188 protein-coding genes, 4 tRNA genes, 3 rRNA genes, 1 other RNA gene and 5 pseudogenes (1 of these 201 cut by a window edge) are annotated in these 230,686 nt (G+C 63.5%); 94 read left to right on the top strand and 107 right to left on the bottom strand.

The genetic code is table 11. The features are described from left to right. The 14 genes and pseudogenes from H7A13_08495 to H7A13_08560 all read right to left on the bottom strand — a co-directional run. A partial coding sequence (locus tag H7A13_08495) for a DNA topoisomerase III (protein MCP5333383.1) occupies positions 1-345 on the bottom strand: 345 nt, incomplete at its 3' end. Positions 346-488: 143 nt separating this feature from the next. Beyond that, a complete protein-coding gene (locus H7A13_08500) occupies positions 489-1,514 on the bottom strand; it encodes a DUF4917 family protein (protein ID MCP5333384.1) in 1,026 nt (341 codons plus the stop codon). 33 nt (positions 1,515-1,547) lie between these two features. Continuing rightward, positions 1,548-2,330, bottom strand: a pseudogene (locus H7A13_08505) (hypothetical protein). 214 nt (positions 2,331-2,544) lie between these two features. Continuing rightward, the gene (locus H7A13_08510) at positions 2,545-2,943 is read right to left on the bottom strand and encodes a single-stranded DNA-binding protein (protein ID MCP5333385.1); all 399 of its coding nucleotides are present in this window, start codon (positions 2,941-2,943) and stop codon (positions 2,545-2,547) included. After that, entirely contained in the window at positions 2,940-3,491 is a 552-nt protein-coding gene (locus H7A13_08515) for a DUF3158 family protein (protein ID MCP5333386.1), read from the bottom strand. Before H7A13_08515 ends, H7A13_08510 begins: the two co-directional genes overlap by 4 nt. Further along, complete coding sequence (locus H7A13_08520) at positions 3,488-4,285, bottom strand: TIGR03761 family integrating conjugative element protein (protein MCP5333387.1); 798 nt, start codon at positions 4,283-4,285, stop codon at positions 3,488-3,490. The genes H7A13_08515 and H7A13_08520 overlap by 4 nt, the downstream gene beginning before the upstream one ends. Before the next feature lie 146 nt (positions 4,286-4,431). Beyond that, positions 4,432-5,637, bottom strand: coding sequence for a hypothetical protein (locus tag H7A13_08525; GenBank protein ID MCP5333388.1), 1,206 nt, complete (start codon positions 5,635-5,637; stop codon positions 4,432-4,434). 3 nt (positions 5,638-5,640) lie between these two features. After that, on the bottom strand, positions 5,641-6,201 hold the full coding sequence (locus H7A13_08530; GenBank protein ID MCP5333389.1) for a DUF2857 domain-containing protein: 561 nt from the start codon (positions 6,199-6,201) through the stop codon (positions 5,641-5,643). A gap of 16 nt (positions 6,202-6,217) precedes the next feature. After that, positions 6,218-7,939, bottom strand: a complete 1,722-nt coding sequence (locus H7A13_08535) for a ParB N-terminal domain-containing protein (protein ID MCP5333390.1) — start codon at positions 7,937-7,939, stop codon at positions 6,218-6,220. After that, positions 7,932-8,189, bottom strand: a complete 258-nt coding sequence (locus tag H7A13_08540) for a type II toxin-antitoxin system HicA family toxin (protein MCP5333391.1) — start codon at positions 8,187-8,189, stop codon at positions 7,932-7,934. Before H7A13_08540 ends, H7A13_08535 begins: the two co-directional genes overlap by 8 nt. Next, positions 8,186-9,037 (bottom strand): ParA family protein, encoded by an 852-nt coding sequence (locus tag H7A13_08545; GenBank protein ID MCP5333392.1) that lies wholly within the window; start codon positions 9,035-9,037, stop codon positions 8,186-8,188. The genes H7A13_08540 and H7A13_08545 overlap by 4 nt, the downstream gene beginning before the upstream one ends. A gap of 44 nt (positions 9,038-9,081) precedes the next feature. Continuing rightward, positions 9,082-9,300, bottom strand: coding sequence for an AlpA family phage regulatory protein (locus H7A13_08550; GenBank protein MCP5333393.1), 219 nt, complete (start codon positions 9,298-9,300; stop codon positions 9,082-9,084). A 327-nt stretch (positions 9,301-9,627) separates the two neighbouring features. Beyond that, positions 9,628-10,242, bottom strand: a complete 615-nt coding sequence (locus tag H7A13_08555) for a class I SAM-dependent methyltransferase (protein MCP5333394.1) — start codon at positions 10,240-10,242, stop codon at positions 9,628-9,630. A gap of 19 nt (positions 10,243-10,261) precedes the next feature. After that, entirely contained in the window at positions 10,262-12,664 is a 2,403-nt protein-coding gene (locus H7A13_08560) for a heavy metal translocating P-type ATPase (protein MCP5333395.1), read from the bottom strand. An 89-nt stretch (positions 12,665-12,753) separates the two neighbouring features. Between H7A13_08560 and cadR the strand changes: the two are divergent. Further along, a pseudogene (gene cadR / locus H7A13_08565) lies at positions 12,754-13,158 on the top strand (Cd(II)/Pb(II)-responsive transcriptional regulator). 216 nt (positions 13,159-13,374) lie between these two features. Here cadR and H7A13_08570 read toward each other — a convergent pair. The 14 genes from H7A13_08570 to H7A13_08635 form a co-directional block, all read right to left on the bottom strand. Continuing rightward, a complete protein-coding gene (locus H7A13_08570; protein MCP5333396.1) occupies positions 13,375-14,142 on the bottom strand; it encodes a hypothetical protein in 768 nt (255 codons plus the stop codon). An 890-nt stretch (positions 14,143-15,032) separates the two neighbouring features. Continuing rightward, positions 15,033-15,917 carry a LysR family transcriptional regulator gene (locus tag H7A13_08575; protein ID MCP5333397.1) on the bottom strand — a complete coding sequence of 295 codons (885 nt, stop codon included), beginning with the start codon at positions 15,915-15,917 and terminating at the stop codon, positions 15,033-15,035. A 1,978-nt stretch (positions 15,918-17,895) separates the two neighbouring features. Continuing rightward, a complete protein-coding gene (locus H7A13_08580) occupies positions 17,896-18,279 on the bottom strand; it encodes a copper-binding protein (protein MCP5333398.1) in 384 nt (127 codons plus the stop codon). 93 nt (positions 18,280-18,372) lie between these two features. Next, on the bottom strand, positions 18,373-21,516 hold the full coding sequence (locus H7A13_08585; protein MCP5333399.1) for an efflux RND transporter permease subunit: 3,144 nt from the start codon (positions 21,514-21,516) through the stop codon (positions 18,373-18,375). Between the two features lie 3 nt (positions 21,517-21,519). Next, on the bottom strand, positions 21,520-23,208 hold the full coding sequence (locus H7A13_08590; GenBank protein ID MCP5333400.1) for an efflux RND transporter periplasmic adaptor subunit: 1,689 nt from the start codon (positions 23,206-23,208) through the stop codon (positions 21,520-21,522). Between the two features lie 25 nt (positions 23,209-23,233). Next, complete coding sequence (locus H7A13_08595) at positions 23,234-24,505, bottom strand: TolC family protein (protein MCP5333401.1); 1,272 nt, start codon at positions 24,503-24,505, stop codon at positions 23,234-23,236. An 87-nt stretch (positions 24,506-24,592) separates the two neighbouring features. Further along, entirely contained in the window at positions 24,593-25,537 is a 945-nt protein-coding gene (gene copD, locus H7A13_08600; protein MCP5333402.1) for a copper homeostasis membrane protein CopD, read from the bottom strand. Between the two features lie 15 nt (positions 25,538-25,552). Beyond that, positions 25,553-25,939, bottom strand: coding sequence for a copper homeostasis periplasmic binding protein CopC (gene copC / locus H7A13_08605; GenBank protein ID MCP5333403.1), 387 nt, complete (start codon positions 25,937-25,939; stop codon positions 25,553-25,555). A 23-nt stretch (positions 25,940-25,962) separates the two neighbouring features. Continuing rightward, positions 25,963-26,238 carry a heavy-metal-associated domain-containing protein gene (locus tag H7A13_08610; GenBank protein ID MCP5333404.1) on the bottom strand — a complete coding sequence of 92 codons (276 nt, stop codon included), beginning with the start codon at positions 26,236-26,238 and terminating at the stop codon, positions 25,963-25,965. 61 nt (positions 26,239-26,299) lie between these two features. Then, complete coding sequence (locus tag H7A13_08615) at positions 26,300-26,767, bottom strand: DUF411 domain-containing protein (GenBank protein MCP5333405.1); 468 nt, start codon at positions 26,765-26,767, stop codon at positions 26,300-26,302. A 186-nt stretch (positions 26,768-26,953) separates the two neighbouring features. After that, a complete protein-coding gene (locus H7A13_08620; protein ID MCP5333406.1) occupies positions 26,954-30,385 on the bottom strand; it encodes an efflux RND transporter permease subunit in 3,432 nt (1,143 codons plus the stop codon). A 1-nt stretch (position 30,386) separates the two neighbouring features. Continuing rightward, positions 30,387-31,625, bottom strand: coding sequence for an efflux RND transporter periplasmic adaptor subunit (locus tag H7A13_08625; GenBank protein ID MCP5333407.1), 1,239 nt, complete (start codon positions 31,623-31,625; stop codon positions 30,387-30,389). After that, complete coding sequence (locus tag H7A13_08630) at positions 31,622-32,899, bottom strand: TolC family protein (protein ID MCP5333408.1); 1,278 nt, start codon at positions 32,897-32,899, stop codon at positions 31,622-31,624. Before H7A13_08630 ends, H7A13_08625 begins: the two co-directional genes overlap by 4 nt. A gap of 297 nt (positions 32,900-33,196) precedes the next feature. After that, entirely contained in the window at positions 33,197-33,556 is a 360-nt protein-coding gene (locus tag H7A13_08635) for a hypothetical protein (GenBank protein ID MCP5333409.1), read from the bottom strand. A 417-nt stretch (positions 33,557-33,973) separates the two neighbouring features. On the opposite strand from H7A13_08635, the gene adhP reads away from it, so the two are divergent. The 6 genes from adhP to H7A13_08665 all read left to right on the top strand — a co-directional run bounded on the left by adhP (position 33,974) and on the right by H7A13_08665 (position 39,807). After that, on the top strand, positions 33,974-35,014 hold the full coding sequence (adhP, locus tag H7A13_08640; protein MCP5333410.1) for an alcohol dehydrogenase AdhP: 1,041 nt from the start codon (positions 33,974-33,976) through the stop codon (positions 35,012-35,014). Between the two features lie 327 nt (positions 35,015-35,341). Continuing rightward, a complete protein-coding gene (locus H7A13_08645) occupies positions 35,342-35,881 on the top strand; it encodes a hypothetical protein (protein ID MCP5333411.1) in 540 nt (179 codons plus the stop codon). A gap of 15 nt (positions 35,882-35,896) precedes the next feature. Continuing rightward, complete coding sequence (locus H7A13_08650) at positions 35,897-37,918, top strand: 2Fe-2S iron-sulfur cluster binding domain-containing protein (GenBank protein MCP5333412.1); 2,022 nt, start codon at positions 35,897-35,899, stop codon at positions 37,916-37,918. Then, on the top strand, positions 37,919-38,608 hold the full coding sequence (locus H7A13_08655) for a hypothetical protein (protein ID MCP5333413.1): 690 nt from the start codon (positions 37,919-37,921) through the stop codon (positions 38,606-38,608). It begins immediately after the preceding gene. Further along, positions 38,605-39,408, top strand: a complete 804-nt coding sequence (locus tag H7A13_08660) for a cytochrome C (protein MCP5333414.1) — start codon at positions 38,605-38,607, stop codon at positions 39,406-39,408. The genes H7A13_08655 and H7A13_08660 overlap by 4 nt, the downstream gene beginning before the upstream one ends. 123 nt (positions 39,409-39,531) lie before the next feature. Then, positions 39,532-39,807: a DUF1622 domain-containing protein gene (locus H7A13_08665; protein ID MCP5333415.1), complete on the top strand. Its 276-nt coding sequence runs from the start codon at positions 39,532-39,534 to the stop codon at positions 39,805-39,807. Positions 39,808-39,929: 122 nt separating this feature from the next. Here the strand turns inward: H7A13_08665 and H7A13_08670 are convergent, their stop codons facing one another. Further along, positions 39,930-40,133, bottom strand: coding sequence for a heavy-metal-associated domain-containing protein (locus tag H7A13_08670; GenBank protein ID MCP5333416.1), 204 nt, complete (start codon positions 40,131-40,133; stop codon positions 39,930-39,932). Between the two features lie 156 nt (positions 40,134-40,289). Between H7A13_08670 and H7A13_08675 the strand changes: the two genes are divergently transcribed. The 4 genes from H7A13_08675 (at position 40,290) to H7A13_08690 (ending at position 46,533) form a co-directional block, all read left to right on the top strand. Next, positions 40,290-42,839 (top strand): copper-translocating P-type ATPase, encoded by a 2,550-nt coding sequence (locus H7A13_08675; protein MCP5333417.1) that lies wholly within the window; start codon positions 40,290-40,292, stop codon positions 42,837-42,839. Beyond that, positions 42,836-43,390 carry a Cu(I)-responsive transcriptional regulator gene (gene cueR / locus H7A13_08680; GenBank protein MCP5333418.1) on the top strand — a complete coding sequence of 185 codons (555 nt, stop codon included), beginning with the start codon at positions 42,836-42,838 and terminating at the stop codon, positions 43,388-43,390. Before H7A13_08675 ends, cueR begins: the two co-directional genes overlap by 4 nt. Before the next feature lie 279 nt (positions 43,391-43,669). Then, complete coding sequence (locus tag H7A13_08685) at positions 43,670-45,505, top strand: copper resistance system multicopper oxidase (protein MCP5333419.1); 1,836 nt, start codon at positions 43,670-43,672, stop codon at positions 45,503-45,505. Between the two features lie 17 nt (positions 45,506-45,522). Continuing rightward, positions 45,523-46,533 carry a copper resistance protein B gene (locus H7A13_08690; protein MCP5333420.1) on the top strand — a complete coding sequence of 337 codons (1,011 nt, stop codon included), beginning with the start codon at positions 45,523-45,525 and terminating at the stop codon, positions 46,531-46,533. A 289-nt stretch (positions 46,534-46,822) separates the two neighbouring features. Here H7A13_08690 and H7A13_08695 read toward each other — a convergent pair whose 3' ends face one another. From H7A13_08695 to H7A13_08725, 7 genes are all read right to left on the bottom strand, one after another. After that, positions 46,823-48,355, bottom strand: a complete 1,533-nt coding sequence (locus H7A13_08695) for a thymidine phosphorylase family protein (protein MCP5333421.1) — start codon at positions 48,353-48,355, stop codon at positions 46,823-46,825. Beyond that, positions 48,352-49,710: an MBL fold metallo-hydrolase gene (locus H7A13_08700; protein MCP5333422.1), complete on the bottom strand. Its 1,359-nt coding sequence runs from the start codon at positions 49,708-49,710 to the stop codon at positions 48,352-48,354. Before H7A13_08700 ends, H7A13_08695 begins: the two co-directional genes overlap by 4 nt. Next, positions 49,704-52,088, bottom strand: a complete 2,385-nt coding sequence (locus tag H7A13_08705; protein ID MCP5333423.1) for a xylulose 5-phosphate 3-epimerase — start codon at positions 52,086-52,088, stop codon at positions 49,704-49,706. The genes H7A13_08700 and H7A13_08705 overlap by 7 nt, the downstream gene beginning before the upstream one ends. 101 nt (positions 52,089-52,189) lie before the next feature. Next, positions 52,190-53,161: a ribose-phosphate pyrophosphokinase gene (locus H7A13_08710; GenBank protein MCP5333424.1), complete on the bottom strand. Its 972-nt coding sequence runs from the start codon at positions 53,159-53,161 to the stop codon at positions 52,190-52,192. Next, complete coding sequence (locus tag H7A13_08715) at positions 53,158-55,254, bottom strand: heavy metal translocating P-type ATPase (GenBank protein ID MCP5333425.1); 2,097 nt, start codon at positions 55,252-55,254, stop codon at positions 53,158-53,160. The genes H7A13_08710 and H7A13_08715 overlap by 4 nt, the downstream gene beginning before the upstream one ends. Before the next feature lie 4 nt (positions 55,255-55,258). Beyond that, the gene (locus H7A13_08720; GenBank protein ID MCP5333426.1) at positions 55,259-55,918 is read right to left on the bottom strand and encodes an isoprenylcysteine carboxylmethyltransferase family protein; all 660 of its coding nucleotides are present in this window, start codon (positions 55,916-55,918) and stop codon (positions 55,259-55,261) included. Then, positions 55,908-56,153 (bottom strand): DUF2933 domain-containing protein, encoded by a 246-nt coding sequence (locus tag H7A13_08725; protein ID MCP5333427.1) that lies wholly within the window; start codon positions 56,151-56,153, stop codon positions 55,908-55,910. The genes H7A13_08720 and H7A13_08725 overlap by 11 nt, the downstream gene beginning before the upstream one ends. Positions 56,154-56,372: 219 nt before the next feature. Here H7A13_08725 and H7A13_08730 point away from each other — a divergent pair, with 219 nt between their 5' ends. The 3 genes from H7A13_08730 to H7A13_08740 all read left to right on the top strand — a co-directional run bounded on the left by H7A13_08730 (position 56,373) and on the right by H7A13_08740 (position 60,924). Then, positions 56,373-57,056, top strand: a complete 684-nt coding sequence (locus H7A13_08730; GenBank protein MCP5333428.1) for a heavy metal response regulator transcription factor — start codon at positions 56,373-56,375, stop codon at positions 57,054-57,056. Further along, positions 57,046-58,497 (top strand): heavy metal sensor histidine kinase, encoded by a 1,452-nt coding sequence (locus tag H7A13_08735; protein MCP5333429.1) that lies wholly within the window; start codon positions 57,046-57,048, stop codon positions 58,495-58,497. Before H7A13_08730 ends, H7A13_08735 begins: the two co-directional genes overlap by 11 nt. A gap of 96 nt (positions 58,498-58,593) precedes the next feature. Next, positions 58,594-60,924, top strand: coding sequence for a heavy metal translocating P-type ATPase (locus tag H7A13_08740; protein MCP5333430.1), 2,331 nt, complete (start codon positions 58,594-58,596; stop codon positions 60,922-60,924). A gap of 960 nt (positions 60,925-61,884) precedes the next feature. Here H7A13_08740 and H7A13_08745 read toward each other — a convergent pair. The 5 genes from H7A13_08745 to H7A13_08765 all read right to left on the bottom strand — a co-directional run bounded on the left by H7A13_08745 (position 61,885) and on the right by H7A13_08765 (position 69,117). Next, positions 61,885-62,469, bottom strand: coding sequence for a cation transporter (locus tag H7A13_08745; GenBank protein MCP5333431.1), 585 nt, complete (start codon positions 62,467-62,469; stop codon positions 61,885-61,887). Beyond that, entirely contained in the window at positions 62,466-65,750 is a 3,285-nt protein-coding gene (locus H7A13_08750) for a CusA/CzcA family heavy metal efflux RND transporter (protein MCP5333432.1), read from the bottom strand. Before H7A13_08750 ends, H7A13_08745 begins: the two co-directional genes overlap by 4 nt. Positions 65,751-65,761: 11 nt before the next feature. Beyond that, complete coding sequence (locus tag H7A13_08755) at positions 65,762-66,952, bottom strand: efflux RND transporter periplasmic adaptor subunit (protein ID MCP5333433.1); 1,191 nt, start codon at positions 66,950-66,952, stop codon at positions 65,762-65,764. A gap of 10 nt (positions 66,953-66,962) precedes the next feature. Beyond that, a complete protein-coding gene (locus tag H7A13_08760) occupies positions 66,963-68,201 on the bottom strand; it encodes a TolC family protein (GenBank protein ID MCP5333434.1) in 1,239 nt (412 codons plus the stop codon). Positions 68,202-68,964: 763 nt separating this feature from the next. Continuing rightward, positions 68,965-69,117: a hypothetical protein gene (locus H7A13_08765; protein MCP5333435.1), complete on the bottom strand. Its 153-nt coding sequence runs from the start codon at positions 69,115-69,117 to the stop codon at positions 68,965-68,967. Here H7A13_08765 and H7A13_08770 point away from each other — a divergent pair. From H7A13_08770 to H7A13_08820, 11 genes are all read left to right on the top strand, one after another. After that, entirely contained in the window at positions 69,111-69,404 is a 294-nt protein-coding gene (locus tag H7A13_08770) for a hypothetical protein (protein MCP5333436.1), read from the top strand. The genes H7A13_08765 and H7A13_08770 overlap by 7 nt on opposite strands. Further along, positions 69,397-69,999, top strand: coding sequence for an aminodeoxychorismate/anthranilate synthase component II (locus H7A13_08775; protein ID MCP5333437.1), 603 nt, complete (start codon positions 69,397-69,399; stop codon positions 69,997-69,999). Before H7A13_08770 ends, H7A13_08775 begins: the two co-directional genes overlap by 8 nt. Before the next feature lie 29 nt (positions 70,000-70,028). Next, positions 70,029-71,057 carry an anthranilate phosphoribosyltransferase gene (gene trpD / locus H7A13_08780; GenBank protein MCP5333438.1) on the top strand — a complete coding sequence of 343 codons (1,029 nt, stop codon included), beginning with the start codon at positions 70,029-70,031 and terminating at the stop codon, positions 71,055-71,057. Beyond that, positions 71,054-71,869 (top strand): indole-3-glycerol phosphate synthase TrpC, encoded by an 816-nt coding sequence (gene trpC, locus H7A13_08785; protein ID MCP5333439.1) that lies wholly within the window; start codon positions 71,054-71,056, stop codon positions 71,867-71,869. The genes trpD and trpC overlap by 4 nt, the downstream gene beginning before the upstream one ends. A gap of 89 nt (positions 71,870-71,958) precedes the next feature. Beyond that, positions 71,959-72,055: signal recognition particle sRNA small type (gene ffs / locus H7A13_08790), an RNA gene on the top strand. A gap of 89 nt (positions 72,056-72,144) precedes the next feature. Next, entirely contained in the window at positions 72,145-73,803 is a 1,659-nt protein-coding gene (gene dnaX / locus H7A13_08795) for a DNA polymerase III subunit gamma/tau (protein ID MCP5333440.1), read from the top strand. Between the two features lie 104 nt (positions 73,804-73,907). Beyond that, a complete protein-coding gene (locus H7A13_08800; GenBank protein MCP5333441.1) occupies positions 73,908-74,231 on the top strand; it encodes a YbaB/EbfC family nucleoid-associated protein in 324 nt (107 codons plus the stop codon). Positions 74,232-74,251: 20 nt separating this feature from the next. Continuing rightward, positions 74,252-74,848, top strand: coding sequence for a recombination protein RecR (recR, locus tag H7A13_08805; GenBank protein ID MCP5333442.1), 597 nt, complete (start codon positions 74,252-74,254; stop codon positions 74,846-74,848). After that, positions 74,835-75,959, top strand: a complete 1,125-nt coding sequence (gene rnd / locus H7A13_08810) for a ribonuclease D (protein ID MCP5333443.1) — start codon at positions 74,835-74,837, stop codon at positions 75,957-75,959. The genes recR and rnd overlap by 14 nt, the downstream gene beginning before the upstream one ends. Positions 75,960-75,994: 35 nt before the next feature. Beyond that, entirely contained in the window at positions 75,995-76,252 is a 258-nt protein-coding gene (locus H7A13_08815) for a YcgL domain-containing protein (GenBank protein ID MCP5333444.1), read from the top strand. Positions 76,253-76,379: 127 nt separating this feature from the next. After that, a complete protein-coding gene (locus H7A13_08820; protein MCP5333445.1) occupies positions 76,380-76,979 on the top strand; it encodes a TIGR00645 family protein in 600 nt (199 codons plus the stop codon). 27 nt (positions 76,980-77,006) lie between these two features. Here the strand turns inward: H7A13_08820 and dapD are convergent, their stop codons facing one another. The 6 genes from dapD to H7A13_08850 form a co-directional block, all read right to left on the bottom strand. Beyond that, positions 77,007-78,041 (bottom strand): 2,3,4,5-tetrahydropyridine-2,6-dicarboxylate N-succinyltransferase, encoded by a 1,035-nt coding sequence (gene dapD / locus H7A13_08825; GenBank protein MCP5333446.1) that lies wholly within the window; start codon positions 78,039-78,041, stop codon positions 77,007-77,009. 63 nt (positions 78,042-78,104) lie between these two features. Continuing rightward, a complete protein-coding gene (locus H7A13_08830; protein ID MCP5333447.1) occupies positions 78,105-78,461 on the bottom strand; it encodes a Spx/MgsR family RNA polymerase-binding regulatory protein in 357 nt (118 codons plus the stop codon). Beyond that, on the bottom strand, positions 78,461-79,663 hold the full coding sequence (locus H7A13_08835) for a succinyldiaminopimelate transaminase (GenBank protein MCP5333448.1): 1,203 nt from the start codon (positions 79,661-79,663) through the stop codon (positions 78,461-78,463). Before H7A13_08835 ends, H7A13_08830 begins: the two co-directional genes overlap by 1 nt. Positions 79,664-79,714: 51 nt before the next feature. Then, positions 79,715-82,417 (bottom strand): [protein-PII] uridylyltransferase, encoded by a 2,703-nt coding sequence (gene glnD / locus H7A13_08840; GenBank protein ID MCP5333449.1) that lies wholly within the window; start codon positions 82,415-82,417, stop codon positions 79,715-79,717. Positions 82,418-82,427: 10 nt separating this feature from the next. Further along, a complete protein-coding gene (gene map, locus H7A13_08845) occupies positions 82,428-83,204 on the bottom strand; it encodes a type I methionyl aminopeptidase (protein MCP5333450.1) in 777 nt (258 codons plus the stop codon). 76 nt (positions 83,205-83,280) lie between these two features. Then, positions 83,281-84,798 (bottom strand): glutamate--tRNA ligase, encoded by a 1,518-nt coding sequence (locus H7A13_08850; protein MCP5333451.1) that lies wholly within the window; start codon positions 84,796-84,798, stop codon positions 83,281-83,283. A 277-nt stretch (positions 84,799-85,075) separates the two neighbouring features. On the opposite strand from H7A13_08850, the gene H7A13_08855 reads away from it, so the two are divergent. Beyond that, the gene (locus H7A13_08855; GenBank protein MCP5333452.1) at positions 85,076-86,077 is read left to right on the top strand and encodes a L,D-transpeptidase family protein; all 1,002 of its coding nucleotides are present in this window, start codon (positions 85,076-85,078) and stop codon (positions 86,075-86,077) included. Between the two features lie 108 nt (positions 86,078-86,185). Here the strand turns inward: H7A13_08855 and H7A13_08860 are convergent, their stop codons facing one another. Further along, positions 86,186-86,476, bottom strand: coding sequence for a hypothetical protein (locus H7A13_08860; protein MCP5333453.1), 291 nt, complete (start codon positions 86,474-86,476; stop codon positions 86,186-86,188). 272 nt (positions 86,477-86,748) lie between these two features. On the opposite strand from H7A13_08860, the gene purU reads away from it, so the two are divergent. Then, positions 86,749-87,603 carry a formyltetrahydrofolate deformylase gene (purU, locus tag H7A13_08865; GenBank protein MCP5333454.1) on the top strand — a complete coding sequence of 285 codons (855 nt, stop codon included), beginning with the start codon at positions 86,749-86,751 and terminating at the stop codon, positions 87,601-87,603. 39 nt (positions 87,604-87,642) lie between these two features. Here purU and H7A13_08870 read toward each other — a convergent pair whose 3' ends face one another. Beyond that, the gene (locus H7A13_08870; protein ID MCP5333455.1) at positions 87,643-88,107 is read right to left on the bottom strand and encodes an Lrp/AsnC family transcriptional regulator; all 465 of its coding nucleotides are present in this window, start codon (positions 88,105-88,107) and stop codon (positions 87,643-87,645) included. Between the two features lie 208 nt (positions 88,108-88,315). Between H7A13_08870 and leuA the strand changes: the two genes are divergently transcribed. From leuA to H7A13_08900, 6 genes and pseudogenes are all read left to right on the top strand, one after another. Continuing rightward, complete coding sequence (gene leuA, locus H7A13_08875; protein MCP5333456.1) at positions 88,316-89,983, top strand: 2-isopropylmalate synthase; 1,668 nt, start codon at positions 88,316-88,318, stop codon at positions 89,981-89,983. Positions 89,984-90,400: 417 nt separating this feature from the next. Beyond that, positions 90,401-91,621 carry an FAD-dependent oxidoreductase gene (locus H7A13_08880; GenBank protein ID MCP5333457.1) on the top strand — a complete coding sequence of 407 codons (1,221 nt, stop codon included), beginning with the start codon at positions 90,401-90,403 and terminating at the stop codon, positions 91,619-91,621. 107 nt (positions 91,622-91,728) lie between these two features. Further along, positions 91,729-92,049, top strand: coding sequence for a (2Fe-2S)-binding protein (locus H7A13_08885; GenBank protein MCP5333458.1), 321 nt, complete (start codon positions 91,729-91,731; stop codon positions 92,047-92,049). 85 nt (positions 92,050-92,134) lie between these two features. Next, the gene (locus H7A13_08890; protein ID MCP5333459.1) at positions 92,135-93,394 is read left to right on the top strand and encodes a cytochrome P450; all 1,260 of its coding nucleotides are present in this window, start codon (positions 92,135-92,137) and stop codon (positions 93,392-93,394) included. Between the two features lie 236 nt (positions 93,395-93,630). Next, positions 93,631-94,993, top strand: a pseudogene (locus tag H7A13_08895) (cytochrome P450). A gap of 112 nt (positions 94,994-95,105) precedes the next feature. Beyond that, complete coding sequence (locus H7A13_08900) at positions 95,106-96,974, top strand: ATP-dependent metallopeptidase FtsH/Yme1/Tma family protein (protein ID MCP5333460.1); 1,869 nt, start codon at positions 95,106-95,108, stop codon at positions 96,972-96,974. A 170-nt stretch (positions 96,975-97,144) separates the two neighbouring features. Here H7A13_08900 and H7A13_08905 read toward each other — a convergent pair whose 3' ends face one another. Both H7A13_08905 and H7A13_08910 read right to left on the bottom strand, forming a co-directional pair. After that, positions 97,145-97,243, bottom strand: coding sequence for a PEP-CTERM sorting domain-containing protein (locus H7A13_08905; GenBank protein MCP5333461.1), 99 nt, complete (start codon positions 97,241-97,243; stop codon positions 97,145-97,147). 1,131 nt (positions 97,244-98,374) lie between these two features. Beyond that, positions 98,375-98,451: transfer RNA gene (locus tag H7A13_08910), tRNA-Met, on the bottom strand. Between the two features lie 81 nt (positions 98,452-98,532). Here H7A13_08910 and H7A13_08915 point away from each other — a divergent pair. From H7A13_08915 to H7A13_08990, 16 genes are all read left to right on the top strand, one after another. Then, entirely contained in the window at positions 98,533-99,165 is a 633-nt protein-coding gene (locus H7A13_08915) for an NUDIX hydrolase (protein ID MCP5333462.1), read from the top strand. A gap of 137 nt (positions 99,166-99,302) precedes the next feature. Continuing rightward, positions 99,303-106,964, top strand: a complete 7,662-nt coding sequence (locus H7A13_08920; protein ID MCP5333463.1) for an SDR family NAD(P)-dependent oxidoreductase — start codon at positions 99,303-99,305, stop codon at positions 106,962-106,964. After that, positions 106,961-108,352 carry an aminotransferase class I/II-fold pyridoxal phosphate-dependent enzyme gene (locus tag H7A13_08925; GenBank protein ID MCP5333464.1) on the top strand — a complete coding sequence of 464 codons (1,392 nt, stop codon included), beginning with the start codon at positions 106,961-106,963 and terminating at the stop codon, positions 108,350-108,352. The genes H7A13_08920 and H7A13_08925 overlap by 4 nt, the downstream gene beginning before the upstream one ends. After that, complete coding sequence (locus tag H7A13_08930) at positions 108,349-109,464, top strand: hypothetical protein (protein MCP5333465.1); 1,116 nt, start codon at positions 108,349-108,351, stop codon at positions 109,462-109,464. The genes H7A13_08925 and H7A13_08930 overlap by 4 nt, the downstream gene beginning before the upstream one ends. A gap of 6 nt (positions 109,465-109,470) precedes the next feature. After that, complete coding sequence (locus H7A13_08935; protein MCP5333466.1) at positions 109,471-110,259, top strand: ABC transporter permease; 789 nt, start codon at positions 109,471-109,473, stop codon at positions 110,257-110,259. After that, a complete protein-coding gene (locus tag H7A13_08940) occupies positions 110,256-110,909 on the top strand; it encodes an ABC transporter ATP-binding protein (GenBank protein MCP5333467.1) in 654 nt (217 codons plus the stop codon). The genes H7A13_08935 and H7A13_08940 overlap by 4 nt, the downstream gene beginning before the upstream one ends. Positions 110,910-110,942: 33 nt before the next feature. Continuing rightward, positions 110,943-111,086, top strand: coding sequence for a hypothetical protein (locus H7A13_08945; GenBank protein ID MCP5333468.1), 144 nt, complete (start codon positions 110,943-110,945; stop codon positions 111,084-111,086). Further along, on the top strand, positions 111,086-111,238 hold the full coding sequence (locus H7A13_08950) for a hypothetical protein (GenBank protein ID MCP5333469.1): 153 nt from the start codon (positions 111,086-111,088) through the stop codon (positions 111,236-111,238). Before H7A13_08945 ends, H7A13_08950 begins: the two co-directional genes overlap by 1 nt. Next, the gene (locus H7A13_08955) at positions 111,235-111,744 is read left to right on the top strand and encodes a hypothetical protein (GenBank protein ID MCP5333470.1); all 510 of its coding nucleotides are present in this window, start codon (positions 111,235-111,237) and stop codon (positions 111,742-111,744) included. The genes H7A13_08950 and H7A13_08955 overlap by 4 nt, the downstream gene beginning before the upstream one ends. Positions 111,745-111,854: 110 nt before the next feature. Next, positions 111,855-112,187, top strand: coding sequence for a hypothetical protein (locus H7A13_08960; protein ID MCP5333471.1), 333 nt, complete (start codon positions 111,855-111,857; stop codon positions 112,185-112,187). Next, positions 112,157-112,738, top strand: a complete 582-nt coding sequence (locus H7A13_08965) for a glycosyltransferase (protein ID MCP5333472.1) — start codon at positions 112,157-112,159, stop codon at positions 112,736-112,738. The genes H7A13_08960 and H7A13_08965 overlap by 31 nt, the downstream gene beginning before the upstream one ends. A gap of 65 nt (positions 112,739-112,803) precedes the next feature. Beyond that, positions 112,804-113,493 (top strand): FkbM family methyltransferase, encoded by a 690-nt coding sequence (locus tag H7A13_08970; protein ID MCP5333473.1) that lies wholly within the window; start codon positions 112,804-112,806, stop codon positions 113,491-113,493. After that, positions 113,429-113,785, top strand: coding sequence for an FkbM family methyltransferase (locus H7A13_08975; protein MCP5333474.1), 357 nt, complete (start codon positions 113,429-113,431; stop codon positions 113,783-113,785). The genes H7A13_08970 and H7A13_08975 overlap by 65 nt, the downstream gene beginning before the upstream one ends. Before the next feature lie 209 nt (positions 113,786-113,994). Beyond that, positions 113,995-114,264, top strand: coding sequence for a hypothetical protein (locus tag H7A13_08980; GenBank protein ID MCP5333475.1), 270 nt, complete (start codon positions 113,995-113,997; stop codon positions 114,262-114,264). Between the two features lie 36 nt (positions 114,265-114,300). Beyond that, complete coding sequence (locus tag H7A13_08985) at positions 114,301-114,645, top strand: UPF0175 family protein (protein MCP5333476.1); 345 nt, start codon at positions 114,301-114,303, stop codon at positions 114,643-114,645. After that, positions 114,627-115,118, top strand: a complete 492-nt coding sequence (locus H7A13_08990) for a DUF3368 domain-containing protein (protein MCP5333477.1) — start codon at positions 114,627-114,629, stop codon at positions 115,116-115,118. The genes H7A13_08985 and H7A13_08990 overlap by 19 nt, the downstream gene beginning before the upstream one ends. 272 nt (positions 115,119-115,390) lie before the next feature. Here H7A13_08990 and H7A13_08995 read toward each other — a convergent pair whose 3' ends face one another. Continuing rightward, positions 115,391-115,867: a transposase gene (locus tag H7A13_08995; protein MCP5333478.1), complete on the bottom strand. Its 477-nt coding sequence runs from the start codon at positions 115,865-115,867 to the stop codon at positions 115,391-115,393. Positions 115,868-116,035: 168 nt separating this feature from the next. On the opposite strand from H7A13_08995, the gene H7A13_09000 reads away from it, so the two are divergent. The 6 genes from H7A13_09000 to H7A13_09025 all read left to right on the top strand — a co-directional run bounded on the left by H7A13_09000 (position 116,036) and on the right by H7A13_09025 (position 122,922). Then, entirely contained in the window at positions 116,036-117,205 is a 1,170-nt protein-coding gene (locus H7A13_09000) for a polysaccharide biosynthesis/export family protein (protein ID MCP5333479.1), read from the top strand. A 77-nt stretch (positions 117,206-117,282) separates the two neighbouring features. Next, positions 117,283-118,431, top strand: a complete 1,149-nt coding sequence (locus tag H7A13_09005; protein MCP5333480.1) for a glycosyltransferase family 4 protein — start codon at positions 117,283-117,285, stop codon at positions 118,429-118,431. Between the two features lie 124 nt (positions 118,432-118,555). After that, a complete protein-coding gene (locus H7A13_09010; protein ID MCP5333481.1) occupies positions 118,556-119,494 on the top strand; it encodes a beta-3-deoxy-D-manno-oct-2-ulosonic acid transferase in 939 nt (312 codons plus the stop codon). Then, the gene (locus H7A13_09015) at positions 119,491-120,636 is read left to right on the top strand and encodes a GNAT family N-acetyltransferase (GenBank protein MCP5333482.1); all 1,146 of its coding nucleotides are present in this window, start codon (positions 119,491-119,493) and stop codon (positions 120,634-120,636) included. Before H7A13_09010 ends, H7A13_09015 begins: the two co-directional genes overlap by 4 nt. Next, on the top strand, positions 120,633-121,679 hold the full coding sequence (locus H7A13_09020) for an NAD(P)-dependent oxidoreductase (GenBank protein MCP5333483.1): 1,047 nt from the start codon (positions 120,633-120,635) through the stop codon (positions 121,677-121,679). The genes H7A13_09015 and H7A13_09020 overlap by 4 nt, the downstream gene beginning before the upstream one ends. A 28-nt stretch (positions 121,680-121,707) precedes the next feature. Further along, entirely contained in the window at positions 121,708-122,922 is a 1,215-nt protein-coding gene (locus H7A13_09025; GenBank protein MCP5333484.1) for a capsular biosynthesis protein, read from the top strand. Between the two features lie 10 nt (positions 122,923-122,932). On the opposite strand, the gene H7A13_09030 is transcribed toward H7A13_09025, so the two are convergent. Beyond that, positions 122,933-123,274: a histidine triad nucleotide-binding protein gene (locus H7A13_09030; GenBank protein ID MCP5333485.1), complete on the bottom strand. Its 342-nt coding sequence runs from the start codon at positions 123,272-123,274 to the stop codon at positions 122,933-122,935. Between the two features lie 199 nt (positions 123,275-123,473). Between H7A13_09030 and tadA the strand changes: the two genes are divergently transcribed. The 17 genes from tadA to H7A13_09115 all read left to right on the top strand — a co-directional run bounded on the left by tadA (position 123,474) and on the right by H7A13_09115 (position 145,442). Next, positions 123,474-123,977, top strand: a complete 504-nt coding sequence (gene tadA / locus H7A13_09035) for a tRNA adenosine(34) deaminase TadA (GenBank protein MCP5333486.1) — start codon at positions 123,474-123,476, stop codon at positions 123,975-123,977. Beyond that, complete coding sequence (gene purL, locus H7A13_09040) at positions 123,977-127,861, top strand: phosphoribosylformylglycinamidine synthase (protein MCP5333487.1); 3,885 nt, start codon at positions 123,977-123,979, stop codon at positions 127,859-127,861. Before tadA ends, purL begins: the two co-directional genes overlap by 1 nt. A 250-nt stretch (positions 127,862-128,111) precedes the next feature. Then, positions 128,112-129,655: ribosomal RNA gene (locus H7A13_09045) — 16S ribosomal RNA — on the top strand. 88 nt (positions 129,656-129,743) lie between these two features. After that, positions 129,744-129,820: transfer RNA gene (locus tag H7A13_09050), tRNA-Ile, on the top strand. Positions 129,821-129,861: 41 nt separating this feature from the next. Beyond that, a tRNA-Ala gene (locus H7A13_09055) sits at positions 129,862-129,937 on the top strand. Between the two features lie 226 nt (positions 129,938-130,163). Continuing rightward, a 23S ribosomal RNA gene (locus H7A13_09060) occupies positions 130,164-133,083 on the top strand. Between the two features lie 98 nt (positions 133,084-133,181). Then, positions 133,182-133,297 (top strand): 5S ribosomal RNA (gene rrf, locus H7A13_09065). Together the 16S, 23S and 5S rRNA genes with 2 tRNA genes alongside form the textbook arrangement of a ribosomal RNA operon. A 143-nt stretch (positions 133,298-133,440) precedes the next feature. Further along, on the top strand, positions 133,441-134,184 hold the full coding sequence (locus H7A13_09070) for an NAD(P)H-flavin reductase (protein MCP5333488.1): 744 nt from the start codon (positions 133,441-133,443) through the stop codon (positions 134,182-134,184). A 55-nt stretch (positions 134,185-134,239) separates the two neighbouring features. Then, positions 134,240-136,636, top strand: a complete 2,397-nt coding sequence (locus H7A13_09075; protein MCP5333489.1) for a phosphoketolase family protein — start codon at positions 134,240-134,242, stop codon at positions 136,634-136,636. Between the two features lie 166 nt (positions 136,637-136,802). Beyond that, positions 136,803-138,446, top strand: a complete 1,644-nt coding sequence (locus H7A13_09080; protein MCP5333490.1) for an alpha-D-glucose phosphate-specific phosphoglucomutase — start codon at positions 136,803-136,805, stop codon at positions 138,444-138,446. Next, positions 138,352-139,683, top strand: coding sequence for an acetate/propionate family kinase (locus tag H7A13_09085; GenBank protein MCP5333491.1), 1,332 nt, complete (start codon positions 138,352-138,354; stop codon positions 139,681-139,683). The genes H7A13_09080 and H7A13_09085 overlap by 95 nt, the downstream gene beginning before the upstream one ends. A 72-nt stretch (positions 139,684-139,755) precedes the next feature. After that, the gene (locus H7A13_09090) at positions 139,756-140,883 is read left to right on the top strand and encodes an ABC transporter permease (GenBank protein ID MCP5333492.1); all 1,128 of its coding nucleotides are present in this window, start codon (positions 139,756-139,758) and stop codon (positions 140,881-140,883) included. After that, the gene (locus H7A13_09095) at positions 140,880-141,656 is read left to right on the top strand and encodes an ATP-binding cassette domain-containing protein (GenBank protein ID MCP5333493.1); all 777 of its coding nucleotides are present in this window, start codon (positions 140,880-140,882) and stop codon (positions 141,654-141,656) included. Before H7A13_09090 ends, H7A13_09095 begins: the two co-directional genes overlap by 4 nt. Positions 141,657-141,661: 5 nt before the next feature. Continuing rightward, positions 141,662-142,582 carry an MCE family protein gene (locus tag H7A13_09100; GenBank protein MCP5333494.1) on the top strand — a complete coding sequence of 307 codons (921 nt, stop codon included), beginning with the start codon at positions 141,662-141,664 and terminating at the stop codon, positions 142,580-142,582. Then, positions 142,579-143,205: a membrane integrity-associated transporter subunit PqiC gene (locus tag H7A13_09105; GenBank protein MCP5333495.1), complete on the top strand. Its 627-nt coding sequence runs from the start codon at positions 142,579-142,581 to the stop codon at positions 143,203-143,205. The genes H7A13_09100 and H7A13_09105 overlap by 4 nt, the downstream gene beginning before the upstream one ends. 165 nt (positions 143,206-143,370) lie before the next feature. Beyond that, on the top strand, positions 143,371-144,783 hold the full coding sequence (locus H7A13_09110) for a DUF4139 domain-containing protein (GenBank protein MCP5333496.1): 1,413 nt from the start codon (positions 143,371-143,373) through the stop codon (positions 144,781-144,783). A gap of 29 nt (positions 144,784-144,812) precedes the next feature. Continuing rightward, a complete protein-coding gene (locus H7A13_09115; protein ID MCP5333497.1) occupies positions 144,813-145,442 on the top strand; it encodes a hypothetical protein in 630 nt (209 codons plus the stop codon). Between the two features lie 231 nt (positions 145,443-145,673). Here the strand turns inward: H7A13_09115 and H7A13_09120 are convergent. From H7A13_09120 to H7A13_09130, 3 genes and pseudogenes are all read right to left on the bottom strand, one after another. Continuing rightward, a pseudogene (locus H7A13_09120) lies at positions 145,674-146,093 on the bottom strand (ATP-binding protein). Between the two features lie 195 nt (positions 146,094-146,288). Next, positions 146,289-146,705 carry a type II toxin-antitoxin system VapC family toxin gene (locus tag H7A13_09125; protein ID MCP5333498.1) on the bottom strand — a complete coding sequence of 139 codons (417 nt, stop codon included), beginning with the start codon at positions 146,703-146,705 and terminating at the stop codon, positions 146,289-146,291. Then, the gene (locus H7A13_09130; GenBank protein ID MCP5333499.1) at positions 146,705-146,938 is read right to left on the bottom strand and encodes a DNA-binding protein; all 234 of its coding nucleotides are present in this window, start codon (positions 146,936-146,938) and stop codon (positions 146,705-146,707) included. The genes H7A13_09125 and H7A13_09130 overlap by 1 nt, the downstream gene beginning before the upstream one ends. Before the next feature lie 124 nt (positions 146,939-147,062). Between H7A13_09130 and H7A13_09135 the strand changes: the two genes are divergently transcribed. Further along, positions 147,063-147,365, top strand: coding sequence for a HigA family addiction module antidote protein (locus tag H7A13_09135; protein ID MCP5333500.1), 303 nt, complete (start codon positions 147,063-147,065; stop codon positions 147,363-147,365). Between the two features lie 127 nt (positions 147,366-147,492). On the opposite strand, the gene H7A13_09140 is transcribed toward H7A13_09135, so the two are convergent. From H7A13_09140 to H7A13_09150, 3 genes are all read right to left on the bottom strand, one after another. After that, a complete protein-coding gene (locus tag H7A13_09140) occupies positions 147,493-149,556 on the bottom strand; it encodes a DUF4338 domain-containing protein (GenBank protein ID MCP5333501.1) in 2,064 nt (687 codons plus the stop codon). Positions 149,557-149,632: 76 nt separating this feature from the next. Beyond that, positions 149,633-151,408, bottom strand: a complete 1,776-nt coding sequence (locus tag H7A13_09145; protein ID MCP5333502.1) for an ATP-binding protein — start codon at positions 151,406-151,408, stop codon at positions 149,633-149,635. 94 nt (positions 151,409-151,502) lie between these two features. Then, positions 151,503-151,874, bottom strand: coding sequence for a hypothetical protein (locus H7A13_09150; GenBank protein ID MCP5333503.1), 372 nt, complete (start codon positions 151,872-151,874; stop codon positions 151,503-151,505). Between the two features lie 181 nt (positions 151,875-152,055). Here H7A13_09150 and H7A13_09155 point away from each other — a divergent pair, with 181 nt between their 5' ends. Continuing rightward, on the top strand, positions 152,056-152,436 hold the full coding sequence (locus tag H7A13_09155) for a GIY-YIG nuclease family protein (GenBank protein ID MCP5333504.1): 381 nt from the start codon (positions 152,056-152,058) through the stop codon (positions 152,434-152,436). Between the two features lie 161 nt (positions 152,437-152,597). Here H7A13_09155 and H7A13_09160 read toward each other — a convergent pair whose 3' ends face one another. The 14 genes from H7A13_09160 to H7A13_09225 all read right to left on the bottom strand — a co-directional run bounded on the left by H7A13_09160 (position 152,598) and on the right by H7A13_09225 (position 164,520). Beyond that, positions 152,598-152,855 carry a HigA family addiction module antidote protein gene (locus tag H7A13_09160; GenBank protein MCP5333505.1) on the bottom strand — a complete coding sequence of 86 codons (258 nt, stop codon included), beginning with the start codon at positions 152,853-152,855 and terminating at the stop codon, positions 152,598-152,600. Between the two features lie 109 nt (positions 152,856-152,964). Then, the gene (locus tag H7A13_09165; protein ID MCP5333506.1) at positions 152,965-153,489 is read right to left on the bottom strand and encodes a DNA-binding protein; all 525 of its coding nucleotides are present in this window, start codon (positions 153,487-153,489) and stop codon (positions 152,965-152,967) included. A 4-nt stretch (positions 153,490-153,493) separates the two neighbouring features. Next, positions 153,494-153,769, bottom strand: coding sequence for a hypothetical protein (locus tag H7A13_09170; GenBank protein ID MCP5333507.1), 276 nt, complete (start codon positions 153,767-153,769; stop codon positions 153,494-153,496). Between the two features lie 384 nt (positions 153,770-154,153). Then, the gene (locus H7A13_09175; GenBank protein MCP5333508.1) at positions 154,154-154,573 is read right to left on the bottom strand and encodes a type II toxin-antitoxin system VapC family toxin; all 420 of its coding nucleotides are present in this window, start codon (positions 154,571-154,573) and stop codon (positions 154,154-154,156) included. Further along, positions 154,574-154,828: a plasmid stabilization protein gene (locus H7A13_09180; GenBank protein ID MCP5333509.1), complete on the bottom strand. Its 255-nt coding sequence runs from the start codon at positions 154,826-154,828 to the stop codon at positions 154,574-154,576. Between the two features lie 173 nt (positions 154,829-155,001). Then, positions 155,002-155,307: a HigA family addiction module antidote protein gene (locus H7A13_09185; protein MCP5333510.1), complete on the bottom strand. Its 306-nt coding sequence runs from the start codon at positions 155,305-155,307 to the stop codon at positions 155,002-155,004. Positions 155,308-155,340: 33 nt separating this feature from the next. Continuing rightward, positions 155,341-156,918: a glutamine-hydrolyzing GMP synthase gene (gene guaA, locus H7A13_09190; GenBank protein MCP5333511.1), complete on the bottom strand. Its 1,578-nt coding sequence runs from the start codon at positions 156,916-156,918 to the stop codon at positions 155,341-155,343. Positions 156,919-157,003: 85 nt separating this feature from the next. Beyond that, positions 157,004-158,476: an IMP dehydrogenase gene (guaB, locus tag H7A13_09195; GenBank protein MCP5333512.1), complete on the bottom strand. Its 1,473-nt coding sequence runs from the start codon at positions 158,474-158,476 to the stop codon at positions 157,004-157,006. 83 nt (positions 158,477-158,559) lie between these two features. Next, positions 158,560-159,162: a ferric reductase-like transmembrane domain-containing protein gene (locus H7A13_09200; protein MCP5333513.1), complete on the bottom strand. Its 603-nt coding sequence runs from the start codon at positions 159,160-159,162 to the stop codon at positions 158,560-158,562. A gap of 2 nt (positions 159,163-159,164) precedes the next feature. Beyond that, positions 159,165-160,160: a protein-methionine-sulfoxide reductase catalytic subunit MsrP gene (gene msrP / locus H7A13_09205; GenBank protein ID MCP5333514.1), complete on the bottom strand. Its 996-nt coding sequence runs from the start codon at positions 160,158-160,160 to the stop codon at positions 159,165-159,167. 36 nt (positions 160,161-160,196) lie between these two features. Next, positions 160,197-161,048, bottom strand: a complete 852-nt coding sequence (gene pssA, locus H7A13_09210) for a CDP-diacylglycerol--serine O-phosphatidyltransferase (protein ID MCP5333515.1) — start codon at positions 161,046-161,048, stop codon at positions 160,197-160,199. 152 nt (positions 161,049-161,200) lie between these two features. After that, the gene (ilvC, locus tag H7A13_09215; GenBank protein ID MCP5333516.1) at positions 161,201-162,214 is read right to left on the bottom strand and encodes a ketol-acid reductoisomerase; all 1,014 of its coding nucleotides are present in this window, start codon (positions 162,212-162,214) and stop codon (positions 161,201-161,203) included. Positions 162,215-162,305: 91 nt separating this feature from the next. Beyond that, the gene (gene ilvN, locus H7A13_09220) at positions 162,306-162,797 is read right to left on the bottom strand and encodes an acetolactate synthase small subunit (protein ID MCP5333517.1); all 492 of its coding nucleotides are present in this window, start codon (positions 162,795-162,797) and stop codon (positions 162,306-162,308) included. Between the two features lies 1 nt (position 162,798). Further along, a complete protein-coding gene (locus tag H7A13_09225; GenBank protein ID MCP5333518.1) occupies positions 162,799-164,520 on the bottom strand; it encodes an acetolactate synthase 3 large subunit in 1,722 nt (573 codons plus the stop codon). 468 nt (positions 164,521-164,988) lie between these two features. On the opposite strand from H7A13_09225, the gene H7A13_09230 reads away from it, so the two are divergent. Continuing rightward, complete coding sequence (locus tag H7A13_09230; protein ID MCP5333519.1) at positions 164,989-165,432, top strand: DUF4124 domain-containing protein; 444 nt, start codon at positions 164,989-164,991, stop codon at positions 165,430-165,432. Between the two features lie 30 nt (positions 165,433-165,462). On the opposite strand, the gene clpB is transcribed toward H7A13_09230, so the two are convergent. The 3 genes from clpB to rluD form a co-directional block, all read right to left on the bottom strand. Beyond that, on the bottom strand, positions 165,463-168,030 hold the full coding sequence (clpB, locus tag H7A13_09235; GenBank protein ID MCP5333520.1) for an ATP-dependent chaperone ClpB: 2,568 nt from the start codon (positions 168,028-168,030) through the stop codon (positions 165,463-165,465). Positions 168,031-168,118: 88 nt separating this feature from the next. Further along, entirely contained in the window at positions 168,119-168,862 is a 744-nt protein-coding gene (gene pgeF, locus H7A13_09240; protein MCP5333521.1) for a peptidoglycan editing factor PgeF, read from the bottom strand. Then, positions 168,852-169,808 carry a 23S rRNA pseudouridine(1911/1915/1917) synthase RluD gene (gene rluD, locus H7A13_09245; protein ID MCP5333522.1) on the bottom strand — a complete coding sequence of 319 codons (957 nt, stop codon included), beginning with the start codon at positions 169,806-169,808 and terminating at the stop codon, positions 168,852-168,854. Before rluD ends, pgeF begins: the two co-directional genes overlap by 11 nt. A 150-nt stretch (positions 169,809-169,958) precedes the next feature. Here rluD and H7A13_09250 point away from each other — a divergent pair, with 150 nt between their 5' ends. Then, a complete protein-coding gene (locus tag H7A13_09250) occupies positions 169,959-170,900 on the top strand; it encodes an outer membrane protein assembly factor BamD (GenBank protein MCP5333523.1) in 942 nt (313 codons plus the stop codon). A gap of 3 nt (positions 170,901-170,903) precedes the next feature. Here the strand turns inward: H7A13_09250 and H7A13_09255 are convergent, their stop codons facing one another. Next, positions 170,904-172,559, bottom strand: a complete 1,656-nt coding sequence (locus H7A13_09255) for an NAD+ synthase (protein MCP5333524.1) — start codon at positions 172,557-172,559, stop codon at positions 170,904-170,906. Positions 172,560-172,703: 144 nt separating this feature from the next. Here H7A13_09255 and H7A13_09260 point away from each other — a divergent pair, with 144 nt between their 5' ends. From H7A13_09260 to H7A13_09270, 3 genes are read left to right on the top strand one after another with little or no spacing between them, the layout of a single operon-like run. Continuing rightward, positions 172,704-172,931, top strand: a complete 228-nt coding sequence (locus H7A13_09260; protein ID MCP5333525.1) for a hypothetical protein — start codon at positions 172,704-172,706, stop codon at positions 172,929-172,931. Positions 172,932-172,933: 2 nt separating this feature from the next. After that, positions 172,934-174,610 (top strand): HAMP domain-containing histidine kinase, encoded by a 1,677-nt coding sequence (locus tag H7A13_09265; GenBank protein MCP5333526.1) that lies wholly within the window; start codon positions 172,934-172,936, stop codon positions 174,608-174,610. After that, positions 174,561-175,958: a sigma-54-dependent Fis family transcriptional regulator gene (locus H7A13_09270; GenBank protein MCP5333527.1), complete on the top strand. Its 1,398-nt coding sequence runs from the start codon at positions 174,561-174,563 to the stop codon at positions 175,956-175,958. Before H7A13_09265 ends, H7A13_09270 begins: the two co-directional genes overlap by 50 nt. On the opposite strand, the gene thiO is transcribed toward H7A13_09270, so the two are convergent. From thiO to H7A13_09310, 8 genes are all read right to left on the bottom strand, one after another. Beyond that, positions 175,945-177,051, bottom strand: coding sequence for a glycine oxidase ThiO (gene thiO, locus H7A13_09275; GenBank protein ID MCP5333528.1), 1,107 nt, complete (start codon positions 177,049-177,051; stop codon positions 175,945-175,947). The genes H7A13_09270 and thiO overlap by 14 nt on opposite strands. Before the next feature lie 70 nt (positions 177,052-177,121). Further along, positions 177,122-177,559, bottom strand: coding sequence for a prepilin-type N-terminal cleavage/methylation domain-containing protein (locus H7A13_09280; GenBank protein MCP5333529.1), 438 nt, complete (start codon positions 177,557-177,559; stop codon positions 177,122-177,124). A 92-nt stretch (positions 177,560-177,651) separates the two neighbouring features. After that, on the bottom strand, positions 177,652-182,451 hold the full coding sequence (locus tag H7A13_09285) for a hypothetical protein (GenBank protein MCP5333530.1): 4,800 nt from the start codon (positions 182,449-182,451) through the stop codon (positions 177,652-177,654). 13 nt (positions 182,452-182,464) lie between these two features. Continuing rightward, positions 182,465-183,124, bottom strand: coding sequence for a hypothetical protein (locus H7A13_09290; GenBank protein MCP5333531.1), 660 nt, complete (start codon positions 183,122-183,124; stop codon positions 182,465-182,467). After that, complete coding sequence (locus tag H7A13_09295; protein MCP5333532.1) at positions 183,117-184,310, bottom strand: PilW family protein; 1,194 nt, start codon at positions 184,308-184,310, stop codon at positions 183,117-183,119. The genes H7A13_09290 and H7A13_09295 overlap by 8 nt, the downstream gene beginning before the upstream one ends. Continuing rightward, positions 184,307-184,801 (bottom strand): type IV pilus modification protein PilV, encoded by a 495-nt coding sequence (gene pilV, locus H7A13_09300; GenBank protein MCP5333533.1) that lies wholly within the window; start codon positions 184,799-184,801, stop codon positions 184,307-184,309. Before pilV ends, H7A13_09295 begins: the two co-directional genes overlap by 4 nt. A 135-nt stretch (positions 184,802-184,936) precedes the next feature. Next, complete coding sequence (locus H7A13_09305) at positions 184,937-188,677, bottom strand: translocation/assembly module TamB domain-containing protein (GenBank protein MCP5333534.1); 3,741 nt, start codon at positions 188,675-188,677, stop codon at positions 184,937-184,939. Then, positions 188,674-190,416 (bottom strand): outer membrane protein assembly factor, encoded by a 1,743-nt coding sequence (locus tag H7A13_09310; protein ID MCP5333535.1) that lies wholly within the window; start codon positions 190,414-190,416, stop codon positions 188,674-188,676. Before H7A13_09310 ends, H7A13_09305 begins: the two co-directional genes overlap by 4 nt. Positions 190,417-190,597: 181 nt before the next feature. On the opposite strand from H7A13_09310, the gene H7A13_09315 reads away from it, so the two are divergent. Next, on the top strand, positions 190,598-191,326 hold the full coding sequence (locus tag H7A13_09315) for a hypothetical protein (GenBank protein ID MCP5333536.1): 729 nt from the start codon (positions 190,598-190,600) through the stop codon (positions 191,324-191,326). A 7-nt stretch (positions 191,327-191,333) separates the two neighbouring features. Here H7A13_09315 and H7A13_09320 read toward each other — a convergent pair whose 3' ends face one another. The 4 genes from H7A13_09320 to H7A13_09335 form a co-directional block, all read right to left on the bottom strand. After that, complete coding sequence (locus H7A13_09320; protein ID MCP5333537.1) at positions 191,334-192,920, bottom strand: DUF839 domain-containing protein; 1,587 nt, start codon at positions 192,918-192,920, stop codon at positions 191,334-191,336. 94 nt (positions 192,921-193,014) lie between these two features. Then, positions 193,015-194,619 (bottom strand): glycosyltransferase family 39 protein, encoded by a 1,605-nt coding sequence (locus H7A13_09325; GenBank protein MCP5333538.1) that lies wholly within the window; start codon positions 194,617-194,619, stop codon positions 193,015-193,017. Positions 194,620-194,655: 36 nt separating this feature from the next. Beyond that, positions 194,656-195,003, bottom strand: coding sequence for a lipid-A-disaccharide synthase N-terminal domain-containing protein (locus tag H7A13_09330; GenBank protein ID MCP5333539.1), 348 nt, complete (start codon positions 195,001-195,003; stop codon positions 194,656-194,658). Continuing rightward, entirely contained in the window at positions 195,000-195,752 is a 753-nt protein-coding gene (locus tag H7A13_09335) for a glycosyltransferase (protein MCP5333540.1), read from the bottom strand. Before H7A13_09335 ends, H7A13_09330 begins: the two co-directional genes overlap by 4 nt. Before the next feature lie 265 nt (positions 195,753-196,017). Here H7A13_09335 and crcB point away from each other — a divergent pair, with 265 nt between their 5' ends. The 13 genes and pseudogenes from crcB to H7A13_09400 all read left to right on the top strand — a co-directional run bounded on the left by crcB (position 196,018) and on the right by H7A13_09400 (position 210,569). Then, positions 196,018-196,392 (top strand): fluoride efflux transporter CrcB, encoded by a 375-nt coding sequence (crcB, locus tag H7A13_09340; GenBank protein MCP5333541.1) that lies wholly within the window; start codon positions 196,018-196,020, stop codon positions 196,390-196,392. Positions 196,393-196,446: 54 nt separating this feature from the next. Beyond that, a complete protein-coding gene (gene serS / locus H7A13_09345; protein ID MCP5333542.1) occupies positions 196,447-197,733 on the top strand; it encodes a serine--tRNA ligase in 1,287 nt (428 codons plus the stop codon). 7 nt (positions 197,734-197,740) lie between these two features. Continuing rightward, positions 197,741-199,147 (top strand): uroporphyrinogen-III C-methyltransferase, encoded by a 1,407-nt coding sequence (gene cobA / locus H7A13_09350; protein ID MCP5333543.1) that lies wholly within the window; start codon positions 197,741-197,743, stop codon positions 199,145-199,147. An 85-nt stretch (positions 199,148-199,232) separates the two neighbouring features. Further along, a complete protein-coding gene (locus tag H7A13_09355) occupies positions 199,233-200,120 on the top strand; it encodes a 4-hydroxy-tetrahydrodipicolinate synthase (protein ID MCP5333544.1) in 888 nt (295 codons plus the stop codon). A gap of 60 nt (positions 200,121-200,180) precedes the next feature. After that, positions 200,181-201,236: an outer membrane protein assembly factor BamC gene (gene bamC / locus H7A13_09360; protein ID MCP5333545.1), complete on the top strand. Its 1,056-nt coding sequence runs from the start codon at positions 200,181-200,183 to the stop codon at positions 201,234-201,236. Between the two features lie 38 nt (positions 201,237-201,274). Beyond that, on the top strand, positions 201,275-202,045 hold the full coding sequence (locus H7A13_09365) for an MBL fold metallo-hydrolase (GenBank protein MCP5333546.1): 771 nt from the start codon (positions 201,275-201,277) through the stop codon (positions 202,043-202,045). 37 nt (positions 202,046-202,082) lie between these two features. After that, on the top strand, positions 202,083-202,796 hold the full coding sequence (purC, locus tag H7A13_09370; protein ID MCP5333547.1) for a phosphoribosylaminoimidazolesuccinocarboxamide synthase: 714 nt from the start codon (positions 202,083-202,085) through the stop codon (positions 202,794-202,796). A 39-nt stretch (positions 202,797-202,835) separates the two neighbouring features. Next, a tRNA-Ser gene (locus tag H7A13_09375) sits at positions 202,836-202,925 on the top strand. Between the two features lie 38 nt (positions 202,926-202,963). Continuing rightward, positions 202,964-203,792, top strand: a pseudogene (locus tag H7A13_09380) (IS630 family transposase). A 40-nt stretch (positions 203,793-203,832) separates the two neighbouring features. Further along, a complete protein-coding gene (locus H7A13_09385; protein MCP5333548.1) occupies positions 203,833-205,305 on the top strand; it encodes a DUF3375 domain-containing protein in 1,473 nt (490 codons plus the stop codon). Between the two features lie 23 nt (positions 205,306-205,328). Continuing rightward, positions 205,329-206,006, top strand: coding sequence for a DUF4194 domain-containing protein (locus H7A13_09390; GenBank protein ID MCP5333549.1), 678 nt, complete (start codon positions 205,329-205,331; stop codon positions 206,004-206,006). Next, positions 205,999-209,388, top strand: coding sequence for an ATP-dependent exonuclease SbcCD, C subunit-like protein (locus tag H7A13_09395; GenBank protein MCP5333550.1), 3,390 nt, complete (start codon positions 205,999-206,001; stop codon positions 209,386-209,388). The genes H7A13_09390 and H7A13_09395 overlap by 8 nt, the downstream gene beginning before the upstream one ends. Then, positions 209,385-210,569, top strand: a complete 1,185-nt coding sequence (locus tag H7A13_09400; GenBank protein MCP5333551.1) for a hypothetical protein — start codon at positions 209,385-209,387, stop codon at positions 210,567-210,569. Before H7A13_09395 ends, H7A13_09400 begins: the two co-directional genes overlap by 4 nt. Positions 210,570-210,608: 39 nt before the next feature. On the opposite strand, the gene flhB is transcribed toward H7A13_09400, so the two are convergent. The 16 genes from flhB to smc form a co-directional block, all read right to left on the bottom strand. Further along, positions 210,609-211,739: a flagellar biosynthesis protein FlhB gene (gene flhB / locus H7A13_09405; GenBank protein ID MCP5333552.1), complete on the bottom strand. Its 1,131-nt coding sequence runs from the start codon at positions 211,737-211,739 to the stop codon at positions 210,609-210,611. Next, the gene (fliR, locus tag H7A13_09410) at positions 211,732-212,520 is read right to left on the bottom strand and encodes a flagellar biosynthetic protein FliR (protein MCP5333553.1); all 789 of its coding nucleotides are present in this window, start codon (positions 212,518-212,520) and stop codon (positions 211,732-211,734) included. Before fliR ends, flhB begins: the two co-directional genes overlap by 8 nt. 14 nt (positions 212,521-212,534) lie before the next feature. Beyond that, positions 212,535-212,804, bottom strand: coding sequence for a flagellar biosynthesis protein FliQ (gene fliQ, locus H7A13_09415; GenBank protein ID MCP5333554.1), 270 nt, complete (start codon positions 212,802-212,804; stop codon positions 212,535-212,537). Between the two features lie 9 nt (positions 212,805-212,813). Continuing rightward, a complete protein-coding gene (gene fliP / locus H7A13_09420) occupies positions 212,814-213,566 on the bottom strand; it encodes a flagellar type III secretion system pore protein FliP (GenBank protein MCP5333555.1) in 753 nt (250 codons plus the stop codon). Beyond that, positions 213,563-214,003 carry a flagellar biosynthetic protein FliO gene (gene fliO / locus H7A13_09425; protein MCP5333556.1) on the bottom strand — a complete coding sequence of 147 codons (441 nt, stop codon included), beginning with the start codon at positions 214,001-214,003 and terminating at the stop codon, positions 213,563-213,565. Before fliO ends, fliP begins: the two co-directional genes overlap by 4 nt. A 12-nt stretch (positions 214,004-214,015) precedes the next feature. Beyond that, a complete protein-coding gene (gene fliN, locus H7A13_09430) occupies positions 214,016-214,486 on the bottom strand; it encodes a flagellar motor switch protein FliN (GenBank protein ID MCP5333557.1) in 471 nt (156 codons plus the stop codon). A gap of 33 nt (positions 214,487-214,519) precedes the next feature. Beyond that, positions 214,520-215,488 (bottom strand): flagellar motor switch protein FliM, encoded by a 969-nt coding sequence (gene fliM, locus H7A13_09435; GenBank protein ID MCP5333558.1) that lies wholly within the window; start codon positions 215,486-215,488, stop codon positions 214,520-214,522. 16 nt (positions 215,489-215,504) lie between these two features. Further along, entirely contained in the window at positions 215,505-216,116 is a 612-nt protein-coding gene (locus H7A13_09440; GenBank protein ID MCP5333559.1) for a flagellar basal body-associated FliL family protein, read from the bottom strand. 234 nt (positions 216,117-216,350) lie between these two features. Further along, positions 216,351-217,208: an alpha/beta hydrolase gene (locus H7A13_09445; protein ID MCP5333560.1), complete on the bottom strand. Its 858-nt coding sequence runs from the start codon at positions 217,206-217,208 to the stop codon at positions 216,351-216,353. 161 nt (positions 217,209-217,369) lie between these two features. Then, a complete protein-coding gene (coq7, locus tag H7A13_09450) occupies positions 217,370-218,014 on the bottom strand; it encodes a 2-polyprenyl-3-methyl-6-methoxy-1,4-benzoquinone monooxygenase (GenBank protein ID MCP5333561.1) in 645 nt (214 codons plus the stop codon). Positions 218,015-218,098: 84 nt separating this feature from the next. Next, positions 218,099-219,457: a phosphomannomutase gene (locus H7A13_09455; GenBank protein ID MCP5333562.1), complete on the bottom strand. Its 1,359-nt coding sequence runs from the start codon at positions 219,455-219,457 to the stop codon at positions 218,099-218,101. A 26-nt stretch (positions 219,458-219,483) separates the two neighbouring features. After that, on the bottom strand, positions 219,484-220,311 hold the full coding sequence (gene galU / locus H7A13_09460) for a UTP--glucose-1-phosphate uridylyltransferase GalU (protein ID MCP5333563.1): 828 nt from the start codon (positions 220,309-220,311) through the stop codon (positions 219,484-219,486). Between the two features lie 62 nt (positions 220,312-220,373). Next, positions 220,374-221,363, bottom strand: coding sequence for a UDP-glucose 4-epimerase GalE (galE, locus tag H7A13_09465; GenBank protein ID MCP5333564.1), 990 nt, complete (start codon positions 221,361-221,363; stop codon positions 220,374-220,376). A gap of 92 nt (positions 221,364-221,455) precedes the next feature. Then, positions 221,456-223,492 (bottom strand): NAD-dependent DNA ligase LigA, encoded by a 2,037-nt coding sequence (gene ligA / locus H7A13_09470; protein MCP5333565.1) that lies wholly within the window; start codon positions 223,490-223,492, stop codon positions 221,456-221,458. Continuing rightward, on the bottom strand, positions 223,489-224,271 hold the full coding sequence (locus H7A13_09475) for a cell division protein ZipA C-terminal FtsZ-binding domain-containing protein (GenBank protein MCP5333566.1): 783 nt from the start codon (positions 224,269-224,271) through the stop codon (positions 223,489-223,491). Before H7A13_09475 ends, ligA begins: the two co-directional genes overlap by 4 nt. A gap of 96 nt (positions 224,272-224,367) precedes the next feature. Then, complete coding sequence (gene smc / locus H7A13_09480; GenBank protein ID MCP5333567.1) at positions 224,368-227,886, bottom strand: chromosome segregation protein SMC; 3,519 nt, start codon at positions 227,884-227,886, stop codon at positions 224,368-224,370. A 406-nt stretch (positions 227,887-228,292) separates the two neighbouring features. Between smc and H7A13_09485 the strand changes: the two genes are divergently transcribed. After that, positions 228,293-229,426, top strand: a complete 1,134-nt coding sequence (locus H7A13_09485; GenBank protein MCP5333568.1) for a CoA transferase — start codon at positions 228,293-228,295, stop codon at positions 229,424-229,426. Between the two features lie 96 nt (positions 229,427-229,522). On the opposite strand, the gene H7A13_09490 is transcribed toward H7A13_09485, so the two are convergent. Both H7A13_09490 and H7A13_09495 read right to left on the bottom strand, forming a co-directional pair. Next, positions 229,523-230,449 (bottom strand): hypothetical protein, encoded by a 927-nt coding sequence (locus tag H7A13_09490; GenBank protein MCP5333569.1) that lies wholly within the window; start codon positions 230,447-230,449, stop codon positions 229,523-229,525. 126 nt (positions 230,450-230,575) lie between these two features. Continuing rightward, on the bottom strand, positions 230,576-230,686 hold the end of the coding sequence (locus H7A13_09495; protein ID MCP5333570.1) for a MaoC family dehydratase. 348 nt of this gene lie beyond the right edge of the window; 111 of the gene's 459 nt are visible here — the last part of the coding sequence; its start codon lies off the right edge, out of view — the gene reads right to left on this strand; the stop codon is at positions 230,576-230,578.

Below are 230,686 nucleotides of genomic sequence, written 5' to 3' on the forward strand. Positions count from 1 at the left end.
ATCGATGATCTCGCGCGCGATCATTTCGCCTTCGCGGTCGGCATCGGTGGCGATCACCAATTCGCCAGCCTGGGCGACGAACTGCTTCACGATCTTGAACTGCGCGGCGGTCTTGGCCTTGACCTTGATGCGCCAGCGCTCGGGAAGAATGGGCAACTGCTCAATGGACCAGTGCTTGTACTGTTCGCCGTAGGCTTCCGGCGGTGCCGCCTCGACAAGATGGCCGATGCACCAGGTCACCGTGATGCCCGAACCGCTGTAGCAGCCGTTGCCGCGCTGCCGGGCGCCCAACACCCTGGCGATGTCCTTGCCTTGCGAAGGCTTTTCGCACAGAAACACGCGCATGAAGCCTCCTGGGTGTGCGTGACGGTCATCGAATGATCGTCAGCATCCCGGAGGGCAATGAATGTGGCAGCAAACAACGCGACAGCGGCAGGCACCAACTTGTGCGGGTTCAGGGTGCGGTGTCTGCCTTTGGCTTTGCAGGTCTATAGGACAGGGCGCAGACCCTGCTGATCAGCGTGAATCCAGCAACCGGGACTCTCGCTATCGAAAAACTCCACCTCAACGTGCCAACCCAGGGTATCGCGGATCGTCTGAAAGACCCTGTTGCAATAGGCCTGATCTCCTCGAAACACCGACACCGCCACACGATTGATCCCTGTTCCACTCATCCGTTGCAAGAGATGGAGATCTTGTTCGGCGAATCCCCAGCCGTAAACAACGAGAGTGTTCCGCGGTGACTTCAGAACTTCTCTGTAGACCGTGGAGAGGTAGTAGCTGTTCTGGATGGACGTGACCTTCTGCTGCCACGTTCCTTCGCTCACGAACAACGGAACAACGCTTTCACTCTGCCAAAGCTGAAGTATCGCTTCGAGAAGACCAGCGTCCCTGTTGTGTATCTTCAGTTCTTGCTCGACCAAATTCCTGCACAGCACAAGGCTGCCATGGGCATGGAACACCAGTGTGGTCGAGCGCTCCCTGCCGATCGGCTGCCTGAACCGCTGCCAGTCGTCGGAGAAGACGCCGCCTCCTATGAAGCAATCCTTGAACGCATGCTGGTCCTCGATCTCCAGGCCATAGGTCATGACCCAGTACACCACCAAGTCATAGTTGAGTGAGATGACAGTGCTGAAGCGTTTCAGGAATTGATAGATGCTCGGCAGGTGCGCGCTGACCTGATCGTATTCCGGGTGAATGTTGCGGACTGTCTGAATGAGGCAGTCTCTGAGACTTACGTAGGCGGCATGGGTTCGGTGGTCCGGGATTTGCAACGACCGATTGACGTTCGACGCCTGCCAGACGATCCGAAGAACCAACTCGAAATCGTTGGTCAGAAAGAACTGGAACAGTCGTTGAGCGTCGTCGGGAAGGAAGCGCTGTTCAACGGCATGCCTGAGCAGTGATCCATAGGAGAAGCTCGGGCTGACGGCAATGCTGGCGCCGTTGCCGAGCAGGATCGTGCATCCGTAGCTTCTGGAGATTTCTTCCCAAGGTCTGATTTCAAACGGCATCTCATTTTCCCTTGCGCATCGAAGTCAATGAGTTCAAGGCCGGTGGCTTCGCGCGAGATGGTTCTTGAGCAGGAACCAGCACATATTGAGCGCGAAGGAGCGACCAAGCCGCGTCATCTGGTCTTCCGGGATGCCGACCGGGCGATGGGCGCCAGGGCTTAGAAAACCGAACACGCCAGCCAGCCCCTTTTCCTCTTCGACCGTGATCTCGCCGCTGCTGCGGAGGAACGAAAGCACTTCGCCCCATTTTGACGGGTTGTAGGTGGTGGGACTCTGCTGCAGCGAAGCGACATGGGTGGCCACGTCAACGGCCAAGGTTTCCAGCGCCACGCGGGCGTTGACGAGCGATGCGTTGTAGTCGGGCGGCGTCGCCCGGAATACCTCGGCCGAGTCGTTGATCTTGGCGATGATGTCCTGCGCACGGGGGGCGCCGGAGTTCTGCAATGCCGTAACCAGGTCATTCTCTAGGGGCGCGGCATCGGCAATCGATGGATCGGTCTGGACCAGTTTCTTTTCCTAGATGATGTAGCCGTCCAGCAGCAGGCACTGCGCCAGGTCGTGCATGCGCTCGTCAAACCGATACTTCGGATTGACTCTGGCCCGAAGATCGCCTGTGGTTGCAACCACCTCGGACAGCGCCAGCATGAGTGTGCGGTCATCAAGTCCGCGCAGCGTGTTTAGTAGGTCGTACAGCAGTTGCCCCCTCGGCAGCGACAGGTGCTGAACGCCGTACTTGCCCAATATCACGACACACACGGTGGGCTCCTGCAGTTCAAGGAATTGAGCAAGTGAATAACGAGTCCTGACTCCGGTCATGCTGCTTATCTCGTTCTAGGAAGATGGCTTAGGGGCAAGCCATTTCACAGATTGGAAAAACAACAAGTTATAGATCGAAGTAGTGCTCAAGTCCATGACGATTGGTCTTCCATGGACCTCAATGGTGCTATACCACTGGTATAAAACGCGCACGACTAGCGCACGGTGAGCGGCTGACGGCTGGTCCAGCCGCTCACACGATCCTGCGCAGCGACTACTCGTCGTGGGGCTGCTCCAGGGTCTGTCCCTTGGCACTCAGCGTTACATCCTCGACGCGATACGGCAGGATGCCAACCCGGCGCGCTTCGATCTTGAAGGTCACGCGCTCGTTCTCGTCGGCGTCTTCCCATTCGTCGCGCACGGTGCGGCCTTCGACCAGCACGCGCATGCCCTTCTGGTACAGCGTGCTCCAGTGTTCGGCGTCGCGATGCCACAGCTCCACCGGCGCCCAGAAACCTCCACGGTCCTCGAAAGTGCCATCCTTCATCGGCACCGGGTTGTCGAAGTAGACGTTCAGGCGCAGCAGCCGGCGCGGCTCGTCGTTGCCGTTGGCAAACTCGCGATAGTCTGGCGCAGAGCCGATGTTGCCCTCGCCGAAGAAATGCGTGCTCATGGTGACTCCTTGGAAATGGTGGGGTTGATCGAGGCAGCATTCCCCTGGATACGCCGCAGGTAAGCCGCTTCGGCCTGGGCCATCTTTCCGGCGCAGTCCAGGGTCTGGCGGGCGATGCTGTGCGTGAGGCTGATCTGCATGTTCATCGCGATGCGCTGTAGCTCCATGGCGTAGAGGTCGTCGATCAGCGACGTCGGTGTCACGGGATCGGCCAGCAGCGCCTCCCACAAGGCGACGCCCATGTTGGAACGGTCGAGGTTGCGCCAGCGCAAGAAGGTCGTGCCTGCGCCGGTGGTCTGCTGGGCCAGTTGCACACCGAGCAGGCTGAAGGGATAGCCGCGTGCCTGGGGCAGCACCCGCCGCTGCGCCAGCGCGATCAGGCCGTCACGCAATGCCGAGCACTGGTTGGCCCAGGCCTCCAAACGTCCCTTACCCTTAAAAGGCTGTAAAAGGCCTTTTAGGTAGGCTGCGTGTTCCAGGCGCTGGAAGTCCGCCTGTTCCAGCGGCGTGAAGCGTGTCGGTGCGCTGGTGAGTGTGGATTTCGTCATGCTGGCTCATCCTCATCGGACCCGGTGCCGTCGTCGTTCGCGTCGTTCGCGTCGTTTTCCGTGGTTTCGTCGGCTGGCGCAGCGCTCGGGGTATCCGTCCTTTCCTGCCTGCCATCCTGCGATGACCGGCGGTTGATCGGCGGCGCGAAGCGCGAGCGGCGCGTGCCTTTGAGTACGTCGGTCGGTAGCTCGCCGAACTTCTCCAATGCCGCGCGCGCCGCTGCGTTCTTCGCCGCGAAGTCGTCGCGCGTCGTGCCGGAATAGCGGTACTGTTGGGCCAGGGAAAACAGGCTGCGCAGCGCATGCGCACCGTCGTTGAGCCAGCGCTCCAGGGTGCTGCGATCGATCAATGCTGTGTGATGCGCCAGAATCAGGCGCCGTGCCAGATCGTCGTAGTCGGCCAGCAGGTAGACCGCCATGAAGCCCAACTGAGAATTGACGAACAGAGGCAGCTTGACCGGCTGCACGTTGAGGTTCTCGCCGAGGCTGAGTGCGGACGGCACATCGGCCAAGGCCTGGTCAACTTGTTCGCGCAACGTCTGCAGGCGCGTCTTGGTGTCGGCGATCTTTTCCTCGATGCGCAGCATCCACCAGTCCGAGTAGGGGTCGTCCTGCTCGGCGCCGCGCTTGAGCTTGTTCATGATGGAGATGAAGCCGTTCAGGCCGATGATGCCGGGCCGGCCTTCGGCAGGCGCGCGACCGTGCCAGATGCGTGAGGCGTGATGCGTGTGCAGCGTCAGCACCATCGCGCTGCGCAGCGACCCGAGGTTCAGTTGCAAGGTTTCGTTTGCCATGTGGGCGACTCGCTGTGAATGGACGAGTCGCCAGCATCGACAAGCAGTGGAAGGCTGTCAGTCAACAAACCGCATTGCGTCGCTGCCTGTTTGCAGAGTCAGGAAGGTAGTCTGTTGCGTTATGCCACTGGTATAGCTCGCTGGCTTCAAGGCTCCTTGAACAGATCGTGTAGGCGAGTCAGATGCTGCTGCGCGGCTTCGTGATCGATTGTGGGCGGAGACCAGTCGCGCTCCGGAGCGCGCAACGATTCCAGAGAAGACGGTGAGATAGCGGTCAGTGCATGTTTCGGTTGACCGGCCCAGACATGGAACTCGCCCTTGATTGCCTTCTGGATGACGCCGAAGAGATAACCGGCGGGATTGCGGATGCCGCCGGCCTGGCAGCGGGCCGCCCATTCGTCGAGCACTGCCTGTTGCAGCGTGTCGTCCACCCGTTGAAGTGCGACCAGTGCGCCGGACTGCTGTTCTTCCTTCAAGGCAAGAAAGCGATGAGGCAGATGAAGGTTTTCTCGCGCGCACGGTACTGTACGTATTTTATTATTTTTAATACTTTCTTTACGTACTGTACGGTCCTGCTTCGGACTCCGAAGAAGGCCGTCTGACGGGGCTTTGCGGCCTACTTCGGATTCCGAGGACTGCGGTCCTCCGTTCCGAAGAGGGACTTTCGGGCCTTCTTCGGTTTCGTGAATCGCCCCGTCCTGTGGATAACTTTCGAGAGCGCTCCAGCTCTGGCTTGCCAACCGCTGCGCCAGCACCTGCAGGCGTGTGGGTAGGGCGTGGCCGTTGAGCAGTGGATCTTCGGTGACCTCCTGGAGTGTGCGGACGCCGACATGTTGCACCGCCTTGCTCGCATGCGTCAGCGCCAGGCTTACCAGGTTCAGGTAGTCGGGATCGAGGTGCATGGCCTCGAAGGGCGTCAGCGGCTCATCGTGCAAAACGTACAGATTGCCTTGGATGCGCCCGGTGCGCCGATCACGCCGATGCCGCACCAGGCTGAGCCAGCGCGTCAGGCGCAGCAGCGTGAGCGCGCGCGCCACTGTCTCGTGGGACGCTTTTGGCGCGCAAGGCGTAGAGGCCAGGTAGGGACGGAGCTGTTCGTAGGTGGGAAATGCCGTGATACCGTCGTCGTCGAGCAGCAGCCGGAACACCTGCCAGGCGTTGCGTTCCAGCGGTGTGAGGCGATGATCGAAGAACAGCGCACGCGGCACGCTCTCATGGCGGTTGCCGCTGAACAGGAATCCATCGCTGGCCGTCGGCCCGGCCTGTCGGGGCGGCAGGCCTTGAGCGGCCTCGTCCAGCAGGGCGGATAGAGAGATCGGACTGCCTCTCCAATGAGGCTTGTCGATCGCCATGGTCTACACCAATCCCTGATCGATCCAGCCCCGAATCGTCGCCCAGATGACGGAGGCCGGCAAGGCGAGTTCTTCGGCAAGATCGAGGGTGAGATCGAGCATCGCCATGTCGTCGTCCAGCGCGATGCCGCGTTGCTCGACGGCGGGCTTCCAGAGCCCCCACAAGCCGGTGTCCTGCTCCTCGCTCAATACGGGGTGGCGGCCCTTGCGTTTCGGCAGGCCGAGAACGTCCCGGCGCAACGCCACTTCCTGATGAGTTAGGCCGTAGAACTTGCTGACCATCGCTGTGCTCGCGCCCAGGCGGAGCATGCGATCGACGGTGGCAATCTCCTTCTCGACGTCCTCCACCTGGTTCAACAGACGTTGCAGCACCTCGCGGTTCACCTTGACCGAGCACCAGGACACAGTGGCGTTGACCAGCATGCTGACCAGCTCCGGGTGTTTGAGTGCGTCCAGCTCCCGGTCGCCGAAGCCCATGGCCTTGCAGCGGCGCAACTGGCCGTTGCGCAGATCGTGCAGCGCCTGGGCGATTACGGCCTGGTTGAGTGGATGTGGTGCCGACATCGCGCCTCCCCCGGCCTTACGGTTCGGTGGAGGCGTGCGCGCCCGATGCCGTGCCGGATTCCAGCTCCAGCAGCCGGCGCGCGAGCCGTAGCAGGCGAAAGAGTTTGACCAAGCCGCTGTCGCTCAGGCGCGAGGCCTGCGCCTTGTCGCCATTCTTTCGACCCTGCAGCAGCGGCCCCAGGGCATCGGTCAGGCGCAGGTTGTCGAGTGCGGTAGGTGCTGCGGCCGCCGGCCGGTATCCCGCGCTGAGGGCGTGCAGCAGGGTGAGCGTCGCGCGGGCGATGAGCGGCATCGCCTGCGGGTCCGTCGATAGGGTGCCTATGTCGCAAAGGAAGCCGATGCCGTCGTCGATCGCCTCGATGCGCTCGGCCTGTCCGGCTTCCTCGGCAATCTCGCGCGCGAACTGCGCGATATGCACGCGCAGCCGGTCCGGCGCGTCCAGGCCCGGTTCGATGTACCAGACATCGGAAATCGGATAGAGACCGCCGGCCTGCACCGGAATCGCCTGCAAGACGTTCGCCTCGAAGTCCGGCAGCGCCTCGCCGGTCTGGTCGGCCACCAGGCGTTGGATTGCCTGCAAGCGTTCGGTGGTCGGCGCCGGCGACACGATATGGCCTCGCAGGCGTTCGTCGTGATCGTCGTCCGGAGGCTGCGCACTGCCGGGCGTTTCCGAGGGCGGGGGCGATGCCGGCGGTTCCGGCATTCGTGGCGGCTTAGGCGATGTGGCTGGGGGCTGCGCCATGGGAACTGGCGCCGCCGGGTCGGGCGAACGCGGTGGCTGTGGCGTCACCGGCGCGGCCGCGACATTGCCGGACTGCGGTGCGGGGGGCGCTGGATCGCTGGTCAGCGCACGCTGCCGGTTCTCGGTCTCGCCGATCTCCAGCGTCAGGCTGTCGTAGTCGGCTTCCAGCAACTCGGCCATCTGCCCGATGAGTTCATCCTGCACCCGCTTGATCGAGAAGCCGTCGGTGTCGCCGTCGAACAGGGCGAGCACGTCGTTGAACAGCGACGGGAAATCGACGGCCAGCCGTTTGTTCGCGCCGCGCGCTTCCCATATCCGTGTGCTCGCCCTGCGCAGGGCCGTCAGCCGTTCCACCTGGGGCCGGCCGAGACCGCCGTAGAGCACGGCCGGGATCGCCGGCAGCAGGTAGCGCACGGCGTCCTGCATACGGCTGATGTGTGGCTGGGCGATCGGGTAGCCGTCGGCGCTGAGGCGGCGCGCCAGCTCGCTCTGCGTCAGCGTCTGGCCGGACTCCTGTTCGTAGAGCTCGCGGGCCTTCTCCACGCCCAGGGCGCGCTCGATGAACGACAGGCCGCCGTGCAGTTCATTCTCGGCCAGGTGGCCGGTGAGCGCGATGATCTCGCCGCGTTCGGGCCAGGGCCGGAACAGGCACGGAATGCGGAAGAAGCGCTCGTCCTTCGTTTCGCTCCACAACTCGCGCAGGATGGCGAGTCGCGTGTTGCCGCCATTGCGAATGATGTAGTGCGTTCCGCCGGGCCGGCGGGTGATGGCCGGCGGCGCGTCGAGGCCACGCTCCCGAATCGATGCCTTGATTTCGTCGTAACGCGGATTGCGCGTGACGCGCGGATTGAGGTCATAGGGCTGGAGCTGGTCCAGCGTCACCGTCATGGGAGTATCGGCGATGGGATCGCTCAGTGCCTCAGCGACCGGGCCGCTGCGCTCGAAGCGGTCGGCCAGCAACTTGGCTGCCATGTCCTGGGGGGTCAGTTCAGCCATCGGCGTCGGCCTCCCTTGTCGTCGCTTTCAGGTTGGTGGCGCGGTCGGTGCGGCGCAGTCGAGCGCGCGCGTTGAGGCCGGCGCGGCGATCGCCGGGCGTCGAGCCGGTGTAAATCGGAGGCAGGCCTGGCTTGGTGAACTTCAGGTGTCCGCCCGCTGTGCGAGCGACCTCCCAGCCTTCCTTCAATGCGAAGTCGATGAGCGGTTTCAGTCGCTTGTTGCCACGCTGGAGGGAGCGCGCGATGGTCATGTGCTGCTCCTCCGGTGCGCTCCCGCTTTCAGTCGAGTGAACGAGGGTTCCCAGCTCGGCAACAGTTCGCAGGCGAGTGCGCGCATCGTGTCGAAAGCGGCCGGCGTCGTCCGCCCCGTAGGGCGTCGGTGTTCTACGCGATGCACCGGCAAGGCCTGGGTCGATGCGCGCGGATAGGCTTCGATGGCGGGGATGCTGGTATCGAGTACGACGATGCCGGGCTCGGATCGGAACAGGTCGCGCAGTGCCTGCTGTATGAGCCGCGCGTTGCTGGAAACCGGATGCACGCGGTTGATGAGCAGTCGCAGCGGCGGCGGCTCGATGCCGAGGCGCCGGTATGGCGCGATGTCTCGCATCAGTTGCAAGGTACCGCGCCGGAACTCGCGAGCGGCGAGGATCTCCGGCGTGACCGGCGACACCGCCAGATCGGAGGCAAGCACGGCCATCTCCAGCAGGACACTGCGCGCGCCCTGCGTGTCGATCAGCAGCAGGTCGTAGTGTTCGTGGAATGCGGGCAACAGATTGCGCAGCCGGAGCCGCCCGTCCGGCGCGTGCAGCAACAGGGTGTTCAACTGCCCTTTGTCGTCGTTGGAGAGCACCAGGTCCAGGCCAGCGATCGCGGTACGCGACACCAGCCGGCCGATGTCCTGCTCGTTGAAAGCCAGCAACTCGTAGATGCCGGCGGGGGCGCGCGTTTGCAACTCGAAATAGCTCGACAAAGTGGGTTGCACGTCCAGGTCCAGCAGCAGCACGCGCAGCCCTGCATCGGCCGCGAAGCCGCCCAGGTTGGCCGCCGTAGTCGTCTTGCCCACGCCGCCCTTGGTCGAAATGATGGATACCACCTGCATGGGCTTCTCCTCACGGAATGGGATGAACCGGAAAAGGAGAAGCGTCAGGCGCGTTCTTTGAGGCGATCAGCGATCCACTGGTCGATCTCGGTCGAGTCCCAGCCCACTGCGCGCACGCCCAAGCGCAGTGCCTTCGGGAACCTGCCTTCTTTCATCAGGCTGTAGATGTGTGCGCGCTTGAAGCCGGTCTTGGCTTCGACTTCGGCGCGGCGCAGGATGCGACGTTCAACCGGCGTCGCCGGGGCGGTGGTCTGCGAAGACATGGTGGGCACTCCTTGACGCTCATCGGCGCTGTTCGGAAAGTGCCTCGTATTCAATAGCGCATCGGAACGGATTGCACTGCAATTGCAGACGGTTCGACTGCAATTACAGTCGGCGATCGCTGGCGTCCAGATGCCGCCTTGCCGCAGAGAATTTTGCCCATAGAGTGCGCTCGCTGATTCTTGGGTGACCCTCGCAATGCACGAGCAGCACGTTGATGACGGGTTCCGTTGTCTCGAATGACGAGTGTGGTCTGTCTCTCGCGACCTCCCTGGCAACCGACGCCTTCCGTGGCGAGTTGTGGTTGCTTTATAGCCAGGGGTTGAATCTCAGTCGAATACGCCCTCGACGTAGCCAACCGGAATAAGGCCCGGTAAGGTCGTGAAGCGTGTGACACGCACGCCGGCAGCTTCTAGGGCCTCGCACAGCGAGCGGGTGGAGAAGCGATGCTTGATGGGAAAGCCCGTAAGCGAAAGTAATCTCGACAGGACGGCAGCCAATCTGGTTTCGTCGTGACAGAACGTTGGCACAACGAGTTTTCCATCCGGTCGTAGCACCCGTCTCAGCGCCGCAAGCGTTGCGGCAAGGTCAGGCATGAGGTGCAGCACGTTCGCAGCGACAACACAGTCGAATGAGGCACGATCAAAGCGCAGTGCTTTGATGTCGGCTTGCTCGCAACGGACGTTCTGGAACCCTGCCTCCTGTACTCGTTTCGCCAGTATGGCCACCATTGCGGTGGCGTAATCCGTCGCAACGACCTCGCGTGCCGCACCTGCGATAGCAGTGGTGAACAAGCCGGTGCCGGCGGCAACCTCAAGAACCCGGTTCTCGCCGCGGACGGCATCCGCCGCAAGGAGAGCGGCGCTTTTCATAGGACGCGCCAACGGGGCGGTGATTCGATCGTAGATGCGCGCTTTGCTTTCCCAATAGTGTTGATCTGACATTCTTTTATCTCCTGGCGAATCAGTGGCGCAGCAAACGCAATCCGTTGAGCACCACAATCAGGCTTGCGCCCATGTCGGCGAACACTGCCATCCACATCGTGGCGTGTCCCGAGAAAGTGAGCGCAAGAAAGACCGCCTTGATGCCAAGCGCCAGCACGATGTTCTGCGTCAGCACGCGCGCGGTTGCACGTGACAGGCGAATGAACGTCGGAATCTTGCGCAGGTCGTCGTCCATCAGCGCTACGTCAGCCGTTTCGATGGCCGTGTCGGTACCGGCGGCACCCATCGCGAAGCCGATGTCAGCGCGAGCCAAGGCGGGCGCATCGTTGATGCCGTCGCCCACCATGCCGACCTTCCCGGTCCGCGCCAGTTGTTCGATCTCGCGCAGTTTGTCGTCTGGCAATAGGTTGCCCTGCGCGCGGTCGATACCGGCTTGCCTGGCAATGGCCTGTGCCGTATGTGGGTTGTCGCCGGTCAGCATCATGGTTTTGATGCCCAGGGCATGCAGATCCCCGATGGCGCTCGTGCTGCTGTCCTTGATGGTGTCCGCTACCGCGATAAGAGCTTGCGCGCCACTTGTACATACCAGCATCACCACGGTCTTGCCTTCGATTTCCATCGCGGAGATGCGCTGTTCCAGTTCTGGCGTGCAGTGCCCCAGCTCTTCGAGCATCCGATGGTTGCCGAGGTGATAGGTCTCACCGTCGATGCGGCCACTCACCCCCCTGCCGGGCAAGGCGGTGAAATCGGCAACTTCGAGCAAGGCGACCCCATCGGCCTTGGCGGCTTGCGCCACAGCCTTGGATACGGGATGGTCCGAGCGAGCCGCCAGACTCGCGGCAATGCTGCGGCTGCCGGCAGGCTGCGCACTGCCCCATGCCACGAAATCGGATTGCGCGGGCTTGCCATGCGTGATCGTGCCGGTCTTGTCCAGCGCCAGCCAGCGCAGCTTGCGGCCCTCTTCCAGATAGACGCCACCCTTGATGAGAATGCCGCGGCGTGCGGCTGCGGCCAGGCCGCTGACGATGGTGACAGGCGTGGAAATCACAAGAGCGCACGGACAGGCAACGACCAGCAGAACCAGCGCGCGGTAAATCCAGTCCAGCCACGCGGCGCCCATGAACAGTGGTGGCACCAATGCGACGATGATGGCTACGACGAATACGATGGGTGTGTACCAGCGGGCAAACTGATCCACAAAGCGCTGGGTCGGCGCACGGCTGCCTTGGGCGGCCTCTACGGCATGGATGATGCGGGCTAGCGTAGAGTTGGTGGCCACGGCTGTGACGCGGTACTCGAACGAACCGGATTCGTTGATCGTGCCGGCGAACACCGGATCGCCAAGCGTCTTTTCAACCGGGAGGCTTTCGCCGGTGATCGGCGCCTGATTGACCGTGGAATGTCCTACCAGTATTTCGCCATCAAGGGCGATCCGTTCTCCCGGTTTGACTCGAACACGGGCGCCAATGGCGACCTGCTTGGCGTCCACATCGCGCCATGTGTCGTCGGGTTGTCGCACGGTGGCCTTTTCCGGGGCCAGGTCGAGTAGCCCGCGTATGGCGTTACGGGCGCGATCCAGCGATCTGGCTTCGATCACCTCGGCCAGCGTGAAAAGCGCCATCACCATCGCCGCTTCCGGCCAGTGACCGATCAGCATTGCGCCCGTGACGGCAATCGACATCAGGGCGTTCATGTTGAGATTGAGGTTCTTGAGCGCAATCCAGCCCTTCTTGTAGGTGGAGAGACCTCCCGTGAAAATGGCGACGAGCGCCAGAGCGATGACTGACCAGTGGTTGCCGTCATGAAGCCAGTAGACGACCTCCGCTGCCGATGCCGCCACTAGGGAGACGGCAAGCGGCCACCACTTGGTAGGTGCTGTCGCCGGGGCAGCCGATGTAGTGGTGTCCGCTGCCTCAAGCACCTGTGCCTCGAATCCAAGCGCTTGCAGTGCGGCGAGCACATTCGGCAGCGCGTGGTCGGCATGACGCACGGACAGGGTGCGTTGCACCAGATTGAAGTCGAGATCGGAGACGCCGGCCACGGTTGCCAGCTTGTTACGGATCAGCGTTTCTTCGGTCGGGCAATCCATCTTGGCAATGGATAATCTGGTGGTCTGCCCGGCCACGGCTGCATCCATGCGTACAGCCTGCATGCCGATCGCCATCAGGGCTTGTTCAACCGGCAACAGCGAAGGCAGTTCATGTCGCACAGCCAAGGTGCGCTGCATCAGATTGAAGTCGAGTCCGATCACACCCGATAGGCCGCTTAGTTTGCTTCGGATCAGTGCCTCCTCAGTCGGGCAATCCATGTTATCGATGCGGTAGACAGCCTCGGCCGACTCGGCGATAGGTCGGGCTTGCGTTGCGGCTGGAAGGATCGGTGTGGCCGAACAGTCACACCCTTTTGGGTTGGGTTCGCTCATGGATAAGTTCCGTCAAATGGGTCATCTATGTTGCTCATTAGAATCCCTATAGTTACTATAGAGTCAAGCGATAGATGGGTAGATGAGTTATGGAAATCAAGATTGGAGAGCTTGCGAAGCGGACAGGATGCGAGGTCGTGACCATCCGCTACTACGAGAAGGAAGGGTTGTTGCCAGAGCCCGCACGCAGCGACGGCAACTTCCGGTTGTACGGCGCCGCACACGTCGAGCGCTTGCGTTTCATCCGCCATTGCCGTTCTCTCGACATGTCGCTGAGCGAGATCCGGACTCTATTGGGCCTGCGAGATAGCCCGACTCGGGATTGTGGCGAGGTCAATGCGCTGCTGGACGCTCATATCCAGCAGGTGGAAGTCCGCATGGAGGCGCTGTTGCAGTTGAAACGGCACTTGCTCGCACTGCGCGAGACGTGCTCGGGTGCTCGGCCGGTGGAAGCGTGCGGCATCTTGCAGGGGTTGTCAGATGGCGATTGCCACGACGCCGACCTTCGGAATCCCAATCCGCAGGCCGAACTGTTGGTTGCTGCAGGGGATGTGCTAAACGACGTGCGCCCGACGCGAACAGGTGGTCGACACGCCAGTTGACCCCACAGGGGGCCAAGAGTAGAGCCTCGCAGGCACAGGCTCTGTGCTACCACAACATTTCGCGTTTGTTCCTTGATGAGCTGCCATCCGAGGGCGGTTCGACTGCAACTACCTCCGGCGGGCGCTGGCGTCCAGATGCCGCTTTGCCGCAGCTAATTTCGCCCATAGGGTGCGCTCGCTGATTCCGGGCCGGCCTTCGTAGTGGGCAAGCAATGCGCTGATGACGGAATCCATCGTCTCGAACGACGAGTACGGCCTCCCGCCCGGTGACTTGCCGAGCAGCAAGGTCAGCAGCCCGCCAACGATATTGAGATAGGTCGTTTCGCTACGGGGTGTGACTTCGCGACCTGCCGAGTCCCAGCTCTCGGCTTGCTTACACAGCAGCTCATGTTGTTGGTGCAGCGTACTGAAAGATTGCTCGCGGTCCGCGAGGCGAATCTTGAGCGCTTCCTGTTCGGCAAGCAGCGTCTGGACAGTTTCGATGCTAACCGCTGGGTGGAGCCGGCGCTCTATCGCGTCGAAAAGAAAGGCTGGTCTCTGGTCGGAATAAAAGCGCGACATCCAGGTCTTGAGGTCAACATGCCGAACGGTGAGATCTGGATCATCAAACAGTGAAGGGTCGTCGCAGGTAATGCCGGCTTTGCCATACGGGAGGTCGCCGTTCCTGATCGCGTCGAATATGCGCTCGGTGTTGAGGCGAAGCATCGGCCATCTAGGAAAATCGCTTGGATCGGGTATTGGCCTGGTGCCCAATGTGCCGAGAATGTGGGGTTCAAACCGGATCAGCCTGCTCCACCGGATGGCGGCCTCGATGGGACGATAAAACACTTTGAAATGGTGAGGGGCGCCTGTCTTGTGCGTTTCTATGCCAGCCATCCGTCTCCTCCGACAGTGCTTCCAGGTTTCACTTGGACGGATGTCGTCATGCCCTGAGCGCGATCCGGCAAGGGTAGGACTGGCGAGGTGGCTATCAGCTATGAGGATATGTCAGGACACTGTATCCTCGACTTCTTCGATTCGTGCCGTTGCAGACAGTCCTGGTCTCATCGTAGCCAAGTGCTTCCGCCCCTGTTGGTATTGGTTAGGTTCGCGGACTTTGGAGTGTTCTTACTTGTAACGATATCGTAAAGACCAAACGGGTCTTGATGAAATGTCGTTGTGCCGCTGGCGGGGTTCAGACTTGGAAGGTCTCAAGGCTGACTTGCTCATTAGTTGCGGCGGTTTCTGGTGGGCCACGCGCTTGGCGTGCATTCCCTGCTGACCTGCTTGCATTAACCTACATTGCCTGTGCCATCAGGCTGATTGCAGTCTGATAGCGAAGAGCATGATGGGCGCATACTCAGCCGGTCTTGATCGATACCTAAAAAGCAATCAATTCTGAACTGCGATAATATTCTTGATGTGGCGCCGATCACATCGTCACGCGGGGAACCTACTTCGCGCCTGTGCCAGCCACATGAGCGTGCTCAAATGCGCTGTAGCTCCATACCGTACGATTTCGGTATCAACGGGCAACCTTGCCGTCTCACTCGTTTCTGCTCGGTTAATAACAATTGGCGAACTAATGACGCAGAAATGCAATCCATTGAGCGTCACAATCAGACTTGCGCCCATTTCCGTGAACGCCGCCATTCGCGTGCCCCGAGAAAGGACGCGGGAATTTTTCGGTGCATCATCGACAGTCCATCCATTTAACGGCCAATTAAGTAGTAAGTCCTCCAAGGTCGACGCATAGCTTCGCTTCTTTTCCGGATATCGACCCGCAGCTATGTGACAACTTTGCCCGCCCGGCGAATGAAGCTGCTCAATTGCTCGGACGGTTCGCTGTCGGGCCTCAACAAATAGGTGGTGAGCATGAAGGAGCGCCCGGCCAGGGGACGAGCGACGACATCCGTGGTCTTGCAGGCTGCTATATGGGCGGCGCTGGAAAAGCCGACGCCATAGCCTGCTGCTACCAGTGCCAGCATCAAATCGTGCGTGGCCACGTGCTCGGCCACGGTGGGCTGGGCATCCACCGAGCGCAGTAGGCGTTCCAGTTGTTGGTTGCAACCTTCGCAGACTTCGGGATGGCAAAGCACCAACGGGTAGTTCAATACCTCGTCCAGTGGGACACGCTTGTGTGCCAGCAGGGGATGCCTCGCGGGCACGGCCACCACCAGCGGATCACGCCAGACCGGCTCGGCGATCAGCCCTTCCTGGATTTCATTGGCAAGCGTGAAGCCGACGTCGTACAGATCATGGCGCAGGCCCTTGAGTTGCTGCGAGAGCGGCATTTCCGATAGTCGGATTTCGACTTCCGGTTCTTCTTCTCTACACAGGGCGAGCAGCGAGCTGAGGCGGATGCGGGCGATACCGTCGGAGAGGGCGATGCGTAACGCTCCTCGGTAGCCGTTGGCAGCGGCCTTGGCATTCGCTTTGGCGTGCTCCACGGAGAGCAGGACACGACGGGCGTCTTCCAGAAAGACTTGGCCGGCCCATGTCAGGCGAGTACCACGTGATGTGCGTTCTAACAGGGCTGCGCCCAAGTTGGACTCAAGCTGTTTGATCGTGCGTGACAGGGGAGATTGTTCAACGTGCAAGCGTGCGGCGGCTCGGCTGAAATGCAACTCTTCGGCCACGGCGATAAAGCATCTGAGATGGCGTAGCTCCATGGAGTGCCTCCTATATTATTGTGCATGACTCGTACAGCTCGCATCGCCGATGGATCTCTCCTTACAGGCAATCGGCCCGAATTCATGAGTATAGCTGCTGCTGCCGAACGTTTATGCTGCATGGTTATAAGGGCTGGCGGCTCTGCTGCACTCCATGCGATCTCTTTTCATACCCATGCGTCTGTGCCTTTTGTTCCGCAAGGCAAACGCATACAAAAGAAGGAAGCAGGCTAGACAATGGGAACAACTGATTTAACCGCGGAGCGACTCTATCAGGGTGCTCTTGCGTCCATCCCGACAGATCGGTACCTTTTGGGGAATACTGTCGTGGTATACGGTTAGCGTTTTCGCTGGCGTCCCTTCGTCACAGGTCAACGTCTTCTTCAGCTCTCGACAGGCACCAGTTAACTGCGCTGCAAAGCGCTGAAACAGCACTCTCAGTGCCTTTGCTATTGATCTGTAAAGCGGCGGCCTATTCCGCTGCGATCATCACAGGAAGGCGCGTGGCGACGGCAGTAATGTTCCAGATGGCATCGTCGGTTTGGCCAAAGGAGGGCCTTGCTGTCATTTTTTAGGCGAGTTTTATCAGCCAGAACCATTCGTTAGCCCCCATTCTCTACCAAATGGGGTGGTTGTGGGTGCATCCCTCGAGACCGGCCATCCAGTTTGATGCCGGGCCGCCGCAGCAGTGCTGGCGCATCGTGTCTTACTCGGGCGCGCCTGCGGCGATCATCTGGCCACTGAACCGCTCAGGAGCTTCCACGGTAGGCGAATGGTTCAGGATGGAGCTTTTCATGGTGGTGGTAAATGTGCAGTGTCCAAAAGCCGTATGGTCTTCAGTTACTGCAACGTCGTACCTGCCATCGCAAGCGATCAGAAGTAAATCAAAAGGCCAGCCAGAAGCGATAAGCCTTTATAGAGGATCGGCGATACTAAGATTGCTAAAGGTTATTCCTTTCCCCGATAAGATTTGTGTGAAGAGTTCATAATTAAAGCGCGGGCCTTCCCGGTCGAGCGCGGTCATCGGAACTGAGGCAGAGCCAAGCTAATACGATAATGATTAATTGCGCACAGCCGATGACCGTGCATCCGCTTGATCTAAATCAAGCCGTGGCCATTTTTCTGCATTCTTCAGCGCAGCGGTGGCACGCTCTTGCACACGCTTGGCAGTGGCTAGCTCCATGCTTCGCACACTCGTCACCGCACGCTTGACAGATATCTGCGCAAAGCGAGCAGATTGCTGCTGCGTATTCACTGTTGCGAGCCATGAAGGCTGCCGCCATGCGGCAGATATCGGCACAGTCAACGTCAAGCGCGATGCAGCGCGCCATCATCTTAACGTCGTCTTCGTTGAGGCAAGATGTTGCACAATGATCACAAGCCGCCGCACATTGATAGCAGGCCTCAATACAGGTAGCGTACTTTTCATGTGTCATGGTCAATTCCTCGTTGGTTGATGATCGAATTTAATTAGACCATCAGATTGACCCCCGTGTTCCAGGCATCGACTAATGAACCTGTAGAAGCTGCAATGCCAATCCTTTGAATCATGCTGGGTAACACTAGCGGCTTTTGCCACACCGTCGACCGCAAACGATTGGCCGATTCGGCTTAACATCAACTTGGTCACCACAGGCGTGCCGGTCGCAGCCGTTATGCTTAACCCATTTTGTGGCTTGTTACTTCACCGTTTATTGCCTATTGCCTATTGCCGCTGCAGCCCTGAGCCTCAGTTCCATATCGGTATTACCAACGCGCTACGCTTGCGACGCGCCTGCGTTTGACCAAACACGCGATATTTTTCATTCAACAATTTAGCCGCAGAGCGTTCCCACTGTGAATGAGCCGGATGGGCGGCTATCTCAAAAGAGCAGAAGCGCCAGGCAAGACTCCGCTTAAATGTTGTTAAGCATTTATTGCGAGCCAGGTATGAATCAGCTAAGCGCTTCGGCAGCTACGCTGCAGGTTTGTTCCGTAATTATTCCTGCGGTTTGATAGCGGTGATGACATAGTTTCCATTCGCTCGCACGAATTCAAATTCCACCTGGTCGTTAACCTCAATCTCTTGGGTCAATGAAAAGTTGTCGAGGTTGAATTTCATGGTCATGGTCGGCCACTGGAGAGCAGGAATCGGTTCATGGGTTATCGTAATTGTCTGTGCCTCAGTATCGATGGCTTTTACCATCCCTTTACCGCTGAGCTGCTGGCCCGCTGTCTGTTCGTTATTCATCACCTCCTTTCCTTTCATATTATCCATCCCGTGCGTGCTGTTCCCCATCTCTTTGTCGTGGTTCTCATTCGCCACGGCTGCGTTGGTCGATACCGCCAGCGCTATCGCTGCCATCATCGGAAGAATACGCATCGTCTTTGCTCCTAAGGTTGATAATCTAAAGGCGGTGCAGGTAGAACCTAAACTGCGCTAGGCCCTACCTGTGGTTGCAGGTGGCGTAAAACGCTAGCCATCCGCGGTATTCAGTTCTCTAATAACCACTCGGCGCTTCCACACCAGGAAAGCGGCTGGGATGACCACCAGTGTCAGCAAGGTCGCGCTGACCATGCCCCCGACCATCGGTGCAGCAATCCGCCGCATAATCTCGGAGCCAGTACCGGTGCCCCACATGATGGGGAGCAAACCGGCAATGATGGCGGTGACCGTCATGATCTTCGGCCGCACGCGCAACAGCGCGCCTTCGATCACTGCGTCGCTCAGCTCCTTCACGGTGACCGGCCGGCCTTCCGTCGCCGCGACTTCTCGACGCGCCTTTAACGCCTGATCGAGATAGACCAACATCACCACGCCGGTTTCGGCAGCGACCCCCGCCAGGGCGATAAAGCCAACGCCGACCGCCACCGACAGGTTGTAGTCGAGCAGGTACAACAGCCACAGACCGCCGATCAGTGCAAAGGGCAGGGTGGCCATGATGAGGATCGCCTCGCCCACGCGCTGGAAGGCGAGGTACAGCAGCAAGAAAATGATCACTAGCGTGACCGGTACCACGAGCTGCATGCGCTCCATGGCCCGTTCCATGTATTCGAATTGCCCTGACCAAGTGAGCGAATACCCCGGTGGCAACTCGACCTTTTCGGCCACGGCTTGTTGAGCCTCGGCGACGTAGGAGCCGAGATCACGGCCTTTGATGTCGATGTATGTCCAGCCATTGAGGCGAGCGTTTTCGCTCTTCAGCATGGGTGGGCCATCGATCACTGCTACCTTAGCCACGGCCCCCAAGGGGACATGGGCGCCGGTTGGCGTTACGATGGGCAACTGTCTGATGTCGGCCACCGAATCGCGCGCCTCACGCGGGTAACGCAGGTTAACCGGATAGCGCTCCAATCCTTCGACCGTCTCGGTGACGTTGATGCCGCCGATCGCGGCAGCGACCACTTCCTGCACATCAGCAACGTTGAGCCCAAAGCGTGCAGCGGCTTTGCGGTCGATATCGATATCGATATAGCGGCCTCCCGCCGTGCGCTCAGAGAATACTGAGACGGTGCCGGGGATCGGTTCAATCACCTGTTCGATGCGCTGCCCAATCTCCTGAATGACATTTAAATCGGGGCCCGCGACCTTTATCCCCACTGGGGTTTTGATGCCGGTCGCCAGCATGTCGATGCGGTTTTTGATCGGCATCACCCAGGCATTGGTTATGCCCGGCAGCTGAACCACTGCGTCCAGTTGCTCGATCAGTTTGTCGGTGGTCATGCCTGGCCGCCACTCCGACTCGGGTTTCAACTGAATCGTGGTCTCGATCATGCTCAAGGGAGCCGGGTCGGTGGCTGTGTCGGCGCGGCCAATTTTCCCGAATACGGTGGCCACCTCGGGTACGGTGCGGATCAACTTATTGGTCTGCTGAAGTATTTCAGCAGCCTCCCCCACAGATACGCCGGGAAAGGTGCTGGGCATATACAGCAGCGTGCCCTCGTCCAGTTCTGGCATGAACTCGCTGCCCAGCTGCATCAATGGCCAGGCGCCGCTGATAGCGATGACGAGTGAGGCAACCAGTATCTTGACCGGGTGCCGCATCACCAGATTGACGAAGGGGCGATAGGCGGTAATCAAGCCCCGATTTATGGGATTTTTGTGTTCAGGCAGAATATGCCCGCGGATGAAGTAACCCATCAGTACCGGCACCAGCGTGATCGCCAACCCAGCCGAGGCCGCCATGGCGTAGGTCTTGGTATAGGCGAGCGGCGCGAACATCCGGCCTTCCTGGGCTTCCAGGGCAAACACCGGCAAGAAGCTGAAGGTAATGATCAGCAGGGAAAAGAACAGTGGTGGCCCTACCTCGACAGATGCCTTCTGGATCACCTCCCAACGATTGCTGTCGGTGATCTTGGTTTTTTCCATGTGTTTGTGGACGTTCTCCACCATCACGATGGCCGCATCCACCATCGCGCCGATGGCGATCGCGATACCGCCCAGCGACATGATGTTGGCGTTGATGCCCTGCGTCCGCATGATGGCGAAGGCCGCCAGAATCCCAATCGGCAAGCTGATGATGATGACCAGTGACGAGCGCAGATGGAACAGGAAGATCGCGGTGACGATGGCCACCACGATGAATTCCTCAACCAACTTATGCTCCAGGTTGGTGACAGCGCTCTTGATCAGCTCGGAGCGATCGTAGGTTTCGACGATCTCCACCCCGGCCGGCAGGCTGGCTTCAAGCATGGTGAGCTTCTCCTTCACCGCCGCGATGGTCGCCAGCGCATTTCCGCCAAAACGCATGATGATGACGCCGCCGACCACTTCACCTTCGCCATTCAGCTCGGCGATACCTCGGCGGATCTGCGGCCCCAGCCGGATCTCGGCCACGTCACTCAACAAGATTGGCGTGCCATTGTCGCTGACACCTAGCGGCACCAATTCGAGGTCCTCGATGCCCTGCAGGTAGCCCCGCGAGCGCACCATGTACTCGGCTTCGGCCAGTTCGATCACCGAGCCGCCCACCTCCTGGTTGGCTCGCTGGATGGCCTGCTTTACCTCGGCAATCGACAGCCCGTAGGCACGGGCGCGGGTGGGATCGAGCACCACCTGGTACTGCTTCACCATGCCGCCGATGGTGGCGACTTCCGACACGCCCTCGACCGTCTGCAGCTCGAATTTCAGAAACCAGTCCTGCAGTGAACGCAACTGCGCGAGGTCATGCTGGCCCGTGCGGTCAACCAGCGCGTACTCGTAGACCCAGCCCACGCCGGTAGCATCTGGGCCCAAGGCCGGGCGCGCCGCCTCGGGTAGCGATGGCGATATCTGGCTCAGGTATTCCAGCACCCGTGACCGCGCCCAATAGAGATCGGTACCGTCCTCGAAGATGACATAGACGAACGAGTCGCCGAACATCGAGTAGCCACGCACCGTCACGGCCCCGGGTACCGCCAACATGGCGGTCGACAGGGGGTAGGTGACCTGGCTTTCGACCACCTGCGGTGCCTGACCAGGATAGGACGTCTTGATGATCACCTGGACATCCGAAAGATCAGGTATGGCATCCAGGGGCGTGGTCAACATGGAGTAGCCCCCCCACCCGGTGAGCAGGGCGGAGAGGATGAGGACTAACAGCCGGTTCTGGATCGACCAGCGAATGATTGATGCAATCATGGGTTACTCCGCTGGATCGAGTTCGACGATGACCAGGCCGGCATCCGTTTCCTCAAGCTGGAAGCGCACCGCCTGACCGGGCTCGATGGCAGGCGGGGGCATACCCTCATCCAGAGCGAAGTCCATCGTCATGGCGGGCCAATTCAAGGCGGGGATGGGATCGTGGCTGAGGTTTACCTTGCCGGTGGCCGAATCGACCCTGTTCAGTGTTCCCGTCCCAGTGATCCCGGCGTCGGCGCTCGCTGCTGTATCAATGGCCGTGATGACGTGTCCATTCGCTCCTTCCGTGAGCGCAAAGCGAAGGGACTGGCCTGGGGCCACTGCGGCCAGATCCACGTCGTCAGCAACGGCAAAGGCCATGGTCATTGTCGGCCAGCCGAGTTCAGGAATGGGTTCGTGGCTCAGGTTGAGCGTAGGTGGATCCGTCGCAACGCTATTCACGAGCCCTTCGGCCCATATCACCTCACTGGCGCTCACTTCGGTTTCTGCCGGCTCGGTCATCCGGCGCAGACTGGCTTGCAGGCTGGCCTCGGAGTCAATCAGGAACTGGGCGGAAACAACGACTTGGTCGCCTTCGGCGAGACCATCGAGAATCTCGGTGCGGTCGCCCGACTCAAAGCCCGTTGCCACCGGTACCGGGTCAAAACGGCCCCTGCCGTGCGCCAGAATGACGCGGGCGCCGTCGCCGGTGTGGATCACCGCTTCGGAGGGCACGCTCAGCGCTCGTTGACGTGGGTCGGCGTGCACGGTGACCTCGGCATACATGTTCGGGCGCAGCGCCTCTTCGGAGTTGAGGAAACGCAGGCGCGCCTTCAGCGTGCGGGTCTGCGGATCTAGCTGGGGATAGATGAATTCCACGTCGCCCGTCCATACTCGATTGGGCTTGTGAGGCAGGCGCACTTCGGCCTTCTGGCCCACTTTTACCCAGTCGGCGTGTTGTTCGAAGATGTCGACGAGCACCCAGACGCTGTCCAGGCCGGCCAGCATCATCACGGTGGTACCGGGCGTCACGAACATCCCCTCGCGGGCGTTGAGCTCAGCGACAATGCCGTCCTGCTTGGCATAAATGGGCACCAGCGGCGCCACTTGGCGGGTCTTGGTCAGGCGCTCGATTTGGGCGTCGTTCAACCCCAGGGCCCGCAGGCGTTGCGCACCCGCAGCCCGCAACGTGGCGCTACCGGAGACACTTTGCAGGTATTCGCGTTGGGCGGTTTCCAGCTCGGGCGAGTAGATCTTGAACAGCAGGTCGCCTTCACTGACATGTGCACCGCGCGTGCGCACTTGCAGCTCTTCTATCCAACCTTCCACCCGCAAATTGACATAGCTCAGTAACCGCTCATCAAAATCGACATAGCCGACCGTATCGATCTCGCGCGCCAAGGGGCCACGGGTCACCGGCTCGGTGCGCACGCCCAGGTTGTTCACCATCACCGGTGAAATGCTCACCAAGGCGTCATCCTTACTGCCGGCGTCGCCGGCATAGACCGGGATGTAGTCCATGCCCATGTTGTCTTTGGCGGGCACCGGTGAGGTAATTGAGGGCGTCATCGGGTGGCGGTAGAACAGTGGCTCGTCCTTGCCGGCAGCCGCCGTCGGCTGGCCGGCGGTTTGGTCGCCACCCTGCCAGAGGACTAGGCCAACGGCTCCCAGGAGCACAGCAACCACAGCGCCCCAGACAATGGATTTTTTCATCAGAGAACTTCTCATAAGGAGGGCCTTAGCGCGCGGCTTCCATGGGCTGACTCCAACCGCCGACGGCCCGCTCGAGGGCGGCCATATTGCGGTAGTAGTCGGCGCGAGCCGCCTCAAAATTCAGCTCGGTCTCGAACAGGCTGCGTTCGGCGCGCAGTAGGCTTTCCAGCGATCCGGTGCGCGCCTGATAAGCGGTGCGGGCCACTTCGAGATTGGCGCGGGCGAGGGGAAGTAGCTGGTCTTCGTGAAGGCCAAGCAAGTGGTAGGCTTCCTGGACGCGCGCATACGCCTGCTCGACTTCCTTGACGATCTCAAGGGAGAGGTCTTGCAGGCGCCAGCGGCTCTCCATGGCCTCGGCGCGGGCACCAGAGACGGCTGCGTGGCGCTTCGCATGGCCGAGCGGGATGTTGATACCGACCCCTACCGTCCATTGCATGTCCGAGTCGTCCCACATGCTGTTGTAGCCCGTGGAGAGTTGGAAATCGGGATAGAATTCGCGCTTGGCCAGGTCGACCCGCGCGCTGTCGGCTTCGATCTCGGCTTCGGCCGCCTCCAGTTCGGTGCGCTGTGCCAATGCCAAGGCGCGCAAGTCAACCAGCGACTGTAGGTCTCTGGGGTCGGCCAGCGATGCGGGAGGCGGTAGCGGTGCGGCCGCAGTCCGGTTGAGTAATCGGTTGAGCTGCGCTAGCACCTCGGCCCGCTGGCGCTCCAAAACCACTTGGCGATGGCCCAGCATTTGATACTCGACGTTGGCCTGCAGCACGTCCTGCTGGCTGCCGGTGCCGCTGGCATAGTTGATCGCAGCGATTTCACGGACATCTTGCCAGAGCTTACGGTTGGCCTCGTTGACTTGGAGGGCAGCATGCACCAGGTACCAGTCGGCAAATGCAGCTTTCGCCAGCTCAGTCAGATCGAGACGGGTGTTCGGGATAGATTGCTTGATCGCACGCGCTTCGAACCGCGCGATTTCTTCGCGCAAGCCGCGTTTCCCGGGCCACGGCAGACGCTGGGAGAGCTCGATCCCGACGCCTGGATCCATTTCGGCTTTGCCAAAGGTCCTGGGCGCCACCATGGTGGACAGCATGGGGTCGTCGAGCGCGCCGGCGGGCACGATCTCCGATTCGGCGGCCTGCCAAGCCCACTGCGCGGCGGGAAGCAGTGGGTTGTCTTGCAGCACTGCGTCGACGAGGGCTTCCGGACGCAAGGTCTTTGCGCTCGCTAACGGGTCGATCTGTGCCCATACGAAAGCGGGTACAAAGCTAAGCGAGAAGAGTGCGGCCGCGACGAGCCGCTGCATGCGCGCTAGATTTCGCATAGGAAGCCTCCGGTCTTCATGATCCATAGCATGCTGAACAGCCGCACGAAGGTTCTGGTCCATCTGTTGTCAGCCATGAGGGCTGAGGGTGCCGAGTACCGCTACGCTTACCAGAATCAGGAGCGCGATCGCCGCCTCGATGGTCACACTCAGTCGCAGGTGCTGTGCAGAGTGCGAAGGGACGCCGGTATGGATGTCACGTTCGAGCCGGGGCACCAACCACCAGCGATGCAGAGCGGCGAGGCCCAGCATCGCAGCGAATAGCGTCAGCTTGAGCAGCATCAGGTTGCCGTGCCGGCTGTGTAACAGCGGTGCGATGGACCAGCCGACCAGGTCCCCGTAGTGAAAGATGCCGGTCACCACCAGGACACCGACAAAGACGGCGCCTGGGCGCGAAAAGGTGTGCAGTGCCCGCCACTGCATGCGCAAGCCCTCACCCGCGGCGGGCTTGCCGTGTCGAACGAACAGAATCAGCAATGCGAAGATGGCCCCGATCCAGCCGCCGGCAGCGAGCAGGTGCGCCATACCAGCCACCAGCCGCACCGTACCACTTACACCCTCGCCACTGGCAGCGTGTCCGTTCCACGCCAGGCTGACCAGCGCCACGCCGGCCAGCAAGGTCACTCGCCGAATGGGGAATGGGCGCTCGGCGCGCTGCGACTGCCAGCCCAGTACAGCAAGCAGCAGAACCAGCAGGAATGCTCGCGTCAGCCCGGCGCGCCCAGCGGGGATGTCGAACAGATACCAGGCCAAGTCGTCCCGTGCTAGATCGGAAACCGCGACCCCCATGATGCCAGCCGTGCTGCGCGCAATCTCAATGCCCACCAGCGCTAAGCCGAGCACCCCACAGATCAGGAGCCCCTGGGTCAAGGCCCATCTGGGCAGGGGGGGGTGCTTATCGCCGCTGATCGTTGAGGCAGCCGGACCGTACCACGCGAATAGCGGTAATCCGAACAGCAGCATCAAGTCCAGGTACTGCATGAACCGAAGCGTGTAGTCGGGAAGACTGGACATGATGTTGGCGCCCGCTCATTTGATGGTGAAGCTGTATTCGCCAGTCATCGGATGGTTGTCATCACCGACGGCGCGCCATTGCACCTGGTAAACGCCTACGCCGAGGGGACTATGCAACGTAGCGCGTAGCGTCTTGCCGTCGTTGATGAGATCAACGTCGATGTGCTCGATTTTCTCTGCGAACCCGCCGTCCTTTATGACGCTCAGCTCCAAGCGCGAGGCGCGAAGTACAAGCTGTTCACTGAAGACGAGATCGATCTGCTGCGGTGTCGTGACAACAGCATCGGCCGTCGGTGTGGATTTGACGAGGGAGATATGGGCCTGAGCGACCGATGTGATCAGCAAGCCGGTCGCAAGACAGGCACCAACAATCAGAGAGCGAAATTGGGTAGTACGGTTCATGTGCATTACACCTCTTCATATGTTTAAGAATTTCGGCTGCAGCAACTTCGGCCGCCGCCTCCTGTTGATTGGCTGGACAGGGTGTCGCCGCTTGCCAGACGCGCGGGATACCCGGCCTGTTGCAACGTCGACAGCAGCCGATCGTTGCCTTGATCGAAGTTGCCTCGAACTTGAACGCGGCCGGTGGTCAAATGCACTTCCACGGCATCGACTCCCGGCAGCGCTTTCAGCGCATCGGTGACTTTCGCGATACATGAGCCGCAGCTCATACCCTGGACGTCGAGATCTACTGTGTTCATGACTGTGTTCTCCTCTTGATCCCGAAGGTCACCGGGGACATTGGCCGTTTCATCGCATCGATCAGCGATAGTCTTGATAGACGCTGGTGCTGCCATCGACGTGGATCAGCAGGACGTCGTAGGGGTCTTTGCGGTTGCCGTAGATCGGGCCGTCCATGCCGGGTGACCCGATCGGCATACCGGGAACGGCCAGGCCGATTGCGTCGGGCCTTTCTTCCAGCAGGCGCTTGATGTCGGCGGCCGGTACGTGGCCTTCGATGGCATAACCGCCGATCCTGGTTGTATGGCAGGAGCCAAACTGTCTGGCGATACCAAGCTGCTCCCGTATGGCGGTGTTGCCAGTATCGAAGGTGCGCACTTGGATGCCGGCTTCTTCAAGGTGCTGGACCCATTCGTGGCAGCAACCACAGTTGGGGTCTTTCCAGACTTCGGCGATCAGCTCCGATGCGATCGCCGCGCCTCCGCCGACCATGGAAAGAAGGAACAAGCCTGCCAACCAGGTACGGCGTTTGATGTCGAAATTCATCATGCTCGGCTCTTTAGACTCTCTAAATGATTTGACACAGAGATTCACGGGCTTGGTCATGATTCGTTCCCGCATGCACTATGCACTTTGTTTTCGATGCTAGGGAGCAGCCACTGTCAGACAGATGACTCGATCATTACATTCACGTCATCTGCATATCATCCAGGTGAGCTTCGCGCGGTGATCAGACTAGGACATGGCCTCAGCGCCGGATGGAGAGTGGCTGAACTGCCAGTGACACCAGATGGCATAGGCCGCCGGCAGCACCAGCAGGGTGAGGAACATGCAGAACCACATCCCGCCCACGACGGGTGCCGCGATGCGCGCCGACATGTCGGCACCGACGTCCGACTTCCACAGCAGCGGCATCAGCCCGAAAGTGGTGGTCACCACGGTCATCAGCATCGGGCGCAGGCATTTCAGGGCGCCGTCGATCACCGCCGCGTCCACGTCCTGCCCGGATCGCAGGCGACCCTGTGCGAACGCGTCGCGATAGGCCCGGTCGAGATAGACCATCACCACGATGCCGGTCTGCGCCGCGACCCCACCGACCGCGATCAAGCCCACCCAGGCGGAGGTCGACAGGTTGTAGTCGAGCAGCGCCAGCAGCCAGATGCCGCCCGCGACCGAGAACGGCACGGTCAGCAGCACCAGCCAGGTCTGCGCCCAATCGCGCAGGGACAGGTACAGCAGGCCGATGACCAGAATCAGTGTCAGTGGAATCACGGTCTGCAAATTGGCCTGCAGTTCCTCCATGAACTCGTACTGCCCCGTCCATTCGATCCGGTAGCCCGGCGGCAAGCGGAGCTGCTGGTCCACGACGGCCTTGGCGTCGTTGACCCAACCGCCCATGTCGCGCTGGGCGCTGTCGAAGTCGGCGAACACGTAGCCCACCAGCGTGCCGTTCTCGTTGCGGATCATCGGTGGGCCGGTGACCACACGCACGTCGGCCAGCGCGCGGAGTGGCACTGCCGTGCCAGCCTGTAATCCCTGTTCCCACAGGTTGCCGGCGCTGGCCGGCGCATCCATCGGGCCGGCGGCCGCGCCGGTTCCCATGCCGTCCATGCTCCCCGTGCCACCACCGCCCATGCCCATGGCGTCCATCCCTCCGCCCCGCGATTGCACCTGTGAGCGTGCGGCCGGCGAGCTGCCGCGGCCGGTACCGCCGGCACCGACGAAGGACAGGGATTCGGCGGCCGGGATCGGCACCAGAAGTGTCTGCAAGGCGTGCGGATCGTCGCGGAAATCGGCGGCGTAGCGCACGTTGACCGAATAGCGCGCGCGGCCGTCGATGACGGTGGACACGGGCATGCCGCCGACGGCGGTTTCCACCAGGTCGTGAACGTCGCGCACGCTCAGGCCGTAGCGCGCGATGGCGTCGCGGTCGGGCACGATGTCGATGTACTCGCGTCCACTCTGGCGCTCGGCGAAGGTGCTGCGGGTGCCCGGCACCTGCCGCAGCATCCCTTCGAGTTCCAGACTCATCCGCTCGATGCCCTCCAGGTCGGGGCCGAACACCTTGATGCCGACCGGGGTGCGCACGCCGGTGGTGAGCATGTCGATGCGGGTGCGGATGGGGGGCGCGATGGCTATCTGGTAGCCGGGCATTTGCAACGCGGTGTCGAGGTCGCGCGCCAGTTCGGACAGGGTGCGAGAGCGCTGATCCGGCCAGACCCTGCGCAGGCCGGTTTGCAGCCATTCCGGCGCCCAGCCGCTGTACCAGCGTTCGGTCGGCAGCAGCGGCCAAGCGTCGCGCGGTTTCAGTGTGACCACCGATTCGTTCATGTCCAACTGCGCCGGGTCGGTGGCCGTTTCCGCGCGGCCGGTCTTGCCGTGCACGCTGGCCACTTCGTCGAACTCCATGATGATGCGGTGCTGCGCATTCAACGCACGCCGGGCTTCCTCGATGGCAATGCCCGGAAAGGTCGTCGGCATCACCAGCAGCGATCCCTCGTCCAGCGGCGGCATGAATTCCGAGCCCAGGTGCATGAACGCCGGAATCGTGGCCAGCATGACCAGTGCGGCGGTGATCGATACTGCCACGCGCCGGCGCACCGCCATGCCCGCGATTGGCCGGTAGAGAGCGGTCAATACACGATTGACGGGATTCTGCGTCTCGGAGCGGAAGCGGCCTTTCAGCAGCCAGACCATCAGCGGCGGTGCCAGCGTGATCGACAGCACCGCGGCCGAGAACATCGCCAGTGTCTTGGTGTAGGCCAGCGGCGAGAACAGCTTTTCCGACTGGCCGGTCAGGGCGAAGACGGGCAGGAAGCTCACCGTCACCAGCAGCAGGGAATAGAAAATGGGGCGACCGACTTCCTTGCATGACTCGATAATGATGCGCACCCGGTCTTCGGGCCTGGAATTTTCCGCGAGTCGCTTGTGGGCGCGCTCGATCAGCACGACGCTCGCATCGGTCAGTTCGCTGATCGCGATGGCGGCGCCGCCCAGAGACATGATGTTGATCGACAGGCCGAGATAACGGATGACGATGAACGACATCAACACCGACAGTGGCAGGATGACGAGCACGATCAGGGCCGAGCGCACGTGCAGCAGGAAGATCAGGCAAATGATGACGACGATGGTCCCTTGTTCGATCAAGGTCGCGCGCAGGGTCGCGACCGAATCGAGAATCAGACCAGAACGGTCGTAGGTGGGAACCAGCCGCACACCGGGCGGCAGGGGGAGCGTTTCGATCTGTGCCTCAACCGCACGGATCACATCGAGCGCGTTGGAGCCGATGCGCATCACGACAATGCCGCCGACCGCCTCGCCGATGCCGTTGTAGTCCGCAGCACCGCGCCGGATCTCCGGGCCGAACTGCACGGTCGCCACATCGCGAACCCGCACCGGCACGCCGCCGGCGGTCACCGCGACTACGCTCTGTTCGAGATCGTCGAGTGTCCTGGCGTAACCGCGACCGCGCAGCACGTACTCGCGGCCGCCCATCTCCAGCACGCGCGCGCCGACCTCGACGTTGGCATCGCGCACGGCGCGCGAGACGTCCAGCGGCGTGATGCCATAGGCAACCAGCCGGTCTGGATCGAGCAGTATCTGGTACTGGCGCTCGAAACCGCCCAGCGAGGCGACCTCGGCGACACCCTGGACGCCCTGCAAGGCCGGGCGCACGGTGAAGTCCTGCAGGGCGCGCAGCTCGGCCAGGTCCAGGCTGCCGGAAGTGTCCTCCAGCACGTACTGGTAGACCCAGCCCACGCCGCTGGCGTCCGGCCCGAGGGTCGGCGATACACCGGCGGGAAGCTGCTGCTGCACCTGCCCGGTCTGTTCGAGCACGCGGGTACGCGCCCAGTAGATGTCGGTGTCGTCGTCGAAGATGGCGTAGACGAAACTCATGCCGAACATGGAGTAGCCGCGCACGACTTGTACGCCCGGCGTGCTCTGCAGCGCGCGCACCAGCGGATAGGTGATCTGGTCCTCGACCAGATCCGGGCTGCGCCCCATCCAGTCGGTGAAGACGATCACCTGCGGGTCGGACAGGTCGGGCAGCGCGTCGAGCGGCGTTTTGCGGATGGAGTCGGCGGCCCACAGTGCCAGCATGAGCGTCACACCGAGGACTACCCAGCGGTGCGTGGCGGACCATTCAATGATGCGCTCGATCATGTCAGTGCGAATGCTCGTCGTGTTCGCCGGCACGGCCGGTTTCGTCCTGCGCAGGGCCGGATTGACCGCCGTGGCCGAAGTGCCCGCCGCCGGAGGCGCGCAGCCGGCTTTCCGAGTCGATCAGGAAGACGCCCGAGGTCACCACGTGCTCACCAATCTCCAGCCCGTCGAGGATCTCCACCCGATCCGCGAAGCGGGCGCCGATCCTGACAGGGCGGGGCTCGAACAGGTTCTCCGGCGTGTGCACGAACACGTGTTGGGTCTGGCCGGTGTCGATGACCGCATCGCGCTTCACGGTGAGCGCGTCCCGAGTCGCGACCTGGAACTGGCCGCTGCCGTACATGCCGGGACGCAATCGCCCGTCGGTGTTCGGGACACTCATGCGCACGCGCACCGTCCGAGTGCGCTCGGTGAGCGTCAAATAGACGAATTCCACGTCGGCAGTGAAAGGCTCGCGGCCGGACGTCGGGAAGCTCAGCGTGGCCGTCGATCCGGTGCTGAGGTGCGCCGCATCGCCCTCCGCGACCTCGGCGATCACCCAGACCCGTGACAGGTCGGCAATGGTGAGGATTTCAGTGGACGGATCGATCGCGGTGCCCTGGGTGACGCCGCGGTTCAGCACGACACCGTTGATCGGCGCCGCGATCGTGACCAAGCGGCGCACTTCGCCGGTGTCCTCGATGCGGGCGATCTCCGCGTCGCTCATGCCGAGCAATGTCAGGCGGGTGCGCGCGGCATTCAGAACGGCGCTGGCCGGACCGCTGCCTGCTGCGCGACGCAACGCCGAAAGGTACTCGCTCTGGGAGGAATACAGCTCCTGCGAGAACACACCGCCCAGCGGCTGACCGGCGCGCACCTGTTGCCCGGTGGTGTTCACATACAGTTCTTCCAGCCATCCCGACACCCGCGTATGCACATGAATGACACGCGATTCGTCGGCGACGACGGTGGCCACGGCGCGCATCGGATCGTCGAGCCTTTGTGTGTCGACCAACTCGGTTTGTACGCCCAGCATTTCGATCTGCCGCGCTGACATATCGACCGGGGCACGTGCCGAGAGCAAGTCGCTGGCGCTCTCTCCGGCCGGCTGCGGGGCGGCCTGTGAGACGGCCGGGGTATGCGCGGTATGCCGCGAGAAGGGCCAACCCTGTCGTTGATCCTGGATATACAGCATCACGGCCAGCAACCCGACCGGGATCAGGGCGCTCGCGAGCAGGGTCCGTCGGCGAATGTCGGTCATTGGCTTACCTCCCGAAGCGTACCCGTGGCCCGATCCAGATTGGCCCAGGCCTCGCCGACCGCCGCTTCGACCATGATCTGCTCCGCCTGCACGTCCCACAGCGCCCGCGCGGACTCGATCACGGCGATCAGCGTGCCTTGCCCGGAGGCGTAGCTCGCCAGTGCAGCCTCGGTCGCCGCCTCTGCACGGGGCACGACTTCCGCCCGCAGCACTCGCGCCTGGGTCTGCACGGCATTGACTTCCTCTCGGGCGGCCAGGGCTTCGCCGGCCACCATGCTGCGCATGGCGATCAGGTCGGCATCCGCCATGCGCTGCATGGCGAGCGCCTCGTTGACACCGGAACGCAGGCTGTTGCGCCAGATCGGTACGCTGATGCCGACCATCAGCATCGTTTCGTCGCCTGTCATCATCGTCGAGGCACGTCCGACACTGACCATGCCCATCGGCCTGTACATGGAACGCATGACATGGACCTCGGCCTTGGCCCGATTCACTTCCGCGCTGCCGGCGGCAAGTTCCGGACGGTTGGTGGACGCTTGGTGCAGCACGTCGGCCTGCGATGCCGGCTCCTCCAGATAAGGGTCGTGTTCCAATGCCGGGATCGGCGCATCGGCGGGCCGTCCCATACTGGCGTTGAGCATCGCTTCAGCCCCCCGAATCTGCGCCAGCAATGCCTGTTGCTCGGCTTGCAGACGCGCGACTTCCACTTCGGCGCCCAAGACATCCGCCTGCGTGCTGGTGCCGCTGGCGTAACGGTTGGCCGCCACGCTGACGAGCTGCTCGGCGAGTGCCATCTGTTCGTCGACGATCCGTTGCATGCGGCGCCGCTCAAGCAGCATGAAGAAGCTGCGCCGTGCATCGAGCACCACGTCGAGTCCGGTGGCGTCCGCCCGCGCCCTGGCCCGGTCCGCATCGGCGAGCGCCACGGCCCGGCGATGCGAACGCACCCGTGACAGGGGAAAGCGTTGTTCGATCGAGATGCTGCGGTCGTATCGTCGGTCAACCCCCATCATGCTTTCGTCGGGGTAGCCGATGGAGGTGGTAATCATCGGGTCTTCGAGCGCCGAAACGATCGCGGGCCTCTCGGCCAGCGCGTCCGCCTGGGCGGTGGCGGCGGAGACTTCGGCTCGATTGCGCAGGGCCACGGACGTCACATCAGCGAGTCGCAACGGGTCCGGCAGCGCAACATCCGCAGCCGCGGCGCTCGCGATTGAAGCGACCAGGACCAGAGGTGCGAGAATGTGAGTGCGAGTCTGACGTATCACGATGGACACCTGTTATTTTTTCATTGCGCCTCCGGTGGCCGACCTCCGATGAGTTGCGAATCGGGTGCGATCGGAGCGAGAAGACTGGTCGTAGCGCTCATGAGTGGACGAAGACGTGAGTTCCGCCAGCGTTGCATTCCGTACTGTGCATGCACCAATCGCCTTTATGGATACTTGGCGCGGTCATTCCGTGATGCCTTGTGCGCAGGCTTTTGGCTTCGCGAGTAGCAGGCGGACTTGTCCGCAAGAAGGATGCTCCGCCCCTCAGTGCCGTCCTCTGTTGGGCGGAGCATTGCTCTTAGGCTGTCAAGGTGCCGCTGCTTCAGCTTCGTGCAATTTCGCGAGTTCTTCGTACTCCGTGGCGGTTTCCCGGTGGAGTTCGATCAGGCGATCACAATGCCTCGTCATCGACTGTCTTGCCGGCACACCGGTTTTGAGCTTCTGGTGGTCGTGCCGATAGGTATTGCGCATGGCTTCATGCTTTTCCACTTCCGTCCGCGCTTCGGCGGCCAGCGTGCGGTAGTAGACGGCGATGGCCAGATGATGCTCGGGCTTTTCAGACATTTCGTTGAGAAGTTTGACGATGGGCTCCTCTGCCGGCTGCGCATGCAGGGGAGCGGCGAAGGCAAAAAGTGCTGCCACCAAGACCATCCAGGGTGCTTTCATAGGTTTCATAGGTGTTCCTCCTAACGGGGGGTGTTGTACAGGGTTAACGGTTGGTGCGGATAACGCCGAGTCAGCTTGGGCAGCGGTTGCTGTCACATGGATGACCCACCAATTACATTTCTGTCATCGTTATGACATTTTTAAATGCAGCACTGAAAACAGCTTGATCAAGGCTCTATCGTGGTGCGAAAGGCAAAAAATCGCACTATCTGGGAGCAAGAAAGGCATGACAGGGGAATTGCAGCACCGTAATTGTGCAGTCATGCTGGCGACAGATTCGTCTTCGTAAAATCCGTTCCATAACTCGAATTCGTCTATAGACCGACTCTTGGGAGTGCAGTGCGTAGCACTCATCAGGCCGTGAGCTGGGCGCTGCGATCGGGGTCGACACCGAACCACGTAAGAGGAACTAAGATCATGCAAAACACGATGAAAGCGGCCGTCGTTCGCGCCTTTGGCGAACCACTCACCATTGAGGAAGTTCCTGTGCCCAGCGTGGGACCCGGCCAGATCCTCGTGAAGATTGCTGCTTCTGGCGTTTGCCACACTGATCTCCACGCCGCCGAGGGCGACTGGCCGATCAAACCGACGCCGCCCTTCATTCCGGGGCATGAGGGCGCTGGTTATGTCGCCGCCGTCGGTTCCAGGGTGGCACACCTCAAGGAAGGTGACCGGGTCGGCGTGCCTTGGCTGTATACTGCGTGCGGCCATTGTGTCCACTGCCTGGGCGGGTGGGAAACGCTGTGCGAACAGCAGCTCAATACTGGCTACTCCGTCAATGGTAGCTTCGCCGAATACGTCGTTGCCGATGCTAACTATGTAGGCCGCCTCCCTGATAACGTTGGATTCGTCGAAATCGCACCAGTTTTGTGTGCGGGTCTTACGGTGTACAAGGGGCTGAAGGTGACGGACACTAAAGCCGGCGATTGGGTCGTCATCTCGGGTATTGGCGGTCTGGGCCACATGGCGGTGCAGTACGCCAGAGCCATGGGCCTGAACGTCGTCGCGGTCGATGTAGATGATCGCAAGCTGGCGCTGGCTTCAAATCTCGGCGCGGCCTTGACGGTAAACGCTCGCGATGGTGATCCAACCGCCATCATCAAGAAGGAGGTCGGCGGCGCCCAGGGCGTGCTGGTTACAGCAGTATCGCCGAAGGCTTTTCAACAGGCGCTTGGCATGGTGCGCCGTGGCGGTACGGTAGCGCTCAACGGCCTGCCGCCTGGCGACTTCCCGCTCTCGATCTTCGACACAGTGCTGAACGGCATCACGGTCAGAGGATCGATCGTCGGAACCCGCCTAGACCTTCAGGAAGCGCTCACCTTCGCCCACGAAGGAAAGGTACGCGCGACCGTGCACACCGAACAGCTCAACAACGTCAATGATGTGTTCGCGCGCATGCGCCGGGGCGACATCGAGGGGCGCATTGTGATTGACATGGATCAAGGCTCATCCGAGTAGAAAACGCCTAAATATCTCGACGCCTGGGCCTTGTTGGTATCGGCGCTCTGGCAGTCAAACCGCTGTGCTTATGGTGCGCGCCGGACGCCTGAAATATCGCTGCGCCATGGCGGAGTCGAAGCTTCACAGATGCCCCGTTTGACGCGCAGAAACATGACGAGATGATTGCGGGTTTGTAATTACCGGGTCATGCCAGCGACAGTTTCTTCTCTCTAGACTCCCTCCGTAAGAATCCGGGTGCGTGGTGGCCGGCTTACTTTGCCATGGGCATTGCATGGCGCTTGTCGGATTCTCTAGGTACTCGTCGCTAACTGATCGGAGGCTGTCATGAAGCACTATTTTCATTTTCGTCCAACACTCGCCATGGCCTGCATTATCGGTGCTGTATTTGCTGCTCCAGCTTTCAGCGATGACGACATGAAGCGCCACGGTGGAGGTATGAGCATGGGGCAGCCGTCCGCCGCTCCCGACGCGCCTGCCCATGCCCCGGCCGCACAGGCCACCAGCCCCCAATCCACGGCCTCGCATGGTGCGCATGCGTCACCCGGCGATATGGCTGCGCGCATGGAGGACGCGGCAACCAAGATGAGGGAGCAAGGTCAGGCCATGGAGGCCATGGGTCGGCAGATGCAGGAAAAGAGCACGCAGATGCACCAGCAAGCCATGAAGGTGAAGAGCGGGGATTCGTCCACGACGATCGACATGGCCGCCATGGCACAGCACATGGAACAGATGCAGCAGCACATCGAACAGATGGAGCAACACATGGGGCACTCCGATATGCAAATGCAGCAGGTTGAATCCACCATGCAGCAAATGGATTCGAGCATGGGAGGCGGCATGAATAGGAGGCCGGGACATATGTAAGGGGGGCCACCCGCCATGGCGACGGGAAAGGTTGTGAACTGGAGACGAATCACTGCCCAGGCGGCGGTGATGTTCCTGCTGGCGTGCGGCACGAGCGTTGCGCAGACCACCGACGACCATGACGCGCATCACCCGGAGCAAGACGGGACCGTGACAGCGCAGCCGTCGGCTGATGTCGGCATCTCATCGACGCCAGGCAGCGATTCAATGGACGGCATGCCGATGGGCGAAACGCCATCGGTTGGCGCACCCACGGGCGACGACGATCATGCCGCGCATCACCCGGACGCGGCTGGCGGCAGTCCGATGGGCGGTATGGGCGACATGATGCGTGGCTCCATGAGCGCGATGATGGAGGACATGATGCGGGGTTGCCGTGGAGACGAATGCGGCCGCGACCGACGCATCGACAAGCTGTTGTATCCACAACTCATGGCGTTGCCGGACTTGCCGCCAGAGCGGCGCGCCAGCGTCGAGCAGCTTGCGCACCACCGAATGCACGAGGGCATTCAGGCGCTGGTGTCCCTGTCGTCCGAGGCGTCACAGGCGGTCCAGAGTAACGATGTCGCGGGGATGCAGGAGATCGCCGATCGCATGCGTGTGGCGTTGGTACAGGTCAACAACGGATTGTCCGCCTATCGCGCGCTGGCCGAAGGGCAGTCGCCGCGCGGTATCGCGCTGGAATGGTTTCGGCGTGAGATGAACCTCACCGATCCTCTGGTGACCGCACCGGCACACGGCGTTTTTGGCCTGTCGGGCTTCCACTACTTCACCATGGCGCTGCTGGCGTCCTTTGCAGTGTTGGCGACATGGATGATCGTTGCGCGCAACCGGCGCACACAGGCGGTCTTGGCCACCCTGCGCACTGGGGCGCCGACCTCTCCGCCCCCCTCGGCGGTACCCCCTCCTACTGGAGGCAGGCCTGTCCCCGCGGCACCGACACCTTTGGCCTCACCGATCGACGGCAGCCTGCAGGCGCGTGCGCCCGTGTCCCCCTTGGGCAGTTGGGTCGGAAAACTGCGGGTCGCCCGCATCTTCGAGGAGACACCCAAGGTCAAGACCTTCCGCCTCGCGCCGGTGGACGGCGTGGGCGCGTTGCCGTTCCAATTCGAGCCCGGCCAGTTCCTCACCCTATCGGTTCCCTCGGGCGAGAGTCAGGTCAGGCGCTCGTATTCGATTGCTTCCTCGCCCTGTTGCCATGGCTGGTGCGACCTGACCGTCAAGCACGAATACGGCGGCGTCGTCTCGGGCTATCTCCACGAACAGGTCAAGGAAGGCGATCTGCTCGACATCTCCGGTCCGTATGGCCGCTTCACCTTCCGCGGGATCGAGTCCGACAGCGTGGTGTTCCTGAGCGGTGGCGTTGGTATCACGCCATTGATGAGTTCGATCCGTTATTTGACCGACCAGAGCTGGAACGGGCGGATCGATCTGGTCTACGCCTGCAAGGATCTGGAAAGCGTGATCTTCCGCGAGGAACTGAACCACCTCGCACGCCGCCATCCGAACCTGCATGTGTCCTTTGTGCTGAGCGACGAGTCATCGGAGGCGTGGACCGGCCCGCGTGGGTTCATCACCGCTGAATTGCTGGGGCAGATTCCGGAGATCCGTTCGCGCCGCATTCACCTGTGCGGTCCGCTGGTGATGATGGACGCCGTCCGCAACGAACTGGGCAAGCTGGGCATCGACCCGGCGGTGGTTCATTCCGAGCTGTTCCTGAGCCCGCCGAAGCCCACGGCCCCCGGCTTGGCGGCGTCGTCAGGCGATACGGCGACGGCCGTTACCTGTAACTTCGAGCGGTCCGGGAAAAAGGCGCCGCTGGCTGTCGGCCAAACCGTCCTTGAGGCCGCCGAAGAAGCAGGCGTCCCGATCGAGTACGCCTGCCGGCAGGGCTACTGCGGCATCTGCAAGGTGAAGCTGCTGTCTGGTGAGGTCACCATGGAAGTGGACGACAGTCTGACCCCGCTCGATCGCTCCTCCGGCATGATCCTGGCGTGCCAAGCGAAGGCGTCGGCCGACATCTCGGTGGATGCGTAGATGGGCAAGCAGGATCGCATCGTCGCGACGATCATCTTCTCGGTGCTGGCGGTCTTATGGCTGGGCTTCCTGGTGCACCGCTCTCCGTTCTTCGCCGGAAGCCTTCTCGGCGGAGTGTTCGGTGTCGTCGGTGCTGCGTGCATGCTCGTGCCGCTCGTCTACACGGTGGTGAAACGCAGCGCCAAGCTGCGTCGCGCGTTCACCAAGAAGCACAGCTTCGGCTCGTTGCTGCAGGCGCACGTCTATTTTGGCTTGATAGGTGCACTGCTGGCCATCATTCATAGCGGCCACAAGTTCCAGAGTGTGCTTGGCGTTGCGCTGACGGCGTCGATGCTGCTGAGCGTGCTCACCGGGTTCATTGGCCAGTACTACCTACGCTACGTCGCCGAGAACATTCGCGAGAGGAAGGCGCAGCTCGACGGCCTGTGGCGTTCCCTGGATGGCCAGTACTGGACCTACGCGCAGGGACTGGCAGCGGACGGTGCCGGCACGGTCAAGGCCGCCGCCGAGCTGCTCCCGCTGGTGTCCGCTGCTGCCGATCTGCAGTACTCGGTCCAGTTCCAGGGGCGAGTACGCAAGCTGTTCAACGCCTGGCTGTCGGCGCATATCGCGTTCTCGATCATCTTCTATCTGCTGCTGGCGCTGCACATCTGGGCCGGCATCTACTTCGGGCTGCGTTGGTTCAGATGAGTCGAAAGGGAAAAATCATCGCCGCGCTGCTCGCGGTACTAGCGCCGGTGCTGGCATTCGCCCTGTGGAAGTACGTGCCGCAGACGCAGCGAGCCGCGACGTGGCAGAACATGGCCTCGCCGGGTCCACTGTCCAGCGCGCATGCGTTCCTGAAGGAGGATTGTACGGCGTGCCACACGCCGGTGAAGGGCCTGGAGGATGCGACCTGCGTCGCCTGCCATGCAAATGAGACTGTTCTGGTCCAGCGCCAACCGACGGCATTCCATGCCAATATCGCCGAGACAAGCAACTGCGTGGCCTGCCACAAGGAGCATGACGCCGGACATAGCCTGCGAGGCATGGACCACGCCGCGCTGGCCGGCATCATATTGCGGCAACTCGAACGCGCTCCACAGGGCCATGAAGGCGCAGTACTGCTCTCGCACCTGAAGGCGCACCGATCGGAGACCCTGCTGGGAAGCCGCAGATTCGCCAGTGGCATGACCTACAAGGAGACGCTGCTGGACTGCGCGAGTTGCCACAAGACCACCGATCCGCATACCCAGGTCTTCGGCAACGATTGCGCCACGTGCCACGGCACGGCCACCTGGTCAATTGCTGACTATCGGCACCCGTTGCCGAGCTCCACCGTGTGCGGCGAGTGCCACCTCGCGCCGCTTAGTCACTACAAGGAGCATTTCCGCATGATGTCACAGCCAATAGCGGGTGTGAGAAACGCGGAACCGGAGCAGTGCTACTTGTGCCATCAGACCACATCGTGGAACGACATCCGGGGGGTTGGTATCTATGACCACCATTGACTCGCGGAGGCCCCGGTGAATCTAGATGCGCCTCACGCAGCAATCGAACTGATCGTAGTGGGCTTCGAGCTGGTCGGTGTCGCCGTGATCACAGTGGGCAGCATCTTGGCGTGCAGCCGGTTCATGATCATTCACAAGGCGCTTGAGTACACCGCCCGTTACCGTTCGCTGCGTCAGGAGTTGGGCGGTGCGATCGTATTGGGTCTCGAATTCCTGGTAGCTGGCGACATCATACGAACAGTCGCGATCGAGCCCACGTTGCGAGGTGTGGCGGTACTTGGACTGATCGTCCTCATTCGGACTTTCCTCAGTGTCGCCTTGCAAATCGAGATTGAGGGGAGTTGGCCATGGCAGCGTTGTCGGCCAGAGGAGCCTGACCGTGCACGCCCATCGGATTGAGCGATCGGCTGCCCTCAAGAGCTTTGTCTGTCGACTGTGCTGTCGGGTGGAGAGCAGCCGGCGCTTGGTTGCCGCCCACCTCGGCGTTGCGGGCGCCCCCCGGTGAAGCCGTTGCGTGTCTGTTACGAATCGATCCCGACTGCTTGGTAGCCAGCTTTCGTCAGCGCGGCTTGCAGCACCGCACTCGGTTGCTCGGAGACGACGTCCACCTTCCTACTGGCTGGGTCGGCATGAACCTGTGCAGCAGGATCGGCGGATTGAATGGCTCGTGTGACACCGCGAACGCAGCCGCCGCAGGTCATGTTCTGGATGTGGAACTTCTGCATGGGAACCTCCTATCGGTCTGGTATCTACCAGTATGAACCTTCCTATCGTTGGAAGGTCAACGGTTAGGCGAAAGTTCTGTAAGGGGTGTTGACCTTCCCATCGTTGGAAGCATCACGCTGTAAGACTGATAAATCAGTTCCAAAAAGGTGATGACCATGGACTCTCCACTTGAGACGGTCTGGCTCCCGATCAAGGGGATGAGCTGCGCTTCGTGCGTGGGCCGGGTCGAGAAAGCATTGAAGGCCGTGTCCGGTGTCCAGGACGCGAACGTCAACCTGGCGACCGAGAAGGCCGAAGTGCGGATTGCCGCGCCAGTCGACTACCAGACGCTGGTCGAGGCCACCGAGCGAGCCGGTTATGCGGTTCCCATCGTCAAGACCGAACTCGCCATCGAGGGCATGACCTGCGCCTCTTGCGTCGGACGTGTGGAGCGTGCACTGCACATCGTCCCCGGTGTAATGGCGGCGCGTGTCAACCTGGCGACCGAGCGAGCGGTCGTGGAAGGCGGTGCCGATGCCAGGCTGCTGGTCCGGGCCATCGGTGAGGTCGGATACACCGCTCGGCTGATCGACCGTGCGTCCTCGCGCGAGGTCGATGACATGGCCCGCAAGGATGCCGAACAGGCGGCGCTCAAACGTGCCGTGATCCTGTCCATTGCGCTGACCTTGCCGGTGTTCGCCCTGGAGATGGGCTCGCACCTGATTCCCGGCGTACATCACCTGATCATGCGCACCATCGGCATGCAGTGGAACTGGATCATCCAGTTCGCGCTGACGACGCTGGTGATCCTCGGGCCGGGCCGACGCTTCTACCAGCATGGCTTTCCCGCGCTGTTCCGCCTGGCGCCGGACATGAACTCGCTGGTCGCGGTGGGTACCCTGGCGGCTTACGCCTATTCGTTGGTCGCGACCTTCATGCCCGCGCTGCTGCCTGCGGAAGCGGTCAACGTCTATTACGAGGCGGCTGCCGTCATCGTCACCCTGATCCTCATCGGACGCTTTCTGGAAGCGCGGGCCAAGGGTCGCGCCTCTCAGGCGATCCAGAGGCTGATCGGGTTGCAGGCGCGGACCGCGCGGGTGCGCCGTGATGAGGGTACGGCCGAGATCGCCCTCGGCGAGGTGGCGCCGGGGGATGTCGTCGAAGTGCGGCCGGGTGAACGTGTGCCGGTCGACGGCGAGGTGATCGAGGGCGACAGCTACGTGGATGAGTCCATGATCACCGGCGAGCCGGTGCCGGTGGCGAAGACCGCTGGCAGCGCGGTGGTCGGCGGTACCGTCAACCAGAACGGCGCGCTGGCTTTCCGTGCGACCGCGGTGGGCGAGTCCACGGTGCTCTCCCAGATCATCCGCCTGGTCGAGGAAGCGCAGGGCTCCAAGCTGCCGATCCAGGCGCTGGTCGACAAGGTGACGCTGTGGTTTGTCCCGGCGGTGATCGGTGTGGCGCTGCTGACCTTCCTCGTCTGGCTCGTCTTCGGTCCGGCGCCGGCGCTGACCTTCGCCCTGGTCAATGCGGTTGCCGTGCTGATCATCGCCTGTCCCTGCGCGATGGGGCTCGCCACGCCCACGTCGATCATGGTCGGTACCGGGCGCGGCGCGGAAATGGGCGTGCTGTTTCGCAAGGGTGAAGCCTTGCAGTTGCTCAAGGATGCGAAGGTCGTCGCGCTGGACAAGACCGGCACCCTGACCGAAGGCCGGCCAGTGCTGACCGATCTGGAGGTCGCCGAGGGTTTCGACCGCGCGCAGGTACTGGCGCGGATCGCGGCCGTCGAGGCGAAGTCCGAACACCCCATCGCCCGCGCCATCGTAGAGGCCGCCGTAGCCGAAAGCCTGGTCTTGCCGGAGGTCGGTGCCTTCGCGTCCGAGACTGGCTTCGGGGTCAAGGCCGTGGTAGACGGGGTGGGCATCGAGATCGGCGCCGACCGCTACATGCACAGGCTGGGTCTCGATGCCAGCGCCTTCGCCGAGACCGCGCAGCGGCTGGGCGACGAGGGAAAATCGCCGCTCTACGCCGCGATCGGCGGCAAGCTCGCAGCCATCATCGCCGTCGCCGACCCGATCAAGGACACCACGCCCGAGGCCATCGCCGCGCTGCACGCCCTGGGCCTCAAGGTCGCGATGATCACCGGCGACAACCGGCGCACGGCCGACGCCATCGCCCGTCGTCTCGGCATCGACGAGGTGATCGCCGAGGTGCTGCCGGAGGGCAAGGTCAAGGCGGTGCGCAGGCTCAGGGCCGTCCACGGCCATCTGGTGTTCGTGGGCGACGGCATCAATGACGCGCCTGCCCTGGCCGAGGCTGAGGTAGGCGTGGCCATCGGCACGGGCACCGACATTGCGATCGAGGCGGCCGATGTGGTGCTGATGTCGGGCAGCCTCAAGGGCGTGCCCACCGCCATCGCGCTGTCGAAGGGGACGATCCGCAACATCCGGCAGAATCTGTTCTGGGCGTTTGCCTACAACACGGCGCTGATTCCGGTCGCTGCCGGTGTGCTCTATCCCGGCTATGGCGTCCTGCTCTCGCCGATTTTCGCAGCGGGCGCCATGGCGCTGTCGAGCGTCTTTGTCCTCGGCAACGCGCTCCGGCTGCGACGGTTTCGCGCGCCCATGGCAACAGCGGCGACCGGCCCGCCTGCTTCCCCGAGAGGCGCTGTCGTGCTGGCAAACCTCGGGGCGAAAGGTGCGGAGGCGGAAAGGAGGATGACATGAACATCGGTGAAGCGGCGAAGGCCTCGGGTGTATCGGCCAAGATGATCCGCTACTACGAGCAGACCGGGTTGATTCCGCCGGCCGGGCGCACGGCGGCGGGCTACCGGGACTACGCCATGAAGGATGTGCACGTGCTCCGCTTCATCCGGCGGGCGCGGGATCTGGGATTCTCCGTCGCCGAGATCGATGGCCTGCTGCAGCTCTGGCGGAACCGCCGCCGGCAGAGTGCGGACGTCAAGCGCATCGCGCTCGACCGTATCGAGGATCTGCAGCGGCGGATTGAAGAAATGCAGCAGATGGCGGCGACCCTTGAACAATTGGCAGCGTGCTGTTCGGGAGATGATCGGCCCGATTGTCCCATCCTGGCCGATCTCGAACAGCCGTCTCAGATGGCCAGTGGCGCACCGAAACATTCGCGCGGCGCGGTCGATGGCCGTTCGCCACGTGGGCGCACGCCTCAAAAAAAGCATCACGGAAAGCCTCCCGAAAGTAATCGAAGGCCTGTGGCCTCAAGGCTAACCGAAAATGACGGCGAAATGACGGGAATGTAATGGACGAGTCATCCCGGCGACAGTGACCGTTGCCTATGGTGGGTGCCGTATGCCGTGAGTTCCACAGCTTTGAGTTCTATGGCGATGCGTTGTGTGATTTCTGTTCCAGAAAAGCCCCGGAAGCCGCAGCCACTGCGATTTGCCACATCCGGCGCGCTCTGAAGCGAATTCTTCCCGCCATAGCGACTTCGGGTGCGGCAAGTACTCGATGGCATGTGCCGCAGCGATGCGCCTGCTCTGCCACCGAGGTCAATCCATACTGACCACTGGAGTTTACTCATGTCATCCAGACCTTTCGGCTCGGAAGCCGATGAAAAATTCGCACGATCACGGCGGCAGTTCGTCCAGGGGCTGGCCGCAGGTGGCGCACTCCTTGGCCTGGGGCTGTGGCCCAGGCAGAGCTGGGCGCTGCGCTCTCCGGGCCAGCTCGAAGTGCTGTCGGGCACGCAGTTCGACCTGAGCGTAGGCGAGACGCTGGTCAACTACACGGGCAAGACGCGGCCTGCCATCACCGTCAACGGCTCGGTGCCTGCACCGATCCTGCGCTGGAAGGAAGGCACTCGGGTGCAGCTGCGGGTCCGCAACGACCTGCCCCCAGGCTCGATCCACGGCGACTCCACGTCGATCCACTGGCACGGCATCCTGCTGCCGGCCAACATGGACGGCGTGCCGGGCCTGAGCTTCGACGGGATCAATCGTGGCGAGAGCTACCTGTACGAGTTCGACGTCCGCCAGGCCGGAACCTATTGGTACCACAGCCATTCGGGATTCCAGGAACAGGGCGGGATGTACGGGCCGCTGATCATCGACCCCATCGAGCCGCCTCCGTTCTCCTACGACCGCGACTACGTGGTCTTCCTGTCCGATTGGACCGACATGGATCCGGCCCGCCTGTTCGCCCGGCTGAAGAAGCTGTCGGAGTACGACAACTATTACCAGCGCACGGTGGGAGACTTCTTCCGTGACGTGCGCCGGGACGGCTTGAGCGCGACGCTGAGCGACCGTACGGCATGGGGGCGCATGCGCATGACGCCGACCGACCTGTCCGACGTCAACGCGCACACCTACACGTACCTGATGAACGGCACCACGTCGCTGGGAAACTGGACGGGATTGTTCCGCAGCGGGGAAAAGATCCGCCTGCGCTTCATCAACGGCTCGGCGATGACCTACTTCGACGTCCGCATCCCGGGCCTGAAGATGACGGTGGTCGAGGTCGATGGCCAGTACGTCCATCCGCTGACGGTGGACGAGATCCGCATCGCCACGGCCGAGACCTTCGACGTGATCGTCGAACCTGCCGGGCAGGACGCTTTCACGATCTTCGCCCAGGATTCCGCGCGCACCGGCTACGTTAGCGGCACGCTCGCGGTCCGCGAGGGCTTGCGTGCCCCGGTGCCGGCGGTGGACCCGCGGCCGCTGCTGACCATGGCCGACATGGGGCATGGCGGCCACGGCGCCCATTCAGGGCTGGCAGTTCCCTCGGCTGATCCACATGCCGGGCATGGCGCCGTGCCGGCGCCGGACCCGCACGCCGGCCACGGGGCTCCAGCCGCACAAGGCGCGCACGCCGGGCATGGAAGCGGCGGCATGCAGACGCATCCGGCCAGTGAAACGGGCAATCCCCTGGTGGACATGCAGACCATGACGCCAGAGCCGCGACTGTCCGATCCGGGCATCGGCCTGCGCGGCAACGGTCGCACCGTGGCGACGTACGCCGACCTGAAGAGCCTGTTTGAGGACCCCGACGGCCGCGAGCCGGGGCGCACGGTGGAGCTGCACCTGACCGGCCACATGGAGCGTTTCGCCTGGTCGTTCGACGGGATCAAGTTCGCCGACGCCGCGCCGCTGCGCCTCAACTACGGCGAGCGCATGCGCATCGTGCTGGTGAACGACACCATGATGTCGCATCCGATCCATCTGCATGGCGTGTGGAGCGACCTGGAGGACGAACAGGGCAACTTCCATTTGCGCAAGCACACCGTGGACATGCCGCCGGGCACGAAGCGCAGCTACCGGGTGCGCGCCGATGCACTCGGTCGCTGGGCCTACCACTGCCATCTCTTCTTCCACATGGAGTCTGGAATGTTCCGGGAAGTGAGGATCGAAGAATGATGCGCGCAAGGAAATCGATGCGGTGGATTGCGCTGGCCGCAGCGTTGTCGCTCCCTCCCGTTGCGGCCTCCGCGCAGCATGCCGGGCATGGCCAGCCGGTCACGTCGAGTTCGACGGCGGACCCGCAGGAAGAGCCCGCGACGGCGCCCCAGCCTCCCGATGCCGGAACGGACCACTCGCAGATGGATCATGGACAGCATGATCGCCCGCAGGTCGACCATTCCCAGATGGATCATTCGCAGCATGATCGTCCGCAGGTCGACCACTCGCAGATGGATCATTCCCGGATGGGGACGCTCGACTCGCCACGCGAACCCATCCCCTCCGTCACGGATGCCGATCGCCTGGCGGCATTCCCGCCGCTGAAGGACTACCACAAGCACGGAACCAGCCTGAACTCGTTCTGGCTCATGGATCAGTTGGAAGGGGCGAACACGGATGAAGGCAGGGAGATCGCCTGGGAGGGAATCGGCTGGGTCGGGAGCGACATCAACCGCCTCTGGCTGAGGACCAAGGGGCACGCTCTGGATGAGAGCCTGCAGCGTGCGCGGGTCGAGGTGATGTACGGACGCGCGATCCATCCCTGGTGGGATGTCGTGGTGGGCGTGCGCCGGGATTTCGGTGACTTCGGCGGGGGCGGAACGCCGCGCAACTGGGCCGCGTTCGGCGTCCAGGGGCTGGCGCCCTACAAGTTCGAGGTGTCGGCAACGGGTTACGTCGGAGAAGGCGGCAAGACGGCGGCGATCGTCGAGGCCGAGTACGAAATGCTGTTCACCAACCGGCTGATCGCCAGTTGGGGCGTCGAAGCCAACTGGTTCGGGCAGTCCGATCCGGAAGAGGTCATCGGGTCGGGTTTGAGTACCGTGGAGGCGGGTGTTCGTTTGCGGTACGAGATCACGCGGCAATTTGCGCCCTATATCGGATTCGAACGCGAATGGAGTTTCGGCGAGACGTCGGACCTGCGCGGGCTCAGCAGCCACTCCCGAACCGACAACCGCTGGGTCGTTGGCCTTCGTCTGTGGTTCTGATGAGCTGAATAGGCGGTAGTCCTGACGTTCAATGAGGCATGTGAGCGTTTGGGCCGTGCCCTCCCCCAAGCAACATGGCAGCAATCATGAGTACGATAATTGCGCTTGCGACCGTAAATGCCTTGACCCATCGCGGCGTACCCTGCATCAAGCTGTCATCCGATCCATCCGACCGATGCAAAGACGTGGATTGACAGGGCAACGTCGCGAACGGAATCTGTCATGGGCGTACACTGGTCTCCCAAGGCGAGCCGCTTCCTGGCTACCTCATACAATTCAAAAAGCGGCATCAATCTTCCAACTGCACGATATCCCCACTGTGGGCCACGTAGTCCAGGGCATACGCCAACTCGCCGGTCGTCTCAGCATGCAAATGGAGCAGCGGCTGACCTTTCTCCACAATCGAGCCGAGATTGACCTCCATGCGTACACCCGCAACCTTGGCTTGAGGTGCGCCCGCGAGCTTCGCGAGCTGGGAGAGCTTTCGATTGTTGATGAGCATGACCCGCCCGGCGTGGGGCGCGGTCAGCGGGCGCACGTGCGCCGCCTTTGGCGGTTCACGCATACCTCCCTGGGCTTCACAAATGCGCTGAAATTTCTCCCAAGCGCGACCGTCGGCCAGCGTCGAGAGGGCGAGCCCGTAGCCAGCTCCCTCTGCTGCGATACCGCCAATTTCGAGGGCGGCACCGGCCAGCATCGCGGCGCGCTCGCGCAGATCAGCCGGCGCATCCGGCGTGTTCTGCAACACGGCCAGAATGTCGAGCGCCTCAAGTGAGGGGCCGATACCTCGGCCGACGGGCTGCAAACCGTTGGTGCGGATGCAGGTCGCCCGCAGCCCAAAATGTTGGGCCACAGAGATCAACCGATCGCCGAGCTGGCGCGCAGCGTCTTCGGTCCGAACCTTCGCGGTCGGCCCTACAGGAATGTCGAGTACCACGTGGGTCGAACCGGCGGCGATTTTCTTGGACAGCACCGAGGCGATGAGCTGGCCTTCGGTATCGACGTTGAGTTCACGTTCAACCCGCACGAAAATGTCGTCAGCCGGGCTGAGGTGTACGGCACCGCCCCAGGCGATGCAACCTCCCTCGGCTTCAACGACTCGCCGCAGCGCGGTGAGGCCGAGATCGACAGGGGCCAGCGTCTCCATGGTGTCGGCGGTGCCGGCCGGTGAGGTAATGGCGCGCGAGGATGTTTTCGGCATCACGAGCCCGTTGGCCGTGACGATAGCGACGACGATGGGCGTCGTGCGGTTCCCCGGCAGCCCGCCGATGCAGTGCTTGTCAACGACCACCGGCGTGTCCCAGGTCAGCCGGTCGCCCACGTCGATCATCGCGCGGGTGAGGCCGATGGTTTCTTGGTCGTCGAGCGGTAGGGATGCGCCGGCAGTCAGGAAGGCAGAGAGGTGAACGTCCGTATAGCGCCCGGCGACGATATCTCGGACGATGCCGCTGAGCGCCACCGCGTCGAGTCGGTGGCCGTAGATGCGCCGCCGCACGCTCGTCAAAGACTCAAGCGCGGGCGCGTGGCTGACAGTGATGACATCGCCTTCCGCAACGCCCAGGCGTGTCCAGGCGGCCTCGGAGAGTGCGGCCTCGCCCGGTGCGATCAGTTCGCCCTCTGCCTGGAAGAGCATCGCCTGCACTTGGCGACCGCCTGCGGAGAGAAGCACCTGTGAACGGGAAGAGAGCCCTTCCGCCCGGCAGACGTGACAGTCGGTGCGCATGATGGCGATCGCCTGATGCTGCGCGTGAAGGCCCAGGCGCTTCGCACGCAATGTCGGCGGCGCGGAGATGTCGGCGATGAAGGCGGTGTGATTCGTCATAGCTCGAATACCTGGTCCAGCCTCGGAACGGCGGCAGGCCATCCCGATTCCTTGCCGATTCGGATACGCAACGCCTCGGCTGCGAGCGGTTCACCATGAACAATGAACACACGGGATGGGGCATGGCGGAATCCCGAGAGCCAGCGCATCAGCTCGTTGGCGTCTGCGTGCGCCGACAGCGCCGGCAGGTTGGCGACTTCCGCGCGAACCGGCACCCATTGCCCGTGGATCTTCACCTCGCTTGCACCTTGCAGCATCGCCTGGCCGCGCGTGCCGGCGGCCTGAAACCCAGCAAACAGGATGGTGTTCTCATGATTCGGCGCGAAGGCTTTCAGGTGATGGAGCACGCGGCCGCCGGTTGCCATGCCGCTGGCTGAGATCACCACCTTGGGAAAGCGGCTGGCGGTGATCTGCTTAGACTCCTCGACCTCGCGGGTGTAGGTGGCGATTCCACAGGCGGTCTGGCAAATGTCGGAAGGTAGGCGGTGGTCGTTCAAGTGTGCGCAAAGCAGTTCGCTCGCGTTGATCGCCATTGGGCTATCGAGGTAGATGGGCACCGAAGCGAGTCGTCCGGCCTGACGAAGTTGCCACAGGTGATAGAGCAGGAGCTGCGCGCGGCCAACCGCGAATGCAGGAATGACGACTGTGCCACCCTGGCTTACTGTCTTCTCGATCAGCGCGCCGAGCGCATCCGTGGGATCGTCCGGCGCGTGCGTGCGGTTGCCGTAGGTGGATTCGATGACGATATAGTCCGCTTCGGGCACGGGTTGGGGATCGAACATCATCGGATCGTCGTAGCGACCCAGATCCCCCGAGAAAACGATGCGCTTGCCGCCCCATTCGATGTCGGCCGTGGCGGCACCCAGGATGTGCCCGGCATAGCGGAAGGTCAGGGTGGCATTGCCCGGAAGCTGCACTGATTTGCCGAAGGGGGCGGTGGAGAACTGCTTGAGCGAGCGCTCGGCATCGTTCAGCGTGTACAGCGGCAACGCCGGCTTGTGTTTGGAGAAACCCTTCCGGTTCGCGTACTCGGCCTCCTTCTCCTGTAGGTAGCCGCTGTCCTTGAGGATCAACTCGGCGACGTCGCGCGTTGCCGACGTCGCGTATATCTTCCCGCGGAAGCCGTCGCGCACGAGCTTCGGCAGGTAGCCGGAATGATCGAGATGCGCGTGAGTCAGTACCACGGCATCGATGTCTTTGGGCTTGATCGGTAGTCGTGCCCAGTTCAGTTCGCGCAGGTTCTTCAGGCCCTGGAACAAGCCGCAGTCGATGAGGATGCGTCTGTCGCCGTTGGTGAGGAGGTGTTTCGAGCCGGTGACGGTACTGGTACCGCCGAGAGAAGTGAGCGTCAGCATGGCGGCCTTCCAAGGGTGAGCACGGCGATGGCGCCCGGATGGCCGCGGCCGTCCACGGCGTCCCGTTCAGCGGGAACGAGGAGGTCGTCTCTGTTCCAGCCGGTGAGAGGAACGGCGGCATCGATCAGATGCGCCCAGGAGCAGCGGTTGGCAAACAGCATACCGGACACTTCCAGTGTGCCGCCCCGGCTGATGTAGCCGCGCGCGGCTGTTGTGCGCGGACCGGAATCCAGTCGCCGGAGCAGGCCGAGCATGGGCTCGGGTCTGGTATGAGAGACGATCAGGCGCGGCGCGCCCGGAGGGAATAGAGCAGCCAGCTCATCATCGCTTGCCGTGAAGGCTGCCTCGATCGAATCGCGGGGAATGCGGAAGCGGCCGGGCTCGGACATGGCGGTGACGAGAACACGGCGACCTCGGGTTCTGAGGCGATGGGCGGCCTTCAGCGCCTCTTCGAGCTGATAGGCGCCGATGGCGACGATCTGAAGCTCCGTGCCCTCGGATTCCCCGTCGACATGTGCCGCGCCATCGTTGGCGAAACGGTTGGCCGCCTCAGCATCGAAGCGGTGCGGCATGTCACGCTTGGAAACGATCAGGCACGCCACTTGGCCGCGCCCCTGATAGACGCAGCGCAGAGTGGCCATGGCGCTGTTCGCATCGACCGGGAAGAGCACTCGCGCGGTATCGGACATCTCGCCCAGCAGCGCCTCGCCGATGGTCGGGTCTTGATGTGACTGCTCGTTCTTCGAGTTCTCCCAGGTATGGGACGTGACAAGCAGCGGTACCGAGATCCAGCGCGGCTCCTGCCCGGTTTCGCGCTGCCTCCGGGAAAAGACGATCTCCTGACGCAAGCCACCGAGCATCTTCATGGCGAAGGCCTCGTAGCTGACGATCAGGTTGATCCCGCTTTTGTTGGCCAGCGCCGCACCCGCCACAGCCTCTTCATTGAGCGCGGTGATGACCGCACCGTCGACGGCATCGGCGACGCCAGGCTCGGAAGTGTTCACACGATGGCGCAGCCTGTCGAGGGTGGCGCCCATATGGTTGGAGCGCAGCTCGTCTGGATTGCCGACACGCGGGCGAAGACCGGGGTTGGCGTTCACGAGGCGGATGAACCAGTGATCGAGCGCACGCATGGCGCAACCGGGCGGATCGCTGGCAGCCGTCCATTCCGGCTCGGGCAGGCACGGCACGGGTGGGTTGCGCAGCGCGAGCGGATGCCGGCTTTCGGGCTCGCGGCCCTGCCGGTCATGGACGGCGATGGCGGTGACCGCGCGCTCGATCTCTGCGGGCGGAACGAACAGCACATGTGCCGCCTCGTTGAAGGCATTGCGAGCGGGCTCATCGCTTGCCGGGCTCCCGCCAAGAGGAAGATTGTGAGCAGCGTTGGTGTCGGCGCCAGGAAAGCCGAAGCCCTTGACCGTCTCGGCGATGACATAGGGAATGGGTGCGGGATAGGTTCGGTCGGGGTCGATGGCAAAGCCCTCAAGCCGGATTTCAGCGTCGATGATGGCGCAGGCGATGGCGGCGGGATCGCGGCCGTCGATGATGAAGGGATCGAAGCCGTTGAGCCTGAGATGTTCGGCCAGCCAGTCGGCGCCGCCCTGCTGCGCGATCTGTACGCGCTCCTCGATGCGGCGACCGTTGAGAATCATGACAGGAACGACAAGGCCGGAATCCTCGGCACGCCACCAGCGCGGCGTCCAGTCTGATCCGCGTTGCTCCTCGAAGGCGCCATCGCTCAGGAACGCGACAAGGCATTCGCCCGGCAGTGGCGCATGGACATACTGAACCTCTGCGAAGCCGAGATAGCCGCCTTCCGAGATTGCACCGGCCGTGTTCGGTCCGGCGTGGCTGCCGAGCGGCACGGCTGCGTTGCCCTCGGCGTCGATGGCGTAGGAATAGAAGTCGGCCGCAAGCTGCGAGAGACCTTTCTCGCTGCGGTCGTAGCGACCCTTTTGGGCGGTCGACACGTCTCCGGTGAGCGCGTTGACCGCCTCGATCGCGGCGACACAGTGGCCTTGCCCCATCAGCCACGAACGGGTTTTCGCAGTGATCGCGTTGGCGGCGAGATAGCCAACGAAAGCGGGCACCATGTTGAGTGATCCGCCGGTATGGCCTTCGGGCGTCGGTTTGAACGCATCGGCCGGGAGTGGCGCGCCGGAAAGATCGACACGGCGGGCATAGGTCATATGGACGACCGTCCACATCGCGGCAGAGGTCAAGCGGTCGGCGGCAGCGAGGATGCGGTAAAGGGCTCCCGGATCGATGCGGCCGGACGTGGCCAGGGCAGCGACGCGCTCTATCGTTTCTTCGTTGTGTGTGATCGGGCCGTAGCCCTTGCGCCAGGTCTCGAATGCTCCCGTTGTCATCTCGTTCATGCCGTCGCCGCCTCCAGTCAATTGTTCTTGTTCGTCAGTCAACGACCGGCCGTCTATGACGGCGGATCGCTGGCCCGAAACGAAATCGACACCCGCGCACCTCACCCAGTATCGGGCGGCGGCTCCGGCGGGCGCCGGTGACGGACAACGTTTTCACTGCCTATTCCACTCAGCGCCATTGCTCTTGCGATCAGCGGCGCCAGTCCGATGGCGTTGCTCTCATGTTGTACGGCATCGGTCGAGACGATTCGCCCGCACAGGGGCACGAGGCGTTGATAGGCATCCTCGGCAAAGATGCCGTGCACCACGGCAACAAACGGCCGTGCAAAGCCCTGCTGCGGCAACTGCCGGGCCGCTTCGATCAGCGTCCGGCCGGATGAGGCGATGTCGTCGGTCAGCACCGGCTGGCGGCCGTGCCACGCGGACAGGTCGGACAATTTGACCTCGACGTTGCGGTCGCCGTGGCGAATTTTGCGCAGCACCGCATGTGGCGCGCCGATGCGCTCGGCAATGGCAGCCACCCATTGCTCGCTTTCCTCATCCGGGCCGACCAAGAGCGGGTTTTCGACTTCCGCCGCGACCCAATCTGCCAACAGCGGCGCCGCATGCAGCGTGTCGGTCGGAATGGTGTAGAGCGCGGACAATGCCGGATAGCGATGCAGATGTGGGTCGACCGTGACCAGTCGATCGAAGCTCGACGACACAAGCCGGGCAAAACTCTTGGAGGTCACGGCTTCGCCTGCCTGGAAACGACGATCCTGTCGCATATAGGCCAGATACGGAGCGGCCAGAATCACTTCGCGCGCCCCCAATTCGCGGGCGGCATCGGCTGCGAAGATGAGCCGCAGAAAGCACGCATCCGGACGCGCCAACGTGCAGACGAGGATCACCGACTTGTCCGCCACTTCGGACAGGATGCGGATATAACTTTCGCCGTCAGGGAATTGCCGGGTCTCGATGGCGCCCAACTCCCAGCCGCCCGCATCCGCCAGTTGGCGGGCCAATATCTCGTTGCCTGGCAGAGGCAGAATCAGCCGATCGCGCTGGCCGACTTGTTGGCTGGCATCGCTCATGCGTGCCGCCTGTAGAACCGCAGGAACTGGGCATTGATCGCGACGATCACCGTGCTGGCCGACATGAAGACGGCGGCGACGGCGGGGGTCATCATGAAACCAGTGCCGAAGGTGATGCCGGCGGCCATCGGGATGGCGACGGCGTTGTAGCCCGTCGCCCAGATAAGGTTCTGCACCATCTTGCGATAGGTGGCGCGCGACAGGCCAAGAATCGCGCCCACGTCACGGGGGTCGCTGCGCACCAGCACCACATCGGCGGACTCCACGGCCACATCGGTGCCCGCGCCGATCGCCACGCCCAGGTCAGCCTGCACCAGCGCCGGCGCATCGTTCACGCCGTCGCCGACCATGGCGACCGACTGCCCACGCTCCTGGAGTTCCTTGATCTTCTCCGACTTCTGGTCGGGCAGCACTTCGGCGAAGTATTCGGTGATGCCCAACTCCTTGGAGACCGACTCGGCGACACCGCGCGCATCGCCGGTCAGCATCACCGAGCGGATGCCCAACCGGGTCAGTTCGGCGATGGCCTCCTTCGACTCGGGCCGCACGATGTCGGCCAGCGCGAACAGCGCACGGGGCTGGCCATCGCGCTCCAGTACCACCACGGTCTTACCGGCCGCTTCGAGTTGCGCGAGCTTCTCGTGGGTGATTGGCTTGCCCTGGCGTGTCAGGTGACCGGGGCTGACGATGCGTACATCCTGCCCATGGACTTTCGCGACGATACCCTCGCCGGTGATGTTGCTGACGTCGCTGGCTTTGGGAATGGCGATGCTGCGGCTCTTGGCCTCGGCGACGATGCCGTGAGCGATCGGATGTTCGGACTGGCTCTCGGCCGCGGCGGCGAAGGCCAGTTCCTGATTCTCGTCGCCGTCGCCGAGCAGCACGATGTCGCTGACGCCGAAGCGGCCTTCGGTTAGGGTGCCGGTCTTGTCGAACACCACCGCATCGAGATGGCGCGCCCGCTCGAAAGCGGCGCGGTCGCGGATCAGCAGGCCGTTGCCGGCGCTGAGCGAGGTACTCACGGCCACGACCAGCGGTACAGCCAGGCCCAGCGCATGCGGGCAGGCCACCACCATCACCGTGACCATGCGCTCTATGGCGAAGTTGAGCGGCTGATCGAGCATCAGCCACCAGACGAACAGCGTGCCGAAGCCGACCGTGAGCGCGATATAGGTCAGCCAGGCGGCGGCCCGGTTGGCGACATCCTGCGTGCGCGAACGAGTCGCCTGCGCTTTCTTCACCAGCTCGATGACTTGAGAAAGGTAGGTGTCCTCGCCGGTGGCTGTGACCTGAATGGTGACGGCATTGGCACCGTTGATCGCACCGCCGATCGCAGTGGCGCCGATACCCTTGGTGACGGGCCGGGACTCACCCGTGAGCATCGCTTCGTTGAACCCCGACGACCCTTCGATGATCTCGCCGTCCACGGGCACCTTGGCGCCGGGGCGCACGAGCACGCGGTCACCGTGGGTGAGTGTGGCGATCGGTACTTCGTGCGTGCTGCCGTCGGCGTCGATCCGAGTCGCGCTGTCGGGCAGCAGCTTGACCAGCTCCTCCAGTGCACGCGAGGCACCCATGACCGAGCGCATCTCGACCCAATGGCCGAGCAGCATGATGGCGATCAGCGTCACCAACTCCCAATAGAACTCCTCGCCGGGGAAGCCGAAGGTGACGGCGGCCGAAAAGAAATAGGCCGCCGAGATCGCCAAAGCGATCAGCGTCATCATGCCGGGCTGGCCCTTGCGCAGCTCGGAAGTGAAACCCGTCAGGAAGGGCCAGCCGCCGTAGACGTAAGCGACCGACGACAACACGAACAGGACATAGCGGTCGCCCGGAAACGCCAGCGCGTCGCCGATGCCGAGCAGGTGCTGGATCATCGGTGACAGCAGCAGGATCGGCGGCGTCAGCAGCAGCGTGATCCAGAAGCGGCGGCGGAAATCGGCGACCATGGCGGCATGGTCGTGGCCGCCGTGCCCGGCATGCGCCGCGTGTGTGGAGCCGGCCGCGGCGATGGTGCCGCCGCCGTGGGCGGCGTGATGCCCATGTTCGCCGTGGCCATGGCGGTGCTGTGCATGCGGGTCGTTCGTTGCCATGGGATTAGGCCTCTTTTCTTTCTTTGAACAGCCTGCCAAGCCGGGGCAGGAATGCCGGAACTTCTTGCGCATAGCGGCGATACACGTCGCCAAACGCCGTTTCCACGTCGCGTTCTTCCCGCTTGGCGAGACGCCAGTACATGACGAGCAGCACCGGCAGCATCAGGCCGGTGACCAGCGTCGGCCATTGAAAGAAGAAGCCGATCATGATGAGCGCGAATCCCAGGTACTGCGGATGCCGCACCTGGGCGTAAGGCCCTGTTGTCGCCAGCGAGCCGGCGCGTTGGGCCTCATGGAGTATCCGCCAGCCGTTGGCAATGAGAAGAAATCCACCGCCGATCAGCACATAGCTCAGTATGTGGAAGGGGCTCCAGTGCGGGTCCATCGTCCAGCCAAACAGCGCGGGCCACAGGTGGCCTGCATCGTGGGATAGCGGGTCGAGTTCCGGGAACCGGCTGCCTATCCAGCCCGCCAGCAGATAGAGAGTCAGCGGGAAGCCGTACATTTCCACGAACAGGGCGACGATGAAGGCGGAGAACGCCCCCAGTGAGCGCCAATCCTGGGCCGTCTTGGGCTTGAAGAAACTGAAGGCAAACAGGATGAAGATGCCCGCGTTCACGAGGGCCAGAAACCACAGGCCGTAGGCTGGGACGTCACCGTGCATCGCGATCGTTCCGATGGTCGTGGCTGCTGTGGTTGCCATGCCCACCATGATTCCGGTGCAGGAAGAAGTGCATGCCGATGCAGATCAGCAGGGGCAGAAAGAACGGCCACGCCCCGAGGATATGAATCCGGTGTTCAAGCCAGAGAAATAACCCGGCGATAAAGAGGAATACGCATAGGACAAAGCCTGCGGGGCTGCGCCAGAAGCCGCGCTTTTGATCGGGTGGGCTGCTCATAGAAAAGCTCCATAGTCGTGGCGTCTGGAAGGAGATTTCACGCCAGTTTCGATGCTTATCCTATGGAGCTGTCACTGTCATTCTGGTGACATGATAATTACATTTTTGTAATCTATACGTCATCATCCTGGCAGGTCCGGCCAGGTAGATTGCTGGTTGAAGCCACCTGCCCCGATTCGCCTGTCATGAGTGGCCGGGCGCCGCATGAGTGAAGCAACGATGAAACTGCTGGTTGTCGAAGACGAGAACAAGACGGCGGACTACGTTCGTCAGGGCCTTATGGAAGCAGGGTTTGTCGTCGACCTGGCACGCACCGGGCTCGATGGTCACCACATGGCCATGACGGAAGCCTACGACCTGATCATTCTCGATGTCATGCTGCCTGATATAGACGGCTGGCGCATCCTGCAGTCGGTCAGGGCCGCGGGCAACCAGGTTCCTGTGTTGTTCCTGACCGCACGTGGCCATGTGGATGATCGCGTGCAGGGGCTGGAGCTGGGAGCCGACGATTACCTGGTCAAGCCGTTTGCCTTTGCGGAGTTGCTCGCTCGCGTGCGCACTCTGCTGCGTCGCGGCGCCACGCCCGGCCATCGCGACCGCATGCAGATCGTGGATCTCGAACTGGACCTGGCACGGCGGCGGGCGATCCGCGGCGGACGGCGTATCAATCTGACCAACAAGGAGTTCGCGCTACTTGAGTTGTTGGCGCGTCGTCAGGGTGAAGTGTTGCCGCGTTCGCTGATCGCGTCCCAGGTCTGGGACATGAACTTCGACAGCGACACCAATGTGATCGATGTCGCGATTCGTCGGTTGCGGGCAAAGATCGACGATGACTTCGAACCCAAGCTCATTCATACCGTCCGGGGCATGGGCTATACGCTGGATGTTCCGGATGACGAATAGATCTGCTATCGCCCATCGTCCAGCGTCACTCGCATCGCGGGTGACCTGGTTAGTCGGCCTCGCGATGCTGGTGGTATTCCTGATATTCAACTGGATCAGTGTCAGATCGCTGGATCAGCACTTCGCCGAGATGGACGAAGAAGAATTGGGGGTGATAGCCAGTTCGGTGATCCGAGCGCTAGGTGAGGTGCATGACAACAGCGACGCGCAGGCCTTGCAGCGTGCAGTCCGCGGGCACCATGGCGTCTACTACTATGTGGCCAATGCTGCCGGAGAAACACTCTATGCTCCCAGGAGTGGTCCCGATCTGGCACGCTTTGCCGCGAATGAGCGGCCAATCGATCTCGCAAGTGAGCAGAAAATGGCGATATGGGAAGAAAACGAGACCCACTATCGCGGAGCCGTTTTACAGATCAGCGGCGATGAAACCCAGGGTGAGAGATATACGATAGCCGTTGCGATGGATATCGGCGGCCATCTCACCTTCATCAGGAGTTTTAAACGCATCCAGTGGTGGACGGTCTGCATCGTCATGTGCATTGCGATCCTGGTGGCCTGGAGTGCGGTTCGCTGGGGGCACAAACCGATTCGCAGGGCCAACGAAAAGATTCGAGCGATCACCTCTTCCAAGTTGTACATGCGATTGGACCCGAAGGAAGTACCGATCGAACTGGAAGAGACCATCGCCTCGTTCAACGCTATGCTCGGGCGCATCGAGGAGGGATACGCCCAACTCGCCAATGTCTCCGCCGACATCGCCCATGAACTGCGCACGCCAGTCACCAACCTGACCACTCAGACGGAAGTGGCGGTGGGTCAGCCCCGTTCCGCTGATGAGTACCGGGAAATTCTTTACTCGAACCTAGAGGAATTCGGGCGCCTGAATCGGATGATCAACGACATGCTGTTTCTGGCACAGACCGAGAACGCCCCGGACGATCTCTATCTGGAGACCGTGGACCTCACCGAAGCGACCCAGGGATTGTTCGAGTATTTCGAGGCATGGGTAGAAGATCGGGGTGTCTCGTTGCAGCTCAAGGGGCGCGCAGCACCGATACAGGCTGATCGAGAAATGCTTCGCCGCGCACTCAGCAATCTCCTTTCCAATGCGATCCGTTACACGCCGCGCGGCGCAAGCATTACTGTTCGACTGCATCAAGATGTGGGAGCTACCACGATCAGTGTCGAAAACCCCGGACCAAAGATTCCGCGACAAGCATTATCTCAAATCTTTGATCGCTTCTACCGCGTTGATCCTTCACGTCAGAGCAAAGGTGAAGGCGCGGGGTTGGGCCTGGCGATTGTCAAGACTATCGTCGAGGCGCACAAGGGTAGAATCCATGCGGAGTCGGATGACAGCCTTACGCGCTTTGTCATCACGATACCGCATACTTTTTGTAACCCTATGTTTGCGACCAAAGCTACGCTAAACGATAGGTAACCCGAAAAATATTGTATTCGTCGCGACGCGCGGATGGGTTCGTGCTCGCACATTAAGTCGCGAAGTATCGCTTATTCCTGAAGAGGTCTTATAGTCATGGCGGAGAACAATGAACGGTCCCATAATCAGGCCGTAAAAAAACAGGACTTCGGGTCGCAGCTTACTGATCCTGTGTGCGGGATGAATGTAACAGAAGAGTCTCCCTATCACGTTGCACATGACGAAAAGTCTTTTTATTTTTGCAGTGCAAAGTGTATGCACACGTTCGAAAGCGAGCCTGAGAAATTCACTGCACCACGAAATAAAGAAGAATCTGCCGGACAAGTAGAGCCTGGTACAATCTACACCTGCCCGATGCATCCTGAAATTCAACAGGACCATCCAGGAACCTGTCCCAAGTGTGGGATGGCACTCGAGCCGCTCATGCCCACCCTGGACGACGACAACCCAGAACTGAGAGATTTTTCTCGACGATTCTGGTGGACGCTGCCTTTCACCATCGTCGTCACCGTGCTGGCCATGTTCGGTCCCCAACTTGGCTGGTTCAACATAGGCATGCAGACATGGATCGAGCTCGTCTTGTCATTGCCGGTGGTGTTGTGGGCAGGGCAGCCATTTTTTGTACGCGGCTGGCAATCGGTCATCAATCGCAGCCCTAATATGTGGACGCTCATTGGTTTAGGTACGGGAGCGGCATTCATCTACAGCACGATTGCAACGGTGGCGCCGGGCAGCTTCCCAGAAACCTTCCAGTCGATGGGGCGCGTCGGCGTTTACTTCGAAGCTGCGGTGGTCATCATCTCGCTAACCCTGTTCGGCCAGGTTCTCGAACTCCGCGCCCGATCGCAAACCTCTGCCGCGATCAGATCCTTGCTGGGTCTGGCGCCCAAAACGGCGCGCCGTATCAACGCAGACGGCACCGAAGAGGATGTGCCGCTGACGCATGTTCACGAAGGTGATCGCTTGCGGGTGCGCCCCGGCGAAAAGGTACCCGTTGATGGGGTTGTCGAAGAAGGCGCCAGCTCCCTTGATGAGTCCATGCTTACAGGGGAGTCTCTACCCGTAAGCAAAGGCCCCGGTGACAAAGTTATTGGTGCGACCATGAATACGTCTGGCGCACTGGTGATACGAGCAGAGAAAGTAGGCTCAGCCACGGTGCTGTCGCAAATCGTCCAGCTGGTTACACAGGCTCAGCGCACTCGTGCGCCAATGCAGCGGATGGCTGACCTGGTGGCCGGTTACTTTGTGATGGCTGTAGTCGTGATCGCTATCGCAACACTGTTTGTCTGGGGCGTTTTCGGTCCACAGCCAAGTTGGGTTTATGGCTTGATTAACGCAGTGGCTGTATTGATCATCGCGTGCCCTTGTGCGCTGGGGCTCGCGACGCCGATGTCTGTCATGGTGGCAACGGGCCGCGGCGCCACCCAGGGCGTGCTGTTCCGCGATGCTGCAGCAATAGAGAATCTGCGGAAAGTCGATACGCTCATCGTTGATAAGACGGGCACTTTGACCGAAGGCCGCCCGGCCTTCGATCAAGCCGTTCCCGCTGGCGACTTTGCCGCTGATGAAGTCCTGCAAATTGCGGCCAGCTTGGATCAAGGTAGCGAACATCCCCTTGCTGACGCGATCGTCACTGCCGCTCGGGAACGCGGACTGATCCTCAGCCCGGTCGATGAATTTGAATCCGGTAGCGGGATCGGTGTACGTGGTCGGGTTGACGGCAAAATGCTGGCCCTGGGTAACACGGCGCTCATGGAGCACGAGAAGGTCGATGTCGCCGAGTTGAGCGGCACTGCTGAAACCTTCCGGAAAACGGGAGCCAGCGTTATGTATCTGGCGGTGGATGGCACACTCGCCGGCTTGCTGGCTGTTTCTGACCCCATCAAGCAGACCACGCCTGAAGCCGTGGAGGCTCTGAAGGCAGCGGGAATCCGCCTCATTATGGCGACCGGCGATGGTGTCTCGACAGCGAAGGCTGTTGCGGAACGGCTGGGCATCGACGAGATTCATGGTGAAGTGACGCCGAGTGACAAGCTCGATTTGGTCAATAAGCTGCAGTCCGAAGGACGGATTGTTGCGATGGCAGGCGACGGCATCAATGATGCGCCGGCCCTTGCCAAGGCGAATGTCGGCATCGCCATGGGAACCGGAACCGATGTGGCCATGAACAGCGCACAAGTCACTCTCGTGCAAGGGGACCTGCGCGGCATTTCTACGGCTCGCTTCCTATCGGAGAAGACCGTCACCAATATGAAGCAGAACCTCGGCTTCGCATTTGTTTACAACGCGCTGGGCGTACCGCTTGCAGCAGGCGTCTTGTACCCATTTGCCGGCCTTCTTCTTTCGCCTATGTTTGCCGCATTGGCGATGAGCTTGAGTTCGGCGTCAGTGGTGTTCAATGCCCTCCGGCTTCGCAGATCAACCTAAATCAAGCGATACCTTGAAGCTATCTAAGGCAAATCAGGAATCTCCACTAGCACCAGGCTTGTAGTTGGCAAGGACACCAGCGCCGACCAGAGCTGATAGCGGCTGACCGAAACGTCCTGTCGGGCATATGGGCGGTTAACGTTTGTAATTAAAATTCGAGAGCTACAGGCCGCCGCGCACTGGTAACGGGTTCCGATATAAGATGCATATTTTTGGTGTGCCATCGTTCAGCTCTCCCTTTTAGCTGCTGGTCAGGCTATACCGCCAACAGTGGCAATCATCGTACCGTGGCTCGACTATGCGTCGCATCGAATTGCCATTACGAGCCATGCGCTTCTTCTGGCTCGCTCGGCATGCTCGGTATCTCAATCTTTATGGATGACGCGCTTAAAAAAACGGAGCAGCTGCCCGGTACAACGTGGACCATGTATGAGAAAACGATAGGCCGAGGGTATCTTGCACGCTTCGCCCTGTGGTTTGAGAAGATCGGGTTGGACGACTAACGGACCAAGGAGCAAGTAAATGACTAACGACGCGCCGAGCCCGGCAGAAACTTATGAGCACTACCTCAGCCCAGCTATGGCTGATCCATTCACACGGATATTGCTTGAGATTGTCGGCCCGCAGCGCAGTGCGCGCGTGCTGGATCTGGCCTGTGGCAGTGCCGTTATTCGCACAGCTAGACTCCATAGTCCGGGCTGAACTGGTCGAAGCTGTCAAGGAGGACACACGAAAAGCCGTCCAACATTACCGCGACGGCAACGAGCTGCGCTTTATGATGTCTACTCACATCGTCGTGGCACACGAATGATATCGCTGGTGTCGTAAGCACAGAGTGAGGCGCAGTATGTTCGTCATGCGCTGGCCCCTCTATTGATGTGTGGCTTCGCAGCTCGCGCGGCGAAGGCGGAACAATGCAGTCGTCCATCCGACATTTGCATCGCAATTGGCCTGGTGAATTTACTCACGTGATTTCCTGTCCTCGCGTACGTTTTTCAGAATTTCAACTCCTCCCTTTAAGGCGACTGTTGCAATTAGGGCTCCTACTACGAGATCCGGCCAGGACGAGCCGAGCCAGAGCACAAGCCCGCCTGCGACGATCACCCCCCCATTGGAAATGAAATCGTTGAAGCTGAAGGTCTCGGCCGCCTTCAAGTTGATGTCACTGGAACGGACGCGCCGCAGCAGGGCGAGGCACCAGAGGTTAATAGCGCCCGCCATCAATGCCATCACCATCATCACCGGGCCTAGCGGTTCAGCACCATAGGTCCAGCGCCTGAAGACATCCGCTATGACGACGATAGCGAACAGTAGCAGCATTACCCCGGACACCGTCGCTGCTGAGCGCTTCCATGCGGAACGCCTGTCTATGGCGAGATAGCTCAGTAGATAGACGGCCGCATCTGACCCATTATCGAGGGCGTTGGCGAGTAACGCGCTGGAGTCGGCCAACCAGCCGACCACGCCGAGCCCGACAAACAGGGCAAGGTTCCACAGCAATACTTGCAGCAGAACGGTTTTCTGATGGGTCAGATCAGACTTCATGGCGCGGACTCCAGCGGTTTAGCGGTCCCTTCTGAACTGGCAGTGCTATTGACCCTCGGCTTCGTAGCTCGCGCGGCGAAGGTTGGCAATACCAGCAAGGTCAGTACAGTAGCCGTGATCAGACCACCGATGACGACGGTGGCCAGCGGCTTTTGCACCTCGGCCCCGGAGCCGGTAGCGATCGCCATCGGGATGAAGCCGACGATCGCAACGAGCGCCGTGGTCAGCACCGCACGCAGGCGACTGGCCGCGCCGGCGGCAGCGGCCTCCAGCGGTGAATCGCCAGCGGTCAGGCGTTCGCGAATCGCCTGCATCAGCACCAGGCCGTTGAGTGTCGCCACTCCCGACACGGCGATGAAACCCACAGCGGCCGACACGGAGAAAGGCATGTCACGCAGCAGCAGCGCCAATGCACCTCCTACCAGCGCCAATGGCACGCAGACGAACACCAGTGCGGCTTCACGGATCGTGCCCAGTGCCATGTACAGCAGGGTTCCGATCAGCAGGAACACGATCGGGACCACCAGCATTAGTCGTGCTTCTGCGCGTTGCAGGTTCTCGAACTGCCCTCCCCAGGTCATGTATACGCCTGCTGGAAGCGACACATCGGCCACCGCAGTCTGTGCCTCCCCCACGAACCCGCCCAGATCGCGGCCACGTACGTTTGCCTGTACCACGATCCTCCGGCTACCATTGTTTCGGCTGATCTGGTTAGGGCCTTCGCTGACTCCGATTTGCGCGACCGAGGAGAGCGGCACCACCGTACCGTCCGGCGCGACGATGGGCAGGGCAGCTAGCTGTGCCGGGTCATTGCGCGCGTCCTCGTCAAACCGAATCACCACATCGAAGCGGCGATCGCCCTCAAAGATCTTGCCTGCCGAGGTGCCGCCGATGCCGGTCGCGACCGCTTCGCTGACATCGGCAGCCGTCAAGCCGTACTGGGCGGCGGCGGCGTGATCGACCCGCACCGTGAGCGTCGGCAGTCCCGAGACCTGCTCCACGCGCACGTCGGCGGCACCCTCTACGCCACGCAGCGTGAGTGCGATCTGATCCGCAGCTCTCTGCATGATGTCGAAGTCGTCGCCGAAGACCATGACGGCCAGGTCGGTACGCACGCCGGAAATCAGCTCGTTGAAACGCAGTTCGATGGGTTGACTGAACTCGAACGCATTGCCGATCTGGTTGCCGACGATGGACTCTAGTCGGCTGATCAGCTCTTCCTTGTCCAGCGATTGGTCGGGCCATTCCGAGCGCGGCTTGAGCACGATCACGCTGTCGGAGATGTTGACCGGCATCGGATCGATGGCCGCTTCCGCCGTACCCGTGCGTGAGAAGATGGTCCTCACTTCCGGCTCACTCGTCAGCGCCCTCTCCAGGGCAAGCTGCATCGACAGCGATTGCTCAAGCGAAGCAGAAGGAACCCGCAGGGCCTGCATCGCGAGGTTGCCTTCGTCGAGCGTGGGCATGAACTCGCGACCCAGCGAGATGAAAGACATCAAACCGATCGCGAGCATGAGAACAGCGCCTGCAAATACGGTACGTGGCCGCGTGACCGCGATGCGGATGACCGGTTCTACCTTGCCGCGCACGTAACGGATGAGGCGAGTTTCATGCTCGCCATCATGTCCGTGTTCATGCTCATGTCCATGTTCTTGCTCCGGGGTATGTTCGGACTTGGTCTTGGGTTCTCGCACGAACAGCGCCGCCATCGCCGGTACAAAGGTGAACGAAAGGATGAATGCGCCGACCAAGGCAAGCATGAGGGTCGCCGCCATGGGCTGGAAGGTCTTGCCCTCGACGCCTTCCAACGTGAGGATCGGTGCGAATACCAGTAGGATGATGGTCTGGCCGAAGGCAGCGGGCCGCACCATTTTGCGCGCCGCCTGGATCGCCACGCCCAGCCGCTCGCCTGCGGACAATGCACGACCCAATTCGGCCCGCTTTTGGCCAAGCATAAGCAGCGTCGCCTCGATTACGATCACCGCACCATCGACGAGGATGCCGAAATCGAGCGCGCCAAGGCTCATCAGGTTGCCGCTGATCCCGAAGCGGTTCATGCCGATCACTGCGAACAGGAATGACAACGGGATCACCAATGCGGTGATAGCCGCCGCGCGGAAGTTGCCCAGCAACAGGAACAGCACAGCGATGACCAGCAGCGCGCCTTCGGTCAGGTTCTTGGCGACCGTCTTGATCGTGGAATTCACCAGCTCGCTGCGGTCGAGCACGGGTTCGGCCACGATGTCCGGCGGCAGGGAGCGATTGACTTCGACAAGGCGTTCGGCCGCGGCCTGCGCCACGGTGCGGCTATTGCCGTCGGCGATCATCAATGCAGTGCCAAGCACGGCTTCGTGTCCATCGCGCGAGGCGGCGCCCAGGCGCGGCGCCCGTCCCAGACCGACACTCGCCACATCCGAGACCCGGATGACGAAGCCGTCGCGATTGGCGACAGGCGCCTGCGCCAGATCGTCGACAGTCTGCGCAAGGGCATCGGTCCGAACGATCAGACCCTCGCCAGCACGCTGGATGAATCCGGCACCCGCCTGGACGTTGGAACGTTCAAGCGCCTGCACGAGATCGCCTAGGCCGAGACCGTAGGCTGCAAGCCGTTCGGCATTCGGACGGATGGCGTATTCCTTGACGTAGCCACCGATGGTGTCGACGCCCGCGAGCCCGGGAGCCGAGCGCATCTGCGGTGCGATAATCCAGTCCTGCACTGTGCGCAGGTAGGTGGCACGCTCCTCTGGCGTGGTGAGGCGGTCGCCTTCCGGTGTCAGATACACCTCGTTGGCCTGCCAGCCCGGTTCATTCGGTTGACCGACGTTCTCGGGATCGAGCGGCGTGAAATCCACCGTCCACATCAAGACTTCGCCCAGCCCGGTGGTTACCGGCGACATCATCGGCGTCACCCCTTCGGGCAAATCCTCCAGCACTTCGCGCATACGTTCAGCCACTTGCTGGCGTGCGAAGTAAATGTCGGTCTGGTCGGTGAAGATGGCTGTGATCTGGGAGAATCCGTTGCGCGAGATCGAGCGCGTGCTGGTCAGACCCGGGATGCCGGCCAAGGCCGTTTCAAGTGGATAGGTGACCTGGCGTTCGATCTGACCGGGCGCGAGCGCTGGTGCGATGGTGTTGATCTGCACCTGGCGGTTGGTGATGTCCGGCACGGCATCAATGGGGAGCTTGGTGAGCTGGAACAGGCCATAGGCCGCGATGAGCGTCGCGACGAAGACCACGGCCCATCGGAAGCGGACCGCTGTTTCGATAATAAACTTGAACATATGGGTAATCCTCAGTGGCCGTGCTCGGCCTCGCCCTTGGCGAGTTCGGCTTTCAGCAGGAATGCATTCGTGCTGGCAATGCGTTCCTCGCCAGACAGCCCGTTGAGGATCTCGATGTACCCGCCCGCGCGCCGGCCCGCGAGCACCGGCGTGACGCGAAAGCCGTTGTCCTCGGCTACGAAGACTACCGATCGACCCTCCACGGTTTGAACGGCGTCGGCGGGGACGATCAATCCACCTTCCTGATCGTTCGTGACGACAGTTCCGGTCACAGGAGACCCGGCAGGTGGTAGGGCGCTTGAGGTCGATCGCGCGCGAATGACGGCTGCACCGCTTTGCTCACGCGCATTGGCGGCTACGCCCACGACCACGGCTTCGAAGCTGTCGGAAGGGCCTGTGACTTGGAGGCGAGTTCCAGCGGTTACTTCGGAGGCCAACGCGGGAGGGGCGCTGAACACCAGCTCCACTCGGGCCGGATCGGAAATCTCTGCGACGGTGCCACCTGATGCGACGAAACCACCTGCCGTGATACTGACCGCGCTGACTACACCCGCGATTGGGCTGACAACACTGAGGCGCCCCGAGGCATCCGGTGAGCCACCCGCCGCAACCTTCGCTTGTGCTGCCCTTGCCGCCGCATCGGCGGCGAGTGATCGGGCGCGGGAGGTCTCCATGTCTTGACGAGCGACAATCCCCTGTTCGAGGAGATTCAAGTCGCGCTGATAAACAAGGTGCGCAGCTTCTGCCTCGGCAACGGCGGCATCGGCGTTTGCACGCAATGCAGCTGCATCACCACTGACCATGACCGCCAGGAGCTGACCGGCTTCCACCGATGAGCCTGGAGCGACGTGTATTTCCTCGACCCTTCCGTCCGTGACCGCCGCCACGACTGCCCGAGCACCCACCGAAGGCTCGACTCGGCCTGACAGTCGATACTCGGCACCGCCGCCGCCGCGGCCCACGCTCGCGATGCTGATACCCGACGCTGCGATTTGCCTCGCTGTCAATGTGACGACGCCTTCCTCGGATGGCGCATTCTCGTGCTGGTCCTGATGGTCAGAATCATTGTGAGTGGCGTGCTCATCATCCTCGACATGAGCAGCGGGCTCCGAAAGGGGGATGAGCTGGGCAAAGCCGAAGCCGGTAGCAAAGGCAACAAGTAGGGCTGCTCCACAGAGGAGCCGGATATTTTTGGATGTCATTGATGCTTCCTCAAAATGGGGTGCGGCCATCAAGGCGCGCGAGTTCGACTTCTGCACGGACGCGCGCCAGGCGTGCCATCACGGCGGCATTGCGTGCGGCGATCAGCGCAGACCGTATGCTGCGCAGCTCCAGCTGTGAGATGCGCCCGGCATCGAAGCCAGTGCGTGCAAGGCGGTAAGCTTCGTCAGCAGCAGCGACGCCGTTATCGGCAGCTCGTGTACGGGTGATCGATGCATTGAGGCGGGCTTGTGCAGCGCTGCGATCTGCTTGGGCCTCCAGTTTTAAACCGGCCAGCCGCGCCTCGGCAGCTCGCTGCTCGGCACGCGCTGCGCTGATAGCGCCCTTATTCCTATCGAACAGCGGAACAGATACGCTGATGCCGAACGAAAGCGCCTGGGAGTCGTATTCTTGGAATCGCCGAACACCGAGCGATGCGGTCACGTCGGGACGAGCACGCAATCGTTCCACGGTTACGGATTGACCCGCCGCATTCAGTTCGGCCTCGGCAATCTGAACGGCCAAGGGATTGTGTACGTCCAATGCGAAGGGGTTGGGTGCGCGAGCTAGCAGGCTGGTTTCAATGGATGTGACTGGCTCGCTTAGCATCGCCACTGCGGCGAGGCGTGCGAAAGCGGCATCTCGGTTTGCTCGTGTTTCGTCCACGATGGCGCGAGCCGACTCCACCTCGCTTTCGGCTTGGATGCCGCGAAGCGCAGGCTCACGACCTTCTTCTACGAGAACCATCAACGCACTTGCATCCGCCTGCGTCAGTGATAACGCCTCGACGGATAACTCATACTGCAAGGAAGCGGCTTCCGCCTCGGCATAGATCAGCGCCAAGCGGCCTGCCACCGCCCATCGCGATTGATCGCGGCGCAGAGCTGCCGCTTCGGCTTCCGCCCGCGCAGCATCGATACGTGCACCTCGCTGTCCCCACAACTCGAGAGGTTGGCTGATAGAGAACGTGGACTCCGCGGCGTCATAGCCAGAAAATGGCGTGTCACCATAGATGTTCTCGGCCTCCAGGCTGACAGAAGGATTAGGTAATGCACGGGCCTGATGCGCGCGCGCGTTGGCGGCGTCGAGCAACGCTTCGGCTTCAAGTGTCGCCGGGGTCTGATCGAGATTCTCGACCAGCGTTTCATAGGACGGGGCTGGCGCGGCCCGTGCTGGCGATGCCAGCGTGAGTGTTATTGCGACCACAGCGAAGCCAACCGCGTATAACGGTCGGCCGAACGACATAGACATGAAAAACTCCCAAAGCTAAACGAGTTGACGAAACGATCGTGCAAGGAGCACGGCCCGGATTCGTCAGGCTTTGGGGGGGCGCCTCAATCCATCAGGCGTGTGTGACGCGATAGCATCATTAGCTGGTTGTTGATGCGTTAGGTGAAGGGAGGCGGCTTTAGGTGCAAAAGGCGGAGGAACGTGAGCTTGTGTATGGTGGCAATGTCCGTGACTGCAGGCGTCATGTTCATAGTCGGCCCCGAAACCTTTGTTGCTCCGGCTGTCGCCATCGTCATCGTGCAAATCAACGTACGAATGCGTATCGACACCCTCAGATGCGCACAAGACCGCATCGGCCATAGGAATGACCACAAACGTTGCAAGAAGCAACGCCAGTACCGCCAGCCTATGTCCAAGTAAAATGCGCACCATCGCAATACGATACCGAGAAAAGGCTAACTTCGCAATAATGCGACCCAAGCTGTCGCCCTGATCGAGCCATGCGGACGGCTGAACCGAAGACCTGTGATTGGATTATACCCAACGCCATGCATCGTTCTGATGGGGCGTTCTTATTTGAGCGGCTTTGATACTTCTTAATTGTGGTCACAGCAGCAAGACGGAAGACTAGATCGCGTAGAGCGACACCCTACAGGTTCAGCTATTAGACGGGAAAGAGGTTGCATGTTATTATTACCCGGATATGAAGCTGTCGTGGGGACTTCGCTGCCGCATCGCATCTTCCTGGTTAACTGAACCTCGGTCTGCTATGACTCGTACCGCTTCAATCAATATTGCTCAATGGTGGCGCTTCCAGTAGGAAGCGGCATGTCGTTGCGGCCTCGACCCGCACCTTGCCGCCGTATCGGTGGGCAAGATTCAGCAGATGACTCTCCGGCACGGCGGCTCCAAGACCCAGGAGATTGCCCGATGCCATTAAAAACCTCCCTTATCGACACCTTGCGCGCGGCATCGTGGGGCGCGGCCGTGCGCGCGGTTATTGAGGAGTGGTCGGCTCGGGCGGTTTATTGCAAGTTCTTGCGGGTAGCTGTGTCGCAGCCAAGCACAAGTACAGTAGTGCCTTCCATGCCCACTTTTCCCTATCAAGACTGGTTTTCGGCGATCGTTCTGCTGAAATCCACTGCTGATGTGTATAATGAAGTGTATAACAGCCATGGTTTTAAGATAGAAAATACCGTTAAAACAAGAGGTTATCATGGCTAAGCTGCTAATGATCGACAACTATGACTCCTTCACCTACAACGTCGTGCAGTATCTCGGCGAGTTGGGTGCCGAGGTGGTCGTGGTGCGCAATGACGAGATCGACATGGCGGGAATCGAGCGGCTGGCGCCCTCCCATCTGGTGATCTCGCCCGGCCCCTGCACGCCGAACGAGGCGGGCATCTCGGTGCCGGCGATTCGCCACTTTGCCGGTCGCCTGCCGATTCTCGGCATCTGTCTCGGCCATCAGGGCATCGGTCAGGCCTTTGGTGGCCGGGTGGTGCGTGCCGGTCGGGTGATGCATGGCAAGACGTCGCTGGTGCATCACCGTGGTCAGGGGGTGTTTGCCGGGCTGCCCAATCCGTTCGTGGCCACCCGCTACCACTCACTGGTGATCGAGCAGTCGTCATTGCCGTCGGTGCTCGAAGTGACCGCCTGGACCGAGGATGAGTCGGGGCGGATCGAGGAGATCATGGGGGTGCGCCACCGTGAGTTCAGCGTCGAGGGGGTGCAGTTTCATCCCGAGTCGATCCTGACCGAAGGCGGACATGCGCTGCTGCGCAACTTTCTTGCCCAGCAGGGCGGGCGGCGGCAGTGAGCAGCCCGAACGGTTCGATGCCCACCGACATGACCCTGCCGCAGGCCATTGCCCGGCTGGTCGAACGGCATGATCTCACTGCGGTCGAGATGGCGCAGGTGATGCGGCTGATCATGACCGGACAGGCGAGCGCCGCGCAGATCGGCGCGATTCTGGTGGCGCTGCGCATGAAAGGGGAGACGGTCGATGAGATTGCCGCCGCGGCACGGGTGATGCGCGAGCTGGTGACGCCGGTGCCGATTCGCGCCGCGAACGCGGTCGACACCTGCGGCACCGGCGGCGATGCCGCCGGCCTGTTCAATGTCTCGACCGCCGCCGCGCTGGTGGTGGCCGCCGCCGGTGGCAAGGTGGCCAAGCATGGCAACCGTTCGGTGTCGAGCAAAAGCGGCAGCGCCGACCTGCTCGAAGCGGCGGGGGTGCGGCTCGATCTCTCTGCGGTGCAGGTGGCACGCTGTGTCGATGAGGTGGGGGTGGGTTTCATGTTCGCGCCGGTCCACCATGGCGCGATGAAGCATGCCATCGGCCCGCGGCGCGAGCTGGCGATTCGCACGCTGTTCAATCTGCTGGGTCCGCTCACCAACCCGGCCGGCGTGCGCCGGCAGGTGCTGGGTGTCTTCGATCGCCACTGGCTGCGGCCGCTGGCCGAGGTGTTGCGCGATCTGGGCAGCGACCATGCGCTGGTGGTTCACGCCGAGGATGGGCTCGATGAGTTCTCGCTGGCCGCGCCCACGCTGGTGGCCGAGCTGCGCGATGGTGAAGTGATCGAATACCGGGTCACCCCGCAGCAGGTGGGTTTGCATGGCGCCGCGCAGGATGGGCTGCGGGTCGGCAATGCCGAAGAGAGTCTGGCGCTGATCCGCGCTGCGTTGGCCGGCAAGGCCGCGCTGGCGGCAGAGCTGATCGCCTTCAATGCCGGTGCGGCGCTCTATGTGGCCGGGGTGGCGCGCGATCTGAAAGAGGGGGTGATGATGGCCGATGACACCATTGCCACGGGGCTGGCGCTGGAGAAGCTGGCGGAGCTGGTCGAGGTGACCCGCTGCATGGAGACGAATGCATGAGTGCGCCGACCATTCTCGACAAGATTCTGGCGCGCAAGGTCGAGGAGGTGGCGCAGCGGCGCCAGCAGGTTTCATTCGGCGAACTGGAGCGTCTGGCCAGGACAGCCCCGGCGCTGCGCGGTTTTGCCGCGGCGATCGAGCAGAAGATCGACGCCGGCAGCGCGGCGGTCATTGCCGAGATCAAGAAGGCGTCGCCGAGCAAGGGGTTGATTCGCGCCGACTTCGACCCGCCGGCGCTGGCCCGCAGTTATGAGGCCGGCGGCGCCGCCGCGCTGTCGGTGCTGACCGACCGCGATTTCTTTCAGGGTGCCGATGAGTACCTGCAACAGGCGCGCGCGGCCTGCGCGTTGCCGGTGCTGCGCAAGGATTTTCTGATCGACCCCTATCAGGTGGTGGAGTCCCGGGTTCTGGGGGCCGACTGCATCCTGCTGATCGTGGCGGCGCTCGATCAGTCACGACTGCTCGAACTGGCCGATGTGGCGCGTGAGCAGGGGCTCGACATCCTGGTCGAGGTGCATGACCGCGCCGAGCTGGAGCGGGCACTGCAACTCGACACATCGCTGATCGGCATCAACAACCGTGACCTGCACAGCTTCCAGACCCGGCTCGAAACCACCTGGGCGCTGCTGCCGCTGATTCCGGCCGGGCGCCGTGTCGTCACCGAGAGTGGCATCCACACCGACGCGGATGTGGCTGCGATGCGTGCGCACGGCGTGGCGGCCTTTCTGGTGGGCGAGTCGCTGATGCGCGCCGATGATCCGGGCGCGCGGCTGGCGCAGCTCTTTGGGCCGCTCCGGCTGGTCTCGCCTTGAGTTCAGCTGGGGATTGCGGCAGAATCGCCCGCTTCGCCGTGGTTGCGGATGGGAATCCGGGGTCGTCGGTGAAGTGCCATGGTGGTCCCTACCGGTCCCCTCGCACTGCTAGGCTGCGAACCCCGCCAGGCCCGGAAGGGAGCAACGGTAGTGGCTGATGCAGGTGCCGGGGTGTGGCTGGTAGGGGCTGCCTCCCGATCTGCGGCGCAGGCTGCATCGCGCCGCCGGCCATCCCCGCCGGGTCTTCCCGAATTTCAATCAGCTGTTGCGTCAACATGAGCTATCAGGTCCTGGCGCGTAAATGGCGCCCGCGCAACTTCGAGCAGACGGTGGGACAGCAGAGCGTGCTGCGCGCGCTGGCCCATGCGCTCGACCATGACCGTCTGCACCACGCCTACCTCTTCACCGGCTCGCGCGGCGTCGGCAAGACCTCGATTGCCCGCATTCTGGCCAAATGTCTCAACTGCGAGCAGGGGGTCTCCTCCACTCCTTGCGACCAGTGCGCCAGTTGCGTGGCGATCAACGAAGGGCGGTTCATCGATCTGATCGAGGTCGATGCGGCTTCGCGCACCAAGGTCGAGGACACCCGCGAGCTGCTGGAGAACGTGCAGTACACACCGTCACTGGGACGCTTCAAGATCTACCTGATCGACGAGGTGCACATGCTCTCCGGCCACAGCTTCAATGCGCTGCTGAAGACGCTGGAAGAGCCGCCGGCCCATGTCAAGTTCCTGTTTGCCACCACCGACCCGAAGAAGCTGCCGCTGACGGTCCTGTCGCGCTGCCTGCAACTGCATCTGAAGGACATTCCGCCGGCACTGATTGCCGATCACCTGCACCGGGTGCTCGACCTCGAAGGCATCGCACATGACGACGGGTCGCTGAAGATGCTGGGACGGGCAGCCAATGGCAGCCTGCGTGACGCGCTGAGCCTCACCGATCAGGCCATTGCCTTTGGCGGTGGCCAGTTGAATGAGGCAGACGTGCGGCAGATGCTGGGCCATGTCGATCAGCAGTCGGTGCTGCAACTGCTGCAGGCGGTGGTTGGCGGCAATGCCGTGCAACTGCTGGATGAAGTCGAGCAGCTCGCTGGCCATGGGCCGGACTATCGGCTGGTGCTCGATGAGCTGATCGGGCTGCTGCATCAACTGACGCTGGCGCAGGTGGCGCCGGGCACGCTCCATGGCCACTGGTGGGATGGTGAGGCGGTCACGGCCCTGGCGGCGCAGATGGCCGCCGAGGAGCTTCAGCTCTATTACCAGATTGCCCTGCATGGCCGGCGCGACCTGCCGCTGGCACCGGAACCGCGCAGCGGCTTCGAGATGGTGCTGCTGCGGATGCTGGCCTTCCGCCCCGACGACGGCACGCCTGACAGCGCGGCGGAAAAAAAAAAGCCCCTGATTGAGCCGCAGCGCTCGGCCACGGCGCTGCTCGATGTGCCGGGCAGCCCCGCACCATCCAGCAGACCCATCGCACCTGCGGCAATTGCTCCGGCTCCACCACCGCCGCCCGCCGCGGTCACGCCACCCGCGTCACAGCCAGAGGCCACTGCGCTCGGTGAACAGTGGATCGGGCTGTGTGGCAAGCTCGACCTGAGCGGGATGAGTGCCAACCTGGCCGCCCATGCCGAGCTGGTCGCGCAGACGGCGCAGGGTTGGCGACTGCGCATCGATCCGGCGCACTCGGCCCTGCTCGATGGGCCCCATGTCGGGCGCATCGGTGAGGCGCTGTCGCGCCACCTGGGTCAATCGGTCAAGGTGGAGTTCGAGCTGGGTCCGATTCAGGGCGAAACCCCGCTGCGCTCGCGTGAACGGCAGCAGCGCGAAGCACGCGAGCGGGCCATCGCCCGGCTGGAAGCCGATCCGAAGGTCAAGGCCCTGCTGGCCCGCTTCGAGGGATCGAGCCTCGACCATGAGTCGATCGAGGTGGGCTGACTCTCACAGCCCAAGTCGGTTGTAGCCAGCGCGTGGCGATGCCGACCGGACGCGGCAGGCTATAATGGCCCGCCTCACTTTCTTGATCTCTTCAGGAGCAACCGATGAAACCGGGCATTGGCGATTTGATGAAGCAGGCGCAGAAGCTTCAGGAGCAGATGCAGAAGACCCAGGATGAGCTGGCCAATCTGCAGGTGTGCGGTGAGTCGGGGGCCGGATTGGTGAAGGTGACCATGACCGGGCGCCACGACGTGAAGCGGGTCGAGATCGACCCTGCGCTGCTGCAGGAAGAGAAAGAGATGCTGGAGGATCTGCTGGCTGCCGCGGTCAATGATGCCGTGCGTCGGGTCGAGGAGGCTAGCCGCGACAAGATCAGCAGCCTGTCGGCGGGGCTGAATCTTCCCGGCGGCTTCAAGATGCCGTTCTGAGGCGGACTGACAGCACGCCGATGAGTGAACTGATCAATCAGCTTGCCAGCGCGCTGCGCTGTCTGCCCGGTGTCGGGCAGAAGTCGTCGCAGCGCATGGTGATGCACCTGCTCGAGCGCAACCGCTCCGGCGGGCTGCGGCTGGCCGAGGCCTTGATTCGCTGCCTCAATGAGGTGGGCCACTGCACGCGCTGCCGCAACTTCACCGAGCAGCCGCTCTGCGCGGTCTGTGCCGATTCCCGGCGCGATCAGAGCCTGCTCTGCATCGTCGAAACCCCGGCCGACATGTTGGCGCTCGAACAGTCGGGCGGTTATCGCGGGCTCTATTTCGTGCTGATGGGTCGCCTCTCGCCGCTCGATGGGGTGGGTGCCGACGAGTTGGCACTCGATCTGCTGTGGCGGCGGCTGGCCGAAGAGCCGATCTGCGAGGTGATTCTGGCCACCAGTGCCACCATCGAGGGCGAGGCGACCTCGCATTTCATTGCCGAAGGCTTGCGTCCCGACATCAGTGTGACCCGCATCGCGCAGGGGGTGCCGCTCGGTGGGGAGCTCGAATATGTCGATGCCGGCACCCTGGCGCGCGCGCTGAGCGGAAGAAAACAGTTTGAACGCTTCTGAGCCGCCCTTCGTCGAAGTGAGCCACGATGCCGAATTGGTGCAGTGGTGCGAGCGGCTGGCCGGCACCGCCGTGCTGGCGCTCGACACCGAGTTCATCCGGGTGCGCACCTACCATCCGCAGCCGGCGCTGTTGCAGCTCTCGGATGGCCGGCACCATCTGTTGATCGATCCCTTGACGCTGAGCCGCTGGCAGCCGCTGGCCGACTGCCTGACCGATCCGCAGCAACTCAAGGTGTTCCATGCTGCCGGTGAGGATCTCGAAGTGTGCCGGCGGCTGTTCGACGCGGTGCCGCGTCCGCTGTTCGACACCCAGGTGGCGGCGGCCTTCGTCGGTCTCGGTTTCAGCATCGGTTACCAGCGGCTGGTCGAGCAACTGCTCGGCGTCACCCTCGAAAAGGGCGAAAGCCGCTCAGACTGGCTGAACCGGCCACTGACCCCGTCGCAGAAGCACTATGCCGCGCAGGATGTGATCCATCTGCATGCATTGCACCAGTGGCTGCATCAGCGGCTGCAGCAGCGTGGCCATTTGCGCTGGTTCGAGCTGGAGATGGAGCGCACGCTGCAAGAGGCCGAGCGGCCGATCCTGCCGCAGGAGCGTTATCTGCATCTGCGCGCGGCCCAGCCGCTCTCATCGGCCGAGCTGGCGATTGCCCGGTCGCTGGCGGCATGGCGAGAGGTCGAGGCGATCCGGCGTGACCTGCCGCGTGGATTCGTGCTACCCGACCGGGCGCTGCTCGACCTCGTTCGCCGTGCGCCGAACGATCTCTCTGGTCTGAGTGGCATTGCGGAGCTGCACCCTTCGGTGATCCGCCACCATGGCCAGACCCTGCTGCAACTGATCGCAGCGGCCAGGACCGAACCGGCCGATCAGCAGCCGCCACCGCTCTCGACGCAGCTGGATACCGGGCAGAAGGTGCGCCTGCAGCGTCTCAAGGAGCAGGTGCGGGCACGGGCCCAGCAGCTCGACATCGCGGTGGAGCTGCTGGCCAGCAGCCGCGAGCTGAGCGACTGGGTCGTGAGCAGCAGTGACGCGGGGGCAGCGCAGCCGCCGCGGCGGCTGCTGGAAGGGTGGCGCTTCGAAGCGATTGGCGATCTTCTGACCACGGAGTGAGGTGACAGATGGGTGAACATCAACCGGCAACGCCGATCCTGGTCGAGGTGTTTCGCAGCCACAAGCGCGAAGGGGCCTACCTCTATCTGACCCGGGGCAAGGGCTTCGGCCATCTGCCGGCGGCGCTGCAGGGCTGGTTCAGGTCGACCGACCTGGCCATGACGCTGTGGCTGAAACCCGATAAAAAGCTGGCGCGGGTCGACGCGGCCGAGGTGCTGCGCGCCCTCGACGAGCAGGGTTTCTACCTGCAGATGCCGCCGCCGCGCGAGCCTGATCCACTTGCTCCACGATAAAGAACACGGTTCAGGCGGGATCGCAGCACTGACCAGTCGAAACAGCATGGGAGGTTTACAGCAGGTCACCGATCGCCTGGCCTCTTTGCGCTTTATAATTCCGGACACATGACTGAATCGAGGTGGCTTGAACATGCAGAATCCGCGGATCAAACCGCTGCCGGCGCTGATCTTCTCTTCACGCTGGCTGCAATTGCCGCTCTACTTCGGCCTGATCGCCGCACAGGGCGTCTATGTGGTGCTGTTCTTCAAGGAGCTCTGGCACTTGGTGCATGGGGCTCTGGAACTCAACGAACAGCAGATCATGCTGATCGTGCTGGGTCTGATCGATGTGGTGATGATCTCCAACCTGCTGATCATGGTGATCGTCGGCGGCTATGAGACCTTCGTGTCGCGGCTGGGCATCGAAGGACACCCGGACCAGCCGGAGTGGCTCTCGCACGTCAATGCCACCGTGCTCAAGGTGAAGCTGGCGCTGGCCATCATCGGCATCTCTTCGATCCACCTGCTCAAGAGCTTCATCGAGGCCGGCATGATCGGCGTATTGCCGCAGTGCAGCAGTGTCGCCGCCGGCGTCAAGTGCGCCACCATCACCGAGAACGGCATCATGTGGCAGACCATCATCCATCTGGCCTTCATTCTCTCTGCGCTCGGCATCGCCTGGACCGATCGCATCATGAGTGGTGCTGTGTCGCAACACGCTGAGAAATCGCTGTCGGAACATTGAGCCCGGTGGTTGCGCTCAGCCCACGACTCAACTGTTCAGATGCAGTGCGGCATTGAGTTCGATGCTGCGCCGGTTGGTGCGGCATTCGATGGCGCCGCTCTGTGAATTGCGCAGGAACAGCAGATCCGACTGACCGGCCAACTCCCGCGCCTTGATCAGCCGCTGTTCGCCATCGGCGCTGATCAGCAGCACCTTGCTGCCGGCGGTGAGGTAGAGGCCGGCCTCGATGGTGCAGCGGTCACCCAGTGGAATGCCAAGGCCGGCATTGGCGCCGATCAGGCACTTCTCGCCCACCGAGATGACGACGCTGTTGCCGCCCGACAGGGTGCCCATGGTGCTGCAACCGCCGCCCAGGTCACTGCCCTTGCCGACGGTGACCCCGGCCGAGATTCTGCCCTCCACCATGCTCTCGCCCAGCGTGCCGGCATTGAAGTTGATGAAGCCCTCGTGCATGACCGTGGTGCCCTCGCCCAGGTAGGCGCCGAGCCGCACCCGGGAGGCATCGGCGATGCGCACCCCCTTGGGCACCACGTAATCGCTCATCCGCGGGAACTTGTCGACTGCATCGACCACCAGCGTGCGCCCCGCGATGCGGGCGGCGAGCTGGCGTTGCGGCAGCTCGCTGACCGCGATGGCCCCCTCGCTGCTCCAGGCGACATTGGGCAGCACGCCGAAGAGCCCCTGCAGGTTGATGCCGTGCGGCTTGACCAGTCGGTGCGACAGCAGATGCAGCTTCAGGTAGGCCTCGGGCACGCAGGTCGGTGGGCTGTCTTCGGCCAGCAGCATCACGCAGCCGGGGCGGTGGCTGGCGGCGAGCTGGTCCGCCAGTCGTGCCGACTCATCCTGCTGCTGTTGACTCAGTGCCGTGGCCAGGGCACGCCAGCCGGCGGCATCCATGGCGATCAGCCGGTTGTCGCTGGCCTGGCCCAGCGTGCTGTTCAGGGCCTCGACCAGTCCCGGTGCCGGGTGGAGCAGTGGGGCCGGGTAGTAGACTTCGAGCCAGTTGCCGCTGCTGTCCTGGGTGCCGATGCCAAAGCCGAGGGCAAAATGTGCGGAATTCATCGAGGGCTCCTTGAGGTGGAATCAGGTCTGACAGGGGAGTGAAAGGGAGCGGGCGTGCGGTGGTCAGCGCAACTGCCGCTGATAGAGATCGGGATCGAAGCCGAGCAGCAGGCCGCCCGACCACTCCAGCAGCGGGCGTTTCATCAGCGTCGGGTTCCCCAGCAGCAGCTCGATCGTGCGGTCGGCATCGACATCGATGCGCAGCGACTCAGGCAGCTGTCGCCAACTGCTGCTCTTGCGGTTCAGCAGTTCCGGTCCGAGCCGTTCCAGCCAGACAACCAGTTCGGTGCGCTGCGGGGCGTCCTGCCGCAGGTCACGGAACTGGTGGGCAACGCCATGGTCACGCAGCCAGCGCAGCGCGGCGCGGCAGCTGTCGCAGCTCTTGATGCCATGCAGGACCACATCGGTAGGCAGTTGCATCAGCCCAACCCCTCGACGAAGCGGCGCAGCCGCTCTGCCCCCTCGATGCACTCATCGAGTTCGGCCACCAGCGCCAGACGGACGTGGCAGGCGCCGGGGTTGTCGCCATTCACATCGCGGGAGAGAAAGCTGCCCGGCACCACCGTCAGCTTCTGCTGGCGATAGAGCTCGCGGGTGAACTGCTGGTCATCGAGCGGCACCCTGGGCCAGAGGTAGAAACCGCCGCCCGGCCGGACGACATCGAGCGATCCTCTCAGAATGTCGAGCACCGCCGCGAATTTCTGCCGGTACCGGGCGCGGTTTTCGACCACATGGGCCTCATCCTGCCAGGCAGCGATGCTGGCGCGCTGCACCGGCACCGGCAGTGCCGCGCCATGGTAGGTGCGGTAGAGCCGGTAGCGCTCGATCAGGCGCGCATCCCCGGCGACGAAGCCGGAGCGCAGACCTGCCAGGTTCGAGCGCTTGGAGAGCGAATGAAAGGCGATGACCCGTGCGTAGTCGGTCAGTCCCAGCCGGGCCGCCGCCTGCAGGATGCCCGGTGGCGGAGCTGCCTCGTCGAAATAGAGCTCGCTGTAGCACTCGTCGGCCGCGATCACGAAATCGTGCCGTTCAGCCAGTGTGATCAGGTGGCAGAGGTAGTCGAGGCTGGCCACGGCGCCGGTGGGGTTGTCGGGCGAGCAGAGGTAGAAGAGCTGGCAGCGGTTCCAGCTGGCGGCATCGACCTGATCGAGATCGGGCAGGCCGCCGGTTGCGGAGGAGCTGGCCAGGTAACGCGGGGTGGCGCCGGCCAGCAGCGTGGCCCCTTCGTAGATCTGGTAGCAGGGGTTGGGCATCAGCACCAGCGGGTTGGATCGTTCGCTGTTGATGACTGCCTGGGCGAACGAGAACAGCGCTTCGCGGGTGCCGGCCACCGGCAGCACATGCCGTTCGGCGGTGAGGCTGCCGGCCGGCAGGTCGAAGCGGCGGCCGGCCCAGGCGGCGATCGCCTCGCGCAGTTCGACAATGCCGTTGATCGGTGGGTAGAGCCCCAGCTCATCCAGATGCTGGCGCACTGTTTCGAGCACGAAGGGTGGTGCCGGATGTTTGGGCTCGCCGATCGACCAGGAGATCGGTTTCAGCGCGGCGGGCGGGGTGACTCCGTCGAGCAGTGCGCGCAGCTTTTCGAATGGATAGGGGTGAAGCAGATCGAGTCGTGGATTCATCGCGGGGTCCGGGGGCGGCTGACGAAGTGGGTCGGTCCGGTGCGCGGCCGGCTAGCCCTGTGACTGGGCATCGAGCTGAGCGCAGAGTGTCTGCTTGAGCCGTTGACAGATGACCGGGTCGGCAATCGGCTGGCGGTTCTTGTCGGTGATGAAAAAGACATCATCGATGCGCTCGCCCAGTGTGGCGATCTTCGCCTTCAGCAGGTAGATGTCGAACTCCATGAAGATCTGCCCGATGCGCGCCAGCAGGCCGGGGCGGTCGGCGGTGATCACTTCGAGCACGGTGTGGTTCTTGATGGCGTCGGTGTAGAGCAGCACCTCGGTCGGAATCGGGAACTGCTTCAACTGGCGACGCACATGGCGACGCACCACATGCGGGTAGAGGGTCGGATCGGCCAGATCCTGCGTCAGCCGCTGCGTGATCTGCTGAAGCAGTCGTCGGTCGTTGATCAGCGGCCGTCCCTCTTCATCCAGCACGTAATAGGTGTTGAGCGCCATGTCGTTGTCGGAGGTGATGATGCGCGCATCCTGGATGCTGAGCGAGAGCTGCTCCATGGCGGCGGCGATGGCGGCGAACAGGTTGGCCTGGTTGCGGGTGTAGATGAAGAGCTGGGTGGCCTCGTCGAACTGGCGACTCGGGGTCTCCTTGATCAGCACCAGTGGGCGATCGAGGGTGGCGTGGGCATGGATCGCGGCCGTGTGCCAGGCAATGTCGGCAGCGCTTTCGCGCAGAAAATAGTCCTCGCCGAGGTTGCGCCAGATCTCCTGCGCCGCGCTGAGTGACACTTCTGCCTGCTGCAGCAGCTGCAGCGCCTCACTCTGGGTCTCGGTGATGCGCTCCTGCTTGTCCACCATGTTTTCCAGACCACGCCGCAGTGCACGGCGGGTCTCGGTGTAGAGCTGGCGCATCAGGCTGGCGCGCCAACTGTTCCACAGCACGTGGTTGGTGGCGTTGATGTCGGCCACCGTGAGCAGATAGAGGTAGTCGAGCCGCTGCAGGTCGCGGACCTGGCTGGCAAAATGGTGGATGGTCTCCGGGTCGGAAATGTCGCAACGCTGGGCGGTCATCGACATCAGCAGGTGCGACTGTACCAGCCAGACCACCAGGTTGGTGTCACGCTGGCTCAGGCCGTGGCGCTGACAGAAGGACTCGGCATCGCTGGCGCCAAGGGTGGAGTGGTCGCCGCCGCGCCCCTTGGCGATGTCGTGGTAGAGCCCGGCGATGTAGAGCAGCTCGTACTTCTCGATGTTGGGCACGATCATCGAGACCAGTGCGTACTGTGCTTCGGTGCTGCCGTTCTTGAAGCGGCGCAGGTTGCGGATCAGCAGCAGCGTGTGGGCGTCGACCGTGTAGATGTGAAACAGGTCGTGCTGCATCTGGCCGATGACGCGACCGAACTCCGGCAGGTAGCGGCCGAGAATGCCGTAACGCTGCATCCGTTGCAGTTGGGTGACCAGGAAGTGTGGCGAGCGCAGCAACTCCATGAACAGGGCCGTGACCTGCGGATCGTTGCGCAGGGCCTCATCGATCAGATGGCTGTGGCGGCGGATCAGACGAATGGTGGTGGCGCGCACGCCCTGGATGTCGGGGCGGTTGCCGAGAATGACGAAGATCTCCAGCAGGGTGCGTGGTTCCTCCTGGAACAGCGTCGAGCGGCTCACTTCGATGAAGTTGTTGCGCAGCCGAAAGCGCTCGTTCAGCGTCTCGATTTCGATGGGTTGATGGTCGATCTGTCGCAGTACGCCCTCTTCGATGTGTTGCAGCAGAATCTCGTTGAAATCGCTGACGTTTTGCGCAGTTCGATAGTACTCCTGCATGAAGTTCTCGACCGACAGCTTGTTCGGATCATCATGAAAGCCAAACAGCTCGGCCAGCGTGCGCTGGTGCTCGAACAGCAGCCGCTCCTCGGCGCGACGGGCCAGCATGTGCAGCCCCCAACGGATGCGCCACAGCATCCGCCGTGCCGCTTCGAGCTGGTTGAATTCATCGGGTGACAACAACCCCAGTGCAATCAGATCCTGATCCTGCCGTGCGCCCAGCAGCCGCTTGGCGATCCAGTGGATGGTCTGAAGATCGCGCAGACCGCCCGGCGAGCCCTTGAGGTTGGGCTCGAGGTTGAATTCGGTGTCGTAGTACTTTTCGTGACGACGCTGCTGTTCGGTGAACTTGGCACGAAAGAACTCCGCCGGCGGCCACATCTGATCAGGACCGAGCGCGACATGCAGGCGCAGCATCAGCTCCGGTTCACCATCGAGCACCCGTGATTCGATCAGATTGGTCAGCACCGTGACATCGAGCCGGGCCTGCTGCATGCACTCATTGAGGCTGCGCACGCTGTAACCGACGTTGAGCTTGATGTCGAACAGCAGGGTCACGAAGTGGGTGATGGCTGACTGAAGCTGTTGCTGATCCTCCTGTTCCAGCAGGATCAGCAGGTCGATGTCGGAGTGGGGATGCAGTTGCGCCCGGCCATAGCCGCCCACCGCCACCAGCAACAGGGCGCCTTCATCGGCGCTGGCCTGCAGACCCGAGGCCCGCCAGGCGATCAGGATCAGCCGATCGATGAAGTGGGCGCGGACCGACACCAGGTGGTCGATGTCGAACTGCTGCCGGAAGGCTTCGTGCAGCAGGGCGTCAGCATCATCGAGGGCGGTGCGCAGCGCTTTGATCAGGTTGGGTGACTCGGGCGTCAGCGCGTCGAGCAGTTGATCGAGCTGCTGTTCGAGTCGGCTGGCAGCCAACGGAGCGTTCATCGAGGTCTGCTCATTCGATCACTTCGCCCTGACGCAGCGTCAGCACCTCGCAGCCATCTTCCGTCAGCAGCAGCGTGTGTTCCCACTGGGCGCTGTATTTTCGATCCTTGGTGATCACCGTCCACTGGTCGGGCAGCAGGGTGACATGGCGCTTGCCGGCATTGAGCATCGGCTCGATGGTGAAGGTCATGCCCGGCTCCAGCGCCATGCCGGTGTTGGGGGTGCCATAGTGGAGCACCTGCGGCTCTTCATGAAAGATCTTGCCGATGCCATGGCCGCAGTACTCCCGCACCACCGAAAAGTGGTTCGACTCGGCGTGGGTCTGGATCACGTGACCGATGTCGCCCAGCCGCACGCCCGGACGCAACAGGCGGATGGCACGATAGAGGCACTCCTGGGCCACCTGTACCAGCCGCCGGTTCAATATCGAGGGTTCGCCGATGAAGAACATCATGCTGGTGTCGCCGTGGTAGCCATCCTTGATCACGGTGATGTCGAGGTTGATGCAGTCGCCGTTTTTCAGGATCTTGTCGTCGCTCGGGATGCCATGGCAGACCACATGGTTCACCGAGGTGCAGATCGACTTGGGAAAACCGTTGTAGTTCAGCGGTGCCGGGATCGCCTTTTGCACATTGACGATGTGGTCATGGCAGATGCGGTCCAGCTCGCCGGTGCTGACGCCGGGCTGGACATGGGGCGCGATCATCTCCAGCACTTCGGCGGCGAGGCGCCCGGCGACGCGCATCTTTTCGATCTCGTCGGGGCGCTTGATCAGGGTCGATTTCATCAGCACGCTGCGGCTCGCTCTTGGAAGGTGAAAATGGGTTCAGTGTAACAAAAGATGGCGGCTGTTCTGGAGCCCGTCATTCGGCGCTGGGCGGGGCAGCCTGTTGCATGGCCTCGACGAGGGCGGCGAGTTCATCCTCCCAGCGTTTGCTCTCTTTCTTGGAGACGCCACCGAGGATTTCAATGGCTCTGCGCAACCTCGCCCGGCTCAGATCGGGACCGAGAATCGCCATCGCCTCCAGCACCGACGACGACGCGGCGCTGCCGGCAATGGCAATGAAGAACGGAAACAGAAAGTCGCGAATCTTGTGCCCCATCGCGCGGCTCAACTGCTCGATGGTGCAGTGGATCTCCTCCTTGTTCCAGTCGCGCAGCCGTTCCAGTTGCCACAATCCGAACTGCAGAATCTTGCGGATGGCCTCGATCTCCAGGCTCTTGTGGGAAAAATGGCTGGCATCGATGCGCGGATGGCCGGCCACGAAGTGGCCAGCGATTTCGACCACGTCGCTGAGCAGTTCGATCCGGCTCCTGATTTCGGGCACGATGCGTTTGCAGTAGTCATCATCAAAGGCCCACTGCCGATAGAGCGCAATGAAGCGGTCGGTGTCGTACTCCTCCCGCAGATAAAGCCCGTTCAGCCACTTCAGCTTGTCGATGTCGAACACAGGTCCGCCCAGCGAGACCCGCGCAAGATCGAATGCCTCGATCATCTCGGCGAGGCTGAACTTGTCGCGCCCGTCCGGCATCGACCAGCCCATCATGCCGAGGTAGTTGACCAGCACCTCGGGCAGAAAGCCCATCCGACGATAAAAGTCGATGCTGGTCGGGTTCTTGCGCTTGCTCAGCTTGCTCTTGTCCGGATTGCGCAGCAGTGGCAGGTGACACATCACCGGCGGCTGCCAGCCGAAGTACTGGTAGAGCAGCAGATGCTTGGGCACCGAGTTGATCCACTCTTCACCGCGGATCACATGGGTGATCTGCATCAGATGGTCATCGACCACGTTGGCCAGGTGATAGGTGGGCATGCCGTCGCTCTTCTGCAGAATCTGCATGTCGACCTGCTGCCAGTCGATCTCGATCGATCCACGCAGCAGATCGTCGAACTGGCAGCGGCCGGTACGCGGCACCACCATCCGCACCACCGCCGTCTCGCCAGCGGCCAGGCGGCTTTGCACCTGTGCCTGACTCAGTTGCAGGCAGTGGCCATCGTAGCCCGGCTGCTCCTGCAGGACGAGCTGTCGTTTGCGCAGTTCGGTCAGCCGCTCCTCGCTGCAGAAACAGTGAAAGGCATGGCCCTGTTCGAGCAGTTGCCGCACATGAAGCTGATAGATCAGGCCGCGCTCGCTCTGCCGGTAGGGACCGTGCGGGCCGCCGACATCTGGGCCCTCGTCCCAGTCGAGACCAAGCCAGCGCAGCGCGTCAAAGATGCGCTGCTCCGAACTGCTGCTGCTGCGCTCCCGATCGGTATCCTCGATTCGCAGCAGGAACTGACCGCCATGCTGCCGGGCGAAGCAGAGGTTGAACAGCGCGATATAGGCTGTACCGACGTGGGGGTCGCCAGTCGGAGAGGGGGCAATGCGAGTACGAACGGTCATCGAGGTTCCAGGGTAAAACAGGATAGAGGATGTATCAGTAAAGCGACCGATTATATCCCAGCGGCTCTTTTGGGCAGGGCAGCAAGCGGGAGCATACTGTAAAATGGAAGTATAACCGGCTGATTTTAGTTACAATTAAAAACACAAGGCTGCGGCAGGGGTTGGTCTGCAGATGGGTGGGCATCCATCCATCTGGCGCTGTTTGCCAATGAACTTCTCCGCGCAGCTCCTGTCCCTTGAACAGAACCCGCACATTTTATTTTCAGTTCCAAGCCCTATGAAGCAACACCTTGTTCCATCTCGTTTTTCTGCGTTGAATCTGACCCGGGCCAAGCGCTCTTTGCACCTCTGTCTTGGCCTGCTTCTGCTGTTTGGCGTGAATTTGCCGCTTGGCGCATCCGCCCGCGAGAGCTACCTTGCCCAGAGCAACAACCGGCCCGTGGATCTGGTGGGTGACATTCGCAAGGTGCAGGCGAACCATGAAGACACCCTGCTGGACATTGCGCGCCGCAATGGTGCGGGCTACTGGGATATGGTGCGGGCCAACCCTGACGTGGATCCCTGGCTACCTGGCAAAGGAACCTTGGTGGTGGTGCCATCGCGCCACATTCTGCCGCGCACGGCGCGTGACGGGCTGGTGATCAACATCCCCGAACTGCGGCTCTACCAGTACTACCGTGACGGCCAGGGCCGGCAGTGGGTGCGCAGCTATCCGATCAGTGTCGGACGTTCGGACTGGAAAACACCGGTCGGTACGACGCGGATCGTCGCCAAGCGCGAGAATCCGGCCTGGACTCCCACTGAATCGGTGCGCAAGGAGCATGCGGCCCGTGGCGACATCCTGCCCAAGGTGGTGCCGGCAGGTCCTGACAACCCCCTGGGGCGCTATGCGATGAACCTGGGTTTTGAGAGCTACCTGATCCACGGCACCAACCGTCCCTTCGGCATCGGCATGCAGGTGACCCATGGCTGCATGCGGCTCTATCCCGAAGACATTGAGGAGTTGTTCAAGAGCACGGCTGTTTCGACGCCGGTTCACCTGGTGAATGAGCCGGTCAAGCTTGGCTGGTCCAGCAATTCGCTGTTCCTCGAGGTCCATCTCAATGAAGAGCAGAAGATGGACAGGAAGCTCTACTACAGTCTCATCGATCAGACGCTGAAGTTGCTGCAGCAAACCCTTGGAGACATCCCGCCCGGCATGGACCTGAGCCGTGTCAAGGCTGTCGTCGAGCAGGCGAACGGCCTGCCGCGGCTCATCTGGACGAGACCGACGACCTGATGAGGCTTTGAATCCAGATAAGTCCGCGCGTTCTGTCGCGCCGCCATGGAAAAGGCAATAAAAAAGGCCGCAGGCATCAAGCGCTGCGGCCTTTTGAAGCAGGGTCGATTATTTGGACATCGACTTCTTGTACATCCGGCTCAGCTTCTCGTCGGTCGCGTTGGCTTTGCTCAGCGCTTCGTTGGCGGTTGCCTGCGCCTGGTTGGCAGCGGACAGAGCCTGGTCAGCCTTGCGATCCGCAGCGGAAGCGGTGGCGCTGGCTTCTTGGGCTGCAGCCAGTGCTTTCTGAGCGTCAGCGGCAGCCTGGTCGATTTTTTCGTTGCTGGAACAGCCGCCGAGCAGCAACAGGCTGCCGAGTGCGACGGTTGCAAACGTCAAGGATTTTTTGGTGTTGCTCATCGGTCATTTCCTTTTGGGGTAGTAAAAGGGTTCAGGTTCAAGACGGGCGGTATTCTCTTGAATTCAGTCGTTGAATTCAATAGAGGTTGGATGGAAAAAGTGATTCAGGACATATTTTGTGTTGGAGATATATCGAAAGAGCACTTTCACCTTCTCTTCCGCCCGGCTTTCAGATAGACACGGTTTTCGTGAGCTGGTTCCCGCTGTTGCAGTTAAAATGCGACGGCTTCCGTTTTTGATCTCAACAGGCGCGCGACAGGCCTTGGAGTCTCATGTCACACAGCTATCGCTTGATTCTGGGTTGTCCGGACCGAGTGGGGATCGTCGCGGCGGTCAGCCGCTTCATCGCCGAGCGGGACGGCTGGATCATCGAGGCCGATCAGTACTCTGATCCGGCCAGCCACCACTTCTTCATGCGTGTCGTGATTCGGGCTGAATCACTGAACTGCCCCCTCGATCAGTTTCGTCGGGATTTTGTCGAGGTGGCAGCCCGTTATGAGATGAACTGGCGGCTGCACGACTCGGCGCAGCGGCAGCGGGTGGCGATTCTGGCCAGCCGTGAGTCCCACTGCCTCTATGACCTGCTGCATCGCTGGAAGGATGGCGAACTGCTGTTCGATCTTCCCTGCGTGATCGGCAATCATGACCATTTGGCCGAGGCAGTGGAGTGGCATGGTGTACCGTTCTACCATGTGCCGATGGAACCGGCCCGCAAGCAGGCCGGTTTTGACCGCATCCATCTGCTGTTGCAGCAGCATCGGGTGGATGTGGTGGTGCTGGCGCGCTTCATGCAGATTCTGCCGAACGTGCTGTGTCAGCACTATGCCGGGCAGATCATCAACATTCATCACAGTTTTCTGCCTTCGTTCATTGGCGCCAAGCCTTACCATCAGGCAGCCGAGCGTGGCGTCAAGCTGGTCGGCGCCACCTGCCACTATGTCACCGAGGCGCTCGATGCCGGTCCGATCATCGAGCAGGATGTGGTGCGGGTTTCGCACCACGACACCATCGAAGACATGATCCGCTTGGGGCGCGATGTAGAGAAGCAGGTTCTGGCGCGTGGACTGCGTTATCACCTGGAAGACCGGGCGCTGATCCACGGCAACAAGACGGTGATTTTCGCCTGATCCACCCCACCCGCCGAGGAGAGGCGGTCCGGAGCGCTGTCACTCCAGTGGCAGCTCGGTTCTGTCCACCACGCTGCGCAATACAAAGCTGGAGTGAACACCGCTTACGCCATCGATGCGCGTGATCCGGTTCAGCAGCAGCGTCTGGTAGGCATCCATGTCGTGCACCAGCACCTTGAGTTGATAGTCCGCCTCCTGTCCGGTGATCAGCAGGCACTCCACGACATGCGGTATTTCTCTGATTTTGCTTTCAAAATTCTCAAAACGTTCTGGAGTGTGACGATCCATCGAAATGTGGATCAGCGCCATCAGCGTGAGTCCGAGCCGCTTGGCGTCGAGCAGGGCGCGATAGCCGCTGATGATGCCGTTCTGTTCGAGGCTGCGCACCCGGCGCAGGCAAGGGGAGGGCGAGAGTCCCACCTGATCGGCCAGCTCCTGGTTGCTGATGCGTCCCTGATGTTGCAAGAGGGTCAGAATGGCGCGGTCATGACGATCAAGGGTCATGGTTGTCTTCTCGGGTTGATTGTTGGAATAAATATCATCAAACAAGCCAATTTTCGCAATTATATTGCCATATATCAGCTTTTGATTGGTTGATTAGCAATCTTCTGCCGCCGCAGATGCCTTATGATGTTCCGGTGGAAGTGCCGTTCGACAGCGCCTCTGTTGTGGTCGGCGCGCTGCCGATGCCCATCTTTGTCAGGAGAGTGCCATGAGCCAGTTTGACCATCGCAAATACCGTCCGATTGCTGCGATCGACCTGCCGCACCGGCAGTGGCCCAGTCGCAGCTTCACCAAGGCGCCAAAGTGGGCCAGTGTCGACCTGCGTGATGGCAACCAGGCGCTGCTGGAGCCGATGAATGTCATGCAGAAGCAGCGGATGTGGGCGCTGTTGGTCAAGCTCGGCTTCAAGGAGATCGAGGTCGGATTCCCCTCGGCCAGCCAGCTTGACTATGACTTCGTGCGCTGGCTGATCGAGGCTGAGCAGATTCCTGACGATGTCACCGTTCAGGTGCTGGTGCAGGCGCGCGAAGATCTGATCGTGCGCACCTTCGAAGCGCTGGTCGGTGTGCGACGAGCGATTGTCCATGTCTACAACTCCACCTCGCCAGCGCAGCGTGAACGGGTGTTCGGGCTGGATCGCGCCGGCGTTGCTGAGATCGCTCGGCAGGGTGCGCTCTGGGTGCAGCGTGAGGCCGCCAACCACCCGCAGACCGACTGGTGCTTTCAATACAGCCCGGAGAGCTTTTCCAATACAGAAGTTGATTACGCCGTGGAGATTTGCGAGGCGGTGCTCGATGTCTGGCAGCCCACGCCCGAGCGGCCCTGCATCATCAATCTGCCGAGTACCGTGGAGGTCTCATCGCCCAACCTTTTTGCGGACCAGGTCGAATATTTCGCCACCCACATCAGCCGGCGTGACAGCATCATCCTGTCGGTCCATACGCACAACGACCGTGGCTGCGCGGTCGCAGCGGCCGAGCTGGCGGTGTTGGCCGGCGCGGATCGGGTCGAGGGAACACTGCTTGGCAATGGTGAGCGCACTGGCAACATGGACATCGTGACCATGGCGATGAACCTCTACAGTCAGGGCGTCGATCCGGAGCTTGATCTCTCCAACCCTGACGAAATCATCGAGGTTTATATCGAGTGCAACAACCTGCCGATCCATCCCCGGCATCCCTGGATTGGCGAGTTGGTCTACACCGCCTTCTCTGGCAGCCATCAGGATGCCATCCGCAAATGTCTTCACCTGCAAAAGCCGGATGAGCCCTGGCAGGTCGCCTACCTGCCGATCGATCCGCGTGACATCGGTCGCGACTATCAGGCCGTGGTACGGGTCAACAGTCAGTCAGGAAAGGGCGGGGTCGCCTTTGTGCTCGAGCGCGACTACGGCCTCATTCTGCCGCGCTGGATGCAGGTTGAACTGGCGCAGCAGGTGCAGGCGCAGAGCGAGCGCCAAGGGGGTATCGTCGAAAGCGCAGCCATCTATCAACTGCTGCTTGATCATTTCGTCAATGATCAAAGCCCGGTGCGGCTGCTGGGTTATCGTCTGGATCGCAATGGCCACGACACCATCGAGGCACGATTGAACGAGGCAGGGCAGAACAGGAGTCTGCTGGGTAGCGGAGATGGGGCAATTTCAGCCTTCATCGATGCATGGAGTCGTCACAGTCAGCAGCAGGTCAGCGTGGTCGACTACCACGAGCACGCCGTCGGCACCGGCACCGACGCTCAGGCGATCGCCTATGTCCAGTTGAGCATCGAGGGACGGCGTGTCAGTGGGGTTGCGCTCGACCAGGATACCGTCAGCGCCTCGCTGAAGGCGGTGTTGTCAGCGCTGAACCGCTATTGGGGCCTGAGTCGGCGGGTGGCCTGATTGCGCGTCATCGGGGCAGCTGCAGGTCTGTAATGCGCCAGGTTTCGTGATGTGATTGCATGGCCTGGCGAAGTGCTCTAACCGTTCGATGCTTTGAAAATCAATTGGATCTGTGCATATTTTGATCTGATGGCGCGGTTCCTCATGTTTGTCGGAGGATCGGCCGCGATCTGTCCGCCACGGTCGCGGCCGAGTGGTGTTGCGCGGGGTGTTGGTGAGTTAAAATTTCCATAAGGCAGGGTGCTGCGTGCTTGACAGCAGGGTGTTGCGACGGCATATTCCACCTTAAATTTGTGGGTTATTTGCTAGGCTGGACGCCTCTCATGAGCGCGGTGCTCTTGTAGGTGGGCCAGTGATTGTCTGGTAGAATTTTACGATAATTACAAAAATCTCAACTTCATCTTCGCAAGAGTCAACATGGCCGGAATCATAATCGTAGGGGCAGGGCAGGCTGCCGTGCAGGCGGCTGCCAGTCTCCGTCAAGAGGGCTGCAAGGACGAAATCACCATTTTTGGCGATGAGCCATGGCTGCCCTATCAGCGTCCTTTGCTTTCCAAGCAGTATCTGCTCGGCACTGAAACTGAAGAGCAAATCTATCAGAGGGCTGAGAAATTCTATGAAGATCAAAGGGTTGCCCTGAGGCTTGGTGAGCGAATCGAAAGCATTGATGTCGCGGCAAAAACTGTCACCAGTGCCAAGGGTGAAGTGATCCCGTACAAAGAGCTGCTGCTGGCGACTGGCAGTCGGCCCAGAATCCTCAAGATTCAGGGGAGTGAGCTTTCCGGTATTCACTACCTCAGAACCTTGGGCGATGTGAATGCCATCAAGAACGAGATGGCCCCGGGCAAGAGGCTGGTCATCATTGGTGGCGGTTACATTGGTCTTGAGGTTGCGTCGGTCGCTGTGACCTTGGGGCTTGATGTGACAGTGCTGGAGATGGAGGAGCGCATTCTCAAGCGGGTGACAACTGCGGAGATGAGTGAGTTCTACCACCAGCTGCACGCCGGGCGTGGTGTGAAGATCCTGCTCAGAACGGCGGTCAGCGGTTTTGAGGGCGATGGTCACATCACGCATGTCCTGTGCGGAGATCAGCGCATTGCCGCTGACATGGTGATTGTGGGCATTGGTATCATCCCGAATGTCGAGCTGGCCCAGGCGGCGGGCATCGAGTGCAACAACGGCATCGTGGTCGACGACCGCTGCCGTACATCGGCTGAGCACGTCTATGCGCTGGGTGATTGCAGCAACCATCCCAGTCCGCTGGTCGGCAGGCGCCTGCGTCTGGAGTCGGTTCCGAATGCGCAGGATCAGGCCAAGGTCGTGGCTGCGAACATCATGGGTAAACCCAAGATCTATTCGGCTGTCCCTTGGTTCTGGTCTGATCAGTACGAACTGAAGCTCCAGATGGTGGGTTTTTCTGCCGACGGCGATACCCAGGTGCTGCGCGGAGACAAATCAACCAATCAGTTCACTGTTTTTTATCTAAAGGAGGGCAAACTGGTCGCGGTGGACGCGGTGAACAATCCCCGTGACTTCATGATTGGTCGGCAGTTCTATGGTCGAAAAATGGACGTTTCGAGGCTTTCCGATCTGTCCGTGGATGTTAAAGACCTGGTGTTGCCGGTCAGTGCGGGCTGATGCCCAGATTCGGCTATCATCAAAGTGTCCAAGCTGAGCTGTTGTTCAGGCCTGTCCAGTCCCTGGCTGTAGGCCGATTTTATAAACCAACATAATGAGGAGATGAGATGTCCAAGGTTACTTTTAATCTGTTTAACGGAGAGCGGCAGACTTACGATGCTGCGGATGGGGTTTCGGTGATGCAGGTCGGCAAGGACCACAACGTACCAGGGATTGATGCCGACTGTGGCGGCGAGTGCAACTGCGCGACCTGTCACGTTTATGTCGATGAAAAATGGATGCCGAAGGTTGGCATGCCGCATGACGCTGAAGAGGCGATCATGAGTCTGAACCCTGACAGAAAACCGAACTCGCGCCTTTCCTGCCAGATCAAGATGAGTGCGGATCTGGATGGTCTGGTGGTGAATCTGCCAGAGTTCCAATACTGAGCTTGAAGGGGTGCGCCACTTGACGCTTTGTTTTTTTTGTGCAAAGTGTTGAGATGCCCCTGTCACCCATTTGGAGGTTCTTCCCATGACGACTGCAGTGCAGAAAAAATACGACCACATGTACGGCAAGGATCCATACAGCATCCCACTCGAGGATTACGATGTCTCCCAGCCGGAGCTGTTCGAATCCAACACCATGTGGGGATTCTTCGACCGCTTGCGCAAAGAAGATCCGGTTCACTACTGCAAGGACTCCGAAAATGGTCCTTACTGGTCGGTGACCAAGTTCAAGGACATCATGGAGGTAGAAGGCAATCCTGAGGTTTACTCTTCGGAACCGACGATCAGTCTGGTCGACCCAAGAGAGGACTTCAAAGTCTCGATGTTCATCGCCATGGATGAGCCCAGGCATGGGGAGGAGCGCCGAACAGTACAAGGGGTTGTGGCGCCAGCCAATCTGGCCAGAATGGAGCCGCTGATTCGTGAACGGGTGTGCGGTATTCTCGATTCTCTGCCCGTCAACGAGACTTTCAACTGGGTCGACAAGGTTTCGATCGAACTGACCACCCAGATGCTGGCCACCCTGTTCGATTTTCCGTTCGAGCAGCGCCGCAAGCTGACCTACTGGTCAGATGTCGCCACCACGATTCCGGCGCCAGGTGCACTGGTCGAGTCGATCGAGGAGCGTCAAGGCATTCTGATCAATGAGTGTCTGCCCGCCTTCACCAAGCTGTGGAACGAGCGGGTCAATGCGCCACCTCAGTTTGATCTGATCTCAATGCTGGCCCATGGTGAAAGCACGCGCCATATGCAGCCCTATGAGTTTCTGGGCAACCTGATGCTGCTGATCATCGGTGGCAATGACACCACCCGTAACTCTCTTTCCGGCGGTGTGCTGGCGCTGAATGAAAATCCGGAGCAGTATCAGAAGCTGCGTGACAATCCTGGATTGATCCCCAAGCTGGTGCCAGAGATCATCCGCTGGCAAACCCCGCTGACCTTCATGCGCCGTACCGCGACCCAGGACACCATCCTGCGCGGCAAGCGGATCAAGAAGGGTGACAAGGTTGTCATGTGGTATGTATCGGGCAACCGTGATGAAGAGGTCATTGACCGTCCCTACGAATTCATCATCGACCGGGAAAACCCACGTCACCATCTGTCGTTCGGCTTTGGCATCCACCGCTGCATGGGCAACCGGCTTGCCGAGATGCAACTGCGCGTCGTATGGGAAGAGGTGCTCAAGCGCTTCCACAAGGTTGAGGTAGTGGGCAAACCAGTGCGCAACTACTCGCCCTTCATCAAGGGCTTTTCTGACCTGCCAGTTCAGCTTCGTCCGCTGTAATTTGGCATGTGATCGAGAGATCGGTGTTCGTCAGTTGCTGGCCTTGTGCCAGCAACTGACGGCTCATCATCGTTTTGAGTCCATTGAAACTTTGGTTGTTACCCAGACAGGCAATATTTCAATGGATTGATTATTTATGGGGTAATCAAAAGGCGCGCTGTCTGGTGGGCCTTGCTGACCAACCGAAGCTTGAGACGTATTAAAAAACAGAACCCAACATCAAGGCGGAGAGCATCATGAGCACAGGTGTAGACAAGGTGGCTGAACGGGTCTTGGAGCAGGCGGCGAACGACCCCCGCAGCATGTATGGCAAGGATCCCTATTCGATTCCGCTGGAGCAGTATGACGTCGCGCAGTCGGCGCTGTTCCACACCAACACCATGTGGCCCTTCTTCGACCGGCTGCGCAAGGAGGAGCCGGTTCACTACTGCGCAAAGCTCGATGGAGCATGGTGACCCCTACTGGTCGGTCACCAAATTCAAGGACATCATGGAGGTCGAGGGCAACCCGCAGGTCTACTCCTCGGCCGATGGCATCTCGATTCGCAAGAACCGCGCCAGCTTCAACACCACCAGCTTCATCGGCATGGATGAGCCGGAGCATGGCAACCAGCGCCGCACCGTGCAGGGGGTGGTGGCACCGACCAACCTGGCCAGGCTCGAGCCGATCATCCGCCAGCGGGTCTGCGGCATTCTCGACGCGCTGCCGGTTGGTGAGACCTTCAACTGGGTCGAGCGGGTCTCGATCGAGCTGACCACGCAGATGCTGGCGACGCTGTTCGACTTTCCGTTCGAGGAGCGGCGCAAGCTGACCTTCTGGTCCGACGTGGCCACCTCGCAGCCGGCGATCGACGGCTTCGTCTCGTCGGACGACGAGCGCGAGCGGATCCTGATCGAGGAGTGCCTCGGCACCATGACCAAGCTGTGGAACGAGCGGGTCAACGCACCACCGGCGTATGACCTGATCTCGATGCTGGCGCATGGCGAATCGACCCGCAACCTCAAGCCGATGGAGTTCCTCGGCAACCTCATGTTGCTGATCGTCGGTGGCAACGACACCACCCGCAACTCGCTGTCGGGCGGCGTGGTGGCACTGAACGAGAATCCGGAGCAGTATCGCAAGCTGCGCGCCAACCCCGACCTGATTCCACGACTGGTGCCGGAGATCATCCGCTGGCAGACGCCGCTGACCCACATGGCGCGCACTGCGACCCAGGACACCCTTCTGGGTGGCAAGAAGATCAAGAAGGGTGACCGGGTGATCATGTGGTATGTCTCGGGCAACCGCGACGCCGAGGTGATCGACCGTCCTTATGAGTTCATCATCGACCGCGAGAACCCGCGGCACCACCTGTCGTTCGGCTTCGGCATCCACCGCTGCATGGGCAACCGTCTGGCGGAGATGCAACTGCGTGTTGCCTGGGAAGAGATTCTCAAGCGGTTCGAGACGGTCGAGGTGGTGGGCACGCCGGTGCGCAACAAATCGACCTTCATCAAGGGCTACGCCGACCTGCCGGTGCGGGTCCATCCGTGGGGCCACTCGAAGACGGGCAGCCAGAGCGGCTCGGCCTCCGTGGAGAAGTGCCCATTCGCGGGTTGATCGATTCGCGTATGATGGTTGATCGAGAGAAAAAGGGCTGCTTGGCAGCCCTTTTTCCGTTGTGGTCTTGCTATTCTCGGCCGGGACGGCAATCGATCCCGCATATCGACGCATGGAGCAGGATGCACATTCCACTTTTCACTGGCCACAGAGCGACATGGACAACCAATCCAAGCCCAGACCAAACTCTTCGAGCCACTGGTTTGCACTGCTGTTTACGCTGTTTTTTCTGGCTTTGTATACGGTTTTTGATTCCAGCCGTTCGAGCCGACCGGTCGAAATCAGCTACAGCGAGTTCAAGCAGGCGGTGGATGGCGGACGAGTTCGCCAGGTCACACTGAGTCCAGACCGTGTCAGTGGTGAATGGAGCGCGGGGCAAAACGGGCGGTTCAGGGCGGTCTTGCCGCCTTGGCAGGATCCACAACTGCTGCCGCTGCTGGAGCAGAAGGGGGTGACGATCAAGGGCCAATCCTCTGAAAATCCATTCTGGCTGAGGGCGGTGATTGCCGTGTTGCCGTGGCTGCTGCTTTTTGTCTTTTTTCTCTACAGCAGCAGGATGATGGCGCAGCGCATGGGGGGCAGCGGCTTGTTCGATTTTTCTCGCTCACGTGCTCACCGCTATGACAAAAGCCGCATCCGGGTGAAGTTCGATGAGGTGGCCGGTGTCGATGTGGCCAAGCAGGATCTGCTTGAGGTGATCGACTATCTGAAGCACCCCCAAAAGTACACCAGGATCGGCGCCCGAGTGCCGCATGGCATTTTGATGATGGGGCCGCCCGGTTCTGGCAAGACGCTGCTTGCCAAGGCCACTGCGGGCGAAGCCGAAGTGCCGTTTTTCAGCGTCAGTGGCTCCGAGTTCATCGAGATGTTCGTGGGTGTGGGCGCCTCGCGGGTGCGGGACATGTTCCGACAGGCGCGCGCCGAAGCGCCAGCGTTGATTTTCATTGACGAGATCGATTCGATTGGACGGGTGCGCGGTACTGGCCTGGGCGGGGGGAACGATGAGCGCGAGCAGACGCTCAATCAGATTCTCTCCGAGATGGACGGATTCGAGCCGGAAGAGGCCGTGGTGGTGCTGGCGGCCACCAACCGACCCGATGTGCTTGATCCCGCCTTGCTGCGACCAGGGCGATTCGACCGCAAGATCACCCTCGATCTGCCGCACTCGGCGGCGCGGCTCAAGATCCTGCAGGTGCACACGCGCAAGACGCCGCTTGCCAGCGATGTCGATCTTGAGCAGATCGCCGCCCGCACGGTCGGATTTTCGGGCGCCGACCTGCAGAATCTGGTGAATGAGGCAGCGCTCAATGCCGCCCGACTGGACCGGGAGCAACTCACGGCCGCCGATTTCGACGAGGCGCGGGACAAGGTGATGCTCGGCTCGATGCGCGAGGAGCTGCTGAACGAACATGACCGTGAACGGATCGCCTACCATGAGGCAGGCCATGCCCTGACCGCCGTCCATGTCGAGCACGCCGACCCGTTGACACGCATTTCGATCATCCCGCGCGGCCGCGCGCTGGGCCTGACCGAACAGCTTCCCGAAGAGGAGCGTCACCACTTCACCGAGGATTACTTCAGCGACCGGCTGGCGATCCTGCTGGGTGGACGTGGCGCCGAACGGTTGGTCTTTGGCGTGGTCAGCTCCGGGGCCGCCGATGACCTGAAGCAGGCCACACGGTTGGCGCGCAAAATGGTGGCGGAGTGGGGCATGAGCGAACTGGGACCGCTCAGCCTGCCGCTGAGCGAGGAGCATCCCTTTCTCGGCCGCGACATCGCTCAGCCTCGGGACTTCAGTGAAGCCAGCCTGGCACGCATCGATCAGGAGGTGGAGCGGCTGCTGCACACTGCCGAGATGCGGACCGAGGCGATCTTGCAGGGGCACCGTGCGCAACTCGACCTGCTGGCCAAGGCATTGCTGAAACAGGAGCTGCTCAATCAGGGTGAAATTGCTGCGATTCTCGCGGCGGCACCGCAGTAGCCGCGTGAAGGAAGCGCGCACGGCACCCGCACTGCGCAATGCTTTTCGCTGAGGTTTCTGGGTGTTCCTGAGAGCTGGCGGACGTCACCGTTCGTTTCAGATCTGAGGCGGGCGTGTGGATGGGCAGTGGAACTTCCACCACCCATCCACGCCGGCCTTGGCCTGTCGTCTCAGGCGGCCCGTCCCAGCCGTCGCCGGCCCAAGCCCATGCCGATCAAGCCAGCGCTGAGCAGAAAGAGGCTGCCCGGCTCGGGCACCGAGATGCGCACGCCCGATCCTGAAAGTCATGGTCACCCGAACCCGGCAGATCGCTCAGCCCGGCATAGACGGCCTTGCCGGATGTTTGATACTGCGCAATCGCCTTGTAGGGATCGACCCCGAGGAAGTAACCCGGTGAGTTTCCAGCCTCCGTGGGCGGGTTGTTGGTGCCATCATTGATCAGATCGACACCATTTCCGGTCGTGTACATGAAGGGCACCAGACCGGCATTCAGCCAGAAGGTGTATTCATTCTGGCTGGAAAAGCCGCCGTTTGCAGTGCAGACCGGGGTGGTGCCACTCACCGTGCAGGGTGGGGTGGATTGCGTTCTAAACAGCTCCGTATAGGTTCCATTCAGGTCATCGTCAATGTAGAAGTGGTTGATGAGCTGGGAGTCTCCCGCGCGCATGTATTGGAAGGTGACATAGGCTGCCTCGTTCAGGTAGAGGTAGCTGCCATGGAAGCCCGAGGTGCCTAATGTGTTTCCAAAGCTGGGGTCCGGAGCAAAGCCGGTTGCGACATTTGGCGGACTGTTGGGCCAGCCAGCTGCTGCCGATGGCACCCCCGGTCCTCCGGCAGTTGGGCCGGGATAGGCGGTGCCGCCGGCATCGCCGGTGACCTCTTCATGAATCGCCAAGGTCGGATTAAGTGCCGCACCGGCGACGATCTGCAGAATCGGCGAGGCGCTTGCCGTCGTGCAGCGAATGATTGCGGCGGCTCCCAGCAGCGCGCTGCTGATCTTGGTGGATTCCTTCATGCTCTCGGTTTGCCATTTTGGACAGTGCATTTCTTGCGACCGGGAGACCCAAGTCAGCAGCCAATAAAAAGCAATAGTCATGGCATTAAAATTAATTTCTTTTGTTTCAATCCGTTGAGTCGAAAGCGGAGCTCGGGTGGGTGATCGAAGAAAAGATATCTGTAAAGAAAATCTTGTTTTTTGTGATTTTTATTTAATCGATTTGACTTAAATCTACACAAATAAACAAACAAGACATTGAATTAAAAATAAAATTTTTAAAAACGGAAAGTGTAAAAAAAGCTGACACTTTGGGTAAAAAGTGGAAGGGCAAAGGTCGTGCCTTTGTATGCAGAAAGAATGAACAAAAGCCAGCGTTGCGCTGGCTTTTGTGTTTGAGAGGAGATGGTGGCTATGGGTGGACTCGAACCACCGACCCCAGCATTATGAGTGCTGTGCTCTAACCGGCTGAGCTACATAGCCGAACGGTCAAAAATAGGTCGGGCATTTTTGATGATCAGGACCATTGTGTCAAGCAGGGAAGCTGCTGTCTTTGGTGAACAGATGATCGAGCACAGGGTGGCGCAAGAGCGCACAGACCACAGGAGAGTTGCGGTGATTGATGAAGATGAGCAGCACAATCCATGGACCACGCTGGAGAGTCGGCAGTTGTATGACAACCCCTGGATTCAGGTGAGCGAGCGGCAGGTGATCAATCCGCGCGGCGGGCGCGGCATCTATGGGGTGGTGCACTTCAAGAGCCGGGCCATCGGCATCGTGCCGGTCGATGACAGTGGCCACACCTATCTGGTCGGCCAGTTCCGCTACAGCCTTGGCAGCTACTCCTGGGAGATTCCGATGGGTGGCTGTCCGCTCGATGAGCCGCCGCTGCGGGCAGCCCAGCGCGAACTGCAGGAGGAGACCGGCCTGCGGGCAGCGCGCTGGCGCCATCTGCTGACGCTGCACACCTCCAACTCGGTCACCGATGAGGTGGGCGAGCTGTTCCTGGCCGAAGGACTGATCGAGGGCGAGGCCGAACCTGAGGAGACCGAACTGCTGAAGGTCTGGCGCCTGCCGCTGCAACAGGCGATCGGCATGGCGCTGGATGGACGCATCACCGACGCACTCAGCGTGGCAGCGCTGCTGCGTCTGGCGGTGGAACCCGGATTGCTTGCGATGCCATCGGCGCAAGAATAAAGTTACAATTGTCATATAGGGTAAGGATATTTATATCATTTTGATTTTTATAGAATAAGTTTTTTTCGTCATTTTGCATCGCATGGCTTGGCGCCGTACTGATGCAGGCGCGCCTTGAGGAGCATCATCACGGCCCTATGGATCCCCGCACTTTTTTGAGCAATAACGCAAATCCAAGTCGCCAGGCAGTGCCGAAAAAGCCCGCTGAATCGTCCGTCGAGCAGAATGCCGAAGCCGTGGCCATCGTCGGCATGGCCTTCCGTTTCCCGGGTGGCATGGAGGATGAGCAGGCCTTCTGGCGAGCGCTGCAGGAGGGGCGGGATCTGGTCAGCGCCATTCCCGATGAGCGTTGGGCGGTTGAGACGCTGCAACACCCGAAGCGCGGCGAGGCGGGGCGCAGCATCACCTTCTCGGCCGGTGTGCTGTCGCGCATCGATGCGTTCGATGCGCAATTCTTCGGCATTTCGCCCCGCGAAGCGGCCTGGATGGATCCGCAGCAGCGTCTGTTGCTGGAGCTGGCGTGGGAGTCGTTCGAAAACGCCGGGCAGCGACCCTCAGCACTGGCCGGCAGCCAGTGCGCGGTCTATGTCGGCATCGCCGGGCTCGATTACGGCATGCGGGCGCTGGATGACCTTTCCAGCATCACCAGCCACTTCATGACCGGCAACACGCTGAGCATCGTCGCCAACCGGCTCTCCTATGTGTTCGACCTGCATGGCCCTTCACTGGCTGTCGACACCGCCTGCTCATCATCGCTGGTGGCGCTGCACCATGCCTGCAACAGTCTGCGCAGCGGCGAGGCCGAAGCGGCACTGGTGGGTGGGGTCAATCTGCTGCTGCATCCTTTTCCATTCGTGGGCTTCACCAAGGCTTCGATGCTCTCGGCGCAGGGGCGCTGCAAGGTTTTCGATGCCGAAGGGGATGGCTATGTCCGTGCCGAAGGCGGCGCGATGCTGTTTCTCAAGCCGTTGTCGCGGGCACTGGCCGATGGTGATCCGATCAAGGCGGTGATCCTGGCCAGCGGCACCAACAGCGATGGTGCCCGCAACAAGAAGGGCATCACCATTCCCAGCGCCGAGGGTCAGAGCGAGCTGATGCGCACTGTGTTGCGCCGCAGCGGCCTGGCGCCGCAACAGGTCGATTTCATCGAGGCGCATGGCACCGGCACTGCGGTGGGTGATCCGGTCGAGACGATGGCGATCGGTCAGGTCTATGGCCAGTCGCGCCCAAGCGATCGGCCGCTGCCGATCGGATCGGTCAAGAGCAACCTGGGCCATCTGGAGGCAGCCTCCGGCATGGCGGGCCTGGTGAAGGCCGTGCTCTGCCTGCAACACCGCGCCTTGCCCCCCTCGCTGCATCTGCACACGCCCAATCCCCATATCGACTTTGCCGGGCTGAATCTGAGTCTGGTCACCCGGAACACCGAACTGACGCCCCAGTCCGGCGGGCGGCTGGTGGCGGGCGTCAATTCATTCGGCTTCGGCGGCGCCAATGCCCATGTGTTGCTGCAGGAGCCGCCGCTGCGGCTGCTGCAGGGCAGTCATCGACCTGAGCCGGTGGCAGCGCCGCCGCTGTTTCTGTCGGCCCGCACGCACGAGGCGCTGCGGGCGATGGCGGCGGACTATGCCCGGCTGCTGCGCGAACAGCCCGCTGAAGCCTATTACGACCTGGCCTGTTCGGTCGTGCAGGACCGTGAGTGGATGGCGCAGCGCCTTGCGCTACGGGCCGAACCGGCCACGGCACTGCCGGAGCTGCTGGAGCAGTTTGCGCAGGCCGGGCAGGTGGCCGAAGTCGTGGTCGAGACCGCTCTGCCCGAAGCAGGGGGAGTGGTTTTTGTCTACTCCGGCAATGGCGCGCAGTGGCATGGCATGGGGCAGCGACTGCTGGGCGAATCTCCCCGTTTTGTCGAACTGCTGGCCGAGGTGGATTCGGTTCTGCAACCGCTGAGCGGTTTCTCGGTGCGGGCCGAACTGGAGTCGGAGGCTTCGCGACTCGACGACACCACCGTGGCCCAGCCACTGCTGTTTGCGATGCAGGTGACCATCACCCAGTTGCTGCGCGAGCGTGGGGTGCAGCCGCTGCTGGTGCTGGGACACAGCGTCGGTGAGGTCGCGGCGGCCTGGTGTGCCGGCGCGCTCGACCTCGAGCAGGCTGCGCGGCTGATCTGTGCCCGCAGCGCCGCGCAGGGGCTGACCAGGGGCAGTGGGCGCATGGCGGCCGTCGCGCTGTCGGCTGCGGAGGCCGAAGCCTGCATCGAGGCGCTTGGCGCTGCTCTGGAAGTGGAGATTGCCGGCATCAACAGTGCCGGCAATGTCACGCTCTCGGGCAGCCTGGCCGACCTTGAAACCCTCGGTGCCGAGTTGACAGCCAAGGGGGTCTTTTATCGGCTGCTCGACCTCGATTACGCCTTCCACAGTCGGCGAATGGACCCGATCGAGCAGCCGTTGCGCGAGAGCCTGGCAGAACTGGTACCGACCAGTTCGAGCGGTGTGCACTTTGTCTCGACGGTGACCGGCGAACAGTTGAGCACAGAACGGCTCGATGCCGGCTACTGGTGGCGCAACGTGCGTGAGCCGGTGCAGTTCGCCAGGGGTGTCGAGCGTGCCATTGCTCTGGGTGGAGGCTGCTTCATCGAAATCGGCCCCCATGCCATCCTGCAGCGTTACCTCGGTGAAGGGCTCAAGTCGGCGAACCGGGTGGGACGGGTGCTGCCGACACTGCGCCGCGACGACGACGGCCCGGAGCGGATCGAAGAGGCGGCCCTGCGTGCCCACCTGCTTGCAGCGCAGCCGAACCTTACGGCCTACTTTCCGGCAGTGGGGCGGCGGGTCGCCCTGCCCAACTATCCATGGCAGCGTGAGCGGCACTGGCATCCGGTTTCCAGCGAAAGCCATGGCCTGATCCAGCGGCGGCGCATCCATCCGCTGCTGGGCTGGCGCCTCTCCGAGCTGGAGGCCGGCTGGGAGAACACGCTCGATCCGCGGTCCTTGCCCTGGCTGGCCGACCATCAGGTGGGCGGCGCCGTGGTGTTTCCGGCGGCGGCCTATGCCGAGATGGCGCTCGCGGCGGCGCAACTGTGGCATGGCAAGCCGCAAACGGGGTTCGAGCAGCTCGATATCGTCGCGCCACTGGTGTTCGATGGTGAGCGGGCGCGGACACTGCGCTTCACCCTCAATCCACGCGATGGCGGCTTTCAGATCAGCAGCCGCCAGCGGCTTGGCGAAGAGCCGTGGGCGCTGCATGCCACCGGCCGCCTGCTCGATCTGCCGGGCAGCGAAGCAGCGCGGTCGATGATCGCCCCGGTCGCGGTGGCCGAGCGCACGGTCGACCATGCCAGCCACTACGCCCTGACCGCCGCAGTCGGGCTCGGCTACGGCCCGGCTTTTCAGGGCGTGCGGGAGCTGTGCATCGATGGCGATCTGCTCGAGGCGCAGCTGAGTGCGCCGGCTGAAGTGGCTGATGACTCCCGCTATCTGCTCCATCCGGCGCTGCTCGATCTGGCCTGTCAGAGCCTGGTCGATTTCTTTCAGCCGCAGATCGAAGCCGGACGAGGCGTGGCCTTTCTGCCGATCAAGATCACCCGGTTGCACCGCCATCGCGAAACTTCGATCAGCTCGCTCCGGGCGCGGCTGCTGCGTCACGGTCTGCGTTCGGTGCTGGCCGATTTCGAGCTGTTCGATGCCGATGGTGCCCTGGTGGCACGGATGGAGGGGTGCCGGTTCCGTGCCGCACCCTTGGTCGTGCCGACGCATGGCGCACCGATGCGCTGGCGCATCGTGCCGAGGCTGCGCCCGCATCCGCGCGATCTGGCGACCAGCCAGTTTCCGGCGCCGGCGCAACTTGCCGAAACGGTGCGGCAGCAGTTTCTGCAGCACGAAGAGAGACTGGCGCGGCAGCTCTGGTTTGGTGAGACGCTGCCGCTGATCGAAGCATTGACGCTGTCGTTCATCCACGAGGCCTTCATGGCTGTGGCGCAACCGGGTCAGGAGGCACTGCAGGCCGCCATGCAGGGGCCGGTTGCCGCGTCGGCCTATCTGCGCTGGATGGCTGAGCTGCTGAGCGAGGAGGGGCTGCTCGAAGAGGTGGATGGCCTCTGGCGGTTGCTTCCGGCCGCAGAACTGCCGCAGGCCGCACTGATCTGGCAGACGCTGTTGCGTGATGCGCCCGCTGCGGTCGCGCAACTGACGCTGCTGGGGCGGGTTGGCTGCCAACTGCCACGGCTGCTCCGGGGTGAGGCGTCTGCCGATGTGCTGGCCCGCGAAGTGAGCCACTCACCGCTGGCCGAAACCCTGCTCGATGAGGATCCGCTCCATCTCGGCAGCGGCTGGGCTGTGCGCAAGCTGCTGGAGCTGTTGCAGGCGGCGCAGCCTGCCGGGCGCCGGTTGCGTGTTCTGGAGCTCGCCTCGGGACCCAGTGCGCTGCCGCGCCATTTCGCCGCGGCGCTGCAGGAAGAGCGCATGGAGTATCTGCTGCTGCACAGCGATGAGGTGCACTGCCAGCGACAGCAGGCCGAGTTCGAGAAGATGCGCAATGTCACCGTTCTGGGTATCGACCTGGCCGACTGGACGCTGTCGGCGCAGAAAGTGGCGCTGCAACCCTTCGATGTCGTGGTGCTGCGCCATGTCGTGCACCGTGCGCCGTTTCCTCATCAGGCATTGGCGCAGGCGCGGCAGTGGCTGACGCAGGGTGGCCTGCTGCTGCTGGCCGAGCAGCATGCCGACTGGAGCGCCGACCTGCTGGGTGGGCTCGACGCCGACTGGTGGAGCGAGGATCAGGCGCAACCGCGCCGGCCGCTGTCGTCACTGCAGGCGCCGGAGGTCTGGCGGCAACTGCTGGCCGAAGCGCAGTTCGAGGCGATCGAACTTCTGAACGAACCGACCCTGCCCGCAGGGCTGAACGCTGGCAGCCATCTGCTGCTGGCCCGGCGACCGGAGCAGATCGAGCGCCTGCCGGTCGAGCCAGCGCCCGAAGCCGAGCGCTGGCTGCTGCTGATCGACGAAGCCTCTGCGGCGCTGGCCCACTCGTTGCGACAACGGCTTGAGCAGCAGGGGCAGCAGGTGATGATGGCTGAGGCGGAAACCGAGGCGCAGGCCATCGCGGCCGGCTGTGACCACCTGCTGTTGCTGCGTGGCTGGCAGCCGTTCTGTCCCGAAACCGCGTTGCAGTGGCCGATGGCGCTGCCGGCACTGATCCAGCAGCTGTTGTACAGCGCGAGCGAAGTCGTGCCACAGCTGTGGCTCGTCACGCATGGTGGTGCCCTGGCCGATGGGCTGCCTGCTTCGGCAACGGTCCAGCCGCACCAAGGGGCAGTCTGGGGTTTCGGACGGGTGCTGATGAATGAGTGCCCGATGTTCGACTGCACGCTGATCGACATTGCCTGCGATCTGGAGGCCGCCGATCTGGCGGCACGGCTGAGCCAGGAGCTGCTCCAGCCCGACGGTGCCAGTGAAATCGTGCTGACCGAATCGGCGCGCCATGCACTGTGCATGCAGCAGGCGACCCGGCAGAGGGTGGCCGACCCGAACGGTGCAGCCCGCTACCGGCTCGACTTCCACCTGCCCGGCAAGCTGAAAAACCTGCGCTGGCTACCGGCTGCCGAGCAGCCGCTGGCCGGGCATGAGATCGAGGTGATGCCGCGGGCGGTGGGGCTCAACTTCCGCGATGTCATGTATCTGATGGGCCTTTTGCCCGATGAGGCGGTCGAGAATGGCTTTGCCGGTGCCAGTCTGGGGCTGGAATTCGCCGGGGTCGTCAGCCGGGTGGGCGACGCCGTGCAGGATCTGGCGCCGGGCGACGCCGTCATGGGTTTTGGCGCCTCCTGTTTCGCCAGCCATGTCGTGACCCGTGCCGGCGCGGTGGCCCGCATGCCGGCGGGCTGGTCCTTCGCCAGCGCGGCCACGGTGCCGACGGTCTTCTTTACGGTCTACTATGCCCTCAAACATCTGGCCGATCTGCAACCCGGCGAGCGGGTGCTGATCCATGGCGCGGCCGGTGGCGTCGGCATGGCTGCCATCCAGTTGGCCCGCCATCTGGGCGCGGAGATCTTTGCCACGGCCGGCAGTGACGAGAAGCGCGATTTCGTGCGGCTGCTCGGCGCCGACCATGTGTTCGATTCGCGCACGCTGGCATTTGCCGATCAGATTATGGAGGTCACTGCGGGCGAAGGGGTCGATGTGGTGCTCAACTCGCTGGCGGGTGAAGCCGTCCGCTGCAATCTGCGGCTGCTCAAGCCATTCGGGCGTTTTCTCGAACTCGGCAAGCGTGATTTTTTCGAGAACACCCCGATCGGGCTGCGTGTTTTCAAGGAGAACATCAGCTACTTCGGCATCGATGCCGACCAGCTTCTCACCGCGCGACCGGCACTGGCCGAGCGGCTGTTCGGCGAAGTGATGGCGCTGTTCGAGCAGCGCGTGCTGACCCCGTTGCCGCAGCGCAGCTTCGCGGCGGAGCGGGTGGTCGAGGCCTTCAGGGTCATGCAGCAGTCCCGCCACATCGGCAAGATCGTGGTGACGCTCGATGCACCGCCCACGCGGATCGAGCCGGATGCGCCGCTGCCGCAGTTGCAGTGCGGCAAAGAGGAGCGCTGGCTGATCAGCGGTGGTCTGAGCGGCTTCGGGCTCGCCACCGCCCAGCGACTGGCGGCGCGTGGCGTGGGCCATCTGCTGCTGCTCGGCCGGCGTGGCGCCGACACCCCGGATGCACGACAGGCGGTGGAGGCGCTGCGGACCAGCGGCGTCGAAGTCACGCCACTGGCCTGTGATGTCACCGATGCGGCGGCAGTTGCCGAGCTGATCGAGCGGATCAAACAGCAGGGGCCACCGCTCACCGGCATCGTCCATGCCGCCATGAGCCTCGATGACGGGTTGATCGGCAGCCTCGATGCGCAGCGCATGGCCCAGGTGCTGCGGCCCAAGCTGCTGGGCGCCTGGAACCTGCACCGGCTCACCCTCGATCTGCCGATCAGGCACTTTGTGCTCTATTCATCGATCACCACCGGCATCGGCAATCCGGGGCAGGCCAACTACGTGGCCGCCAATGGCGCGCTCGAGGTGCTGGCGCGGATGCGGCGGGCCGCCGGCCTGCCGGCCACCTGCATCGGTTGGGGACCGATCGGCGATGCGGGTTACCTGAGCCGCAATGAGGCGACCAAGGCGCAGCTCGAACAGCGGTTGGGCCGGCCGCCGCTGACGGCCGAGCAGGCGCTCGATCAGTTGGAGCAACTGCTGAGCGAGCCATGCGCCGGTCCGGTGACGGTGGCCGATTTCGACTGGAAGGTGCTGTCGCGGCTGTTGCCTTCCGCCCACGCCAGCCGTTTTGATGAGCTCAATCGGCAGTTTGCGCAGAAGCAGCAGGGCATGGAGCAGGAGATCGATTTTCGCACCCTGCTGGCCGACAGGACGCCCGCCGAGGCCCATGAGCTGTTGCGTGACGTGGTGCTCCAGCAGGTGGCGCAGATTCTCAGCCTCGGTGCCGAGCGCATCGACCGCAACCGTTCACTGCACGAACTCGGCATGGACTCACTGATGATGGTCGAACTGGCGTTGGGGCTGGAGCAGCAGTTCGGCATTCGCCTGCCGGTGATGCTGCTCAACGAAGCGCCGACGATCGAGCAGGTGACGGCCCGCATCCTCGACCGGCTGTTGGCCGACGAAACCAGCGAGGCCAGCGGCGCCGAATCGCTCGATCTGCTGGTACAGCAGATGGCCAGACAGCATGGCGAGGTGGCAGATGCGCAGGAGATCGCCGAACTGGCCAACACGGCCAAGGCGCTGCGGGACGCCGGGAGGGTGGCCGGATGAGCCAAACTCCGGGCGGTGGCATCGACAAGCAGCGGCTGATCCACCGTGTGCTCGACAGACGCATCGGCCAGGAGCGGCCGCTAGGCACAACCGGCGTGCGGCGCAACTCCACCTCGGCACAGATACCCGATGAGTTCTGCCGCTTCGATCGCCATCCGCAGTACGAGAAGATCGTCGTGCCCAAGGTGGCGGCCGAGCGCTTCGGCATCGACAACCCCTTCTTCAAGGCCCATGACGGGGTGGCCGATGCAGTGACCCGCATCGGTGGCCGCCCCTTCATCAACTACTCCAGTTACAACTACCTCGGTCTGTGCGGCCATCCCGAGGTCAACCGGGCGGCGCAACAGGCGATCGAGCGCTACGGCACCTCGGCCTCGGCCAGCCGCCTGGTGGCGGGCGAGCGGCCGGTTCAGCGCGAGCTGGAACAGGGCATCGCCGAACTCTATGGCGTGGAAGATTGCATCGTCTTCGTCAGCGGCCATGCCACCAATGTCAGCACCATCGGCTACCTGTTCGGTCCGCGCGATCTGGTGCTGCACGACCAGCTCATCCACAACAGCGTGCTCGAAGGGATCAAACTTGCCGGCAGCGCGCGCCGTGCCTTTGCGCACAACGACACTCAGGCGCTCGATGCCCTGCTGAGCGAGCTTCGCGGACAGTTCGAGCGGGTGCTGATCGTGGTCGAGGGCCACTACAGCATGGATGGTGACCTGCCCGATCTGCCGGCGCTGGTCGAGATCAAACAGCGGCACAAGGCCTTTTTGATGGTGGATGAGGCGCACTCGCTGGGCGTGCTGGGCCGCACCGGCCGCGGACTGCACGAGCAGTGCGGCGTCGCTGCCAGCGCAGTCGACATCTGGATGGGCACGCTCAGCAAGAGCCTGGCCGGTTGCGGCGGCTACATCGCCGGCGAGCGGGCGCTGGTCGAGCACCTGAAGTACGCGGCGCCCGGTTTCGTCTACAGCGTCGGCATCTCGCCGGTGCTGGCGGCGGCCTCATTGCAGGCGCTGCGCATCATGCAGCGTGAACCCGAGCGGGTGGCACTGCTGCAGGCGCGGGCGCAGGACTTTCTGCGGCGTGCCCGCCAGGCGGGGCTCGATACCGGCCATTCACAGGGTTTTGCGGTGGTGCCGCTGCTCACTGGCAGCTCGTTCGAGGCGGTCAGGTTGTCGAACCGGCTGTTCGAACAGGGCATCAACGTTCAGCCGATCATCCATCCGGCCGTCGAAGAGCGGGCGGCGCGGCTGCGATTCTTTATCAGCGCCACCCACACCGAGGCGCAGATTGCCACCACCATCGACCTGCTCACCGATCTGCGCAGTGAAGCCACAGGCATCGAGCGACAGCCTGCAACCACACCGACAACTCACCCGAACGATTCGACATGAAGCTTTCGCAACGTCTGCCAGCCGCCCTCCAGCGCATCAGTCCGCTGTTTCTGGCCACCGTGGTCCTGCCGACCCTGCTGGCACTGATCTACTACGGCCTGCTGGCCTCGGATGTCTACATCTCCGAGAGCCATTTCGTCATCCGCAGCCCGGAGCGTCAGAGTACCTCACCACTCGGCTTCCTGCTGAAGGGGGCCGGTTTTGCCCGCGCCGAGGATGATGCCCATGCCGTGCAGAACTTCATGCTGTCGCGCGATGCGGTGCGGGCGCTCGATGGCGAGCTGGGCATCAAGCAGGCCTACAGCGCAGCCGATCTGGACCTGCTGAGCCGCTTTCCCGGGCTCGACTGGGATGACAGCTTCGAGAACTTTCACCGCTACTTTCAGAAGCAGGTCACCATCCAGCTCGACCCCACCTCATCGATCAGCATCCTGACGGTGCGTGCCTTCAGCGCGCAGCAGGCTGAGGCGATCAACCGCCGGCTGCTGGAACTGGGCGAGCAACTGGTCAACCGCCTGAACGAGCGCGGACGCGATGACCTGATCCGCTATGCCGCCAAGGAGGTGAGCGATCTCGAAGCCAAGGCCAAGAGTGCCGCGCTGGCGCTGGCCCAGTACCGCAATGCCCAGGGCGTGATCGACCCGGAGCGGCAATCGAGCATCCCCCTGCAACAGATCGCCAAACTGCAAGAAGAGCTGATCGCCACCAAGGCGCAGCGCCTGCAACTGGAGCGGGTGGCCAGGGAGAACCCGCAACTGCCACTGCTGCAACAGCGTATCCAGTTGCTCGAACAGGAGATCGAGGCCGCATCGATGCGCGTGGCGGGCGGCGACCGCTCCCTGGCCGGCAAGGCGGCGGAGTTCCAGCGGCTGGCACTGGAGAAGGAGTTTGCCGACAAGATGCTCGCCAGTGCCATGAGCACCCTGGAGCTGGCCCGCAACGAAGCGCAGCGCCAGCAGCTCTACCTCGAACGGGTCGCCCAGCCCAGCCTGCCCGACCAGGCGCTGGAGCCGAGACGGATTCGCAACATCGCCTCGGTGCTGGTGCTGGGACTGATCAGCTGGGGGGTGCTGGGCATGCTGATTGCCGGCATCCGCGAACATCAGGATTGAGCCGCCATGACCGGTTCCGGGCTGCTTCGCTCCTTTGCCGTTCAGCGCCGCGTGATCGGCGCATTGCTGCTGCGCGAAGTCATCACCCGTTATGGGCGGCATGGATTGGGCACCCTCTGGCTGATGTTCGAGCCGATGCTGTTCACCCTTGGCGTGGCGGCCCTGTGGTCTGCAACCCGGCTGCACACCGTCTCCAACATTCCGATCATTGCCTTTGCCATCACCGGCTACTCCTCGGTGCTGCTGTGGCGCAACGCGGCCAACCGCTGCGCCAAGGCGATCGAGCCCAACCTGAGCCTGATGTATCACCGCAACGTCAGGGTGCTCGACATCTTTGCTGCCCGGCTGCTGCTGGAGATCGTCGGTGCCTGCGGCTCATTCGCGGTGCTGACACTCTTTTTCGTCTCCATCGGCTCCATCCAATGGCCGCAGGACATCGGCGTTCTGCTGGGTGGCTGGTTGCTGCTGACCTGGTTCGCCATCGCCATGGGGTTGATCATCGGCGCCTTTTCGGAGCGCTCAGAGACCTTCGAGCGCACCTGGCACATCGTCACCTATCTGCTGTTTCCGCTCTCCGGTGCCATGTTCATGGTGCACTGGCTGCCCAAGGCGGCCCAGGAGGCGGTGCTCTGGCTGCCGATGCTGCATGGGGTCGAGATGATTCGTCATGGCTACTTCGGAACAGTGGTACCCACCTATGAAGATCCGGTGTACTTCGCCATTGCCAACCTGCTGCTCACTTTCGTTGGACTGGCATTGGTGCGTGAAACCGGCCGCAGGGTGCAGCCCGAATGATCGAACTGGTCGACATCACCAAGCGCTATGCCATACGGGGCGGAGCGCACACCGTGCTCGATGGCATCAACCTGACCATTCGGCCGGGTGAGAAGATTGGCATTCTCGGCCGCAACGGTGCGGGCAAATCGACACTGATCCGCATTCTGAGTGGCGCAGAGCGGCCCACGCATGGCCACATTCGGCGGAGCATGAGCCTGTCGTGGCCGCTGGCCTTTGGTGGCGCCTTTCAGGGCAGTCTGACCGGGCAGGACAATCTGCGCTTCATCTGCCGTGTCTATGGCGTCGACTACCGTGAAAAGCTCGATTATGTGCAGGAGTTTGCCGAACTGGGTGAGTATTTCCGCGAGCCGGTCAAGACCTACTCATCAGGCATGCGCGCACGTCTGGCGTTTGCCATTTCCATGGCGGTGGAGTTCGACTGCTTTCTGATCGATGAGGTGATCACGGTGGGTGACGCCCGTTTTCATGAGAAATGCCAGCATGAATTGTTTGAAAAGCGCAAGAGCCGTGCTTTTGTACTGGTGTCACACGAAGCGCACAACATTCGGGAGCATTGCGGTAAAGCTCTGGTGCTTCATCGGGGAAAACTGGATCAGTTCTCCAACATTGAAGAAGCCTATTCCTTTTATCAGGAAAGATGTTGCTGAGAGAAATGTCCAACAAGAAAACGATCATGATCGATGGCCGCAACCTCGGGCTCGAAAAAAGGCACCGGCGTGGCCACCTATGCAGGGGCAATCGCAGAACTGCCTGCAAGATTTCTGGGAACCTATGGCGTGGATGTTCTCTATGGCAATCGCGCGCGCCTGGCATGTCGGATCTGATGAAAGAGATTGCTTTCTTCGACTCAAACACCCGCAACCGCTGTGGCAGGCGTTGTTCTGCATTGCGGCACGCTGCCAAAGAGTTTACCGACGTGGATACCGCTTATGTTTTCTTCAACCAGGGTGCCGATGGATACCGGCAAGGAAAATGACGGATAAAAAATCAAAAGTGCTGTTGGCCCTATTTCCGGCCTTGAGGGTTTTGCCGGCATTCCTCCAGGAAATGCGTTTGCTCTTTCGCGGCCTGCGCAAGATCGATCAGGTCGACGTGGAAGGCATGCTGCAAACCTATAGTCGCCATCTGGCCCGTGGCACCCCTGATAGAGATGGCCGCTGGGTACGCAAGATGCTGACAGCGCGGCGTTACGGGCGCTACTCTAATGTCATCATCTCGATGCTGGAAAGACCTTACCGCAATGTTCTTGAGGTCATTCAAGACTGGTTTCAGAAGCGATCAGAGGCGTTGGCACTTCAAATCTCGTTGATTACGAATTTCGGGAAGATCCGTCTCAGCCGCTTTGAGTCGAAGTATTTTGAAGACTTTACCTGGCGCACTCTGTTCGCAAAAACCTTGCCGGCCTCCGATTTTTCGCTCGTCGCGCCTGCGAACCACCGAGTCTGTTCCGTGCCCTGGAATACCCTGCACAGTGTGGGCTGAGCACGCGCAACTGGCGCCTCTATCCGAAATATCCTCGCCTTGACACCAGCGGCTTCGATGTTTTCATCGGCCAGACTCCGTATCCTGCCCGCATCGATAATCGCACCGCAATGGTCATCCGTTACCACGATGCGATTCCTGTGCTGATGCCCCACACGATTCCCAACAAATCGCGGCATCAGGCCACGCATTTTTATGCGTTGATGGACAATGTTCGATCCGGCGCCTGGTTTGCTTGTGTTTCCGAAGCGACCCGGCAGGACTTGCTCAGACTTTTCCCGGAAGCTGCCGAGCGGGCGATCACCCTGCATAACATGGTGTCGCATCACTATTTTAGGGAGGACTCGCCGTTTGAGCGGGTGCCTGGAATCATTCGGTCACGGCTCTATGTTTCAGATGCGAGTGGAAAAAGATGGATGGGCATGTGCCAGCGTTTTTTTTAACGCTGAGGGAGCAAGAAAACTTTTACAAGCGACTCTACGACAAGCCATTCAAATATTTTTTGATCGTTTCCACGGTTGAGCCGCGCAAAAACCATACGAGACTGCTCGCCGCCTGGGAAGTGATCAAGGCGGACATTGATCCGGATATCAAATTGGTCATTGTTGGGACCCTGGGCTGGGACTGTACATCTATCGTTAAAGGCTTTCAGAGCTGGATTGATCGTGGTGAACTGTTCATGCTCAACGCCATTCCGGCCCCTGATCTTCGCGTTCTCTACCGCCATGCCGCAGCCACGGTCTGCCCCAGTCTGGGTGAGGGCTTCGATTTCTCGGGTGTGGAATCGATGGCTAGCGGCGGCCTGACCATCGCCTCGGATATTCCCGTGCACTGCGAGATATACGACGATGCCGCCGAGTACTTCGATCCTTATTCCACCACGAGCCTGGTCCATGCGATCAAGAAAGTGCTGTATGACCAAGATGCGCCCGCGATACGCGCCAAGATGCAAAAGCGTGGCCAGAAATTGCTGCGCGCTACCAGCCCGAGGTGATTTTGCCGCAATGGGGTCTCTTTCTTAAACCGTGTAGTCTCCGTTAATTAGGGGTAGTGAATATTATGAAATCTTTATTTTCCAACTCAATGCGTACTCACGCCAAATCGGGTCTGACCCAAGAAGATGTCGTGACGGGGTTTCATATGATTTTGGGGCGAGGACCTGAAAGCAATGAAGTAGTAGAGGCCCACTTGTCACTGGGTTCTATTGAGAATCTTGGAAAGGCGCTGGTATCTAGCCAAGAGTTCGCTGCGAAGTATTCGCAAGCTCAATTTGCGACGACGTCTAAGTGGGTGGTGACCCCGGTGCTTGATAAGTATCTGATGTGGATTGACTTGCATGATCGATATGTATCTCATGGCTGCTTGAATGACGATTGGGAACCCGGTGAATCCGCTTTCTTTGCCAGCAGATTACATGAAGGCGATACAGTTTTGGATATTGGCGCCAATATCGGGTGGTTTACTTTGTTGGCAGCCAAACATGTAGGATCAACGGGAATAATTCATGCGTTTGAGCCAAGACCGACTACTTATAACATGCTTGCGAAGACTATTGCTCTGAATGGTCTGCGCTCATGTGTTCATCTTTGGGAATATGCGTTGTCAGACGAGGCTGGCGAACTCTCGATTAACTGGGGCACAAATACTGACAACCCCGGGGGGGCTTTTTGTTACAAGGGACGGATTGAGGCAACCGGGAATCGAGTCAGCGCGAGTCCGCGCTGTAAGACTCGACGATCTTCTTCCTGATATCGCACCAGACATCATTAAAATTGATGTCGAGGGGGCTGAACCCCTCGTTTTTGCCGGGGCAGCTAATGCGCTTAAAAGGCGCAAACCTGTCATTCTGAGTGAGTTATACCCTGATCAACTGGAGAGAGTTTCAGGAAAAACAGCGAGTCAGTATATCCGACAGATGGAAGAATACGGGTATGGGTGTTATCTCCTCGATGGATCAAAGCCCACCAAGCGGCTGAAGGATTTCCCACTTGAGCTTGGAAGGGACCTGGTTTCATGTGTATTTGAATGGAAAATGCAATAAACAGTAAATGAAAAATAAATGGGATCGGACACGATTATAGCTTACTCGGAACAATAATCCGAAATGGAAATATTGAATGAAAAACAAGATAAAAGAATGTGGGGGTTTATTTTTTTATTGCAATTTTGGCAGGCCTCCTCTCCGGCTGCGCCACCCCACCAGACTGGCTTCCCTCGTCCGGTCCCAGTCGCAAGCAGGTGGAGCAGCCGGTGCAGCGGGCCGATTCGCTGGTGCGGCTGATCGACGTGGATGATGGCGTGGCCAGGCGGCTGCTGGAGTCGGCGCAGCAGCAGCGCTTTTCGCAGTTGCTGGCGGGCAGCGGCGCGCGTGGCTATGCGGTGGGACCGGGTGATGTGCTGGAGGTGTCGATCTGGGAGGCGCCGCCAGCGCGCGGAGCTGCAGAAGTTCCTCAATATTCTGACTTCGTCGTTGTTCTCGGTGAGCAGTCTGGTGAATCTGGGAAATTAATTTTGTGTTAAGCTTCTTCCCATGAAACATGCCTATCGGAGATGGGAATGGAAACAGTGAATGTCAGTGGCCTGAAGAACAATCCCAGCGAGGCTTTGCGTCTGGCGCATCGCGACGTGGTGATCGTCATGAATCGCAACACGCCGGATGTGGTGATGGTCGGCATCGATTCCCTGGGGGTTCTGGATGCCAGCGGCGTCCGCCCGGCCTTGGCTACGGCCTTGTTCCGTGACGGAAATCTGTCGCTGGCGCGTTCTGCACATTTGGCCGGAATGCGCGTGTCGGAGTTTGCTTCGCATGTTTCCCGTCTGGGTATCCCCGTTGTCAGGTTGGAGGGGGGAGAGGCGGCACAGGATATGGAGACGCTGGACGAATGGCTCGCCTCGTCCTGACCGATGCCAGTCCATTGATTAGCCTGGCACGGCTGGATGGTTTGACGTGGCTGGGAGCTTTGTTTGGCGTGGTATGGATGCCTGACGAGGTTCGGCGGGAGGTGTTGTCGGGATCGGGCGCCGGCGACGAACAAGCGATTGGGGCTGCTGTAGCTGCGGGGTTTTTGCGCGTTTGGCCAGCGGCGACACCGGATGAACCGGATTTGCCAGACCTGGATGAGGGCGAATCTGCTTGCATTCGCATCGCCTTGTCTGGGGGAGAGGATGCCCTGCTCCTGATGGACGAACGTGCAGGCCGGGCTGTCGCAAATGAACATGGGTTGCGCGTAGCCGGTACGGCCGCGGTAATCGGGATGGCTAAGTCGCGTGGCCTGATTTCTTCGGCGAAGGGAGCGTTTTCCCGCCTGCATGATTCTGATTTTCGCATTTCGGCGGCTGTGATCGAGACGATACTGCGTCGGGTTGGGGAGTGAGACCCGGTATGCCGTCCCGTCCGCGGCAATTTTCGGTTTTGCCTGTGCGATTTCGTGTTGTGAGAATGGAAAGCTCAATTTCTGTTTCTCATATCGTGATGGGTGCCGACATGATCGAGCGTGACATTGTCGGTGAGTTGAAGCGGTCTGCCGTGGAATACCCAGAGGTCCAGATGTCCGAATGGTGGCCGAGGGTAATCCGACGATTTGGCGAGGCTGTGGGGGAGGAAGCGTCGACCGAGGGCTTCGTGCTTTTCAACCCAGATTGTCCATTAGCCACTTTGCAGCCCATGAATGATCGGCGGAGCGGAGGCATTGGCCCGCAGGCCGGCGAACCGGGCGCGTTTTCGGCGTGGCACGGAAAGTATCAGGCGGTTCCGGGCGGCATCTCTGTGCCAGAAGCCGCCGATGGCCAGCACCAGGCCATGCAGGGCGAAAAGCGTGTGCTGGATTCTGGGGCGCATCACGGCCTGACGGAACAGGCTCATCAGGTTGCAGGCCAGCATGGCAAAACCCAGCGCGGCTTCGGTGGCCCAGAAGTCACGCATGTTGAACGCATCCAGGCCAAAGTCCGCCTTCAGCTCCTTGATCCGGTTCTCACAGTCCGCCCGTCCTCGGTAGGTGCGCCACACCTCCACCCTCGGCAGATCGAGGCTGGTCACGAAAGCGCCATGGCGCCAGCCCTGGATGTCCGGATCGTCCGCGAACAGCGACAGTGTCTTGCCCGGCCGCAGCCAGAAATTGGCCACCCTCCGCGCCTCACTTGGACAATCTGGGTTGATATCCACCCGAACCAGATCCCGGTCGAGGGGTGCGCCACCCCGTCAACCGCAACCTCGGGCTTCTGCGGCGGCTGACGAATTGATTTTGTAAAAACCCTCTTGAGTAGAAAAATTGTTCCTGAAGACTGAAACACTATGACTCCCAAAAAACTTGCTCCCCGGTTTCTTGTAGTTTTTGCGCTAAGCCTCCTCTCCGGCTGCGCCACCCCACCAGACTGGCTTCCCTCATCCGGTCCCAGTCGCAAGCAGGTGGAGCAGCCGGTGCAGCGGGCTGATTCGCTGGTGCGGCTGATCGACGTGGATGATGCCGTGGCCAGGCGGTTGTTGGAGTCGGCGCAGCAGCAGCGCTTTTCGCAGTTGCTGGCGAGCAGCGGCGCGCGTGGCTATGCGGTGGGGCCGGGTGATGTGCTGGAGGTGTCGATCTGGGAGGCGCCGCCGGCGGCACTGTTTGGCGCGGCGGCGGTGGATCCGCGCATGGGCATGACATCGACGCGTGCTTCGGCCTTGCCGGAGCAGATGGTGGCGGCCGATGGCTCGATCAACGTGCCCTTTGCCGGCGCCGTGCCGGTGGCGGGCAAGTCGCCGCAGCAGATCGAAAGGGAGATCAGCCGTCGGCTGGCCGGCAAGGCCAATCAGCCGCAGGTGATGGTGCGGGTGATCCGCAATGCGACCTCGAATGTGACGGTGGTGGGTGAGGTGGCGCAGAGTGTGCGCATGCCGTTGACGGCGATGGGCGAACGGCTGCTGGATGCGATTGCCGCAGCGGGTGGCGTGCGGCAGCCGGTCAACAAGGTGACGGTGCAGCTCACCCGCGGGTCGACGGTCTATGCCATGCCGCTGGCGCGGGTGATCGAGTCGCCGCAAGAGAATGTGCCGTTGCGTGCGGGCGATGTGGTGACGGTGCACTTTCAGCCGCTCAGCTTCACCGTGCTGGGGGCCACCGGCAAGAACGAGGAGATCAACTTCGAGGCGCAGGGCATCTCGCTGGCGCAGGCGCTGGCGCGGGCCGGCGGCATGCAGGATGCGCGGGCCGATGCGCGCGGGGTCTTTCTCTTTCGCTTCGAAGATCCGGCCCTGTTTGCCGATGGACAGACCGGCCCGCGCACGCCCGATGGCCGGGTGCCGGTGGTCTATCGGCTGGACATGAAGAATCCGGCCTCGTTCTTGGTGGCGCAGAATTTTCCGGTGCACAACCGCGATGTGATGTATGTGGCCAATGCGCCGGGCGCCGAGTTGCAGAAGTTTCTCAACATGTTGACCTCGGTGGTGTTCACGGCCACGTCGCTCGGCAATCTCGGCAACTGATCGCTGGCGTTCCAGTGAGTGGGGTGTCAGCCGTGTTGCAGAAACAGTCCTGACGGTCGGAGGCACTTTTGCCCGCGCTGCTGATCGACATCACCCGGTTGCTCGACCGTCTGCTGCATGGGCGGTTGCCGACCGGGGTCGATCGGGTCAGCCTCGAGTATGTGCGTCATCTGGGCAAGGGGGCGCATGCGCTGGTGCGCTTTGGCGGACGTTGGCTCAGGCTGCCGCTGGCACCCTCGGCACGGCTGTTTGCCGCGCTGCTGGCCTGGGATGGCGAGAGGGCCGGGGCGATTCGCCGTCAGGTCGGCTGGGCCTATCTGCTGGGTGGGCGTGAACGGGTGAGCGGGCACTGCCTGCTCAACAGCGGCCACAGTGGGCTGGATGATCCGCATTACGCACGCGAGGTGCGCCGCCATGGCCTGCGGCCGCTCTATTTTCTGCATGACCTGATCCCGCTCACCCATCCGGAGTATTGCCGCCCCGGCGAGGCGGCAAAGCACGCTGTGCGTCTGCACACCATGCTCTGCACTGCTGAGGGGCTGCTGCTCAACTCCGCAGCAACTGCGCAGTCGCTGCATGACCATGCCGAGCGTGTCGGATGGGCGGTTCCACCCACTCTGATCGTGCCGCTGGCGCCGGCGTGCCTGCCGCCGCCATCGGCTGAACCACCGCTGCGACAGCCCTATTTCGTCATGCTGGGGACGATCGAGCCGCGCAAGAACCATCTGCTGCTGCTGCAACTGTGGCGGCAGTTGGCGCAGGAGCTGGGGGGTGATTGTCCACGGCTGATCCTGATTGGCCAGCGTGGCTGGGAGTGCGAGCAGGTGGTCGATCTGCTGGAGCGCTGTGAACCGGTTCGGGCACATGTGCAGGAGATTCCAGCCTGCGGCGATGCCGAGCTGTCGAGCTGGCTGCGCCATGCGCGGGCCTTGCTGTTTCCCTCCTTTGCCGAAGGCTACGGCCTGCCGCTGGTCGAGGCGCTGGCGCTGGGCACGCCGGTGATTGCCAGCGACCTGCCGGCATTCAGAGAGGTCGCGGGCGACATTCCCGATTTCCTGAGTCCGCTCGACGGTCTGGGCTGGCGTGACGCGCTGCTCGACTATCTGCATCCCGCGAGTGGCCGACGGGCGGCGCAGCTTGCCCGACTGCGCCACTTCGAGGTGGCGGGGTGGCAGGCCCACTTCAGCCGGGTGCGCAGCTTCATGGCGGGGCTGGCCCTTGGCTGACCGGCTCTTCGACCCCGCCGCCGGCGAGATCGTCGCCTTCGGTTTTGCGTTCTACAAACGAAGCACGTTGCGCGACTTCTTTGCGCCACGGCCGGTGCGCCATGTCCGGCATGTCGACAGTATCATGCCGGGCAGCACGGTCGCGGTGTGGGGGGCGACGCCACTGCCGGCGGCGCTGGAGCGCGGTTGCCGGGTGGTGCGGCTCGAAGATGGCTTCTTGCGTTCGGTTGGGCTGGGGGCCGATCTGATCCGGCCACTGTCGTGGGTCGTTGATCAGCGCGGTATCTACTTCGATGCAACGCGCCCGTCCGACCTCGAGCATCTGCTGCAACACCATGATTTTTCAACCGATCTGCTGGAGCGTGCGGCGCGGCTGCGGCAGCGCATCGTGCAGGCCGGTCTGACCAAGTACAACGTCGGCGCGTGCGGCTGGCGCCGGCCGCCGGGCGCGCGGCGGGTGGTGCTGGTGCCGGGGCAGGTGGAGACCGATGCGTCGATCGCTCTGGGTGCCGGGCAGCTTCGCACCAATCTGGCACTGCTGCGGCAGGTGCGTGCCGCCTGTCCGCAGGCCCATCTGCTCTACAAGCCGCATCCCGATGTGGTGGCCGGCCTGCGGCTGCCCGGCGAGCAGGAGTCACAGGCACTGCACCATTGCGACGAGGTGGTGGCCGATGTGCCGATGGCGGCGCTGCTCGATCAGGTGGATGAGGTGCATCTGCTCACCTCGCTGACCGGCTTCGAGGCACTGCTGCGCGGCAAGCCGGTCACCTGTCATGGCCAGCCCTTCTATGCCGGCTGGGGTCTGACCGAGGATGTCACGCCTCATGCGCGGCGCGGCCGGCGCCGGTCGCTGGATGAGCTGGTGGCCGCTGCACTGATTCTCTATCCCCGGTATTTGAGCCCGCATGATGGCAGCGTGATCACGCCCGAAGCAGCGGTGGATCAACTGGTTGCGCTGCGGCAGCAGGGTGGTGACCGATCCGGTTGGCGAAGCTGGCTGCTGCGGCCGCTGCTGCGCGCTCTGGCGCATATCGAGGATGGCGCCAGAAGGAGGCAGGGATGATCCGGGTGCGGCTGCACGACTCGATCGATGAGCTGGAGCCGGCGCAGTGGGATGCGCTGCTGGCCGGGCGCTCGATCACCTTCTCGCACGCCTTCTGGCGCATCATCGAGCAGTCGCAGCTCAATGACTTTCACTACCGCCATCTGCTGTTCGTGGATGACGATGAGCAGCCGGTGGGCCTGGCGACCTTCTATCGGGTGACCACCGACATCGCCATCTTTGCGCCGCCCTGGCTGCGGCGCGCGCTGGGTGCGGTGCGGCGGATGTTCCCCAACTTTCTCAAGCTGCGGATGCTGGAGTGTGGCACGCCGATCATCCTCAACAGCCCGCCGGCGCTGCTCCACCCCGATCTGCCAGCCGATGAGGTGATCGAGGTGCTGCACCGGACGCTGATGCGCCATGCACGTGACGAAGGGGTGCTGCTGCTGGTTCTGCGCGATTTCGAGCGCAATGCGCAGCCGTGGCTCGGCCCGTTGCGACGGCAGGGTTACCATCTGGTCGATGGGCTGCCAAACAGCTACCTCGATATCCGCTGGCGCGATGTCGCCGACTACCGGGCGGCGCTGAAGAGCTACTATCGCAGCAAGATCAACAACCATCTGCGCAAGAATGCCGAGTTGCAGGTCTGGCACGATCTGATCGACGACTTTGCGCCCCTGGCCGATGCGCTCTGCCGTCAGTGGCTCACCGTTCATGCGCGTGCCAACGAGTTCCAGCGCGAGGTGCTGACGCCCACCTTCTACCGCGAACTGGCGCTGCGGATGGGTGGACGGGCCAAGGTGCTGCGTCTGTTCCGCGGGCGGGACTGGATCGGCCATGCGCTGCTGCTGCACGATGGCGACACGCTGCGCTGGCTCTACTTCGGCCGTGATGAACCGGTGAATGACAGCCTCTATCTCTACGTCACCCAGGCGGTGATCCAGACCGCCATCGAGCTGGGGGTGGCGCGTCTGGAGCTGGGGCTGACCACCTATCCGATCAAGCAGGATGCCGGGGCGCGGCTCGAGCCGATCCAGTTCGCGGTGCGCTGCCGCTGGGGGCTGTTCAATCCGCTGGTCGGCAGGCTCTATGGGCTGTTCAACAAACCGGCCAGAATCCAGGACAAACAGGTGTTCAAGGCCGGGCAGGAGCCACAGCCATGAGGGCGGAGGCCAAGGCCGCTGCCGTGCCGCCATGCGCTGCCCACTATCCGGGCGTGCGGGTGGCGGTGACCGGCGCCAGCGGCTTCATTGGTGGGCAGCTGGCCCGGCGGCTGGTGCAGCTCGATGCCCGGGTGACGCTGCTGGTGCGTGACCCGGAGCGGCTCGACCCGCTGCTGCGGCAGCGGTGCGAACTGGTGCCGGGCGATTTGCTCGACCGTGCAGCGGTCGAGCAGCTGCTGCATGGCGCGACCTTGGTGTTCCACTGCGCCGCCAATGTGGCGACCTGGGATCGCTGGCCGGCCTACCAGGCCGCCAATGTGCAGGGGGTCGAGATGTTGCTGAGCGTGCTGGCGGCGAACCCTGCGGCACTGAGGCGGCTGGTCCATCTCTCCACCATGGATGTCTACGGCTTCCCCGCGCAGCCGGCCAGCGAGTCCGCGCCACTGCGACCGCTGCCTTTTGGCTATGGCGAGAGCAAGCGGCAGGGCGAGCTGCGGGTTCGCCAGCAGTGTGAACGGCATGGGCTGGGCCATGTGGTGATCAGACCGGGCAACATCATCGGCCCCGGCAGCCCCTTCATCCGCCGCATCGGCCAGGCATTGAGGTCGGGCGTGATGCTGGAGGTGAACCGGGGGGCGGCCCATGCCGGGCTGATGGATGTCGACAACCTGATCGATCTGCTGATCTGGGCGGCGGTTGCACCAGGTGCCGACCAGCAACTGCTCAATGCCCGTGATCCGTGGGCGGTGAGCTGGGGAGAGTTTCTGCGCGATCTGCGCGCCGCGTTGCCGGTGCGGGGGCGACTGCTCAATCTGGATCGGCGCACGGCGATGGGGCTGGCGCGGCTGTGCGGTGCGCTGCACCGGCGGTTGCATCTGCGTGGCGAGCCGCTGCTGCATCCGCTGATCGTCGAGATTTTCGGCAGGAGCTGCGGCCATTCGATCGAGACGCTGAACGCCCTCGCGGCGCCGATCGGACGGATCGACTATCAACAGAGCCTGCGGCGGTCGGTCGACTGGCTGCTGGCAACGGCAGGCGGCTGAGTCCGGCGGCCGGCGGATGGAGCCCTCGATGCAGCGCCACTTTCTGTTCCTGCAGGGGATGCCGTGCGACTTCATGCGCCGGGTCGGCGATGCATTGCAGATGCGTGGCCACCGGGTCAGCCGCATCAACCTCTGCTTTGCCGACTGGCTGTTCTGGCATGACCGGCGTGCGCTCGGCTACCGTGGGCGGCTGGCGCAGTGGCCGGCGTTTCTGCGCGAGTTCCTGCAGCGGCAGGCGGTGACCGATCTGGTGCTGCTGGGCGAGCAGCGCAAATACCACCGCGAGGCGGTGGCGCTGGCGCAGTCGCTGAACATTCGCGTCATGGTGACTGACTTCGGCTACTTTCGGCCGGACTGGATCACGCTGGAGCCCAACGGCATGGGCGCGCAGTCGACGATGCCCAAAGATCCGGCCGTGATCAGGCAACTGGCCGCTGAACTGCCCGAAATCGACTTCACGCCATGCCATCTCGACAGCAGCCTGCGCATGGCGCTCGGCGATCTGGCCGGCAGCTTTGGCAACCTGCTGGGCTGGATGGGCTACCCACACTATCGCCAGTCGGATGAGCGGCCCCATCCGCTGCTCTACTTTCCGGCGATGGGCTGGAGTCTGCTGCGCGAGCGCTCGAGAACCCGGCAGGCGCAACGGGATTTTGCGCGGTTGCAGCGGCGTGGACGGCCGTTCTTCGTCTTCGCGCTGCAACTCGACCACGATTTTCAGATTCGCGCCTATTCGCCCTTTGCCGGCATGGAGCAGGCGCTGGATCAGGTGCTGCACTCCTTTGCCCGCCATGCGCCGGAGCAGTGCGAGCTGCTGATCAAGACCCACCCCTGGGATCCGGGGCTGATTCGCTGGAGCAGCGTGATTGCCCGGCAGGCGAGGGCGCTCGCGCTGGGCGATCGCGTCCATCTGCTGCAAGGAGGCTCACTCGATCAGATGATGGCCGATGCACAGGGCATGGTGACGGTCAACAGCACCGCCGGTTTGCAGGCGCTGCGGCTGCAGAAGCCGGTACAGGTGCTGGGCAGCGCGGTCTACGACATTGCCGGGTTGACCCATCAGGCAGGGCTCGATCGCTTCTGGATGGCGCCCGGCGCGCCCGATCCGCTGTTGCTCGATGCCTTCATCAGGCTGCTGGTGCAGCGGACCCAGCTCAGAGGGGTCTTTTTTGCGCCGTCCGCGCAACATGGCGCGGTCATCGACCGCTTTGCCGAGCGGCTGCTGAGCCTGCCCCCGGCATAGTGCGCGACATTCAGCCCGGCGGCCAGCGCATCTGCCGTCCGGCCAGCAGGTGCAAATGGATGTGGTAGACGCTCTGCCCCCCCTGCTGGTTGCAGTTGAACAGCGTGCGAAAGCCGGTGTCGGCAAAACCGAGCCGCTTGGCCAACTGGGTGGCGGTCTGGATCATCCGCCCCATCAGCAGCGTGTCGTCCGCTTCCAGATCATTCAGCGTGGTGATGTGCCGGCGCGGAATCAGCAGGATGTGCTGCGGCGCCTGCGGATTGATGTCGTTGAAGGCGACGATCTCGTCATCCTCGTGAACGAGCTGGGTGGAGATTTCGCCGCTGGCGATCTTGCAGAACAGGCAGTTCATGGTGGGGTTCCGATGTCGAGGGTGGTCTGGCCTGACGGGGTGCTGCCAGTCACTGGCCATGCTGTGAGAAAATGGCGCAAATCCTATCACAGTGCCGTGACCGCCAGGCGTGGCACGAACCGGCGCTGCCGACCTTCACTCCGAGCGGACTCCATGACCTTGCAGCAGTGCTGTGATGACTGCCCATTTCCATTCAGCCATGACTGAACCGCAGTCCGGCGACGCACGCTGGATGGCGCTGGCACTCGAACTGGCCGCGCAGGCCGCTGCCGTCGGCGAGGTGCCGGTGGGTGCGGTGGTGGTGCGCGAGGGCCAGGTGATCGGCACCGGTTTCAATCAGGTGATCACCACGGCCGATCCCACCGCCCATGCCGAGGTGGTGGCGCTGCGGATGGCGGCGCGGCAACTGGGCAACTACCGCCTGCCCGGCAGCAGCCTCTATGTCACCATCGAGCCCTGTTCGATGTGTGCCGGAGCACTGGTGCATGCGCGGGTGGGGCGGTTGATCTACGGTGCGCGCGAGCCACGGCAGGGAGCGGTGGTCTCGACCCTCGGCGTGCTCGACAACCCTGCACTCAACCACCGGGTTCACTTTCAGGAGGGGCTGATGGCCGAACAGGCCGGTGCGCTCCTGACCCAATTCTTTCGTGCCCGCCGTCTGCGTGGCCGAGCCACGACTCTTGACCAGGAGATGACCGAATGATGATCGAGTTGACGACCACCGAGGCGCTTTCGCCCTTTCGACTGCGCCGGCTCGTCGAGCGTTTGCAGCAACGACAGGAGCTGGTCACCGGCTGCGCGACCCACCACCTCTATCTGGTGCAGAGCGCCCGGCCGCTCGATGCCGACGAATCGGCACGGCTGGCGGCACTGCTCGAGGCTACGCCGGCGGTGGCCTCCTCGGCGGCGCAGGAGCTGATCGTCGTGCCCCGTTTCGGCACCCTGTCGGCCTGGTCGAGCAAGGCGACCGACATCGCCCACAACTGTGGCCTCGGCGCCATCCAGCGCATCGAGCGGGCACTGGTCTACCGCATCGACAGCCGCCATCGACTCGAACCGCAGCAGTGGCAGCAACTGCTGCCGTTGCTGCATGACCGCATGACCCAGCAGGTGCTGTTCGATCGCGATGAACTGGCGCAATTGTTCAGCCAAGCGCAGGCGCCTACCTTCACCACCATCGACCTGCTGGGGGCCGGTCGCGCTGCGCTGGTGCAGGCCAACGGCGCCCTGGGGCTGGCATTGGCCGAAGAGGAGATCGACTACCTGGTCACGGCTTTTCAGCAACTTGGACGCAATCCGAGCGATGTCGAGCTGATGATGTATGCCCAGGCCAATTCGGAGCATTGCCGTCACAAGATTTTCAATGCCGAATGGGTGATCGATGGCGAGACGCAGCCGCTGTCGCTGTTCGGCATGATCCGCAACACCCATGCACGGCACCCGGCCGGCGTGCTCAGCGCCTATGCCGACAACGCGGCGGTGATCGAAGGGGGCAGCGGCGGACGCTTCTTTCCCGATCCGCACAGCCACCGCTACCAGAGCCACCAGGAGCCGATTCACATCCTGATGAAGGTCGAGACCCACAACCATCCGACCGCGATCGCGCCCCATCCGGGCGCCGCCACCGGCGCGGGCGGCGAGATTCGTGACGAAGGGGCGGTGGGGCTGGGCGCCAAACCCAAGGCCGGCCTGACCGGCTTCACGGTCTCCAACCTGCGCATTCCCGGCTTCGAACAGCCGTGGGAGGTGTTCCACTACGGCCGACCGGCACGCATCGCCTCGCCGCTGGAGATCATGGTCGATGGTCCACTGGGTGGCGCGGCCTTCAACAACGAATTTGGCCGGCCCAACCTGCTGGGCTACTTCCGCACCTTCGAGCAGCAGCTGGAGACGCGATACCACGGCTACCACAAGCCGATCATGCTGGCCGGTGGACTGGGCAACATCCGTGCACAGCATGTGCAGAAGCAGCCCTATCCGGCCGGAACCCGGCTGGTGGTGCTGGGTGGCCCGGCGATGCTGATCGGGCTGGGAGGGGGTGCCGCCTCGTCCGTGGCCTCGGGCGCCAGCGATGCCGAGCTCGATTTCGCCTCGGTGCAGCGCGACAACCCCGAGATGCAACGTCGCTGTCAGGAGGTGATCGACCGCTGCTGGCAGCTGGGCGACGAGAATCCGATCGCCTTCATCCATGACGTCGGCGCCGGCGGGCTCTCCAATGCCCTGCCCGAGCTGATCAAGGATGGCGGACGCGGTGGACACTTCGATCTGCGTGCCGTGCCCAGCGCCGAGCCGGGCCTCTCGCCGCTGGAGATCTGGTGCAACGAGGCGCAGGAGCGCTATGTGCTGGCGATACCGGCCGAGCGGCTCGAGCGGTTCGTCGCCATCTGCCGGCGCGAGCGCTGTCCCCATGCCGTCGTCGGCGAGGCGACCGAAGCACAGCAGTTGACGCTGGAAGATGGTCAGTTCGGCAACCGGCCGGTCGATCTGCCGCTGTCACTGCTGTTCGGCAACTCGCCGAAGATGCGTCGTGCCATCACCCGCCAGCCACATTCGTTGCCACCGCTGCGGTTAGAGGGCGTGAAGCTGGATGACGCCATCGAACGACTGCTGCGGCTGCCGAGCGTGGCCAGCAAGCAGTTTCTGATCACCATCGGTGATCGCAGCGTCACCGGGCTGGTGGCGCGCGACCAGATGGTTGGCCCCTGGCAGGTGCCGGTCAGTGACCTGGCCGTCACCGCCGCCAGCTTCGACGGTTACCGTGGCGAGGCGATGGCGATGGGCGAACGCACGCCGCTGGCGCTGATCGATGCCCCCGCCTCGGGCCGCATGGCGGTGGGTGAGGCAATCACCAACATCGCCGCGGCACGCATCGACAGGCTCGGCGACATCAAACTCTCGGCCAACTGGATGGCGGCTGCCGGCGAGGCCGGTGAGGACGAAAAGCTGTTCGACACCGTGCGTGCAGTGGGGATGGAGCTCTGCCCGGCGCTCGGCATCGCCATCCCGGTCGGCAAGGATTCGCTGTCGATGCGCACCCAGTGGCGCGAGGCCGAAGCCGATAAAAAGGTGGTCTCGCCGCTGTCGCTGATCGTGAGCGCCTTCGCGCCGGTCACCGACATCCGCCACACCCTGACCCCACAGCTCGACACCGGCACGCCGAGCGAGCTGTGGCTGATCGATCTGGGAGCCGGTCGCAACCGGCTCGGGGCCTCCGCGCTGGCGCAGGTCTATGGCCAGGTGGGCAGCGAGGGGCCCGATCTCGATCAGCCGGCACGGCTGAGTGCCTTTTTTGCGGCCATCCAGCAGCTCAATCGGGCCGGTCTGCTGCTCGCCTACCATGACCGCTCCGATGGTGGACTCTTCGTCACCCTGGCCGAGATGGCCTTTGCCGCCCGCACCGGCCTGCGGATCGAGCTCGATCGGCTGATCAAGCGCGAGGATGAGCTGTTGCCGGCGCTCTTTGCCGAGGAGCTGGGCGCCGTCATCCAGCTGCGCGACAGTGATCGGGAGGCGGTCACCAGGCTGCTCGAACAGCACCAGCTGCTGGCGCTGACCCATCCGGTGGCCAGCGTTGCCAGCGATGGCTGGCTGGAGATCCGGCACCAGGGCCACTGCCTCTATCGGCAGCGGCGCAGTCGGCTGCAGCAGCTCTGGGCCGAGACCAGCCACCGCATCCAGGCGCTGCGAGACAACAGCGACTGTGCCGATGAGGAGTTTGCCGCCATTACCGATGAGCAGGATCCAGGTCTGACGGTGTGGCCCAGCTTCGACAGCGCGACCAACCCGGCGCTGCCCTATCTCAATCTGGGTGCCCGCCCGCGGGTGGCGATCCTGCGCGAGCAGGGGGTGAATGGCCAGGTCGAGATGGCGGCCGCCTTCGACCGGGCCGGCTTCGATGCCATCGATCTGCACATGAGCCAGCTCATCGCTGGCGAAACCACGTTGGCCGACTTCAAGGGGTTGGTGGCCTGCGGTGGCTTTTCCTATGGCGACGTGCTGGGTGCCGGTCAGGGCTGGGCCAGAAGCATCCTCTACAACGTGCGGGCGCGGGAGCAGTTCGCCGCTTTTTTCGCGCGCGTCGACAGCTTCTCGCTCGGTGTCTGCAACGGCTGTCAGATGATGTCCGGCCTCAAGAGTCTCATTCCCGGTGCCGACCACTGGCCGAGATTCCTGCGCAACCGCTCCGAACAGTTCGAGGCGCGGCTGGTACTGGTCCGGGTTGAAGCGTCGCCCGCCATTCTGTTTCGCGACATGGCGGGCTCCATCCTGCCGATCACCGTGGCGCATGGCGAGGGGCGGGCGGTGTTCAGTGACGATGGCATGCAGCAGGCGAGCGAATCGGCCAAAACGGTGGCCCTGCGCTACGTCGACCATGACCAGCGAGTGACGGAGCGCTATCCATTCAACCCCAATGGCTCGCCAGCGGGCATCACCGCGCTCACCAGCATCGACGGCCGCGCCACCATCATGATGCCGCACCCGGAGCGGCTGTTCCGCGTCTCGCAGCACTCCTGGTTCCCCAGCCGCGATGGTGAAGCCGCCCCTTGGCTGCGGATGTTCCAGAACGCGCGGGCCTGGGTCGTATGATTTTTCAATCAGCGCTTAAAAACCTCTTGCCACGACTGGATTGGTCCGTATAATGCGCTGCTCTGACGGTTGCTGAGGGCGGCCGTGATCTTTAAGAGATTGGATCAAGCAATACGTGTGGGCGCTTTTACGGGTGTCGAGGACACCTGATAAGAGCGTACTCGTTGAACATTTGAGTTTGATGAAAGTATGTTCTGAGCAGACAGTGGTGCTTCGCTGAAGTTTGGCGGAGTGCTGCGAAGAGATGAAATAACTGAAGAGTTTGATCATGGCTCAGATTGAACGCTGGCGGCAGGCCTAACACATGCAAGTCGAACGGCAGCACAGAAGAGCTTGCTCTTTGGGTGGCGAGTGGCGGACGGGTGAGTAACACGTAGGAATCTACCCAGTAGTGGGGGATAACCTGGGGAAACCCAGGCTAATACCGCATACGCCCTGAGGGGGAAAGCGGGGGATCTTCGGACCTCGCGCTATTGGATGAGCCTGCGTCGGATTAGCTAGTTGGTGGGGTAAGGGCTCACCAAGGCGACGATCCGTAGCTGGTCTGAGAGGATGACCAGTCACACCGGAACTGAGACACGGTCCGGACTCCTACGGGAGGCAGCAGTGGGGAATATTGGACAATGGGCGCAAGCCTGATCCAGCCATGCCGCGTGGGTGAAGAAGGCCTTCGGGTTGTAAAGCCCTTTAGGTGGGGAGGAAGGCATTCATGCTAATACCATGGATGATTGACGTTACCCACAGAATAAGCACCGGCTAACTCCGTGCCAGCAGCCGCGGTAATACGGAGGGTGCAAGCGTTAATCGGAATTACTGGGCGTAAAGCGCACGTAGGCGGTTTGACAAGTGGGATGTGAAAGCCCTGGGCTCAACCTGGGAACTGCATCCCAAACTGTCAGGCTAGAGTATGGTAGAGGGGGGCGGAATTCCCGGTGTAGCGGTGAAATGCGTAGAGATCGGGAGGAACATCAGTGGCGAAGGCGGCCCCCTGGACTGATACTGACGCTGAGGTGCGAAAGCGTGGGGATCAAACAGGATTAGATACCCTGGTAGTCCACGCTGTAAACGATGAGAACTGGCCGTCGGGCCCTTCGGGGTTTGGTGGCGTAGCTAACGCGCTAAGTTCTCCGCCTGGGGAGTACGGCCGCAAGGCTAAAACTCAAATGAATTGACGGGGGCCCGCACAAGCGGTGGAGTATGTGGTTTAATTCGATGCAACGCGCAGAACCTTACCTGGCCTTGACATCCACGGAACTTTCCAGAGATGGATTGGTGCCTTCGGGAACCGTGAGACAGGTGCTGCATGGCTGTCGTCAGCTCGTGTCGTGAGATGTTGGGTTAAGTCCCGCAACGAGCGCAACCCTTGTCCTTAGTTGCCAGCACGTAATGGTGGGAACTCTAAGGAGACTGCCGGTGACAAACCGGAGGAAGGTGGGGATGACGTCAAGTCATCATGGCCCTTACGGCCAGGGCTACACACGTACTACAATGGTGGGGACAGAGGGCTGCAAACTCGCGAGAGCCAGCCAATCCCAGAAACCCCATCTCAGTCCGGATCGGAGTCTGCAACTCGACTCCGTGAAGTCGGAATCGCTAGTAATCGCAGATCAGCAATGCTGCGGTGAATACGTTCCCGGGCCTTGTACACACCGCCCGTCACACCATGGGAGTGGGTTGCACCAGAAGTAGCTAGTCTAACCTTCGGGAGGACGGTTACCACGGTGTGATTCATGACTGGGGTGAAGTCGTAACAAGGTAGCCGTATCGGAAGGTGCGGCTGGATCACCTCCTTAAACGAATCCTTGAGCCTGTATCAGCGCTCACAACGTATTGCTTGATCGAAGATTTCGGTTCTTTCTGATGGAAGATCGCGGGTCAATCTGGGTCTGTAGCTCAGGTGGTTAGAGCGCACCCCTGATAAGGGTGAGGCCGGAGGTTCGAGTCCTCCCAGACCCACCAGATGGCGCAGGGGTGCGGCGTGCGTGCGCATCGGGTCGACCGGGGCCGTAGCTCAGCTGGGAGAGCGCCTGCCTTGCACGCAGGAGGTCAGGAGTTCGATCCTCCTCGGCTCCACCACCTGATGAGAGCGCCTGGGAAGAAGACTGAAATCACAGATAGAGAAGAGAGAACGGCGGATTTCCTGAGTCCATCGTTCTCTGTCCTCTGGCAGAACGCTCTTTAACAATCTGGCTATGACGAATCACGCGAATCGGGCTTGCGCGAGCAGGTTTGATTGGCGTTGAGTGTGACTCAAGCGATAGGATTCTGAATGTATGTGTGTCACTGACCGAGACCTCTTGGGGTTATATGGTCAAGTGAACAAGCGCACAGGGTGGATGCCTTGGCAGCTGGAGGCGATGAAGGACGTGGAAGCCTGCGATAAGCTTCGGGGAGCTGGCAAACAAGCTTTGATCCGGAGATGTCCGAATGGGGAAACCCACTCAGGAAAACCTGAGTATCGCACACTGAATCCATAGGTGTGCGAGGCGAACCCGGGGAACTGAAACATCTAAGTACCCGGAGGAAAAGAAATCAACCGAGATTCCCTTAGTAGCGGCGAGCGAACGGGGATTAGCCCTTAAGTTGGCATTGTTCTAGTGGAACCCTCTGGAAAGTGGGGCCATAGCGGGTGACAGCCCCGTACACGAAAGGGCATTGCCGATGAAAACGAGTAGGTCGGGACACGTGGTATCCTGATTGAAGATGGGGGGACCATCCTCCAAGGCTAAATACTCCCAGCTGACCGATAGTGAACCAGTACCGTGAGGGAAAGGCGAAAAGAACCCCGGAGAGGGGAGTGAAATAGACCCTGAAACCCTGTGCGTACAAGCAGTGGGAGCCTGTCTGCGGACGGGTGACTGCGTACCTTTTGTATAATGGGTCAGCGAGTTATTCTCAGTGGCGAGGTTAACCGTATAGGGGAGGCGTAGCGAAAGCGAGTCTTAATAGGGCGTTAGTCGCTGGGAATAGACCCGAAACCGGGCGATCTATCCATGGGCAGGTTGAAGGTTGGGTAACACCGACTGGAGGCCCGAACCGAAATCTGTTGAAAAAGATTCGGATGAGTTGTGGATCGGAGTGAAAGGCTAATCAAGCTCGGAGATAGCTGGTTCTCCTCGAAAGCTATTTAGGTAGCGCCTCATGTATCACTGCTGGGGGTAGAGCACTGTTTCGGCTAGGGGGTCATCCCGACTTACCAAACCGATGCAAACTCCGAATACCAGGAAGTGTCAGCGAGGGAGACAGACGGCGGGTGCTAACGTCCGTCGTCAAAAGGGAAACAACCCAGACCGCCAGCTAAGGTCCCCAAGTGACAGTTAAGTGGGAAACGATGTGGGAAGGCACAGACAGCCAGGAGGTTGGCTTAGAAGCAGCCATCCTTTAAAGAAAGCGTAATAGCTCACTGGTCGAGTCGGCCTGCGCGGAAGATATAACGGGGCTCAAACTGTCCACCGAAGCTGCGGACTTGGCATTGCCAAGTGGTAGAGGAGCGTTCTGTAGGCCGATGAAGGTGAGTCGAGAGGCTTGCTGGAGGTATCAGAAGTGCGAATGCTGACATGAGTAACGACAAAGGGGGTGAAAAACCCCCTCGCCGAAAGACCAAGGGTTCCTGTCCAACGTTAATCGGGGCAGGGTGAGTCGGATCCTAAGGTGAGGCCGAAAGGCGTAATCGATGGCAAACAGGTTAATATTCCTGTACCGCTCGTTGCTGCGATGGAGTGACGGAGAAGGCTAGGCCAGCCTGGCGTTGGTAGTCCAGGTTTAAGCGAGTAGGGAGTGTGCTTAGGCAAATCCGGGCGCACAATCCTGAGACGTGATGACGATCCCTCCACGGAGGGAGAAGTGGTTGATGCCCTGCTTCCAGGAAAAACTTCTAAGCTTCAGGCAACGAGAGGCCGTACCCCAAACCGACACAGGTGGTCGGGTAGAGAATACCAAGGCGCTTGAGAGAACTCGGGTGAAGGAACTAGGCAAAATGGTACCGTAACTTCGGGAGAAGGTACGCCGCTTTGATGGTGAAGTCCCTTGCGGATGGAGCTGAGGAGGTCGCAGATACCAGGTGGCTGCGACTGTTTATTAAAAACACAGCACTCTGCAAACTCGTAAGAGGACGTATAGGGTGTGACGCCTGCCCGGTGCCGGAAGGTTAATTGATGGGGTTAGCGTAAGCGAAGCTCTTGATCGAAGCCCCGGTAAACGGCGGCCGTAACTATAACGGTCCTAAGGTAGCGAAATTCCTTGTCGGGTAAGTTCCGACCTGCACGAATGGCGTAACGATGGCCACACTGTCTCCACCCGAGACTCAGTGAAATTGAAATCGCTGTGAAGATGCAGTGTACCCGCGGCAAGACGGAAAGACCCCGTGAACCTTTACTATAGCTTTACACTGGACTTTGACCTGACTTGTGTAGGATAGGTGGGAGGCTTTGAAGCCGGGACGCCAGTTCTGGTGGAGCCAACCTTGAAATACCACCCTGGTCATGTCGGGGTTCTAACCTGGGCCCGTAATCCGGGTCGAGGACAGTGTCTGGTGGGTAGTTTGACTGGGGCGGTCTCCTCCCAAAGAGTAACGGAGGAGCGCGAAGGTGGGCTAAGCATGGTCGGACATCATGCGGTTAGTGCAAAGGCATAAGCCCGCTTAACTGCGAGACGGACAAGTCGAGCAGGTGCGAAAGCAGGTCTTAGTGATCCGGTGGTTCTGTATGGAAGGGCCATCGCTCAACGGATAAAAGGTACTCCGGGGATAACAGGCTGATACCGCCCAAGAGTTCATATCGACGGCGGTGTTTGGCACCTCGATGTCGGCTCATCACATCCTGGGGCTGTAGCCGGTCCCAAGGGTATGGCTGTTCGCCATTTAAAGTGGTACGCGAGCTGGGTTTAGAACGTCGTGAGACAGTTCGGTCCCTATCTGTCGTGGGCGTTGGAGATTTGAGGGGAGCTGCTCCTAGTACGAGAGGACCGGAGTGGACGTTCCTCTGGTGTTCCGGTTGTCACGCCAGTGGCATTGCCGGGTAGCTATGTACGGACGGGATAACCGCTGAAAGCATCTAAGCGGGAAGCCCACCCCAAGATGAGATCTCCCTGGAGCCGTGAGCTCCCTGAAGGGCCCTGGAAGACCACCAGGTTGATAGGCGGGGTGTGTAAGCGCTGTGAGGCGTTGAGCTAACCCGTACTAATTGCCCGTGAGGCTTGACCATATAACACCCAAGAAGTCTGGGTGACACACCGAAGAAAGAATCCGATCGAGTCACACCGTCATGGCCGGCCCACCCCAGGGTGGGAGAATCTGGCTTGCACCAAGCAAGCCGTCAGTTTGCCTGACGACCATAGAGCATTGGTACCACCTGATCCCATTCCGAACTCAGAAGTGAAACGATGCATCGCCGATGGTAGTGTGGGGTCTCCCCATGTGAGAGTAGGTCATCGTCAGGCTCCCAAAAAACAAAAGCCCCGCTTCAACAACGGGGCTTTTGTTTTTGGAGTGGAAAATAGGCCACTAAAACAGCTACGACTCCATATCGAAACTGGAGTGACCATGTTTCGGTGTGGAGCGATTCTGCGCGAGGATACGGCAGATGCCCAGTCAGGCGAACCGCCATCGCTGTGAGATTGTCGAGGTCGAGTGTTTGGGCGCCACCCGCCGGGTGATCTTGCGGCCTGAATCGCTCACTGGTTTCGATTTTATGGCCGGACAGTATGCGCAGATCGGACTTTCGGGCGGCCGCTGGTGTCCGTTCTCGATCGCCAATCCACCGCACCAGACTGATCACCTCGAACTGCACATTCGCATCTCGGCCGATTCCGCGGATTCGCTGGAGATCGAACGGCTGATCGAACGGCGCGAACCGCTGCTGGTGGAACTGCCGTTTGGCGACTGTCTGCTCGACGCCCTCCCAGACCGGCCGACGCTGTTCATAGCTGCCGGCACCGGTTTTGCCCAGATGAAGTCGCTGGTCGAGCACTGCCTTCACTGGCGCTGCCAGTCGCCACTGTATCTCTACTGGGGGGCCTACCACCCCCACGATCTCTATCTGGAACCCCTGCCGCGGAGATGGCAGAAGGAACATCCACTGTTTCGCTATCAAGCGACGCTGTTTGGCCCCGATGCACGCTGGCAGGGCCGCAGGGGGCTGCTTCACGAGGTGATTGCGGAGGATTTCTCGTCACTTGCGGGGATGGAGGTCTATCTGAGCGGATCACCGGGGATGGTCTACGGCACCTTGGATGCGCTGTTGCCACTGAGGCTTCAGCCTGAACAGTGCCACGCCGATGCATTCGCCTATGCACCGCGTGAATGGTCGGGGTGGCAGCGGCGATGAATTCGTTCAGGTAGGATAGTTGCCGATACTGGGCAACTGTCACAGAGGTACGAAGATGACGCCGCCAGCCTTGGAGCAACCCGATCCGGCCAATCCGTTGAGCATGCAGGAGCTGGCGCTGATCGATGCCTGGTGGCGCGCCTGCAACTACCTGTCGGTGGGCATGATCTATCTGCGCGACAATCCGCTGTTGCGCGAACCGCTGCGGATCGAGCATGTCAAGCATCGCCTGCTCGGTCATTGGGGAGCGAGTCCGGCACTCTCCTTTGTCTGGACCCATCTGAACCGTCTGATCAGGCGCGATGCGCTGGATGTGCTCTTCATGGCTGGTCCGGGCCATGGGGCGCCCGGGGTGTTGGGGCCGACCTATCTGGAGGGCACCTATTCCGAAATCTACCCCGACAAAAGCCAGGATGTCGAAGGGCTGCGCCGCTTCTTCAAGCAGTTCTCGTTTCCGGGCCACATTGGTTCGCATGTGACGCCGGAGACGCCGGGCTCGATCCACGAAGGTGGCGAGCTGGGCTACAGTCTGGCACATGCCTATGGCGCCTGCCTCGACAATCCGCAGCTGATCGTGGCCTGTGTGGTGGGTGATGGCGAGGCGGAGACCGGGCCGCTGGCCACAGCCTGGCACTCCAACAAGTTCATCAATCCGGCGCGCGATGGCGCGGTGCTGCCGATTCTGAACCTCAACGGCTACAAGATTGCCAATCCGACGCTGCTGGCCCGCATCAGCCGTGATGAGCTCGATGCGCTGTTCCGTGGCTACGGCTACACCCCGCACTTTGTCGAGGGCGATGAGCCGCAGTCGATGCACCAGAAGATGGCAGCCACCTTGGAGCGGGCGATCGGCGAGATTCGCGCGGCCCAGCAGGCGGCGCGCAACGGCGGCATCATCGAGCGGCCACGCTGGCCGATGATCGTGTTGCGCTCGCCGAAGGGCTGGACCGGCCCGAAGCAGATCGATGGCCACCAAGCCGAGGGATCGTGGCGTTCGCACCAGGTGCCGCTGACCGATGTGCGCAAGGATCCAGTCCATCTGCAACAGCTCGAAAGCTGGCTGCAGAGCTACCGGCCGCAGGAGCTGTTCGATGCCAACGGCACGCTGCGGCCGGAGCTGCGCGCACTGGCCCCGGAGGGTGACCGGCGCATGAGCGCCAATCCGCATGCCAATGGTGGAGTGCTGCGCAAGGCGCTGAAGCTGCCCGATTTTCGCCATCATGCGGTGGATGTGACCCAGCCCGGCCATCTGCTCTACGAGAACACCCGGCCATTGGGGACCTTCTTGCGCGACATCCTGCGCGACAACCCGACCAACTTTCGTCTGTTTGGTCCGGATGAGACCGCCTCCAACCGGCTGCAGGCGGTCTACGAGGCGACCAAGAAGGTCTGGATGGCGGAGATCTATCCCGAGGATGCCGATGGCGGCGAGCTGTCACGCGATGGGCGGGTGATGGAGATGCTTTCGGAGCACACGCTGATCGGCTGGCTCGAAGGCTATCTGCTGACCGGCCGGCATGGCCTCTTTCACACCTATGAGGCCTTTGCCCACGTCATCGACTCGATGTTCAACCAGCACGCCAAGTGGCTGGACATCTGCAAGAACCATGTGCCTTGGCGTGCATCGGTGGCTTCGCAGAACATCCTGCTCTCTTCCACGGTCTGGCGGCAAGACCACAACGGTTTCTCGCATCAGGATCCGGGATTCATCGATCTGGTGACCAACAAGAGTCCGAGCGTCACCCGCATCTACCTGCCACCCGATGCCAACACCCTGCTGGTGGTGGCGGACCACTGTCTGCGTTCGACCGACTGCATCAATGTCATCGTTGCCGACAAGCAGCAGCATCTGCAATTCACCAGCATTGACGAGGCGATCGTCCACTGCGCCAAGGGCATCGGCATCTGGGCGCGGGCCAGCAACGATGATGGCGTCGAGCCGGATGTGGTGATGGCCTGCTGTGGCGATGTCGCCACCCAGGAGGCGCTGGCGGCCACCGCCATCCTGCGCGAGCAGTTGCCTGATCTGCGGGTGCGCTTCGTCAATGTGGTCGACCTCTACCGGATGCAGCCAGCCTCGGAGCATCCACATGGTTCGACCGAACGTGACTTCGACAGCCTCTTTACCACCGACCGGCCGGTGATTTTCAACTTCCATGGTTATCCCTGGCTGATCCACAAGCTCGCCTACCGCTTCAAAAACCACGAAAACCTGCATGTGCGCGGCTACAAGGAGCGCGGCAACATCAACACCCCGCTGGAGCTGGCGATTTTGAACCAGACCGACCGCTTCACGCTGGTGATGGATGTGATCGACCGGGTGCCGGGGCTGGCGGTGCGTGCTGCCCACCTCAAGGAGCAGATGAAGAACGAGATCATCCTCAATCTGGCCTATGCCCATGAGCATGGCACCGATCCGGTGCACATCACCGACTGGGTGTGGCCCTATTGAATGAGGCAAGCAGTGTGGGTGGCTGTTCGCCATCGCATCTGATTCCTCTCAATGGCGAGCGCTTTCCTGAATCATACAATGTGCCTGCGAACTGATTGATTCGCTCAGGCGCACATCCACCCGGCAACCGCACCACCTCAACATCCTCCACCGACAGAGTCACACCATGTCCATTCATCCCCTGGCAGGAACAACCGCCCCACCGGCCATGCTGGTCGATCTTGGCAAGCTGCGTGACGCCTACGCTTCACTGATGCCCGATGTGAATGACCCGGCGCAGCGGGTCAGCTTCGGCACCAGCGGTCACCGCGGCTCGTCACTGCGCGGCAGCTTCAACGAAGGCCATGTGCTGGCGATCAGCCAGGCGATCTGCGATTACCGCGGCCAGCAGGGGATCAGCGGGCCGCTCTTCATCGGCCGCGACACCCATGCCCTGTCGGAGCCGGCCTTCGGCACCGCGCTGGAGGTGCTGGTCGCCAATGGTGTCGAGACGATGGTCGACCAGGCGGGGGGCTATACCCCCACGCCGGCGATCTCCCATGCGATTCTCTGCCACAACCGTGGCCGCGACAGCGGCCTGGCCGATGGCATCGTCATCACCCCTTCGCACAATCCGCCGGAGGATGGCGGCTTCAAGTACAACCCGCCCCATGGCGGACCGGCTGACACCGGCATCACCCGCTGGATCGAGGAGCGGGCCAACTGGCATCTGGCCAACGGGCTGAAAGCGGTGTCGCGCATCGCCGAGGCGCGGGCACGACAGGCGGTCCATTCCCATGACTATGTGGGACGCTATGTCGATGATTTGGCGGCGGTGGTGGAGATGGACACGATCCGCGCATCTGGCTTGAAGATCGGCGCCGATCCGCTGGGGGGCGCCGGCATCGCCTACTGGGGCGCGATCGTCGAACGCCATGGGGTGCAGATCGAGGTGGTCAATCAGCGGATCGATCCGGCCTTTGGCTTCATGCCGCTCGACTGGGATGGCAAGATTCGTATGGACTGCTCGTCGCCCCATGCGATGGCCGGGCTGATTGCGCTGCGGGAGCGTTTCGACATCGCCTTTGGCAACGACACCGACTACGACCGCCACGGCATCGTCACCCGTGCCGGGTTGATGAATCCCAACCACTTTCTGACGGCGGCGATTCACTACCTGTTCACCCACCGACCGCACTGGCGCGCCGATGCGGCGATCGGCAAGACCGTGGTCAGCAGCAGCATGATCGACCGGGTGGCCGGCCGGATCGGCCGCCGGCTGCTGGAGGTGCCGGTCGGCTTCAAGTGGTTCGTCGATGGACTGCGCGATGGCTCGATGGGCTTCGGTGGCGAGGAGAGCGCGGGGGCTGCGTTTCTGCGGCGCGATGGCACGGTCTGGAGCACCGACAAGGATGGCCTGATCATGGACCTGCTGGCGGTGGAACTGATGGCCCGTTGCGGCCGTGACCCGGCCGAACTCTATGCCGACCTCACCGCCGAGCTGGGCGCGCCGCTCTATGCCCGCATCGATGCGCCGGCCACGGCGGCACAGAAGGCCACGCTGCAGAAGCTGTCGCCACGCGATGTCGAGGCCCATCAACTGGCCGGCGATCCGATTCAGGCGATGCTCACCACGGCACCGGGCAATGGCGCGGCGATTGGCGGACTCAAGGTGGTGACCGCCCAAGGCTGGTTCGCCGCGCGGCCGTCGGGCACCGAAGAGGTCTACAAGCTCTATGCCGAGAGTTTTCGTGGCAGCGAACACCTGGCGCGCATCCAGGACGAGGCACAGGCCATCATCGCCCGGGCATTTGCCGCAGCGGCGAAGTGATGGCAGCAGCGTGAAACCGGGCAGGGCGGCCAACCACCAGCAGGGTGCGATCCTGGTGCTCAATGCCGGCTCCTCCAGCCTGAAGTTTTCGCTGTTCCAGCCCGATGAAGCCGTGGCCCTGCAACGGATCGAAGAGGGCGAGATCTCAGGCATCGGCCATGAGCCGCGATGGAGGCTGCGCACTGGCGCCGGTCAGGTGACCGATGAGCGCAGCTTGACGCCGGCCGAGGCAGGCGAGATGGAGGCCGCGATCGGGCTGCTGTGCGGCTGGCTGCGCGGGCGGCTGGCCGATGCAGCGCTGCTGGCCGTGGGCCACCGGGTGGTGCATGGCGGCGTCGACCATGCCGCACCGGTGCGGGTTGACGCGGCGCTGCTCGCGACACTGGAGCGGCTGATTCCGCTGGCGCCGCTGCATCAGCCGCACAACCTGGCGGCGATTCGTGCGATCGAGGCGCTGTGGCCGCAGGTTCCGCAGGTGGCCTGTTTCGACACCGCCTTTCATCGCAGCCATTCACAACTGGCCGACCTCTACGCACTGCCGTGGGAGCATTATGTGGCTGGCGTGCGCCGTTACGGCTTTCATGGCCTCTCTTGCGAGTACATCGCCGACCGGCTGCATCAGGTGGCACCGGCCATTGCCGGGGGGCGCGTGATCGTCGCCCACCTCGGCAGCGGTGCCAGCCTCTGTGCGTTGCGGGCGGGCCGCAGCATCGATTCGACCATGGGTTTTTCGCCGCTCGATGGCCTGCCGATGGGCAGTCGTTGCGGCGCGATCGACCCCGGTGTGCTGCTCTATCTGGCGGGAGAACGCGGCATGAGTTTTGAAGAGCTGGAGCGACTGCTCTATCGGCAGTCGGGTCTGCTCGGGCTGTCGGGCCTCAGTGGCGACATGCGCACGCTGCTGGCGAGCAGTGAACCGCGCGCGCAACTGGCGGTCGACCACTTCGTGCAGCGCACCGCCCGGGAGATCGGCGCGCTCACCGCCATGCTGGGTGGCGTGGATGCGCTGGTGTTCACCGGCGGCATGGGCGAGAACTCCCCGCTGATTCGCCAACGCATCGTCACCGCCTCGGCCTGGCTCGGCATGGCGCTGGACGAGACGGCCAATCGGCGCGGCGCTGCCTGCATCACCGCCGCCGGCAGCCCGGTGTCGGCCTGGTGCCTTCCCACCGATGAGGCGCTGGTGATCGCCCGGCACACCCGGGCGGTGGTGCTGGATGTCGAACCGGCCGGGTGAAACAGTGGCAGAATGGTGGCCGCAACCGGTGCCACACTGCGTGGGCCGCGCTTCTGGAGTTGACCTCTGACAATGCCGATCGACGACACCCCGCGCCTGCATGTCGAAGCGCAGAACGGCCAGCGCCGCATCCTGCTCTCGGGGCAGTGGGTGCTGCGTCATCTGTCGGCCACCACGCTCGGCCGGCTGCGCGAGCAGCTTGCGGCCTGTGGGCGCAGTGCAGATGCGCTGTGGGACCTCGAAACGCTCGACGGTCTCGACAGCAGCGGTGCACTGCTGCTCTGGCAACAGTGGGGCGAACGGCGTCCATCACAGCTGCGGTTGCGCCCTGAGCATGAACCACTGCTTCTGCGGCTGGCGCAGTTGCCGCCAGCGGTTCAGCCACCCAGACGCCATCTGCTGGCGCCGGTGACCCGACTCGGCGCGGCCGTGTTGAGCGGAGCCGTTCATCTGCGTGAACTGATCGCCCTGCTGGGGCAGTTGACGCTGGATCTGCTCGGTATCGTGACCCGTCCGACCCGGATTCCGTGGCGGGAGATTTCGGCCAGCATCCACAAGAGCGGTGGGCGGGCGCTGCTGATCACCGGCCTGGTCGGGCTGCTGATCGGCGTCGTACTCAGCTACCTGTCGGCCCTGCAACTGCGGCTGCTGGGCGGTGAGCGCTTCATCGTCAACCTGATGGGGCTGACGGTGACCCGCGAACTGGGGCCGATGCTGGCGGCCATTCTGATCGCGGGTCGCTCCGGTTCATCGATCACCGCCGAGCTGGGCGTGATGCGGCTGACCCAGGAGCTCGATGCGCTCAGAACCCTCGGCATCTCGCCGTTCAAGCGCATCCTGCTGCCGAAGGTGATCGCGCTCGCCCTGGTCATGCCGTTGCTGGCATTCTGGACCATGGCCGCGGCGATCTTCGGTGGCATGGTGGTGGCACAGAACGAGCTCGACATCAGCTTCGGGCAGTTTCTGACCGACCTGCCGGCCGCCATTCCGGTGGCCACCTACTGGATTGCGCTGATCAAGTCGGTGGCCTTCGGTGTCGTCATCGGCCTGGTGGCCTGCCACTTCGGCCTGCGCATCAAGCCCAATACCGAAAGCCTGGGGTATGAGACCACCAACGCCGTGGTGACCGCCATCACGCTGGTGATCCTGGCCGATGCGCTGTTCGCCATCGCACTGCGTGACGTGGGCTGGAGCGAATGAGCCGCGACAGCGCGTCGGTCATCGAGCTGCGTGGCATCGTCACCCGCTTCGGGTCGCAGTTGGTTCATGATGGCATCGACCTCACCGTGCGCCGCGGTGAGGTGCTGGGACTGGTGGGCGGGTCAGGCTCGGGCAAGACCACGCTGCTGCGGCAGATGATCGGCCTGCAGCGCCCGAGCGCCGGCAGGGTCATTGCCTTCGGTGAGCCGCTGTTCGACCTTCGCGGCAGCGCGGCGGCCAGGCTGCGTCAACGCTGGGGTGTGCTGTTTCAATATGGCGCGCTGTTCACCGCGCTGACGGTGGCCGAGAATGTCGCCCTGCCACTGCGGGAGCTGCGCCGCCTCGATGAGGCGATGATCCGGGAGCTGGTCCGGCTCAAGCTGGCGATGGTGGGTCTCAAACCCGAGGATGGACTGCGTTATCCAGCCGAGCTCTCCGGCGGCATGGTCAAGCGTGTCGGCCTGGCGCGGGCACTGGCGCTCGATGCCGAACTGCTGCTGCTCGATGAGCCCACCTCTGGGCTCGACCCGGTCGCCAGTGAGCTGTTCGTCGACCTGATCGCCGAGCTGCGCGGCGTGCTCGGCCTGACCGTCGTGCTGGTGACCCATGACCTCGACACCCTGGTCGACCTGTGCGACCGCATTGCCGTGCTGGCCGAGCGCAAGCTGGTGGTGGTCGGCACCCTGGATGAGGTGGTGGCCTGTGACCACCCCTTCATCCGCAGCTATTTTCATGGCCGCCGCGGCGGCCGACTCCTCGACACACGGCGGTAATTGCCATGGAAAACCGAGCCCATGCCCTGCTGACGGGTCTGTTCGTGATCGGTCTTGGACTGGCCTCCGCGCTGGCCTCATTCTGGCTGCATGACACCCGACAGGCCCGCACGCCCTATCTGCTGATCACCCAGGGGGCGGTTTCCGGTCTGGTGCCTTACTCCACCGTCCGCTACCGGGGCGTCGAAATCGGTCAGGTCACCACAGTCGATTTCGCCCACGATGGCACGCGGGACATCCACATCCGCATCGAGATTCAGCCCGACATCCCCATCACCGCCAACACCTACGCCACCCTGCGCTACATGGGCATCACCGGTCTGGCGCAGGTCGAGCTGGCCGACGATGGTCCGCCCGATGCGCCACGGTTGCCGAGCAGTTCCGCAAGTCTGGCCCGCATTCCGATGCGTCCCTCGCTGTTCGAGTCACTGAGTGATGCCGGGCAGAACGTGCTGACGCAGTTCCAGCAACTGCTGGTGCAACTGCAGCAGCTGCTGGGTCCGGAAAACCAGAGCAGCTTTCGCCAGACCATGGCCAACGTCGAAGTCACCACCCGCAAGCTGGCCGAATTCACCCAGCGGCTGGAGCCGATGGTGCAACGGTTGCCCAAGATCAGTGAGGATGGCAGCCAGACCATGGCCCATGTCGAGCAGATCGCCCGTGAACTGGAGGCCACCCTGGTTCAGGTGCGCCAGACCACTGCCCGGCTCGATGCCGTCAGCAGCCTGGCCGACAACACCGCAGAGACGCTGCTGGTCGAGACGCTGCCAGCCACCCAGAGCACCCTGCAGGAGATCGAAGCGGCGGCCCGCAACCTCGAACGGCTCGGCGACGAACTGCGGCGCGACCCGTCCAGCCTGATTCTCGGTCGCGGCCGCGCGCCCGAGCCGGAACCCTCCACCTCCCAGCGGAGCCATGCGCCATGACCGCCCACCATCGCCATCCGGCCCTGATCCTGCTGCTGGCCCTGCTGCTCAGCGGCTGCACCGGTTGGCTGCAAGGCCAGCGTCCGCCGCCCCAGACACCGCATGACCTGGGCTGGCTGCCGCCACCGTCCGCGATCGAACTGCGGGAGGTTCCGCTGCTCGCGGTCGATGCACCACCCTGGCTGAATGATCTGGCCGTGCGCTATCGACAGTCGGGCACGGACGAGACGGCGCTGCACAGCTATCCCGACGACCAGTGGCTGGCCGCCCCGCGCGAGCTGCTGCTCGATCGCCTGCAACAGACGCTGCTGGCGGCTCACCCCGCTGCCGCCGATCCGCAGAGCCCACGCTACCGGCTCGAAGTACGCCTGCTGCGGTTCGAACAGGAGTACACGGGACCATCCGCCACCGCCGTGGTTGCCCTGCAGGCGGTATTGAAGGAGCCGCGCGGTCGCCGGCAGTGGGCCTCGCCGCTGCTGGAAGGACGGGTGGCCAGCGCGACCGGCCCCGCCGGCGCGGTGCGCGGACTCGGCCAGGCCACCGACCAGGCCATCGGCCGGCTGCTGGCCTGGCTGGCCGAGACCCAGCTTCGTCATGCCGCTTTGGCCGAGCCATCACCCTGATACTTCACCCCGACAATGACGACCCAGCACCCTTTGCCCTGCTGTCCAGCGTTGACAGCATGGGCTGATCTCTGCCCGTGGCCGAATTTCCGGTTGGCTCAGATGCAGTGGGTGGCAGGGTGGGCTCAGCAACACCAGACGCGGCGCGGCTGCAGGAGTGGACGAATGCGACATCGGCTATGGGCACTGGCGTTCGCGGCGGGGCTGGTGCAGGCGGCGCCGCTGCGCAGCACGCTCGATGATCAGAAGGCGCTCGCCGTCACCGTCTACAACGGCGACCTCGCGCTGGTGAAGGATACGCGCGAGCTGACGCTGCCGGCCGGCGAAAGCGTGCTCGAGCTGCGCGACGTGAGCGCGCAGATTCGGCCCGAAACCGCACTGCTGCGGGTGGCGAAGGGCAACCCGATCGCGCTGCTGGAACAGAACTTCGACTTTGATCTGCTCACGCCCGCCAAGCTGCTGGAGAAATACATCGGCCGCGAGGTACGCGTGGTGCGCACCCACCCCACGACGGGCGCCGACAGCACCGAGACGGCCCGCGTGCTCGCCGCGGGCGAGGGCGTGGTGCTGAAGATCGGCGATCGCATCGAGACCGGCCTGCCGGGGCGCCTGGTGTTCGACGCCGTGCCGGACAACCTGCGCGACCGGCCGACGCTGGCGGTAACGGTGAACGGCGACGGCGCCGGACAGCGGGCACTGGAGCTGTCGTATCTGACCGGCGGCCTCACCTGGCAGGCCGATTACGTGGCGGAACTGGCGGCAAACGAAAAGGAGCTGGCGCTGTCCGGCTGGGTGACGCTGACCAACCGCAGCGGCACCGCGTATCGCAACGCGCGCCTGCAACTGGTGGCCGGCGATGTGAATCGGGTCGAGCCGGCGCTGCGGCGTGGCAGGGTGGCCGAGACGATGATGGCCAAGTCCGACGCCGGCGCCCTGCGCGAGGAATCGCTGCTCGACTACCACCTCTACACGCTCGGCCGGCCGACCACGCTGGCCGACCAGCAGACCAAGCAGGTGGCACTGCTCGCGGCGCCCGCCGTGCAGGTGCAGAAGGAATATCACCTCGACGGTGCCGAGTACTACTACGGCACGCGGCTGGGCGAGGTCGACACCCCGCACAAGGTGGCCGTGCTGCTGCACGTCGACAACCGCAAGGCGGCCGGGCTCGGCCTGCCGCTGCCGGCCGGCGTGGTGCGCGTCTACCAGCGCGACTCGGCCGGCGGCGTGCAGTTCATCGGCGAGGACCGCATCGACCACACGCCCGAGAACGAGACGGCGAAAATCAAGCTCGGCGACGCCTTCGACGTCACCGCCCGGCGCACGCAGACCGACTTCAAGGTGCTGACGGTCGACAAGGGCGAGCGGCCGCGCTTCGAGAGCGCCTGGCGGCTCGACTTCAAGAATGCGCGCAAGGTACCGGTGGTGATCACGGTGGATGAGCCGCTGCCCGGCGACTGGGAAATCGTGGATGACTCTCAGCCGCACCAGAAATTTGGCGCGCATGGCGCACGGTGGCGGGTGACGATACCGCCCGGCGGCGGTCAAACGCTCACCTACCGGGTGCGTGTCAGAATGTAACCGGTTGCTTCACAGAGGAGATAAAGCCAATGTTTCGCTCGATGCTGCTTGCCGTTGCCGCGGCGCTTGCCCTGCCCGCCGCTGCCGACATCACTGCCGTCTACGCCATGGCGGGCGGCGAGCAACTGCGCGTGGAGTACCGCGATGCCGCCAACTTCCGCATTGGCACGGACTCGCGGAACTACCAGTTGATGCTCGATGGCCGCCTCTATGCCGTGGCGCAGGGGCAGGTCATCGACGTCGACAAGATGTCACGCCAGATCAAGGCCGTTGGCGCGGAGACCTTTCTCGCCGGTGTGCTGGGCAACGCCACTGCCGACGTGCCGACCGACGTCAGCATGCGCCCGCTTGGGCGGAAGGAAACCGTGGCGGGCCAGACCGGCGAGGTGTACGAGGCGGTGGCCCGCACCGCCAACGGTGAGCAGCGCGCCGATCTGGTGGTGACGCGCAATCCCGATCTCACGGCCGTGCAGAACGCCCTGCTCAAGGTGGCCAAGGAGGCCGTGGCCGCAGTCGGCGCCGAATCGAGTGCCTACACGCGCCCGCTGCAGCAGGTGGAGCAACAGCGCCTCGGCGGGCTGCTGCGCTACGGCAAGCAACTGAAACTGGTTTCGCTCGATCGCGCACCGATCCCCGACGGGCGCATCGCGATGCCATGAAAGGCGGTGTTGCGGCGGGAATCGACCACGCGGGAGAGACCCGGCACTTCGTTGATGATGTGGCGCGAGCCGCTCACAGGGCAGGTGCGTACCGCGAACGGGCCGACCGGCCTGTGGCTTGAAGGTCAGAAGCACCATCCGGGCGACATGGCCGAACCGGTCATGCTCACGGCCATCTGCTGATTCGCGCCATCTTTGGCCGGGCCTTCGTACCCCGCGAGCACAGGGGCATCACTCACTCCGCCACTCATCACCCGGCATGATCCGCCTCATGAAGGCATCGAACATCGGCACGGTGAAGGCGGTGTCGCCGTGGCTCGGGCTCCAGATCATGCCCTTGGCGATCAGCTGGTTGCGGATCGGCGCAAGTGACGTCACTTTCTTGTGCAGCACCTGGGCAATGTCGCCGGAGCGGTGCGGGCCGGGGCCCAGCTCCGCCATGGCGCGCAGGTAGCGCTTCTCGCTCGGCGTCAGGCGATCGAAGCGGACGCGGAAAAAGCTCTCGTCGAGCGCCGCGATCACTTCCCGCGTTGCCTGTTGCACATCATCTGTACGTATCGGCGAGGCCGGCGCGATGTCCCAGACATGCTTGCCCCACTCCTGCAGAAAGTAGGGATAGCCCTGGGTTTCCCGCACCAGCAGATCGAGCGCGGCGGGCGAGTTCCGGCGACGGCGCGTCGGCGCCTGGGGCATAGGGGCTGGTGACGGGGCTCATGCCGGGATTATGCGAATGTTTCGAAAATTACGCTGGGCAGATAACTGACGTAATTTCACTCAATTCCTCATCCGTTCCTCACAGCGCGCCAGGTCAGCCGCGGCAGGAGCGGACAGGTCGGCGGCGGCCATCTATTCGAATGGGTTGTGCAACGGCGCGCCGGTGGCGGCGAAGTCGCGCAGGTTGCGCGTCACCAGCGTCAGCCCGCAGGTAAGCGCGGTGGCCGCGATCTGCTTGTCGAGCGCGTTCTCGGGCTGGGGCACCCGCAACCGGCCCCACACCTGGGCCTCGTCGGCGCCGAACTCCAGAATCTGGTCGGCGTAGTCGTCGAGCAGGCCCTGCAACCAGGTTTCCAGCGCCTCTGCCTGCGGCAGATCGCCGCGATGGCGGATCAGTTCGACGCCGCGACGCAACTCGCCCAGCGTGATGACGCTGATGTAGACCGGGGCGTCCTCGCCGGCGATGCGCTCGATGAAGCGCATGACGCCGGCATTGGCGCGCGGGCCCTTGCGCAACTCGCTGACGACGTTGGTGTCGAGCAGATACATCAGTCGAATACGTCCGCCGCCGGCCGCTCCTCGTGCCGGGCGAAGTCCTCGTCGCGGCCCACATCGGGCATCTGGCGCAACACTTCGAGGAAGGATTTCTTGCGCGGGCGCAGCAGCGCCTGTTCCAGGATGCGCCGGTGCTCGGCCTCGGCGCTGATGCCGTGCCGGCTGGCGCGGACCTTCAGCGCGTTGGCGATGGCGTCATCGACATTGCGCACGATCAGATTGGCCATGGCGGTCTCCTGTTGCGAACGGGTTACCGATGATAGCAATGATAGCGACGGTGGCAAGCACATTGCGGTACGCTCAGTCGATCAGCCGTCGAGATCGTGAACTACCACTGCCCAGGAGACCGCCATGCGCCCCCCTATCCATCCCGGCGAAGTGCTTGCCGACAAATTGGCGGAACTAAACATCACCCCGACCGAACTGGCCCGGCAGATCGCGGTGCCGGCCAATCGCCTGTCGCAGATCATCCGCGGCAAGCGGTCGATCACCGGCGACACCGCCCTGCGACTCGGCCACTGGTTCGGCACCAGCCCGCAGTTCTGGCTGAATTTGCAGGCTGCCTACGGTATTCGCGTGGCCGAACCTGCGGTTGGCCCCGAGATCGGCCGTTTGCCGGTTCGCCCTGGGTGCGAAAAGCGGGCTGGTGCTTGATTGCATTGCGCATGGGCAGGGCCGACGGTCAGCAAAGAATCGGAAGGGTGGTGCCGTTTCATCAAGTACCATGCAATGGTACGACTCGGCAAAACTGCACCAGCGAAGGTGGTCAAGTTGAACCAGTTCAGATTCCGCTGCTTGCGGAAAACTCACCCCGTGCTTCATCGGCGTCAACGGGGTTAATGTGCCTGGCGTTCTCATTGAAGAAGTCCACAAACGCCCGTGCGTTATCCTGCGACACACTACCAAGCACAGCATCGTTTTGAATTCGCTTAGAGAGCCAACGTTGTCGCCACAAGCTGGCAATCACCTTGACCGAATGCCCACGATTTTCGGTAGCTGGGTAGAGACCAACAAGTTCATTGATTGCGCCAGGATGTAACTCGCATCCGTAGAAGACTCTAGGCGTTGCATGGTGCAGGACCGTTGACGCATTAATGCCCAGCGCCTCGACTGCCTCTCGGATCTGCCGTAGTCGTGGACTTGCACCTTCGCCAAAACGGTGATTGATGCGGCGTGCTCGATACATTCGTTCACTGACTTCCCGCAGCACCCGCACAGTGGTCGTACCAAGGTGAACGGTCCCATAGCCAGCAGTTTTGGCTAATTCGTGCCACTCGATGTCATGGTCAAGTACGGGGAATTCGCTCGTGCGTAGTCGGAGTCGGTTGTACTGGCTGCTGCCATTCCCGTAGAGGCTGGTCGTTGTCAGAATCTTGAGTTCAGCCGGCCGATAGACGGCGCGGCCAGCCATCTGCGAACTGATGATACTGACTTGGCCGGCGTAGCGGTTGCGGTAAGCGTCACGCACCTCTTCGGATGCCATCAGCAGGGCAACGAGTTTACCGCCCAGCAAATTGTTATAAGGCGCCACAGCACCGCAGACACTCACATCGGCTACCTGGCTGGAAAGGCCAGCCTTGCGCACTTCCAGTATCACCGTCCTTATCGAGCGCAGGCCATTGGGATGCTGCAATAGGGTGTCCAGTAGTGCGCGCCCGCCCTTGGTCCAGTCGAGCGCCTGAAAAGTGCGTTTTGCATCGAGTAACAGCGCCAAGGTCTCCGCTCGCTTGCGCACGAAAAGAGGGTCTTCAGACGCCGCCAGCCAGTCCATCCGTTCGGGGGCGATTTTGGAGAGGTTACGCTGCGAGCGAATGGCCTCGTTAGCTTCTTCAGCCTCGCCATACGCTGCTTCCAATTGCTTGATACGCGCGATGGCGGCGCCAGCACAGCGCTGCTCCAACCGCAAGATAGTGCGCTCCGCTGGGAAGGCTAATTCGTCTGGGCTGAGCATGTCGTCCCAGCGGATTTCGTTAATGCTGCGCTCCAGGCGCGACACCAAGGCCCTTAGCGCGATCTCGCAATCCCAAGCACCCGACCGTAGTTTCTCGATCAAAGGTTCCGGATTCCAGCCGATCCAGTCATCGCGCACGCGCATGCGTACCACAGGGCTTGTGAGCATTGCAATGCCGATGACTGGCCGCTTGGGGCGTGCCGAGTTGCGGATCAGAATGGCCATCTGACGTCCCGGTGTCGACCGGTATTCCAGTGACCACGTGTGCCGGAAATAGCGCCAGATGTCGATCAGTCGCAGGCCAGTAACCGAGCACTTTGCGTTTTCATCACAAACCTCGATCACGGGGTCAATCACCGTTCTAAGCCGGTCTGCCGCCTCTGTCGGAGGTAGTCCGGCAAACGGTCGCAAAGCTGACGCAAGCTGCATTCCGTCGTCGATAACGTCAGCAATCGAACTACGGATCGTCTGGCGAGGGACGACTCGATGCATTCGCCCGAGGAATTTTTGAACTGCTGGATCCCCAAGTTGGCGATCACGACCCGTCTGCAGTGCGCGCCGTAGCCGCTCTTTGGCCTGTTCGGGGGTTTCCCCGACCAAGCGCAACCCTGGTGGCTGGAGATGAATGGCATTATCGTCGGCGCTGATCTCCCAACCTTGATCGAGCAGGTCAGCGAGCAGCAAACCCACAGCGCGCAGTTCCAAACTCCATACCTCGTCGTGCCAGAGCGTATGGAGGCGCCGCAGTGCCGCACCTAGTTGCTGAGGTTCTTGATCCCGCTTTACCTCGATAAACGCACCCAGTTTGACGAGCACGTGCCTGGGCAGATTCGGCGTGATCGTTCGCAGATCCGTCGCAACGGATGTGTCTTCTTCGCTAACGTCCTCTTTCATGTGGTGTCGCCTGTTCGCCGGAATCAGAAGCTGGGCCTGCAGGCCCAGCTTCCTAGATAGCATCACATTATGCCTTTTAGGCAGACGCTTCCGCGGACTCAGGCTCGTCCTGCTGGCCTGTCAGGCTCTGCGCCAGATGAGCCAGCGCGTACTCCAGCTTACGGGACCACTCCGGGATCTCGTAGGCGTAGAACGCCTTCACCTCATCCCGCCCTTCCATGGCACGGTCGCCGATCGAGAACAACAGGATTTCCAGTGCCGCTCGCACCGCTGGCGTACTGGCGGGGCCCGAGTGCATCTCCTGAAAGAAGCGCGATGCGGTGTTGAGCCACAGCACCTTAGTACCGCCGATCTGTTCGACCTCGAAGAAGGCGCCGCCCGGGATCGAACGCTTGGCCACCTTGTACGGCTTGCCGGCCAGTTCGGCTTCGATCTCGCGCTGGGCCTGCTCGGTCGTCGTGCCGGTCTCGACCGCTCGCTTCTCGGCCTCCTGCACGAGCCGCTTGCGGCCCTGTTGAGCCTGCTGCTCGGCCACTGGAAGCGGCACGACCTTGCCGAGCTTGGCGACCTCCTCCATCGCTTGCTCGGACGCGCGCTTGCCGGACTCGTCCTTGTCTTGCTCCCCGGCAACCGCTGCCTTTTCCTCCTTGAATTTTCGGCGCAGTTGCTCGAGCGCTTTCTCGACACCGTGCTCCTTCAGGATCTCCCAGATCCGCTCGGACACGTCAACGCGCTGCTTGGAGGTCGGCACGTTGAATTCTTCGTCCAAGCTGGCATCGAAGTCGACCTCGATCTTGATGTAGCGATCGTTGTTGACGAAGGTCGTCGTTCCGTAGTGCCGCACCACCTCGATGATGCGTCCCATGCGGGCGATAATGAAGCCGTTGTACTCCTTGAGGATATGGAAGCGCGGGTTCTGGTTCTTGCCCGACGCATCCTTGGACTTGTCGATCGAGCCGAAGGTCGGAGGCATATAGGAGAATCGCACCACAATGCGCCCGATCACAGCGCGGGTCTCCTTGTGCTTGACGTCGATGTGCAGCGGATCGAGCGCCTTGGCCCGATCGGCATCGAGGTCGTACCAGCGGTAGCCGGGCGTCAGGAAAAGCGGATCGATCGGTTCGACGCGCTTGCCGTTCACGTACAGTTCAAACTGCGAGCGGAGCTTGTGATAGACGACCCCGAAGTGCTCCATCAGGTTATCAGCCAACGGGTTGATCGCCTTCCAGGTCAGTTTGTCCAGTTTGTCGATCACCACGACCGTGCCCTTGGTAAACTTGCCGCCCGGGAGATGTTGCTTGATGTACTCCTGCACGAAGCGGGGGAAGACCGCTGGCTTCGCTTCGGGCACGATGATCTCGCCTTCGGCGTTAGTGTATTTGCCGCCCTCGATGTCGCCGAGGTCGATGGCGCACATGTGCAGCGTGCCGCCTTCCGGTACCGAGTACACCTCGAACCGCCGGCCCTGGCTGACCGATGCGCTTGGCAGGCCATATCCAAACCGGCCGATGCCGGTGCGACTGTTCTCGCGGTCGGTGCCGCCCCACAGCATGGCCACCCGGATCATCTCAGGGATCATGCCACCGCCATCGTCGATGACGGCGATCTGGGTGCAGTTGTTCTTGCGCCCGCTGCCATCGTCGTACAGCACGATGTGGATGTTGGAGGCACCCGCCTCGTAGGAGTTGTCGATCAACTCGTCGAGCGCGGTGCCCGTGTGCTTGTAACCGATGTCGCGAATGCCGCGGACGAACGCGGTGCCTACTGTCAGACCGAACTTGAAGTTCTCCCTTGTCAGCGCGTCAACGTAAGTCTTTTGACGGTCAATGGCGGGGATCGATTCGGTAGCCATTTTTCACTCTCCATGATTTCGGCAGCGATTTGCGCCACCTGGGAATGAGGCCCTTTGTTTTTGCAGCTGGGCCCCGGCGGCTGCATACCCCTGCTCAGGTCATGAACAAGACGTGTTCGTGGGGCGCAAGCATCGAGCGCCCCCGAAGGCAGATACGTGCCATGGCCTTGCTGATAGCCATCTTGCTGACGCCGAGGTCGGTGGCGATCTGGGTCTGTGTGTGGCCGAGCCAGAACAGACGCTTGACGATCAGTTGATCGCGCTCGGGCAGCGCGTTGACGAAAGCGTCGACCGCAGCGAAGCCTTCGGCCTGCGCGAGTTGTTCTTCAGGGGTGAGGGCGTCCTCGTCGGCGATGTCGAATCGGTTGAACCCGTCAGCGTCAGGCTGAGCGGTCAGCGCGTCGATGGAGAGGACGGGGGCGAATGCCCCAGGAAAAAATAAGTATGTGCCAGTGTCGTGCCGCATGGCTTTGCTCCTAGTTGACTTCACCTAGGAGGCCCACGGCAAACTTGCCAGGAATTAGATCCGCCAGTTTCCAGGCAGCCATTTCAGCCACCACGCGAACCTCCGATATGGCCTAGAATACATCCATTTCTGCGGCTGTAAACCCACTTCGCCAAAATTTTTTCAAGGGGCAGAATCCCGTATGAGCGCTTATATATATTGCTTGTACTCTACTGGAAACGGGGTACCACGCTACGTCGGACTGACTGATGAAAAGGTTAGCTACCGCTTCAAGCAGCACATCACAGCAGCTCTGGAGAAGGAACCCGGAGCGGTCTACGACTGGATCCGAGATGCCTGGCGCCAAGGGTGCGATGTAGCCGTATTCATACTTCAAGAGGGCATTATGCCCAACGATTACGCCATGTTCGAGCAATATTGGATAGATCAATTCGCTGATCTGCTCAACGTGTTGGATAACCGTGATGGCAAGTCAAACTCTACGATTGCAAAGCAAGTGATCAACGCTATCCAAGCGCAGTTGAAATTGGGACGTCGCGCTGTGCCTCGCGATACCACCTGAAATCCGGATGGCGTTGTATCAGGCACATGTCAGATCGGATGCCTCGCATCGGCCATTTAAGGCTAGTGATAGAGCGGGTCATACGCCAAGTCCGTCAGCCACGGCAATACCCCTCCGCCGAATCGTGCTCATGCACCCGAATCCGCGGCCCGATCTTGTCTTTACAACTCGCGCGTCGCGACGCGCATGTCGTATTCCGTTTGCAGGTTCCTCCAGAACCGCGCGTCCATGCCGGAATAAAGGCCCAGGCGCAATGCGGTGTCGGCGGTGATGGGGCGGCGACCGTTGACCAGTTCGCTGATGCGGCTGGGGGAGACGTCGATGTCGGCCGCGAGCTCGCGCGCGGTGATGCCCATCGGCTTCATGAATTCTTCCAGCAGGATTTCGCCGGGGTGGATTTCGTCGAGCAATTCCGCCATGTCCCGCTCCTGGTGATAGTCCACGATCTCGACGTGGGTCACGGCGCGCGCCTCAAGCTCGCCCCACCTTTTTAACACGTCGCGTCAAGAATGAGACTGGCAGCGGCGTTCAACCAACCAGTGCTTCCAGCTCTTTGGAATCAGAGCGCGCCAACCGCCGACCTTCCTTCGCCACGTTGACCTGCAAGGCCACGCGCGCCACCTCCAGGATGTCGTGGGCCAGCGAGTAGGTGCCCTTGGTCTGCAACCAGGTCAGCACGTCCGCCAGATGCCAGATCGACGCACTGCCCTCGTGCACCGGCGCGGGAAAGCTGCCGGGATGCGCCAGCATCAGCTTGCGCATGTTCTGCCGCGATACGCCGATGAGCTCGGCCACGTCGGTCAGGCCGACCAGATCGGGCGCCGCCTCGATCAGTAGGGCCGAGGGCACGGCGCGGCGCACGTCGGCAAGCGCACTGCGCACTGCGGCATCGGCATCGACCGCCTCGCGGGTGAACTCCAGCGCCAGGCGCCCCGGCTGTCCGATGCCGACCAGAGCATCGTCGCAACCGGCCTCGCCCAGACGCTCGACCAGCGCGCCCGGGTCACGATCATCGCCAGCAAGCTGGTACTTCAGGGTGAAGGTGTATTCCATCGTGCTACTCCTCGGCCTCGTCGGCAGCTTGCCGCTGCTCGCGGTGCCTGGTGCAGTTGTCCACGACGCGCCGCAGGGCGCGCGCGTGGCTACCAGGGTTCTTCGGCGTGCTCCATACGCTGGTGATGCAGAATTCTCCGCAGCGACACTCCACATTGTTATAGGGGCAGTAAATCCGCCCCCAGGCGTGGCTGCCGCCGACTTCCACGCGCCAGCCTTGCCCTTCGGCGTGGCGGAGCGCTTCCTCGACCTCTTTCTTGGGGTGAGAGGGGCGAGTCATCACCGGCCTCCAGTATGGGAATGGTCGGCGAAGGTTGTCAATCGACAACTTCCGCGCCTTGACTGAGCGCCGGGATGCTGTTGCTGGCGACCCTTGGTTTCCGAGGCAAGCGCCCTCGTCATTCAAACCATTGCAGGGACTTTGATCGGTCCAGGCGGTCCGCGAGACCCCCGAAATCACTCCCACTCGATCGTCGCCGGTGGCTTGCGGAGACGTCGTAGACCACGCGGGAGCGGCCGGGCGAAGATGCGGAGCGATCCTGTCTCTCAGCTCACGCATCGTGACTGGCATATGGATTCCGTCCCACCGGCCATTCGGTGTCTCCCCTAGATGAGGCCCGGCCTTCGGCGACTCGGTTCTCGGCCCCTGTGTGGCATCCCTGGCCTATGCACCCTTCCAAGGGTTGAGGACCGCCACACCGGCTGCTTCATAGGGCGAAGTGTCGCGTGATGCCACGATGAAGCCCCGCGATGCGGCAATGGCCGCGATGTAGCCGTCCGGTGTCGGGAAGCCGCGCCCGCCGTTCTGGGCCGTCACGGCCAAGTCGGCGTAGTGGCGCGCTGCATCCGTGTCGAACGGAAGTACCCGATCCTGGAACAGCGCCAGCAGTTCGTTCAGCGTGCGGCCGAGCATGTTCTTGCGCTTGCCCGCCGGCAGCGCGCGGATGCCAAACAGCAATTCGGCCAGCGTGACGCTCGACAGATACAGGGTTTCCGCCACCTGGTCGTTCAGCCAGGCCCTCACGGCCGCGTCCGGTGCTGGCTTCATTGCCTCGGAGATGACGTTGGTATCCAGGACGATCATTCAGTCGAAGCTCGGCGGTTTGGCCGGCGTCCTGTCGCGCACCGTCTCGAAGACGGCAAAATCGTCATCGGTCAGGCCGACCTTGCGGCCGATGGCGGCCAGGGCGTCCCCCACCCGCGCGCGCTTTTCCGGCTTGACCGCGGCCGCCAGAATCTCGCGCACCTCCGCTTCCGTGCTGCGCCCGTGCTGGGCCGCCCGCACCCGCAACGCGCGATGCACCTCATCAGGCACATTCCTTACGGTCAGAATTGCCATGATTCAAGACCTCTCACCTGCTTGCGATGACTGCAATAATATAAAAATGCAGTCATCGGATCAAGCGTAGCCGGCGGCTTGCCGGAGAAGTCGTAGACCACGCGGGAGCGGCCGGACGCTGATGCTGCGCGAGCCAGGATCGAGCCGGTCACCGGCCAGATCGACGGCCTACCTCAAGCTACATCGTGCTCATGCACCCGAATCCGCGGCGCGATCTTGTCCTTCAGCTCGCGCGTGGCGACGCGCATGTCGTATTCCGTCTGCAGGTGCATCCAGAACCGCGCGTCCATGCCGAAATAGAGGCCCAGGCGCAGCGCGGTGTCTGCGGTGATGGGGCGGCGACCGTTGACCAACTCGCTGATGCGGCTGGGGGAGACGTCGATGTCGGCCGCGAGCTGGCGCGCGGTGATGCCCATCGGCTTCATGAACTCCTCCAGCAGGATTTCGCCGGGGTGGATTTCGTCGAGCAATTCGGCCATGCCCCATCCCTGATGCAAAGCGCCTGGGTTTTCTCACTCCCACTCGATCGTCGCCGGCGGCTTGCCGGAGACGTCGTACACCACGCGGGAGAGGCCCGGCACTTCGTTGATGATGCGCCGCGAGCACAAGTCCAGCAGTTCGTAGGGCAGGTGCGCCCAGCGGGCGGTCATGAAGTCGACGGTCTCGACCGCGCGCAGCGCCACCACGGGTTCGTGGCGGCGGCCGTCGCCGGTGACGCCGACGCTCTTCACCGGCAGGAAGACGGCAAAGGCCTGGCTGGTGCGCTCGTACCAGCCGGCGCGGCGCAGTTCCTCGATGAAGATGTGGTCGGCCAGGCGCAGGGTGTCGGCGGCGGCCTTGGTGACCTCGCCGAGGATGCGCACGCCCAGGCCCGGCCCCGGGAAGGGGTGGCGCTGCACCATCTCGGCCGGCAGGCCGAGTTCCAGGCCGATGGCGCGCACCTCGTCCTTGAACAGCTCGCGCAGCGGCTCGACCAGTGTGAGTTGCATGTGCTCGGGCAGGCCGCCGACGTTGTGGTGGCTCTTGATGACCTGCGCCTTGCCGGTCTTGCCGCCGGCCGACTCGATCACGTCCGGGTAGATGGTGCCCTGGGCGAGGAAGTCGACGCCCTCGATGTGCGCGGCCTGCTCGTCGAACACCTCGATGAACAGCCGGCCGATGATCTTGCGCTTGGCCTCGGGGTCGGCGATGCCGTTCAGCGCATCGAGAAACCGCGCTTCGGCATTCACACGAATCACCCGCACGCCGAGGTTGCGCGCGAACACTTGCATCACCTGGTCGCCTTCGTGGTGGCGCAGCAGGCCATTGTCGACGAACACGCAGGTGAGCTGGTCGCCGATGGCCTTGTGCAGCAGCGCCGCGACGACGGACGAATCGACCCCGCCCGACAGGCCCAGCAGCACCCGGCCGGCGCCGACCTGCCGGCGCACGGCGGCGATGGCGTCCTCGATGATGTTGCCGGGCGTCCAGGCGCTGCCGCAGCCGCAGATGTCGTGCACGAAGCGCGCGTAGATGCGCTTGCCCTGGGGGGTATGGGTGACCTCGGGATGAAACTGGAAGGCGTAATAGCCGCGCGCTTCATCCGCCATGCCGGCGAGCGGCACGTCGGCGGTGGAGGCGATGCGCTTGAAGCCCGCGGGCAGCGCGCTGACGCGGTCGCCGTGGCTCATCCACACATCGAGCAGGCCGTGGCCCGCGGCGTTGACGCGGTCCTCGATGCCGTCCAGCAGCCGCGAGTGGCCGTGGGCGCGGATCTCGGCGTAGCCGAATTCCTTGACCTCGCCCGGCTGCACCGCGCCGCCGAGCTGCACCGCCATGGTCTGCATGCCGTAGCAGATGCCGAGCACCGGCACGCCGAGTGACCAGACCACATCGGCCGCGCGCGGCGAACCGGCCTCGGTGACCGACTCCGGGCCGCCGGACAGGATGATGCCTTTGGGAGCGAAGGCCCGCAGCGCCGCGGCGTCCATGTCCCAGGGGTGAATCTCGCTATAGACGCCAAGCTCGCGCACGCGCCGGGCGATCAGCTGCGTGTACTGCGAGCCGAAGTCGAGGATCAGGATGCGGTCGGCGTGGATATCGGCGGACATCGGCTCACCTGCGGCGCGCGGCCGCCTTGGGTTGGGGTTCGATCGGTGCGTCGGCAGGGCAGGGGGGCTGCCCGACGGCGCTGGATCAACTGATCTGGTAGTTGGGTGCTTCCTTGGTGATGGAGACATCGTGCACATGGCTCTCGCTGACCCCGGCATTGGTGATGCGCACGAACTGCGGCCGGTTGCGCATCTCGTCGATGGTGCCGCAGCCGGTGTAGCCCATCGCCGAGCGCAGGCCGCCGACCAGTTGCACCACCACCCGGGCCAGCGGCCCCTTGTAGGGGGCACGGCCCTCGATGCCTTCGGGGACCAGTTTGTCGACGGCGCCGTCGAAGTCCTGAAAGTAGCGGTCGCTGGAGCCCTGGCGCTGCGCCATCGCCCCCAGCGAACCCATGCCACGGTAGGATTTGTAGCTGCGGCCCTGATAGAGCTCCACCTCGCCCGGCGCCTCTTCGGTGCCGGCCAGCATGCTGCCGATCATCACCGAGCTGGCGCCGGCGGCGATCGCCTTGGCGACGTCGCCAGAGAAGCGGATGCCGCCATCGGCGATCACCGGAATGCCGCTGCCCTTCAACTGCTCGACGACATTGGCGATGGCGGTGAGCTGCGGCACGCCGACACCGGTGACGATGCGGGTGGTGCAGATCGAGCCGGGACCGATGCCGACCTTGACCGCGTCGGCGCCGGCCTCGGCCAGTGCGGCGGCGGCCGCGGCGGTGGCGATGTTGCCGCCGATCACCTGCAGGTCGGGATAGAGCCCCTTGATGCGGGCCACCATGTCGATCACCCCTTGGTGGTGACCATGGGCGGTGTCGACCACGACGACGTCGACCCCTTCGGCCACCAGCGCCCGCACCCGTTCATCGGTGTCGGGGCCGGTGCCGACCGCGGCGCCGACCCGCAGCCGGCTCAACTCATCCTTGCAGGCGTTGGGGAAGAGCTGCGCCTTGTAGATGTCCTTGACCGTCACCATGCCGCGCAGCTCGAACGCATCGTTGACCACCAGAATTTTCTCGATGCGGTGCCGATGGAGCAGGTCGCGAATCTCGTCGGCACTGGCCCCCTCCTTGACCGTCACCAGCTTCTCCCTGGGGGTCATGATGCTGGAGACCGGTGCGTCGTGGTGGGTCTCGAAGCGCAGGTCGCGGGCGGTGACGATGCCGACCAGGTCGCCGCTGTGGTCGAGCACCGGCATGCCGGAGATGTTGTGGATCTTGGTCAGCTCGATCAGGTCGCCGATCGAGGTGTGGGCGGTGATGGTGATCGGATCCTTGATCACGCCGCTTTCGTACTTCTTGACCATCCGCACTTCGCGGGCCTGCTCCTCGATCGAGAAGTTCTTGTGGATGATGCCGATGCCACCCTCCTGGGCGATGGCGATGGCCAGGCGGCCGCCGGTGACGGTGTCCATCGCTGCCGAGACGATCGGGATGCTGAGGTTGAGCCGGCGGGTCAGCCGGGTGGCGAGCGAGACATCGCGCGGCAGCACCTGCGAGTGGGCCGGCAGCAGCAGCACATCATCAAACGTGAATGCTTCCTCGATGACTCGCAGCATTTTGTCTCCTCCGGTTCATTCCGCGCTGATCGTGAAACCGGCGATCTTACCATGTGCAGCGGGTGGGGCGCAGCGCGGGCGGCTCAGCGGGCCGAAGGTGGTCGCAGCCAGCGCAGCAGGCGCGCGCCCAGCAGGCCGCCGAGCAGCAGCGTGTAGAGCGCGAAGTCGCTCCAGTCCGCCTTGACCTGCCAGCCGAGGTGCAGCAGCGCCAGCAGGGCGATCAGGTAGATCAGCCGATGGAGCGTTTTCCAGCGGCGTCCCAGCCGTCGCTGCATCGCGCGGGTCGAGGTGGCGCCCAGCGGCAACAGCAGCAGCCAGGCGGTGAAGCCGACGACGATGTAGGGCCGCTTGAGCAGGTCATCACCCAGGGTCGCAAACTGCCAGCCGAGCAGAAACCAGCCATAGGCCAGCAGATGCAGCGAGGCGTAGATCAGGCAGGCCAGGCCCAGCGTCCGGCGCAGGCGAACCAGGTGTGGCCAGTGCAGCAGCCAGGTGGCCGGGGTGATCGCCAGTGTCAGGATCAGCCAGTGCAGGCTCCACAGACCGAGAAAGTGGACCAGCCGTTCACCCGGATCGACGCCCCAGCCGAGCAGCAGCCGGCTGCTGGCCCACAGCAGCGGCAGCGGTACCACGGCCCACAGCAGCGGATCGATCCAGGCTGGCAGCGGCTTGCCGACGATGGCCATGCTCAGAAGAGCCGGCGCAGGTCCATGCCGCTGTAGAGCGAGGCGACCTCTTCATAGCCGTTGAACGGGCGGGTCGGAATGACGCGGGGTGAGAACAGCGATCCGGGCAGACGGCGCTCGCTCTTCTGGCTCCAGCGCGGATGGTCCACCGCCGGATTGACGTTGGCATAAAAGCCATATTCGCTGGGTGCCGACCTCTCCCAGGTGGTCAGTGGTTGGGTCTCGACGAATTCGATGCGCACGATCGACTTGATGCTCTTGAAGCCATACTTCCACGGCACCACCAGCCGCAGTGGCGCGCCGTTCTGTGCCGGCAGCGGCTTGCCATAGAGGCCGACGGCGATGAAGGCGAGCGGATGCATCGCCTCGTCGATGCGCAGCCCTTCGACGTAGGGATAGTCGATGGCGGCGAAGGTGGCGGCCTGTCCCGGCATCTGCTGCGGGTCGAACAGCGTCTCGAAGCGGACGAAGCGGGCGCGGGAGTCGGGTTCGAAGCGGCGCAGCAGGGACGCCAGCGGCAGTCCGACCCAGGGCACCACCATCGACCAGGCCTCGACGCAGCGCAGCCGGTAGATGCGCTCTTCGAGCCGATGCGGCTTCACCAGATCTTCGAGTGCATAGCGGCCGGGTTTCTGGCAGGCCCCCTCGACGACCACTGACCAGGGGTGCGGTTTGAAGCGGTCGCTGTGGCGGGCCGGATCGCCCTTGTCGCTGCCGAATTCGTAGAAGTTGTTGTAGCGGGTCACATCCTCGAAGGGCGTGCGCGTCTCATCGGTGGTGAAGGCGGGCTGTGGCGGCTGCGCCTGAGCGAGCTGATCACTCAGCCACTGCGGCGTCTGCGTCGCGGAGCTGGCCTCGTCGCCGCAGCCGAGCAGACCGCCGAACAGGCTCAGGCCGGTCAGGTGGCCGCAGCGGGCGAGAAAGTCACGCCGGGCGTGGTAGAGGGTTTCGTCGGTGACCTGATGTTCCGCAAGGTCGGGGCGCTTCTTGATCAGCATGCTCGAACTCCTGCACAGGGCCGGGGCGGGTTTCGTCTAGCTGTCGGACATCTGCTGCTTGCGGCGGCGCCACAGGGTGATCAACGGGCCGGAGAGGGCATAGAGTGCAAAGCCGAGCAGCAGCATGCGTGCCGGGTAGAGCGCGATCACGAAGAACGCGAGCACCACGACCAGCAGCAGCACGAAGGGGACGCGCCCGCCAAGGTCGAACTGTTTGAACGAGTGATAGCGCACGCGCAGCACCATCGCCAGACCGGTCATGAAGGTGAGCAGGGCAGTCAGCCAGGCGAGCGCGCGGGGCACCTGCGCCGCAGCGGGAAAGAGCTCGTACCCGCTCCAGACCCAGGCGCTGAGCAGGGCCGCCGCCGCCGGACTGGCCAGACCAGTGAAGTAGCGCTTGTCGGCCACCGCGATCTGGGTGTTGAAGCGGGCCAGTCGCAGTGCCGCACAGGCGCTGTAGATGAAGGCGGCGGCCAGCCCGACCTTGCCCAGTTGCGACACGCCCCAGGTGAAGGCCAGCAGTGCCGGTGCAACCCCGAACGAGACCATGTCGCACAGGCTGTCATATTCGGCACCGAAGGCACTCTGGGCATGGACGGCGCGGGCCACCCGGCCATCGAGCCCATCGAGCACCATCGCAAAGAAGATGGCGATGGCAGCCGCTTCGAACTGGCCATTGATGGCGCTGATGATCGAGTAGAAGCCGGCGAACAGCGCACCGGTGGTGAGCAGGTTGGGCAGCAGGAAGATGCCGCGCCGCCGCACCCGATGGCCGCTGGCGGCCAGCTCCTCTTCGATGTGTTCATCGACCGGCAGCAGCCGTTCGATGCCATCGGTGGGGAGGGATGGGTTCGGACGTTCTTCAGCGGTGGGGTGCTCTTCATTCATGTATCGGGCCTGTCGCTGCGGCATCCATCGCACTGCCTGTTGCCGGTCGGGGCCATGCTACACCAGCCGGGGGCTGGTTTTGCAGCGCCCGGGGTTGCGGGCGGAAACAATGAAGGCAGAGGCATTGCGGCCCCTGCCTTCATGGTCGGCACTCAGTTGTGCTCTTTGTTGACCAGGCGGTTGGCCTGAATCCACGGCATCATCGAGCGCAGCCGGGCACCCACCTCTTCGATCGGGTGGTTCTCGCCCAGGCGACGCTTGGCCTTCAGGGTGGCGGCACCGGCCTGATTTTCCAGGATGAACTCGCGGGCGAACTCGCCGTTCTGCACCTCGGTGAGAATCTTTTTCATCTCCCGCTTGGTCTCGTCGGTGATGATGCGTGGCCCGCGGGTCAGGTCACCATACTCGGCGGTGTTGGAGATCGAGTAGCGCATGTTGGCGATGCCGCCCTCATACATCAGGTCGACGATCAGCTTGAGCTCGTGCAGGCATTCGAAATAGGCCATCTCGGGGGCATAGCCGGCCTCGACCAGCGTCTCGAAGCCCGCCTGCACCAGTGCGCTGGCGCCACCACAGAGCACGGCCTGCTCGCCGAACAGGTCGGTCTCGGTCTCTTCGCGGAAGCTGGTCTCGATGATGCCGGCCCGTCCGCCGCCATTGGCCGAGGCGTAGGAGAGCGCCAGATTGCGTGCCTGACCGGTGGCATCCTGATGGATCGCGATCAGGCTGGGCACGCCGCCGCCCTGGGTGTAGGTGGAGCGGACCAGATGGCCGGGCCCCTTGGGGGCGACCATGATCACGTCGAGGTCGGCGCGCGGCTCGATCTGCCGGTAGTGGATGTTGAAGCCGTGGGCGAAGGCCAGTGCCGCGCCCTTGCGCAGCTTGGGCTCGATCTGTCGGTAGAGCGCGGCCTGATGCTCATCGGGTGCCAGCAGCATCACCAGATCGGCGTCGGCGACCGCCTGCTCGATCGGCTGCACGGTCAGGCCGGCCTTTTCGGCCTTGCTGGCGGAGGCCGAGCCGGGGCGCAGCGCCACCACCACCTTCACGCCGGAGTCCTTCAGGTTGTTGGCATGGGCGTGGCCCTGCGAGCCGTAGCCGATGATCACCACCTTTTTGCCTTGAATCAGCGCAAGGTCGGCATCTTTGTCGTAGTAGATCTTCATCAGGTCATCCTCGGTCAATGCTCAGGGGCAGGGTGCATCGCTGTGCCCTGCGGGGTCAACGGAAAATTGCAGCAGCGGCTCATGCCGCCGGCTACAGGGCCAGAATCTTCTCGCCACGGGCGATGCCCGAGACGCCGGTGCGTGCCACTTCGAGAATCTGCGCTTCGCCGAGTGCGGCGATGAAGGCGTCGATCTTCTGTGCGGTGCCGACCAGTTGCACGGTATAGAGCGTGCTGGTGATGTCGATGATCTGGCCGCGAAAGATGTCGACGCAGCGCTTGATCTCCTCGCGCTGCGGACCGACCGCCTTCACCTTCAGCAGCAGCAGGTCGCGTTCGAGGTGCTCACCCTCGCTCAGGTCGACCAGCTTGACCACCTCGATCAGCTTGTTGAGCTGCTTGGTGATCTGCTCGATCACCCGGTCATCGCCGCGGGTGGTCAGCGTCAGCCGCGACAGTGTCGGATCTTCGGTCGGAGCCACCGTCAGGGTTTCGATGTTGTAGCCGCGTTGCGAAAAGAGCCCGACGACCCGTGACAGGGCGCCGGCTTCGTTTTCCAGCAGAATGGATATGATTCTTCGCATCTCAGGTCCGCTCCGTCTTGCTCAGCCACATGTCGCGCATCGAGCCCTGCGGCACATGCATCGGGTAGACATGCTCCTCGGGGTCGACATAGATGTCCATGAAGACCAGCCGGTCTTTCATGGCGAAGCAGCGTTCGAGCGCCGGTTCCAGATCTTCCCGCCGGTCGACGCGAATGCCGACATGGCCGTAGGCCTCCGCCAGTTTGATGAAGTCGGGCAGCGACTCCATGTAGGAGTGGGAGTGGCGGCTCTCGTAGTTCATGTCCTGCCACTGCCGCACCATGCCGAGCGAGCCGTTGTTGAGGTTGATGATCTTGACCGGAATGTTGTACTGCATGCAGGTCGAGAGCTCCTGGATGTTCATCTGGATGCTCCCCTCGCCGGTCACGCAGGCGACGGTCTGGTCCGGAAAGTTGAGCTTGATGCCCATCGCCGCCGGAAAGCCGAAGCCCATCGTCCCCAGCCCGCCGGAGTTGATCCAGCGGTGGGGTTTGTCGAACTTGTAGTACTGGGCCGCGAACATCTGATGCTGGCCGACATCCGAGGTGATGTAGGCGTCGCCGTCGGTGACGCGGTAGAGCGCCTCGATCACCGTCTGCGGCTTGATCAGGGTGGTGTCGTCGGTGCGGTAGCGGCCGCCATGCCGTTTGCGCCACTCGTTGATCTGTGCCCACCAGCCCTTCAGCGCGGTGGCATCGGGCTTCTGCGTGCTCTCCTCGATGAGTGTGATCATCTCCCGCAGCACCGACTCGACCGGCCCGACGATCGGAACGTCGACCGGTATCGTCTTGGAGATCGAGGCAGGATCGATGTCGATGTGGGCGATTTTTGCCTGCGGGCAGAATTTGCCGGTGTGATTGGTGACCCGGTCGTCGAAGCGGGCGCCAATCGCCAGCAGCGCGTCGCAGTGGTGCATCGCCATGTTGGCCTCATAGCTGCCATGCATGCCCAACATGCCGATGAACTGCGGATCGGTGCCAGGAAAGGCGCCCAGCCCCATCAGGGTGTTGGTGACCGGGTAGCCCAGCAGCTTTGCCAGCCGGGTGAGGGCTTCGGCCGCGCCGCCCATGATCACGCCGCCACCGCTGTAGATCACCGGCCGCTGGGCGCCGAGCAGCAGGTCGACCGCCTTGCGGATCTGCCCGGCATGGCCGCGCTGGGGCGGGTTGTAGGAGCGCAGTTTCACCTTCTGCGGATAGACATAGGGGAACTTCTCGCTCGGCGTGGTCATGTCCTTCGGAATGTCGACCACCACCGGACCGGGCCGGCCGGTGCTGGCGATGTGGAACGCCTTTTTCAGCACCAGCGGAATCTCCTCCGGCCGGCGCACCGAGAAGCTGTGCTTCACCACCGGTCGGCAGATGCCCATCATGTCGGTCTCCTGAAAGGCGTCATCGCCGATCAGGTGGCTCATCACCTGACCGGCGATGACCACCATCGGGATCGAATCCATGTAGGCGGTGGCGATGCCGGTGATGGTGTTGGTGGCGCCAGGGCCGGAGGTGACCAGCACCACGCCGGGCTTGCCGGTGGCACGGGCATAGCCATCGGCCATGTGGGTGGCGGCCTGTTCGTGCCTGACCAGCACATGCTTGACCCGGCTCTGCCGGAACAGCGCATCATAAATATGCAGGGCGGCTCCGCCCGGATAGCCGTAAATGTATTCGACCCCCTCATCCTGAAGAAAGCGAATGACCATTTCAGCGCCTGACAAGTACTCCATCTGTGCTACCTCACAAGTACCTTAGGGTATGTCGATGATCGATTGCTGTTGGATATGACCGACACCTTCGTCGCGGTGGATCAAAGGTGTTGGCGCGTGCCGGTGCCGGGTAGATGGCCAGAAGGGGCACCGATCGCGGGGGTGGGCGGTCGGTTGCCGGGAAGGCTCAGGGTGAAATCATTGTCGATGGGGTTCAGCCCGGTTCGGCAGCGACGAATCATCAGGTGCGGGGGTAACCACACCGCCCTGCACCCTGTACAGAGCGGGTCTGGCATTCTCTCTTGCCGGTGCTCTTTGTCAAGGGGCAGTGTCGACTGCTGGCCTGTTTCGGCCGAAAAGCGCAAGCCAGGGTCTCGTTTCGGGGTGGTTGGCGGGCAAATGGAAGGTGGAGCTGGCGGTTTTGCCCTATTATCTGATAATTGAAAGATTCTGTTGCGCATGAATCTCGATTCCAAAGGATGCCGCTGCATGTCCGTTTTGCGAAGAACGCGCCTCTGTCTGCTGCTGTCGCTGCTGGTGGCACCGTTGGCCAACGGCGAGAAACAGATTCTCTACCGCTGGAGCGAGGGTGATCAGCAGCACTTCAGCGACCATCCGCCGCCGTTGGGCACCCCGTACGAGAAGGTCGTGCGGCAGACGACACCTGCTCAGCAAAAGCCCGAAGCCGCCGCCGAGAAACCCGGCGCAGATCAGGGTGATGCTGCCAAGCCGCCGGCCGCCGATGCCAGTGAGCAGAAGATCCGTCAGGAGAACTGCAACAACGCCCGCAGCGAGCTGCGCCAGCTCGAAAACAGCGCCCGGGTGCGCGAGGTCGATCCACAGGGTGGCTCGCGGATGCTGAGCGAAGAGGAGAAGAATGCCCGCATCGAGCGGGCACGGCAGATGATCCGCGACCATTGCGTCGCCGAGTGATCGACGACGCAATGGCGGGTTGGGCGGGCGTCAGTCGAAGCGGATCTCTCCGGCCTCGATCACCGCCCTGATCTGCGCGCCCGGCGCGAAACGGCCACCCAGCAGTGCCTGCGCCAGCGGGTTCTCGATCCAGCGCTGAATCGCCCGCTTCAGCGGCCGCGCCCCATAGACCGGGTCGAAACCGACCGCCACCAGTCGATCGATGACGGCATCATCGACATGCAGTGACAGATCGCGCTCGGCGAGCCGCCGCTCCAGTGCTGCGAGCTGGATGCGGGCGATGGCGCGAATCTGCGCCTCACCCAATGGATGGAACACCACCACCTCATCGATGCGGTTGATGAATTCGGGGCGGAAATGGCGCTCGACGACGCCCATCACCGCGTCGCGCATCTCGTTGTAGTGGGCTTCGCCGGCCAATGTCTGGATCAGGTCTGAGCCGAGGTTCGAGGTCATCACCACCACGGTGTTGCGAAAATCGACGGTGCGGCCATGGCCGTCGGTCAGGCGTCCATCCTCCAGCACCTGCAGCAGGATGTTGAAGACATCGGGGTGGGCCTTCTCGACCTCATCGAGCAGCAGCACCGAGTAGGGGCGGCGGCGCACCGCCTCGGTCAGATAGCCCCCCTCCTCATAGCCGACATAGCCCGGCGGTGCGCCGATCAGCCGCGACACCGAGTGCTTCTCCATGAACTCGGACATGTCGATCCGCACCATCGCCTCTTCGGTGTCGAACAGGAAGCTGGCGAGTGCCTTGCACAGCTCGGTCTTGCCGACACCGGTCGGGCCAAGGAACAGGAAGGAGCCATTCGGGCGGTTCGGGTCGGCCAGTCCGGCGCGCGAACGGCGTACGGCGTTGGAGACGGCGACCACCGCCTCGTCCTGACCGATCACCCGCTGGTGCAGCGCCTCTTCCATCCGCAAAAGCTTCTCGCGCTCGCCCTCCAGCATCTTGGCGACCGGAATGCCGGTCCATTTGGAGATCACCTCGGCGATCTCCTCGTCGGTGACCCGGTTGCGCACCAGTTTGGTCTCGGCCGGCTGCTGACTGTCGGCCGAGGCCAGCCGCTTCTCCAGTTCGGGAATGATGCCGTATTGCAGCTCCGACATGCGTGTCAGGTCACCCTGACGGCGCGCGGCATCGAAGTCGATGCGGGCCTGGTCCAGTTCCGACTTGATCTGCTGTGCCCCCTGCAGGCCGGCCTTCTCGCTCTTCCAGATCTCCTCGAGGTCGGCATAGTCGCGCTCGACGCTGCTGATCTGCTCGCGCAGCTTGCCGAGCCGCTCGCGTGAGGCGGGGTCCTCTTCTTTCTTCAGCGCCTCGGCCTCGATCTTGAGCTGGATCAGCCGGCGCTCCAGCCGATCGAGCTCCTCGGGCTTGGAGTCGATCTCCATGCGGATGCGGCTGGCGGCCTCGTCGATCAGGTCGATCGCCTTGTCGGGCAGTTGCCGGTCGGTGATGTAGCGCTGCGACAGGCGGGCGGCGGCGATGATGGCCGAGTCGGTGATGTCGACGCCATGGTGCAGTTCATAACGGTCTTTCAGTCCGCGCAGGATGGCGATGGTGTCCTCCTCGCTCGGCTCGCCGACGAAGACTTTCTGGAAGCGGCGTTCGAGTGCGGCATCCTTCTCGATGTACTGGCGGTACTCATCGAGCGTGGTGGCGCCGATGCAGTGCAGTTCACCCCGCGCCAGCGCCGGTTTGAGCATGTTGCCGGCATCCATCGAACCCTCTGCCTTGCCGGCGCCGACCACGGTATGAATCTCGTCGATGAAGAGGATGATCTGCCCCTCCTGCCGGGTCACTTCATTGAGCACCCCCTTGAGCCGCTCCTCGAACTCGCCACGGAACTTGGCACCGGCGATCAGCAGTCCCATGTCGAGCGCCAGAATCCGCTTCTCCTTCAGCCCCTCGGGCACCTCGCCATTGACGATGCGCTGTGCCAGCCCTTCGACGATCGCCGTCTTGCCGACGCCGGGTTCGCCGATCAGCACCGGGTTGTTCTTGGTGCGGCGCTGCAACACCTGGATGGTGCGGCGGATTTCGTCGTCCCGGCCGATCACCGGGTCGAGCTTGCCGCTGGCCGCCTTGGCGGTGAGGTCGACGGTGAAGCGCTCCAGTGCCTGGCGCCGCTCCTCGGCCTCGGGGTCGGTCACCTTCTCGCCGCCACGCAGCGCATCGATGGCCGCCGCCAGCTTCTCTTTGGTGACGCCAGCCTCCTGCAACAGCTTGGCGATTGCCCCGCGCTCTTCGAAGGCGGCGAGCGTAATCAGCTCGCTGGAGATGAACTGGTCCTGACGCTGCTGGGCCAGCCTGTCGGCCAGGTTCAGCAGGCGGGCCAGATCGGGAGAGACCTTCACATCGCCGGTCGGCTGCTTGATTCTGGCCAATTGATCGAGTGCCCGCTCCAGCGCACTGCGCAGTGTGGCGAGGTTGGCGCCGGCGCTGTTCAGCAGCGTGCGGGTGGTGCCACCGCTCTGATCGACCAGCGCGAGCAGCAGGTGGGCGGGTTCGATGTAGCCATGGTCACGGCCCACCGCCAGGGATTGGGCTTCGACGAGGGCCTGTTGCAGGGCGCTGGTGAATCGGTCGCGCATGGAGTTTCTCCTTCAAAGGGCTTGAGTCCGGTGCACCAACCGCTGGTGCACGGCATTGTCCCTGTAGATGGGGTGGGAACGCGGCGATTCAAGCCGGGGAGTGCAGCTGGATCAGGCTGGCCATGCGGCCGGTGGTGCCATCGCGGCGGTAGGAGTAGAAGCGCGCACCATCGCAGTGGGTGCAGAGACCGCCACCGAAGATGCGGGTCACGCCCAACCGCTGCAGCCGCCGGCGCGCCAGCAGGTAGAGATCGGCCCGCCAGCGGTCGCCGTGGAGGGTGAAGGCCTCGGCATCGGCTGGCTGCCGGGCCACGAAGGCGGCGCGCACCTCGCTGCCGACCTCGAAGTGACAGGGGCCGATGGCCGGTCCCAGCCAGACTTGCAGGCTCCGGGGCGGCGCGCGCAGCTTTTCGAACGTGGCTTCGATGACGCCGGCGGCCAGGCCGCGCCAGCCGGCATGCAGTGCGGCCACCTCATCGCCGGTTTCGGCAGCGAGCAGAATCGGCAGACAGTCGGCGGTCAGCACCGCGGCAACGCCGGGCGTGCGGCGGATGGCAGCATCGGCAACCGGGCGTGGTGACGCGGTCGGCAGCAGCGCGACCTCGATGCCATGCACCTGGGTCAGATAGTCGATCGGCGCGCGGAGCCCAAGCCGCTGCTCCAGTTGCCGGCGGTTGCGCTCGACCCGAACCGGATCGTCGCCGACATGATCCGCCAGGTTGCAGCCGGCATAGGAGCCGGCACTGTGGCCCGGTTGGCGCAGCGTGACGCCGGCCTGCACGCCCGGCAGTTCCGGCCAGTCGGCCCACAGCAGGGTCGGTTCAGGCTGCATCGTGCTGTGCCAACTGTTCCAGCAGTTGCTGCATGTCTGCCGGCAGCGGCACCTCCCACTGCAGGGTTTCACCGCTGTGGGGGTGGGTCAGCCGCAGCGCCTTGGCATGCAGTGCCTGCCGTGGAAAGGCGCGGATCACCTCAATCAGTGCGGGCGCCAGGCCCGCCGGCAGCCGCAAACGACCGCCGTAGTCGCGGTCACCGACCAGCGGATGGTGCAGTTCGGCCATGTGCACCCGGATCTGGTGGGTGCGGCCGGTCTCCAGCGACAGTCGCAGGTGGCTGTAGTGGCGAAAGCGGTGCAGGAGGCGGTAGTGGGTCACGGCCGGCTTGCCGGTCGCGACCACCGCCATCCTGGTGCGCTGTCGCGGATGGCGGCCGATCGGTCGATCGACCGTGCCGCCTGCGATCATCGCGCCTTCGGCCACCGCCTCGTAGTCGCGGCCCATGCTGCGGTTCTGGAGCTGCCCGACCAGCGAGGTGTGCGCGCGCAGGCTCTTGGCCACCACCATCAATCCGGAGGTCTCCTTGTCGAGGCGATGCACGATGCCGGCGCGGGGCAACTGGATCAGTTGCGGGATGCGGTGCAGCAGACCATTGAGCAGGGTGCCCTCCCAGTTGCCGGCGGCGGGGTGGACCACCAGTCCGGCCGGCTTGTCGATCACCAGCAGGTCGTCATCCTCGAACAGCACCCTGAATTCGATCGGTTGAGCCTGCCAATCGCCCTGCGCTTCGAGCACCGCGTCGAGGCTGAGCTCCTCGCCGCCGACGACACGGTCGCGCGGTCGCATCCGCCGCTGATTGACGGTCAGTTGGCCGTCACTGATCCAGCCCTGCAGCCGTGCGCGCGAGTGATCGGGAAAGAGTTGCGCCGCAGCCTGATCGAGACGCAGCCCGGCCAGTTCGAGCGGAATGCGCAGTTGCTGTCTGATGCAGGTTTCACTCATGGCGAAGCGGCGGCGGGGCCGACGGCGATTGGTTCAGCCGGGGCGCTATGGTTAAATGGCGGCTTGCCTGTTTCATCTCCTTCTCGATTTCTCACCATCGTGATTTCAAACCGCACTTTCGATCATCGCATTGACCCCCTTCCCGCTGTCGTGCTCCTGCTGCTGTTGGCGCTGACCACGCTGCTGGGTGGCTGCTCCCTGTTTGGCGAGAAGAAGGAGAAGCCCGAACTGAGCGAGCAGGAGTACTATAACCAGGCGCGCAAGGCGCTCGATGTGAACAATATACAGGAAGCCATCGAGCTGCTGCAGGCGCTCGAGTCGCGCTATCCGTTCGGCGCCTACGGCCAGCAGGGGCAACTGGAGCTGATCTATGCCCAGTACCGCAGCTTCGACTATGACAGCGCGGCGATTGCCGCCGACCGTTTCATCCGGCTGCACCCGACCCACACCAATGTCGACTACGCCTACTACATGAAGGGGCTGGCCAACTACGACCGCGACGACATGGGCTTTACCCGCTATCTGTCGCAGAATCCGGCAGAACGCGATCTGACCAACGCCCGCCAGGCCTACCTCGATTTTTCGCAGCTGGTCAACCGCTTTCCGACCAGTCCCTATGCCGCCGACGCCCGGCAGCGGATGATCTTTCTGCGCAACCAGCTGGCCGAGCGGGAGATCGTCATCGCCCGCTACTATTTCAAGCGCAAGGCCTATCTGGCCGCCGCCAACCGGGGCCGTTACCTGGTCGAGAACTATCCTGACTCGCCACTGGTCGGTGACGGGCTGGCGGTGATGGCCGAGGGCTACCGGCTGATGGAGCTGCCGGCACTGCAGGCCGACGCCGTCGAGGTGCTGCGGCTCAACCACCCGGACCATCCGAGTCTGCGCGGTGGGACCTTCAGTTTCGCCCTGCGGCTCGATGAACCGCATCAGGCGCAGTCGTCACAGAGCGCCGCTGCCTCGGCCACCGCGGAAGAGTCATCGGTCGTCGGCTTTTTCAAACGGCTGATCGGCAGCGGCGATGCGCCTGCGGCCCAGCCCTCTGCCGCACCCCCGCCGCCGACGCGCCACCCGACCGGTGGCGTGCGCTAGCCTTCAGAACCGATCCTTCAGACTCCAGCCCGAGGTGATCGGGTAGCGCCGGTCGCGACCGAAGGCGCGCTGGCTGATGCGCACGCCGATCGGCGCTTGGCGCCGCTTGTATTCGTTGCGGTCGATCATCCGCACCACCCTGTGCACCACCGCTTCGTCGAAACCCCGGGCGACGATCGCGTCGGCGCTCAGGTCATTCTCGATGTAGAGTTCGATGATCGCGTCGAGCAGCGGGTAGGGGGGCAGGGAGTCCTGGTCCTTCTGGTCGGGACGCAGCTCGGCAGAGGGTGGCCGGTCGATCACCCGCTGCGGGATGACCGGCGCGATGCCATTGCGGTAGTGGCAGAGCGCGTAGACCACCGTTTTCGGCACATCCTTCAGCACCGCAAAGCCACCGACCAGGTCGCCATAGAGTGTGGAGTAGCCGACCGCCATCTCGCTCTTGTTGCCGGTGCTGAGCACCATGCTGCGCTTTTTATTGGAGATGGCCATCAGCAGCACCCCGCGGCAGCGCGCCTGCAGGTTCTCTTCGGTGGTGTCGGGGGCAAGGCCGGCGAACTCGGTTTCCAGCCCGGCCATGAAGGCGTCGTACATCGGTGCGATCGAAATGATGCTGTAGTCGACCCCCATCACGCGGGCCTGGGCTTCGGCATCCTCCAGACTCATGGCCGAGGTGTAGTGAAACGGCATCATCACTGCCTGCACCCGGTCGGCGCCGACTGCGTCCACGGCAATGGCCAGCGTCAGTGCCGAGTCGATGCCCCCCGACAGCCCGATCACCACGCCGCTGAAACCGTTGCGGTCGACATAGTCACGCACGCCCACCACCAGCGCGTTGTAGATCGAGGCTTCGAGCGTGAGGTCGGCCAGTGGCTGGCGGCTGATGACGTCGCAGACGTTGCCATCGCCACTGAACTCGACCAGGCAGAGCCCTTCAGTGAAGCTCTCCATCTGCACCACGCAGTCGCCATGGCGGTCGACCACCATCGACGCGCCATCGAACACCAGCTCATCCTGGCCGCCGACCTGGTTCACATAGACGATCGGCAGACGGCCCTCGATGGCGCGGTGTCTGAGCAGTTCGCGCCGTTCCGAGGGTTTGCGGCGGTGGAAGGGCGAAGCATTGAGGTTGAGCAGCAGTTGGGCGCCGGCATCGGCGGCCTGCTGGACCGGACCCTCCTGCCAGACATCCTCGCAAATGGTCAGCCCGATGCGCAGGCCGTCGCGGTCGTAGACGCAGGGCGCCCCGCCCGGCTGAAAATAGCGCTTTTCATCGAAGACCTGGTAGTTCGGCAGCCGCTGCTTGCGGTACTCGGCGATCAGTTCGCCATCGCGGATCACCCCGGCCATGTTGTAGCGGCCGCTCTTCTTCTGAAAGGGGTAGCCGACGACGATGTCGACGCCGCGACAGAGTGGCTCTTCGACGCTGAACTGCCGCAGCTGCTGCAATGCGTCCTCCACCCGGATTTGCATGCTGGGCCGCAGCAGCAGGTCCTCGGGCGGATAGCCGGTGATCACCAGCTCGGGAAAGAGCACCACCTCGGCGCGCAACTCGGCAACGGCCCGGCGCACCTGCTGCATCACCAGCTCGACATTGCCCTTGATGTCCCCGACCAGGGGGTTGATCTGCGCCATCACCACACGCAAAGTGGTTGTCATAGTGCCTCGTTCGTTCTGGTGTCGATTGGATGACGGCGGTATTGTAATGACTGTTGTCAGAAGGCCAAAACCGTCCGTGCCGGTCGATCTTTCGACCGTGACTGCCGGTCTGCCGCACGCCCGTCCGTCGCTTTCGTGGTCACCATGCTGATCAGACTCTTTTTTGTCGCGCTGCTGCTGTTTGCCTGCTATCTGTACCTGCGCCATCGACGCAGTCGCCGTGCGGCGGAGCGTCCGCTTGGGCAGTTCGTCCGCTGCGCCCAGTGTGAACTGCATCTGCCGGCCGAGCAGGCGATTCGCGATGGCGACCACTGGTTCTGTGGTGAACCGCACCGCGCGCGTTACCGTGCCATCAACCGCCCCAAGCCGTGAACGTGGCCACACTCTTCGCGACACCGCAGCAGTCGTTGCCACGCACCGACCGACAGGTGGTCCGTGTCTACCTCTACTATCGGCTGATACTGGCGATCGTCCTGCTGGTGATGCGCTTTGGCGACGAGGGGCAGATCCATCTCGGGCAGTTGCTGCCCAGACTCTACCTGAGCGTTGCGCTCTGTTACCTGCTCAGCGCGCTGCTGGCGCCACTGCTGCATGCGTTGCTGTTCGGCTCCAGCCTCAACACCGCCCGGCTGTTCGCCCTGTTCAGCTTCGACATCCTGCTGTTCACGCTGCTGATGTACAGCAGCAGCGGGGTGACCAGCGGGCTTGGCAACCTCAGCCTGATCGCGGTGGCGGCCGGGAACATCCTGCTGCAAGGACGAATCGGCACCCTGCTGGCGGCGCTGGCCACGCTGCTGGTGATCGGTGAGGAGGGCTATCTGCTGCTGACCGCGCTGCCGCCGGGCGAGGAGTCCAACCGTTTCTTTCAGGCCGGTGTGCTGGGCACGCTCTACTTTGCCATTGCGCTCGGCATGCAGATGTTGTCGCGGCGGCTGTTGGCCAGCGATGAACTGGCACGGCAACGGGCACGTGACATCAGCGAGTTGCAGCAGCTCAACCACATGATCATCCAGCGGATGCGCACCGGCATCCTGGTGCTCGACCGCAATGATGACATCCGGATGATCAACCGCGCTGCGACCCTGCTGACGCAGATTCCGCCGACGGCGCAGGGTGGATTGCGGCAGCTCTCCGAACCGCTGTTCACTCGTCTGGAACAGTGGCGGCGCCAGCCCCGGCTGCGGCCATCGCTGTTCTCGCTGCCCAGGGGACCGCAGTTGCAGGTGAGCTTCGCCCGCCTCACCGATCAGCCCGACAGCGACACGCTGCTCTTCATCGAAGACCAGGCATTGCTGGCCCAGCAGGCGCAGCAGCTCAAGCTGGCATCGCTGGGTCGGCTCACCGCCAGCATTGCCCATGAGCTGCGCAACCCGCTGAGCGCGGTCAATCATGCCGCCCAGTTGCTCGACGAACTGGCGCTGCCCGATGCCGAGCAGCGGCGGCTGGCCCAGATCATTCAGAGCAATGCCCGGCGGATGAATGGCATCATCGAGAATGTGCAGCAGCTGTCACGCCGCGACCATGCCCGCGCCGGGCTGCTGCCACTCGCGCCCTGGCTCGAGCGGTTCCTGCACGAGAGCATTCTGCCGGCCTGGCCCGAGGCCGAGCTGGTGTGGCGGATCGAGCCGGAATCGATCGAGGTGCGGGTCGATCCCGGCCAGTTGGCCCAGATTCTGACCAACCTGATCGAAAATGGCCTGCGTTACAGTCGGCTGGCGACCGGCCGGGCCAGCCTGCGCATCGAGGCCGGCATCGACGGCGATCATGATCTGCCGTATCTTGCCATCATCGATCAGGGAGAGGGGGTTGCCGACGAGGCGCTCGACTCACTGTTCGAACCGTTCTTCACCACGGCGCCCAAGGGCTCCGGCCTCGGGCTCTACATTGCCCGTGAGCTGTGCCAGAGCAACCAGGCGACCATCGATTATCAGCGTGATGCCGGCGGCGGCAGCCGCTTCGTCATCACCTTCAGCCACCCGGAGCGCAGCCCAGGTCATCAGGATGGCAAAGAGCCCACAGACGCAGAAGAAGCAGATCCTGATCGTCGATGACGAGCCCGACCTGCGCGAGCTGGTTGCACTGACGCTGTCGCGGATGGGGCACGGCTGCCATGCCGCAGAAGATCTGCGCAGCGCACGCCAACTGTTGCAGACGCAGCGTTTCGACCTCTGCCTGACCGACATGCGGCTGCCCGATGGCAACGGGCTCGAACTGGTCGAGCACATCCAGTTGCACCATCCGGCGCTGCCGGTCGCGATGATCACCGCCCATGGCAGCATGGACAGCGCCATTGCCGCGCTGAAGGCCGGCGCCTTCGACTTCGTCACCAAACCGGTGGAGCTGGCGCAACTGCGCGAACTGGTCGAGAAGGCGCTCGCGCCGATGCAGCCGCTGGCCGCGCGCGTCGCCGCACTGCCGGAGCTGGCGCGCCTCTCCGGCGACTCCCCGGTGATGCAGGCGCTGCGCAGCCAGATTCGCAAGCTGGCGCGCAGCCAGGCGCCGGTGCACATCCAGGGCGAATCCGGCACCGGCAAGGAGCTGGTGGCACGGCTGATCCATCAGCTCGGGCCGCGCGGCGACGGCCCCTTCGTGCCGGTCAACTGCGGTGCCATCCCTTCAGAATTGATGGAGAGCGAGTTCTTCGGCCACCGCAAGGGCAGCTTCAGCGGCGCGGTGGAAGACAAGCCGGGGCTGTTCCAGGCGGCCAGCGGCGGGACGCTGTTTCTCGACGAGGTGGCCGACCTGCCGCTGCCGATGCAGGTCAAGCTGCTGCGGGCAATCCAGGAGAAACGGGTCCGCGCGATCGGTGCCCAGCAGGAGCAGCCGGTCGACACCCGCATTCTCAGCGCCACCCACAAGAACCTGCGCGCGCTGATCGAACAGGGGCTGTTTCGCGATGACCTCTACTACCGCATCAACGTCATCGAGCTGCGGGTGCCGAGCCTGCGCGAGCGGGTCGAGGACATTCCGCAACTGGCCCATGAGCTGCTGGCCCGTATTGCGCTGGAGTATCAGCTGCCGCCGCCGGAGCTGACCTCCGCCGCCATCGAGCGGCTCTGTCGCCATGGCTTCCCCGGCAATGTGCGCGAGCTGGAGAACATCCTGGAGCGCGCCTTCGCGCTCTGCGAAGGCGAGCGGATCGAAGCCGCCGACCTGCTGCTCGATGGCGAGAGCGCCACGGCCACCACCACTGAACCGGCCGAGCGCGCAGTGCGCCCCGCCACGCCCGAAGCGGCCATGCCGGCCGGCTCGCTGGAGCACTATCTGGAGCAGATCGAGCGGCAGGCGATCATCGGCGCGCTCGAAGAGACGCGCTGGAACAAGACCCAGGCGGCCAAAAAGCTCGGCATCACCTTTCGCGCGCTGCGCTACCGGCTGAAGAAGCTCAATCTCGAATAGCGGCCGCCGCCAGCAGCCGCGCTGGATCGAAGGCCGCGGCATCGACCCGGGGCGGCTGCCCCAGCAGCAGATCGACCAGCAGCTCGGCCGCCGCCGGTGCCATCACCAGCCCATTGCGAAAGTGGCCGCAGTTGAGGTGCAGGTTGTCGATGCCCGGCCAGCGGCCGATGAAGGGTGTTCCCTGCGGTGCGCCGGGCCGCAGACCGGCCCAGTGGGCGATCGGTTCGCGCTCCGCCAGTGCCGGCAGCAGTTGGCCGGCCACCGCCATCAGCTCGGTGCGCGCCGCTGCGGTCACCGCACAGTCGAAGCCGACCTGCTCCACGGTGCTGCCGACCAGAATCAAGCCATCACGGCGCGGAATCAGATAGTGGCCGGCGGCCAGCAGCATGGTCGACAGCAAGCCATTGCCCTGATAGAGCAGCATCTGCCCCCGCACCGGCGTCACCGGCAGCGTGGGCGGCGTTGGCAGCAGTGAGCTGCTCCAGGCGCCGGCGGTGACGATCACCTGATCGGCGCACCACTCGCCCTGACTGCCGAGCACCGCCTCGACCCGGCCACCGACGGTGCGCAATCCGCTCACGGTGCACTGCGGCACCAGGCGCACCCGGGGCATGTCGGCCAGCACCGCCAGCAGCGCCTGCAGCAGGCGCGGGTTGCGCAGGCTGGCCTGCTCCGGCAGCCAGAGCGCCTCCCCGGTCCGGGGCGACAGTGTCGGAAAGTGCGTTGTGAGCGCCGCGCCGTCGAGCCGCACCCAGGCGTGGCGCCACTGCCGCGCCCAGTCGCTGGCCTCGGCGATGCAGTCACTGTCGAGCAGCAGCAGGCCGCAGCGGTGCAGCTCCGGGTCGATGCCAGACTGCCGATGCAGCCGCGGCAGCCACTGGTCATAGAGCTGTCGGCCGCGCAGCGCCAGCGCGTTGATGGCCTCTGCATAGCGCCACGGGTAGAGCGGCGCCAGAATGCCGCCGCCGGCCCAGGAGGACTCCTTGCCGAACTCGCCCCGCTCCAGCAGCGTGACGCTGGCACCGGCCTCGGCCAGCCGCAGTGCGCAGGTCAGGCCGATGACGCCGCCGCCGATGATCAGAAAGTCGTGCATGGAACGGAATCGATTGCCGGGCGGCTGTTGCCGGCAGAGGTGACCCTCATGCTGCCGGACGGATCGCGCGTCACCAGCAGAGGTTGGTGGAGGTGGTGTTGCTGCTGTTCTTCGCCACCTTGGCGCCGGTGTGGGAGAGCGTGTAGGTGGCGCAACTGCGGTCCTTCAGTTGCGGGCTGTTGGCTGCCGGGGTGACGGTCAGCGTGAAACCCAGGCCCGCGTTGGTGGTGGAGAGCGCCAGCCCGTAGTAGCCCTCGGGCGAGGTGGCGCCGCCGATGTCCGACAGCGTACCGCTGTAGTGGCTGAAGCGGCTGAAGAACTTCTCCTGCTGCGCCGCCCCTTGCGTCAGCGCGATCTTGGCATCGGCGCGACGGCTTTTCATGATGCTGTCGCGGTAGGCCGGGTAGGCCACGGCCGCCAGAATGCCGACGATGGCGAGCGCCACCATCAGCTCGATCAGGCTGAAGCCGCCTGGGCGCTGGCGACTGCCATTCGATCGATCACGCATCATGCTTCCACTCCGGGTCAAACAGATTGGCCGCGGTTATACCACGAAAGCCCACCGAATTTTTCCGACTGCGTCACTTTTCCGGCCGCTGCTCAGCGCAATGGCAGCCGGCGCCACGATTTGCGTCCCGGCGAGACCGTGCTGCCGGTGAACTCGCTGCTGGTCAATGCGCCGGTCTCCTGCTGGGTGATGATCGAGCGCTTGCCACCCTCGCCGATGTAGACCACCGGCTTGGAGGAGAGCCCGCTGCCCAGGCTCAGGTAGGGCAGTGTCAGCCGCAGTGCATTGTTGGGAGTCTGGGTGTCACCGAAGGCCGCCTGGGGTGCGGCGGTGCCGCTCTGGTAGTCCAGCCCATAGAGCCTGCTCTGCCCGAAGTCGCAACTGCTGCCGGTCGGCGGCAGAAAGTCGGTGAAAAAGAGCGTGCTGCCGGCGCGGGTTGCCGGATTGATCACCCGTGCGCTGGGGTCGGGCGCGGGCGCTGCCAACTGGTAGACCCAGCCCTTCTTGTTGGTGCTGATGTGGTTCTTCAACGTGTTGAAGTCGTTGATGGTGACTGTGCCATCCACCAGCGGCGTCGCGGTGCCACTGCTGTCGATCAGCAGGCCGGTGTTGGCGACCTGAATCTGATCGGTGCGCAGCAGCGCCGTGTTGCTGCTGTCGAGCAGCACGCCATAGAAGCTGTTCTGGCCCGTCTCGTTGCGGTCGGAGGCGGCCAGCAGCTTGCCTTCGCCGGCGTAGAGCCATTTCTTGCCAGCGTTGTCGCGCACCGCCATCGGTGCGGCGATGATCGGGCGGGTGCCGATCACCTGGGTGACGCTGCCGAGGTCCGGATCGGCCCGGTAGAGCCCGCCGCTCTGGCTGCCGGCCGTGCCGCCGACCAGGCCGAAGTAGATCTCATCGGTGTTGCCATCGCCATCCCAATCCTGCGCCAGCGGGTCGCCGACGAAGCTGGCGACCGCCGTACTGCCGAGGTCGAGCGGTGCAAAACCGGTTACGAACGCTTTGTTGACCAGGTCGTAGCGGTAGAGCTGTGCATTCTGGCTGCTCACCGCGTCGGCGCTGGCCAGCGGCGTCGAGGCGGTCGGGCCGGAGCCGAACAGCAGCTCCCAGCCGTTGTTGGGGCGCCGCACCAGCGCCGGCAGCGCGGTGGTGAAGCCGAGCTGGCCATCGCTCAGTTCGGCCACCAGTTTGGGCGGCTGCTCCGGGTTGGTGATGTCGAGCACCAGATAGGCCGAGCGGTAGCTGCGGTCGGGGGTATTGCCATCACCATCGTCGTCGATGTCGATCGGCACCCCGCCAAAGCGCATGCCGATCACCAGAATGGTGCCCCAGCCGTCGGGGTGGTCACTGTCGTTGGCAAACGCCTTGACGTCGAAGCTCTGGGCGGTGCCATCGACATAGAAGATGTGCTCATAGTTGGGCGCGGTCAGCCAGCGCAGGTGCGGCAGCAGGTTCTGCGGCACATAGGCCCAGAGTTCGGCGCCGAGCGGGTGGCTGGTCTCACCGTTGTTGGCGGTCGTCGCGAACTGCTTGTTGGCCTCGTCCCAGAAGCCGCCATTGAAGGCGTGCACCATGCCGTCGTTGGCGCCGACATAGACCACCTGCCGGCGCTTGGCATATTTGGCCTTGAAGGCGGCATAGCTGCTGTCGCCAAGGCGCAGGTCATGGCCGGCGTTGGGCGCGCCCACCACCACCGGCGAGCTGTTGATGATGTCGCCCAGCAGCCAGGGTTTGGCGCCATTGCCATCGTAATCGATGGTGCGGCTGCGGTAGCCGGCGATCTCTTGGCCACGGATGAAGTTGATGATGTCGGTGGCCTCGCCTTGCGGATTGGCCGAGCTGGTGTCGGGGTTCAGCTCGCGAAAGCGGCTGGCCAGGGCGGTGCTGGTGAAGTCGCTCAGGGTGCCATCGGTGGCGGCAGGGTCGCGGGTGTAGATCGCCCGGCCGTTGCTGGCGATGTCGGCATAGTTGCGCTGTGGCATGAGTGGGGCATGGTTTGCCGCCCGTGCCAGTTCATCGCGGGCATTCCACAGCGTCTTCAGATCGGTCAGCGGCCGCACCGTGGGAGTGACGATCTTGATGTTGCTGCAATCGGCCGTGACGCCGCTGTAGCGGCGAATCTTGGTGCCGGTCGGCAGGTTGACCGAATCGAAGAAGATCTCCACCACCGGGTCGACATCGCAGCCATCGAGCGTGGCATTGCCCGTGGTCGGGGAATTGCCACCGAAATCCTCCCGCAGCCGGCCCTGTCCATCGATGAAGAGCCCATGCAGCGTGCCGGCCCAGGTGATGCTGTTCTGCCCCGCCTCGATGCGCGGATGGTAGAGCGCCTGATAGACCGCCCCCTCGCCGGAGACATTGTTCGCCACCACCGCCGCCGCGGTGCCGGAGGCCACCGAGCCGGCCACCGAGGCGAAGATGCGGTTCAGCGCCGCCTCCAGACTGCTGGGGCTGCGCAGTTGAAAGTAGTTGTCGGGCACGCCATCGGATCCTGCGGCACCGGTCAGGTTGTTGACACTGTCCCACTCGCGTGGGTCGTTTGGCGAGTTGCTGCTGTCGAGGTCATTGAAGCCGCCATACTTGGCCGCCAGCCACAGTGGTTTCTGCAGGGTGGTGCCGCCACCGGTGATCGACAGATTTTGAAAGCCTGATGCCGTGCCGCCGCCGTTGCTGCCCTGCGCAACCGTGATCTCTTTTGGATAGTTCATGGGCTGCTGTGGATCGGTGCCCACCAAGGTAAAGCCCATATCGAAGGCGGCATCGGCCTGGTCTCTGGTCACGACCGTCCTGACGTGAAGTGTGCCGTTCACCTCGCAATACTCCAGCCGCTGTTCCGCGTCGAAGTCGTAGTCACTGCCCCAGGCGGTGCCCTCCCAGGTCAGCAGAAAGCGGTGGTAACTGCCATTGTTGGTGCAGGGCGAGGGGAGTGTGGCGGGGGCGGGGGGCGGTTCGCTGACCACATCGATCAGTGAGCACTTCTGCAAGAGGTAGGGAGCGTTTCCGTTGGCAGAGTATTCCGACCTGCACAGCGGCACGATCTGCGCCTGCTTCGTGCCGCTGGTGACGGTGAAGCTGGGCAGGTCCTCGGCCACCGAGACCGCGAAGGTCTTGATCTTCTGGGTGCCATTGAGGCCAGTACGCAGATCCTTGATCGCCGCCTCGTAGGCCAGTCCGGCGATGCCGTAGCCGCCCTCGGCGCTGGGGGCCTCGGGGCAGATGCCATCGGCCTGATCGAGCGTGCCGGCCGCCAGCGTCTTGGGGCTGCACTCCTGGTCGGTACTGCTGCCAACCCGGCCGGCCAGCACGCTGGCGCCATCCAGCCCCTCCTTGTTCTGCACGGCATTGGTGGCCGTGGCCACGGCGAATCCAGTCGGCAGACCGCTGGAGGGCCAGTCGGCTGCATCGCGCATCGAGTCGAACGAACCCTGCGAGGTGGAGATCAGCAGCACCGCACACTGGGCGCAGGGCACGGCACTGTTGCCGGGACCGAAGTTGTAGGGGTCGCTCCAACTGGTCAGCCGGGTCAGCCCGGGAATCATGGCTGCTTCAGTTGGCGCTGGACTGTACCGGGAGGGCGAAGGCGAACTAGTGAAAGCCGCAGAGGCGGCACTGGCGCCGGCCAGATAGCGCACCGCTTCGAGGTAGAGCTCACCGAGCGGGTTGCCCCAGTCGGCGCAGGAGCCATCCTTGACGGCTGCGGATGAGACGTAGCTATTGCAGGGTGGATAGCGCAGAAGGGATGAGGTCGAGAAGTCCATCTGATAGGTGGCGATGCGCAGTTTGTCGAGCGTGCCGATCAGGCTGCCGGCAGTGATCTGGCCGGTGGCAACATTGACCTCGCTGAGCAGGCCGACCCCCTGGCGCAGCACACCACCATGGCTGTTGTTGTCGTAGCTGCCGGTCATCAGCCCGAAGCGCATCTGGCCGCGCTCGCCATAGCGTTGCAGCAGACCGATCGGCTTGAACAGGTCATCGCTGGCATTGTTTGGCGTGCCGTTGTCGTAGCGCTTGCAGCGGGCGGAGAGCGGCCCATCCTGGCCGGCGACGCAGCGCTCCACCAGCACCTGGTAGGCGTTGCTGGTGTCATTGCCAACGGGGCGATCGGGCTGGGCAAGAGCGCTGTCCCGGTGGGTGGTGCCATGCCACTGACACTGCGCCACCTCGGTCGAGGCCCAGTTGGGATAGCCAACCTTGCCGGCCGCCACATTGCCATAGGCCACTCGCAGCAGGGGGGGGTAGCTGGTGGTGTTGAGGGTGCCGCTCAGATTGGTCGAAGCCGGCCACTGGGAGACATTGCACAGCGTGATGGCGCCATTGGTCGGACTGCCTTCCACCAGGTCGGCCAGCGCGATGGCGCCGCTGGCGGCACCGTCATAGACCTTGGCAAAGGCATGGATGTCGGGCGGGATCAGCTCGCGCTCCAGCAGCACCGCGCCACTGCTGGTGACCGGATCGACCTGCCGCTTGCCGCCATGGAGCACGGTGCGGATCAGGTCGATGCGGGTCATGCTGGCCCAGTTGAGAAAGTTGCCGCTCCAGCCGTCGGTGGTGTGACAGCGGTGCGAGCCGCTGTCGACCTGACCGATCGGTGAGAACTTGTCGTTGTCGTACTGGTAACAGAAGTTGCTGTCGAAATTGCCCAGATACTCGATGGTGTCCTTGTAGCTGGTGTCGATCTGGCCATCGCCATCGATGTCGCTGTAGTCGGAGTAGGCCTTGCGGAACAGCTCGTGGTCGCGCGACATCGCGATCAGCAGCAGCGGCGGGGTGGCCTCGACCGCGGTGACCGGCAGGCTGGTGTAGTTCGAGGGGTTGCCGGTGGGGGCGGCGAACAGCGGTGCGCTCAGCAGCAGGGTCAGCAGGGTCAGCAGGCGTGACAGTGCGGCGGGCATGGGGGTGCTCCGGTCATTTGACATAGGTGGATTGCAGCATCACCTGGGCGCGGTCGGTGCCGCCGCCGGCCAGCGCGGTGATGCGGTAGACGCGCTGGCAGCCGGCGTTGGCCGGGTCGAACGGATGGCCGGCGCAGTCCTCGGGTGGCGCCGTCGCCGGGCGGGCGAGCCCGGCCAGTTCGATGATGTAGCGGGCCGGTGCCCTGACGCCGGGCAGGTTGGCGCCGTAGGTGAGGTGGCGTCCGGCGTTGTTCCAGACATCGACGCTGCCGACCGGCGTGCCGCTGTCGCAGACCGGCAGTTCCCAGCGTTCGTAGAGGTGGCCCGCCTGGTGACAGGCCTTGCCGAGGCTGGCGGCATGGCCGGTGTCGAACTGTCTGGACTGGCAGTAGCCGCCCGTGCAGCTGTTGCCGCCGGCTTTGATGCGGGCGTCCAGCAGGGCGGAAGAGCTGGAGTGGATGGTGCGTTCGCCCTCGCGCAGTGCCGCCTCGGCCGACTGGATCGCCAGCTCCTGGTCGCGGTAGTGGCCGGTCATGCGCGCCTCCAGCAGGCTGCCGCCCATGCTGGCCAGCCCCATGACGGTGAGGATCAGCAGCAGAATCAGGCTGACCAGCAGGATGATGCCGCGCTGGCGCGCTGGCGCGCCGAAGGTCGATTGGAGTCGGTCAGCCATCGAAACGCCCCCGGTTGCGCAGCTTGATGACGGTGCTGACCACCTTGCGCAGCTTGCGGTCGGCAAGGCTGGTGAACTGGGTACCGGCCAGATCGAAGGTCTCGGCCGCCGGCTGGCTCTTGATGTCGTCGGCCGAGACCAGCAGCAGCGCGATCTCGATGGTCACCACCGGGTGGGTGCCGATGCCATCGGCGCTGACCAGGCTGTTGGCCACGCCGTCGTTATCGGTGTCGATGCCGTAGCGCAGTTGCAGGCTCTCGACCCCTTCGGCCAGCTCCTCGGCAGTTTCACCGGCTTCATCACGGTAGATCTTGCGGTAGAGCGCTGGCCGATCGGCCGGGTTGCGGCCGATGTAGAACACCGTGTTCCTGACGCCATGGAGCTCGCTGGCCTGGGTGATCGGGGCCGACCAGACAGCGGCGCGGTTGCCCGGGGTCAGCGCCGTGCCGGCGGCGTTGTTGCAGCCGGCACTGCGGTCGAGGTCGCGGCTGTCGCTGGCGCCGCCGCCGCAGTTCTGGAACAGGTCGGCGCTGGCGCAACTCGACAGCAGCAGAAAGAGGTTGCGCCGGTCTTTTTTCTGCGTGGCGGTCGAGGCGGCAAAGCTCTGTGCCGCATTGTCGGGGTTGAGGTCCCACTCGCCGGCTTCGTCGAGGTCGACCTGCGGCGTGGTGATGTCGACCCGGGTCACGCCAGTGGCCAGCGCGATGTCGATGCGCTGGTCGGCGCGCTTGACCACCAGCAGGTCGCTGCCCTGGACCACGTCGTTCTGGAAGTCGGCAGCGAGGTCGCCGCCGGCCGGGCTGCGCCAACTGTTGAGGGCGAGGCCATTCGGGTTCTGGGTGGTCTGGGTGAAGCCGTTGCCGGGCGCGGTGCCGCTGTAGTTCCAGCCATCGACGGCGGTGGCGAGGTCGAACAGTGTGGCGTCGTAGTCGGCTGAAGCGGTGTCGAGCAGGTTGTTGATGATCGGCGAGCAGCCGGCATAGCCGGCCATCCGTGCCTCATCGCCGAGGCTCTGCAACAGGTGGCGGCCGCTCTCTTGCAGCGACGCCAGCGCGTTCTGGGTCTTCTGGCTCTCCTTGCCGCCGATGACGATGCGGGTGAGGCCGGCCAGCAGCAGCAGCGACAGCGTCAACGTCACCAGCAGCTCGACCAGACTGAGACCGGCCTGACGCGCCGGCCGCTTCACAGTTCGCTCCGCAGGACGATGCTGCGCGGGGTGAACTCGCGCTGCGGGCCATTGGCGGTGCTGGCGAGATCCTGCTCCGACCACTGCACGGTCACCTCGAACAGGTTGGTGGCAGGCCGGCTGATTGCGCCCTGGCCATTGGGCAGCTGCTGCAGGCCGAGCTTCCAGCGGTACAGGTCGTTGCCGGCCACCGCAGTGGTCGTGCAGTTGCTGTTGCAGGGGGTGTAGGTGCTGGCCGGCTGTGTCAGCGCGGTCTGGTAGGGAGCGCCGGGTTTGAGCGCCTCGGTGCGGTTGGCGCGCATCCGGTCGAGCATCTCCTGCGCTGCCACCGTGGCCTGGGTGCGCAGCAGCGCGCTGCGGTTCTCCTGTACCGCCACCGATTGCAGTCCGGCCAGTCCGAGCAGCGCCACCCCCAGCACCAGCAGCGCGACCAGCAGTTCGATCAGCGTGAAACCGCGGATATGGGGTGGTGGAGGCGGGCGGCTCGGCATCGGGGCTTCCGGGTGGTCGGGTCGGTACGGCGCTGGCCGGACTCTAGCCTGCTGCGACACTGCACGCAAAGGCAGCGGACCGGCGGCGGAAAAATGGCGACCGGCGGTCGGTTTGGCGTCGGTTTGCGGTGGTTGCTATCTGGGGCTGTAGAGCAGGTCGGCACCGCTGGCGGCGCCGCTCTCGCCCTGCAGGCTCCAGGCGCGGCCGAGCCGATAGCGCAGCACGACCTTGTTGTCACCGGCCATCAGGCCGAAGTAGTAGCCGAGGTGGAGTCGCGGCGAGAGCTGGGTGCCGAGCGTCAGCCAGGGCTGCTGACTGAAGTCATCCTGCTCGATCGCGACATTGCCGATGCCCAGGCGCTGCCCCAGCCACTGCGACAGCAGCTCGCCGCCCTGCAGAAAGGCCGAGGAGGCGGCACCCATCAGCAGGTCGGAGTCGCCCTGTCCGACCTGTGACAGCGGCTTGCCGACCACCAGCCAGGAGAGGATTTCGCTCTGCGCCATCGGCTCGGAGGCGTAGAGGGTGATGCGTGGCGTCTGGGCGGTGCCGCGGCCCTGAACCCCGACGGTCAGCTCGCCATGGCGGCGGGTGGCGAGCAGGTCGATGGCCGGATCATCGAGGGGCGACTGGGCAAAGAGCAGCCGCCCCCGCTCGATGTTGAGCTGCTTGCCATAGATGGCGAAACGGCCCTTGTCGACCCGCAGTTCGCCGCTGCCGCTGGGGGGAGCGCTGCCGGAGTCGATCAGCCGCAGCTTGCCGCTGACGAGACCATCGAAGCCATGACCCTTGAATTCGACCCGGTCGCCCAGCTCGATCAGCAGGTCACTGTCGAGATGCCAGCGTGGTTGCGGCGTCGGCGACTGGGCGCCGACGATGACCACATCGGCCGAGGCGGGCACGGCCGGGGAGCTCTGGCGCAGCTCGACATGGGCGCGCGGCACCCTGATCTGCCCGTGCAGACGGGCCTGACCCGGTTGCAGTGTCAGTTGCAGCGCCGGCGCGATCTCCACCCGGGTGTCGGGCAGGTCACTCACCCGCAGGTCGGTGCCATCGAGTCGGGCGTCGAGCCGCCAGGGCGCGCGATAGCGGCCACTGCCTTGCAGTTGCAACGGGCCCCCGGCACGGCCATGGCCAGTCAGGCGAAAGTCGCCCTCCTCGAACAGGTTGATGGTGAGGCCGATCTCGTTCATCCGCAGGCCATGACGGGCGATTTCGAGCGTGCCCTGTTGCAGTTGCAGCGCGCCGCTGAGCCGGGGGGTGGTGACCGTACCGCCCAGCCGCAGCGACAGGTCGAAGGCGCCGCCGAGAGTGGTCGTCTGCGGAATCACCCCTTCGATCCAGCGGATGTCGGCAAGCCGGGTGGCGAGATGGCCGCTGAGTGGACTGTCGAGCAGCCGCTCGAAGCGCCAGGGGGCGGGCGTCGTCGGGGTGATGCGTGCCTCGGCATTGAACGACTCGGTGGCCGAGAGACGCAGGCTGGCACTGGCCGCAATCCCCTGTCCATCGCTCGCCAGACTCAGCAGCGCGCCCTGATGGCGCCAAGGGTCGGTGTCGTTGGCCATTGGCTGGCCGGTCGAACGGCTGAGGGTGCCGGGGCTCAGTCGCAGTGTGCCGTCGATTCGTTCGAGGTGCTCGGCCGACAGGCGAGCGTGCAGTTCACCGCTGGCAGTACCGGACAGGTCGAGGTCGGGCATCAGCAGCATGGTCCAGGGGGCCAGTTCGATCGCCTCGAATGTCGTGGCCAGCTCGAACTCACCGCCGAATCGGCCGCGCAGGGTCGCGCAGGCGCGCTCGGTGCCCGGTCCGAGCAGGCAAGCCTGTTCCAGCGACAGGCGGTCGCGGCCGAAGTCGAAACGGACCGGTTCGGCGAGCGTCCAGGCAGGTCGTGCCGGCAGCACGGCCAGGTGCAGTGCGTCGATCGCTCCCTGCCAACGCCGGTCGCGGTAACCGGCGGTCATCTCCAGCTGGAGTGCGCTCCGATGGCCATCGCGCAGCAGGTCGAGCTGCAACCGGTGTGCATCCACGCGGCCCTGACCGCGCAGTGTCAGCCGTGGCCACGGCTGGCCGAGACCGGTCAATGTATCGGCCTGCAGGGTGATGCGGCTCTCGGCGGCGGGGTCGAGGTCGAGCCGCAGCCGCGTCTCGGCCTGCTGCGCCGACCAGGTGCGCCACCGCAGCCGCTGGCCCTGACCTTCGAACTCGATTCGCGGCGATTGGCGGTGGCCCTGCACCTTGCCTTGCAGCGACAGGGTGCCAGCGCCGTCGGCCAGCCACAGGCCGAGGTCGGCGAAGTGGGCGGAGAGGTCGAGGTCGATCTGCTCGCCCAGTCGACCGCGGGCGCTCAACTGGCTGCTGGCGCCACTCAGTTGCAGCCGATCGAGCTGCCACGCACCCGGTTGCCAGCCGGCATCGATCAGCAACTGGTGTTGCGCCGCACCATGGTCGAGCAGGCCGTCACTCAGACGCAGGCGCAGCTCGGCGAGGCTTTCGCCATAGTGACCGGAGAGTGTCAAAAGGCCGCTGCCGATCACCTTGCGTTGCAGCAGTGGCGACAGGTCGAGCCGTTGCAACTGGCTCTGCATCGAGAATTGCCTGCCGGCCAGATCGAGGCTGCCCTGGGCGTCAATCTGCCCTTGCAGCAGTTCGCCGCCGAATCGGGTCAGCTCGATCCTTTGCGGCGTGCCCTGCAGTTGCAGCTGCCAGTGGGAGTCGCCGATCGGTTCAGCCTGCAACCGTGCGGAAAGGGTCGCCTGGTAGTGATCGAGGTCGCCGGTCAGATGCAGTTGGCCGGCCGGGCTGTGCAGGCGCGGTGCGGCCACTGGCCAGCCGAGGTCGAGCCAGTCGCTGTGCAGGTCGAGGTGGCGGCTGTCGTTCCAGAGGTCGGCGATGCGACCGCGCAGCGTCACTACGCTTGCTCCGGCACCCCAGTGCAGTCGCGCGGAGTCGATGTCGAGCAGGTCGTCGTCGAGCCGGGTCCTGGCCTGCAACTGCACCGGTCCGAGCGGCAGGCCGGAGAGTGCCATGGCGAGCTCGGCCGTGGTGCGTGCGCCTTCGCCCTGCAACTGCGCCGTGCCGCTCAGTGCCAGTGCGGGTTGCCCGATCAGCCGTCCGGGCAGCGCGATCAGTTCGAGCTGCGCCTGCCAGTCGAACCGGTCCGTGGCCGGCTGTGCCGTGCCGGCGATTCGCCATTGCGCCGGGCTGGTCGAGTCGAGCGAGAATTCGAGCAGCTCGTCGAAATGGCCCCGCAGGCTGGCATCGACCGTCACCGGTTCGTCGCGCCACTGGCCGCGCAAGGTGCCCTGCAACTGCATCGCCGCGGACCTCTGCAGATCGAGGGTGCCGCTCAGCCGGGCCTGCCAGGGTGCCCGCTCGACCTCCAGCAGGGTCAGTGTGACCTGCGCTGCGAAGGCGCGGGCCACCAGCGTGACGCGGTCGATGGTCAGGGCCTCGGAGGTGCTGCCGCCAATCCGCAGGTCGGTCAGTTGTGCATGGCGCAGTTCGATCGGCAGCGGCAGGCTCAGGGTGGGTGGGGTGAATCCGCTGCCGCTGCCGGCGGTCGGCCAATCGACATGCAGGCCGTCGAGTGACAGTGCATCGAAGCGCAGTTCACCGCGCAGCAGTGCCGGGCGCGACAGCGCCCAGCTCAGCCGGCGCAGGCTGACATGACGCTGTGCAAGACGGTAGTCGATGTCGCGCAGTTCCAATGTGCCGAGCAGCGCCCCTTCGCTCTGCGCCACCTGCAGTTCACCGGGCAGCAGCCAGTGCAGGGTGCGCCACAACAGTGGCGGCGCTGCCGGACTCAGCAGCAGCCAGCCGAGGGCGCACAGCGACAGCAGGGCCGACAGTGGAAATGCCCAGCGCAGCAGGCGCTTCACAGATCGGGTCCCATCGTGAAGTGGAGTCGCCAGCCGCCCTCGGCAAAGGGGTGCGGATGGGCCAGGTCGATCCGGACCCAGCCCACCGGCAACTTCCAGCGCAGACCCAGGCCGACACCGCGATGCAGCGGCTGATCGAAGCGGTCGAAGGCATTGCCGGCATCGATGAAAATGGCGCCACGCCAGTCGTCGTTGAACGGATGTTCATACTCGACGCTGCCCACCAGCAGGTGCTTGCCACCCACCACCTCGCCATCGGCATCTTCCGGCCCCAGCGCCTTGTAGTCATGGCCGCGCACGCTCTGGTCACCGCCGGCGAAAAACCGCACCGAAGGGGGCAGCTGGTCGAAATCATCGACCCAGCTGCTGCCCAGTTCGAGGCGGGTCAGCAGTCGGCCTTCGCCGAGGGGATCGATGCGCTTGCCCTTGAGTGAAGCCTGCACGAAGGTGGCATCGGACAGCGTCCCCTCGATGCTGCCGCGCAGCGACAGTTGCAGGCTGTTGCCGTGGGTCACATGGATCGGGTGGTCGGCCTGGGTCCGGGTCAGGCCGAGCGTTGGCATCAGCAGCTGAGAGAGTCCCTCTTCGTCGCCGATCTGGAACCGTTCGGACTGATAATCCAGACCGATCAGCCGGCGCCACTGCCCCAGACCCTGCTGCACGCCGACGCCGAATTTGAAGGCCGTGCTCTCGCTGTCGTTGGGTGGCTGGTCGTTCTCCCAGCCGGCATGGGTGATGAACTGATCCCGGTCCGGGCGGGCCAGTGGAATCAGATGGCGGGCATCGATCTTCTGGTTCAGTTGCGACAGCACCGCCTCGCTGTCGAAGCGATGCCCCTGCGGATTGATCGGCTGGTATTCGTAACTGCCCCGCATCCGGGCGCCGGTGTCGGTGCCATAGCCGGCACCGATCTGGAACCTGTCCTGTTTGCGGTCGAACAGTTTCACCTCGACCGGCACCTCGTCGTTGTCCGTCTGCTCGGGGTGTGCGACCACCTCGACCTGACTGAAGTAGCCGCTGTCGACCAGCCGCTCCTGCAGACGCAGCAGCGCCGACTGGCGATACGGAGTGCCCGGCGCCTGCCGCAGGTAGCGGCGCAGCAGCTCGGGCGAAATTCTCGAATCGCTGAACCGGACCGGCCCCAGGCGATGGCGCGGACCGCTGTCGAACCAGAGCTGGATGTCGGCCTGATACCGATCGAGGTCGACCCGCACCTGGTGGCGGGTGAAGCGGGCGGTGAAGTAGCCCCGCTCGGCCGCCAGCCGCTGGATCTGCTTCTTGGCGGCCTCGTACTGGTCGTGCCGCAGTGTTGCACCGCTCTTCAGCGGCAGCTCATGTTGCAGGCGCAGCATCTCTTCGTCCTGTTCGGCCGCGCCGGTGAAGCGCAGATCGACCTGACCGATCGGCAGCGGCGCGCCGGGGTTGATCCGGTAGCGGGCCTGCCACTGCCGGGCGTCGCGCTCGACCGCGCCATCGACCGTGGCGCGGTAGTAACCGAGTGGGCGCAGCGCATCGATGATCTGCTGCCCGGCACGGCGGTGCAGCAGCCTGATCCGTGCCGGCGAGAGCGCACGATCACCCTGCTGGGCGATCGTCAGTGTGGCCAGGATGTTGTCCCGCGCGCTGGTGTCGACGCCGCTCAGTTCGACGCGGACCGGCAGATCGGTCTCGGCCCGCAGCGCGGCTGAGCAGAGGCAGCAGAGCAGCAGCAGTGGCCAGAGGCGAGAAGGTGTTCTCAATGTCGAGCTGCCGACGCAACTGCGGCGGTGGGAAGAGTGGAACAACCTGAAATTCCATCTAGTTTTACAGCCATGTGCAGCTCGATGGCTGCGCCAGTCCGGGAAGGCGCAGGTCGCTCATGCGGCTGCATGTTGCGCGATTGTGCCGCCCGTTTTTTTCACCATGGCAAAAGAGGTTCTCATGCGGCGATATCTGGCGGGTTCGATGATGGCGGTTGCGCTCTGGAGCGTCCAGTCCGATGCCGCGCTGATCTATTCGAACAATTTCGACACGCCGGCCTTCAAGGCCGCGGGTGTCTCGGCCAGCCTGACCGGGGGCTTCGTCGGCGCTGTCTCCGCTGGCCCCTATGCCGGCAGTCTCGGCAAAAGCTGGGCCGGCAATTACTTCAATGGCAATGGCGCTTCGGCCACGCTGACGCTGACCGGTCTGCCAGTACACACCGGGGTCAACGTCGATCTGCTGCTCGGCTTTCTCAACTCCTGGGACAGCCGCAATGGCACCGTGGCGCGGGATGATCTGAACCTCTACATCGATGGGCGTCTGCTGTTGAGCATGACCACCAACAATGCCTCCGGGACGGTGGTCGATTTCGATGGCGGCACCTTGCTGGTGAACGACGGCCAGATCGATTCCAACCGCTTTTTTTCGGATGATCTGGTGGACATGGCGACCGCCTCGCTGTTGACGCTCGCCCACACCGCGCCGAGCCTGACGCTGCGGATCACCCCTACCGGTCGCGGCTGGCAGGGCTGGCCGGACGAGGGCTGGGGCATGGATGCGCTGCGGGTGTCAGTGACCGGCGATGAGTCGACCCATGGGGTGCCGGTCGGACCGACGCTCTCGCTGTTCGGCATCGGGCTGGCGGGGTTGGGTCTGGCGCGCTGGCATGGTGCCAGGCGCCGGGGATGATTGCGTTTCAGCGGCGGCTGACCGGATCGCCCACCTCGAGCCAGAGCAGCTGTCCGCCTTCGACCAGATCCCGCTCGCCGATCATGCCGTCACGGATGCCGTGGGCCTGCACGTCGAACAGATGGAGCGTGCCGGGTGGGGCATCGAACAGTGACGACACCTCGATGATGCCCGAACTCTCCCAGGCGCCCAGCTCCTTCGCTTTGGCATCGCTGCTGCCGCTGGGCCGGACCGCGGCGCGGTGGATCTCGGCCAGGGTGGTCAGGGTTCGGGTGAGCGGATCGATGGCGACGATGCGCGCCTCTGCCGGATTCTGCTGCGGTTGCCATGGGTAGGCGGCGTCCTCCTGCACCAGGATGCGGCCGTCGCTGCTCCAGCTGAGGTTGTCCGGGCTGCGCAGTCGCAGCGCCGGGTCGGCGTCGCCATCGTACAGCAGGGTCAGGCGGGCCGGGCCGGGGTTGCCTTGTGCGTCGAATTGCAGATCGATCAGGTAGAGGTCGCCCTGGGTGTCGCTGCCACCGGCGAAATCGGCGCGTCCGGTGGAGGCGAGCACCGCCTGCCGGCCATTGCGGGGGTTGACATGCAGATCCTCGGGGCGCGAGAAGCTGAAGGCGCCGAGCCGATCGGCCTCGGCGCGCAGGGTGTCGGCATCGGCATCCCCCAGGGTGTCATGACCCGGCTGGCCGGCTTGGGCCGGATCACGTGGCTGCAGTTCGACCCAGTGGCCGTCACGCTGCGCCGCCATGCCATGGAAGGTCGCGGGGTCGGCATCGTTGCCGGCCGACTTCCAGGCATAGAGCCGGCCCTGCTGCAGGCCGTTGCGGTCGAGAAAGCTGCTGTGCGGATCACCGTTCTTGATGCCGACATAGAGATAGAGCGGCGCGCCGACATGGTCATCGCCCAGCAGCAGGGCAATCCGCTGCGCAGTGCCGGTGTCGATCTCGGCGACATTTTCCCAGGCGCCACGGCCGAGCATCGGCACGGCCCACAGGCGGCCGCGGTCGACCTCGCCGGCCCAGAGCGTTCCGCCCGGTGACCGGCTGCGCTCTTCGCCGGCGAAATGGATGCGGTCGCGAAAGCCGCGGCCCTCACCAAAGCGGTTCGGCTCGAACAGCGCGGCCGAGCAGAAGCGGTCGAAGCCCTGACTGCCGGGGCCGTTGATCTGCTCCGCGCGGGTGACCGGCTGGCCGGCGCGGTCATGCACCTCGGCGTAGGCGATGCCGGCGCGACGCAGCGTGCGGCTGTGGCGGTCGATGTCGAACTGGCTGATGCGCGCACCGCGCAGCAGGGTGCCGTTGGCGAGTCGATAGGGCCGGCCCTTGTCATCGGCCAGTTCATGATTGACCCACAGCCGCACCGTGTCGGCATCGAGGCGATAGGCGCCCAGTCCGTCGAGCACCCCGACCGGCTGGTAACCCTCTCCGCCATCGTCTGGCGTGACCGTCTCGCCGACGGTGAACAGCGGCGTGACCCGGGCACCGTTGCGGCCCTGCATCATGCTGTCGTCGGCAGGGTCCGGCGGTGCGGCCTGGAGCGGCAGCGCGGGCAGGGCAGCGAGGGTCAGTGTGATCAGCAGGTTGCGGTGGCCGGCCATGGTGTGCCTCCTGGGGGTGAATGGGGCAGTGGCCATTGTTCGGTCGATCGATGACAGATTCTCTTCATTCGCTCCAATCTCTGCCAGCACCGGGTCAGTCGGATGGAAATTCGCCCTGTTCGAGCAGTGCCTGGGCGGAGTAGAGGTAGAGCATCGAACCGCGGTAGCGGCGCTCCAGCAGCGGGCGCGGCTGGCTGTCGGCGGCGCGGGCCTCATCGAGAATGAACAGCAGCCAGCCGTCGGGGTGCTGTGCCGCCCAGCCGTGTGCCTGAGCGGCTGGAACCACCGCCAGCGGCTGGCGCAGCAGGGCCGGAAAGGTGAACTGGCCGTCGTATTCGAAGTCGATGAAGGCGACCGGAATCTGCTGCTGTTCGGCCTCGTGCAGCAGTGCGCTGACATCATCGGCACGGTAGCGTGGCAGTTGAGCGGGCAGCGGGCCGAGATAGAGCAGGGCGGTCATGCCGCCGATGACCAGGCTGTTGCGCAATGTGGAGCGGTGGCGATCCAGACCGGGCAGACAGAGCAGCGCCAGCAGCGCGAAGGCGGCCGCCAGCCAGCCGGGCAGCAGCGGCGCCAGCGCTTGAAGCTGTGGGTTGGCGAGCCGACCCGTCGTGATCAGCATGATCGACAGCGCGAAGAGCAGCAGCATGCCGGCCAGCAGCCATTCGCGTTGCGGGGCACCGCTCTGCGGCAATTCATCGATCGCGCGGGCCAGCAGCAGCGCCAGCGCCGGAAAGATCGGCAGCAGATAGTGTGGCTGCTTGCCGCTGATCAGCGAGAAGGCCGCCAGCACCGCCAGACTCCACAGAGCCGCAAAGCGCAGACCGGGCTCGGACCACAGCCGTGGCAACCCTTTGGCCGCGCGCCAGGCGGTCAGGCTGAGGGTCCAGGGCAGCAGCAGCAGCGGCAGCATCGCCAGCAGCCACCAGAACGGTCGGCGGTGGGCGAAGGAGGAGACCATCCGCTCGCCGGTCTGCTTGAACAGCAGCTCGTGTGCAAAGGCATCACCGCCGCGATGGGCCGCCAGCAGCGCCCACAGCAGCAGCGGCAGCAGACCGACAATGATCGTCGCCAGCGCCTTCGGCAGCCACTGGCGTGGCGAAGCCGGTTCATGCAGCGTCAGCCGCATCACCAGCGCGGCCAGGCCGAGGTGCAGCAGAATCACCGGCCCCTTGGTCAGCCCGCCCAGTGCCGTCGCGATCGCCAGCAGCAGCCAGCCGGCACGTTCGCCGTGCAGCGTGCGCAGCAGCGCGTTGAGCCCCAGCGCCACCCAGGCCGACAGGATCAGATCGAACATCAACAGATGGGAAAACAGCAGCCAGTAGCTGCAGCCGCCGAGCAGCAGCGTGCTGGTCAGGGCGATCTGCGGGCGTGTGGGCCAGAGCCGGCGCGCCAGTCGATGGGTGCCGAGCAGGCCGAGCAGCGCACAGAGCCAGACGACGAGGCGCGGCCACCAGCCGTTGACGCCGAACACTCCCCAGCCGAGGTTGATCAGCCAGAACAGCAGCGGCGGCTTGTGGCTGTAGGGGGCGCCGTTCAAGTGCAGCAGCAGCCAGTCGTTGCGCTGGTACATCTCCCAGGCGACGGTGAGGTAGCGGGTCTCATCGATCGGGAACGGCGGGCGAATCGACACCCCCAGCAGCCACAGCAGCGACCAGAGCAGCAGCATCACGGGCAGGGTGAGGGGCGCGCGGCTCATGCGGAACTCTTGCACGGTGGAGCGGGAATCAGCCGATCAGTGGTGTTGGCCGGGTGTGGCGGGCAGGGAGTCGGTGTCCGCTGTGCCGTGGCGGTAGATCAGTTGCAGATTGCGAAAATAGATGAAGAGGCCGATGCCCTGGCCGAGAATGAAGACCGGGTCGCGGCGATGAATCGCATAGCCGAGCAGCGTGGCGCCGCCGGCGACCGAGAAGTACCAGAAGGCGGTCGGCACCACGCTGCGCTTGACCCGTTCGCTCTGCAGCCACTGCACGATGAAGCGCATCGAGAACAGCAGCTGGCCGGCGAATCCCACCAGCAGCCAGAGCGGATCGCTCTGATGAAAGAAGCCGATGATCGGTGCCAGCACTGCTTCGATGCTCATTCGATGTCGCTCATCGGCGAGAGCCGGGCGCGCCGTTGCAGCCAGGCGACGCCGAACAGGTCGACGATGCCGACCCACAACCGGTTGTGGATGCCGTACTTCGAGCGGCCCGCGGCGCGTGGCCGGTGGTTGACCTCGACACAGCAGACCCGCCCGCCCAGCCGCTGGTAGAGCGCCGGCAGAAAGCGGTGCATGTGGTCGAAGTAGGGCAGTTGCAGAAAGGTGTCGCGGGCGAACAGCTTGAGGCCGCAGCCGGTGTCGGGGGTGTCGTCACGCAACATGCGCCGGCGCACACCGTTGGCGACCCGGGAGGAGAGCCGGCGTATCCAGTCATCATTGCGCTGGAGCCGGCAGCCGGCCACCAGCAGCAGCGGGTCGCTGCCACTGTTCTGCAGTGCCGCCAGCAGCCGGTTGATCTCGGCCGGTGGATTCTGGCCATCGCCATCGAGCGTGGCGACCCAGGGGTAACGGGCTGCGCCGACACCACGGTGCACGGCGGTCGATTGACCGCAGTTGCGGGCCAGCCGGATGCCGCGCACATGGCCGGCGTGGCGCGCGATGGCATGGTGAATCTCGTCGTCGGTGCCATCGCTGCTGCCATCGTCGACAAAGATCGCCTCGAAGGTGCAGCGGCCATCGAGCGCGGCGACGATCTCGGCCGCCAGCGGGGCGATGTTGGCCCGCTCATCCTTGACCGGAATGACCACAGACAGCGACAGGCTCGGGCTGGATGGATGCGGGGCGACCATTGGCAGTGGCAGGTGACAGGGTGACAAGGAACGCCCTGCTGCGTGCAGCAGGGCGCCGGCATTGTACTCCGAAACCCGATCCGGCTGTCAGCCATGGCGGGTGGTGCGGTCGTTGGCCGGGTGAAAACCGCAGCGGTGAAGTGCGCGCGAATCGGTATAATCGACGCCACCCTCACTGCCTGGAGTGGCCGCGCTTGCCTCATCTGCCCTCTCTCCCGCCATCGGCCGACCGCTCCGCCCGTCGGGTCGCTGCGTGGAGCGCGACATGAACCCGTGGCTGGCCGTGGCGGTCGGCGGCGCGCTCGGCTCGATGGCCCGTTTCGCGGTCGGCACCTGGGTCGCGGCCGGGCTCGGCAGCCGCTTTCCCTATGGCACGCTGCTGGTCAATCTGCTCGGCTGCCTGCTGATGGGGCTGCTGGTGGTGCTGATCGACGAGCGCTGGGCAGTGCCGCCGCAGTGGCGGGCCTTTGCGCTGGTGGGGCTGCTGGGTGGCTTCACCACCTTCTCCTCCTTTTCGCTCGAGGCCTACACCCTGCTGCGCACCCAGCAGTGGCTCGCGGCCCTGCTCTATGTGGCCGGCAGCCTGCTGCTGGGGCTGCTGGCGCTGGCGGTCGGCATCGCACTGGCACGCCGTTTCTGAACGGCATCGACCTCTATCCATCCCTGTATCCATGACCTGTGACTGATCAAGAAAATGTTGGACCCCAAGAGATTTCGCACTGAACTGGATGAACTGGCGGCCCGTCTCGCCAGCCGCAACTTCACGCTGGATGTCGAGCAGATCCGTCGGCTTGAGGCGCGCCGCAAGGCGTTGCAGGTCGATACCGAGGCGCTGCAGAACGACCGCAACCGCCAGGCCAAGGAGATCGGTCAGGCCAAACGTGACGGGCGCGATGTCGCGGCGCTGCTGGCCGCCGGCGAAGATCTCGGCGAGCGGCTGACCGCGCTGCAGCAGGAGTTGAGTGCGGTGCAGGAGGCGCTCGAACAGATTCTGCTCGGTGTGCCCAACCTGCCCCATGCCTCGGTACCGATCGGCCGTGGCGAGGCGGACAACCAGGAGCAGTCGCGCTGGGGCGAACCGCGCCGCTTCGACTTCACGCCGCTCGACCATGTCGCGCTGGGCGCCGGGGCGGGAATGGATTTCGAGGCCGGCGCCAAGCTGACCGGCGCCCGCTTCGTGGTGCTCGAAGGGGGGCTGGCGCGGCTGCATCGGGCACTGATCCAGTTCATGCTCGATCTGCACACCGGCGAACATGGCTACCGCGAGCTCTACGTGCCTTACATCGTCAATGCCGATTCGCTGCGTGGCACCGGTCAGTTGCCGAAGTTCGAGGCCGATCTGTTCAAGCTGGTCGGCGAGGAGAACTACTATCTGATTCCCACCGCCGAGGTGCCGGTCACCAATCTCGCCCGCGACCGCATCGTCGAGGCCGAGCAGCTGCCGTTGAAATGGGTCTGCCACACCCCCTGTTTTCGCAGCGAGGCGGGCAGCCATGGCCGCGACACCCGCGGGATGATCCGCCAGCACCAGTTCGAGAAGGTCGAGCTGGTGCAACTGGTGGCGGCCGAGGCCTCCCATGACGCACTCGAAGTTCTGACCGGCCACGCCGAAGCCGTGCTGCAACGGCTCGAACTGCCTTACCGCAAGATGGTGCTCTGCACCGGCGACATCGGTTTTTCGGCTGCCAAGACCTATGACCTCGAAGTTTGGCTGCCAAGCCAGAACTGCTATCGGGAGATCTCCTCCTGCAGCAACTTCGAGGATTTCCAGACCCGGCGGATGCAGGCGCGACAGCGCCATCCGGTCAGCCGCAAGCCCGAGCTGCTGCACAGCCTCAATGGCTCGGGGCTGGCAGTGGGCCGCACATTGCTGGCGCTGATGGAGAACTTCCAGCAGGCCGACGGCAGCATCGTGCTGCCCGATGCACTGCGTCCCTACCTGGGTGGCATGGCGCGGCTCGACCTCGAGCGTGCGGGCTGACGCAGCCATGGACTATCTGCCGATCTGCATCGACTTGCGTGGCCGCCACTGCCTGCTGGTCGGTGGCGGCGAGGTGGCGCGGCGCAAGGTCGAGACCCTGCTGCGCGCTGGCGCGACGCTGCGGCTGGTGGCGCCAGCGATCGACCCCGGCCTGGATGAACTGGTGCGGCAGCAGGGCGGCGAACTGCGGTTGCGGGCGTTCGAGCCACGGGATGTCGATGACGTCTGGCTGGCGGTGGCCGCCACCGACGATGAAGCGGTCAACCGTCAGGTCCGCGACGTGGCACGGCAGCGGGGGGTGCTGGTCAATGTGGTCGATCAGCCGGCGCTGTGTGACTTCATCTTTCCATCGATCATCGACCGCGACCCAATGGTCATCGCGGTGTCGAGCGGTGGCCGGGCGCCGCTGCTGGCCCGGCTGCTGCGGGCCCGGCTCGAAACCACCATTCCGGCCGGCTACGGGCGGCTGGCGGCCTGGATGGGCCGGTTCCGCCCGCAGGTGAAGGCGCAGATTGCCGGCGGGGCTGCCCGCCGCCGCTTCTGGGAACGGGTGCTGGAGGGCCAGATCGGTGAGACCTTTCTGGCCGGACGCGAGGCCGAAGCCGAGCGGCTGCTGACGGCGTCGCTGACGGCCGGCACGGTCGATGAGGTGGGTGAGGTCTATCTGGTCGGCGCCGGACCCGGTGATCCCGATCTGCTCACCTTCCGCGCCCTGCGGCTGATGCAGAAGGCCGATGTGGTGCTCTATGACCGCCTGGTCGCCGCGCCGATCGTCGATCTGGTGCGCAAGGAGGCCGAGCGCATCCATGTCGGCAAGGAGCGCGACCGCCACACCCTGCCACAGTCACGCATCAACCAGTTGCTGATCGACCTGGCCCGTTCCGGCAAGCGGGTGCTGCGGCTGAAGGGGGGCGACCCCTTCATCTTCGGCCGCGGCGGCGAGGAGATCGAACATCTGGCCGAAGCCGGCATCTCCTTTCAGGTGGTGCCGGGCATCACCGCCGCCTCCGGCTGCGCCAGCTATGCCGGCATTCCGCTGACCCACCGCGACTTTGCCCAGTCGGTGCGCTTCGTGACCGGGCATCTGAAGGATGGCTCTCCCGACCTCAACTGGCCGGAGCTGGCCCATGCCGACCAGACGCTGGTCTTCTACATGGGGCTGCTGGGGCTGCCCCACATCTGCCGGCAGCTGGTGGCGCATGGCCTCGACGATCAGACGCCGATCGCGCTGATCCAGCAGGGCACCACGCCGAACCAGCAGGTGTGGGTGGCAACGCTGGCCACCCTGCCGCAACTGCTCGAACGGATCAGACCGCAGCCACCGACACTCGCCATCGTCGGCGGGGTGGTGAGCCTGCATCGGCGGCTGGCCTGGTTCCAGGGTGGCGCGCCGGCTGCGGAGCAGGATCAGTGAGCGGTTGCTGGTGTTACACTGACGCGCCGCTGGCGACGCCCGGCGGATGGCGGAAGTTGATCCTGGTTCGTGAAGAGGAGTTGCAATGATCAGAGGCAGTATCGTTGCCCTGGTGACCCCGATGGCCGACGACGGCCGCGTGTCGTGGAGTGAGCTGGCGGCGCTGGTCGATTTCCATCTGGCGGCCGGCACCCATGCCATTGTCTCGATGGGCACCACCGGCGAGTCGGCGACGCTCGACTTCGATGAACACATCGAGGTGGTGCGGCGCACCGTCGAGCGGGTGCAGGGCCGCATCCCGGTGATTGCCGGCACCGGCGCCAACAGCACCCGCGAGGCGATCGAACTGACTGCCGCCGCCAAACAGGCCGGTGCCGATGCCTGCCTGCTGGTCACGCCCTACTACAACAAGCCGACCCAGCAGGGGCTCTATCTGCACCACCGGGCCATTGCCGAGCAGGTGGAGATTCCGCAGATTCTCTACAACGTTCCCGGCCGCACCGCCTGCGATCTGCTGCCCGAGACCGTGGCCCGGCTGGCGCAACTGCCCAACATCATCGGCATCAAGGAGGCCACCGGCAGCATCGAGCGGGCCAGGGAGATCCTGGCCTGCTGTCCGGCGCCCTTCATGCTCTATTGCGGCGATGACGCCATTGCCATCGAGCTGATTCTGCTGGGCGCCCAGGGCAACATCTCGGTCACCGCCAACGTGGCGCCGCGGCAGATGGCCGAGGCCTGCGCGGCGGCCCTGGCCGGCGATGCAGCGCGCGCGCGGCAGATCGACCGGGCACTGGCCCCGCTGCACCGTGATCTCTTCATCGAATCGAACCCGATTCCGGTCAAGTGGGCACTGCACGAGATGGGGCTGATTTCCGCCGGCATCCGGCTGCCGCTGACACCGCTCTCACCGCAGCATCGGCCCCAGCTGCGCCAGGCGTTGCAGCAGGCCGAACTGCTCGATCGGACTGACTGAGTGCCATCGGCACGGCATGAAGGGTTTTCGTGATACGCATTGAACTGGATCGATAAAAACATGAACACTGTTGCCAAAGGCTGGGTCGGCCTGCTGCTGCTCGGTGCGCTGACCGGATGTGGAACCGGTCTGGTGCGTGACCGCTACTACGACTACCTCGATGCCGAACAGGGCGACACGCTGAAGCTGCCGCCACGGCTCGCCGACGCCAAGGCGCCCGAGCCGCTGATGCCGATTCCCGAGCTGGCCTCGGCGCCATCGAATCCGGAGCGCGCACCAGTGCCGCGTCCACGGCCGGTGGCGATGCAGGTCAGCAGTGCCGAACGGGTCACTCTTCAGCAGGCCGGTGCGCGCAACTGGTTGCTGGTGCTCGATCCACCAGCCAAGGTGTGGCCGCAGATGGTGCGCTTCTTCGATGAGTCGGCGCTGCCGCTGAAGGGCTCCGATCCAGCCAGCGGCGTGCTGGAGTCCGGTTGGCTGCCGAGCGGTGGCGGCAGCGAGCGCTTCAGGGTGCAGGTCGAAGAGGGGGTGCGGCCGCAGAGCAGCGAGATCAAACTGCTGCAACAGTCGGCGACCGCTGCCGCGCCTGCGGTGGAGCTGCCCTGGCCGGCACAGTCGAGCGACACCAGCCGCGAAGCCGCGCTGCTGGAGCGGCTGCAAAACCATCTGCGTCGCAGTGCCGATGCCGATGCGGGCTCATTCTCGCTGCTGGCGCAGAACCTCAGCAGCAAAAAACGCAGTGAATTGATCGATCCCGGCAAGGGTGAAGCGCCCTACCTGCTGCTTGACGTGGGCTACGAACGGGCCTGGTCGGCGGTCGAACTGGCGCTCAAGGAGCTGCCCCGGATGCAGGTCGAGGAGCGCAACCACGCCCAGGGCGTGATCCATCTGCACTTTGCCGCTGGCGAAGAGGAGAAACCCAACTGGTTCGACACGCTGATCGCTGACCTCAGTGGCGAAAAGCGTGCCGTGGCGGATGAGGGTGCCATCGACCAGTTGCGGCTGATCAAGGTGGGCGGCAAGACCGAGATTCGACTGACCAACGCGCAGGGGACACCGCTGCCGAAGGAGCGCGCCCTGCCACTGCTGCGGCAGATTCAGGAGCATCTGTTCTGATCGCTGCGCCTGCGCTCTGCCACTGCTGAGCCGCGCGGATGCGTTTCGCCTCGCTTGGCAGCGGCAGCCGTGGCAATGCCACCCTGGTGGCGGCCGGCGACACCTGCCTGATGGTCGATTGCGGCTTCTCGCTGCGTGAGACCGAACGGCGGCTGGCCCGGCTGGGGCTGGCGCCGTCGCAGATCAGCGCCATCCTGGTCACCCACGAGCATGGCGACCACCTGCGTGGCGTCGAGCGGCTGGCGGCGACCCATGGCATCGCGGTCCATGCCACCCCGGGCACCCTGCGGGCCGCCGCCTTTTCGTCGGATGTGACCCAGCATCCGCTCGATGCCAGTCGGCCCTTCGCCATCGGCGGCGTCGAGATCGCTCCACTTTCTGTGCCGCACGATGCCGCCGAGCCGTGCCAGTACACCTTCAGCGACGGAGCGCTGAAGTTTGGCCTGCTGACCGATGTCGGCTCCTGCACCGCAGCGATGGTCGAGCACTTCAGCGGCTGCCATGCCCTGATGCTGGAGTGCAACCACGATCTGCAACTGCTGAGCGAGGGCAGCTATCCACCCTCGCTCAAACGGCGGGTGATGGGGTTGCATGGCCATCTCAGCAATGGTCAGGCCGCCGGTTTTCTGGCTGCAATCGACCACCGCTGGCTGCAACATCTGGTGGCGGCCCACCTGAGCGAGGCCAACAACCGGCCGGAGCTGGCGCGCAGCGCGCTGGCGAGGGTGATGCATTGCGACGAGGAGCTGGTCGAAATCGCCGACCAGCAGGCGGGATTGAGGTGGCGGCAACTGTTTCAGCGGCTATAATGCCGCCCTTCGATCACCCAACCGCCCGAGGGGCGTGATGCAGCGCGGCAAAGAACTTTACTCCGGCAAGGCCAAATCGGTCTTTGAGACCGACGACGCACAGCGGCTGATCATGCTATTCCGCGACGACACCAGCGCGTTCGACGGCAAGAAGATCGAACAACTGGCCGGCAAGGGCAAGGTCAACAACCTGTTCAACGCCTTCATCATGCAGAAGCTGGCCGCCGCCGGCATTCCGACCCACTTCGACCGGCTGCTCAGCGACACCGAATCGCTGGTCAGACGGCTGAAGATGATTCCGGTGGAGTGCGTCGTGCGCAACATCGCCGCCGGCAGCCTCTGCCGTCGTCTTGGCGTGACCGAGGGCATCGACCTCGACCCGCCGACCTTCGAATTCTTTCTGAAGAACGACGCGCTGGGCGACCCGATGGTCAATGAATACCACATCCGCGCATTCGGCTGGGCCACGCCCGAACAGGTCGAGCGGATGAAGGCGCTGTCGTTCGCGGTGAACGACATCCTGAAGCCGCTGTTCCTCGCCGGCGACATGCTGCTGGTCGACTTCAAGCTGGAGTTCGGCCTGTTTGGCGAGCAGATGCTGCTGGGCGATGAGTTCACCGCCGACGGCTGCCGGCTGTGGGACCGGCAGACGCGGCGCAAGCTCGACAAGGACCGCTTCCGCCAGAACCTGGGTGGCGTGGTCGAGTCCTACCACGAGGTGGCACAGCGTCTCGGAGTCAGCATCGATTGAAGCTGCGGCGTCTCCCCGGCGCCGTGAGCGAACGTTTTCGGAGAGGTGCCAGAGCGGCCGAACGGGGCGGTCTCGAAAACCGTTGTGCCTTTGCGGGCACCGAGGGTTCGAATCCCTCCCTCTCCGCCAATTCAAGTCCTTCTATTGATCCAGCATGATTAAGATTGATTCATGGCCTCTGCCCCCAAGGGGTTGAATGGACAAAAGAAGATGCAAGATTTCAGACGTTGGAGCGATTGCACGAGCGACGCAAACAAGTTGTTCGGCTGCATTGCAAAGGGATAGGCGTGATGCGGATTGTCGAGTTGGTGGGACTGTCCTGCCCGAGGATGCGCGGCGTGGACAACTGCCTGGCCCGCTGGGGCTTCAACGCCGCAAAGCCGAAGGCCTACGAGCAACGTCCGGAAGCGTGCAGGCCTGGCTGGATGAGCAATGCCCCGAGATTGAGCAGCGCGCCAAGGCCGAAGGGGCGGAGATTCACTGGGGCGATGAAACCGCCCTGGTCAACACCGATGTACGCGGACGCAGTGACGTACCGGCAGGGAAGACGCCCGTGGCCTGTGCAGTGGGTAGCACGCGCCAGAAGCTGTCGATGATTGCCACCGTCACCAACCAAGGCAAGACGCGTTGGATGATCATTGATCAGGCGTTCAACTCGGACAAGCTGATTGAGTTCCTGGAAGCCTTGACCAAGGAGACTGGGCAGGAAGGTATTCCGGATTCTGGACAACCTGCGGGTCCAGCAAGCCGGTCAAGGCCTGGGCTGCTGAGTGGAAAGACAAGATCGAACTGTTCTGCCTGTCCAGCTACAGCCCCGAACTGAATCCGGAGGAGTGGCTCAACGCTGACCTCAAACAGGCCATCGGATCAAAGGTGCCGGCGCGCACCAAGGCCAAGCTGAAAACCGCCGCAACCGAGCACATGACCCAACTTGAGCAAAACCCGGATCGAGTCATGTCCTACTTCCAAGACCCGCCCGTCAAATATGCGGCTTGAAACTTCAAACTTCATCTGGCTGGATCAATAACGCCCAGCCATGGACCACACCACCCTCAGTTCGCTGCGCGACCGCCATCCCGCCTGGCGGCTGCTGGCGTCACCGCACGCGCCGCTGGTGGCGAGCTTTCTGCGCCGGGTGTTCGTGGCGCCGAACGTGCGGGTGATGCCCGAGGCCGATCTTGCCGAGGCGCTGGAGGATGAACTGTTCGCCTTGCGCGAGCAGCTCGGAGCGGATGCTTACCCGAAAGGTGCTTCGGAGTACCTCAACGACTGGTGCGCGCCGGACAAGGGCTGGCTGCGCAAGTTCTACCAGCCGGGCACCGACGAGGCGCAGTTCGACCTGACGCCCGCCACCGAGAAGGCCATCGCTTGGCTGGGGTCGCTGACCGAGCGGCCATTCGTCGGCACCGAGTCGCGTCTGCTGACGCTGTTCGCGCTGCTGGAGCAGATCGGCGCCGGCACCGAGGCCGACCCCATCAAGCGGGTCGAGGAGTTGCGGCAAAGACGCGACGCGCTCGACGCCGAGATCGCCCGCGTGCTGGCCGGCGACGCACCGCTGCTGGATGACACGGCGGTCCGCGAGCGCTTCCTGCAGTTCCAGCAACTGGCGCGCGAGCTGCTGGCCGATTTCCGCGAGGTGGAGCACAACTTTCGCCAGCTCGACCGCCGCGTGCGCGAGAAGATCGCGCTGTGGGCCGGCAGCAAGGGCGCGCTGCTCGATGAGATCATGGGCGAGCGCGACGCCATCGGCGACTCCGACCAGGGCCGCAGCTTCCGCGCGTTCTGGGACTTTCTGATGTCCAGTCGGCGGCAGGAGGCGCTGTCCGGGCGGCTCGACCAGGTGCTGGCGCTGCCGGCGGTGGCGGCGCTGAATCCCGAGCCGCGCACCCGCCGCGTGCACCACGACTGGCTGGAGGCCGGCGAACACACGCAGCGCACCGTGGCGCAGCTGTCGCAGCAGTTGCGCCGCTTCCTGGACGACCGGGCCTTCGTGGAGAACCGCCGCATCCTGGAGCTGCTGCGCGGCATCGAGAGCAAAGCACTCGCGCTGCGCGGGGCGGCGCCCGGCGGTGCGGTGATGCAGATCGACGCCATGGGTGCGGACATCGCGCTGCCGCTGGAGCGGCCGCTGTACACGCCCACGGTGAGGCCGCGCCTGGCAGAGATGACACTCGAGGCCGGCGCGGACGACATCGACACCGCGCGGCTGTTCGAGCAGATCGTGGTGGACAAGGCGCGCCTGCGCTCGGCAGTGCAGCATGCACTGCGCCACCAGCCGCAGATCACGCTGCATGAGCTGCTGGATGCCGAGCCCTTGCAGCAGGGCCTGGCAGAGCTGGTGGCCTGGCTGGAGCTGGCGCACGCCGGGGCTGGCGGCGACGTGCTGGACGGCCTGCGTGCCCTGGTCGATGAAGCCGTGGAAGAGCCGATCCGCTGGCAAGCCAGCAATGCAGCGGGCGAGACCGTGACGCGCGAGGCGCGTCTGCCGCGCGTGATCTTCACGCGCTGACACACCATGGGTGACGCAAGCCGATGAACGACAGGCTGCACGAGAACGACGACTCGATCGAGCCCAGCGCGCCACCCGCCGTGCCCGAGCTGTCGCAACTGATGGTGCAGCTGCTCAAGGGCGTGCTCTACCGCGACGACGACGAGCGGCTGTGGGCGGGCCTGCTGCGCCTGCAGGCGCGGGTGCGCGAACAGGCCGCCGTGCTGCTGCTCGACCTGATGCTGGACGAGGCCGAGGGCTACGCCTTCCTGAAGAGCCGCCCGGACGCGGACGAATCAGACGGCGCGCCGCGCCTGCCGCGGCTGGTCGCGCGCCGGCCGCTCTCCTACCCGGTGAGCCTGATGCTGGCGCTGCTGCGCAAGCGCCTGGCCGAGTTCGACGCCGCCGGCGGCGACACGCGGCTGGTGCTCGCGCGCGACGAGATCGTGGAGCTGATGCGGGTGTTCCTGCCCGAGGGGAGCAACGAGGCCCGGCTCGTGGACCAGGTCGACGCGACCATCAGCAGGGTGGCCGAGCTGGGCTTTGTGCGCCGGCTCAAGCCCGCGGCCGGCAGCTGGCCGGACGGCGGCCACTACGAGGTGCGGCGCATCCTGAAGGCCTTCGTGGACGCGCAGTGGCTGGCCGACTTCGCCGCGCGCCTTGCGACGTATCGCACCGCGCTGTCCGGCGCGGCGCCGGACCCGGAGGCGGCCGATGGCTGAGGCGCCCAATCTCGCGCTCGACTTCATCGCCGACGACAGCCGCGTCGGCTTTCGGTTGCAGCGGCTGGAGGTGCTGAACTGGGGCACCTTCGACCAGCGCGTCTGGCGGCTGCCGCTCGACGGCCGCAACGGCCTGCTCACCGGCGACATCGGTTCGGGCAAGTCCACGCTGGTGGACGCCATCACCACCTTGCTGGTGCCGGCGCAGCGCGTGGCCTACAACAAGGCGGCCGGGGCGGATGCGCGCGAGCGCTCGCTGCGCTCCTACGTGCTCGGCCACTACAAGAGCGAGCGCAACGAGGTGACGGGCAGCGCCAAACCGGTGGCGCTGCGCGACGCGTCGAGCTACTCGGTCATCCTCGGCGTGTTCCGCAACGAGGGCTACGACCAGGCGGTGACGCTGGCCCAGGTGTTCTGGCTGAAAGACCCGCAGGGCCAGCCGGCGCGTCTGTTGGTGGCCGCCGAGCGGGCACTGAGCATCACCGAGGATTTCAGCGGCTTCGGTAGCGACATCGCCGCGCTGCGCAGGAAGCTGCGCGGCGCCGGCTGCGAGTTGTTCGACAGCTTCCCGCCCTACGGCGCCTGGTTCCGCCGCCGCTTCGGCATCGAGCACGAGCAAGCCCTGGAGCTGTTCCACCAGACCGTGTCGATGAAATCGGTGGGGAACCTCACCGACTTCGTGCGCAGCCACATGCTGGAGCCCTTCGACGTCGCCAGCCGCATCGAGGCGCTGATCCGCCACTTCGATGACCTCGACCGTGCCCATCAGGCCGTGCTCAAGGCCAAGCGGCAGGTTGCATTGCTGACGCCGCTGGTCGAGGACGGTCAGCGCCACCAGGCGCTGGTGGCGGAGATTCAGGACTGGCGCGACGGGCGCGAGGCGCTGCGGCCCTACTTCGCGCGGCTCAAGGGCGAACTGCTGGAACGCCGCCTTGACCTGCTGGCGCAGGATGCGGCCCGGCTCAATGCCCAAATCGAGCGCCTGGACGCACAGCGCGAGGCCGAACGCGTCGAGGTCGGCCGTCTGGAGCGGGCCCTGCGCGACAACGGCGGCGACCGCCTGGAGGAGTTGGCGGCGGAGATTCGCCGTCTGGAGCAGGAGAAGCACCAGCGCCAGCAGCGCGCCGACCGCCACACAGCGCTGCTCGCGCGCATCGACGAGCCGCCGCCAGCCGATGAAACCGCCTTTCTCGCCCAGCAGCAGGGCATCGCCCAGCGCGCCGAAGGCCTGCGCGAGCGCATCGCCGATCTGGACAACCGCGAGCGCGAGGAGGACTTCGCCTTACGCAAGGGGCGCGAAGAGCACGCCGCCCTGACCGAGGAGATCGAAAGTCTTGAGCGGCGCCGGAGCAACATCGACGCCGCCCAAGTCCGCATCCGCGACGGGTTGTGTTCGGCGCTGTCGATCGGCGAGGACAAACTGCCCTTCGCCGGCGAGCTGATCCAGGTGCGCGACGACGCGCGCGAGTGGCAAGGCGCCGCCGAGCGGCTGCTGCGCGGTTTCGGCCTCGCGCTGCTGGTGCCGGACGCGCACTACCGGGCCGTCGCCGACTGGGTGGACCGTCAGCACCTGGGCGCGCGGCTGGTGTACTTCCACGTGCGGCCGCGCAAGGCCCAGCCGGGCGCGGGTCTGCATCCGCAGTCCTTGGTGCGCAAGCTCGTCATCAAGCCGGATTCGCCGCACTACGAGTGGCTGGAGCAGGAGCTTCGAAGCCGCTTCGACGTGGCCTGCTGCGACAGCGGCGAGCAGTTCCGCCGTGAGGCGCGCGCCATCACCCGCGCCGGGCAGATCAAGGAGCCGAGCGGGCGCCACGAGAAGGACGACCGCAGCCGTATCGACGACCGCAGCCGTTACGTGCTCGGCTGGAGCAATGCCGACAAGCTGCGCGCCCTGCGCGACCAGCGGGACCGTCTGGAGGCAAGACTCGCCACGCTGGGGCAGCGCATCGGCGAGATCCAGCAGGAGCGCAACGAACTGCGGGGCCGACTGGATGCACTCAGCAAGCTGGAGGAGGTCACGCGCTTTGCGGATATCGACTGGATGAGTCTGGCCCGCCAGATAGCCGCGCTCACCGAGGAATGTGCGACGTTGGAGGCCGCCTCCGACACGCTGCAAGAGCTGGGTCGCCAGCTCAAGGCGGCGCAAGCGCGGCTCACGGAGGTGGAACGCCAGCGCGACGCGGCGCGCGACAAGCGCTCGGCGGTAGCCACCAAGCAAGAGGCGGCGCAAACGCTGCGTGATCAGGCCCGCTCGGTTTGGGCCGATGCGCCGCTGACCGAGGCGCAGATCGAGCGTCTGGACGCCTGGCGTTCGCAGGCGCTGGACGAGCATCAACTGACGGTCGAGTCCTGCGACAACCGCGAGCAGGAGCTGCGCAAGTGGCTGCAGGAGCGCATCGACGCGGAGGACCTCAGGCTCAAGCGGCTGAGCGAGAAGATCATCAAGGCAATGGCCGCCTTCAGGGACGAGTTCAAGGCCGAGACCGTGGAGATGGACGTGAGCCTGGCGGCGCTGGCGGAGTACGCGCGGCTGCTCACGGGCCTCAAGGGCGACGACCTGCCGCGCTTCGAGGCGCGCTTCAAGGAGCTGCTCAACGAGAACACCATCCGCGAGATCGCCAACTTCAACGGCCAGCTCTACCGCGAGCGCGAGACGATCCGCGAGCGGGTCGAGCGCATCAACCAGTCGCTGGCCGGCATCGACTACAACCCCGGGCGCTTCATCCGGCTGCTGGCGCAGCCGAGCCCCGATGCCGAGATCCGCGACTTCCAGCAGGACCTGCGCGCCTGCACCGAGGGCGCGCTCACCGGCTCGGCCGACGAGCAGTACTCGGAAGCCAAGTTCGTGCAGGTCAAGGCCATCATCGACCGCTTCCGCGGCCGCGAGGGCCTCACGGACGCCGACCGGCGCTGGACCGCCAAGGTCACCGACGTGCGGCAGTGGTTTTCGTTCTCGGCCAGCGAGCGCTGGCGCGCCGATGGCGCCGAGCACGAGCACTACGCGGACTCGGGCGGCAAGTCGGGCGGCCAGAAGGAGAAGCTGGCCTACACCGTATTGGCCGCGAGCCTGGCCTACCAGTTCGGGCTGGAGTGGGGCGCGGTGCGCTCGCGCTCGTTCCGCTTCGTGGTGATTGACGAGGCCTTCGGGCGCGGCTCGGACGAATCGGCCCAGTACGGCCTGCGCCTGTTCCAGCAGCTGAACCTGCAACTGCTGATCGTCACGCCGCTGCAGAAGATCCACATCATCGAGCCCTTCGTCGCCAGCGTCGGCTTCGTGCACAACGAGGACGGGCGCGACTCGCGCTTGCGCTGCCTGACCATCGCCGAGTACCGGGCGCAGAAACTGGCCCACGCGGCCGATGTGGCGGGCGCGACGGCGTGAGCTGGACGCTGCCGGCCGACTTGCGCGCCCAGGTGCAGCGCCTGTGGGAGCGGGGCGAACTGCTGCGCGCCAGCGTGCGCCCGGAGGCCATCGCCTGGCCGCTGCGCCTGAGCCTGAAGGCGCCGGGCGCGGCGGACCTGTCCGACCGCTTCGAGGCGGTGCGCGACTGGGTGCGCGCACTCGCCGCCACGCCGCAGGTGCGGATCGACTGGCGCGAGTGGAACCATCGGGTTCAGGGCACGCAGCGGCTGCCGGCCGCGGTCTGGGTCGACACCGTGCACGATGCGCTGGCCGTCATCGGCAAGGCACGAGCGGCCGAGCCGTTCCGCGCCTTGTGGCAACGGACCGCCGATGAACAGCCGGCGCTGCTCGCCTGGCTCCTGAAGCGACCTTTGCAGGCTTTGGAACTGGCCGAGCGCTGGCCGCGCCTGCTGGCCGTCGTCGCCTGGCTTCAAGCGCATCCTCGTCCGGGCGTCTACCTGCGCCAGGTGGACGTGCCGGGCGTGGACAGCAAGTTCATCGAGGCGCATCGCGGCGTGCTCGGCGAGCTGCTCGACCTCGCCCTGCCGCCCGCGGCCATCGAACCCGCAGCAAACGGCGTGGGTCACTTCGCCCGCCGGTTCGGCTTCCTGGACAAGCCGGTGCGGATTCGGTTCCGTCTGCTCGACCCGGCGCTGCCCAGCCTGCCGGGCTGCGCGGGATTGGTAGACATCACGCTGGACGCGGCGAGTTTCGCCGCGCTCGTGTTCCCGATCGAGCACGTGTTCATCACCGAGAACGAGGTGAACTTTCTCGCCTTTCCGCCGCTGGCGCGCGCGATCGTCCTGTTCGGCGCCGGCTACGGCTGGGACGCCCTGGCCGGCGCCGCCTGGCTACAGCGCTGCTGGCTCCACTACTGGGGTGATATCGACACCCACGGCTTTGCCATCCTCGACCAGTTGCGCGGCCACTTTCCCCACGCGGCGTCGTTGCTGATGGATCGGGAGACTCTGCTCGCGCATCGGGCGCATTGGGGCGAGGAGCCCGAGCCCGCACAGCAGGATTTGCTCCGTCTGACGGCGCAGGAGGCGACGCTCTACGACGACCTCAGGTTCGATCGCCTGCAACCCCGGCTGCGACTGGAGCAGGAGCGCGTGGGTTTTGGCTGGCTGAACGCGCAGTTGCCCAGCAGGTTGTGCTGAGACTGAATTTGGTTCTGTTGACGATCCGTCGGGCGTGGCTCAATCGCGGCGCAGTTCGTCGGGGATCGGGACTTCCTGCGGCGGTGTCGGCTTCTTGCCGCCCGACTGCTGCTGGCGGCGCAACTGGAAGATGTAGGCCAGCACCTGGGCCACGCCGAGGTAGAGTCCGGCCGGAATCTCCTGGTTGATCTCGGTGTGGTGGTGGATGGCCCGTGCCAGTGCCGGCAGCTCGACGATCGGCACGCCGTGTTCCTGGGCGATTTCGCGGATCTTCATCGCCAGCGCATCGCTGCCCTTGGCGACCAGTCGCGGTGCGCCCATCCGCTCGGCGTCGTAGCGCAGCGCGACGGCAAAGTGGGTCGGGTTGGTGATGATGACGTCGGCGGTGGGCACCTCGGCCATCATCCGGTTGCGGGCGAATTCGCGCTGCAACTGGCGGATGCGCCCCTTCACCTCGGGTTTGCCTTCGCTCTCCTTGGCCTCTTCGCGCACATCCTGCTTGGTCATCTTCAACTGCTTCTGATACTCGAACAGCTGCCAGGGGATGTCGGCCAGTCCGATCAGCACCAGGCTGCTGCACAGCACGACGAAGCTGACACCGAGCAGATGGAGCGCCTCGCCGATGGCCGGGCGCAGCGGCAGGTCGCCCAGGGTGTGAAAGGCGCTGCGCCAGCGGTAGAGCAGCCAGAGGGTCATGGCGGTGACGAAGAGAAACTTGGCCAGCGCCTTGAGCAGGTCGACCCAGGCGCGCATGGCGAACATCCGCTTGAGGCCGGCGAAGGGGTCGAGCCGGTTGAAGCGCGGCATCAGCGCCTTGCTGCTGACCGACCAGCCGCCAATCGCCAGCGGTCCCAGCAGTGAGGCGAGAAAGAGCAGCGCCAGCAGGGGTCCCACCGCCACAGCGGCCTGCCAGATCGAGCCGCCGAGGTGGCTGACCAGGCTGCTGCTGTCGAACAGCAGGCTGCGCTCCAGACGGAAGTTGAACCGCATCAGCTCGCCAAAGAGCCGCAGCAGCCGTTCGGCGCTGGCGATCACCCCCAGGCTGGCGACCAGCATCAGCACGGCCATGGCAAAGTCGCGCGAACGGGCGACCTGCCCCTCTTCGCGGGCTTTTTCCAGCCGTCGGGGGGTGGCCGCTTCGGTCCGTTCCTGGGCTTGTTCTTCAGCCATGCGCCGCCCCGTTCTGCAGGAGGGCACGCATCAGCTCGAAGGCTTCGCCGCTCAGCAGCGTGAACTGGGGTGACAGGGCCGACAGCGTGAGCCAGACCAGCAGCAGGCCGAAGACCAGCGTAAAGGGAAAGCCGAGCGAGAAGAGGTTGAGCTGCGGCGCAGCGCGGCTGATGACGCCGAAGGCGAGGTTGACCACCAGCAGCGTGGTCATCGCCGGCAGTGAGATCAGCAGTGCGGCGCCGATGATCCAGCCGCCGGCGCGGGCCAGCAGCGCCAGGCCGTCGAGCGGCAGTCCGGCGCCGACCGGCAGGATGCGGAAGCTCTCGATGGTCGCTTCGATGACGATCAGGTGGCCGTTGCTGGCGAGAAACAGCAGGGTCACCATGAACAGGTAGAACTGGCCGAGGATCGGCACCGAGATGCCGTTGGTCGGGTCCATCATCGAGGCGAATCCCAGCCCCATGTTCATGCTGATCAACTGGCCGGCCATGGCCACGGCGTGAAACAGCAGCTGCACGGCAAAGCCGAGTGCGGCACCGATCACCACCTGTTCGATGGTCAGCCACCAGCCGGCGAGCGAGAAGGCCTGGAGGGCGGGCATGGCGGGCAGTGTCGGCAGCACCACCAGGGTGGTGGCCAGTGCCAGCCCCATGCGCACGCGACGCGGGACCAGATTGGAGCCGATGATCGGCACGGCAAGGTAGAAGGCGGAGATGCGGAACAGCGGCAGCAGCAGCCCCAGCAGCTCTTTTTCGATTGCGGCCGCAGAGAGGGTCAGCATGGGCGGCGTACCGGCTAGCCGATCAGTTGCGGAATGCTGCCGAGCAGCGTCTGGGAATAGGAGACCAGCCGCGTGAGAATCCAGGGTCCGGCCAGCATCAGGATGACGAAGATGGTGATCAGCCGTGGCAGAAAGCTCAGCGTCTGTTCGTTGATCTGGGTGGCGGCCTGAAAGATGCTGACGACGAGGCCGACCAGCAGGCTGGGCAGCACGATCAGCATCACCAGCAGCACGACGAGCTGAATGGCGCTGGAGAAGATGTCGATGACCGTCTGTGGCGTCATGGGCGTGCCCTAGGTGGCGAAGCTGGCGGCGAGGTTGCCGATCAGCAGCACCCAGCCGTCGATCAGCACGAACAGCATGATCTTGAACGGCAGCGAGATGATGACCGGCGACAGCATCATCATCCCCATCGCCATCAGCACGCTGGCAACGACGAGGTCGATGATCAGAAAGGGGATGAACAGCAGAAACCCGATCTGGAAGGCGGTCTTCAGCTCGCTGGTGACGAAGGCTGGCACCAGGGTGGCGAAGTCGATTTTCTCTGGCTCGGCGACGGGCGGTTGCTGGCTCAGTTGCACGAAGAGTTCGAGGTCGCTGCGGCGGGTCTGCGCCAGCATGAAGTGGCGAAATGGCTCCGAGGCGCGTTCGAGCGCCTGCTCGAAGCCGATCTGCTCATTCAGATAGGGTGTCAGTGCCACTTCGTTGGCCTGCTTGAAGACCGGCGCCATGACAAAGAAGGTCAGAAACAGCGCCAGCCCGAGCAGAATCTGGTTGGAGGGGGTCTGTTGCAGTCCCAGTGCCTGACGCAGAATCGAAAAGACGATGATGATGCGGGTGAAGGCGGTCATCATCATCAACAGCGCCGGCAGCAGCGTCAGCGCGGTCATGATGATCAGAATCTGCAGGGTCACCGAGTACTCCTGACCACCATCGGGGTTGGCGGTCATCTTCAGTGCGGTGATGCCAAGGTCGCGGGCCCAGCTCGGCGTTGCGCAGAGCAGCAGGCCCAGCAGGGTCAGCGTCAGCAGCGGGGTGCGTTTCATGGTGCGCTCCGGCGCTGCTCGATGAGGCTTTTCAGTCGGGTGGCGAAATCGCTGTCGCTGCCCGGCTCCGGCAGGGCGATCGGCTGTTCGAAGTGGTGGATCTTGCTGATCTGGCCGGGTGTGACCGCCAGCACGAACTGCTCGCCGCCGATCTCGATCAGCAGCAGCCGCTCACGGGTGCCGACCGGCATGGCGCCCAGCGTGCGGAACAGCGTGCCGCCGCCGTGGAGCTGGCCGCGGCCAAAGCGCTTCAGCAGCCAGGCCAAGGCGATGAAGAGTGCCAGCACCACCGCCAATCCGGACAGCATCTGCATGATCGACTGCGACGACGACAGCGGTTCGGCCACGGCGCTGTGCTCGGCAGCCCGCAGCGCCATGCTGACACCGCTCAGCAGCAGGGTCAGAGAAGCGATGGCGGTTCTGGAAAGTCTCTTCATGGCGGCTCCGGTTCAACGCAGCCGGTTGATGCGTTCGGAAGGGCTGACCACGTCGGTCATGCGGATGCCGAACTTTTCGTTGACCACGACCACTTCGCCATGGGCGATCAGGGTGCCGTTGACCAGCACATCCAGGGGTTCACCGGCCAGCCGGTCGAGTTCGATCACCGAGCCCTGACTCAGTTGCAGCAGGTTGCGGATGGTGATCGGCGTGCTGCCGACCTCCATGCTGATGGTGACCGGGATGTCGAGAATCACATCGAGGTCGGGGTTGGCCAGATCGGCTGGACCCGCGCCGTGGTTGCCCTCGCTGCTCAACTCCTCGAGCTTGACCGGTTTGGCCCGGCCGTAGAGGTTCTCCTGTTTTTTCTGCTCATCCAGTGCTGCCGACCAGTCGCCCTCGCTCTCCTGTTGGGAAAGCGCCTGGCCCCACTCGGCTGCCAGCTCTTCATCGCTGCGTCCGGAACCTTTTTCATTGCTCATGGCAGTGTCTCCATGTTCGATTCATCGTGATGACTAGATCAGTTCGGCCTTGCGCAGCACCTTCAGCGCATACTTGCCATTGGAGACGCCGAGCTTGCAGACGAAGATCGGCACGCCATTGGCGTGGAGGGTCACCTCTTCGGGCATCTCGACGCCTAGCACCTGATCGGGTTTGAGGTTTTTCACATCCCGCAGCGATGCCGGTATCTGGTAGAGCGTGCAGTTCATGTCGACACAGGAGTTGAGAATGTCGTTGCGCAGGATTTTGGCCCAGCGATCGTCGACCTCGTTGCTGTCGCTCTGCATGCCGGCATCGAGAATGTCGCGGATCGGCTCGACCATCGAATAGGGCAGGGTGATGTGCAGGTTGCCGCCGCCGCCATCGAGTTCGATGTGAAAGGTGCTGACCACCACTGCTTCACTCGGCGTGACGATGTTGGCCATCGCCGGGTTCACCTCGGAGTTGACATACTCCAGATCGATCTTGAGGACCGGCGACCAGGCCTCGCACAGATCCTTGAAGACATAGCCCAGCATCAGTTGCACGATGCGGTTTTCGGTCGGGGTGAATTCACGGCCCTCGATCTTGGCGTGACGCCCCTCGCCGCCGAAGTAGTTGTCGACCAGCTTGAAGACCAGCTTGGCGTCGAGAATGAACAGCGCCGTGCCACGCAGCGGCCTGAACTTCACCATGTTCAGGCTGGTGGGGACATAGAGGGTGTGAACGTACTCACCGAACTTCATCACCTGCACGCCGCCGACCTGCACCTCCGCGCTGCGTCGCAGCAGGTTGAACAGGCTGATGCGGATGTAGCGGGCGAAGCGCTCGTTGATCATCTCCAGTGTCGGCATCCGGCCGCGGACGATGCGGTCCTGGGTGGCCAGATCATAGGGGGTGATTTCGCCCGGCAGACCGAGGCGGTCATCGCCCTTGGCGCCATCATCCGCGCCATGGAGCAGCGCGTCGATTTCGTCCTGGCTGAGAAGGTCCTGTAGGCTCATCGGCGATCTGCTTGGCTTACTGAAGAATGAAATTGAAGAACAGCACCTGTTCGATGTTGTGCTCTTCACCCAGCTCTTTGTGGATCACCTTCTGGACCTCATCGAAGCAGGCGGCACGGAGCTTCTCCTTGCCTTCCAGCGTGCCCAGTTGGTCAAAGCTGTAATTGCCCATGATCAGCAGCAGGTTGTTCTGCAGCAGCGGTTGATTGGCCTCGACGAAGCTGTTGACGGCCGGGTCGCGGCTCATCACCGAGATGGAGACCTGCAGGTAGCGTGGCTTGCCATTGACGGTATAGTTGACGGTCAGCGGCTTCATGTTGCTGTACTGCGCCGGCGGCTTGGGGCTGGCCTCTTCGGTGCCCTCTTCGCCCTCCTCGGCATCCGTGGCGGCCTCTTCTTCGCCCTCCTCTTTTTTTGCCGATTTTTCGCTTTTGCTCGCCTTGTCGGATTTTTTGCCGCCGGCCGTGCTCTTGCTCTCTTTCTCCCCGCCCGAGAACAGCAGGTAGCCGCCACCGCCGCCGAGCAGCAGACAGACCACTGCGACCAGCGCGATGATCAGGATGGCTTTCTTGTTGCCGCCGCCAGCTTTCGCTTCCTGTTCCTGATCGTTTTCTTTCTCTTTTGCCATGGGTTGCCTGCGTCAAAAATCGGATGACACCAGGTCATAGCAAGCACGATGCCAAGCGAAGATGAGGGCGAATTGGCCGGGAATGGCGTGTGAAACTGTGGCTCTGGCCGTCACTTCCTTGGCGAGGCATGGGCAGGTCAGGCGAATGGACGGTTTTCTGACGCAGTGCCGTTCAATCGAGACGGAATTCCGCTGCCGGATGGCGGTTGCGGACGCTCCGTGGTCTTCGGTCTGCTACCACTGTGCCAGCAGCGTTTTGAGCTGCGCCGCAAACTCCAGCGGCTGGTCGATGAAGAGGTGATGGTTGGCGCCGGGCAGTTCGACGAAGGGCGAACCCGGCGGGGCCACATAGGCCAGATAGTCGCGCTGTTCCGCGCGAAAGGTCGAGCTCAGGCCACCATGGATCACGCCGAAGCGACAGCGCAGCGCCAGCAGCGCATCGGTCTGATCCTCCCGTTCGAAACGGCCGAGCAGTTTGGCATCGCTCTTCAGTTGCCAGCCTTCGCTGCTCTGCCGGTAGGAGTGGCGGGCGATGTAATCGACCAGAAACTGGTTCGGGCAGTGCTGCGGCGGGATCAGGCGGAACCGCTCGATGGCGGTGGGCAGGTCGGGATGGACGATGGTCGGCAGCGCACCGATGGTACGGCGCTGCGATGCTTCGCCCGGCGGGCGGACCACCGAGGAGTCGACCAGCACGATGCCGCGCAGCCGTTCCGGATAGAGTGTCGCCGCCTTGAGGACGATGCCGCCGCCGAAGCTGTGGCCGATCAGCGTGAAGGGCTCGGGCAGCCGGGTCGCCTCGGCAACGGCCATCAGCTCGGCGGCATAGGTGGCCAGGTCATAGTGGTCGCGGTGACCGCTCTCGCCGCAGCCGGAGATGTCGAGCGCCACCACCTGGTACTGGTCGAGCAGCAGCGGCGCGATGAAGTCCCACCAGTGCGAATGGGCGGCATAGCCATGCACCAGCAGCAGCGCCGGCGCGCCGGGGTTTGACCAGTGCTGGTAGTGAATCGGGCAGCCGGCCACCTCGACCACGCCTTCGACAAAGGGGGTGGTGATTGCATCGCGGTACCAGGCGGGTTCCTGAGTCATGGCTCGGCTCTTTTGGGGTGGGTGGGCACAAGGCGTCGCTCCGGCAGCGGCCTGAGAGTGTACGGCCTCGATGCGCCCGGATAAAAGAGCTCTCGCGGAAATTCACCGTGACCGCCCGGCACTGGCCGAAGCGCGGTGGTGCCGGGCTAAACAGCAGCCGGTTACAGGTGGTAGCTGCTGTGGGTCATCACCCTGGAGGCCAGATGCATGGCCAGTTTGATCGGCGCGGGAAAGTCGAATCCGCCGGCATCGAGCGCGCTGCGGGCATGCTGTAGCTCATCGCACAGCATCTCCTCGACCACCGCCCGGCTTTTGGCATCCGCCTCCGGCAGGGTGTCGAGGTGGGCTTCGAGGTGTCTGCCCACCAGCTCTTCGGTGGCGGCGACGAAACCGAGGCTGACCCGGTCGCTCACCGCACCGGCAGCGGCGCCAAGGCCGAACGACAGGCCATACCAGAGTGGATTGAGCCGGCTGGTGTGACTCTGCAGTGCCTCCAGCCGCGCTTCGCACCAGGCCAGATGGTCGCGCTCCTCCTCCGCGGCCTGCTCCATCTGGCTGCGCACGCTGTGCAGACGTGCAGTCAGCGCCTGCCCCTGGTAGAGCGCCTGGGCACAGACTTCACCGGCATGGTTGACCCGCATCAGGCCGGCGGCGTGCCGCCGTTCGCGCTCGCTCAGATCGGCTTCTGGCAGCTGCGCACCCGGTGTGGGGCGGGCCGAGGTCGATGTACGCGACAGCGTCTCGACACAGTGTTGCAGTTCGCCCAGCAGGCGATCGAACCGGCTCAGCCGACGGTAGGAGTTCATTGGTACGCTCCGATGGTGATGGGCTTTGCAGGTGGCATGATAGCCTCCCGGCTGCCGATTGGGGCAGGCGTGTGGCCCGCCCGGCTACGCCACGCCGCCGATCAGCGCCAGCAGCTCGGCGGTCTTGCGCTCCATCAATGCCGGATCACCGCGCGACTCGACGTTGAGCCGCAGCACCGGTTCGGTGTTGGACATGCGCAGGTTGAAGCGCCAGTCGTCGAACTGCATGCTCAGGCCATCGGTGTGGTCGAGATCGACTGCCTGCGCAGCGAAGCGCTGTTCGATCTCGGCAATCAGCCGTTCCGGCTGTTCGACCCGGCGGTTGATCTCGCCACTGACCGGGAATTTCGCCATCCGCTCGCGCACCAGTTGCGACAGCGGCTTGCCGCTGCGGCTGATCAGCTCGGCAGTCAGCAGCCAGGGGATCATGCCGCTGTCACAGTAGGCAAAGTCGCGAAAATAGTGGTGGGCGCTCATCTCGCCGCCATAGATGGCATCTTCGGCCCGCATCCGCTCCTTGATGAAGGCGTGGCCGGTCTTGCTCTGGATCGGGCTGCCGCCCAGCCGTTCGACGATGTCGATGGTGTTCCAGGTCAGGCGTGGATCGTGGACGATCCGGCTGCCGGGGGCCTTGCGCAGAAAGGCTTCGGCCAGCAGGCCGACGATGTAGTACCCCTCGATGAAGGCACCGGTTTCGTCGAACAGAAAGCAGCGGTCGAAGTCGCCATCCCATGCGATCGCGAGGTCTGCGCCGCTGGTGCGGATCGCCTCGATGGTGGCCGGCCGGTTCTCCGGCAGCAGCGGGTTGGGCACGCCGTTGGGAAAGTGGCCATCGGGCGCATGGTGCAGCTTGATGAACTCGAACGGCAACAGCGGTTCCAGTGCGTCGATCACTTCACCGGCGCCACCGTTGCCGGCGTTGACCACCAGCTTCAGCGGCTTGAGTGCGCTGGCATCGATGTAGCCGAGCAGGTGGGTGATGTAACGTGCGCGGTGTTGCAGCGTGTAGTGGCTGCCCTGAACCTCGGCATCGACAAACTCGCCACGCTCGGCCAGCCGTTTGATCTCGAACAGGCCGGTGTCGCCGCTGATTGGCCGGGCGTTGTCGCGCACCAGCTTCATGCCGTTGTAATCCTTGGGATTGTGGCTGGCCGTGACCATGATGCCGCCATCGAACTGGTAGTCGAAGGTGGCAAAGTAGACCTCCTCGGTGCCGCACTGGCCGATGTCATAGACATCGACCCCGCTCTCGCGCAGGCCGCGCATCACCTCGGCGGCCATCTGCGGACTGGAGAGGCGGATGTCGTGCCCGACCACCACCTTGCGTGGCTGGAGGTAGGCCGCGAAGGCGCGGCCGATGCGCCAGGCGATCTCGTCATTGAGCTGGTCGGGGATGCGGCCGCGGATGTCGTAGGCCTTGAAGCAGCGGTAGTCCTGGGTCATGCCATCTTCCTTCATGGATGCAGCGATCAGATGTCGCGGTAGCAGTGCTGGTAGCAGTAGTTGGTGGCTTCGATGAAGCCATCGACGCTGCCGCAGTCGAACCGTTTGCCACGGAATTTGTAGGCCAGCACGCAACCATCCTTGGCCTGGGTCAGCAGGGCGTCGGTGATCTGGATCTCGCCATTCTTGCCCGGTGGGGTCTTCTCGAGAATGTCGAAGATGTCGGGCGTCAGGATGTAGCGGCCGATGATGGCGAGGTTGCTGGGGGCATCCTCGGGCTTGGGTTTTTCGACCATGTCGTGGACGCGGTAGAGTCCCTCCTTCATCTCTTCGCCGGCGATGACGCCATATTTGTTGGTCTCCTCGGGCGGCACCTCCTCGATGGCGACGATGCTGCAGCGAAACTGCTTGTAGAGCTTCACCATCTGCGTCAGCACCGCCTCCTCCTGGTTGATGCAGAGGTCGTCCGAGAGCACCACCGCGAACGGCTCCTCGCCGATCAGCGTGCGGCCGGTCAGGATGGCGTGGCCCAGCCCCTTCATCTCCCGCTGCCGGGTGTAGGAGAAGGTGCAGCTGTCCATGATTTTGCGGATGCCGGTGAGGTAGCGCTCCTTGCCGCTGCCGGCGATCTGATGCTCCAGCTCATAGCTCTTGTCGAAGTGGTCCTCGATCGACCGCTTGCTGCGACCGGTGACGAAGGCGATCTCGGTCAGACCGGCCTCGACCGCCTCCTCGACGGCGTACTGCACCAGCGGCTTGTTGACCACCGGCAGCATCTCCTTCGGCATGGACTTGGTGGCGGGCAGAAAACGGGTGCCGTAGCCGGCCACCGGGAACAGACATTTCTTGATCATGGGGCAGTCCTTGGATTGGATCGGGTTGAGGTCAGGGCATTGATCGATGCTGTGCGCTTCGATCAGTTTCGCCATGGATGGTTCAGTTGCCGCCGCTCCCAGTCGACGGCGCTGCGAACGATGGTTTCGAGGTCATCGTGACGCGGCCGCCAGTCGAGCGTGGCGAGAATGCGGCGGTTGTCGGCCGCCAACTGGGCCGGATCGCCGGGGCGTCGGTCGCTGGTCTGCACCGCGAAGTCGACGCCGGTGACCTGTTTGACGCTCTGCACCACCTCCCTGACGCTGAGGCCATGGCCATAGCCGCAGTTGAGCAGTTCGCTGGTGCCACCGGCGGCCAAGTGATTCAGCGCGGCCAGATGGGCGCTGGCCAGATCTTCGACATGGATGTAGTCGCGGATGCAGGTGCCATCGGGGGTGGGGTAGTCGGTGCCGAAGATCTGCAGGGCCGGACGCAGTCCGAGGGCGGTCTGTGCCGCCACCTTGATCAGATGGGTGGCCGCCGGGGTCGATTGCCCGATCCGGCCACCGGGGTCGGCGCCGGCGACGTTGAAGTAACGCAGGATCACATGGCGCAGGCCGCTGACTGCGGCATGGTCGATGATCATCCGCTCGCTGACCATCTTGGAAGCACCGTAGGGGTTGATCGGCTGCAGCGGGCTCTCTTCGCTGACCAGCGCGCTCTGCGGCATGCCATAGACCGCCGCAGTGGAAGAAAAGATCAGATAACGCGGCTCATGTTTATGCATTACTTCTAGCAAATTCAAGACGTTGAAGCTGTTATTTCGATAATACTTCAACGGATTCGCGACCGATTCCGGCACCACGATGTTGGCGGCGAAGTGCAGCACCCCCTCGAAGCGGTGCTGGCGGAACAGCCGGTCGAGCAGTGCGGTGTCGCAGAGGTCACCCACCACCAGTTCGCCGCTCAGCACTGCCTGACGAAAGCCGGTGGAGAGGTTGTCGAGCACCACCACCTCATGGCCCGCCTCACCCAGCAACCGGGTGACATGGCTGCCGATGTAACCGGCGCCGCCGGTAACCAAAAGCCGCATGCTGACTCCTTGAATGCGCGGTGTCGCCCGCTTGCCGGGAGACTCTACCGGTTAATGTTAACCTGTTTTTGACAGCATGCCGGGCGTGCCGATCAGCAGCGTGACTGACTCAGCAGTTCGATGAAGGCCGCTTCATCGAGCTGGGGCGTGCCGAGCTGTTGTGCGCGGGCCAGTTTCGAACCGGGATTTTCGCCCACCACCAGATAGTCGGTGCGCGCCGACAGGCTGTCGGTCAGTTTGGCACCCTGGGCCGTCAGTTGCGCCTTGGCCGCATCGCGTGACAGGGTGGCGAGGGTGCCGGTGATCACCACCGTCTTGCCGGCCAGCGGACCGGCGCTGGCCGTGGCCGGCGTGACGGTCGGCCAGTGGATGCCGGCACTGCGCAGCGCCGCGATCACTTCAAGGTTGTGCGGCTGGCGAAAGAAGGTGTGGATCTGCTCGGCCACCACCGGACCGACATCGGCCACCTGTTGCAGGGTTTCACGATCGGCGGCCATCACCGCGTCGAGCTCGCCGAAGTGGTTGGCCAGGGCGTTGGCGGTGGCTTCGCCGACCTCGCGGATGCCCAGGGCATAGAGAAACCTGGCCAGCGTGGTCTGCCTGCTGGCGTCGATCGCCGCCACGATCCGGCTGGCCGACTTTTCGCCCATGCGCTCCAGCGGAGTGAGTTGCGCCGTGGTCAGCCGGTAGAGGTCGGCCACGCTCTCCACCAGCCGCTGCTCGACCAGTTGGTCGATCAGCTTCTCGCCAAGCCCCTGGATGTCGAGCGCCAGTCGTGATGCGAAGTGGCGAATCGCCTCCTTGCGCTGTGCTGGACAGTAGAGTCCGCCGCTGCAGCGTGCCACCACCTCGCCGGGCGGCTTGAGGATGGCCGAACCGCACTGCGTGCATTGACTGGGCAGTTGGATCGGTCGGGCCGTGGCGGGCCGGCGTTCCGGCACGCACTGCACCACCTTGGGAATCACATCACCGGCGCGGCGGACGATGACGGTGTCGCCGATGTGCAGGTCGAGCCGGGCGATCTCCTCCATGTTGTGCAGCGTGGCGTTGCTGACGGTCACGCCGCCGACGAAGACCGGTTTCAGCCGGGCCACCGGGGTCACCGCACCGGTGCGACCGACCTGGAAGTCGACATCGAGCAGTTCGGTCAACTCCTCCTGGGCCGGAAACTTGTGGGCCGCCGCCCAGCGTGGCGCCCGCGAGACGAAACCGAGCTGCTGCTGCCAGTCGAGGCGATCGACCTTGTAGACCACGCCATCGATCTCGAAGCCGAGTTCACCCCGCCGCTGTTGCAGCCGCCGGTAGTAGTCGAGGCAGCCCTCGGCGCCCTGCACCAGTGCTGCTTCGCGGCTGGTCGGCAAGCCCCACTGCTGCAACTGCTGCATGATGGCGCTGTGGCGGTCGGGCAGTGGCCCGCCCTCGACGAGGCCGACGCCGTAGCTGCAAAAGCGCAGCGGCCGGGTCGCGGTGATGCGTGGATCGAGCTGGCGCAGGCTGCCGGCGGCGGCGTTGCGGGGGTTGACGAACTCCCGCTCGCCCGCTGCCCGTGCCCGCTGGTTGAGCTGTTCGAAGCCGGCCAGCGGCAGGTAGACCTCGCCGCGCACTTCGAGCTGCTCGGGGTGGTCGTTGCCGGCAAGCCGCAGCGGGATGGCCCTGATGGTGCGCACATTGAGGGTGACATCCTCACCGCGAAAGCCATCGCCACGGGTGGCGGCCTGCAGCAGTTGTCCACGCTGGTAGCGCAGCGAGAGCGCAACGCCGTCGAGCTTCGGCTCGCAACTGTAGTCGATGGCGACATCGAGGCCGAGCCGTTCCCGCAGGCGCTGGTCGAACTGTCTTGCCTCATCGGCAGTGAACAGGTTCTCCAGCGACAGCATCGGCAGCGCATGCTGCACCTCGGCAAAGCTGGCCAGTGGTGCCGCGCCCACCCGCTGGGTCGGCGAGTCGGGCGTGACCAGCTCCGGGTGCGCCGCCTCCAGTGCCTGCAACTCACGCAGCAGCCGGTCATACTCCGCATCCGGAACCGTTGGTTGATCGAGCACATAGTAATTGTAGTTGTGTTGCTCGATGGCCTGGCGCAGCCGCCGAATCTGCTGCGCCGGCTCGGCAGCTGCTGGTGGCTCGCTCATTGCGCTGCCGATGCGCTGGTGGTTTTCTCGATGAAGCGGCGGATGGTGGCGCGGTAGCTGCGCACTGCCTGGGTGTTGAAGGGCTCCTGCGTGCTGGTGCGCAGCTCGCCATCCAGCGCGCGGCGCAGCAGCTCGGCCATGCGGCGCATCTCATCGAAGGCATCGAGTGGCCGGGCCGGACCGGGCAGGGTCAGGAACAGCACCACGCCAATGGTTTCGAGCTGGTCGGCCTGTTCCGGATCGAAGGTGCCGGGTTCCAGCAGGTTGGCGACGCTGAACAGCAGTTCACCCTTGTTGCCGCCGCGCTGCTTGTGGCAGTGAAAGATCGCCCGTTCACCGAATTCGAGCCGTTGCTGTTGCAGCAGTTCCAGCAGACGCTGGCCATTGACCGGCGCCGGCGCCAGCAGATGGATCGCCAGCACCTCGGGTTCAATGGGTGCCTCCTCGACCTCGTCGGCCGTGGTGTCACACTCATCCTCGAACAGCAGCTGCTGGGTCATCGGGCTGACCGGGCGCTGCGGGGGGGTGGAGTCAGTGGCCGATTCGGTTGCCGGCGCCGGTTCTGGTTCGTGACCGTTGCAGGCGCGCACCTTGGGGCGTGCACCACCGCTTGGCAATTCACCGCGCAGCAGGTCGAGCTCCTCCAGTGGGTCGAAGCTGACATCCTCTTCGAGCCTGACCCGGATCGCGTTGCGCCGGGCCCGCCACACGCGCCGGAAGCCATCGGCCAGAATGATCAGAATCAACAGCCCGCCGATCATGAACAGCCAGTCGCGCATCGACAGTTCCATAGGCACCTTCTCGTTATTTTGCCCGCGTTCGGGGGCTCACTTCGCCGCCATTATACCAAGGGCCTGCCCGAAAACCGCCGTGGTTCAGGCGCCAGCCAGCGCCTGCGCCGCCTCGATGTCGACCGTGACCAGCCGTGACACGCCGGGCTCCTGCATGGTCACCCCCAGCAGCTGGTGGGCCATCTCCATCGCGATCTTGTTGTGGGTGATGTAGATGAACTGGATGCCGTACGACATCTCGCGCACCAGGTTCACATAGCGGCCGACATTGGCATCATCGAGCGGCGCATCGACCTCGTCGAGCAGGCAGAAGGGGGCCGGGTTGAGCTGAAAGATGGCGAAGACCAGTGCGATGGCGGTGAGCGCCTTCTCGCCGCCCGACAGCAGATGGATGGTGCTGTTACGCTTGCCCGGCGGCTGCGCCATGATGGCGACGCCGCTGTCGAGCAGTTCATCCGAGGTGAGCACCAGTTCGGCATGGCCGCCACCGAACACCTTCGGAAAGAGCGCCTGCAGGCCCCGATTGATCTGGTCGAAGGTGTCACGGAAGCGGCTGCGGGTTTCGCGGTCGATCTTGCGGATGGCCTCCTGCAGCGTTTCGAGTGCCTCGCCGAGGTCGGCCTGCTGCGCCTCCAGATACCCCTTGCGCTCGCTCTGGATGCGATGCTCATCGATCGCGGCCAGGTTGATCGCACCCAGCCGGTCGATGCGTTGCAGCAGCCGCTCCAGCGCCTGTTCGAGCTGCATGGCGTCGAGGGGCTCCTCGCTTCCTGCAATCAGGTCGACGCTGCTGCCGAGGCTGCGCAGCTGTTCGGCCAGCGCATTGTCGTGCAGTGCCAGTTCGCGCAGTTGCAGACGTTTCTCATCGACCTGCTGGGTGAGGCTGCGCAGCTGGCTGTCGAGGTGGCGGCGCTGATCCTCCTGTTCGCGCTGCTGCCGTTCCGACTGCTCGACTGCCTGCCGCGCGGCGGCCAGCCGCTGTTCAGCCATCAGCTGCGCGGCCAGCGCCTGATCGAGCTGCTGTTGCAGCGCCTGCTGCGGTTCGACCAGATCGGCAATGGCCATCTGCAGCTGCTGCCGTTGCGCGGTGGCGCGTTCGATCTCCTGTTCGAGCCGCGCACTCTGCGCCTGGGCTGCCTTGAGTTCGGTCAGGCAGCGCTGGCGCTCCAGCGCCAGCTGATGCTGCTGGTCGCGGCAGTCACGTTCATGGCTGCGCGCCTGCGCCAGCGCCTCGCGCAGCTGCTCCTGCTCGGCCCGCAGCCGCTGCCGCTGCTGTTCGAACTCGCCACTCTGCGCGATGGCCTGGTTCAGTGCGGCCTGCGTCCGTGCCTGCCGCGCCTGGTCTTCGTCGATTTCGCGGGTTGCGCTCGTCAGCTCCTCGTCGATGGCAGTGATGCGGTGCTGACTCTGCTCGATGCGTGCCTGACGGGCGCTCAGATCGGCCTGCAGGGTGGCCTGCTGGCGCCGCTGTTCGGTGGTGCGGCTCTGGGTCTGCGCGAGCTCGGCCTCGCACTGCCGCAGATGCCGGTCGAACTCTTCGAGCTGCTGTTGTGCATCCTGCAACTGCTCCTTGAGTTGCTGCTGCTCGCGCTTCAGCTCGGTCAGTTCGCGGGCGCGCAGCAGGGCGCCGCCGCCTTCGCGGTCGTCGGGCAGTCGCTCGATGGCGTGGCGGCCGATCAGCAGGGCATCGGGGGTGAGAAAGAACTCGCCGGGGCCCAGTTGCCCGCGCCGGTCGAGGGCGCTGGCCAGATTGTCGGCACAGTAGCCACCATGCAGCCAGTCGGCAATTTCGTGGCTGCTGCGCAGCCGTTCGCTGAGTCGGGGCCAGCGGGCTGGAGGCGGTTGTGCAGGTGCGTGCGCTGTTGTCAGCAGCGCGAGGGGAAGCTCGAACAGCGCCGCCATCAGCCGTTCCGGTTCGTCGGCACGCTCGGCCGGCAGGCAGAGCGCCCGGATGCGGTGTGCCAACAGCCGTTCGATCGCCCCTTCCCAACCTGCCTCCACCTCGAGCCGTTCGCCCAGCCGTGGCAAGCGGTCCAGTTCGAGGCGTTGCAGCAGTTGGGTCTGTCGCGGGTCGAGTCGTCCGCGGCCCAGGGCAGCCTGCTGCAGCGTTTCGAGCGAACTGATGCGCCCGCTCAGCTGCTGGTCGAGGCGTCGAAGCTGGTCGAGCCGTGGCTGCAAGGCGTTGCGCTGCTGGCGCAGCTGCTGTCGTTGCTGCTCGCTCGCCTGTCGTGCCACCTCGCTCAGTCGAATCTCGTCGGCGAGCTGGTCGAATCTCTGCCGCAGTGCCGGCAGTGCCGTGTCGTCGATCTGGCCCCGCAGGCTGTCGCGTTCGCCATGCAGCCGCTCGATGCGGCTCTTCAGCCGAGGCAGTTGCTGTTCGATCTGCCGGAGGGTGGCGCGGGCGGCCTCTGTCTGGCGGGCCGGCAGCTGCGCCTCGCGCTGGAGTCGGTCGAACCCCTCCTGCCACTGCTGCATGCGCTGTTCGGTGGCGGCCAGCTGCTGCGCCGCCTGCTGCTCGGCGACCTGGGCGGCTTCGCTTCGGGGTGTCAGGTCCTGCAGGGTGTCGCTCAGTGTCGTGCCGAGCTGCTGGCTGTGGGCCTGTTGTGCGTGCAGTGCCTGCATCTGTCGTTCGTTGTCGGCGAGTGTCGTGTGCAGTTGGCGGGCGCGCTCCTGGGCATGGCGGATGCCCTGTTCCAGGCGGCTGATCTCGGCCCCCTGGCGGTAGTAGTGGCCCTGTTCGAGATTGAAGGCCTCGTGCAGTTCGAGATGGCGCAGCCGCAACTGCTCCAGTTCGCGTTCGAGACGGCTCTGCTCGGCCAGCAGGCCATCGCGGAGCAGACTCTCTTTGCTCACTTCATCGTCGAGCCGCAGCCGCTGCTGCTCCAGCGCGCGCCAGCGCAGCGCGGCCAGTCGAATCCGCTGCAATCGCTCCTCTTCCTTCAGTTCGCGGTACTTCTGGGCGGCGCGTGCCTGCCGCTCCAGGGTCTGCAACTGGCGCTGAAGTTCTTCTTTGATGTCATTGATCCGTTGCAGGTTCTCTTTGGTGTGCTGCATCCGGTTCTCGGTTTCGCGGCGCCGCTCCTTGTACTTGGAGATGCCGGCTGCCTCCTCGATGTAGACCCGCAGGTCATCCGGTCGCGCCTCGATCAGATGCGAGATCATTCCCTGTTCGATGATGGCGTAGCTGCGTGGACCGAGGCCAGTTCCGAGAAAAATGTCGATGATGTCGCGGCGTCGACAGCGCACACCGTTCAGGTAGTAGCTCGACTGGCCGGCACGGGTCACCTTGCGGCGGATCGAGATTTCGGCAAAGCGGGCATACTCCCCGCCGAGGCTGCCGGCGCTGTTGTCGAACAGCAGTTCGATGCTGGCCTGGCCAACCGGCTTGCGGTGGGTGGAGCCATTGAAGATGACGTCGGCCATCTGCTCGCCGCGCAGCTGTCTGGCCGAGCTCTCGCCCATCACCCAGCGCACCGCGTCGATGATGTTCGACTTGCCGCAGCCGTTGGGGCCGACCACCGCACTGAGGTTGGTCGCAAAGGTGACCGTGGTCGGATCGACGAAGGATTTGAATCCCGCCAGTTTGATGCTCTGCAGCCGCATGTCGGTGGTTCGGTGGGTCAAAGGCTGCGGCCATTCTAGGCGCTGTTGCACCGCTTCGCACCAGCATCCTGATTTTGTTGAAGATGTTTTGATCCTCCACTGAGGGCGATCCCGGTTCTGGATCTTCGGTGCGGCCCAAAGGATGCAGATCGAAGAGCGATCCGGCGATCGCGGCCGAAGCCCGCGGCAGCAGACCCTGTTCCTGCCGGACCATGGCCGCGGGTTCGTGAGCGCCTTCGAGGCCCTGGATTCATGCGCGACGGGAGCAGTGCAACAAATTGCCGCTGTCGGCCTTACGATTTAGTATGGCGGCGACACTCTGAATTGGCTGGGATGCCATGCAGCGCTTTCCCGCCGACCGCCTGCGTCACCCTCTTTACAACGAAAATAACGATGGAGAATCGATATGGGACCTCTTGCTGGAGTCAAGATCATCGAAATCGCCGGAATCGGCCCCGGCCCCTTCTGCGGCATGATGCTGGCCGACATGGGCGCCGAAGTGATCCGGGTCGATCGCGCCAGCGCGCCGGCCAATGCGCCGCGCTCCAATGACGTGCTGGCACGGGGCCGTCGCTCGATCGCGCTCAACCTCAAAAAGCCCGAAGCGATCGAGACGGTGCTGAAGCTGTGCGAGCAGGCCGATGCCGTGTTCGAGGGGTTTCGTCCCGGTGTCGCCGAACGGCTCGGCATTGGTCCCGATGCCTGCATGGGTCGCAACCCGAAGCTGGTCTACGGCCGCATGACCGGTTGGGGGCAGGATGGCCCCATGTCCCAGGCGGCCGGCCATGACATCAACTACATCTCGCTGTCGGGTGCGCTGCACGCCATTGGCCCCAAGGGGGGCAAGCCGGTGCCACCGCTCAATCTGGTGGGCGACTTCGGCGGCGGTGGCATGCTGCTCGCCTTCGGCATGGTCTGTGCGCTGCTCGAAGCGGGCCGTTCCGGCCGTGGCCAGGTGGTGGATGCCTCGATGGTCGAAGGCTCCGCCGCGCTGATGGCGATGATCTACTCCTTCGCCAGTGGCGGTGGCCACAGCGAGGAGCGTGGCACCAACATGCTCGATGGCGGCACCCACTTCTATGACACCTACGAGACCCGGGATGGCAAGTACATCTCGCTGGGGTCGATCGAGCCGCAGTTCTACGCGCTGCTGATCGAGAAGGCGGGACTCGATCCACAGAAGTTCGCGCCGCAGATGGACCGCAGCAAGTGGCCGGAGCTCAAGGAGGAGCTGACCCGGGTGTTCAAGACCAGGAGCCGCGATGAGTGGTGCGCCATCATGGAGGGCAGTGATGTCTGCTTTGCGCCGGTGCTGTCGTTCCGCGAGGCGCCCAGCCATCCCCACAACGTCGCCCGCAACTCCTTTGTCGAGATCAATGGCGTGATGCAGCCGGCGCCCTGCCCGAAATTCAGCCGCAGCGCGCCGGAGCAGCCCCGGCCGCCACGCCGGGCCGGTGAGGACACCGAGGCGGTGCTGAGCGACTTCGGCTTCAGCAGCGGTCAGATCGCCAGCCTGCGCGCGGCGGGTGCCCTGGCCTGAGCGAAGTTGCCGTCGACTGTGCAATTCCGGCAATGAACGGGGTTGCACAGTCGCTTCGAGTGGACATTCAGCGCGTGGCCGATCGGTGCCGCGCCTTCATCCACTGCCAATGGCCGCCAGCGGCACCAGGGTCATCAGCGCCCGGTAGAGCAGGGCGCCATCTTCCAGCACGCCGAAACAGGGAAAGCAGCAGTGTGCTGCCGTCCTGCCGCGCAGCCCCGTGGAAGATGCGGCGGGCAGCGGTTCGCAAACCAGCATGTAGAGCACGCTGTTGCTCTTGACGCGCCGCATCAACTGGCGGTCGACGCTGAACTGCTGTGAGGCGTAGAGCCGTGGCCGCTGCATGAAATCCTCCCCTGCCTTCAGACCACGCTCCAGCAGCGCGCAGGAGAGGTAGGCGAGCGGGAACATCTCGGGAAAAACCACCCGGTCTTCCAGTTCATTGAAGTAATGCGTCGGATCGACCTGGGCGCCGAGCAGAAAATTCTTGCCGTTGCCGGTCATCATGAACTTGCGCTTCACAAAGCATGCCTGACCCGGCAGATGGTCGCGGTCAGTCACCGCTGACAGCGGATCGGGCAGCGGCGGAGTGCCCTCTGGCAGCACCAGTGGCTGCCGGGACTCCCGCTTGTGACCCAGCAGCGCCGTGCGTTGACCTGCTCGCAGCAGCAGGCGGTTGCGCAGCAGCGTCGTCGGGCTGGTCACCAGTGTCGAAGGCTTGATCTCGAGCGTCACCTCATCACCCGGCAGCACCGGGCTGACGAAATCGAACTGATAGTTGCTGTAGCGCAGGCCATGCTGCTCGATCAGCCGCGCTTCGTCCGCCTGCTGTCGATGCTGGCGCAGCCGGTCTTCGATCCATGCCGCCAGTTGAAAGCCGAGCACCAGGGGCGCGCTGAACGGGGTGCCGGGAATCTGCCACCACAGCTTCTGGTCATGAAAGGGGTTGAAATCATCGGTCGAGAAGCGCGCGATGTCGATGTGCAACTGGGTGAAGCGGGTCGGGGCGGTGGCGGTGTGCATCGGCGGGCACCTGACGGCGGATGCGGACGATCAATGAAGAAGTGGCTGTCGTTTTGAGTGTAGCCAGGATTGACCGGATCAGCGCGCAGGGTGCGGGATGCGGCGCCGGCCGCACCCCGCGGCATTTCAGACGTAGACCAGTCCCAGGGTCTCGGCGATCAGTGCCGGCTTGTCGGCGCCTTCGACCTCCATGGTCACCTCCGACTTCATCAGAAACTGCCCCGGACGCTTCTCTTC

This window comes from Pseudomonadales bacterium (assembly GCA_024234215.1).
In the GTDB taxonomy this organism is placed as follows: Bacteria; Pseudomonadota; Gammaproteobacteria; order Pseudomonadales; family UBA5862; genus JACKOQ01.

What these genes read in the sequence shown, in the direction of transcription:
- pilV (MCP5333533.1), bottom strand. Translation starts at nt 184,801, where the DNA reads ATGCCGAGCCGCCCGCCTCCACCACCCCATATCCGCGGTTTCACGCTG.
- H7A13_08800 (MCP5333441.1), top strand. Translation starts at nt 73,908, where the DNA reads ATGAAACCGGGCATTGGCGATTTGATGAAGCAGGCGCAGAAGCTTCAG.
- galU (MCP5333563.1), bottom strand. Translation starts at nt 220,311, where the DNA reads ATGATCAAGAAATGTCTGTTCCCGGTGGCCGGCTACGGCACCCGTTTT.
- H7A13_08885 (MCP5333458.1), top strand. Translation starts at nt 91,729, where the DNA reads ATGTCCAAGGTTACTTTTAATCTGTTTAACGGAGAGCGGCAGACTTAC.
- fliQ (MCP5333554.1), bottom strand. Translation starts at nt 212,804, where the DNA reads ATGACGCCACAGACGGTCATCGACATCTTCTCCAGCGCCATTCAGCTC.
- H7A13_08510 (MCP5333385.1), bottom strand. Translation starts at nt 2,943, where the DNA reads ATGAGCACGCATTTCTTCGGCGAGGGCAACATCGGCTCTGCGCCAGAC.
- H7A13_08665 (MCP5333415.1), top strand. Translation starts at nt 39,532, where the DNA reads ATGATCATTCACAAGGCGCTTGAGTACACCGCCCGTTACCGTTCGCTG.
- H7A13_08835 (MCP5333448.1), bottom strand. Translation starts at nt 79,663, where the DNA reads ATGAATCCACGACTCGATCTGCTTCACCCCTATCCATTCGAAAAGCTG.
- H7A13_09145 (MCP5333502.1), bottom strand. Translation starts at nt 151,408, where the DNA reads ATGGCTACCGAATCGATCCCCGCCATTGACCGTCAAAAGACTTACGTT.
- glnD (MCP5333449.1), bottom strand. Translation starts at nt 82,417, where the DNA reads ATGAACGCTCCGTTGGCTGCCAGCCGACTCGAACAGCAGCTCGATCAA.
- H7A13_09165 (MCP5333506.1), bottom strand. Translation starts at nt 153,489, where the DNA reads ATGGAATACACCTTCACCCTGAAGTACCAGCTTGCTGGCGATGATCGT.
- H7A13_08645 (MCP5333411.1), top strand. Translation starts at nt 35,342, where the DNA reads ATGAAGCACTATTTTCATTTTCGTCCAACACTCGCCATGGCCTGCATT.
- H7A13_09490 (MCP5333569.1), bottom strand. Translation starts at nt 230,449, where the DNA reads ATGCACACCGCCACCGCCCCGACCCGCTTCACCCAGTTGCACATCGAC.
- H7A13_08520 (MCP5333387.1), bottom strand. Translation starts at nt 4,285, where the DNA reads ATGGCAAACGAAACCTTGCAACTGAACCTCGGGTCGCTGCGCAGCGCG.
- H7A13_09160 (MCP5333505.1), bottom strand. Translation starts at nt 152,855, where the DNA reads ATGGCGGAATTGCTCGACGAAATCCACCCCGGCGAAATCCTGCTGGAA.
- H7A13_09330 (MCP5333539.1), bottom strand. Translation starts at nt 195,003, where the DNA reads ATGAGCATCGAAGCAGTGCTGGCACCGATCATCGGCTTCTTTCATCAG.
- H7A13_08675 (MCP5333417.1), top strand. Translation starts at nt 40,290, where the DNA reads ATGGACTCTCCACTTGAGACGGTCTGGCTCCCGATCAAGGGGATGAGC.
- pgeF (MCP5333521.1), bottom strand. Translation starts at nt 168,862, where the DNA reads ATGCAGCCTGAACCGACCCTGCTGTGGGCCGACTGGCCGGAACTGCCG.
- H7A13_08540 (MCP5333391.1), bottom strand. Translation starts at nt 8,189, where the DNA reads ATGACCATCGCGCGCTCCCTCCAGCGTGGCAACAAGCGACTGAAACCG.
- H7A13_08670 (MCP5333416.1), bottom strand. Translation starts at nt 40,133, where the DNA reads ATGCAGAAGTTCCACATCCAGAACATGACCTGCGGCGGCTGCGTTCGC.
- H7A13_08585 (MCP5333399.1), bottom strand. Translation starts at nt 21,516, where the DNA reads ATGATTGCATCAATCATTCGCTGGTCGATCCAGAACCGGCTGTTAGTC.
- map (MCP5333450.1), bottom strand. Translation starts at nt 83,204, where the DNA reads ATGAAATCGACCCTGATCAAGCGCCCCGACGAGATCGAAAAGATGCGC.
- H7A13_08765 (MCP5333435.1), bottom strand. Translation starts at nt 69,117, where the DNA reads ATGGCATCGGGCAATCTCCTGGGTCTTGGAGCCGCCGTGCCGGAGAGT.
- H7A13_09070 (MCP5333488.1), top strand. Translation starts at nt 133,441, where the DNA reads ATGCCCAGTCAGGCGAACCGCCATCGCTGTGAGATTGTCGAGGTCGAG.
- H7A13_09180 (MCP5333509.1), bottom strand. Translation starts at nt 154,828, where the DNA reads ATGGCAATTCTGACCGTAAGGAATGTGCCTGATGAGGTGCATCGCGCG.
- H7A13_09395 (MCP5333550.1), top strand. Translation starts at nt 205,999, where the DNA reads ATGGCTGAGGCGCCCAATCTCGCGCTCGACTTCATCGCCGACGACAGC.
- H7A13_09085 (MCP5333491.1), top strand. Translation starts at nt 138,352, where the DNA reads ATGCCGAGAGTTTTCGTGGCAGCGAACACCTGGCGCGCATCCAGGACG.
- H7A13_08745 (MCP5333431.1), bottom strand. Translation starts at nt 62,469, where the DNA reads ATGAAGTCTGATCTGACCCATCAGAAAACCGTTCTGCTGCAAGTATTG.
- H7A13_09135 (MCP5333500.1), top strand. Translation starts at nt 147,063, where the DNA reads ATGCGCCCCCCTATCCATCCCGGCGAAGTGCTTGCCGACAAATTGGCG.
- H7A13_08685 (MCP5333419.1), top strand. Translation starts at nt 43,670, where the DNA reads ATGTCATCCAGACCTTTCGGCTCGGAAGCCGATGAAAAATTCGCACGA.
- H7A13_09010 (MCP5333481.1), top strand. Translation starts at nt 118,556, where the DNA reads ATGCCGGGCAGCACGGTCGCGGTGTGGGGGGCGACGCCACTGCCGGCG.
- H7A13_08970 (MCP5333473.1), top strand. Translation starts at nt 112,804, where the DNA reads ATGAAATCTTTATTTTCCAACTCAATGCGTACTCACGCCAAATCGGGT.
- H7A13_09315 (MCP5333536.1), top strand. Translation starts at nt 190,598, where the DNA reads ATGCGGCGATATCTGGCGGGTTCGATGATGGCGGTTGCGCTCTGGAGC.
- H7A13_08525 (MCP5333388.1), bottom strand. Translation starts at nt 5,637, where the DNA reads ATGGCGATCGACAAGCCTCATTGGAGAGGCAGTCCGATCTCTCTATCC.
- ligA (MCP5333565.1), bottom strand. Translation starts at nt 223,492, where the DNA reads ATGAGCGAGCCACCAGCAGCTGCCGAGCCGGCGCAGCAGATTCGGCGG.
- H7A13_08945 (MCP5333468.1), top strand. Translation starts at nt 110,943, where the DNA reads ATGGCCGCAACCTCGGGCTCGAAAAAAGGCACCGGCGTGGCCACCTAT.
- H7A13_08930 (MCP5333465.1), top strand. Translation starts at nt 108,349, where the DNA reads ATGAAGCTTTCGCAACGTCTGCCAGCCGCCCTCCAGCGCATCAGTCCG.
- serS (MCP5333542.1), top strand. Translation starts at nt 196,447, where the DNA reads ATGTTGGACCCCAAGAGATTTCGCACTGAACTGGATGAACTGGCGGCC.
- dnaX (MCP5333440.1), top strand. Translation starts at nt 72,145, where the DNA reads ATGAGCTATCAGGTCCTGGCGCGTAAATGGCGCCCGCGCAACTTCGAG.
- H7A13_08655 (MCP5333413.1), top strand. Translation starts at nt 37,919, where the DNA reads ATGGGCAAGCAGGATCGCATCGTCGCGACGATCATCTTCTCGGTGCTG.
- H7A13_08575 (MCP5333397.1), bottom strand. Translation starts at nt 15,917, where the DNA reads ATGGAGCTACGCCATCTCAGATGCTTTATCGCCGTGGCCGAAGAGTTG.
- H7A13_09110 (MCP5333496.1), top strand. Translation starts at nt 143,371, where the DNA reads ATGCGACATCGGCTATGGGCACTGGCGTTCGCGGCGGGGCTGGTGCAG.
- H7A13_08660 (MCP5333414.1), top strand. Translation starts at nt 38,605, where the DNA reads ATGAGTCGAAAGGGAAAAATCATCGCCGCGCTGCTCGCGGTACTAGCG.
- H7A13_08705 (MCP5333423.1), bottom strand. Translation starts at nt 52,088, where the DNA reads ATGAACGAGATGACAACGGGAGCATTCGAGACCTGGCGCAAGGGCTAC.
- rluD (MCP5333522.1), bottom strand. Translation starts at nt 169,808, where the DNA reads ATGAGTGAAACCTGCATCAGACAGCAACTGCGCATTCCGCTCGAACTG.
- H7A13_08955 (MCP5333470.1), top strand. Translation starts at nt 111,235, where the DNA reads ATGACGGATAAAAAATCAAAAGTGCTGTTGGCCCTATTTCCGGCCTTG.
- ilvC (MCP5333516.1), bottom strand. Translation starts at nt 162,214, where the DNA reads ATGAAGATCTACTACGACAAAGATGCCGACCTTGCGCTGATTCAAGGC.
- bamC (MCP5333545.1), top strand. Translation starts at nt 200,181, where the DNA reads ATGAACACTGTTGCCAAAGGCTGGGTCGGCCTGCTGCTGCTCGGTGCG.
- H7A13_09485 (MCP5333568.1), top strand. Translation starts at nt 228,293, where the DNA reads ATGGGACCTCTTGCTGGAGTCAAGATCATCGAAATCGCCGGAATCGGC.
- purU (MCP5333454.1), top strand. Translation starts at nt 86,749, where the DNA reads ATGTCACACAGCTATCGCTTGATTCTGGGTTGTCCGGACCGAGTGGGG.
- H7A13_09025 (MCP5333484.1), top strand. Translation starts at nt 121,708, where the DNA reads ATGCAGCGCCACTTTCTGTTCCTGCAGGGGATGCCGTGCGACTTCATG.
- H7A13_09270 (MCP5333527.1), top strand. Translation starts at nt 174,561, where the DNA reads ATGGCAAAGAGCCCACAGACGCAGAAGAAGCAGATCCTGATCGTCGAT.
- H7A13_08515 (MCP5333386.1), bottom strand. Translation starts at nt 3,491, where the DNA reads ATGACGAAATCCACACTCACCAGCGCACCGACACGCTTCACGCCGCTG.
- H7A13_09155 (MCP5333504.1), top strand. Translation starts at nt 152,056, where the DNA reads ATGAGCGCTTATATATATTGCTTGTACTCTACTGGAAACGGGGTACCA.
- H7A13_08650 (MCP5333412.1), top strand. Translation starts at nt 35,897, where the DNA reads ATGGCGACGGGAAAGGTTGTGAACTGGAGACGAATCACTGCCCAGGCG.
- H7A13_08580 (MCP5333398.1), bottom strand. Translation starts at nt 18,279, where the DNA reads ATGCGTATTCTTCCGATGATGGCAGCGATAGCGCTGGCGGTATCGACC.
- ilvN (MCP5333517.1), bottom strand. Translation starts at nt 162,797, where the DNA reads ATGCGAAGAATCATATCCATTCTGCTGGAAAACGAAGCCGGCGCCCTG.
- H7A13_08620 (MCP5333406.1), bottom strand. Translation starts at nt 30,385, where the DNA reads ATGATCGAGCGCATCATTGAATGGTCCGCCACGCACCGCTGGGTAGTC.
- H7A13_08690 (MCP5333420.1), top strand. Translation starts at nt 45,523, where the DNA reads ATGCGGTGGATTGCGCTGGCCGCAGCGTTGTCGCTCCCTCCCGTTGCG.
- H7A13_09115 (MCP5333497.1), top strand. Translation starts at nt 144,813, where the DNA reads ATGTTTCGCTCGATGCTGCTTGCCGTTGCCGCGGCGCTTGCCCTGCCC.
- H7A13_09030 (MCP5333485.1), bottom strand. Translation starts at nt 123,274, where the DNA reads ATGAACTGCCTGTTCTGCAAGATCGCCAGCGGCGAAATCTCCACCCAG.
- copC (MCP5333403.1), bottom strand. Translation starts at nt 25,939, where the DNA reads ATGAACCGTACTACCCAATTTCGCTCTCTGATTGTTGGTGCCTGTCTT.
- fliO (MCP5333556.1), bottom strand. Translation starts at nt 214,003, where the DNA reads ATGAAGAGACTTTCCAGAACCGCCATCGCTTCTCTGACCCTGCTGCTG.
- H7A13_08530 (MCP5333389.1), bottom strand. Translation starts at nt 6,201, where the DNA reads ATGTCGGCACCACATCCACTCAACCAGGCCGTAATCGCCCAGGCGCTG.
- H7A13_09100 (MCP5333494.1), top strand. Translation starts at nt 141,662, where the DNA reads ATGGAAAACCGAGCCCATGCCCTGCTGACGGGTCTGTTCGTGATCGGT.
- H7A13_08965 (MCP5333472.1), top strand. Translation starts at nt 112,157, where the DNA reads ATGGATGGGCATGTGCCAGCGTTTTTTTTAACGCTGAGGGAGCAAGAA.
- coq7 (MCP5333561.1), bottom strand. Translation starts at nt 218,014, where the DNA reads ATGAACTCCTACCGTCGGCTGAGCCGGTTCGATCGCCTGCTGGGCGAA.
- clpB (MCP5333520.1), bottom strand. Translation starts at nt 168,030, where the DNA reads ATGCGCGACCGATTCACCAGCGCCCTGCAACAGGCCCTCGTCGAAGCC.
- H7A13_09095 (MCP5333493.1), top strand. Translation starts at nt 140,880, where the DNA reads ATGAGCCGCGACAGCGCGTCGGTCATCGAGCTGCGTGGCATCGTCACC.
- H7A13_09355 (MCP5333544.1), top strand. Translation starts at nt 199,233, where the DNA reads ATGATCAGAGGCAGTATCGTTGCCCTGGTGACCCCGATGGCCGACGAC.
- H7A13_09385 (MCP5333548.1), top strand. Translation starts at nt 203,833, where the DNA reads ATGGACCACACCACCCTCAGTTCGCTGCGCGACCGCCATCCCGCCTGG.
- H7A13_08720 (MCP5333426.1), bottom strand. Translation starts at nt 55,918, where the DNA reads ATGCACGGTGACGTCCCAGCCTACGGCCTGTGGTTTCTGGCCCTCGTG.
- flhB (MCP5333552.1), bottom strand. Translation starts at nt 211,739, where the DNA reads ATGGCTGAAGAACAAGCCCAGGAACGGACCGAAGCGGCCACCCCCCGA.
- H7A13_09130 (MCP5333499.1), bottom strand. Translation starts at nt 146,938, where the DNA reads ATGGCCAATCTGATCGTGCGCAATGTCGATGACGCCATCGCCAACGCG.
- H7A13_08775 (MCP5333437.1), top strand. Translation starts at nt 69,397, where the DNA reads ATGGCTAAGCTGCTAATGATCGACAACTATGACTCCTTCACCTACAAC.
- H7A13_09440 (MCP5333559.1), bottom strand. Translation starts at nt 216,116, where the DNA reads ATGGCAAAAGAGAAAGAAAACGATCAGGAACAGGAAGCGAAAGCTGGC.
- H7A13_09185 (MCP5333510.1), bottom strand. Translation starts at nt 155,307, where the DNA reads ATGGCCGAATTGCTCGACGAAATCCACCCCGGCGAAATCCTGCTGGAG.
- smc (MCP5333567.1), bottom strand. Translation starts at nt 227,886, where the DNA reads ATGCGGCTGCAGAGCATCAAACTGGCGGGATTCAAATCCTTCGTCGAT.
- H7A13_08900 (MCP5333460.1), top strand. Translation starts at nt 95,106, where the DNA reads ATGGAGCAGGATGCACATTCCACTTTTCACTGGCCACAGAGCGACATG.
- H7A13_09230 (MCP5333519.1), top strand. Translation starts at nt 164,989, where the DNA reads ATGTCCGTTTTGCGAAGAACGCGCCTCTGTCTGCTGCTGTCGCTGCTG.
- H7A13_08855 (MCP5333452.1), top strand. Translation starts at nt 85,076, where the DNA reads ATGAAGCAACACCTTGTTCCATCTCGTTTTTCTGCGTTGAATCTGACC.
- H7A13_09365 (MCP5333546.1), top strand. Translation starts at nt 201,275, where the DNA reads ATGCGTTTCGCCTCGCTTGGCAGCGGCAGCCGTGGCAATGCCACCCTG.
- H7A13_08550 (MCP5333393.1), bottom strand. Translation starts at nt 9,300, where the DNA reads ATGTCTTCGCAGACCACCGCCCCGGCGACGCCGGTTGAACGTCGCATC.
- trpD (MCP5333438.1), top strand. Translation starts at nt 70,029, where the DNA reads ATGACCCTGCCGCAGGCCATTGCCCGGCTGGTCGAACGGCATGATCTC.
- H7A13_09140 (MCP5333501.1), bottom strand. Translation starts at nt 149,556, where the DNA reads ATGAAAGAGGACGTTAGCGAAGAAGACACATCCGTTGCGACGGATCTG.
- H7A13_09125 (MCP5333498.1), bottom strand. Translation starts at nt 146,705, where the DNA reads ATGTATCTGCTCGACACCAACGTCGTCAGCGAGTTGCGCAAGGGCCCG.
- H7A13_09255 (MCP5333524.1), bottom strand. Translation starts at nt 172,559, where the DNA reads ATGACAACCACTTTGCGTGTGGTGATGGCGCAGATCAACCCCCTGGTC.
- H7A13_08755 (MCP5333433.1), bottom strand. Translation starts at nt 66,952, where the DNA reads ATGACATCCAAAAATATCCGGCTCCTCTGTGGAGCAGCCCTACTTGTT.
- H7A13_08730 (MCP5333428.1), top strand. Translation starts at nt 56,373, where the DNA reads ATGAAACTGCTGGTTGTCGAAGACGAGAACAAGACGGCGGACTACGTT.
- H7A13_09445 (MCP5333560.1), bottom strand. Translation starts at nt 217,208, where the DNA reads ATGACTCAGGAACCCGCCTGGTACCGCGATGCAATCACCACCCCCTTT.
- purL (MCP5333487.1), top strand. Translation starts at nt 123,977, where the DNA reads ATGATCGAGTTGACGACCACCGAGGCGCTTTCGCCCTTTCGACTGCGC.
- H7A13_09290 (MCP5333531.1), bottom strand. Translation starts at nt 183,124, where the DNA reads ATGGCTGACCGACTCCAATCGACCTTCGGCGCGCCAGCGCGCCAGCGC.
- H7A13_09150 (MCP5333503.1), bottom strand. Translation starts at nt 151,874, where the DNA reads ATGCGGCACGACACTGGCACATACTTATTTTTTCCTGGGGCATTCGCC.
- H7A13_09020 (MCP5333483.1), top strand. Translation starts at nt 120,633, where the DNA reads ATGAGGGCGGAGGCCAAGGCCGCTGCCGTGCCGCCATGCGCTGCCCAC.
- purC (MCP5333547.1), top strand. Translation starts at nt 202,083, where the DNA reads ATGCAGCGCGGCAAAGAACTTTACTCCGGCAAGGCCAAATCGGTCTTT.
- recR (MCP5333442.1), top strand. Translation starts at nt 74,252, where the DNA reads ATGAGTGAACTGATCAATCAGCTTGCCAGCGCGCTGCGCTGTCTGCCC.
- H7A13_08735 (MCP5333429.1), top strand. Translation starts at nt 57,046, where the DNA reads ATGACGAATAGATCTGCTATCGCCCATCGTCCAGCGTCACTCGCATCG.
- crcB (MCP5333541.1), top strand. Translation starts at nt 196,018, where the DNA reads ATGAACCCGTGGCTGGCCGTGGCGGTCGGCGGCGCGCTCGGCTCGATG.
- H7A13_09015 (MCP5333482.1), top strand. Translation starts at nt 119,491, where the DNA reads ATGATCCGGGTGCGGCTGCACGACTCGATCGATGAGCTGGAGCCGGCG.
- H7A13_08985 (MCP5333476.1), top strand. Translation starts at nt 114,301, where the DNA reads ATGGAAACAGTGAATGTCAGTGGCCTGAAGAACAATCCCAGCGAGGCT.
- H7A13_09475 (MCP5333566.1), bottom strand. Translation starts at nt 224,271, where the DNA reads ATGCGCGACTGGCTGTTCATGATCGGCGGGCTGTTGATTCTGATCATT.
- H7A13_08700 (MCP5333422.1), bottom strand. Translation starts at nt 49,710, where the DNA reads ATGCTGACGCTCACTTCTCTCGGCGGTACCAGTACCGTCACCGGCTCG.
- H7A13_08880 (MCP5333457.1), top strand. Translation starts at nt 90,401, where the DNA reads ATGGCCGGAATCATAATCGTAGGGGCAGGGCAGGCTGCCGTGCAGGCG.
- H7A13_08740 (MCP5333430.1), top strand. Translation starts at nt 58,594, where the DNA reads ATGGCGGAGAACAATGAACGGTCCCATAATCAGGCCGTAAAAAAACAG.
- H7A13_08710 (MCP5333424.1), bottom strand. Translation starts at nt 53,161, where the DNA reads ATGAGCGATGCCAGCCAACAAGTCGGCCAGCGCGATCGGCTGATTCTG.
- H7A13_08960 (MCP5333471.1), top strand. Translation starts at nt 111,855, where the DNA reads ATGGTCATCCGTTACCACGATGCGATTCCTGTGCTGATGCCCCACACG.
- fliM (MCP5333558.1), bottom strand. Translation starts at nt 215,488, where the DNA reads ATGAGCCTACAGGACCTTCTCAGCCAGGACGAAATCGACGCGCTGCTC.
- H7A13_08715 (MCP5333425.1), bottom strand. Translation starts at nt 55,254, where the DNA reads ATGGCAACGAACGACCCGCATGCACAGCACCGCCATGGCCACGGCGAA.
- H7A13_08750 (MCP5333432.1), bottom strand. Translation starts at nt 65,750, where the DNA reads ATGTTCAAGTTTATTATCGAAACAGCGGTCCGCTTCCGATGGGCCGTG.
- H7A13_08555 (MCP5333394.1), bottom strand. Translation starts at nt 10,242, where the DNA reads ATGTCAGATCAACACTATTGGGAAAGCAAAGCGCGCATCTACGATCGA.
- dapD (MCP5333446.1), bottom strand. Translation starts at nt 78,041, where the DNA reads ATGAATTCCGCACATTTTGCCCTCGGCTTTGGCATCGGCACCCAGGAC.
- H7A13_08535 (MCP5333390.1), bottom strand. Translation starts at nt 7,939, where the DNA reads ATGGCTGAACTGACCCCCCAGGACATGGCAGCCAAGTTGCTGGCCGAC.
- H7A13_08935 (MCP5333466.1), top strand. Translation starts at nt 109,471, where the DNA reads ATGACCGGTTCCGGGCTGCTTCGCTCCTTTGCCGTTCAGCGCCGCGTG.
- H7A13_08595 (MCP5333401.1), bottom strand. Translation starts at nt 24,505, where the DNA reads ATGCAGCGGCTCGTCGCGGCCGCACTCTTCTCGCTTAGCTTTGTACCC.
- H7A13_09175 (MCP5333508.1), bottom strand. Translation starts at nt 154,573, where the DNA reads ATGATCGTCCTGGATACCAACGTCATCTCCGAGGCAATGAAGCCAGCA.
- pssA (MCP5333515.1), bottom strand. Translation starts at nt 161,048, where the DNA reads ATGAATGAAGAGCACCCCACCGCTGAAGAACGTCCGAACCCATCCCTC.
- tadA (MCP5333486.1), top strand. Translation starts at nt 123,474, where the DNA reads ATGACTGAACCGCAGTCCGGCGACGCACGCTGGATGGCGCTGGCACTC.
- H7A13_08915 (MCP5333462.1), top strand. Translation starts at nt 98,533, where the DNA reads ATGATCGAGCACAGGGTGGCGCAAGAGCGCACAGACCACAGGAGAGTT.
- H7A13_09455 (MCP5333562.1), bottom strand. Translation starts at nt 219,457, where the DNA reads ATGACCCAGGACTACCGCTGCTTCAAGGCCTACGACATCCGCGGCCGC.
- H7A13_08830 (MCP5333447.1), bottom strand. Translation starts at nt 78,461, where the DNA reads ATGCAACTGCCTACCGATGTGGTCCTGCATGGCATCAAGAGCTGCGAC.
- H7A13_09335 (MCP5333540.1), bottom strand. Translation starts at nt 195,752, where the DNA reads ATGGTCGCCCCGCATCCATCCAGCCCGAGCCTGTCGCTGTCTGTGGTC.
- H7A13_08990 (MCP5333477.1), top strand. Translation starts at nt 114,627, where the DNA reads ATGGCTCGCCTCGTCCTGACCGATGCCAGTCCATTGATTAGCCTGGCA.
- H7A13_09075 (MCP5333489.1), top strand. Translation starts at nt 134,240, where the DNA reads ATGACGCCGCCAGCCTTGGAGCAACCCGATCCGGCCAATCCGTTGAGC.
- H7A13_09320 (MCP5333537.1), bottom strand. Translation starts at nt 192,920, where the DNA reads ATGGCCGGCCACCGCAACCTGCTGATCACACTGACCCTCGCTGCCCTG.
- H7A13_08570 (MCP5333396.1), bottom strand. Translation starts at nt 14,142, where the DNA reads ATGGCTGGCATAGAAACGCACAAGACAGGCGCCCCTCACCATTTCAAA.
- H7A13_09280 (MCP5333529.1), bottom strand. Translation starts at nt 177,559, where the DNA reads ATGCGTGATCGATCGAATGGCAGTCGCCAGCGCCCAGGCGGCTTCAGC.
- H7A13_08860 (MCP5333453.1), bottom strand. Translation starts at nt 86,476, where the DNA reads ATGAGCAACACCAAAAAATCCTTGACGTTTGCAACCGTCGCACTCGGC.
- H7A13_09260 (MCP5333525.1), top strand. Translation starts at nt 172,704, where the DNA reads ATGCTGATCAGACTCTTTTTTGTCGCGCTGCTGCTGTTTGCCTGCTAT.
- trpC (MCP5333439.1), top strand. Translation starts at nt 71,054, where the DNA reads ATGAGTGCGCCGACCATTCTCGACAAGATTCTGGCGCGCAAGGTCGAG.
- adhP (MCP5333410.1), top strand. Translation starts at nt 33,974, where the DNA reads ATGCAAAACACGATGAAAGCGGCCGTCGTTCGCGCCTTTGGCGAACCA.
- copD (MCP5333402.1), bottom strand. Translation starts at nt 25,537, where the DNA reads ATGTCCAGTCTTCCCGACTACACGCTTCGGTTCATGCAGTACCTGGAC.
- H7A13_08890 (MCP5333459.1), top strand. Translation starts at nt 92,135, where the DNA reads ATGACGACTGCAGTGCAGAAAAAATACGACCACATGTACGGCAAGGAT.
- leuA (MCP5333456.1), top strand. Translation starts at nt 88,316, where the DNA reads ATGAGCCAGTTTGACCATCGCAAATACCGTCCGATTGCTGCGATCGAC.
- fliR (MCP5333553.1), bottom strand. Translation starts at nt 212,520, where the DNA reads ATGCTGACCCTCTCTGCGGCCGCAATCGAAAAAGAGCTGCTGGGGCTG.
- H7A13_08610 (MCP5333404.1), bottom strand. Translation starts at nt 26,238, where the DNA reads ATGAACACAGTAGATCTCGACGTCCAGGGTATGAGCTGCGGCTCATGT.
- galE (MCP5333564.1), bottom strand. Translation starts at nt 221,363, where the DNA reads ATGCGGCTTTTGGTTACCGGCGGCGCCGGTTACATCGGCAGCCATGTC.
- cobA (MCP5333543.1), top strand. Translation starts at nt 197,741, where the DNA reads ATGGACTATCTGCCGATCTGCATCGACTTGCGTGGCCGCCACTGCCTG.
- H7A13_09225 (MCP5333518.1), bottom strand. Translation starts at nt 164,520, where the DNA reads ATGGAGTACTTGTCAGGCGCTGAAATGGTCATTCGCTTTCTTCAGGAT.
- H7A13_08500 (MCP5333384.1), bottom strand. Translation starts at nt 1,514, where the DNA reads ATGCCGTTTGAAATCAGACCTTGGGAAGAAATCTCCAGAAGCTACGGA.
- H7A13_09285 (MCP5333530.1), bottom strand. Translation starts at nt 182,451, where the DNA reads ATGCCCGCCGCACTGTCACGCCTGCTGACCCTGCTGACCCTGCTGCTG.
- H7A13_08560 (MCP5333395.1), bottom strand. Translation starts at nt 12,664, where the DNA reads ATGAGCGAACCCAACCCAAAAGGGTGTGACTGTTCGGCCACACCGATC.
- cueR (MCP5333418.1), top strand. Translation starts at nt 42,836, where the DNA reads ATGAACATCGGTGAAGCGGCGAAGGCCTCGGGTGTATCGGCCAAGATG.
- H7A13_08615 (MCP5333405.1), bottom strand. Translation starts at nt 26,767, where the DNA reads ATGATGAATTTCGACATCAAACGCCGTACCTGGTTGGCAGGCTTGTTC.
- H7A13_08940 (MCP5333467.1), top strand. Translation starts at nt 110,256, where the DNA reads ATGATCGAACTGGTCGACATCACCAAGCGCTATGCCATACGGGGCGGA.
- H7A13_09090 (MCP5333492.1), top strand. Translation starts at nt 139,756, where the DNA reads ATGCCGATCGACGACACCCCGCGCCTGCATGTCGAAGCGCAGAACGGC.
- H7A13_09000 (MCP5333479.1), top strand. Translation starts at nt 116,036, where the DNA reads ATGACTCCCAAAAAACTTGCTCCCCGGTTTCTTGTAGTTTTTGCGCTA.
- msrP (MCP5333514.1), bottom strand. Translation starts at nt 160,160, where the DNA reads ATGCTGATCAAGAAGCGCCCCGACCTTGCGGAACATCAGGTCACCGAC.
- H7A13_09105 (MCP5333495.1), top strand. Translation starts at nt 142,579, where the DNA reads ATGACCGCCCACCATCGCCATCCGGCCCTGATCCTGCTGCTGGCCCTG.
- H7A13_08695 (MCP5333421.1), bottom strand. Translation starts at nt 48,355, where the DNA reads ATGACGAATCACACCGCCTTCATCGCCGACATCTCCGCGCCGCCGACA.
- thiO (MCP5333528.1), bottom strand. Translation starts at nt 177,051, where the DNA reads ATGCACGACTTTCTGATCATCGGCGGCGGCGTCATCGGCCTGACCTGC.
- guaA (MCP5333511.1), bottom strand. Translation starts at nt 156,918, where the DNA reads ATGTCCGCCGATATCCACGCCGACCGCATCCTGATCCTCGACTTCGGC.
- H7A13_08925 (MCP5333464.1), top strand. Translation starts at nt 106,961, where the DNA reads ATGAGCCAAACTCCGGGCGGTGGCATCGACAAGCAGCGGCTGATCCAC.
- fliP (MCP5333555.1), bottom strand. Translation starts at nt 213,566, where the DNA reads ATGAAACGCACCCCGCTGCTGACGCTGACCCTGCTGGGCCTGCTGCTC.
- H7A13_09390 (MCP5333549.1), top strand. Translation starts at nt 205,329, where the DNA reads ATGAACGACAGGCTGCACGAGAACGACGACTCGATCGAGCCCAGCGCG.
- H7A13_09200 (MCP5333513.1), bottom strand. Translation starts at nt 159,162, where the DNA reads ATGGCCATCGTCGGCAAGCCGCTGCCAGCCTGGATCGATCCGCTGCTG.
- H7A13_09170 (MCP5333507.1), bottom strand. Translation starts at nt 153,769, where the DNA reads ATGACTCGCCCCTCTCACCCCAAGAAAGAGGTCGAGGAAGCGCTCCGC.
- H7A13_08850 (MCP5333451.1), bottom strand. Translation starts at nt 84,798, where the DNA reads ATGACCGTTCGTACTCGCATTGCCCCCTCTCCGACTGGCGACCCCCAC.
- H7A13_08625 (MCP5333407.1), bottom strand. Translation starts at nt 31,625, where the DNA reads ATGACCGACATTCGCCGACGGACCCTGCTCGCGAGCGCCCTGATCCCG.
- H7A13_08590 (MCP5333400.1), bottom strand. Translation starts at nt 23,208, where the DNA reads ATGAAAAAATCCATTGTCTGGGGCGCTGTGGTTGCTGTGCTCCTGGGA.
- fliN (MCP5333557.1), bottom strand. Translation starts at nt 214,486, where the DNA reads ATGAGCAATGAAAAAGGTTCCGGACGCAGCGATGAAGAGCTGGCAGCC.
- H7A13_08870 (MCP5333455.1), bottom strand. Translation starts at nt 88,107, where the DNA reads ATGACCCTTGATCGTCATGACCGCGCCATTCTGACCCTCTTGCAACAT.
- H7A13_08950 (MCP5333469.1), top strand. Translation starts at nt 111,086, where the DNA reads ATGAAAGAGATTGCTTTCTTCGACTCAAACACCCGCAACCGCTGTGGC.
- H7A13_09325 (MCP5333538.1), bottom strand. Translation starts at nt 194,619, where the DNA reads ATGAGCCGCGCGCCCCTCACCCTGCCCGTGATGCTGCTGCTCTGGTCG.
- H7A13_09080 (MCP5333490.1), top strand. Translation starts at nt 136,803, where the DNA reads ATGTCCATTCATCCCCTGGCAGGAACAACCGCCCCACCGGCCATGCTG.
- H7A13_08545 (MCP5333392.1), bottom strand. Translation starts at nt 9,037, where the DNA reads ATGCAGGTGGTATCCATCATTTCGACCAAGGGCGGCGTGGGCAAGACG.
- H7A13_08760 (MCP5333434.1), bottom strand. Translation starts at nt 68,201, where the DNA reads ATGTCTATGTCGTTCGGCCGACCGTTATACGCGGTTGGCTTCGCTGTG.
- guaB (MCP5333512.1), bottom strand. Translation starts at nt 158,476, where the DNA reads ATGCTGCGAGTCATCGAGGAAGCATTCACGTTTGATGATGTGCTGCTG.
- H7A13_08635 (MCP5333409.1), bottom strand. Translation starts at nt 33,556, where the DNA reads ATGAAAGCACCCTGGATGGTCTTGGTGGCAGCACTTTTTGCCTTCGCC.
- H7A13_08920 (MCP5333463.1), top strand. Translation starts at nt 99,303, where the DNA reads ATGGATCCCCGCACTTTTTTGAGCAATAACGCAAATCCAAGTCGCCAG.
- H7A13_08725 (MCP5333427.1), bottom strand. Translation starts at nt 56,153, where the DNA reads ATGAGCAGCCCACCCGATCAAAAGCGCGGCTTCTGGCGCAGCCCCGCA.
- H7A13_08770 (MCP5333436.1), top strand. Translation starts at nt 69,111, where the DNA reads ATGCCATTAAAAACCTCCCTTATCGACACCTTGCGCGCGGCATCGTGG.